198 protein-coding genes, 2 tRNA genes, 1 pseudogene and 1 riboswitch (2 of these 202 only partly in view) are annotated in these 230,686 nt (G+C 35.0%); of the genes and pseudogenes, 107 read left to right on the top strand and 94 right to left on the bottom strand.

Annotated elements, in window-relative coordinates; genetic code table 11:
- From CHSO_RS24965 to dnaE, 3 genes are all read right to left on the bottom strand, one after another.
- Positions 1 to 712, bottom strand: partial view of a T9SS type A sorting domain-containing protein gene (locus tag CHSO_RS24965; protein WP_171817623.1) — the 5' portion only. Its footprint begins 1,253 nt before the window's first position; the window shows 712 of its 1,965 coding nt (coding positions 1-712); it begins with the start codon at positions 710 to 712; the stop codon falls past the left edge of the window.
- A gap of 124 nt (positions 713 to 836) precedes the next feature.
- The gene (locus CHSO_RS08300; RefSeq protein WP_084220950.1) at positions 837 to 4,019 is read right to left on the bottom strand and encodes a fibronectin type III domain-containing protein; all 3,183 of its coding nucleotides are present in this window, start codon (positions 4,017 to 4,019) and stop codon (positions 837 to 839) included.
- A 346-nt stretch (positions 4,020 to 4,365) separates the two neighbouring features.
- Positions 4,366 to 9,033 (bottom strand): DNA polymerase III subunit alpha, encoded by a 4,668-nt coding sequence (dnaE, locus tag CHSO_RS08295; protein WP_045494808.1) that lies wholly within the window; start codon positions 9,031 to 9,033, stop codon positions 4,366 to 4,368.
- A 272-nt stretch (positions 9,034 to 9,305) separates the two neighbouring features.
- Between dnaE and CHSO_RS08290 the strand changes: the two genes are divergently transcribed.
- The 4 genes from CHSO_RS08290 to CHSO_RS08275 all read left to right on the top strand — a co-directional run bounded on the left by CHSO_RS08290 (position 9,306) and on the right by CHSO_RS08275 (position 17,297).
- Positions 9,306 to 11,459 (top strand): S8 family peptidase, encoded by a 2,154-nt coding sequence (locus CHSO_RS08290; RefSeq protein ID WP_045494806.1) that lies wholly within the window; start codon positions 9,306 to 9,308, stop codon positions 11,457 to 11,459.
- A 310-nt stretch (positions 11,460 to 11,769) separates the two neighbouring features.
- The gene (locus tag CHSO_RS08285; protein ID WP_045494804.1) at positions 11,770 to 13,911 is read left to right on the top strand and encodes a S8 family peptidase; all 2,142 of its coding nucleotides are present in this window, start codon (positions 11,770 to 11,772) and stop codon (positions 13,909 to 13,911) included.
- A 76-nt stretch (positions 13,912 to 13,987) separates the two neighbouring features.
- Complete coding sequence (locus CHSO_RS08280; RefSeq protein WP_045494801.1) at positions 13,988 to 16,060, top strand: thiamine pyrophosphate-dependent enzyme; 2,073 nt, start codon at positions 13,988 to 13,990, stop codon at positions 16,058 to 16,060.
- Between the two features lie 205 nt (positions 16,061 to 16,265).
- A complete protein-coding gene (locus tag CHSO_RS08275) occupies positions 16,266 to 17,297 on the top strand; it encodes a bestrophin family protein (protein WP_045494798.1) in 1,032 nt (343 codons plus the stop codon).
- A gap of 45 nt (positions 17,298 to 17,342) precedes the next feature.
- Here CHSO_RS08275 and CHSO_RS08270 read toward each other — a convergent pair whose 3' ends face one another.
- Positions 17,343 to 17,801 (bottom strand): Lrp/AsnC family transcriptional regulator, encoded by a 459-nt coding sequence (locus CHSO_RS08270; protein WP_045494795.1) that lies wholly within the window; start codon positions 17,799 to 17,801, stop codon positions 17,343 to 17,345.
- Between the two features lie 157 nt (positions 17,802 to 17,958).
- Between CHSO_RS08270 and CHSO_RS08265 the strand changes: the two genes are divergently transcribed.
- Positions 17,959 to 19,185 carry an aminotransferase class I/II-fold pyridoxal phosphate-dependent enzyme gene (locus CHSO_RS08265; protein ID WP_045502159.1) on the top strand — a complete coding sequence of 409 codons (1,227 nt, stop codon included), beginning with the start codon at positions 17,959 to 17,961 and terminating at the stop codon, positions 19,183 to 19,185.
- Between the two features lie 263 nt (positions 19,186 to 19,448).
- Here the strand turns inward: CHSO_RS08265 and CHSO_RS08260 are convergent, their stop codons facing one another.
- Entirely contained in the window at positions 19,449 to 20,453 is a 1,005-nt protein-coding gene (locus CHSO_RS08260; RefSeq protein WP_045494792.1) for a glycosyltransferase, read from the bottom strand.
- 209 nt (positions 20,454 to 20,662) lie between these two features.
- Between CHSO_RS08260 and CHSO_RS08255 the strand changes: the two genes are divergently transcribed.
- Both CHSO_RS08255 and CHSO_RS08250 read left to right on the top strand, forming a co-directional pair.
- Positions 20,663 to 21,676 carry an SDR family NAD(P)-dependent oxidoreductase gene (locus tag CHSO_RS08255; protein ID WP_045494789.1) on the top strand — a complete coding sequence of 338 codons (1,014 nt, stop codon included), beginning with the start codon at positions 20,663 to 20,665 and terminating at the stop codon, positions 21,674 to 21,676.
- 39 nt (positions 21,677 to 21,715) lie between these two features.
- A complete protein-coding gene (locus CHSO_RS08250) occupies positions 21,716 to 22,522 on the top strand; it encodes a helix-turn-helix domain-containing protein (RefSeq protein WP_045494786.1) in 807 nt (268 codons plus the stop codon).
- A gap of 246 nt (positions 22,523 to 22,768) precedes the next feature.
- Here CHSO_RS08250 and CHSO_RS08245 read toward each other — a convergent pair whose 3' ends face one another.
- Positions 22,769 to 23,932, bottom strand: coding sequence for a class I SAM-dependent RNA methyltransferase (locus CHSO_RS08245; protein ID WP_045494782.1), 1,164 nt, complete (start codon positions 23,930 to 23,932; stop codon positions 22,769 to 22,771).
- 137 nt (positions 23,933 to 24,069) lie between these two features.
- On the opposite strand from CHSO_RS08245, the gene CHSO_RS08240 reads away from it, so the two are divergent.
- Together CHSO_RS08240 and CHSO_RS08235 are read left to right on the top strand one after the other, a co-directional pair.
- Entirely contained in the window at positions 24,070 to 24,795 is a 726-nt protein-coding gene (locus CHSO_RS08240) for a class I SAM-dependent DNA methyltransferase (RefSeq protein WP_045494779.1), read from the top strand.
- Between the two features lie 2 nt (positions 24,796 to 24,797).
- Positions 24,798 to 25,505 (top strand): ZIP family metal transporter, encoded by a 708-nt coding sequence (locus tag CHSO_RS08235; RefSeq protein WP_045502156.1) that lies wholly within the window; start codon positions 24,798 to 24,800, stop codon positions 25,503 to 25,505.
- Positions 25,506 to 25,583: 78 nt separating this feature from the next.
- Here the strand turns inward: CHSO_RS08235 and CHSO_RS08230 are convergent, their stop codons facing one another.
- Together CHSO_RS08230 and CHSO_RS26500 are read right to left on the bottom strand one after the other, a co-directional pair.
- Entirely contained in the window at positions 25,584 to 27,017 is a 1,434-nt protein-coding gene (locus tag CHSO_RS08230; RefSeq protein ID WP_045494776.1) for an OmpP1/FadL family transporter, read from the bottom strand.
- Between the two features lie 33 nt (positions 27,018 to 27,050).
- Positions 27,051 to 28,142, bottom strand: a complete 1,092-nt coding sequence (locus tag CHSO_RS26500; protein WP_045494772.1) for a hypothetical protein — start codon at positions 28,140 to 28,142, stop codon at positions 27,051 to 27,053.
- Between the two features lie 142 nt (positions 28,143 to 28,284).
- On the opposite strand from CHSO_RS26500, the gene proS reads away from it, so the two are divergent.
- From proS to dnaJ, 5 genes are all read left to right on the top strand, one after another.
- Positions 28,285 to 29,760 (top strand): proline--tRNA ligase, encoded by a 1,476-nt coding sequence (gene proS / locus CHSO_RS08220; protein WP_045494769.1) that lies wholly within the window; start codon positions 28,285 to 28,287, stop codon positions 29,758 to 29,760.
- 116 nt (positions 29,761 to 29,876) lie between these two features.
- Positions 29,877 to 31,205, top strand: coding sequence for an OmpA family protein (locus CHSO_RS08215; protein ID WP_045494766.1), 1,329 nt, complete (start codon positions 29,877 to 29,879; stop codon positions 31,203 to 31,205).
- A gap of 114 nt (positions 31,206 to 31,319) precedes the next feature.
- Positions 31,320 to 32,657 (top strand): Nramp family divalent metal transporter, encoded by a 1,338-nt coding sequence (locus CHSO_RS08210; protein ID WP_045494763.1) that lies wholly within the window; start codon positions 31,320 to 31,322, stop codon positions 32,655 to 32,657.
- Between the two features lie 244 nt (positions 32,658 to 32,901).
- Entirely contained in the window at positions 32,902 to 33,438 is a 537-nt protein-coding gene (locus tag CHSO_RS08205; protein ID WP_045494760.1) for a nucleotide exchange factor GrpE, read from the top strand.
- A 101-nt stretch (positions 33,439 to 33,539) separates the two neighbouring features.
- Positions 33,540 to 34,658 (top strand): molecular chaperone DnaJ, encoded by a 1,119-nt coding sequence (dnaJ, locus tag CHSO_RS08200; protein ID WP_045494757.1) that lies wholly within the window; start codon positions 33,540 to 33,542, stop codon positions 34,656 to 34,658.
- Between the two features lie 140 nt (positions 34,659 to 34,798).
- On the opposite strand, the gene CHSO_RS08195 is transcribed toward dnaJ, so the two are convergent.
- Positions 34,799 to 36,136, bottom strand: a complete 1,338-nt coding sequence (locus CHSO_RS08195) for an IS1182 family transposase (protein WP_045494754.1) — start codon at positions 36,134 to 36,136, stop codon at positions 34,799 to 34,801.
- Positions 36,137 to 36,301: 165 nt separating this feature from the next.
- Between CHSO_RS08195 and CHSO_RS08190 the strand changes: the two genes are divergently transcribed.
- A complete protein-coding gene (locus tag CHSO_RS08190) occupies positions 36,302 to 36,982 on the top strand; it encodes a DUF4304 domain-containing protein (protein ID WP_144428878.1) in 681 nt (226 codons plus the stop codon).
- Positions 36,983 to 37,221: 239 nt separating this feature from the next.
- On the opposite strand, the gene CHSO_RS08185 is transcribed toward CHSO_RS08190, so the two are convergent.
- Positions 37,222 to 38,106: a DUF808 family protein gene (locus CHSO_RS08185; RefSeq protein WP_045494748.1), complete on the bottom strand. Its 885-nt coding sequence runs from the start codon at positions 38,104 to 38,106 to the stop codon at positions 37,222 to 37,224.
- Between the two features lie 166 nt (positions 38,107 to 38,272).
- On the opposite strand from CHSO_RS08185, the gene CHSO_RS08180 reads away from it, so the two are divergent.
- Genes CHSO_RS08180 through CHSO_RS08165 form a run of 4 tightly spaced genes read left to right on the top strand, consistent with a single transcriptional unit; the run spans position 38,273 to position 40,723 of the window.
- A complete protein-coding gene (locus tag CHSO_RS08180) occupies positions 38,273 to 38,704 on the top strand; it encodes a tetratricopeptide repeat protein (protein ID WP_045494746.1) in 432 nt (143 codons plus the stop codon).
- A gap of 11 nt (positions 38,705 to 38,715) precedes the next feature.
- Positions 38,716 to 39,309, top strand: a complete 594-nt coding sequence (locus CHSO_RS08175; protein ID WP_084220949.1) for a Crp/Fnr family transcriptional regulator — start codon at positions 38,716 to 38,718, stop codon at positions 39,307 to 39,309.
- Between the two features lie 60 nt (positions 39,310 to 39,369).
- Positions 39,370 to 39,798, top strand: a complete 429-nt coding sequence (locus CHSO_RS08170) for an SRPBCC domain-containing protein (RefSeq protein WP_045494743.1) — start codon at positions 39,370 to 39,372, stop codon at positions 39,796 to 39,798.
- A 55-nt stretch (positions 39,799 to 39,853) separates the two neighbouring features.
- A complete protein-coding gene (locus CHSO_RS08165; protein ID WP_045494740.1) occupies positions 39,854 to 40,723 on the top strand; it encodes an alpha/beta hydrolase in 870 nt (289 codons plus the stop codon).
- 141 nt (positions 40,724 to 40,864) lie between these two features.
- Here the strand turns inward: CHSO_RS08165 and CHSO_RS08160 are convergent, their stop codons facing one another.
- From CHSO_RS08160 to CHSO_RS08140, 5 genes are all read right to left on the bottom strand, one after another.
- Complete coding sequence (locus CHSO_RS08160) at positions 40,865 to 41,560, bottom strand: DedA family protein (protein WP_045494736.1); 696 nt, start codon at positions 41,558 to 41,560, stop codon at positions 40,865 to 40,867.
- An 85-nt stretch (positions 41,561 to 41,645) separates the two neighbouring features.
- The gene (gene prfB / locus CHSO_RS08155; RefSeq protein WP_045494733.1) at positions 41,646 to 42,758 is read right to left on the bottom strand and encodes a peptide chain release factor 2; all 1,113 of its coding nucleotides are present in this window, start codon (positions 42,756 to 42,758) and stop codon (positions 41,646 to 41,648) included.
- Positions 42,759 to 42,984: 226 nt separating this feature from the next.
- Positions 42,985 to 43,476: a hypothetical protein gene (locus CHSO_RS08150; RefSeq protein ID WP_045494730.1), complete on the bottom strand. Its 492-nt coding sequence runs from the start codon at positions 43,474 to 43,476 to the stop codon at positions 42,985 to 42,987.
- Positions 43,477 to 43,481: 5 nt separating this feature from the next.
- Positions 43,482 to 44,588: an NAD(P)/FAD-dependent oxidoreductase gene (locus CHSO_RS08145; protein WP_045494718.1), complete on the bottom strand. Its 1,107-nt coding sequence runs from the start codon at positions 44,586 to 44,588 to the stop codon at positions 43,482 to 43,484.
- 175 nt (positions 44,589 to 44,763) lie between these two features.
- The gene (locus CHSO_RS08140) at positions 44,764 to 46,113 is read right to left on the bottom strand and encodes an AAA family ATPase (protein ID WP_045494715.1); all 1,350 of its coding nucleotides are present in this window, start codon (positions 46,111 to 46,113) and stop codon (positions 44,764 to 44,766) included.
- 116 nt (positions 46,114 to 46,229) lie between these two features.
- Here CHSO_RS08140 and CHSO_RS08135 point away from each other — a divergent pair, with 116 nt between their 5' ends.
- The 3 genes from CHSO_RS08135 to CHSO_RS08125 all read left to right on the top strand — a co-directional run bounded on the left by CHSO_RS08135 (position 46,230) and on the right by CHSO_RS08125 (position 48,755).
- A complete protein-coding gene (locus CHSO_RS08135) occupies positions 46,230 to 47,132 on the top strand; it encodes an ABC transporter ATP-binding protein (protein WP_045494712.1) in 903 nt (300 codons plus the stop codon).
- 2 nt (positions 47,133 to 47,134) lie between these two features.
- Positions 47,135 to 47,980: an ABC transporter permease gene (locus CHSO_RS08130; RefSeq protein WP_045494709.1), complete on the top strand. Its 846-nt coding sequence runs from the start codon at positions 47,135 to 47,137 to the stop codon at positions 47,978 to 47,980.
- Positions 47,981 to 48,104: 124 nt separating this feature from the next.
- Positions 48,105 to 48,755, top strand: a complete 651-nt coding sequence (locus CHSO_RS08125) for a hypothetical protein (RefSeq protein ID WP_045494706.1) — start codon at positions 48,105 to 48,107, stop codon at positions 48,753 to 48,755.
- Between the two features lie 52 nt (positions 48,756 to 48,807).
- Here CHSO_RS08125 and msrB read toward each other — a convergent pair whose 3' ends face one another.
- The 4 genes and pseudogenes from msrB to CHSO_RS08105 form a co-directional block, all read right to left on the bottom strand.
- Positions 48,808 to 49,908 carry a peptide-methionine (R)-S-oxide reductase MsrB gene (msrB, locus tag CHSO_RS08120; RefSeq protein WP_045502147.1) on the bottom strand — a complete coding sequence of 367 codons (1,101 nt, stop codon included), beginning with the start codon at positions 49,906 to 49,908 and terminating at the stop codon, positions 48,808 to 48,810.
- 17 nt (positions 49,909 to 49,925) lie between these two features.
- Positions 49,926 to 50,375 (bottom strand): annotated as a pseudogene (locus CHSO_RS08115) (DUF417 family protein).
- An 81-nt stretch (positions 50,376 to 50,456) separates the two neighbouring features.
- On the bottom strand, positions 50,457 to 50,726 hold the full coding sequence (locus CHSO_RS08110; RefSeq protein WP_045494703.1) for a hypothetical protein: 270 nt from the start codon (positions 50,724 to 50,726) through the stop codon (positions 50,457 to 50,459).
- A 3-nt stretch (positions 50,727 to 50,729) separates the two neighbouring features.
- Entirely contained in the window at positions 50,730 to 51,281 is a 552-nt protein-coding gene (locus CHSO_RS08105) for a sigma-70 family RNA polymerase sigma factor (protein WP_045494700.1), read from the bottom strand.
- A gap of 478 nt (positions 51,282 to 51,759) precedes the next feature.
- On the opposite strand from CHSO_RS08105, the gene alaS reads away from it, so the two are divergent.
- From alaS to CHSO_RS08075, 6 genes are all read left to right on the top strand, one after another.
- Positions 51,760 to 54,363 (top strand): alanine--tRNA ligase, encoded by a 2,604-nt coding sequence (gene alaS, locus CHSO_RS08100; protein ID WP_045494697.1) that lies wholly within the window; start codon positions 51,760 to 51,762, stop codon positions 54,361 to 54,363.
- Between the two features lie 188 nt (positions 54,364 to 54,551).
- Complete coding sequence (locus tag CHSO_RS08095; RefSeq protein ID WP_045494694.1) at positions 54,552 to 56,030, top strand: alkaline phosphatase PhoX; 1,479 nt, start codon at positions 54,552 to 54,554, stop codon at positions 56,028 to 56,030.
- Positions 56,031 to 56,093: 63 nt separating this feature from the next.
- Positions 56,094 to 57,908 (top strand): cytochrome-c peroxidase, encoded by a 1,815-nt coding sequence (locus CHSO_RS08090; protein WP_045494691.1) that lies wholly within the window; start codon positions 56,094 to 56,096, stop codon positions 57,906 to 57,908.
- A 224-nt stretch (positions 57,909 to 58,132) separates the two neighbouring features.
- Positions 58,133 to 60,529, top strand: a complete 2,397-nt coding sequence (locus tag CHSO_RS08085) for a hypothetical protein (RefSeq protein ID WP_045494688.1) — start codon at positions 58,133 to 58,135, stop codon at positions 60,527 to 60,529.
- Positions 60,530 to 60,571: 42 nt separating this feature from the next.
- Entirely contained in the window at positions 60,572 to 60,808 is a 237-nt protein-coding gene (locus CHSO_RS08080) for a hypothetical protein (RefSeq protein ID WP_045494685.1), read from the top strand.
- A 6-nt stretch (positions 60,809 to 60,814) separates the two neighbouring features.
- The gene (locus CHSO_RS08075; RefSeq protein ID WP_045494682.1) at positions 60,815 to 62,284 is read left to right on the top strand and encodes a M20/M25/M40 family metallo-hydrolase; all 1,470 of its coding nucleotides are present in this window, start codon (positions 60,815 to 60,817) and stop codon (positions 62,282 to 62,284) included.
- Positions 62,285 to 62,646: 362 nt separating this feature from the next.
- On the opposite strand, the gene ilvA is transcribed toward CHSO_RS08075, so the two are convergent.
- From ilvA to folP, 7 genes are all read right to left on the bottom strand, one after another.
- Positions 62,647 to 63,909, bottom strand: a complete 1,263-nt coding sequence (gene ilvA, locus CHSO_RS08070; protein ID WP_045494679.1) for a threonine ammonia-lyase IlvA — start codon at positions 63,907 to 63,909, stop codon at positions 62,647 to 62,649.
- A 12-nt stretch (positions 63,910 to 63,921) separates the two neighbouring features.
- Complete coding sequence (ilvC, locus tag CHSO_RS08065) at positions 63,922 to 64,968, bottom strand: ketol-acid reductoisomerase (RefSeq protein WP_045494676.1); 1,047 nt, start codon at positions 64,966 to 64,968, stop codon at positions 63,922 to 63,924.
- Positions 64,969 to 65,223: 255 nt separating this feature from the next.
- The gene (locus tag CHSO_RS08060) at positions 65,224 to 65,505 is read right to left on the bottom strand and encodes an ACT domain-containing protein (RefSeq protein WP_052480532.1); all 282 of its coding nucleotides are present in this window, start codon (positions 65,503 to 65,505) and stop codon (positions 65,224 to 65,226) included.
- Positions 65,506 to 65,517: 12 nt separating this feature from the next.
- Positions 65,518 to 67,242, bottom strand: a complete 1,725-nt coding sequence (gene ilvB / locus CHSO_RS08055) for a biosynthetic-type acetolactate synthase large subunit (protein WP_045494654.1) — start codon at positions 67,240 to 67,242, stop codon at positions 65,518 to 65,520.
- 11 nt (positions 67,243 to 67,253) lie between these two features.
- A complete protein-coding gene (ilvD, locus tag CHSO_RS08050; protein ID WP_171817622.1) occupies positions 67,254 to 68,930 on the bottom strand; it encodes a dihydroxy-acid dehydratase in 1,677 nt (558 codons plus the stop codon).
- A gap of 178 nt (positions 68,931 to 69,108) precedes the next feature.
- Positions 69,109 to 69,981: a branched-chain-amino-acid transaminase gene (ilvE, locus tag CHSO_RS08045; RefSeq protein ID WP_045494648.1), complete on the bottom strand. Its 873-nt coding sequence runs from the start codon at positions 69,979 to 69,981 to the stop codon at positions 69,109 to 69,111.
- 364 nt (positions 69,982 to 70,345) lie between these two features.
- Complete coding sequence (gene folP / locus CHSO_RS08040; protein ID WP_045494645.1) at positions 70,346 to 71,188, bottom strand: dihydropteroate synthase; 843 nt, start codon at positions 71,186 to 71,188, stop codon at positions 70,346 to 70,348.
- A gap of 276 nt (positions 71,189 to 71,464) precedes the next feature.
- Here folP and CHSO_RS08035 point away from each other — a divergent pair, with 276 nt between their 5' ends.
- The 5 genes from CHSO_RS08035 (at position 71,465) to tpiA (ending at position 75,013) form a co-directional block, all read left to right on the top strand.
- Positions 71,465 to 72,031, top strand: coding sequence for a DUF1599 domain-containing protein (locus CHSO_RS08035; protein ID WP_045494642.1), 567 nt, complete (start codon positions 71,465 to 71,467; stop codon positions 72,029 to 72,031).
- Between the two features lies 1 nt (position 72,032).
- Positions 72,033 to 73,142, top strand: a complete 1,110-nt coding sequence (locus tag CHSO_RS08030; RefSeq protein WP_045494639.1) for a BT_3928 family protein — start codon at positions 72,033 to 72,035, stop codon at positions 73,140 to 73,142.
- A gap of 5 nt (positions 73,143 to 73,147) precedes the next feature.
- Positions 73,148 to 73,828 carry a DUF6058 family natural product biosynthesis protein gene (locus tag CHSO_RS08025; protein ID WP_045494636.1) on the top strand — a complete coding sequence of 227 codons (681 nt, stop codon included), beginning with the start codon at positions 73,148 to 73,150 and terminating at the stop codon, positions 73,826 to 73,828.
- Positions 73,829 to 73,830: 2 nt separating this feature from the next.
- The gene (locus CHSO_RS08020; RefSeq protein ID WP_045494633.1) at positions 73,831 to 74,178 is read left to right on the top strand and encodes a TerB family tellurite resistance protein; all 348 of its coding nucleotides are present in this window, start codon (positions 73,831 to 73,833) and stop codon (positions 74,176 to 74,178) included.
- Positions 74,179 to 74,254: 76 nt separating this feature from the next.
- A complete protein-coding gene (gene tpiA, locus CHSO_RS08015) occupies positions 74,255 to 75,013 on the top strand; it encodes a triose-phosphate isomerase (RefSeq protein ID WP_045494630.1) in 759 nt (252 codons plus the stop codon).
- A gap of 197 nt (positions 75,014 to 75,210) precedes the next feature.
- Here tpiA and CHSO_RS08010 read toward each other — a convergent pair whose 3' ends face one another.
- Positions 75,211 to 76,479: an esterase-like activity of phytase family protein gene (locus tag CHSO_RS08010; RefSeq protein ID WP_045494627.1), complete on the bottom strand. Its 1,269-nt coding sequence runs from the start codon at positions 76,477 to 76,479 to the stop codon at positions 75,211 to 75,213.
- Positions 76,480 to 76,715: 236 nt separating this feature from the next.
- A riboswitch (cobalamin riboswitch) is annotated at positions 76,716 to 76,910 on the top strand.
- 65 nt (positions 76,911 to 76,975) lie between these two features.
- Between CHSO_RS08010 and CHSO_RS08005 the strand changes: the two genes are divergently transcribed.
- Complete coding sequence (locus CHSO_RS08005) at positions 76,976 to 78,091, top strand: T9SS type A sorting domain-containing protein (protein WP_045494624.1); 1,116 nt, start codon at positions 76,976 to 76,978, stop codon at positions 78,089 to 78,091.
- 195 nt (positions 78,092 to 78,286) lie between these two features.
- Here CHSO_RS08005 and clpP read toward each other — a convergent pair whose 3' ends face one another.
- A complete protein-coding gene (clpP, locus tag CHSO_RS08000; RefSeq protein WP_045494620.1) occupies positions 78,287 to 78,970 on the bottom strand; it encodes an ATP-dependent Clp endopeptidase proteolytic subunit ClpP in 684 nt (227 codons plus the stop codon).
- Between the two features lie 111 nt (positions 78,971 to 79,081).
- Positions 79,082 to 81,070: a DNA primase gene (gene dnaG, locus CHSO_RS07995; protein ID WP_045494618.1), complete on the bottom strand. Its 1,989-nt coding sequence runs from the start codon at positions 81,068 to 81,070 to the stop codon at positions 79,082 to 79,084.
- A gap of 112 nt (positions 81,071 to 81,182) precedes the next feature.
- On the opposite strand from dnaG, the gene CHSO_RS07990 reads away from it, so the two are divergent.
- From CHSO_RS07990 to CHSO_RS07950, 9 genes are all read left to right on the top strand, one after another.
- A complete protein-coding gene (locus CHSO_RS07990; RefSeq protein ID WP_045494616.1) occupies positions 81,183 to 81,752 on the top strand; it encodes a hypothetical protein in 570 nt (189 codons plus the stop codon).
- Between the two features lies 1 nt (position 81,753).
- Positions 81,754 to 82,161: a tRNA (adenosine(37)-N6)-threonylcarbamoyltransferase complex ATPase subunit type 1 TsaE gene (gene tsaE / locus CHSO_RS07985; RefSeq protein ID WP_045494611.1), complete on the top strand. Its 408-nt coding sequence runs from the start codon at positions 81,754 to 81,756 to the stop codon at positions 82,159 to 82,161.
- A 68-nt stretch (positions 82,162 to 82,229) separates the two neighbouring features.
- On the top strand, positions 82,230 to 83,420 hold the full coding sequence (locus CHSO_RS07980) for an alanine dehydrogenase (protein WP_045494607.1): 1,191 nt from the start codon (positions 82,230 to 82,232) through the stop codon (positions 83,418 to 83,420).
- Positions 83,421 to 83,792 carry a DUF4258 domain-containing protein gene (locus CHSO_RS07975; protein ID WP_045494604.1) on the top strand — a complete coding sequence of 124 codons (372 nt, stop codon included), beginning with the start codon at positions 83,421 to 83,423 and terminating at the stop codon, positions 83,790 to 83,792.
- 17 nt (positions 83,793 to 83,809) lie between these two features.
- The gene (locus CHSO_RS07970) at positions 83,810 to 84,583 is read left to right on the top strand and encodes a histidine kinase (RefSeq protein ID WP_084220948.1); all 774 of its coding nucleotides are present in this window, start codon (positions 83,810 to 83,812) and stop codon (positions 84,581 to 84,583) included.
- Positions 84,558 to 85,268: a LytR/AlgR family response regulator transcription factor gene (locus CHSO_RS07965; RefSeq protein ID WP_045494601.1), complete on the top strand. Its 711-nt coding sequence runs from the start codon at positions 84,558 to 84,560 to the stop codon at positions 85,266 to 85,268. Before CHSO_RS07970 ends, CHSO_RS07965 begins: the two co-directional genes overlap by 26 nt.
- A 432-nt stretch (positions 85,269 to 85,700) precedes the next feature.
- The gene (locus tag CHSO_RS07960) at positions 85,701 to 87,983 is read left to right on the top strand and encodes a cation:proton antiporter (protein ID WP_045494590.1); all 2,283 of its coding nucleotides are present in this window, start codon (positions 85,701 to 85,703) and stop codon (positions 87,981 to 87,983) included.
- A 93-nt stretch (positions 87,984 to 88,076) separates the two neighbouring features.
- Positions 88,077 to 88,547 (top strand): hypothetical protein, encoded by a 471-nt coding sequence (locus CHSO_RS07955; protein WP_052480531.1) that lies wholly within the window; start codon positions 88,077 to 88,079, stop codon positions 88,545 to 88,547.
- A gap of 35 nt (positions 88,548 to 88,582) precedes the next feature.
- Positions 88,583 to 89,119: a hypothetical protein gene (locus CHSO_RS07950; RefSeq protein ID WP_045494583.1), complete on the top strand. Its 537-nt coding sequence runs from the start codon at positions 88,583 to 88,585 to the stop codon at positions 89,117 to 89,119.
- Between the two features lie 146 nt (positions 89,120 to 89,265).
- Here CHSO_RS07950 and CHSO_RS07945 read toward each other — a convergent pair whose 3' ends face one another.
- Complete coding sequence (locus CHSO_RS07945; RefSeq protein WP_045502138.1) at positions 89,266 to 89,916, bottom strand: hypothetical protein; 651 nt, start codon at positions 89,914 to 89,916, stop codon at positions 89,266 to 89,268.
- A 199-nt stretch (positions 89,917 to 90,115) separates the two neighbouring features.
- Between CHSO_RS07945 and CHSO_RS07940 the strand changes: the two genes are divergently transcribed.
- The 14 genes from CHSO_RS07940 (at position 90,116) to CHSO_RS07875 (ending at position 103,371) form a co-directional block, all read left to right on the top strand.
- Positions 90,116 to 91,141: a LysM peptidoglycan-binding domain-containing protein gene (locus CHSO_RS07940; protein ID WP_045494581.1), complete on the top strand. Its 1,026-nt coding sequence runs from the start codon at positions 90,116 to 90,118 to the stop codon at positions 91,139 to 91,141.
- Position 91,142: 1 nt separating this feature from the next.
- Positions 91,143 to 91,979, top strand: coding sequence for a PAAR-like protein (locus tag CHSO_RS25330; protein WP_084220947.1), 837 nt, complete (start codon positions 91,143 to 91,145; stop codon positions 91,977 to 91,979).
- A gap of 18 nt (positions 91,980 to 91,997) precedes the next feature.
- A complete protein-coding gene (locus CHSO_RS07930) occupies positions 91,998 to 95,042 on the top strand; it encodes a hypothetical protein (RefSeq protein WP_045494578.1) in 3,045 nt (1,014 codons plus the stop codon).
- 2 nt (positions 95,043 to 95,044) lie between these two features.
- Positions 95,045 to 96,004: a tetratricopeptide repeat protein gene (locus CHSO_RS24960; protein WP_052480530.1), complete on the top strand. Its 960-nt coding sequence runs from the start codon at positions 95,045 to 95,047 to the stop codon at positions 96,002 to 96,004.
- 23 nt (positions 96,005 to 96,027) lie between these two features.
- Positions 96,028 to 96,633: a hypothetical protein gene (locus CHSO_RS07920; protein ID WP_144428877.1), complete on the top strand. Its 606-nt coding sequence runs from the start codon at positions 96,028 to 96,030 to the stop codon at positions 96,631 to 96,633.
- Positions 96,634 to 96,673: 40 nt separating this feature from the next.
- A complete protein-coding gene (locus CHSO_RS07915; protein ID WP_045494572.1) occupies positions 96,674 to 97,417 on the top strand; it encodes an SH3 domain-containing protein in 744 nt (247 codons plus the stop codon).
- Between the two features lie 43 nt (positions 97,418 to 97,460).
- Positions 97,461 to 98,108, top strand: a complete 648-nt coding sequence (locus CHSO_RS07910; RefSeq protein ID WP_045494569.1) for a hypothetical protein — start codon at positions 97,461 to 97,463, stop codon at positions 98,106 to 98,108.
- A gap of 48 nt (positions 98,109 to 98,156) precedes the next feature.
- Positions 98,157 to 98,675: a hypothetical protein gene (locus CHSO_RS07905; protein WP_045494566.1), complete on the top strand. Its 519-nt coding sequence runs from the start codon at positions 98,157 to 98,159 to the stop codon at positions 98,673 to 98,675.
- A 34-nt stretch (positions 98,676 to 98,709) separates the two neighbouring features.
- Positions 98,710 to 99,189 carry a hypothetical protein gene (locus CHSO_RS24955; RefSeq protein WP_052480529.1) on the top strand — a complete coding sequence of 160 codons (480 nt, stop codon included), beginning with the start codon at positions 98,710 to 98,712 and terminating at the stop codon, positions 99,187 to 99,189.
- A 15-nt stretch (positions 99,190 to 99,204) separates the two neighbouring features.
- The gene (locus CHSO_RS07895) at positions 99,205 to 99,651 is read left to right on the top strand and encodes a DUF5991 domain-containing protein (RefSeq protein WP_045494562.1); all 447 of its coding nucleotides are present in this window, start codon (positions 99,205 to 99,207) and stop codon (positions 99,649 to 99,651) included.
- Positions 99,652 to 99,818: 167 nt separating this feature from the next.
- Positions 99,819 to 100,661 (top strand): prephenate dehydrogenase, encoded by an 843-nt coding sequence (locus CHSO_RS07890; protein ID WP_045494559.1) that lies wholly within the window; start codon positions 99,819 to 99,821, stop codon positions 100,659 to 100,661.
- A gap of 165 nt (positions 100,662 to 100,826) precedes the next feature.
- Entirely contained in the window at positions 100,827 to 101,099 is a 273-nt protein-coding gene (locus CHSO_RS07885) for a DUF2089 family protein (RefSeq protein ID WP_045494557.1), read from the top strand.
- A gap of 31 nt (positions 101,100 to 101,130) precedes the next feature.
- Positions 101,131 to 101,712: a YIP1 family protein gene (locus tag CHSO_RS07880; RefSeq protein WP_045494554.1), complete on the top strand. Its 582-nt coding sequence runs from the start codon at positions 101,131 to 101,133 to the stop codon at positions 101,710 to 101,712.
- Between the two features lie 6 nt (positions 101,713 to 101,718).
- Positions 101,719 to 103,371, top strand: coding sequence for a serine hydrolase domain-containing protein (locus CHSO_RS07875; RefSeq protein ID WP_052480528.1), 1,653 nt, complete (start codon positions 101,719 to 101,721; stop codon positions 103,369 to 103,371).
- A 158-nt stretch (positions 103,372 to 103,529) separates the two neighbouring features.
- On the opposite strand, the gene CHSO_RS07870 is transcribed toward CHSO_RS07875, so the two are convergent.
- On the bottom strand, positions 103,530 to 104,948 hold the full coding sequence (locus CHSO_RS07870; RefSeq protein WP_045494552.1) for an L-serine ammonia-lyase: 1,419 nt from the start codon (positions 104,946 to 104,948) through the stop codon (positions 103,530 to 103,532).
- Positions 104,949 to 105,133: 185 nt separating this feature from the next.
- Between CHSO_RS07870 and CHSO_RS07865 the strand changes: the two genes are divergently transcribed.
- Both CHSO_RS07865 and CHSO_RS07860 read left to right on the top strand, forming a co-directional pair.
- Positions 105,134 to 105,712: a Crp/Fnr family transcriptional regulator gene (locus CHSO_RS07865; RefSeq protein WP_045494550.1), complete on the top strand. Its 579-nt coding sequence runs from the start codon at positions 105,134 to 105,136 to the stop codon at positions 105,710 to 105,712.
- Positions 105,713 to 105,772: 60 nt separating this feature from the next.
- Positions 105,773 to 106,396, top strand: coding sequence for an FMN-dependent NADH-azoreductase (locus tag CHSO_RS07860; RefSeq protein ID WP_045494537.1), 624 nt, complete (start codon positions 105,773 to 105,775; stop codon positions 106,394 to 106,396).
- Between the two features lie 51 nt (positions 106,397 to 106,447).
- Here CHSO_RS07860 and CHSO_RS07855 read toward each other — a convergent pair whose 3' ends face one another.
- From CHSO_RS07855 to CHSO_RS07830, 6 genes are all read right to left on the bottom strand, one after another.
- The gene (locus tag CHSO_RS07855; RefSeq protein ID WP_045502124.1) at positions 106,448 to 107,791 is read right to left on the bottom strand and encodes an ammonium transporter; all 1,344 of its coding nucleotides are present in this window, start codon (positions 107,789 to 107,791) and stop codon (positions 106,448 to 106,450) included.
- 81 nt (positions 107,792 to 107,872) lie between these two features.
- Positions 107,873 to 108,541, bottom strand: coding sequence for an alpha/beta hydrolase (locus CHSO_RS07850; protein ID WP_045494534.1), 669 nt, complete (start codon positions 108,539 to 108,541; stop codon positions 107,873 to 107,875).
- Between the two features lie 641 nt (positions 108,542 to 109,182).
- Complete coding sequence (locus CHSO_RS07845) at positions 109,183 to 109,809, bottom strand: YceI family protein (RefSeq protein WP_045494531.1); 627 nt, start codon at positions 109,807 to 109,809, stop codon at positions 109,183 to 109,185.
- 78 nt (positions 109,810 to 109,887) lie between these two features.
- Positions 109,888 to 110,454 carry a YceI family protein gene (locus CHSO_RS07840; protein WP_045494528.1) on the bottom strand — a complete coding sequence of 189 codons (567 nt, stop codon included), beginning with the start codon at positions 110,452 to 110,454 and terminating at the stop codon, positions 109,888 to 109,890.
- Between the two features lie 144 nt (positions 110,455 to 110,598).
- The gene (locus CHSO_RS07835) at positions 110,599 to 111,648 is read right to left on the bottom strand and encodes a glucokinase (protein ID WP_045502121.1); all 1,050 of its coding nucleotides are present in this window, start codon (positions 111,646 to 111,648) and stop codon (positions 110,599 to 110,601) included.
- A 116-nt stretch (positions 111,649 to 111,764) separates the two neighbouring features.
- Positions 111,765 to 112,328: a membrane protein gene (locus CHSO_RS07830; RefSeq protein WP_045494525.1), complete on the bottom strand. Its 564-nt coding sequence runs from the start codon at positions 112,326 to 112,328 to the stop codon at positions 111,765 to 111,767.
- A gap of 669 nt (positions 112,329 to 112,997) precedes the next feature.
- Here CHSO_RS07830 and CHSO_RS07825 point away from each other — a divergent pair.
- Together CHSO_RS07825 and CHSO_RS07820 are read left to right on the top strand one after the other, a co-directional pair.
- Positions 112,998 to 114,377, top strand: coding sequence for a DUF1800 family protein (locus tag CHSO_RS07825; protein WP_045494522.1), 1,380 nt, complete (start codon positions 112,998 to 113,000; stop codon positions 114,375 to 114,377).
- Between the two features lie 39 nt (positions 114,378 to 114,416).
- Positions 114,417 to 115,601 (top strand): DUF1501 domain-containing protein, encoded by a 1,185-nt coding sequence (locus tag CHSO_RS07820; protein ID WP_045494519.1) that lies wholly within the window; start codon positions 114,417 to 114,419, stop codon positions 115,599 to 115,601.
- Between the two features lie 339 nt (positions 115,602 to 115,940).
- Here the strand turns inward: CHSO_RS07820 and CHSO_RS25915 are convergent, their stop codons facing one another.
- The 3 genes from CHSO_RS25915 to CHSO_RS07810 form a co-directional block, all read right to left on the bottom strand.
- Complete coding sequence (locus CHSO_RS25915) at positions 115,941 to 116,078, bottom strand: hypothetical protein (protein WP_171817621.1); 138 nt, start codon at positions 116,076 to 116,078, stop codon at positions 115,941 to 115,943.
- Positions 116,079 to 116,206: 128 nt separating this feature from the next.
- The gene (locus tag CHSO_RS07815) at positions 116,207 to 117,226 is read right to left on the bottom strand and encodes a helix-turn-helix transcriptional regulator (RefSeq protein WP_045494516.1); all 1,020 of its coding nucleotides are present in this window, start codon (positions 117,224 to 117,226) and stop codon (positions 116,207 to 116,209) included.
- Between the two features lie 23 nt (positions 117,227 to 117,249).
- Positions 117,250 to 117,582: a HopJ type III effector protein gene (locus CHSO_RS07810; protein WP_045494513.1), complete on the bottom strand. Its 333-nt coding sequence runs from the start codon at positions 117,580 to 117,582 to the stop codon at positions 117,250 to 117,252.
- A gap of 749 nt (positions 117,583 to 118,331) precedes the next feature.
- Here CHSO_RS07810 and CHSO_RS26595 point away from each other — a divergent pair.
- The 3 genes from CHSO_RS26595 to CHSO_RS07800 all read left to right on the top strand — a co-directional run bounded on the left by CHSO_RS26595 (position 118,332) and on the right by CHSO_RS07800 (position 121,315).
- Positions 118,332 to 119,132, top strand: coding sequence for an RtcB family protein (locus tag CHSO_RS26595; protein ID WP_410493405.1), 801 nt, complete (start codon positions 118,332 to 118,334; stop codon positions 119,130 to 119,132).
- A 118-nt stretch (positions 119,133 to 119,250) separates the two neighbouring features.
- Positions 119,251 to 119,363, top strand: a tRNA-OTHER gene (locus CHSO_RS25765).
- 197 nt (positions 119,364 to 119,560) lie between these two features.
- Positions 119,561 to 121,315, top strand: a complete 1,755-nt coding sequence (locus CHSO_RS07800; RefSeq protein WP_045494507.1) for a hypothetical protein — start codon at positions 119,561 to 119,563, stop codon at positions 121,313 to 121,315.
- Positions 121,316 to 122,272: 957 nt separating this feature from the next.
- Here CHSO_RS07800 and cobC read toward each other — a convergent pair.
- The 3 genes from cobC to cobT are packed head-to-tail and all read right to left on the bottom strand — an operon-like array spanning position 122,273 to position 124,773.
- Entirely contained in the window at positions 122,273 to 122,827 is a 555-nt protein-coding gene (gene cobC, locus CHSO_RS07795) for an alpha-ribazole phosphatase family protein (protein WP_045494498.1), read from the bottom strand.
- Positions 122,812 to 123,594, bottom strand: a complete 783-nt coding sequence (locus CHSO_RS07790) for an adenosylcobinamide-GDP ribazoletransferase (RefSeq protein WP_045494495.1) — start codon at positions 123,592 to 123,594, stop codon at positions 122,812 to 122,814. Before CHSO_RS07790 ends, cobC begins: the two co-directional genes overlap by 16 nt.
- The gene (gene cobT / locus CHSO_RS07785) at positions 123,595 to 124,773 is read right to left on the bottom strand and encodes a nicotinate-nucleotide--dimethylbenzimidazole phosphoribosyltransferase (protein ID WP_084221071.1); all 1,179 of its coding nucleotides are present in this window, start codon (positions 124,771 to 124,773) and stop codon (positions 123,595 to 123,597) included.
- Positions 124,774 to 124,895: 122 nt separating this feature from the next.
- On the opposite strand from cobT, the gene CHSO_RS07780 reads away from it, so the two are divergent.
- From CHSO_RS07780 to CHSO_RS07765, 4 genes are read left to right on the top strand one after another with little or no spacing between them, the layout of a single operon-like run.
- The gene (locus CHSO_RS07780; protein ID WP_045494490.1) at positions 124,896 to 125,645 is read left to right on the top strand and encodes a DNA polymerase beta superfamily protein; all 750 of its coding nucleotides are present in this window, start codon (positions 124,896 to 124,898) and stop codon (positions 125,643 to 125,645) included.
- A gap of 11 nt (positions 125,646 to 125,656) precedes the next feature.
- A complete protein-coding gene (locus CHSO_RS07775; protein ID WP_045494488.1) occupies positions 125,657 to 126,889 on the top strand; it encodes a hypothetical protein in 1,233 nt (410 codons plus the stop codon).
- Positions 126,890 to 126,910: 21 nt separating this feature from the next.
- Entirely contained in the window at positions 126,911 to 127,438 is a 528-nt protein-coding gene (locus CHSO_RS07770) for a hypothetical protein (RefSeq protein ID WP_045494486.1), read from the top strand.
- 5 nt (positions 127,439 to 127,443) lie between these two features.
- Entirely contained in the window at positions 127,444 to 128,508 is a 1,065-nt protein-coding gene (locus tag CHSO_RS07765; RefSeq protein WP_045494484.1) for a DNA polymerase beta superfamily protein, read from the top strand.
- 123 nt (positions 128,509 to 128,631) lie between these two features.
- Here CHSO_RS07765 and CHSO_RS07760 read toward each other — a convergent pair whose 3' ends face one another.
- Entirely contained in the window at positions 128,632 to 128,976 is a 345-nt protein-coding gene (locus CHSO_RS07760; protein ID WP_045494481.1) for a TfoX/Sxy family protein, read from the bottom strand.
- Positions 128,977 to 129,120: 144 nt separating this feature from the next.
- Here CHSO_RS07760 and CHSO_RS07755 point away from each other — a divergent pair, with 144 nt between their 5' ends.
- The 4 genes from CHSO_RS07755 (at position 129,121) to CHSO_RS07735 (ending at position 134,094) form a co-directional block, all read left to right on the top strand.
- Positions 129,121 to 129,636, top strand: a complete 516-nt coding sequence (locus tag CHSO_RS07755) for a DUF2975 domain-containing protein (RefSeq protein ID WP_045494478.1) — start codon at positions 129,121 to 129,123, stop codon at positions 129,634 to 129,636.
- A 1-nt stretch (position 129,637) separates the two neighbouring features.
- Entirely contained in the window at positions 129,638 to 129,841 is a 204-nt protein-coding gene (locus CHSO_RS07750) for a helix-turn-helix domain-containing protein (protein WP_045494476.1), read from the top strand.
- Positions 129,842 to 130,048: 207 nt separating this feature from the next.
- Complete coding sequence (locus CHSO_RS07740; RefSeq protein WP_045494470.1) at positions 130,049 to 130,921, top strand: ABC transporter ATP-binding protein; 873 nt, start codon at positions 130,049 to 130,051, stop codon at positions 130,919 to 130,921.
- Between the two features lie 2 nt (positions 130,922 to 130,923).
- Positions 130,924 to 134,094 carry an ABC transporter permease/M1 family aminopeptidase gene (locus tag CHSO_RS07735; RefSeq protein WP_045494467.1) on the top strand — a complete coding sequence of 1,057 codons (3,171 nt, stop codon included), beginning with the start codon at positions 130,924 to 130,926 and terminating at the stop codon, positions 134,092 to 134,094.
- Between the two features lie 96 nt (positions 134,095 to 134,190).
- Here CHSO_RS07735 and CHSO_RS07730 read toward each other — a convergent pair whose 3' ends face one another.
- From CHSO_RS07730 to CHSO_RS07715, 4 genes are read right to left on the bottom strand one after another with little or no spacing between them, the layout of a single operon-like run.
- Positions 134,191 to 135,153 carry a hypothetical protein gene (locus CHSO_RS07730; RefSeq protein ID WP_045494464.1) on the bottom strand — a complete coding sequence of 321 codons (963 nt, stop codon included), beginning with the start codon at positions 135,151 to 135,153 and terminating at the stop codon, positions 134,191 to 134,193.
- On the bottom strand, positions 135,150 to 137,657 hold the full coding sequence (locus CHSO_RS26495) for a M23 family metallopeptidase (protein ID WP_052480527.1): 2,508 nt from the start codon (positions 137,655 to 137,657) through the stop codon (positions 135,150 to 135,152). The genes CHSO_RS07730 and CHSO_RS26495 overlap by 4 nt, the downstream gene beginning before the upstream one ends.
- A gap of 16 nt (positions 137,658 to 137,673) precedes the next feature.
- A complete protein-coding gene (locus tag CHSO_RS07720) occupies positions 137,674 to 138,177 on the bottom strand; it encodes a DUF4280 domain-containing protein (protein WP_052480526.1) in 504 nt (167 codons plus the stop codon).
- Positions 138,178 to 138,200: 23 nt separating this feature from the next.
- Positions 138,201 to 139,283 carry a hypothetical protein gene (locus tag CHSO_RS07715; protein WP_144428876.1) on the bottom strand — a complete coding sequence of 361 codons (1,083 nt, stop codon included), beginning with the start codon at positions 139,281 to 139,283 and terminating at the stop codon, positions 138,201 to 138,203.
- A 302-nt stretch (positions 139,284 to 139,585) separates the two neighbouring features.
- Here CHSO_RS07715 and CHSO_RS07710 point away from each other — a divergent pair, with 302 nt between their 5' ends.
- Entirely contained in the window at positions 139,586 to 140,026 is a 441-nt protein-coding gene (locus tag CHSO_RS07710) for a MarR family winged helix-turn-helix transcriptional regulator (RefSeq protein WP_045494458.1), read from the top strand.
- A gap of 6 nt (positions 140,027 to 140,032) precedes the next feature.
- Positions 140,033 to 142,447 carry a TonB-dependent receptor gene (locus tag CHSO_RS07705; RefSeq protein ID WP_052480525.1) on the top strand — a complete coding sequence of 805 codons (2,415 nt, stop codon included), beginning with the start codon at positions 140,033 to 140,035 and terminating at the stop codon, positions 142,445 to 142,447.
- A gap of 109 nt (positions 142,448 to 142,556) precedes the next feature.
- On the opposite strand, the gene CHSO_RS07700 is transcribed toward CHSO_RS07705, so the two are convergent.
- Complete coding sequence (locus tag CHSO_RS07700; RefSeq protein WP_045494455.1) at positions 142,557 to 144,833, bottom strand: polyribonucleotide nucleotidyltransferase; 2,277 nt, start codon at positions 144,831 to 144,833, stop codon at positions 142,557 to 142,559.
- Between the two features lie 423 nt (positions 144,834 to 145,256).
- Here CHSO_RS07700 and CHSO_RS07695 point away from each other — a divergent pair, with 423 nt between their 5' ends.
- Both CHSO_RS07695 and CHSO_RS07690 read left to right on the top strand, forming a co-directional pair.
- Positions 145,257 to 146,669 carry a sugar MFS transporter gene (locus CHSO_RS07695; protein WP_232509165.1) on the top strand — a complete coding sequence of 471 codons (1,413 nt, stop codon included), beginning with the start codon at positions 145,257 to 145,259 and terminating at the stop codon, positions 146,667 to 146,669.
- Between the two features lie 337 nt (positions 146,670 to 147,006).
- The gene (locus CHSO_RS07690; RefSeq protein ID WP_045494449.1) at positions 147,007 to 147,366 is read left to right on the top strand and encodes a DUF4260 domain-containing protein; all 360 of its coding nucleotides are present in this window, start codon (positions 147,007 to 147,009) and stop codon (positions 147,364 to 147,366) included.
- Positions 147,367 to 147,690: 324 nt separating this feature from the next.
- Here CHSO_RS07690 and rpsO read toward each other — a convergent pair whose 3' ends face one another.
- A complete protein-coding gene (rpsO, locus tag CHSO_RS07685; RefSeq protein WP_045494446.1) occupies positions 147,691 to 147,960 on the bottom strand; it encodes a 30S ribosomal protein S15 in 270 nt (89 codons plus the stop codon).
- Between the two features lie 173 nt (positions 147,961 to 148,133).
- Between rpsO and CHSO_RS07680 the strand changes: the two genes are divergently transcribed.
- From CHSO_RS07680 to mgtE, 4 genes are all read left to right on the top strand, one after another.
- On the top strand, positions 148,134 to 148,682 hold the full coding sequence (locus CHSO_RS07680; RefSeq protein WP_045494443.1) for a hypothetical protein: 549 nt from the start codon (positions 148,134 to 148,136) through the stop codon (positions 148,680 to 148,682).
- A gap of 525 nt (positions 148,683 to 149,207) precedes the next feature.
- Complete coding sequence (locus CHSO_RS26590; protein ID WP_410493398.1) at positions 149,208 to 149,354, top strand: bacteriocin-like protein; 147 nt, start codon at positions 149,208 to 149,210, stop codon at positions 149,352 to 149,354.
- Positions 149,355 to 149,510: 156 nt separating this feature from the next.
- A complete protein-coding gene (locus CHSO_RS25905) occupies positions 149,511 to 149,654 on the top strand; it encodes a bacteriocin-like protein (RefSeq protein WP_165601924.1) in 144 nt (47 codons plus the stop codon).
- 349 nt (positions 149,655 to 150,003) lie between these two features.
- A complete protein-coding gene (gene mgtE / locus CHSO_RS07675; protein ID WP_045494440.1) occupies positions 150,004 to 151,326 on the top strand; it encodes a magnesium transporter in 1,323 nt (440 codons plus the stop codon).
- Between the two features lie 72 nt (positions 151,327 to 151,398).
- Here mgtE and CHSO_RS25900 read toward each other — a convergent pair whose 3' ends face one another.
- Positions 151,399 to 151,551 (bottom strand): hypothetical protein, encoded by a 153-nt coding sequence (locus CHSO_RS25900; RefSeq protein ID WP_171817620.1) that lies wholly within the window; start codon positions 151,549 to 151,551, stop codon positions 151,399 to 151,401.
- Between the two features lie 196 nt (positions 151,552 to 151,747).
- Here CHSO_RS25900 and CHSO_RS07670 point away from each other — a divergent pair, with 196 nt between their 5' ends.
- Together CHSO_RS07670 and CHSO_RS07665 are read left to right on the top strand one after the other, a co-directional pair.
- A complete protein-coding gene (locus CHSO_RS07670) occupies positions 151,748 to 152,485 on the top strand; it encodes an ABC transporter substrate-binding protein (RefSeq protein WP_045494437.1) in 738 nt (245 codons plus the stop codon).
- Between the two features lie 88 nt (positions 152,486 to 152,573).
- On the top strand, positions 152,574 to 153,041 hold the full coding sequence (locus CHSO_RS07665; RefSeq protein WP_045494434.1) for a cupin domain-containing protein: 468 nt from the start codon (positions 152,574 to 152,576) through the stop codon (positions 153,039 to 153,041).
- Positions 153,042 to 153,098: 57 nt separating this feature from the next.
- Here the strand turns inward: CHSO_RS07665 and CHSO_RS07660 are convergent, their stop codons facing one another.
- Both CHSO_RS07660 and CHSO_RS07655 read right to left on the bottom strand, forming a co-directional pair.
- Positions 153,099 to 153,548, bottom strand: coding sequence for a GAF domain-containing protein (locus CHSO_RS07660; protein WP_045494431.1), 450 nt, complete (start codon positions 153,546 to 153,548; stop codon positions 153,099 to 153,101).
- A gap of 11 nt (positions 153,549 to 153,559) precedes the next feature.
- Positions 153,560 to 154,987 (bottom strand): nicotinate-nucleotide adenylyltransferase, encoded by a 1,428-nt coding sequence (locus CHSO_RS07655; RefSeq protein ID WP_045494428.1) that lies wholly within the window; start codon positions 154,985 to 154,987, stop codon positions 153,560 to 153,562.
- Positions 154,988 to 155,041: 54 nt separating this feature from the next.
- Here CHSO_RS07655 and CHSO_RS07650 point away from each other — a divergent pair, with 54 nt between their 5' ends.
- The 6 genes from CHSO_RS07650 to CHSO_RS07625 all read left to right on the top strand — a co-directional run bounded on the left by CHSO_RS07650 (position 155,042) and on the right by CHSO_RS07625 (position 161,520).
- On the top strand, positions 155,042 to 155,809 hold the full coding sequence (locus CHSO_RS07650; RefSeq protein WP_045494425.1) for an MBL fold metallo-hydrolase: 768 nt from the start codon (positions 155,042 to 155,044) through the stop codon (positions 155,807 to 155,809).
- 93 nt (positions 155,810 to 155,902) lie between these two features.
- A tRNA-Leu gene (locus tag CHSO_RS07645) sits at positions 155,903 to 155,982 on the top strand.
- Between the two features lie 113 nt (positions 155,983 to 156,095).
- Complete coding sequence (locus tag CHSO_RS07640; protein WP_045494422.1) at positions 156,096 to 157,175, top strand: hypothetical protein; 1,080 nt, start codon at positions 156,096 to 156,098, stop codon at positions 157,173 to 157,175.
- Positions 157,165 to 158,691, top strand: a complete 1,527-nt coding sequence (locus CHSO_RS07635; RefSeq protein WP_045494419.1) for a hypothetical protein — start codon at positions 157,165 to 157,167, stop codon at positions 158,689 to 158,691. The genes CHSO_RS07640 and CHSO_RS07635 overlap by 11 nt, the downstream gene beginning before the upstream one ends.
- A 1-nt stretch (position 158,692) precedes the next feature.
- Positions 158,693 to 160,471 (top strand): hypothetical protein, encoded by a 1,779-nt coding sequence (locus tag CHSO_RS07630; protein WP_144428875.1) that lies wholly within the window; start codon positions 158,693 to 158,695, stop codon positions 160,469 to 160,471.
- A complete protein-coding gene (locus tag CHSO_RS07625) occupies positions 160,459 to 161,520 on the top strand; it encodes a DNA adenine methylase (protein ID WP_045494414.1) in 1,062 nt (353 codons plus the stop codon). Before CHSO_RS07630 ends, CHSO_RS07625 begins: the two co-directional genes overlap by 13 nt.
- A 26-nt stretch (positions 161,521 to 161,546) precedes the next feature.
- Here the strand turns inward: CHSO_RS07625 and CHSO_RS24945 are convergent, their stop codons facing one another.
- The 5 genes from CHSO_RS24945 to CHSO_RS07605 form a co-directional block, all read right to left on the bottom strand.
- Complete coding sequence (locus CHSO_RS24945; RefSeq protein ID WP_052480524.1) at positions 161,547 to 162,581, bottom strand: hypothetical protein; 1,035 nt, start codon at positions 162,579 to 162,581, stop codon at positions 161,547 to 161,549.
- Positions 162,574 to 165,063 carry an AAA family ATPase gene (locus CHSO_RS24940; RefSeq protein WP_052480523.1) on the bottom strand — a complete coding sequence of 830 codons (2,490 nt, stop codon included), beginning with the start codon at positions 165,061 to 165,063 and terminating at the stop codon, positions 162,574 to 162,576. Before CHSO_RS24940 ends, CHSO_RS24945 begins: the two co-directional genes overlap by 8 nt.
- A gap of 393 nt (positions 165,064 to 165,456) precedes the next feature.
- Positions 165,457 to 165,609, bottom strand: a complete 153-nt coding sequence (locus tag CHSO_RS26585) for a T9SS type A sorting domain-containing protein (RefSeq protein ID WP_084220946.1) — start codon at positions 165,607 to 165,609, stop codon at positions 165,457 to 165,459.
- A 37-nt stretch (positions 165,610 to 165,646) separates the two neighbouring features.
- The gene (locus tag CHSO_RS07610) at positions 165,647 to 166,732 is read right to left on the bottom strand and encodes an IS481 family transposase (protein WP_045492331.1); all 1,086 of its coding nucleotides are present in this window, start codon (positions 166,730 to 166,732) and stop codon (positions 165,647 to 165,649) included.
- 48 nt (positions 166,733 to 166,780) lie between these two features.
- Positions 166,781 to 166,969, bottom strand: coding sequence for a hypothetical protein (locus tag CHSO_RS07605; RefSeq protein ID WP_045494411.1), 189 nt, complete (start codon positions 166,967 to 166,969; stop codon positions 166,781 to 166,783).
- A gap of 929 nt (positions 166,970 to 167,898) precedes the next feature.
- On the opposite strand from CHSO_RS07605, the gene CHSO_RS07600 reads away from it, so the two are divergent.
- From CHSO_RS07600 to CHSO_RS25320, 3 genes are all read left to right on the top strand, one after another.
- On the top strand, positions 167,899 to 168,351 hold the full coding sequence (locus tag CHSO_RS07600) for a hypothetical protein (protein ID WP_045494408.1): 453 nt from the start codon (positions 167,899 to 167,901) through the stop codon (positions 168,349 to 168,351).
- Positions 168,352 to 168,645: 294 nt separating this feature from the next.
- The gene (locus CHSO_RS25580; RefSeq protein WP_144428873.1) at positions 168,646 to 168,858 is read left to right on the top strand and encodes a hypothetical protein; all 213 of its coding nucleotides are present in this window, start codon (positions 168,646 to 168,648) and stop codon (positions 168,856 to 168,858) included.
- A 156-nt stretch (positions 168,859 to 169,014) separates the two neighbouring features.
- Positions 169,015 to 169,110 carry a JAB domain-containing protein gene (locus CHSO_RS25320; protein WP_084220945.1) on the top strand — a complete coding sequence of 32 codons (96 nt, stop codon included), beginning with the start codon at positions 169,015 to 169,017 and terminating at the stop codon, positions 169,108 to 169,110.
- Positions 169,111 to 169,369: 259 nt separating this feature from the next.
- Here CHSO_RS25320 and CHSO_RS07590 read toward each other — a convergent pair whose 3' ends face one another.
- Entirely contained in the window at positions 169,370 to 170,347 is a 978-nt protein-coding gene (locus CHSO_RS07590; RefSeq protein ID WP_045494402.1) for a glycosyltransferase family 2 protein, read from the bottom strand.
- Between the two features lie 186 nt (positions 170,348 to 170,533).
- Complete coding sequence (locus tag CHSO_RS26090; protein ID WP_185114276.1) at positions 170,534 to 171,421, bottom strand: hypothetical protein; 888 nt, start codon at positions 171,419 to 171,421, stop codon at positions 170,534 to 170,536.
- Between the two features lie 669 nt (positions 171,422 to 172,090).
- On the opposite strand from CHSO_RS26090, the gene CHSO_RS25895 reads away from it, so the two are divergent.
- The gene (locus tag CHSO_RS25895; protein ID WP_171817619.1) at positions 172,091 to 172,228 is read left to right on the top strand and encodes a hypothetical protein; all 138 of its coding nucleotides are present in this window, start codon (positions 172,091 to 172,093) and stop codon (positions 172,226 to 172,228) included.
- A gap of 502 nt (positions 172,229 to 172,730) precedes the next feature.
- On the opposite strand, the gene CHSO_RS07580 is transcribed toward CHSO_RS25895, so the two are convergent.
- The gene (locus CHSO_RS07580; protein WP_052480522.1) at positions 172,731 to 173,414 is read right to left on the bottom strand and encodes a LysE family translocator; all 684 of its coding nucleotides are present in this window, start codon (positions 173,412 to 173,414) and stop codon (positions 172,731 to 172,733) included.
- Positions 173,415 to 174,020: 606 nt separating this feature from the next.
- Here CHSO_RS07580 and CHSO_RS07575 point away from each other — a divergent pair.
- The 9 genes from CHSO_RS07575 to CHSO_RS07535 all read left to right on the top strand — a co-directional run bounded on the left by CHSO_RS07575 (position 174,021) and on the right by CHSO_RS07535 (position 183,454).
- On the top strand, positions 174,021 to 174,455 hold the full coding sequence (locus CHSO_RS07575) for a transposase (protein ID WP_045494395.1): 435 nt from the start codon (positions 174,021 to 174,023) through the stop codon (positions 174,453 to 174,455).
- Between the two features lie 312 nt (positions 174,456 to 174,767).
- Positions 174,768 to 175,340 (top strand): hypothetical protein, encoded by a 573-nt coding sequence (locus CHSO_RS07570; protein WP_045494392.1) that lies wholly within the window; start codon positions 174,768 to 174,770, stop codon positions 175,338 to 175,340.
- A 220-nt stretch (positions 175,341 to 175,560) separates the two neighbouring features.
- The gene (locus CHSO_RS07565) at positions 175,561 to 176,943 is read left to right on the top strand and encodes a tetratricopeptide repeat protein (protein ID WP_144428872.1); all 1,383 of its coding nucleotides are present in this window, start codon (positions 175,561 to 175,563) and stop codon (positions 176,941 to 176,943) included.
- A gap of 20 nt (positions 176,944 to 176,963) precedes the next feature.
- Positions 176,964 to 178,442, top strand: a complete 1,479-nt coding sequence (locus CHSO_RS07560) for a hypothetical protein (RefSeq protein WP_144428871.1) — start codon at positions 176,964 to 176,966, stop codon at positions 178,440 to 178,442.
- A 618-nt stretch (positions 178,443 to 179,060) separates the two neighbouring features.
- The gene (locus CHSO_RS07555) at positions 179,061 to 180,146 is read left to right on the top strand and encodes an IS481 family transposase (protein WP_045492331.1); all 1,086 of its coding nucleotides are present in this window, start codon (positions 179,061 to 179,063) and stop codon (positions 180,144 to 180,146) included.
- Positions 180,147 to 180,633: 487 nt separating this feature from the next.
- The gene (locus CHSO_RS07550) at positions 180,634 to 181,458 is read left to right on the top strand and encodes a hypothetical protein (RefSeq protein WP_045494383.1); all 825 of its coding nucleotides are present in this window, start codon (positions 180,634 to 180,636) and stop codon (positions 181,456 to 181,458) included.
- A gap of 17 nt (positions 181,459 to 181,475) precedes the next feature.
- Complete coding sequence (locus CHSO_RS07545) at positions 181,476 to 182,300, top strand: hypothetical protein (protein WP_045494372.1); 825 nt, start codon at positions 181,476 to 181,478, stop codon at positions 182,298 to 182,300.
- A gap of 19 nt (positions 182,301 to 182,319) precedes the next feature.
- Positions 182,320 to 183,102: a hypothetical protein gene (locus tag CHSO_RS07540; RefSeq protein WP_144428870.1), complete on the top strand. Its 783-nt coding sequence runs from the start codon at positions 182,320 to 182,322 to the stop codon at positions 183,100 to 183,102.
- Between the two features lie 16 nt (positions 183,103 to 183,118).
- The gene (locus CHSO_RS07535; RefSeq protein WP_045494366.1) at positions 183,119 to 183,454 is read left to right on the top strand and encodes a hypothetical protein; all 336 of its coding nucleotides are present in this window, start codon (positions 183,119 to 183,121) and stop codon (positions 183,452 to 183,454) included.
- A 655-nt stretch (positions 183,455 to 184,109) separates the two neighbouring features.
- Here CHSO_RS07535 and CHSO_RS07530 read toward each other — a convergent pair.
- Positions 184,110 to 184,832 carry a hypothetical protein gene (locus tag CHSO_RS07530; RefSeq protein WP_045494363.1) on the bottom strand — a complete coding sequence of 241 codons (723 nt, stop codon included), beginning with the start codon at positions 184,830 to 184,832 and terminating at the stop codon, positions 184,110 to 184,112.
- Positions 184,833 to 185,183: 351 nt separating this feature from the next.
- Here CHSO_RS07530 and CHSO_RS07525 point away from each other — a divergent pair, with 351 nt between their 5' ends.
- Entirely contained in the window at positions 185,184 to 185,465 is a 282-nt protein-coding gene (locus CHSO_RS07525; RefSeq protein ID WP_144428869.1) for a hypothetical protein, read from the top strand.
- Between the two features lie 359 nt (positions 185,466 to 185,824).
- Here the strand turns inward: CHSO_RS07525 and CHSO_RS24935 are convergent, their stop codons facing one another.
- From CHSO_RS24935 to CHSO_RS07445, 13 genes are all read right to left on the bottom strand, one after another.
- On the bottom strand, positions 185,825 to 189,721 hold the full coding sequence (locus CHSO_RS24935) for a fibronectin type III domain-containing protein (RefSeq protein WP_052480521.1): 3,897 nt from the start codon (positions 189,719 to 189,721) through the stop codon (positions 185,825 to 185,827).
- Positions 189,722 to 190,507: 786 nt separating this feature from the next.
- Positions 190,508 to 191,266, bottom strand: a complete 759-nt coding sequence (locus CHSO_RS07500; protein ID WP_045494348.1) for a LytR/AlgR family response regulator transcription factor — start codon at positions 191,264 to 191,266, stop codon at positions 190,508 to 190,510.
- A 6-nt stretch (positions 191,267 to 191,272) separates the two neighbouring features.
- On the bottom strand, positions 191,273 to 193,075 hold the full coding sequence (locus CHSO_RS07495) for a tetratricopeptide repeat protein (protein ID WP_171817618.1): 1,803 nt from the start codon (positions 193,073 to 193,075) through the stop codon (positions 191,273 to 191,275).
- 505 nt (positions 193,076 to 193,580) lie between these two features.
- A complete protein-coding gene (locus CHSO_RS07490) occupies positions 193,581 to 194,045 on the bottom strand; it encodes a hypothetical protein (protein WP_045494342.1) in 465 nt (154 codons plus the stop codon).
- Positions 194,042 to 194,332 (bottom strand): hypothetical protein, encoded by a 291-nt coding sequence (locus CHSO_RS07485; protein WP_045494339.1) that lies wholly within the window; start codon positions 194,330 to 194,332, stop codon positions 194,042 to 194,044. The genes CHSO_RS07490 and CHSO_RS07485 overlap by 4 nt, the downstream gene beginning before the upstream one ends.
- 100 nt (positions 194,333 to 194,432) lie before the next feature.
- Positions 194,433 to 195,290, bottom strand: a complete 858-nt coding sequence (locus CHSO_RS24930) for a tetratricopeptide repeat protein (protein ID WP_171817617.1) — start codon at positions 195,288 to 195,290, stop codon at positions 194,433 to 194,435.
- Positions 195,271 to 196,686: a PAAR-like protein gene (locus CHSO_RS07475; RefSeq protein ID WP_045494336.1), complete on the bottom strand. Its 1,416-nt coding sequence runs from the start codon at positions 196,684 to 196,686 to the stop codon at positions 195,271 to 195,273. Before CHSO_RS07475 ends, CHSO_RS24930 begins: the two co-directional genes overlap by 20 nt.
- Entirely contained in the window at positions 196,674 to 197,375 is a 702-nt protein-coding gene (locus tag CHSO_RS07470) for a hypothetical protein (RefSeq protein WP_045494333.1), read from the bottom strand. The genes CHSO_RS07475 and CHSO_RS07470 overlap by 13 nt, the downstream gene beginning before the upstream one ends.
- A 2-nt stretch (positions 197,376 to 197,377) precedes the next feature.
- On the bottom strand, positions 197,378 to 199,189 hold the full coding sequence (locus tag CHSO_RS07465) for a phospholipase effector Tle1 domain-containing protein (protein WP_045494330.1): 1,812 nt from the start codon (positions 199,187 to 199,189) through the stop codon (positions 197,378 to 197,380).
- Between the two features lie 11 nt (positions 199,190 to 199,200).
- Complete coding sequence (locus CHSO_RS07460; RefSeq protein WP_232509164.1) at positions 199,201 to 200,193, bottom strand: DUF2931 family protein; 993 nt, start codon at positions 200,191 to 200,193, stop codon at positions 199,201 to 199,203.
- A 145-nt stretch (positions 200,194 to 200,338) separates the two neighbouring features.
- On the bottom strand, positions 200,339 to 202,198 hold the full coding sequence (locus tag CHSO_RS07455) for a type VI secretion system Vgr family protein (RefSeq protein ID WP_144428868.1): 1,860 nt from the start codon (positions 202,196 to 202,198) through the stop codon (positions 200,339 to 200,341).
- Between the two features lie 246 nt (positions 202,199 to 202,444).
- Positions 202,445 to 202,852: a type VI secretion system tube protein TssD gene (gene tssD, locus CHSO_RS07450; protein ID WP_045494324.1), complete on the bottom strand. Its 408-nt coding sequence runs from the start codon at positions 202,850 to 202,852 to the stop codon at positions 202,445 to 202,447.
- Positions 202,853 to 203,062: 210 nt separating this feature from the next.
- Entirely contained in the window at positions 203,063 to 203,758 is a 696-nt protein-coding gene (locus CHSO_RS07445; RefSeq protein WP_045494321.1) for a VIT family protein, read from the bottom strand.
- A gap of 315 nt (positions 203,759 to 204,073) precedes the next feature.
- Between CHSO_RS07445 and lgt the strand changes: the two genes are divergently transcribed.
- Complete coding sequence (gene lgt, locus CHSO_RS07440; RefSeq protein ID WP_045494318.1) at positions 204,074 to 204,910, top strand: prolipoprotein diacylglyceryl transferase; 837 nt, start codon at positions 204,074 to 204,076, stop codon at positions 204,908 to 204,910.
- A 78-nt stretch (positions 204,911 to 204,988) separates the two neighbouring features.
- Here the strand turns inward: lgt and CHSO_RS07435 are convergent, their stop codons facing one another.
- A complete protein-coding gene (locus tag CHSO_RS07435; protein WP_045494315.1) occupies positions 204,989 to 205,744 on the bottom strand; it encodes an SDR family oxidoreductase in 756 nt (251 codons plus the stop codon).
- A gap of 703 nt (positions 205,745 to 206,447) precedes the next feature.
- Here CHSO_RS07435 and CHSO_RS07430 point away from each other — a divergent pair.
- On the top strand, positions 206,448 to 206,870 hold the full coding sequence (locus CHSO_RS07430; RefSeq protein ID WP_045494312.1) for a cold shock domain-containing protein: 423 nt from the start codon (positions 206,448 to 206,450) through the stop codon (positions 206,868 to 206,870).
- A 443-nt stretch (positions 206,871 to 207,313) separates the two neighbouring features.
- On the opposite strand, the gene CHSO_RS07425 is transcribed toward CHSO_RS07430, so the two are convergent.
- The 7 genes from CHSO_RS07425 to queG form a co-directional block, all read right to left on the bottom strand.
- Positions 207,314 to 208,756: a TolC family protein gene (locus CHSO_RS07425; protein WP_045494309.1), complete on the bottom strand. Its 1,443-nt coding sequence runs from the start codon at positions 208,754 to 208,756 to the stop codon at positions 207,314 to 207,316.
- Complete coding sequence (locus tag CHSO_RS07420; protein ID WP_045494306.1) at positions 208,737 to 211,859, bottom strand: efflux RND transporter permease subunit; 3,123 nt, start codon at positions 211,857 to 211,859, stop codon at positions 208,737 to 208,739. Before CHSO_RS07420 ends, CHSO_RS07425 begins: the two co-directional genes overlap by 20 nt.
- Before the next feature lie 28 nt (positions 211,860 to 211,887).
- Positions 211,888 to 212,976 (bottom strand): efflux RND transporter periplasmic adaptor subunit, encoded by a 1,089-nt coding sequence (locus tag CHSO_RS07415; RefSeq protein ID WP_045494303.1) that lies wholly within the window; start codon positions 212,974 to 212,976, stop codon positions 211,888 to 211,890.
- Positions 212,977 to 213,035: 59 nt separating this feature from the next.
- Complete coding sequence (locus CHSO_RS07410; RefSeq protein ID WP_045494300.1) at positions 213,036 to 213,368, bottom strand: hypothetical protein; 333 nt, start codon at positions 213,366 to 213,368, stop codon at positions 213,036 to 213,038.
- Between the two features lie 537 nt (positions 213,369 to 213,905).
- A complete protein-coding gene (locus CHSO_RS07405; RefSeq protein WP_316932464.1) occupies positions 213,906 to 214,253 on the bottom strand; it encodes an SRPBCC family protein in 348 nt (115 codons plus the stop codon).
- 103 nt (positions 214,254 to 214,356) lie between these two features.
- The gene (locus tag CHSO_RS07400) at positions 214,357 to 215,040 is read right to left on the bottom strand and encodes a TIGR02117 family protein (RefSeq protein ID WP_045494297.1); all 684 of its coding nucleotides are present in this window, start codon (positions 215,038 to 215,040) and stop codon (positions 214,357 to 214,359) included.
- A gap of 360 nt (positions 215,041 to 215,400) precedes the next feature.
- Positions 215,401 to 216,339 carry a tRNA epoxyqueuosine(34) reductase QueG gene (gene queG, locus CHSO_RS07395; RefSeq protein ID WP_045494294.1) on the bottom strand — a complete coding sequence of 313 codons (939 nt, stop codon included), beginning with the start codon at positions 216,337 to 216,339 and terminating at the stop codon, positions 215,401 to 215,403.
- Positions 216,340 to 216,510: 171 nt separating this feature from the next.
- Here queG and CHSO_RS07390 point away from each other — a divergent pair, with 171 nt between their 5' ends.
- Entirely contained in the window at positions 216,511 to 216,810 is a 300-nt protein-coding gene (locus tag CHSO_RS07390; RefSeq protein ID WP_045494291.1) for a rhodanese-like domain-containing protein, read from the top strand.
- A 26-nt stretch (positions 216,811 to 216,836) separates the two neighbouring features.
- Positions 216,837 to 217,454 (top strand): hypothetical protein, encoded by a 618-nt coding sequence (locus CHSO_RS07385; protein WP_045494288.1) that lies wholly within the window; start codon positions 216,837 to 216,839, stop codon positions 217,452 to 217,454.
- Positions 217,455 to 218,176: 722 nt separating this feature from the next.
- Here CHSO_RS07385 and CHSO_RS07380 read toward each other — a convergent pair.
- The 10 genes from CHSO_RS07380 to CHSO_RS07335 form a co-directional block, all read right to left on the bottom strand.
- Positions 218,177 to 218,947, bottom strand: coding sequence for an alpha/beta fold hydrolase (locus CHSO_RS07380; protein ID WP_045494285.1), 771 nt, complete (start codon positions 218,945 to 218,947; stop codon positions 218,177 to 218,179).
- 35 nt (positions 218,948 to 218,982) lie between these two features.
- A complete protein-coding gene (locus tag CHSO_RS07375) occupies positions 218,983 to 219,972 on the bottom strand; it encodes an NAD(P)H-dependent flavin oxidoreductase (protein ID WP_232509163.1) in 990 nt (329 codons plus the stop codon).
- Between the two features lie 61 nt (positions 219,973 to 220,033).
- Complete coding sequence (locus tag CHSO_RS07370) at positions 220,034 to 220,534, bottom strand: hypothetical protein (RefSeq protein WP_045494282.1); 501 nt, start codon at positions 220,532 to 220,534, stop codon at positions 220,034 to 220,036.
- A 111-nt stretch (positions 220,535 to 220,645) separates the two neighbouring features.
- Positions 220,646 to 222,013, bottom strand: coding sequence for a peptidylprolyl isomerase (locus CHSO_RS07365; RefSeq protein WP_045494279.1), 1,368 nt, complete (start codon positions 222,011 to 222,013; stop codon positions 220,646 to 220,648).
- 86 nt (positions 222,014 to 222,099) lie between these two features.
- Complete coding sequence (locus tag CHSO_RS07360; RefSeq protein ID WP_045494275.1) at positions 222,100 to 223,023, bottom strand: PfkB family carbohydrate kinase; 924 nt, start codon at positions 223,021 to 223,023, stop codon at positions 222,100 to 222,102.
- Positions 223,024 to 223,050: 27 nt separating this feature from the next.
- Positions 223,051 to 223,608, bottom strand: a complete 558-nt coding sequence (gldD, locus tag CHSO_RS07355) for a gliding motility lipoprotein GldD (protein ID WP_045494272.1) — start codon at positions 223,606 to 223,608, stop codon at positions 223,051 to 223,053.
- A gap of 44 nt (positions 223,609 to 223,652) precedes the next feature.
- Positions 223,653 to 224,687 (bottom strand): A/G-specific adenine glycosylase, encoded by a 1,035-nt coding sequence (mutY, locus tag CHSO_RS07350; RefSeq protein ID WP_045494269.1) that lies wholly within the window; start codon positions 224,685 to 224,687, stop codon positions 223,653 to 223,655.
- 81 nt (positions 224,688 to 224,768) lie between these two features.
- The gene (locus tag CHSO_RS07345) at positions 224,769 to 225,224 is read right to left on the bottom strand and encodes a hypothetical protein (protein ID WP_144428867.1); all 456 of its coding nucleotides are present in this window, start codon (positions 225,222 to 225,224) and stop codon (positions 224,769 to 224,771) included.
- 78 nt (positions 225,225 to 225,302) lie between these two features.
- The gene (locus CHSO_RS07340) at positions 225,303 to 226,667 is read right to left on the bottom strand and encodes a DUF5458 family protein (RefSeq protein ID WP_045494263.1); all 1,365 of its coding nucleotides are present in this window, start codon (positions 226,665 to 226,667) and stop codon (positions 225,303 to 225,305) included.
- 20 nt (positions 226,668 to 226,687) lie between these two features.
- Positions 226,688 to 227,134 (bottom strand): type VI secretion system contractile sheath small subunit, encoded by a 447-nt coding sequence (locus CHSO_RS07335; RefSeq protein WP_045494260.1) that lies wholly within the window; start codon positions 227,132 to 227,134, stop codon positions 226,688 to 226,690.
- Positions 227,135 to 227,487: 353 nt separating this feature from the next.
- Here CHSO_RS07335 and CHSO_RS07330 point away from each other — a divergent pair, with 353 nt between their 5' ends.
- The gene (locus tag CHSO_RS07330; protein ID WP_045494257.1) at positions 227,488 to 228,534 is read left to right on the top strand and encodes a hypothetical protein; all 1,047 of its coding nucleotides are present in this window, start codon (positions 227,488 to 227,490) and stop codon (positions 228,532 to 228,534) included.
- 60 nt (positions 228,535 to 228,594) lie between these two features.
- Here CHSO_RS07330 and CHSO_RS07325 read toward each other — a convergent pair whose 3' ends face one another.
- A protein-coding gene (locus tag CHSO_RS07325; RefSeq protein WP_045494254.1) for a M13 family metallopeptidase crosses the window boundary here: on the bottom strand, positions 228,595 to 230,686 show its 3' portion. Its footprint extends 5 nt past the window's final position; 2,092 of the gene's 2,097 nt are visible here — the last part of the coding sequence; its start codon lies beyond the right edge, outside the window; its stop codon occupies positions 228,595 to 228,597.

Below are 230,686 nucleotides of genomic sequence, written 5' to 3'. Positions count from 1 at the left end.
CTATAGATATTTTATAACTTGTAGCACCAGGTGACGGATACCAGCTAATAGCAGAAGATATTGGTACCATAACAGCGTTATTTGCTGGTGAAATCAAAGAAGTACAGGCAGGTATTGCACCAGGTGTTAACCCCATAAAAGTAACAACAGATCTATAGTCAAATAAACTACCATACCCAGGATCTGAAGGATCTATATCTGAAAAGCTACTTATATTCCCAATAGATCTGCTAGATGTATTATTAAGGTGATGTACATAAAACACTCGGTCATCATCATATGCAGGATTATTTTCATCAACAGCAATTACTAGATTCTGAGTATTATTATAAGAAAAAGGAGTAGCAAAAGTAAGTTCCACCATTCCGTTCACATTACTTACTGTACCATTATATACCTCTGTAAGATCCGAAGCTGGAACCCAATCAGCATCAGAATCAAATTCAGTTTTAGAGGTATGTCCTAAATAAACAACCCAATCTGATGAGTTCGTTATATCCCCAGCAGGATCCAGATAGAATTTGAGACCCGTAATATTTCCTGCGGCATTCGCATTGATTTCTTGCTTTGTAAATATTTGTTGGGAATAGGAGTATTCCCAATAGTTGTCAACCGGAACCTTTCCGATAGTAGTGCTTCCTTCTCCTAAGGTAATCTGAGCATTTAAAAACATACTTACCATCAGTAAGCACAAAAGTAAGATTTTCTTCATATACATTTTTTTAAGGCGTTAATATATTACCAAATTAATAATAATTTTAATACAACATTAAAAAAATATTAAAAAAAAGCAGTAACCGTTAAGTTACTGCCTTAAATTATTATATTAATCGGGTTTATCTCTTAATTGATTTAACCACTTGTTTTGATCCGTCTTTCATCTGTAATACGATTAAATACATCCCTTGTTTCAGGTCTGCCAAATGAAGTTCAGAAGAAGGATTATCAATAGTTTTCACCAATCTTCCGGCAGCATCAACAATAGATACTGATTTTACTTTAGAAGCGTCGGAAATATTCAACACATCTGTAAATGGATTCGGATAAGCTTTGATTTCATTTTTAGCTAGTGTAGTCTCTGAAGTAGAAAGGCTGCCAAGCTGGTACACAAAATCATCAATCAATAGACTATATGCTTCTGAGCCGGTATGTTTAAACACAAGTTTAGTAACTCCTGCAGGAACCCCGGTGATATCTAATGAGTAATTATTTAACACTGAAGTACTTGTTGCCGTATATGTACCCAATACAACAAAGCTGGAAGTATTCGCAGGGTCTGCTAAGTAACCAATCTGAACAGTTCCATTAACATAAGAATTAGCTCTTCCTTTGAAACTAATCATTGCATTGTTACTATCTAGACCTATTAAATCCGGAGTAGATACCATCCCTATACTTGCCCCAGATGTATAAATATATAAGGCATTAGGAGCACTTGCCACCGTTCCGGTATAGCCGATTACTTTTGCATAGCCAAGATTAGAACCGATGCTTGTCCAGCATGGAGGAAGGCCATCAACAGGTGTACTATCAAAATTTTGCGAATATGTCTGTACTGGAACACAGTTCGTAACAAATACTGTCACTGGCGTCCATACACTCTTATCAATAGTTCCACATGCAGATCTAACCCATAGATAATAAGTAGTACCCGGCAATAGATTAGATAAAGACGCTGAAGTACTGGTACTGGTTCCTGAAACAGCGGTAGCAGCAATAGGAGCAATACTACTTGTAGAATAATAATATTCATATCCGCTGCCAGGCACAAGTGAAGGTGCAGTCCATGAAACATTAGCTCCGTTAGCAGTAATAGCAGAAACCGTAACCCCCGAAGGTTCAAAACAAGTAGGCGTAATGTCTATATTAATATCATCAATATAGATTTGATTCATATCCGCCGCAGAATAAGCCTGGAATCCGAAATAATAAATTCCTGATGCAGCTGGTGTAAAGTCTGTAAATGTACCTGTAGGAACTCCTAATGTAGTAATATTTGAATGATCCGCTATTGTATTCGTCATCCCCGCAGCTGTTGCTGAAGATCCATATGCAACTTTAACTTTTTCTGCATACACAACCCCTGATGAATTGGCATATTTATATTTAATTCTGTAGCTAACTCCTGCTGTAAGATTGAGTCCCTGTGTAAAAAACCATGTATTTGCTGCAGAAGTAGAACTATATGAATAATTAAGAACTTTACCTGTAAACCCTCCCGATGCAGAAGCTGTTTTCCATGTATTTCCAGAACCACTATTGATTGCCGATGTACAAATTGGCAAAGCCGGAGTTGTAACGTTATCAAAATCTAGGGTATATGGTAAATTGGTAGAAGTACATACAGTCTGGAATGTTCTCACTGTACATGCTGTAGCCGGCCCGGCAGTCGCTGCAGTATATCCTGTTACAGAATAATAATAAGTAGAACTATTACTTAAAGAAGTTGCTAATGTGTAAGAATTATTAGCTCCTCCTGTAATATCAGTATCAAGAACATCATTACCTCCTGAAGCGGTTCCTATTTTTAATTTGTAACCAGTAGCACCGTTAATTACATTCCATGTTATTGTAGGAGTCGTGCTTACACCACTTGCGTTTGATGCAGGTGCTGTAACTGTAGGGCAAAGTCCCAATGTTGTAAAGTTTGCAGAGCTGGACCAGGCTCCTTTATCCGTTCCATTACAGTTTGATCTTACCCAATAATAATACTGAGTTGCAGGAGTTAACCCTGATATATTTGCCGTAGTCACGCCTGCCCCCACAGAACCTGAAGGTGAAGCAGTGATGGCCGGAGCAGTTGATGAGGTGGAATAATAATATTCATAACCACTACCCGGAGGCGCAGCAGGAGCTGTCCAGCTAATTGTTGAAGTATCAGGAGTTATTGCTGAAGAAGTAAGGCCTGTAATAGTACTTGAACACATAAGGGCTGTTGTAAAAGACCCAGTTGTTGTATATCCATTCCCAGTCCCTGCCAAATTTGGAATATGAGAATACATTGCTTGTGCGGCACCATTTAATGCCTGTACCTGAACCTGATAGGATGTATTTGCTGCCAATCCTGTAAGTGTAGCAGTACCAGCAGAAACCGGGTTTCCACTATAATTAGTCCAATCACAGCTTCCCGGAATTCTATACTGAACATTGTAAGATGTTGCGCCAGCTGGAGCTGTCCAGCTTAAAGTAGCTCCGTTATTAGTTACTGCAGTGGTAGCGGCAAAAGTTCTTACCGGAAGTAGCGTTCCAGGGGTCCATGAATATTGCAGCCCTGCAGGAATTTTAATACTTGCATTCGTTCCACTGGAAAAAGTCATCGTGCTGTTATTAGCATTAGCTGTAACCGCTTTAGACCAGTCACAAGTGCTTCCAGTTGGCACATTTCCAATCGTCAATGCACTTACATTAGTTGCAAAAGCATTACTATTTCCTCTAATCCCTACCTGTGGACTATTTGACGAACTCGTTCCCGGATCAGTACAGTCACCATATACTATTTTTATTTCACCAGTTGCATATACTAACCGGATCTGAAAATTCAATCTTTCAGTAGCTCTGTTACTGTAATTGGCATGATCCTGCCACTGTACTACAAATTCAGTCCCCAGATCTTCATATCTGACTTCGTGATTTCCTGGCGGTAAAGGTTCTGATGCTGAAAAACCACCATCTTGTCCAAAAGCAGCAATTGCTCCTGTAGTTGTTCCAACAGTTGATAACGGTGTATAGTTTGATCCTGAAGGTGCAGCACCAAAGGTTATGTATCCGTTTGCACTCACATAGCATGTCGTCATGGCAACACCACCAAAATTAAAGGGTGACGACAGAGGTATTGCTGCAGAAACCTCATTATCATAAGTAGAAGTAGTGCTGGTTGCTGTAGGAAATAATTTAGTACCTCCCGTAATTGGTACATAAGCCACCCCTGTGCTTTTCGAAAAAGCATAGCTGGCAACGTTTGTTTGTGCGTAGGCCCCCATACTCAGAAAGGCCAAACACGACAGTAAAATTCTCTTCATAAAATAGTAATAATAATAGTTTGGGCGGTAAAAGTATAAAATATTTAAATAAATATCATAAAATATTAAAAAATATTAATCATTAAACCTAAAATATCCTTTATTTTTAAATAAAATTAAACAATTATTTAATTTTAACACTTATTATTTAAATTAATTAAAATATTTTAAATGATTAATTATCAGATACTTATAATAAACAAAATAAAAACATCTTCTATATAAAAATCCTCTATTTAACATAAAATATTATTTTTTAATGAAGTCAAATAATATCAATTATTTAGTTTGTCTAAACAAAAAAAGTGACCAAAGGCCACTTTTCAAATTCATCTATTTTATCTTTTTAGTTCAAATAGAACTCATATTTATTCAGCAATTGTATTTCCTTAATAAGATCACCATTTAGATCCACAGAGTGTTTCATAGACTGAACTTCAATATGAGAATCATCATCAATATTTTTGATAAAGAATTTAAGCTTCTGATTTCCCTTATTCCTATCCAATACAGTTCTGAAGAAATCCAGATCCTCAGGCCTTACATCCATTACATCCATCACTAAGGAAATACTCTTGGCAAATCTTTCAAATGCTTCCTGAAGTTCAATTACATCATTTACATTCACAAAGACCCTTCCGTCTTTTACCTGAGCAAATTTTATTTTAAAGATAACAAACCTCTGTACTTCAAGTTTCTCCTTCAATCTCATATAATCCCTATCCCCTAATCTAAAAGAATAAGAACCTGAATAGTCTTCCAAAGTCACAAAAGCAACTTTTTCTCCGCTTCTGAAGCCATCCTGAACCCTGTATTCTGTGATAAGACCTGCAACGGTATATTCTTTTCCGCCACCTCCATTTTCTCTTTCTTTCTGAAGGGTTTTCCAGTCTTTCTTTTTTTCTTCAAACAACTCATCCTGCTTATTGGCAAAAGCCTGTTCTTTGTAAGCATCTACCTCATCAAGATTTAGGAATAAGAAATTTCCTTTTGGCTCTGCCTTTTTGGTTGTTTCTTCTAATATTTCCTCCTCTCCTACAGACAATTCATCAGAGACAATTTCAGTAAGATCTGTAGTCTCGTCCTGAGAATCCTGTTCCAAAACAGGAACTTCATCAGTAGTAGTCTTTTCTTCCTCTTCTTTTTCCAGAACTGACTTTTTGGAAAGTCTTCCCTGCATAAACTGGAACTGATATTTAAACTCATCTAAAGGATGGGCAGAAAGGTAGAACCCAATGGTTTCCTTTTCCTTATTCAGCTTATGCATATTTGGCCACTCTGGGCAAGGAGGGAGTTTTGGCTGTTCAATCTGAACCTCATCAGCAAAGTCAGCAAACAAGGAATGCTCCATTTCGTTTTTACTCTCCTGAAAACTTTGTCCGTATCTGATTAATCTTTCCAGATTGGTTTTTCCGGCCATATCAATATCAAAATACTGACCTCTGTGGAATGCATCCAGTTCATCAAAAGCACCGGCAACCACTAAACTTTCCGCTACTCTTTTATTCATTTGGGAAGGCAATATCCTTTCAAAAAAATCATAGATATTTTTAAACCTTCCATTTTCTCTTTCTCTTGTAATCGCTTCGCTTGGACCTTCTCCGATTCCCTTGATTGCTCCCAAACCAAAACGAATCTGGCCTTTTTCGTTTACAGAGAATTTATACTGAGATTCATTCACATCAGGTCCTAAAACATCAACTCCCATACTTTTACAATCCTCCATAAACATGGTAATCGAATCCGTATTGTTAATATTATTACTCATTACACTCGCCATATATTCTGCCGGATAATTGGCTTTCAAATAAGCAGTCTGATAAGCAATGAAAGCATAACAGGTTGAGTGGGATTTGTTGAAGGCATATTCTGCAAACGCTTTCCAGTCATTCCAAATTTTCTCCAGTCTTTCTTCATTAAGGTTATTTTTTCTACCTCCTTCAATGAACTTGGGATACATTTTGTTAAGAACATCAATCTGTTTCTTACCCATCGCCTTTCTCAGGGTATCAGCCTCACCTTTTGTAAAGTTGGCCAGTTTCTGGGAAAGAAGCATTACCTGCTCCTGGTAAACGGTAATTCCGTAAGTTTCCTTTAAATATTCTTCTGTTTCCGGTAAGTCATAAACAATCTCTTCAATACCGTGCTTTCTGTTAATAAAGTTCGGGATATATTTAATTGGCCCCGGACGGTACAGTGCGTTCATGGCAATAAGATCGGCAAAAACCGTAGGTTTAAGCTCCCTCATGTACTTCTGCATCCCGGGACTTTCATATTGGAAAATTCCGACCGTTCTTCCTTCTTTAAATAACTGATATGTCTTCGTATCATCCAGTGGAATAAGATCCGGATCAATATCTAATCCATATCTTGCTTTCACCAATTTTAAGGCATCTTTAATAATGGTAAGGGTTCTAAGACCCAAGAAGTCCATTTTCAAAAGACCTGCACTTTCCGCCACCGAGTTATCAAACTGAGAGACAAGAATGTCAGCATCTTTAGCGGCAATAGTTACCGGAACCAGGTTACTCACATCCTCCGGAGTAATGATTACACCACAGGCATGAATCCCCGTATTCCTGATGCACCCTTCCATCTTTTTAGCACTTGCGAGTACTCCATGACGGGAATCATCTGGACTTTCCAGAACATATCTCATTTCATCAACAAGCATCTGTTCTTCCGGTTTCAGTTTATCATATTTTGCTAATGCTTTCGCGATGTTCATCCCTGGTGTAGAAGGGATCAGTTTAGCAATATTATTCGTATCAGGAATTGGAACATCCAGCACTCTTCCGGCATCTTTAATCGCAGATTTCCCCCCCAATACGGAGTAGGTAATAATCTGGGCTACCTGGCTTTGTCCATATTTTTCAATTACCCATTTAATAACCCTATCTCTACCTTCATCATCAAAGTCAATATCAATATCGGGCATTGAAACCCTTTCCGGATTCAGAAATCTCTCAAAAAGGAGGTCATATTTAATGGGGTCAACGTTGGTAATTCCGATACAGTAAGCAACTGCCGATCCAGCTGCCGATCCTCTTCCGGGCCCTACCCACACTCCCATATTACGGGCCTCATTACAAAAATCCTGAACAATAAGAAAATATCCCGGATATCCGGTATTAGCAATTACTTCCAATTCGAAATCCAGACGTTCTTTAATCTCATCTGTGATCCCAGTTTCAATATATCTTCTTCTCGCTCCTTCATAAGTAAGGTGGGTAAGATAAGCCATCTCTCCTCTTTTTCCTCCATCTACCTCATCTTCTGCATGGATAAATTCTTCTGGGATATCAAACTTTGGAAGAAGAACATCTCTTTTTAAGGTATAGGGTTTAAATTTTGCAAAAAACTCTTCATATGCTTCAAAGGCATCGGGATAAGCAAGGAAAGCTTCTTTTACCTCATGAGAGTTTTTAATATAATACTCTTTAGTAGCAAGCCCTCTTCTTTTCCCAAATCCTTTTCCGACAGGTGTTGTAAGCTTTTCCCCGTCTTTGATACAGCTTACAATATCCTGAATGTTAGCATCATCTTTATTGGTATAAAAGGTTTCGTTCTGAGCCAGGATTTTAACGTTATATTTATCTGCCAGATATAACAGCACCTCATTTAAGTGTTCTTCTTCAGGTAGATTATGATTTTGAAGCTGAACATAAAAGTCCTCTCCAAAAGTTTCACTCCACCATTTAAAGCGCTCTTCTCCTTTTTGTTCCCCAGTATTCAGGATAGCATCCGGAATATCTCCTAAAATCCCGGAAGTTAAAGCGATAATTCCTTCTTTGTATTCAGCAATCAGTTCACGGCTAATCCTTGGAACTCCGAAATAGAATCCTTTTAAGAACCCGATACTTGAAAGCTTTGCTAAGTTTTTATATCCATTAAAATCCTTTGCCAAAAGCACTACCTGAGTTCTCCTATCCGGATCATCTTTGGTAAACTGCTTTTGCTCATAACGGTCAGAAATATAAAATTCACAGCCAACAACTGGAATCAACGGTGCAGAAACAGGTTCTGCTTCATTAAATTCAGTCCCATTTTCTTCTGCCTCCTGTTTTTTTGCTAAATATTCTTTATGCTTTTTAGCTCTATCTCCGTTAGCTCCTTCAACTGCAGAAACGAATTTAAAAGCTCCCATCATATTTCCAAGATCCACCATTCCGACCGCCGGAAAGTTTTCATCAGAAGCTTTTTTAATCAGATCATTAATACTTGTAGTAGCAGTAAGCGTTGAGAAAACACTGTGGTTGTCAAAATTGAAATATTTTCCTAAATCAATTTCATCAATACTTCCGAAATCCTGTTGTTTCTTCTTATTATGGAAATCAGCAACCTGCCTTCTGATAACAATGTTGAAAGGCTTTATCGGATCCGGATAAAGACTCTTAAAATAAGCTAGCTGGTCTTCTGAAATCTTTAATGTTTCAGCAGGAACAACTCCTATTCTCACCATTTCAAAGAACGCTCTGGCGGTAGCATTTACATCGGCAGCAGCATTATGGGCTTCATCAAATTTATTCCCATACAGTTTTTCATAAAGCTCTTCAAGCTTAGGAGATTTATATCTCCCTCCACGACCTCCTCCTAACTGGCAGAAATCCGTTCCCAGAATCATCGTGTCAGCTTTAGGTTTTTCCTGAAGATTATCTTTTATATTTTTTCTATAGAATTCTGCTCCTACAATATTGTAATCAAATTCAACATTGTGTCCGGAAACTACTCTTATCTTTTCAAGGACCTTTGAGAATTCTTCCAAAACCTCTTGTAAATCACGTCCTTCTTCATTAGCAATTTTAGTTGTAATTCCGTGAATTCGGGCAGCATTAAAGGGAATATCATAGCCCTCAGGTTTTATTATATAATCCTGATTTTCAATTAAATTACCATCATCATCATGTACCTGCCACGCAATCTGAACCATTCTTGGCCAGTTTTCTGAATCCGAAAGCGGAGCATTGAAATTTTTTGGTAAACCTGTTGTTTCTGTGTCAAAAATTAAATACATATAATTTTCTAACTTTTTTATAAAAAAGAGAATGTAAAGTTACTTCATTTTTTCCAATTTATTATCTAGAAAGCCCCAAGACTCATATCATCAATATTTAAAAATTCAACAACTAAATACAATTAACAAATAAAACACAATTAGATAAAAAAACAAACAAATCACTAAACAAAGCGTTATAAAAATTAATTTTTATTTATTCAAAATAACATTTTATAAATATTTTGACTTATATTTGAACCGTTACAATTTTTAATATTTTACTAATCATTATGAAGAAACATCTACTTTTGGCCGGTACTTTAGCCATTTCAATGCTAAGTGCGCAAAACAATGAAGGATTAAAAAGAGAGTTTGAAAGACAAAACAAAGAGAACAACGTTAAGTTTGACTCTTATGTTGCAAAAAAGTATGGAAGCACTGCAAAGTCAGCTGACATTCAGAAAAAAATTGAAGAAGAAAAAGCTAATCTAGCAGGTTTTTTCCTTAACAAGCCTTATTTCTACCAAGCTGATGATCAAAATCAAATTTTGAACACTAATGCAGATGCATTAACTACAGCAGGTAGTGTTGCCGGATTGGCAGGATCTTTCAAAGGAGAAGGAATACTTTATACCATATTTGACGGAGGAAGAATTTATGCCGCACACCCTGCATTTGACAATACAGCTGGCAGAATTACTAACAAAGAAGCTGCTACAAATGCATACAGCGCACATTCTACCGGTGTTGCCAGTATTGTGGGGGCAAAATCATCTCCTCTAACTGCAACAGCAACTGATGGGACAGTACAAACTGGAAATGCAATGGGAATAGCATTAAATTCAACAATGAATTCTTATAGATTTGCTACAACAACCCTACCTGGTAATACAGCTACTAGTACTGTATTTGAAAAAATCCTCATAGCTCAGCCAAAAATTTCTAACCACTCTTATGGAAATAATTCAGGATGGACTATTGCAACTGTTTCCGGTGCAACTGCTCTGGTTTGGAATGGAGATTACTATCCTGCTACCGCTACTGAGCCTTATGCTACTTTTGATCTACAAGGTACCTATTTTACTAATGATCAAAACTATGATAACATTGTATACACTAACCCTACAAATGTTATTGTAAAATCTGCAGGTAATTATTTTGGTATGGGACCAGCCTTACCGGGTGGATCAACAGCTCCTAAGTATTACAAAGACGATAATAATAATCCTGTTTTGTTTACAGCAACAGATACCCTTCCAGCAACAAACTGTGGTAATGGTGGAGACTGTATAGGACCTGGTTCTCTAGCTAAAAACATTATTGTCGTAGCTGCTACAGAAATTATCACGACTAATGACCATAGATATACCACTTCAACAGATGTTGTAAAAGCTGATTATAGTAGTGCCGGACCAAGAGATGACGGAGGTATTAAACCAGATATTGCAGCTCCGGGATCAGATATATGGATGGCATCAACTGCGGAAAACACTGTTGGAAGCGTTGCTTGGCAAATCAACAGTGGAACTTCAATGGCTGCACCACAGGTAACAGGGATTATCGGACTTTGGATGCAAATATATAAATCAATGTTTAACAATGCAGATATGAGCGCTGCCACAGCTAAAACATTGATGGTACATTCAGCATCTGAAGCAGGAACTGTAGGCCCTGATGCGTGGTACGGTTGGGGATACATCAACGCAAAAAAAGGAGCTGAACTTTTAGTTGGAAAATCTAATAATACTATAATATTCAATGAGGAAACCCTAAACAACGGAAGTACAAACACCCAAATAGTAAATGCTTCAGGAAGCGAACCTCTTAAAGTAACTATTTCCTGGATTGACCCAGAATTTAAGCTTCCTGGAAATATCAGTTGGGAAGCTGCGTACAATAACCGAAACTCTAGACTTATAAATGATTTAGATTTAAGAATTACTGACACCACTAATAATACAGTATATATGCCATGGAAGCTTAATGCTGTTAATCCAACAACTCCTGCAACTAAGGGTGATAATACTGTAGATAATGTAGAGCAAGTAGTTATTGAATCTCCTGTAGCAGGAAGAAGTTACAAGATTGAAGTCCTTCACAAAGGAACACTGGTGAACAACGCTACACCAGGTGTTACAGCTCCTCAAAAATATTCAATTATTGTTACAGGACATACCGCAGGATCTTTAGGAACCAAAGAAGGTGCTAAAGCTTTAAGCGGACTTACTGTAGCTCCTTCTATTACCAAAGATGTAACTAATATCTTAAACGCTCCTAAGAAATCAACATTCACTATCTATGATATGTCTGGTAAGAAATTACAAAGCGGAAATATCAACAGTGATAAAGAAGCTATTAATTTATCTGCTCATCCAAAAGGAATTTACATTGTTGAAGTAAAAACTGAAAAAGATGTAGTGACCAAAAAAGTGATTAAAGAGTAATATCTTACACAATATAAATTTATAGAGGATACTGACAGATGTCGGTATCCTTTTTTATTTTTTACTAGACCTCATATTCTTTTTCATTAGAATTCATATTCAATTAGTTACCTTACACCTATACCCTGTCTCAACCTGAACGAAAATAAAACTAGAAAAATTAAAAATAATTTAAATTTTTAAATCAAAAACAAAATAAAATCTAATAAACAATGTAAAAAATAAAATTACAAACACTAAAAAAGGAAATAAAATACAACATTCATATATTTGAAAAAGCACAACAACCTTTAAACATTTATCAAATATTATGAAGAAAATCTTTATTTCGATCAGCACTTTGATTATTTCGTTAACAAATGCACAAAAAAATAATGAAATACTGGAAAGAAAATTTGAAAACCAGAGAATTGAAAACAGTAAAAAGTTTGATGCTTACATAACCAAGCGCTATGGACAAGACAGAAATCCGGAAGATTTAAAAGAAATTGAAAAGCAAAGAATTAGTTTAGCCGGATTTATTGAAAACAAACCTTATTTCTATAAGGCCTATGATCAGGACCAGATTATGAATTCTAATTCCGACTATTTACAAGGAGGTACGATTAGCGGCTTAACAGGTTCATTTAATGGTGAAGGTATTAAGTTTACTATTTTTGACGGAAGCTCTATTTCTGGTACTCCAGGAAGAGTATTTGATGGTCACGTATTTTTCAACAATGCTACAGGCAGAATAAGTAATAAAGAAGCTACCACTCTTATATATGGAGATCACGCAACATCTGTTGCCGGCTTTATTGGAGCCAGAAATTACCCTTATACTGTCACCCTTAATAATGGTACCACCAGAGCTGTAAATTTCAAAGGCATTGCTCCTAATTCAACTATAGACGCTTATGCTTTCTTACAAACAACATTACCTGGTGAGACAAGCCCAAGCACTGTTTTTCAAAAAATAATTAAAGCACAGCCTAATATTTCCAATCATTCGTATGGAGCTAATTACGGTTGGAGTGAAGGAGCAGTCAATGGAGCAGCTGCTTGGATATGGAATAGCGCTTTTACCAGCCCAAATACTTCTTATGATGCACAAGGTACTTATCATAATAATGACAGGGATTATGATCAAATTGTTTACAATAATCCCTCATATATCATCGTAAAATCTTCAGGAAACTCTTACGGAGATGGCCCAAGCACAGCTACCAGTACTTATAAAAAATATTATGAAGATGATAATGGAAATCTGGTAGAATTTGCATCAACAGATACATTACCTCCCAACAACTGCTCCCAAGGATATGACTGTATTGGTATTGGCTCTTTGGCAAAAAACATTATTGTAGTAGGAGCCACTAACAGAATTACAACTAATGAAGGAAGATATACATCCTCAACAGACGTTATTCATTCTTCTTATAGTAGTGCCGGACCAAGAGATGATGGTGGTATAAAACCTGATATTAGTGCTGTAGGAACATCTGTAGCAAGTGCCAGTTCAGAGAATAACACAACGGGAAGCCAGAGCCTTACGGTAGGTAATGGCACTTCTTATTCAGCACCTGTTGTTACAGGGATTATTGGATTATGGACACAGATTAACAAACAATTATTTTCTGGAAATCTTTTAAATGCAGCTTCTGCAAAAACACTCATGATCCATTCTGCTTTAGAAGCAGGAAACCCAGGCCCTGATCCACATTTTGGGTGGGGATTTATTAATGCTAAAAAAGGTGCAGAATTGCTTGTAGGAAAATCTAACAATACTGTTATTTTCAACGATGAAACATTAAACAACGAAATCCCTAATACTAAGACAGTTAAAGCATCCGGGAGTGAACCATTAAAAGTAACTATTTCATGGACAGACCCTGAATTCACAAACTTTACAAGCCAGTGGGTGAATGTTCACAACAATAGAACATCTAAGTTAGTTAATGATTTGGATTTAAGAATTGTTGACACCACAGACAACACCACCTATCTTCCATGGAGACTTGATTACAACAATCCTATGACTGCGTTAAAAGGAGATAATACAGTGGACAATGTTGAACAGGTAATTGTAGACGCTCCGGTAGCCGGAAGAAATTATAAGATCGTCATTAATAATAAAGGAACCCTGAAAAACAATACAGGTGCTAATGCTCCTCAAAATTATTCTATCATTGTAACAGGGCATAGTGAAGTACTAGGAACCAAAGAGTCTAAAGCGGGAGTTTTAAGCAATCTAGCTGTTGCTCCTTCCGTTACAAAAGATGTAATAAACATCCTGAAAGCACCTAAAAAATCTACCTTCACAATTTATGATTTGTCCGGTAAAAAATTACAAAACGGCACCATCAACAGTGACAAGGAAGTAGTTGATTTATCGGCTCATACAAAAGGAATTTACATCATTGAAGTAAAAACCGACAATGATGTTATTTCTAAAAAAATCATTAAGGAATAATCAACAAATTCATATTTTTTTTGCAAAATACTAACAACTGTTAGTATTTTGTTTTTTTTATATATATTTGCTTCCTATGGAAAATACACTTCACGAAAAAGTTTCTCAGGATATTTTACTTAAAGCGTACAATCATATGATGCTTGCTAAGGCAATGGCCGACATTTATGAGGAAAACAGAAACATCTGTAAATACGTTCATAGTACTTCAAGAGGCCACGAAGCCATCCAATTAGCAACCGCCTATCAATTAAAAAAAGAAGACTGGGTTTCTCCTTATTACAGAGATGAAAGCATTCTTCTGGGTATTGGTTTTGAACCTTATCAATTGATGCTTCAATTACTGGCTAAAGCTGATGATCCTTTTTCAGGAGGTAGATCCTATTACTCCCACCCCTCAAGCAGAGATGAAGACAAACCTAAGATTATTCACCAAAGTTCTGCAACAGGAATGCAGACTATTCCTACAACCGGTGTTGCCCAAGGAATAAAATATATCCAGGATTTTGATCTTCAACAGTTTGAAAACAATCCTGTAGTGGTATGTAGTCTTGGTGACAATTCTGTAACAGAAGGTGAGGTAAGTGAAGCATTGCAATTTGCAGCATTGCATCAACTTCCAATCATTTTTCTTGTTCAGGATAATGAATGGGGAATCTCAGTAACGAAAGAAGAAGCCAGAACATGTGATGCTTACGATTTTGTAGCTGGATTTACTGGATTAAGCAGAATGAGAGTTGACGGAACTGATTTCGTGGAAAGTTTCGAAGCCATGAAAAAGGCTGTTGACTTTGTACGAACTGAAAGAAAACCTTTGGTTGTGTGCGCAAAAACAGTACTGATCGGACACCATACTTCAGGAGTAAGAAGAGAATTCTATAGAGATGAAGAAGATTTAACAAAACATAGAGCTAAAGATCCGGGAGAAATCCTTAGAAAACAATTACTGGAAACAGGCGCAGACGAGGATCTTTTAAAACAAATTACAAAAAAGACGCGCCTTGAAGCTGAAGAAGCTTTTGAAAAAGCTAAAAATGCAGAAGACCCAAAACCTGAAACCGTAATGCAGCACGTATTTGCTCCTACTCCAATTACTGAGGAGATTGGAACCCGTGAACCTGCTAACGGAGAAAAGATTGTGATGGTAGATGCTGCCATTCATGCGATACAGGAATTGATGTGGAAACATCCTGAAGCTCTTCTTTATGGACAGGATGTGGGTGAAAGAATTGGCGGAGTTTTCCGTGAAACAGTAACTCTTGGAAAAAAGTTTGGAAGCAAGAGGGTTTTCAACACAGCCATTCAGGAAGCCTATATTATTGGTTCTACAGCCGGAATGAGTGCTGTAGGCCTGAAACCGATCGTTGAAGTTCAGTTTGCGGATTATATTTATCCTGGAATCAACCAATTAATTACAGAAATTTCAAAATCAAACTATTTAAGCGGTGGAAAATTCCCTGTAAGCAACATCATCCGTGTTCCTATCGGAGCTTATGGTGGCGGTGGACCTTACCATAGTGGAAGTGTTGAAAGTATTCTGGCTAATATTAAAGGTATCAAAATAGCATACCCAAGTAATGCTGCAGACTTTAAAGGTCTTTTAAAAGCTGCTTACTATGATCCAAACCCAGTGGTTATGCTTGAACATAAAGGATTATACTGGAGCAAAGTTCCGGGAACTGAAGATGCGAAGACCATTGAACCTGCTGAAGATTATATTTTGCCATTCGGAAAGGGAAAAATCATCATAGAAGCTAATAAAGATGAAACAGAAAAAGGAAGAACCTTATTAGTTGTAACTTATGGAATGGGGGTTTACTGGGCAAAAGAAGCGGCTAAGAGCTTTAACGGAAAAGTTGAAGTGATAGACTTAAGAACCATCATACCTTTGGATGAAGAATTGGTGTTTGAAAGAGTCAAAGTTCATGGAAAATGTATTGTTTTGACAGAAGAGCAACTTAACAACTCCTTTGCAGAAGCATTCGCACACAGAATTTCTAAGAATTGCTTTAAATATCTGGATGCTCCGGTAGAAACCATGGGAGCCTTGGATGTTCCGGCAGTTCCTATCAATCTGATACTGGAAAAAGAGATGCTTCCAAATGCGGAAAAGCTTTCCAAGAAGATCAAAGAAATATTACAATATTAAATCAATATAAAATGAGACCTCTACAATTATTTAGAGGTTTTTTTATGCTTTTTTTTCATTACTTTTATTTAATATTATCAAACTCAATTTTAGAACATTATCCCTTAAATAAAACCAAAACATGAATTTATAACAGACATTATCTGATAACCCATCCTAAAGTTTGGTATTTATTTTGCCTGCACACAAAAACACAATTTTCTTTATGATCACTACAAAATACGTCAATTATAAACAGGTTCTCAATCTATCCGGTATACATCTTATCTTAATCTCTATCTGGTGCACTCTGATTGCTGTCTTTTTCTATTTCTTTAACTGGCACTGGATGACCATCCCATGGGTTCCCGTAGCATTGATTGGTACTGCAGAAGCCTTCTTAGTAGGTTTTAAAAATAACCAAGCTTATGACCGGCTTTGGGAAGCCAGGAAAATATGGGGCGGAATTGTAAACTCTAGCCGTTCATTTGCTTCCATGGTACAGGCTTTTGATACTAAAAATGAAGAAATAGGTATTTTTGATCTTGAAGATCGTAAGAAAAAGATCATTAACCGTCATATTGCATGGCTCTATACATTTCGTGAACAACTTTTGGTACCAGCAGAATGGGAGCATATCAGTAGTGAAAATAATAAATTCGGGAATATCAATCTCAGAAGAAACAGATTGATTAAAGCAGGTTTTCCAGATTACGGAAGAGCTCCTATTTTCTTACATAAATATCTTTCAGAAGAAGAATATGAGTTGAAAAGTGAATATAAAAATTTTGCGACCTACCTGATCTCACAACAGGCTAAAGATATTAATGAGTTAAAAAACATGAATGCCATCACAGATTTCAATCAGACCCAGCTACAAAACAGTCTGAATGAGTTTTATGGTTTTCAGGGACAGGCAGAAAGAATTAAAAAATTTCCTTCGCCAAGACAGTTTGCCAGTACAGCATTTGTCTTTAATATCCTTTTCATTACCCTCCTTCCCTTAGGACTTGTGAATGAGTTTGCTAAGCTCGGAGATTGGGGAATCTGGACCTCTATTCCTTTCTGTATTATTATCGGATGGATCTATATTATTATGGAATTAGTAGGAGACTATTCAGAAAATCCTTTTGCAGGACTAATGTTTGACGTTCCCATGCTTTCCATCTGCCGAACTATTGAAATTGATCTTCTTCAAATGATGGGAGAAAGAGATCTTCCTGATCCAATTGCATCTAAAAACGGAGTCCTTGTCTAATGATGAGTAATGAATAATAACAGAAAGCTTAAGGAATAAAATCTCTTACAAAACAATTGCTGTTGTATTTTTTACTTCAGAAATCATAAATGAGCTGTGCGTGCTTGCGATGTGTTGAAGTGTCGTAAGCTTCGTCAGCATAAAATTCCGATAGTCTCCCATATCTCTTACTCCTATTTTAAGAATATAATCGTAGTCTCCACTTACATGGAAGCATTCGGTTACTTCCTGAAGATTCATCACTTCTTTTTCAAACTGCAGAACAAATTCTTTCTTATGTTGTGTTAATTTCACATGGCATAAAACGATAAACTCTCGTTTCACCTTTTTTCTGTCCAACAAAGCAACATATTTAGAAATCACACCTGCATTTTCCAACTTTTTTACCCGCTCATAAACAGCAGTAACTGATAATCCAAGCTTGCCGGAGAGCTCTTTGGTGGTTTGCTTACAATCTTCCTGCAAAAACAGTAGCAGTTTTTTATCAATATCGTCAAGTTCCATAGATAAATTTTTGGTGGAAATTTAATATTTCCGAAGATAGCAATTATATTTTCTAAATAAACAATATTTCACAGTTTTATATTCTATAAATTCAATTTTATGTTGTAATAATTAGGAAAATAGCGCAAATTAGGCTGGTAAAATAAAAACAATGCTTATGGAAAACTTTAACGCAGCCAATGAGATCCAGGATCTTCAGTATTTTGGCGAATTCGGGGGTGTAAACCCTTCTATTTCTGATAGTTCCACCTATACTTTCCTTTCTGCAAAGACTATGTTTGATACCTTTGAAGGAAATGCGGAAGGATGCTACCTATATTCCAGACATTCATCACCCATGAATCTTTATCTGGCTCAGGCTTTGGCAAAAATGGAAAATACAGAATCAGCCAACGTTACGGCATCCGGAATGGGAGCTATTACTTCCGTTTTGATGCAGATATGCAAAAGTGGAGACCATATCATTTCCAGCAGAACCATTTATGGGGGAACCTATGCCTTCCTTAAAAACTTTTTACCCCAGTTCAATGTAGCAACAACTTTCGTGGACATCAATAATTTTGAGTCTATCGAAAACGCAATCACTCCTGATACAAAAGTAATCTACTGTGAGAGCGTAAGCAATCCTTTACTTGAAGTGGCAGATCTTAGAAAACTTTCTGAAATCTGTAAAAAACATAATTTAAAACTGATTGTAGATAATACATTTTCACCGCTTTCTATCTCTCCTCAGTTATACGGAGCAGATGTTGTAATCCACAGCTTAACGAAATTCATCAACGGAAGCAGCGACACTGTTGGTGGTGTATATTGCAGCACTCAGCCATTTATTGATGATACTAAAAATGTAAACTCCGGGGCATGTATGCTGCTGGGACCTACTATGGACAGCTTAAGAGCCTCAAGCATTCTGAAAAACCTGAGAACCCTTCATATCAGAATAAAACAACACAGCCACAATGCCCTGTATCTTGCTGAAAGATTTGAGCAGGATGGTTTAAAAGTGTCCTATCCGGGATTGCCTTCTCATAAGAATCATGAACTCATGAAAAGTATGATTGATGAAGAGTACGGATTCGGAGGGCTATTAACACTGGATGCCGGAACTACAGAAAAAGCCAATGAACTAATGGAAATGATGCAGACAGAAAACCTTGGTTATCTGGCCGTGAGTTTAGGGTTCTACAAAACTCTGTTCTCCTGCTCAGGAAAATCAACTTCATCCGAAATTCCGGAAGAAGAGCGTGCTTCAATTGGTATTTCTGATGGATTGATCAGATTCTCTATCGGTTTGGACCACGACATTAAAAGAACTTATCATAAAATGAAAGAATGCATGCTGAAAGTAGAAGTTCTTAACCATGAAAACATCTCTATATCCTAAATTTTATTGTACAAAAGCAGGCTGTTTCACTTGAAACAGCCTGCTTTATTTTTTATTAGGTTTTGGTTAAAGCCAATATTTATTTTTACTGTAAACGGGCTAAAGCCAGTTTCTATTGAATATATTTTGGTATATTTCGTTTAAAACAAGAAAATAAAACATATAGAGGCCATTCCAATAGCCGGAAAAAGCATCTGCAAAATTTGCGCAATCTGGGTAAAAAAAAAAGCATTAAACCCTATAGATTATAACAAAAATTAGCATTACTTCTTATGATAGTGATTTGGAAATGCATCCTCAGGCTTCATTCTCAAAACATTCAGCAAAATCCAGGATTTCAGGAATCCATATCCGTAAGAAAACATCTGAATATAAGTAGAAATCACCGCCATTCCGGCAATACTGATATTTTTAGTCAGTAACAATGCATGAAAGAACACCAGAAAAGTATATAATCCGTAGAAAGAAAGAATAAATCCTTTTCCCATGATAAAATATTCAATAAATCCCATGATGTAACCTAACATAAATAAGGTAGGAAACGCAAAGGATATTTTCACATAATTAGGATGCCTCTGATTAAGAATGGGTCTCGCACAGCCAAACTGATACACCTGTTTCGAAAATTTTCCAAAGTCTACCCTACGTTTATGATATACTGCAATATCATCAAAAAATGCAGTTGTAAATCCGTTTTCCCAAAGGGTCATCGATAGATCCGGATCCTCTCCTATTCTCATTTCGGAAAAGCCACCTACTTTTTCAAAAACAGCCTTTTTCACACCCATATTAAAACTTCTGGGCTGAAACTTTGAAACCGCTTTCTTACTTCCCCTGATTCCTCCAGTGGTAAAAACAGAAGTCATGGAATATGAAATCGCTTTCTGCATCAGGTTGAAACCTTTGTGGGCTTTATCTGCTCCGCCAAATGCATCACAAGGAATCGTCAGGAGATCTTTTTTAATATGTTCGATATAATCTTTTTCAACAATCACATCACTGTCAACAAATACCAGCCATTCGTTGGCTGCTCTTTTTGCGCCATAGTTTCTCGTAAGCCCCGGGCCAGAATTATCTTTTCTAAAATATTTGATATCTAAAATCTCTTCAAAATTCTTAATTGTAGGTTTCAGATCGATGATTGATCCATCATCAACGATAATGATCTCAAACTCTTTATCTGTCTGCTGGGTAAGGGAGGTCAGCAGCTCAAAAAGTTCATCTTTTCGGTTGTAAATGGCAACGACAATGGAAATAGTAGGTTTCAAATTGAAAATTTTTCAAAATTACTTATTCACAGAACAACCTACAAACAGTTTAACAGCTTATTCAGAGAAATTAATGGTATATAATTCTATTTTCTTTAATACATGGAGATTACAAATGAAATTCTAAGCCAAGTTATTTGACATTTTAAACAAAATAAACATGAGGAATCCCTCCTAATTTTGCTATAGAAATTTAAAACAACAAAAAAATGGAACCAACTATCAGCTCATTGCAGCAACCTATTCAATCTGGCTTTAATGCATTTTCAACAGCTCAGGAAGTTATTCAAGGAATTGATCTTACCGGAAAAAATATTATCATTACCGGCGGTTATGCAGGCATTGGTCTTGAAACCACAAAAGCCCTTACTTCAGCCGGAGCGCATGTTATTATTCCCGCCAGAGATATTGAAAAAGCAGAGAAAAACCTTACGGGAGTTGAAAATTTTGAACTTGAGAAAATGGACCTGATGGATCCGGCATCCGTAGATTCTTTTGCAGAAAGATTTGTCGCCTCGGGCAGAAGCCTGGATCTCCTCATTAATAATGCAGGAATTATGTGGGTTCCTCTCCGCAGAGACGCCAGAGGTTTTGAATCTCAACTGGCAACAAACTATCTCGGACAGTTTCATCTTACCGCAAAACTATGGCCGGCTCTGAAAAAAGCAAATGGCGCAAGAGTTATAAGTGTTTCGTCTTATGGACATCAGATGTCTTCTTTTAATTTCGAAGACCCCAATTTTGAGAAAAGAGATTATGACACACTTTCCGGATATGGGCAATCCAAAACAGCCTGTAATTTATTTGTGGTAGAACTTGACGAGAGGGGAAAAAAATTCAATATCAGAGCTTATTCTCTTCACCCGGGTTCTGTATACGGAACTGATCTGGGTAGAGAAGAACCTCTTGAACTTTTTAAACAGCTTGGAACACATGATGAGAACGGAAATATCAAACCGGAAGTTGAAGCACGATTGAAAACCTTAGCACAAGGAGCAGCAACAACAGTCTGGTGCTCTGTAAGTCCCCAGCTCAACGAAATTGGTGGAGTGTATTGTGAAAATTGTGATATTGCAGAGATCGACAGAGGACAGATTGAGCACAGGTTTGATGAACCGGCTACCATCCGCGGAGTACAGCCTTATTCTATTGACAAAAAGAATGCAGAAGAGTTATGGAAACTGAGTGAAGAGATGTTGGGATTCCGCTTTGATGCCAAATAATTGTTTTTTAAATACATTTGTAATGAAAAACTTTTGACAATGGATTTCCAGATACAATACCTCACACCGGATATCAAGCTTTCCAGTTATGATGATAAGCTATTCAAAACGGAAACGGTTTTTGAATATCATATGCTGGTCTGGTTTATATCAGGAGAAACGAAAATTATTCAGGCCGATAAAACTTATTTGTTCAAAGCTGGAGATATTTTTCTGATCCCGAGAAATCATCTTGCCACGATTATCAACTATCCAAAAGACGGGCTTCCTCATAAAGCGGTGGTTATGCATCTTACAACAGAACGCCTGAAAGCGTTTTACAGCTCTGTTGATAATCAAAAGAAAACAGGATATCGGGAATCCAGTATTTATAGCTTTAGCAGTCATCCGCTTCTGAACAGCTGCCTGGCCTCTCTCATTCCTTATTTTGAAATACAAGGTTCATTTCCTGAAAATATAGCTCATTTAAAGATCACTGAAGCCATTAGTATTTTAAGGGAAATTGATCCTGATATAGATTCTGTACTTGCAGATTTTGACGAGCCGGGAAAAGTGGATATGATTAGTTTTATGGAAAAAAACTATATGTTCAACATGCCTTTGGAACGATTTGGATATCTGACGGGGAGAAGTTTATCAACATTTAACCGTGATTTCAGAAAGATTTTTCAAACCACTCCACAGCGATGGCTTACTCAAAAGCGTCTTGAACTGGCCTATTATCATTTATCCGAAAGAAATAAAAAGCCTTCAGATGTTTTCCTGGAAGTAGGCTTTGAAGACCTGTCCCATTTTTCACATGCTTTTAAAAAACAGTATGGCTTTGCTCCGTCACTGGCACGATAAACAAAATAGGTTGTACAAATGTATACAACCTATTTTGTTTATTTCGATTAAACTAATAATCTGTTACACTTATTTTTTCTGTGAAACATCTGAATCTTTTGTTTCTTTCTTTTGAGATATTACATTATGATTTAGAGCCTTTCTTTTAGGTTTTGAATCTGATGATTTTGATCCGGAACTAAACAGGCCGAATGCATCCAAAACTATATCAAATATATCAAGAAAATTCCAGGACATCTCTGATCGTTATTTATCTTCCAATTTATGTATTTTCTTCGTTCCTTCATACATTTCGTACTGTAAAAATCTTGTTTCCAGTTTTCCGTTGAAAAGCTTGATTTTTCTTGAAGGACGTAACCCAATCTTTTTCACCGCTTCCAGATCAGATGAAATTAACCATGCAAGGGTGTTGGGATAATTCGTTTTAAATGTGTCTCCTATTTTTTTATAGAAATCATCATCATTAATGGAAATTCTCTCATCATATGGAGGATTGAATACCATTAATAACGGGAACAATTCTTTTTTGGAATCAAAGAAGTTCTGTTTTTTAATTTCGATAACATCTTCCATTTCTGCTGCTTCTACGTTCATTCTTGCAGCATTCAGCATTCTTGCATCAATATCATAGCCAACAATTTTTCCGTCAAACTGTCTGACTCTGTTAATTCTGAATTCCTTAATTTTCGAAAACAATTCTGCATCATAATTATTCCAGTTCTGGAATCCGAATCTCTTTCTGAAAATCTGAGCCGGAAGATCCATAGCAATCATCGCCGCTTCAATCAGTAATGTTCCTGAACCACACATTGGATCAAGGAAATTTCCTTTTCCGTCCCAACCTGCCAGCTGAAGCATTCCGCTAGCCAGAACCTCATTGATAGGTGCTTCTCCCTGTTCTCTTCTGTATCCTCTTTTAAACAAAGGATCTCCTGAAGAATCCATTGAAATCATCACCAATTCTCTGTCAATATGAAGATGGAATTTGATATCCGGATTTCTCGTTTCTACATTCGGACGTCTTTTGAATTTTTCCTGGAAATAATCCACGATGGCATCCTTCATTTTTAAAGTCACAAACTGAGAATGTTTGAACGTTTCGGAGTTTACCGTCGCATCAATAGAGAAAGACTGATCAACATCCATGAAGTTTTCCCATTCAAATTTGAATAGTCTGTCATAAAACTGATGCTGGTTAAAAGCCTTAAACTCATGAATTGGCACTAAAATTTTCAATGCTGTTCTCGCAGAGTAATTGATTTTGTAAAGAAAACCAAGATCTCCTTCACAATTTACTGCTCTGTTTTTAATTTCGACATTTCTTCCGCCCAGTTTTTTGACTTCTTCTGCCAGAATTTGCTCCAATCCGAAGAATGTCTTTATCTGTATTTTAATATTTTCTGTATCCATAAGTATGAATTAAAAGATTTAAAGTTTTAAAAATTAAAAGATTAGCTATCCAACTTCTTGTCCAATTGAATTTTTCAATCTCTTAATGTTGTAAAATACTTTGCTTTTAAGACCACAAATTTAGTTATTTTTGCATTATGGAATGGTTTGAATCTTGGTTTGATACCCCTTATTATCATTTGCTTTATAGCAACAGAGACTATACTGAAGCAGAAAACTTCATTACAAAGCTCACTGCGGACCTTCAGTTGCCGCCTCAGTCGAAAATCATAGATCTTGCCTGTGGAAAGGGAAGACATTCTGTTTTCCTCAACAAATTAGGATATGATGTTTTGGGACTGGATCTTTCAAGACAAAGTATTGAATCTGATAAACAGTATGAAAATCAAACCTTGATTTTTGAAGTTCATGATATGAGAAATCCAATTGATGCAGACCCAATGGATGCTGTTTTCAATTTATTTACAAGTTTTGGGTATTTCGATAATGAAAATGATGACAAAAAGGTATTTCAATCTGTATATAATGCGTTGAAGCCCGGAGGATACTTCGTTCTGGATTATCTCAATGAGGAATATGTAAGAAATACAATGGTTCCTGAAACGGTGATTACCCGTGGTGATATTGATTTTAAAATTCTGAAAAAGATAGAGGGAAGGCATATCATCAAAGATATCCGTTTTGAAACAGAAGGTCAATCTTTTCATTTCTTTGAAAAAGTAAAACTTCACACTTTGGATGCTATTCATACCTATGCTTCAGAATGTGGTTTTGAAAGAGTAAAAATCTGGGGAGATTACCAGCTGAATCAATTCAATAAAGAAAATTCCCCACGTTGCATCAATTTATTTAAGAAAAAATAATGATAACAGTACTTTTACTGATCTTAAGTGTAATAGCCGGAGTTTTTCTGGGAAAACACTTTGGTAAAAAGGAAAAGCTGGCTAAAAATCTATTGGTATTAAGTGCAGGTTTCCTGATCACGATCTGCTTGAACGAAGTTTTTCCGGAGGTTTATACATCTTCAGTAGGCAGCAATCTGGGAATATTCGTTATTGCGGGAGTTCTTCTGCAAATGATTCTGGAAGCGCTTACCAAAGGCTTTGAGCACGGACATTTCCATCATCATGGCGAGCACAATATTCTCCCAATGGCTTTAATGGTCGGACTTTTTATTCATGCATTTATTGAAGGAATTCCATTGGCTAATGAAAAACATGAACTGTCTCCTTATCTTTTAGGAATTGTATTTCATAATCTTCCTATTTCATTTATTTTGGGAGCGTTTTTATTCAACAGAAAAAGGGAATCAAAAGGTTCATCGTCCTACCCTTCTCTATTAATCGTAGCTCTTTTTGCACTGGCTTCCCCTATGGGAATGTTATTGGGAAATTATTTCAATCCAAACCTTCAGCCTTATTTTCTGGCTATTGTAGGTGGAATTTTCCTTCACATTTCATCAGTGATTATTTTCGAAAGCAATAAGAACCACAATATTGACTGGGTTAAAATAGGACTCGTAGTATTAGGCGTTTCCCTTGCTCTGATTATGCATCTCTTCCATCATCATTAAAACTTATTTTTAAACATAAAAAAGCTCTGAATTTTAAAATTCAGAGCTTTTATTTTATGGCCATTTATTACAGAATGTTTAGAATTTCCAACCTACTGTAACAAAGAAATTATTTCTAATGTTTTTAACTTCTGAAACTACTGAAGCAGAAGATGCAACATCGAAGTCTCCGGAATAATATCCTGTTCCTGCACCAGCATCACCATATAAAAACGGATTCTTATAGTTAGAGGTAATATTTTGATATGCAGCATCTACATAAAACTGCCCGAAATCATACCCAATACCTGCTCCTATTGTATTTCTTGAACCTAAGATCATATCACTATAGTTGGTATTTCCAATAGTTCCAGCATTGTTGTATGCATTAATTGAAAAGGCATCGAAAGGACTTGAAGCATAAGAATAACCTCCTCTTAGTCTGAAGTTTTGAATTCTATATTCTGCACCTACTTTTACTTCCGATACATTTTTGTAAAGGTCATTGAAAAATGAGTTCAAATCTGTTTCTGCTCCACCCTTTACTGTATATTTGGGTTTAGTAAGTCCTAAAGTATAGTCTACATTCAATGCAAAGTTTTTATTAGGAACAAAAGCAGCACTCACCGTAGCTTTCATAGGAGATCTAAATGATCTGTCTTCACCATAGTTTTGATAATAAATGTTATTATTATCATCTTTATTCGCATAATATTCAGTAAAGGCTCTGTCAATATTCCACCAAGTCGGAGTTTCTAAAGACACCCCTAATCTCACTTGATTGCTAACCTTCCCAATGACCCCAACACTTGCAGAGAAACCGTTTGAACGTTCAGAATAAGGAGTAAACTGCTTTTTATAACTGTCTACAGAATTATCTAAATCCAAACCAAATGCAGCATGCTCACTTTGATCAATACTGGCATAGTGGAAATTTAATCCTGCACCTATATAAAAACGATTTTCATAGTTGGCTCCAACACCAATATTCATTTTAGACTGATCACCCAATCTATCATAATTATGACCTAAATAAGACATTTTCCCAATAACATTATTTCCATTGGAATCTACAAGATTTTTAGGAATTATTACATTAGGGTTTCCCGGAGATTCCACATAATTTTCAATAGATTGATTGGAATAATTCACCCCAATATTGATGAATTTCCAACCAGTCTTCGACATCAATGGAATAGCAATTACTCCTCCTGCATTTCCTATATCGGTTTTATTAACTGTATACTTTACTGAAGAGCCTGCTAATGAACTTGTATTTTTGTTACTGTTAATAGACAACGTCCCTGAAGCATCTCCTGAAATAGCAACCCCTAAACCTGCAGGGTTTGTTAATAATGAACTTGCATCCCCACCTAATGCTCCATTTGCTCCTGCCATTGCATTAAACTTGGAAGAACCAACATTAGGGGAGTTTGAGTAAATCTCAGCAGAGTTTTTAATCACTGATATATCCTGAGCCTGCGCAAAAAAAGCAGCAGAGATGCTCATTAATACTAAAGATTTTTTTAACATTATTTTTTTAATAGTTTTATATGAAGTTGAATATTATCTGAAGCCACCGGACCTAAATCCACCGCCACCACCGGATGAACCGCCTCTAAAGCCGCCACCGCCTGATGAACCACCAGATCTGAAACCACCACCGGAATTATTATTAAATCCGCCACTGTTTCTAAAACCTCCGGAATCACCGGATCTAAAACCGCCATTGTTGTATCTTGGCTGTTGTGGAGGAGTAGAATTACGGAATCCACCTGAACTTTCATTTCTGAAACCACCATTTGAATTTCCGTTTCTAAATCCGCCGGAGTTTCCATTTCTGAAGCCACCAGAGTTATCATTTCTAAATCCACCGGAATTTCCATTTCTAAACCCACCAGAGTTGTCAGTTCTAAATCCTCCACCAGAACTATTTCTAAATCCGTTATTGGTTCTGGCTGTATTGGTTCTATATACGGCATTATTTATACCTGAATTACGGAATCCATTATCTGTACCGCTTCTTCTGTAAGGTCTGTTATAACCACCCCAGTAGCCACCTCCGTAGCCCCAGTATGGATTACCATAATACCCGCCCCAGAACGGATCATAATATCCGCCCCAATAAGGAGAATATCCCCATGGGCTTCCCCAGCCGATAGAGCCACCCCAGCCCCAACCGAAGGATCCGCCCCAACCCCATGAAAGACCTGCACCCCAGCCCCAGCCACGGTTCCAGCCCCAATATGGATTATATCCTCCATACCAACCCCAAGGAGATCCCCAGGAATTGTCATAGTAATTGGTTTGAGAACCTGCATACATTCCCCAATCAGAGTTTGTAGCATTTCCCCAATTGGCATTTACATCACTCCAATCGTTATATTTATTTTGTTGTTCTCTGGAATTCGTCTGTGCATTTTGAATCACATTAGAATCCTGATAGTAGTCGTAGTAGTCTCCTACTCTGTTTCCGCCACCATTAATGATTACTCCTTCCGGCAGCGTATCCTTATTAGGGTCATAATATACCCCATCCGTCTCGCTATACCCTCCCATCTGAGCACCACAAGACATAAGCAACAATCCACCTGATATTGCTAATATCCCTTTGGATTTTAGCAAACCAAGCAAATTTTTATGTATATTTCTTTTCATGATAACGTAAAAATTTTTAATTTAAATTATATTTGCAATCTGTACCAAAAATGTACCAATACTGATTAAAAAATCTATCAAAAATAGATTTTTATTTTTAGATAACAATAATGTGCAAAAGTTAAAAAAATTTTAAAAGATAATGGCAAAATTAACCTCAAGAAGCGAAGATTACAGCAAATGGTATAACGAGCTGGTTGTAAAAGCTGATTTAGCTGAAAACTCAGGAGTACGTGGATGTATGGTAATCAAACCGTATGGCTATGCAATCTGGGAAAAAATGCGTGATGAAATGGATAAGAAGTTCAAAGAAACAGGTCACGTTAACGCATACTTCCCGCTTTTTGTGCCCAAGAGCTTATTTGAGGCTGAAGAAAAAAATGCAGAAGGTTTTGCAAAAGAATGTGCAGTAGTTACCCACTACAGATTAAAAACCGATCCTGACAATCCTTCAAAACTAATTGTAGACCCGGATGCCAAATTGGAAGAAGAACTAATCGTTCGTCCTACCTCTGAAGCAATTATCTGGAATACATATAAAAACTGGATCCAATCTTATAGAGACCTTCCTATCCTTATCAACCAATGGGCAAACGTTGTACGTTGGGAAATGAGAACCCGTCTTTTCCTTAGAACGGCAGAATTCTTATGGCAGGAAGGGCATACAGCTCACGCTACCAAAGATGAAGCAGTAGAAGAGGCAGAAAAAATGAATAAAGTATATGCAGATTTTGCAGAAAACTTTATGGCAATGCCTGTAATTCAGGGATTGAAAACACCTTCTGAAAGATTTGCAGGAGCAGATGAAACCTATTGTATTGAAGCATTAATGCAGGATGGTAAAGCGCTTCAGGCAGGAACGTCTCACTTCTTAGGACAAAATTTTGCAAAAGCATTTGATGTAAAATTCACTAACAAAGAAGGAAAAATAGAACATGCATGGGCTACATCCTGGGGAACATCTACCCGTTTGATGGGAGCTTTAATTATGACTCACTCTGATGATTTCGGATTGGTATTGCCTCCAACACTGGCTCCTATTCAGGTAGTGATTGTTCCAATCTTTAAAGGAGAAGAACAATTGGCACAAATCAGTGAAGTGGCTTTAGATATTCAGGCTAAATTAAAAGCTAAAGGGATTTCTGTGAAGTTTGATAACGATACTCAGAACAAACCAGGATGGAAATTTGCGGAATATGAATTGAAAGGAGTTCCGGTAAGAATTGCAATGGGACCAAGAGATCTTGAAAACAAATCGGTGGAAATTGCAAGGAGAGACAACCTTACTAAAGAAGTTCGTTCTATTGAAGGTTTAGATACTTATATTGAAGAGTTATTGAAAACCATTCAACAGGATATTTATAACAAAGCATTTGAATTCAGAGAAAATAACATCACCAAAGTAGATACTTACGAAGAATTCAAGAAAGTTCTTGAAGAAAAAGGAGGATTTATCTATGCACACTGGGATGGTACTGCTGAAGAAGAAGAGCAAATTAAGGACGAAACTAAGGCTACTATCAGATGTATTCCTTTAGATGATGATATCCAAGAAGGTATTTCATTGATTTCCGGAAAACCATCTAAGAGACGTGTACTATTCGCAAAAGCGTATTAATAATTTTAACGATTTTAGAAAATTTCGTTAATTTTTCAACAATTATTGAAAAAAAAATGACATTTAGACGGATTTTTGTTTAAATTTATCTCAACATTAATCTAAAAAAATTTATTATGTCTTTAAATGTCATTGATTTAATTAAAGGACAATTAGGTCCCGCTTTGGTTTCGCAGGCTGCTTCGCAGTTTGGAGAAAGTGAATCAGGAATTTCTAAAGCAATTGGTGGCTTGTTACCTGCTGTAGTAGGTGGATTAGCCAATAACGCAGACAACCCTGGCGTTGTGGATGCTATTACGAAAGCCTCTTCAAGCGGAATTTTAGGAAATTTATTAGGTGGATCATCTAATAATCCTATTATTACCACTTTATTATCTTCTCTTTTTGGAGATAAAGTAGGCGGATTAGTGAATTCCATTGCCAGTTTCTCGGGAATCAGCAACAATTCTGCAGGTTCTTTGTTAAACCTGGTTACCGGGGCTACAGTAGGCACAGTAGGAAAATATGCAGCAGACAATAATTTGGGTGCTTCAGGTATTTCCGGTTTACTGAATGATCAGAAAGGCATTATTTCTTCTTTACTGCCGGCAGGTCTTTCTTTGGCTTCTTTTGGATTAGGAGCTGAAAATTGGTTCGGTCAAGCTAAAGAAACAGTTTCTTCAGTAACTTCTACTGCTAAAGATAACATCGCTGAAGGTGTTGCTACAGCCAGAGAAAATGTGAGTGAAGGAGCAAGAGAAATAAGAGAACAGTTTGAAAATAACAATAATAATCAAGGCGGAGGCTCAATCTGGAAATGGTTGCTTCCGCTTTTATTATTAATCGCAGCTGGATATTTCCTTTGGAAACAGTGTGAGAAGAAGCAGACAACTACTACAATGACTTCTACCTCAGACTCAACAGGAACACATACAGATACTGCTTCTGCAACGACATCCACTCCAGCCTCTACAGCTACTCCTGCAGCTAAAACCGATGAAAACATCGACCTTAACGGAGTAATGCTGAAAGGATACAAAGGAGGTATGGAAGATCAGATGATTTCATTCCTGAAATCCGGAGGGTACAAAAATGCAGCAGATGATGCTGTATTGAAAGACAAATGGTACGATTTCGACCATGTTAACTTTAAAATGGGTAGCTCTACTGAATTAGAAACTGGATCACAAGGACAGTTGGAAAACTTAGTAGCTATTCTTAAAGCTTTCCCTGATTCAAAAATCAAAATCGGTGGATACACTGATAAAACAGGAAATGAAGCTTCTAACGTAAAACTATCTCAGGCAAGAGCTGATTTCATCAAGGCTGCTTTAGCAAAAGCAGGAGTTGGTGCTCAGGTACTTGGAGCTGAAGGTTACGGAAGTAAATTTGCTAAAGTAGACGCAAAAGCTTCTGATGCAGAAAGAGCTGCTGACAGAAAAATGTCTGTAAGATTTGCTAAATAATCTTTAGAATCAATAAAAATTGAATCCCGGAAAATGATTTCCGGGATTTTTTATGCTCTGTTTTTTTTGTGTTTACATTTATTTAATTAAATTTGTTAGTCATTTCTAACATTCATGAATTTCAATTTAAAAAGCGCCTGGCGAAAAGATAAAACATCACACTCTTTATCAGAAGTTTATTCTTCTATTAAAGTACCAAAAAATGCCAGTTTTTGGAGAAAATATCTAGCCTTTGCAGGACCCGGGCTAATGATTGCTGTAGGCTATATGGATCCTGGAAACTGGGCTACTGATATTGCCGGAGGGGCTCAATTTGGGTATACCCTCCTTTCCGTAATCCTTATTTCCAATATTTTTGCGGTAGTTTTACAGCATTTATCTGTTAAGTTGGGAGTCGTAGCTGAAAGAGACTTGGCACAAGCCTGTAGAGACCACTTCAGCCCTACCACTAATTTCATTCTCTGGGTATTCTGCGAAATAGCCATTGCCGCCTGTGATCTTGCCGAAGTCATCGGTTCCGCAATTGCTTTAAACCTGTTGTTTCATATTCCTCTCACTTGGGGTATTGTGATTACGACCGTAGATGTATTGGTGATTCTTCTCCTTCAGGCAAAGGGATTCCGATGGATTGAAAGTATTGTAGGTGGACTTATTTTTATAATTCTTGCCTGCTTTGCGTATGAAATTGTTATTTCCAAACCTGCTTTTAATGAAATTCTTGGTGGGTTGGTTCCACAAAAAGAAATTATTCAGAATCCGGCCATGCTTTATATCGCCATTGGTATTTTGGGGGCTACCGTGATGCCACACAATTTGTATCTTCACAGCAGTATTGTACAGACAAGAGATTATACCCGTGATACAGAAGGTAAGAAAGAGGCCATCAAATTTGCAACTTTAGATAGTACAGTATCTTTGATGCTGGCATTTTTTATCAATGCGGCTATTTTAATTCTGGCTGCGGCTACCTTTCATACTACAGGAAATCAGCATGTAGCTGACATTCACGATGCTTATCAGATGCTAACTCCTATTTTAGGAGCATCAATGGCAAGTGTTGCATTTGCGATCGCATTATTGGCTTCCGGACAAAACTCAACCCTTACAGGAACTTTAGCAGGTCAAATCGTGATGGAAGGGTTTTTAAATATTAAATTAAAACCGTGGCTACGAAGACTTATCACGAGGCTTATTGCCGTTATTCCTGCGTTAATTGTTGCGATCCTTTACGGAGAACAGGGAACCACAGAATTATTGGTTTTAAGTCAGGTTATTTTATCTATGCAGCTAAGTTTTGCTGTAGTTCCGCTCGTAATGTTTACCAATGATAAGGCTAAAATGGGTGAATTTGTAAACAAGCCCTTCTTAAAGATTTGTGTATGGATTATTTCCATTATTATCATTGTTTTAAATGTATATCTGTTGTATCAGACGTTTATGGGAGAGCAGTAATTGAGTGCGGGATACGAGATTCCAGCTCAGGGATGTGAGAGTTCAAAGGAGGTAGAGTTTAATGAGCTATAGGCATGTTTTGAGTATTCTCCGGAATACTCATCATGAATAATAAATAATGATGTTATTACGTCTGTAGTTTTGTATCCGTTCAATATAATCACTATCATTTTTCTGCCTTAATGTCCTGTTTTTTCCTTTGGCAGAGTCTTTGTCAAACAATTGAGTAAATAAATATTGAATTATGGAAAATCAGGATATTAACGAAGAAAGCATCAATAATCAGGAAGATAACACGATTCAGAATGAGGCTGCGTCTCAGGACAATGTGACAACTACCCCTTCTGCTGAGGAACTTTTGGCAGAAGAGAAAGACCGTTACATCAGATTATATGCTGAATTCGAAAACTATAAAAAAAGAACTTCTAAGGAGAAAATGGAATTCTTCCAATATGCCAATCAGGATATGATGGTTTCTATGTTGGGCGTTTTAGATGATTTTGAAAGAGCGTTAAAAGAAATCGCTAAAAACGGAAATACATCTGATCTTCAAGGGGTTGAGCTTATCTATCAGAAATTCAAAAATAAACTTACTGAAAAAGGATTAAAAGCGATGGAAGTGAATGCTGGTGACAGCTTCAATGTAGATTTCCATGAGGCTATTACCCAAATTCCTGCTCCATCTGAGGACCTGAAGGGGAAAATCGTAGATGTTATTGAAACAGGATATACTTTGAGTGACAAGGTAATCCGTTTTGCAAAAGTAGTAACAGGAAACTAAAATTCATAAATGATAAATGATGAGTGATAATTGATGAATGTTTCACTTATTAGCTTTACAATATCTTTTATCATTTATCAACAATCAATTATTAAATTGTCATGTCAAAAAGAGATTATTACGAGGTTCTTGAGATCAGCAAATCTGCATCTGCCGACGAAATAAAGAAAGCATACCGTAAAATGGCCATTAAATTCCACCCGGATAAAAATCCAGGAGATAAGGAGGCTGAAGATAAATTTAAAGAAGCTGCTGAGGCTTACGAAGTTCTAAGCGACGATCAGAAACGTGCCAGATATGACCAATTCGGTCACGCCGGAATGGGCGGAAATGGAGGTTTCGGTGGTGGAGGCTTCGGAGGCGGAATGAACATGGAAGATATTTTCAGCCAGTTTGGAGATATTTTCGGTGGTGGTTTCGGAGGATTTGGCGGTGGCGGCGGTGGTCGTCAGCAGGTGAAAGGTTCTAATTTAAGAATCAGAATCAAGCTGAACCTTGAGGAAATGGTAAACGGAACTCACAAAACCATTAAAGTAAAAAAAATGAAGATGGCAGAAGGTGCCACTTCAAAAACCTGTCCTACCTGTAACGGTTCCGGTGTTCAGCTTAAAGTGATGAACACAATGTTTGGTCAAATGCAGACTCAGACTACCTGTAGCACTTGTCAAGGAATCGGAAAAGTTGCTGATAAAATTCCTGCCGGAGCTAATGCCCAGGGTCTTGTAAAAGATGAAGAGGAAATCACGATTAATATTCCTGCAGGAGCAAGAGACGGAATTCAGCTTAATGTAAGAGGAAAAGGAAATGATGCTCCATTTGGTGGAACTCCGGGTGATTTATTAGTAATTATCGAAGAGGAAGTAGATCAAACGATTAAAAGAGAAGGTGACAACCTTCATCAGGAATTGTATGTTTCATTTGCTGAAGCTGCTTTAGGAACGAAAAAAGAAATTCCTACTGTAGGTGGAAAAGTGAAAATCACTGTTGATCCTGGAACTCAATCCGGGAAAATCTTAAGATTAGCAGGAAAAGGTCTTCCAAGCATCGACACTTATGGTAAAGGAGATATGTTTATTCATATCAATGTTTGGACACCACAAAAGCTTACTAAGGAGCAAAAAGACTTCTTTGAAAAGCAGATGTCCAGCGGAGAAATGGTTGCAGAACCATCCGGAAAGGAAAAAACTTTTTTTGATAAAGTAAAAGATTTATTCAATTAATATAAAAAAAGAGGCTGTCTCAAAAGACAGTCTCTTTTTTATTGCAATTTTTTGTGAGGGACTTAGTTTTGTATTTTAATTATTTAGGATTTAGTTTTTTGATGAGTTGTGGATGTATTTTTTTTAAAAAAGAGCAGATTTTACCCTGCAAGCGCTAATTTTCTTAGATTGTGAGCAATAGCAACCAGGCCGATTTCTATTTCGACTTTATTTTGTCCTCTAAGCATAAATCTTTTAAATCCTTTGTTATGTTTGATCTGAGCAAAAACAGGTTCTACATCGTGGCATCTTTGTTTTCTAAGCTTTACTCCACGTTTGGTATTAAGAAGCTTATGAGCCTTATGCCGGAGCTTTGAAAGTTTTGGATTAGAAGGTGAAGAAGTTATGGTTTTAGTTTTCTGGTCTTTATCAAAGTAATTATACTTGATATAGGCTTTGACTTTTCTCTTTTGAAGAAAAATATAATTCTCTTCTGATCCATATCCTGCATCAGTCACTATCTCCTTGGGAGTTTTACGATAAAGATGTTCAAAATTATCAATATGAGGGAGCAGTGTTTTAGTGTCCCCAGGATTAGGATGCAGCGTATAGTTAAGGATAAACTGATTCTCGGTACTGAGCTGAAGATTGTAAGCGGCTTTAAGCTGTCCGTTACCCATATGATCCTCTTTCATACGCATGAAAGAAGCATCAGAATCTGTTTTTGAATAGCTGTTCCTGCCCCGGAGAATTTCCTGCTGTTTCTCATATTTTTCAAGGTTATCCGGCCAGTTTTTTTTTGCATAATTAATCTTCTGACGGACTTTAGGACAGATTTTCTTCTTTCTCAAAGTAGAGTCTATCGTTTCTATAGCAGATTTTATTTTTTCTTTATCCATAGACTTAAAGGTTACCTCAGAAGTATCTTTCATTTCTTCCCCAGCTATTTCCTGAGTGTAATTCCACAAATCTTCAAGCTGGGACTCTATACGTTCTTTATTCTTTTTGATCGCCTTTCCCCATACAAATGTATAACGATTGGCATTGGCTTCTATTTTGGTACCATCGGTAAAAATAGTCTGAAGGCTTACCAGCCCTTCTTTCTCTAAATACACTACAATTTGTGCGAAGATCTCTTTGAGTTCTCCTTTTAATCTTTCACTTCTAAAACGGTTCAAAGTATTATGATCAGGACGATTCATGGCACTGAGCCACATAAAATGAACATTTTCTTTGAGAGCCTGTTCCAGCTTTCTGCTAGAATAAATATTACACAAATAGCCATACACCAATACTTTCAAAAGCATTTTCGGGTGATACACCGATGTGCCCCCTGGTTTATAATTACGGATTAAATTACTGATATCCAGACCGTCTATAACTTCTGAAACAATTCGTACAGGATGATTAGCTTCTATTAACTCCGATAAATTCGGAGGAAATAGAAAATTTTGCTTGGGATTGTAATCTTTAAAGACTACCTTTGAATTACTTAACACACAGCAAATTAATCAATTTGCAAATATTAGGAAAGCAAAAGCTTTCCTTTTTTTATCCACACAAAAAAGACTGCCTCACTTTTGAGACAGCCTCTTCTTTTTTGCTCTTTTATTTTTTTATTTTTGATCCTCAATTGGATTTATTCAAAATACTATCAGAAACAAATGGATACAAGAACAATATTCTTAAATGCCTGCAATGAAATTGCCACTCAACTCAATGGTTTCAAAACACTTGAAAAAGGGCAAAGGCTTAAAAAAGTTTCCCTTGATAAAGACATCTATTTTGAGATTTATTTTCAGTCCAGTTTTAGGAATGATTCTTCATCCGTTCAGTTCCTTCCACATATTGCTATCTATTCTAAAATTTTAAAGAAATGGCAGACAGAACAAACTAAAAATGAATATTCTCAGGGATTAATTTTTGGAAATCAGATGGGTTATTTAACTCCGTATAATAATTGGAAACAATGGAATTTAGCAGGGTTATCTTATGAAAAATCAATTATTGAAATCACAGAAAATATAGAAAAATACATCCTCCCAATTTTCAAAATTTTTAATTCTAAGGAAATTGCTGTCGAATTTCTAAAAAACAATGGAACAAAGTTTAATCAATGGTCAGAGAATTCTATTTCTCCTTTAGACTTCCTTTTATGTTTTTCTGAAAAAGATACTGCTGAAGTTTTTCTAAATAATTTTGTAAACAATTGCCCTTATAAAGGGAATATTCTTAAACTTTACGAGAAACTAAAAACAGAAAATGAAATTGATCTCAATTCTTCTGAATTTCACGGAGCTAATACAATTAAATTAGCCTTTGTAAATGGGTTGAAAATAAAATAAGCTTACAATAAATTAACCCAAGTCAATAAAAATATTCTTATCAACTATTTTTCAATCATCTGTATGATAAAAAATAATATTTTGAAAATGATAAGAAAAACAGCAACTCCTATTCTGAAAAACATGTTCACCAATACATAACTTAATAAAGAATAAGAATCTCCTGCAGTACACATTACAAAAAATCCTGTACTCTCACGAATACAGGATTTTTTTGGTTATTTAATTATAATTCTGTTTTATTTTTTTGTCGCTAAAGAATAGATTCCTTTTCCTAAAGTAAATACGGCAACCGCTATCAATCCACCAACAACACCAAGCGTAAGCTCTTTCAAAACATCTGGCCAAGTTGGAAATATCCCATGGAAAAATTCAACCCTATGCAGAAAAATTCCACCAGCAACCATTATCAAAGCAATTGTTCCTACAACTCCTAATATTTTAATAACAATAGGTAAAGCCTTCACTAATAGATGTCCAAGCCTCCCGAAAACCCCTTTATCGTTACTTTTCTTTATTAATTTAAACCCTGCATCATCCATTCTTACGATCAAAGCTACAATTCCATAAACTCCAACAGTAGCGATAAATGCAACCAAGCTCGTTACTAAAATCTGAGTAATGAAAGGATGGCTTTCTTCCAATACGGTTCCTAAAGCAATAATAACGATCTCGATTGATAAAATAAAATCAGTTGTAATTGCCGATTTCACTTTCTCTTTTTCAATTTCTTCAGAACTTTTTTCGTCTTCTTCAATTTCCTCTATAACTTCATGGCCCTTTTTGTCACGGTGAAAAAGAAATTCTATTATTTTTTCAACGCCTTCAAAGGCCAGATAGAATCCTCCAAGGATCAATACATAATTAATAGCCGGAGCATATAACCAATTAAGTAAAAAAACGATAGGAAGAATAATCAGTTTATTGATAAATGATCCTTTGGTAATGGCCCACAGAACCGGAATTTCCCTTGAAGAAAGAAAGCCAGTGGCTTTTTCTGCATTTACAGCAAGGTCATCTCCTAAAATCCCTGCTGTCTTTTGGGTAGCAATCTTACTGGTAACTGCTACATCATCCATCAATGCTGCAATATCATCCAAAATTGCAAAAAAGCCTGATGCCATATTTTAATAATTTTTTAATCTTTGTTAAGTTCAGCAAAAATAAATATTTAATTCCGTTTTTAGATTCATAATCTAACAATAATTTTGAAAATTATAAGAATGATTAGGCAATGCTCAGCTTTCAATATTTTATATCTTTGCTTAAAACCTATAGAATGGATGAAAACTGGGAACAATAAGCAATGAAGAGTTTATTCACCAAATTAGAAATCATGTAGAATTACTAACGAATTCCCAAGCTATTGCTGATTTTGAAAAAGCCTGTGCTTTTGATTCAACGGGACATGAAAAGGAAGCGGAACCTTTGTACAGATCTGCATTAGATCAGGGACTAACCGGTTTAAGAAGGAGAAGAGCAAGAATTCAGCTGGCAAGTACCTTAAGAAATAATGGAAAGATAGAAGAAAGTATTTATATTTTAAGGGAAGAAAAAGCTAATTATTCCGATGAACTGAATGATGCGGTAGACTCTTTTTTAGCACTGTCCCTGTCTTCAGCAGGAGAATACAGAGAAGCTCTATCATTAGCCTTAAAAGCTATCTCCAAACATTTACCCAGATACAATAATTCTCTGAATCGATATGCTGAAAACCTATAACCTCTTAAAGCATGATCAAAATAAATACTGATTTTGAGCAAAGTCTCACTTCTCATTTTACAAATATCGATCCGGATGATCTAAAAATAATCGCCTCTTTTTTTAAACCGGAAATTATTAAAAAGAATGATTTTTTCCTGAAATCAGGAAAGAAAAGTACAAAACTAAGTTTTATCAAATCAGGGCTTTTAAGGATCTTTTGTGAAACTGAAAAGAAAGAAATTACACAATGGGTTTCAACCCAGGGGTATTTTATAACAGATCTCTCTAGTTTTATGTCTGATATTCCTGCCAGATGGGATATCCAAGCTCTTACAGACACCGAACTATATACCATCCATAGGGATGATTATGAAAAACTACAAAACAGGATTCCCCGATGGTATGTCTTAGAAAAAGCATTTATTATTCATTGTTTCGCTACAATGGAAACGAGGATTCATAATCATTTATCAATGACGGCCGAAGAAAGATACATATACTTTTTTAAAGAAAACCCTCAATTATTCAACCAGATTCCTTTGCAGTATATTGCATCCATGCTTGGCATGACTTCTGAGACTTTCAGTAGAATTAGAAATAAAATAGCCACAGGAAATTCTTGATTTTTGTCAAGTGGATTTCTATTCTTCTCCCTGAACTTTGCTCATATAAAATCATTTATCATGTCAAAGAAAATCGAAACAGAAATAGCCATTCATGCCACCCCTGAAAAAATATGGAAAATATTATCAAACTTTCAAAATTATCCAACCTGGAATCCTTTTATTACTGAGATTCGGGGATCGGTAGAAGAAGGCAGCCAAATACAGGTTACGATCAAACCAAAAGAAGGAAAAGGCATGGTCTTCAAGCCTGTAGTCTTATCGAAAAAAGAGAATAAAGAACTGAAATGGTTAGGAAAATTATTATTTAAAGGGATATTTGATGGTGAACATCACTTTGAATTGATTGACAATAAAAATGGGACAACTCAATTTATCCAATCAGAACAATTTTCTGGTCTCCTTGTTCCGTTTTTTAATTTTGACAATACAACAATCGGCTTCAATCTCATGAATCAGAAATTAAAAGAATTAGCTGAAAAAAGCTGAACGGAAAACGTTTGCAACTGTATATAAATCACTATCTTTTTCTTACATTTGATACATGAAAAAGCTCATTCTCAGGTATCATTTTTTCGTTATGGGAGGTATCAGTTTCCTTTTGCAGTCCTGTAATACGAAATTCAGAGTTTGGGTAGGTCCTGATGGTCAGCAGAAAATCTATAACTTAAAATACGGGGATCATAAAAGACAAAAAATGGATGTTTTCCTGCCCAAAGATTACGCCGAAAACTCACCTGTGGTTCTTATTGTGCATGGTGGGGCCTGGACACTGGGGAAAAAGGAACACATGATTCAGATCCAGAAAATGCTTTTTCAAAATAAGATCCCAAGCATCAACATGAATTACCGATTGGTTTCTCAAAAGAAAAAAATCACGTATAAACAACAGCTTGAGGATATAGGTGCTGTGCTTGAAAAGTTTAATTCTTTATCAGAAAAAGCAGAACTTCAGCCCAACAATTATGTTATTCTTGGAGAAAGTGCCGGCGGACATCTGGCTTTACTATATGGCTACCAGCATCCGGAGCAGATTAAAAAGATCATTTCTTTAAGTGGTCCTACCGATTTTTACAGCCCCGAGTATCTGAATTCTTTTTATTCTAAATATACCTCTCCTACTATTCAAAAGGTTGTAGGAACTAAATTTGACCGCAAAAATCTTTCAGAAGCCTTTAAGGAAGCCAGCCCAATTGCCAATATTACCCATGTGCCTACTCTATTATTTCAGGGAAATCATGATTTTCTGGTCAACCAGCATCAAGGGATAGCCATGGATTCAGCGCTTACCCTTATGAATATTCCCCACAAATTTGTCTTTATGGAGAAAACAGGTCATGCACCAAGATTCTTCAGCAAAAGAAAAAGAGACAGTATTATCTATCCGAATATTCTGGATTGGATTAGCAAATAATCTATTTATTCCTATAAAACTAAATTTATATAAAAGTTTCTAGCCGCGAATACACCAATAAAAAGATTCGTGTATTCATGGCTAATAAAAAAGGCTATCTCAAGAGGAGACAGCCTTTATATATTTTAGCGGATTTGAATTCTATTCAAAATCTTTGTTTTCGTATTTAGAAAAGTCTTCTTTTTTTCCGAACATAAACTTAATAATCACTGGCAGTGTTGTTACCAATACAATGACAATGATAATGTATTCTAACTTTTCTTTCAGATTAATATTAAACTGCTCCATGAAAAGTTTATCAAGGTAATGTCCCGCAAAGATCAAAATAAATGACCATAGAACTGCTCCAATAACGTTATCTCTTAGGAATTCTTTTTTATCCATCTTCACAATCCCTGCAACAATTGGAGTAAAGGTTCTCACAACAGGTAAGAATCTTGCCATAATGATTGCCAGCGCACCGTGTTTTTCAAAGAAATCATGTGCCTGATAAAGATATTTCTTCTTGAAAAGCATTGAATCCGGTCTTTTGTACAAAGCAGGACCTGTTTTTCTTCCAAAATAATATCCTACTTCATTTCCTATAATGGCAGCCAGTGCTACTCCGGAGGCAAGGATCGTTGTATCTAAGAAATCACTTCCTGTGGATCCAAACGTCTCTTTGATGATTTCAACGGCATAAATTCCCGAAACGAATAATAGTGAATCTCCGGGTAGGAAAAACCCTACAAAAAGACCTGTTTCAGCAAACACAATAAATAAAATAAGCCAAAACCCTCCCATTTTAATATAAAACTCCGGGTTTAATAAATCCTTCCAGCTATTGAAATCTTCCATATATATCGATGAACAACAAAAGTAAGTCTAAAATGTCTGAAACAAAAATTAATTATAAGATTTTAACTAAAATTTCAAATAATATTTATAGGTCGAGATCATCATCGGAAACTGCGGTACCATCGGCCATCAGGAATGCTTTAAGGAAAGGAGTCAGATTTCCGTTCATTACAGCATCCACATCCGAGGTCTCATGGCCTGAGCGTACATCTTTTACCAATTTGTAAGGGTGCATCACGTAGTTTCTGATCTGGCTTCCCCACTCGATTTTCATTTTGTTGGCTTCAATCTCATTTCTGGCCTTCATACGTTCTTCCAATTCCATTTCATATAATCTGGAACGTAAGAGCTGCATTGCTTTTTCTTTGTTCTGAAGCTGAGAACGGGATTCTGAATTTTCTATGATAATTCCGGTAGGTGCGTGACGAAGACGTACTGCTGTTTCTACCTTGTTTACATTCTGCCCTCCGGCTCCGGAAGACCTCATCGTTTCAAAGGATATATCAGCAGGGTTAATATTAATTTCGATCGTATCATCTACTAAAGGATAAACATACACGGAAACAAAGCTGGTATGACGTTTTGCATTCGAATCAAAAGGTGAAATTCTTACCAATCTGTGAACTCCGTTTTCACCTCTTAAATATCCAAAGGCAAATTCACCTTCTATCTCAAGGGTAACAGTTTTAACGCCGGCTACATCTCCTTCCTGAAAGTTCAGTTCACGAATCTTATAGCCCTGTTTTTCTGCCCACATGGTGTACATTCTCATCAACATGGATGCCCAGTCACAACTTTCTGTTCCTCCGGCTCCGGCAGTGATCTGAAGAACTGCAGACAACTCATCCCCTTCATTGGAAAGCATATTCTTGAATTCAAGGTCTTCTATTTTTTCTACCAGCTGCGGGAATGTTTCATCCAGTTCTTTTTCGGAATCGGGATCTTCTTTAGCAAAGTCAACCAATACCTGCAGGTCTTCAAATTGGGTGTGAATTTCATCATAGCTTTCCACCCATTTTTTCTTGGAACGAAGCTGTTTCAGGAAAGCTTCTGCAGTCTTAGGGTTATCCCAAAACTCAGGAGCCGCTGTCTTTTCATCATCATTGGCAATTTCGATCTTCTTTTTTTCAATCTGTAAATATCTGTGTAAGTCTTCAATTCTGGATTGAGCTTCTTTTATCTGGTCGTTGTTTATCACGATTTTTTCTTTTTGCAAAAATAAGGGATTTCTTTTAGAGTGGAAAGCTCTTTTTCTAGGATAGAAATGGGATACAAGGTTTCAGGATGCAAGGTTTCGGTATACGAAATACGGCTTAGCAGGATTGAAATTATAGATACAAGTACAAAATTTGAATTAGGAGATATTAATTGTTAACTTATTTTTCTATCCTCTCCTCATCTATTATCTCTTTGTTTCTTCTATTTTATTCTTTAGTTATTTCTGCTTCAAAAATTTTTTTCAGATATTCTTTTGATTTTTTGCTTTCTATTTTGAAGCATATCATAGTTAGCCCATACACAAATAACAGCATTATTAGGGGAATAAAAAATTCAACGGTTATTTCTTTGTCTCTTATTCCTTTCATCAATACAATAACAAATGAAAAGGTCGCCATTAAACACCATGCTATTGTAAAGAGAAATACAAATCCATTCAAGCTCATAGTCACCTGAATTTCTGTTCCATAATTATTGTTTTGAATGGTTCCGTATATCTGAGGCAAAAATGAATTTCTGTAATTGATGACTCTGCTGATATCAAAACCGTCAGTATCCACAGAACCTTCATAATCTTTGATAGGGTTTCTTCCAAAGCTGAATTTTTTCGGTTCAACAACATCTGAAAGACTTTTTATTATTTCCTGTTGGGATAAATCTGTCCTGTAAGTAATACGTTCAAAAGGTAAATATTTCATTGTATTTAAATCATAATGGTAATCATCTCACCAACTTTAGGGGCCAATGCCACTCCCATTCCGGAAAGTCGTACAGCACAAAGCTGTCTTTCTGAAAGTCTTTTTACAATTGGTGTTTTTTCATTTCCCATCGCCATAATTCCCGACCAGCGTAGCGCAATCTTAAATTCCTGATTGGGCAGAATAACTTCCTGTAGGAAATTTTCTAAGTGATGTTGCAGAAACTCTGTGGTTTCAAAAGCTGTAGTTTCTTCAGTTTTAAAATCCTGATTTCTTCCACCGCCTAGCAATACACGGTTTCCTAGGTTTCTAAAATAATAAAAACCCTCATCATAATGGAAAGTTCCTTTCAATTTTAAATTTTCTATAGGTTCCGTAAGGAGAATCTGACCTCTGGCAGGAATTATATTTTCATTCTCCATGAATTTTGAACTGAATGCATTGGTGCAATAGATTAACTGATCGGTTTTTACAGAAGTTCCCTCTGAAAAGTAGATATTCACCTTATCAGAGGTTTCTTCTATATTTTTCACTTCAGTTCCCAACAAAAACTCAACCTTCAACTCGTAGCATTTCTCCATAAGCTTTTGCAACAGTTTTCCGGAATGCAGGCTTCCTTCACATGGATTCTCAATTAGAAACTGAGATTTACCCAGCCCAAATTCTTTTATTTTATTCTGTTGCAGAGAATAGGTTTCTTCAAGTCCGGTAATGGATTTCAGCTTTTCATTCACTTCCTTTATGTGCAGCAAGGGTTCATTATTATTCAGAATTTCGTAACCGCCGATGAGTTCAAAATCTATTTCATCGTTTTTAAAATACTGTTTGATCTTTTGAAGCCCTTCGAATCTCATTTTAACAAGATCCAATGTTTTTTCCCAACCCATTTTCCGGGAATCAGCAATGACCTCTGTAAGGCTTCCAAAGCAGGCAAAGCCGGCATTTCGGGTGGAAGCCCCTAATGGAACAGCATTTCTTTCAATAATCAATACGGATTTCTCAGGAAACTTCTCCTTAATGGAAATAGCCGTCCAAAGCCCGGAGAATCCGGCTCCAATGATGATGATATCTCTTTTACGGTAAAAGGTTTCCTGTTCCCAGACGCTGACCATGAGTAATGAGTAATTAATGATGAATAATTATGATAATGGAAGACATAAAACGAAAAGCTAATAGACAGATAGATGATAGACAAAGGGGTTGAAAAAGGAAATTATTGGATGATTACAGTTTTAACTCCTGATATTCCAACATTTCATAACTCGTACCCCGAATCTCATATCCCGCCTATTCTTCCTTCTCTCCATTGTGGTGAAACCCGATTGCACGTCTGGGTTCTTCCACTACTTTATAGGTTTCAAGTTCATTTTTTAAGGCCTGAATTCTGAAACGGAATTCGTCAAAATTATTAATGATGACATCTGCCAAAAATTGGGCTACCTGATCAAGGTATTCTTCAGTGAGCTTTGCAGCAGCATCTCTTAACGCCCCATTGATAAGTTTCTGATCGATTTTAAGCTTTTCGTTTCTGGTTCTCTGATAAAGGTCTTTAATTCGTTTCTTTAAACTTTGAGTAAAATCAATCAGCATGGTATTGCTAAAGGCTTTCATTCTTGAAGCAGCATCATGCCAGAAAGGAACTTTATCTGCTTTATTATTTTTAAGGATCCTATATAACAAGGAATCTTCTTCAAGCCCTCTCGTCATAGCGTATAAAATAATCTCTGAACGCTCTGACGCATTAGGCGGAAATATGGGAATCATCACATCAAACCTTCCGGGAGCCAAAATTTCTTCATTAATTTCTGCTACAGAGTTCGCAGAACCAACCATCAGCACTCCTTCTTTTTCAAATTTCCCGATATAGTGGAGAATAAGTTCCTGAGCTTCCAGATTACAGGATGCAATATCATTATCAGCTTTCCTTTGCATCATAATTTCATCAAAATCATCAAGGAAAAGCAGCATTTTATTTTCTTTCATCATGGTTAAAAGAAAATCACTGAAATTGATCTGATTTCCGTCAATCAATGATGTTCCCAGATAATGTTTTTTCACTTCTTTGAACTGATAGCCTATGATTTCAGCAATTTTATTGGCCCAGAAAATCTTACCGCTTCCCGGAGGTCCATATAAAATAATTCCGGCTGGTTTATTGATTCCCCAGTCTTTAATCTGTTGAGGATTTAAAAATGGTTCAAGAACCGCTGATGTATAAAAAAACAGATCTCTGTAGCCTATAAAATCTCTTTGCTGGAGGCTGGTTTTGTGCCCGAAATAGTCGTATACAAATTGATAATTCCCCCCCAGCTTGTTATCGATTCCATAACTGGAAATGGAAGATTTGAAAAAACCATTATCAAAAATATTAAGATTATTGTCTTTGATTGCTTTTTCTACTTTATCCTTTGGCTGGTTGATGACTTCAGCAATCTGTTCCAATGTTTTATTCTTGTCCAGATCTTTTTCATACAGCCTTAAGAAATCTATATTTTCGCGGGCAAATTTTTCAAAATCATCTTTTACTTCAAAGTTGGTACTGATGCAGTCTACCAATTCCAGATCAAAATCCTGTATAAACTGTTTTATCGCTTCTGCAGAAACGTTCAGTTTTTCTGCAAGTTCAATTAGCTTCATAAGTGTTGATTAATTCTATCAAATTTAATGTATTTACCAATAAATTGATATTGATTTATGATAATTCTGTAACATCATCTAATTTATATAGACTACTACTATGTAAAACAAATTACATGGAAAAGATTTTATCAGTAAAAAATTTGACGAAAAAATTCAAAAGAGTTGTGGTCAACAATATTTCTTTTGATGTCGAAAGAGGAAATGTTTATGGGCTATTGGGACCCAATGGAAGCGGAAAATCTACAACGTTTGGGATGCTGCTTTCAACAATCAACCCTACCAGCGGAGATTGGTTTTGGTTTGGTAAAAAAGGAACTGATCCGGAAACTTTGAAAAAGATTGGAGCGATTATTGAGCAGCCCAACTTTTATCCTTATTTAAGTGCGGAAACCAACCTTAAGATTGTAGCCGAAATTAAAAGAGCCCCTTATTCCAGAATTGACGAAGTTCTGAAAACCGTTAATCTGTATGAAAGGAGAAAAGATACTTTCAATACCTTTTCTCTGGGAATGAAACAGCGTCTAGCCATTGCTTCAGCGATGTTGAATAATCCTGAAGTCATGATATTAGATGAACCGACCAACGGATTGGATCCTGAAGGAATTATTCAGATCAGAGAAATCATTAGCGATATTGCCAAACAGGGAATCACAATTATCATTGCAAGCCATCTTCTCGATGAAATTGAAAAAATATGCAGCCATGTTATTGTGTTGAAAGAAGGAAATTCTATTTATTGCGGACGAGTGGATGAAATGACTTCCAACAACAGATACTTTGAACTGAAAGCCGACGATAACACATTACTTTTGAATGCGTTGAATGAGCTTCAATGGTTCTCCTCCATCAATCAGGAAGGAGACCTTATCAAGGCTCAGATCCGTGATGATGCTTCAATTTCAGCTTCGGCAATGAATCAGAAACTGGCTGAGAAAGGGATTTACCTTTCCCATTTGACCAAGAAAAAACTGTCTCTTGAATCTCAATTCCTTGAACTTGTAAAAAACACCAATTAGTCATGATAAAATTATTAAAACTGGAATACTACAAAAACCTGAACTACAAACCGTTTAAGGTTTTCACAATACTTTATTTTGCCATTCTTATTGCTTTGCTTTTCATAGGATTGGTTGATTTTGATGTTTTTGGAGGAACCGTCAACTTAAAGGAACAGGGGATTTATAATTTCCCTGAAATCTGGAATTTTACCACATGGATTGTTGCTTTATTGAAAATTTTCCTGGGACTGATTATTGTTTTCTCCATTTCGCAGGAATTCAGCAACCGAATGTTCAAACAGAATACGATTGATGGATTGAGCAGAAAAGAATTTATTACTTCAAAACTATTGACGATAAGTATTTTCACCATTGTTTCTACCATACTTGTATTTGGTCTTACTTTATTTCTGGGCTATAAATTCTCAAATACAACAGAATCTACAAAGGTTTTTGCAGAGATTTTTTTCATTGGAAATTATCTGGTAAAATTATTTACATTCTTCTGTTTCTTAATGTTCCTTTCTATTTTATTGAGAAAATCAGTATTTGTATTTCTTGCCCTTTTTGTTTTCTGGATTGGCGAGGGAATTTTAACAACTATTGAAGTTTTCTCAAGAGTTAAAGGAATGCAGGGCCCACAAAGAAATGAAGTTCTTCAGAATGACTTCTTCATCACCCATCTTTTACCGCTGGAAAGTATGTCCAGTCTTATTCCTAATCCGATGATGAGATTGAATATGGCTAAAATGATAGGAGTAAAATATGAATTCCACTATCCTACGGAAAGCCTTATCGCCTGTTTGGTATGGTGTTCTATTTTTATATTCGGATCATACTGGATTTTGAGAAAAAGAGATTGGTAGATATCAATGTTCGGAATTTAAAGATTGACAATTAAAATATTTAAAGATTTTTTTTAAAGTGGTTCGTTTTCGGATCACTTTTTTTGGCTTAATATTTTCATTCTGCTTTGTCAAAAAACTAAGCATGAAAAAAATATACTACGTTCCCGGATTGATTAGTGCTGTGCTGATTCCTATTTTATTCTGGTATTATGGAAATCAAAAGTTTGAAGAAATCAATATCTCGGTGATGGACATTGGACTTCCTGCGAAAGAAAGAGAAGGAATTAACAATAATTTTGCTAGTTTTGAACCTGCAAGAAACTGGAATTACAGGAAAATAAAAGTTGTTCCTGGAGAAGCTCAGCAAAATTCAAAATTATATGTTTCTGAACTGAAAAATCTTCAGAAAAGAAATGAAAAAGAGTCTGGTGTTGAATTTATTTTAGATCAAAATAATAACTATGGTGATTTTGTCTCTGTTTTGAATGATTTGGCAATAGCTAAACAAGAACAATATGCAGTTGATCTTGAGAAAACAGGGCATATTTTTGCTGTTTACAGCTATATTGATCCTAAGATGCAATATCCTGAATATGAATGTTTGCTTTGTAACGATATTATAGGTTGGGATTCAGCAGAAACTGTGAATACTTTTGAATCTACTCAATATGGGAAAATCTTTAATCTGTTTAGAACCGCATCTAAAGAAACCTCCTACATTATTTTTGGATTTCTCATATTTCTGAATATCTCTATGCTCAGCATCAAAGAACGATTTCAATTACACCATTAATTCCAAATAAAAAAGACTGCCTCACTTTTGAGACAGCCTCCTCCTTTTCAATTTACTTTTTATCTAACAACGGAAGATATTTTCCGTATCCTTTTGTTTCCATTTCTGCTTTTGGAATAAACTTCAGAGAAGCACTGTTGATGCAGTAACGAAGTCCGCCTTTATCTTCTGGACCATCCGTAAAAACGTGACCCAAGTGAGCATCCCCGATTTTACTTCTTACCTCTACCCTTGTCATTCCGTGGGTACGGTCGAGCTTTTCATCAATCAAACTTTTTGTAATTGGTTTTGAAAAACTTGGCCATCCACAGCCTGATTCAAATTTATCTGTTGAAATAAATAAGGGTTCTCCTGTGGTGATGTCTACATAAATTCCTTCACGGGTTTCATTCCAGTATTCATTTTGAAAAGCTCTTTCTGTACCATTTTCCTGCGTTACATTATATTGTTCTGCAGTTAGTTTTTGCTTTAAAACTTTTTTATCCTGCTTTTGATAGGTAGTTGCTTTAGGAAGTGGGTTGGCTTTTTTCGCCATTTCAAAAAGACCCGGTTCAATGTGGCAATATCCGCCCGGATTTTTATCTAAATAATCCTGATGATAATCTTCTGCCTTGTAGAAATTTTTCAAAGGAATTGTTTCTACCACAACCGGTTTGCTATATCCTTTAGCAAGCTTCTGAACTTCACTTTTTATAAGAGCTTCATCGGCTTTATCCGTATAATAAATTCCTGTTCTGTATTGGTCACCTCTGTCATTTCCCTGTTGATTAAGGCTTGTAGGATCAATGGTTTTAAAATACAGATCAATCAATAACTTCAAATCCACTTGTTCAGGATCATATTTTACTTTCACTGTTTCTGCAAAACCTGTTGTATGGCTTACTACTTCTTCATAGGTTGGATTCTGCGTTTTCCCGTTAGCATAGCCTACTTCCGTTCCTACCACTCCACGAATCTGTTGAAAAAAATGCTCTGTTCCCCAAAAACATCCGCCTGCAAAATAAATTTCCCTTACGTTTTTATTATCCATAATTTCCTGTTTTTCTTTTTTCACGTCTGTCTCAACGGGCTTATTCTTTTTAAAAAGCCCGCTCTCTGCAGCAAAAACTGCGATACCCAGAATAATGCCGAGTACAATTAATATATTTTTCATATTTAGCTTTTTATTCATTATTGTTTATTTTGTAAAATCATAAATCCAAATCCTAAAAGCATCAGATCTTTTAAAATAAAAAAGTCAGTTACAGGAACACCATCCACTACTTTTCACATTCCGGGAGTCGTAAACAGATAACTTAATGTTACCAGAAAAGTGACAATCATTCCTATTCCTGCATATCTTTTTAATACAGCAAATTTCGCACTAAATATCAGTAGTAAAGCAATGATAATTTCTATCGTTCCGATCAGATTTGACACTGTTTGGACACTCATTACTTTATATACGAAAAAAGTTAAGAAATGGTTTTCCACTAAAGGTTTTATTGCTGAGGCTTCCGTTGGAGTAAATTTGAAAATCCCAATCCAAAGTAAGATGAGTGCTGCTCCGAAAAGAGAGATATAATACCCTAGAGTATACGTTGATTGACTTTTGCCTGATGTTTGTTCTGTTCCTATCATTTTTTAAGATTTTGAATGAATACTTTTATTTGTTTTCAAAAGTATAGTCGGAACGGGTTCAAAATCCTGACAAAATTTTTCTTAGAAATTTAGTTTATCTATCATTTTATTCTTAAAATCCTGAATTTCAGATTCATTAATTTCACTGGTCTTTTCTGTAATGGTCTTTTTAAAAATATTATCCAGCAGCTTTAGTTTTTCATTGTAAACCTTACACCATTTGCAAACAAATATGTGGATGCTCAACCTTCTATTTTCTCCAGCAGAAATTGTTTGAGCATTTCGCTTTTCCATCAGCAAAGTGGCTTCACTGCATGGTAAAAATAATATATGTAGAATTTTTCTTATCATTTTTTATAATCTTGAAAACCAGTTAAACTCCAGACATTCTCTAAGCTGCATCCGGCTTCTTTGAAGAATCTTCCAAAGGTTAGTCGTAGAAACATTTAATTCCTGACTCACATCAGATGCTTTTTTTTCTTCGATGTAGTACATTTTAAGTAAAATTTTCCATCTGGCGGGTAATTCTTCAATACATTCTTCGAGGGTTTTATTAAAATCAGGATTATCCAGAAGTTCAGATTCCGTTGAAACATTCCAATCATTTAATACATCATTATTTTTCCATGATCCAGTCTCATCGAAAAAATGATCCAGTTTTACTCTGGGTTCCGATTTATATTTTTTCCGGTAAAAATCTGCAATTTTTCTATTCAGAATAGCCATCAGCCAAGTCAGCGGCTGGCTTTTCCCTTCAAAGGAGTCATAACTGGAAAAGGCTGCTATAAAAACATCCTGAACAACATCCTGAGCATCTTCTTTATTGGAAAGCAGATATAAAGCCTTCTTCAGAAGTGGTCCGGAATACTGTTCTATCCAGCTTTTCAGGATCTCGTTTTTCATCATTGTATGTATGTTTTTTATCTTATTCAGATCTTAGCGAAGGTAATAAGTTAAATGGAGATGAACAAAAAAACATTTTGGAAGCGAATAGTTTCTTGTTGGAAACACAAAGGCGCAAAAGATTTTAGATAATGAGGATATTTTTAAGGCGCAAGGATTTCGCTGATAAAATTGTACACTGTTTTGTTGGCCAGGAATGCACAAATAATAAAAGAATTCGTGCATTCCTAGCAAAAAAATAACAAGTGGTTAATCTTTGGCTTCCTTGCGCCTTAAAATAAGCAGGAAGAAATTCAAAAAACTTGGCGTCTAAGCATTTTCTAAAAAATATAGTCAGGATATTCATTACTATGAGAAACTATTATATCAGGCATTTGACAAATCACTCCTGAAAATATCAAATATTAGATATTAAATCACCTAAAAATCTTAAATTTGCATCTTATCAAAATTTGATACTAAAAAAAGCAAAAGCAATACTATGACATCACAAGAGATACGTCAAAAATTTTTAGACTATTTTAAAAGTAAGGAGCACCTTATCGTTCCTTCAGCTCCTATTGTGCTGAAAGACGACCCTACTCTTATGTTTTCCAACTCAGGAATGACGCAGTTCAAGGATTTTTTTCTTGGCTACAAAACACCTACGGCCCCAAGAATTGCCGATACACAAAAGTGTTTAAGAGTTTCAGGAAAACACAATGATTTGGATGATGTAGGTAGAGATACTTACCACCACACTATGTTTGAAATGTTGGGAAACTGGTCTTTCGGGGATTACTTCAAAAAGGAGGCTATTGCTTTTGCCTGGGAATTATTAACTGAAGTATACGGAATTCCAAAAGAGAATTTATATGTAACAATTTTCGAGGGAGATGCATCTGAAAACCTTGACAGAGATCAGGATGCTTATGATTTCTGGAAATCTCATATTGCAGAAGACAGAATCATCAACGGAAATAAGAAGGATAACTTCTGGGAAATGGGTGAAAGTGGACCTTGCGGACCTTGCTCAGAAATTCATGTTGACTTGAGAACTCCGGAAGAAAAAGCCAAAGTTTCAGGGCTTGAATTAGTGAATAATGACCACCCTCAGGTTGTAGAAGTATGGAACCTGGTTTTCATGGAATTCAACAGAAAGGCTGACAAGTCTTTGGAGAAACTTCCTGCTCAGCACGTTGATACGGGAATGGGCTTTGAACGTCTTTGTATGGCACTTCAGGGAAAATCTTCCAACTATGATACAGATGTTTTCACTCCGCTTATTTCTAAAGTTGAGGAACTTTCAGGAAAGAAATACACAGGAATTTTAGAAGACGAAAAAGATATTGCCATCCGTGTGGTAGTAGACCACATCAGAGCGGTTTCTTTTGCCATTGCAGACGGGCAGCTTCCTTCTAACGGAGGTGCAGGATATGTGATCAGAAGAATTTTAAGAAGAGGAATTTCTTATTCTTACAGATTCTTAGGAATGAAAGAACCTTTCCTTTATCAATTGGTTGCTGTATTGCAATCACAAATGGGCCCTTTCTTCCCTGAACTTGAAAAGCAAGGAAAATTGGTTACTGAAGTTATTAAAAGTGAAGAAGATTCATTCTTAAAAACCATTGAAAACGGTCTGATCAGAGTTGATAAATTAGTTCAACAGACGATTGCTGATAATCTGAAAGTATTACCAAGCGAAGAGGTTTTTGTATTGTATGATACGTATGGTTTCCCTGATGACTTAACAAGAATTATTGCGGAGGAAAAAGGGTTAACCATTGATGAAAAAGGATTCGAGGCTGAAATGGAAAAGCAAAAGCTTCGTTCCAAAGCGGATTCTGCTCAGAAAGTATATGACTGGGTGACTTTAGACGAAAGAGATGAAAATTTTGTTGGATACGACCAGATTGAATCTGAAACCTATATTACAAGATACAGAAAAGTAGAAAACAAAGATGGAGAATTCTATCAGGTGGTATTAAGCAGCTCTCCATTCTACCCTGAAGGTGGTGGACAGGTTGGAGATAAAGGTGTTCTTGAAAATGCCACTGAAAGCTTCGAAGTGTTGGAAACTAAAAAAGAAAATGGTCTTATCATTTCTTTAATTAACGGTCTTCCAAAAGATGCTGGAGCTGTTTTCTATGCTAAAGTAAATGCAACTGACAGAAAGAACTCTCAGGCTAACCACTCTGTAACTCACCTTTTACATGAAGCGTTAAGAGATGTTCTGGGAACTCACGTAGAACAAAAAGGATCTTACGTAGGGCCTGATTATCTGCGTTTCGACTTCTCTCACTTTAATAAAATGACTGAAGAAGAAATTGCTTTAATTGAAGAAAAAGTGAATCACAAAATCAAAGAAAGCATTACATTACAGGAATTCAGAAATATTCCGATTAAGGAAGCTTTGGAGAAAGGAGCAATGGCTTTATTTGGAGAAAAATATGGTGACAATGTGAGAATGATTCAGTTCGGAAGTTCTAAGGAACTTTGTGGAGGGACTCACGTAAAAAACACCAGCGAGATCGGTCTTTTCAAGATCACTTCTGAAGGGTCTGCCGCTGCAGGGATCAGAAGAATTGAAGCGATTTCAGGAGACAAATCTGAAGAATATTTCAAGAATCTTGAACAACAGATCATTGAACTTTCTCAATTGCTGAAGTCTAAAGATGTGGTAAGATCTATCGAGAAATTAATCGAGGAAAATGCATCATTAAAAGCTGAAGTAGACGCTTTTAAAAAGGAAAAAGCAAAAGGAGAAATCGGTGACTGGAAGAATGCTTACGAGCAGAAAGGCAACAAGCAGTTGTTAGTGAAAAAGACTTCTCTGGATGCTGGTTCTGTTAAAGATATTGTATTCCAATTGAAGAGAGAGATCCCAACTTCGGTAACGATCATTCTTTCTGATGCGGATGGTAAACCAATGATTACTGTAGGAGTTTCTGATGATCTGGCAGCAGAATATCAGGCAGGAGCGATTGTAAAAGATCTTGCTAAAGAAATTCAAGGTGGTGGTGGTGGAAATCCTGGTTTTGCTACTGCTGGTGGTAAAAACCTTGACGGATTGGAAAATGCTTATCAAAAAGCGCTGAATATTTAAAAAATATTGAAACATATTGAAAACTCCTGAATTGTTCAATTCAGGAGTTTTTTATTTATATTCGTTCTAATTATTGACTATTCCTTAACAAATCCTTACCTAATCTTAAACTATTTGTTTTCTCCCCGTAAAGTCTAATTAACACTAAGCCTTTAGTTTTGTCATAATCGAAATTAAAAAAATTAATTATGAAAATTAACAAAACTATTGGAGCTCTACTCCTTACTTCCCTTGTCTTTCAAGGCTGTAAAGATGACAATAACGGAGGTGAAAATTCTCCTATCAACGACAAAGTCAAGATTGAAAATTTCTCTAAAGAGTCCGCTTTTGTGTATGGGATGACTGGTTTTGAAAACTTAAATATTACCACCCTTATTTCCAGTTCTGATGTTCTTCCAGGCTCTCCTGATTTTGTTTTCGGAGGACAGCCGGACGGAATGGGAATCATGAAAGATCCTAAATCTGACGGTTATCTGATGATTACCAACCATGAAATCAAACAATCTGTATCAAGAGTATATCTGGATAAAACTTTCAGACCCATAAAAGGAGAATATATTTTAAATGGAACCGGAGGAATGACAAGGTTATGTTCTGCTACCTTGGCAACTCCTGAAGTTCATGGTTTCAGTGCATTCCTTACTGCTGGTGAATCTGGTGAAGAAAGCATGGTTCACGCTTTAGACCCATTGGCACCTGCATCTCAGGCATCAGACAAAACCAGAGTAAAACCAGCTTTAGGAAAAGCGTCTATGGAAAATGCAGTTCCCCTTCCTAAGGATGTTTCCAATGGAAAGTCTTATATCCTGATCGGTGAAGACCAGTCTTATTCTTCATCTCATCAGTCTGCAGGACAGCTGATCATGTATGTAGCAGACGCCCAGGGAGACCTGAACAACGGTAAATTATATGCTCTTAAAAGAACAAATAATAACTACACTGAAACAGATATGACGAAAGGAAGCACCTACGATGTGGAGTTTGTGGAGATTCCTAACGCCAAAAATCTTACCGGAGCTCAGATCAACCAGAAAAACATTGATAATAATGCGATCCGTTTTTCAAGGGTAGAAGATGTAGATTACAGAAAAGGGGCAGGAAAAGGGAGAGAGATCTACTTTACGGCTACCGGAGAATCTTCTGATGGGGTAAATCCAAAACCGGGATTAACAATGTGGGGAAGAGTGTACAAACTTGTTCTTAACTCCAGCAATATGCTGACAGGAAAATTAGAAGTAGTTGCGGAAGGAGATTCTAATCCAGGCAATAACCTGATTAATCCTGATAATTTATGTGTAACTGAAAATTATGTTTACATCCAGGAAGATGGAGACTCATATTACAAAGCAGCCAACCATGATTCTCATATCTGGCAATTGAATATTGCTACAAAGCAATATAAGCCATGGCTGAATATGAAACATAACAGAGGTAATTCTGCATGGAATACAGCATACAACCAATCCGGAGACCTTCAGAAATTCGGTTCATGGGAATATGGAGCAATGGTTGACATTTCTGATATCATCGGGGTTCCTAATACATTTGCCGTTAATATCCACTCTCACACATGGCAGTTGGATAAATTTAAAAACCCGGACGGTTCCGGAGTCAACACCAACAAAGAAGGCGGACAAATTGTAATTATCCGCAACGTAGAAAAATAGTTTTAATACTCCACACTAATCAAAGTATCAACAGTAAATCTCTGTTGATACTTTTTCTTACTTATGAAGAAACTTTCAAAATATCCGATACTTCTCCTTTTATACTCCGCAACAGCACTTCTTGTCCTTTCATATTGTAAAGGAGAAAAGCAGCAACCAGTTTATGAAGATCTGGGTTCTGTAAAAAGCAGAATCATCACCATTAACACCGATTTTGAAAAGCAGATCAATGAACTGAAAACCCTTGTTTCTAAGGACTCTGATGAAAAGCTTCTTCGGGAGAAGTTTGAAAATATCAGAAAGACCTACAAAAAAATGGAATGGGCTATAGAATACTTCCTTCCCCACTCTGCCCGATTCATTAACGGACCGGCAATTCCTGAAATAGAAATGGATGAACATACAGAAATAGAACCTGAAGGATTACAGGTTTTAGAAGAAATATTGTACCCCTATCACCAGGAAAACAAAGATGAGGTGATCAGAATGCTTAACAAGCTTATCAATAAGAGCAATACCATAAAAACCAATTTTCAGGTCATTACCATCAGCAAAGATCAGGTTTTTGATGCTTTGAGGCAGGAAGCTTTCAGAATTTCCAGTTTAGGTATTTCAGGTTTTGACACCCCTATTTCCGGAGTCTTTTTAAAGGAAATTCCTTTTTCCTTTGAAGGTATTAAGGAAACATTGGAGCAAATATCAACCGTCAGATCAAAAGATAAAGCTCTAAAAAGTATTATAATGGAGATCAATGCTGCCACAGAAGTCCTGAAAAAAAATACGGATAAGAATACATTTGATTATATAAGCTTTATACCGGATCATCTCAATAAGATCACTGCTCTGATGCTTGATTTTAAAAATCAGGAAAAAATCCCTGATGTAGAGGTAACGACTGCCTTAAACAAAAACGCTGATACATTTTTTTCTAAAAATGCCTTCAATCCAAATGCTTTCACACCAGGAAAAGAATATGCTTTTTCAGAACAAAAGGCAGCTCTTGGGCAACAGCTTTTTAATGATAATATGTTATCAAATAATAACAACCGAAGCTGTGCAACGTGCCACATTCCTGAAAAAGCTTTTACTGATGGACTTGCGAGATCTATGTCGCTTGAAAATTCAAAACTTGCAAGAAATGCTCCTTCCCTCAACTATGCTGGATTTCAGCATGGTCAGTTTTGGGATATGAGGAAGGATGATCTGGAAGGGCAAAGCTCAGATGTTATCTCTAATAAAGAAGAAATGCATGGTGATTTAAATGTCATTCTTGACAAAATTAACCAAGATAAAAACTATCAGGCTGCATTTAAAAGGATTTATCATTCACAAAAAACAGAAGTATGGCAGCTTCAGAATGTATTAGCCAGCTACATCCGTTCCTTGGCAAAGTTCAATTCCAATTTTGATGAATATATGCAGGGAAATAAATCGGCAATGACCGAAAACCAAAAACGAGGGTTTAACCTCTTTGTTGGAAAAGCCCAATGTGCAATATGCCATTTTATTCCTTTGTTCAATGGTACTGTTCCCCCTACTTTCAAAAAAACAGAACAGGAAGTATTAGGGATAGCAACGAATGAAGACAATAAAACATTTGACAATGACCTGGGAAGAGGAAAGTTTCATGAAACAGTAGCTGCATTACAGCATTCCTTCAAAACTCCCACTCTCAGAAACATTCATAAAACAGCACCTTATATGCACAACGGAGGTTATAAGACATTGAAAGATGTCATGAATTTTTATAATAAAGGAGGTGGAAAAGGTTTCGGATTCAAAGTAGAAAACCAAACACTTTCTGATACTCCTTTGCAGCTAACTGAACCTGAAATAGATCATATTATTGAATTTATGAAGTCTTTAGATGATCAATAAATAATCCTGAATTTAAGCAACGGTAAAAAAACTTCCGAACTCTATCTGTTCGGGAGTTTTTTATTGGAAATTCTCATAAACTTCAGAAAGACAATCTTCGTTCTAATTATAAAGCTGAGCTTTTAGGGAAATTCCATACCTATCTTAGATTAAATCAATGTTATACTGTGTTAAAAACTTTTCTACCACAATAAATATTATTAATTTTGACATAGTTTTTTTACATGAAAAGGGGTTTACAGTTATTATTTTTTCTGATTTGCTTTTGGGGGCATTCACAACTTAGAATTAAAGTTGTTGATGACTCCAATCAAAAGCCTATCTCTAATGCCAAGGTTTTCTGTGGCAATACTATTCTTGGCTATACCAATACTCAGGGAGTTCTGGAGTTTAAAACAGCATGCAAAAACATTGAGGTAGAAGCCGAGTTGTATCAAAATGGGACAACACCTATAGAAAGCAGTATGGAGGTTTCGCTAAGTAAAAAATCTTCAAAAACAACCAATATTGAAACGGTAGTGATTGAAGACAAAAGTGATCCAAGAGCTTTGGAAATCCTGAAAAAAGTAAACAAACTGTTCCATGAAAACTCTCCTAAAAGTTTAAGTTCTTACGCTTATAAATCTTACGAAAAAATCTCTTTGGATATTGATGAGGATAGCCTAACTCAATTCAATCAGTATTTTAACGATTTAAATTTCTTCAAGAAAAAGAGAGAAAAAGACTCGCTGAATAACATCAGTGCAAGAAAAATATTCGCAAAAAGCAAACTCTTCCTTTGGGAAAGAGCACAAGAGTTTTTGTACTCCAAAAAATATGGTGAAAAGATCAACATACTTGACAACAGAATTTCAGGCCTAAAACAGCCGGTCTACGAAATGATTGCTCTTCAGCAAAGTAACAGAGATATTGTTCCGGAACAGGTAAAACCTGAAAACAGGGGCCTTTACCGATATTACCTTTCCGATACCATAGAACTTGACGGGAGAAAAAACTTTGTCATCCGCTTCCGTGAAGTCAATTATAAAAATCTTGATAAAAAAAGAAAATACACAGGAGCTATCTATGTGGATACTGAGACTTACGGAATTAAAAAAATTGAGAACTTCAGTAAAAGTAAGAATGACGGGATCATTACCAGTACCTGGATTTTCTACAACAACAAGTGGTTCCTTTCCCATGAAACCACCAAGCTTAAAATGGGTAAAATGGCTATGGATGATAAGGAACATACCGACAAAAAGGATAAAAGAAGCTTTGGAACTTACGCCTTCCTTACCTCGAAATATTTTGACTTCGCCTCTCCTATTGAAGAAAAGCCTAAAGATTTCAAAGGTTATACCTTCTCTGTGAAAAGTATTGACGGACATTCTCTGGATCAATACAGAACAGAACAGCTTACTGAAAGGGAGCACAATACATACAAGATTATTGACAGCCTTGGTAAAAAATATAAAATTGACAACAAAGCACAGATTATTTCGGGGCTACTTAACGGACAGATCAGAGTGGGTGTTCTAGATTTTGCTGTAGATGAAATTGCCAACTATAACTCCTACGAAGGATTCAGACTTGGATTAAAGGCTAAAATCAATGAGAATTTCAATCCTTATTTCTCTCCGGATTACTATTTTGCTTATGGAGTAAAAGACAGAAGATGGAAATACGGAATGGGAATAGATATCAAAACATCTTTGGAAAAAAACTCATTCTTCAGGTTTGATTTTTATGACGATGTAACGGCTTCAGGAGAGTTCTACAGAAGGCTTTGGAACTTCAAAATGAGAATGATGAACTTTGGAAATAACCTGAACAATGATAAATATTTCCACTTCAAAGGGGCTTCATTATCATACCTTAATGATGTAACCAACGGGCTTACTCTTGCCCTTGCCGTAAGAAGAAATATAGAGGAAGCTCAGTTTGATTATCAGTTTAGAGATGGTGGTTCTTCCTTCAAGAATTTTAATACCTTATTTACGTTAAAATACTCGCCAAACTCTACCAATATTATGACTCCACAGGGAAAATCTCTGATCGATCAAAAATATCCGGAACTGTACTTCAACTATGAACAGAGTTACAAAATGGCAGGTGGAAGTTTCAATTATTCCCGCTTTGATGCTCTTTTTGTTCATAATTTTAAGACACCTATCGGAACAACAGGTTTTAGATTGTATGGTGGGGTTGTTTTAGGAGAAGCTCCGATATGGAAGAATTTCACCATGAACGGACTTGCCTCTCCAGGTAAAGATTTCAATTTTAACCTTACGTCATTCCTTGGTTTTGCTACTCTGGAAGGTGGAAAATATTACAACGATAAATTTGTGGCTTACTATTTCACCCATAAATTGCCGTTATACTTTAAAAGTTTCGGACACAATGTTTCCAGCTTTGATTTTGTACTTCGCGGAACGATTGGAGATATGAAACATCCGGAATACCATCAGTTCAAGTTTAAAAAACTGGATCATCTGTACCAGGAAGTAGGATTGGAATGGAATAACTTCCTTTCCAGCTATTTCAACCTTGGATTATTCTACAGAGTGGGCTATTATGCTACTCCACATTTCAAGGAAAATTTCGCCATCCAATTTAAGCTAAAATTCCTGGAGTTTTAATAGCTTACCAATACTCAAAACGTACATTATACCTATAAGAATATGCAAAGAATAGAAATAAAAGCGGAAGGCTTTTTTGAATTATTGAAATTAAAAGATACTTCCATGTGGACTATTTTCTCACAAATGATTGACGGGAATGAAAAAGAAATCATATTTTTAGATAACGAAGATAAAATCCTTTTCAACTATATTTTGCCATCTAATACAGAGAAACTGGAAGAAGACAGAAAAGAGTTCTCCAAGCAGTTTGCTGATAAGCTCGGCAGTTTAAATTAAAAGCCAATGAATAAGAATTATATTTTTTCTTTACTGGGTCTTCTGTTATTCAGTATCGGAAATGCTCAAACCTATAAAAAGCCTTTGGTATCAGCCATTAAAGAAACTGATCTCAGAAAAGACATGTATGAATTGGCAGCAGATCAGTTCTGGGGACGTGAAGCAGGAACTTTAGATGAGTTAAAAGTATCTATGTGGCTGGCAGATAAAGCCAAAGAAGCAGGAATGAAACCTGCAGGCGATAATGGTACTTTTTTCCAGTTTTTTGATATGTACAGACATCAGACTACTCCACAAAGCAGCCTGAAAGTTGGAGATACCCAATTGAAATTATGGAAAGATTTTCTTGTTGCTGAGCCCGTAAATGCTTCTATTGATACAGATATTGTATACGCAGGAAATACAGAGCCTGAGGATCTTGCCAAACTTAATCTTAAAGGAAAAGTGCTGGCAGTAAATGCTTCTGACAAGAACATTGATAAAGAAATGACTCTCTTTGTAAGGAGATATCCTGGTTTTGTAAGAACAAAATATTACAACAAAACTACTGAACTGGGAGCAAAAGCCATTATTTTCATCACTGATGATATTTCAGACAAAAGCTGGGTGGAAGTACTTCCCCAAATGACCAGAGGAACTTATGGTGTGGAAGGATTAAGAGAAAAAATCACCAATAATATTCCTGTTCTCTGGATCAAAAGAGAGAATGCCAATTGGGTAAAAAACAATCCTAAAATTTCTCTTAACCTGTTGACAGAAACCTACAAATATCCTTCCGTAAACATCATCGGAAAAATTGAAGGAACAGATCCTGTTCTTAAAAAAGAATACGTTTTACTAAGCGGACACCAGGATCACGACGGCATCAGACATCCTGTAAAGAATGACACTATCTATAACGGTGCTGATGACAATGCCAGTACCTGTGTTGCTATGCTGGCCATGGCAAGAGCTTACAAAAAACAGCCGGGAAAAAGAAGCATCTTGTTTGTGTTTCACGGTGCTGAAGAAAGAGGATTACTTGGTTCAAGATGGCATGCTGCCCACCCTGTAGTTCCGAAAGAGAATATTGTAGCGGTACTGAATGGCGACATGATCGGAAGAAACGATAATAATGAAGCCGCTTTATTAGGAGGAAACGCTCCGCACAAAAATTCTGAAGAGCTTGTAAAAATGGCTGAAGAGGCCAATAACGAGAGTACAAAATTCAAATATTTAAAAGATTGGGATTCTCCAAATCATGCTGAGTATTTTTATTTCAGAAGCGACCATCTTCCCTATGCTAAAGTGGGTATTCCGGCAGTGTTTTTTACCAGCGTACTGCATGACCAGTACCACACTCCGCAAGATGAATCTGAAAACATCAACTATAAGAAGCTGTATAAAATGACAGAATGGATGTACAGAACATCATGGAAAGTAGCTAATGAAGCTGAACGTCCGAAAGTGATTTCGAATTTCACGCTTGAAAGATAAATGACCAACTCCGGCTCACGAATGTGAGCCGGAGTTTTTTGTGACAATGCCATGAATGCACCGTTGATTTTTAGTTGAATAGGATCATTTTCTTCTTATATAAACATCAACATATAGTTTGTCATTCCGACGAAGGAAGAATCTCAACTCCGCTTTCAGAAAACCATAGTATAGATTCCTCCGAAATAACAAACAGCAAGTTAAAAAGCTAATAATTCCCAGCAAACAAAATAGTTTTAAGATACTTTAGCTACAAAATTCTATGTATTTATATGGTTATTTTTTAAAATACATAAATTCATTATAACCATTATTTTATTCGTGCATTAGTGGCTAATAAAATGTGGATGTATTTTCACAAACTAAATCAGCAGATTCATCAAAGACGGATCATTGTTAAGATAGTTGACAAAAAAATCCTGCTTTTTCATGTTGTCCATCAAAGGGGTAAAATCTTCTTTTTGTTTCAGGGCAATTCCCACTACGGCTATCCCTTTTTCCTTTGAATTTTTCTGAGTGTATTCAAAAAAAGTAATATCGTCATTAGGTCCAAGCACATCCATTACAAAAGTTTTCAATGCTCCCGGCCTTTGTGGAAACCTTACCAAGAAATAGTGTTTTAAGTTTGCATAGAGTAAAGCTTTTTCTTTGATCTCTTCCATTCTGGTGATATCATTATTGCTTCCACTGATGATACACACCACATTCTTTCCTTCGATCTGATCTTTATACTTTTCTAAAGCCGCCACGGAAAGAGCGCCAGCCGGTTCCACCACAATAGCATCTTTATTGTATAAGGAAAGAATAGTTTCACACACAAGTCCCTCCTCTAAGGTAACCACATCATACAATATATTCTTACATAATTCAAACGTGAGATTTCCTACCTGCTGTACGGCAGCACCATCTATAAAACGACTGATCTTTTCAAGATGTACAGGTTTCCCATTTTCCAGCGCTTTTTTCATGCTTGCAGCTGCTGAAGGTTCTACCCCTATGATTTTTGTTTGCGGAGATAATTCTTTAAAGACAGAACAAATACCAGCAGCCAATCCTCCGCCACCTATCGGTACAAAAAGATAATCAATGGGGTCATCTGACTGTTCTAAAATTTCCAATGCCGTTGTTGCCTGCCCCTCAACGATTGCAAGATCATCAAAAGGGTGAATGAATGTTCCGTTATTTTCATTACAAAACTTCATCGCAGCATCTTTTGCTTCATCAAAAGTATCTCCATATAAAACAATATCAACATAGTTTCCACCGAACATCCTAACCTGCTCCAGCTTTTGCCCCGGAGTGGGTAAAGGCATAAAAATAGTTCCTTTTACTTCCATGGTATTGCATGCAAAAGCAACTCCTTGAGCGTGATTACCGGCACTGGCACAAACAATTCCTCTGGAAAGTTCGTTCTCTGGCATGGTTGACATTTTGTTATAAGCCCCACGAATTTTATAGGATCTTACTCTTTGAAGGTCTTCTCTTTTAAAATGTACTTGAGCATTATAAATTCCTGACAAATTATTGTTAACAGCCAATGGCGTTCTGACGCACACATTTTTAAGTCTTTCTGCTGCTTTGTACACATTATCCAACATGGATAAATAGGTTTCTCCCGTCCTCATTCTTCTTTTTTATTAATGATTCTCCGGTCTCAGGCTGCGTACGGTTTTTCCGGCCTTCCACATTTCACTTTCTCTTAATTCGGTTAATTCAACTTCCAGCTTTTCTCTGTAATCAGGTTTACTGTTACTGTCGATTGATCTTTGAGCTTCATTTCCTTTAGCAACATTGTCATACAATTCTTCAAATAAAGGAGATGTTGCATCTCTGAAACGTTTCCACCAGTCTAAAGCTCCTCTTTGTGCTGTTGTACTACAGTTGGCATACATCCAGTCCATCCCGTTTTCTGCTACCAATGGCATTAATGATTGGGTAAGTTCTTCTACGGTTTCGTTAAAAGCTTCCGAAGGGCTATGACCATTCTTTCTTAATACATCATATTGTGCAGCGAATATTCCCTGTACAGCCCCCATCAATGTTCCTCGTTCTCCGGCAAGATCGCTGTACACCTCTTTTTTAAAGTCTGTTTCAAATAAATATCCGCTTCCTATGGCAATTCCCAGAGCAGTTACTCTTTCTCTTGCTTTTCCTGTGGCATCCTGATAAACAGCAAAGCTGCTGTTTAATCCCCTGTCCTGAAGGAACATTCTTCTTAATGAAGTTCCTGAACCTTTTGGAGCAACAAGAAATACATCTACATCTGCAGGAGGAACAATTCCGGTACGTTCGCTGAAAGTAATTCCAAAACCATGAGAGAAATACAACGCTTTCCCGGGAGTAAGGTACTGCTTTACTTTTGGCCAATATTCGATCTGTGCAGCATCACTCAGTAAATAACAGACGATGGTTCCTTTTTCCAAAGCTTCTTCTATTTCGAATAAAGTTTCTCCCGGCACAAATCCGTCTGCTACTGCTTTATCCCATGATTTAGAATTTTTTCTCTGGCCTACAATCACATTGATTCCGTTATCTTTCTGATTTAATGCCTGCCCCGGCCCCTGTACTCCATAACCGATTACTGCTACTACTTCATCTTTTAATACTTCCTGAGCTTTTTTTAATGGAAATTCTTCTCTTGTTACTACGTTTTCTTCTACCCCTCCGAAATTTAATTTTGCCATTTTCTATAATTTTATTTTGTTGTTTTATACTATTGATTGATACCCCTTACCTTTCTAAGAAATAGTAAGTGAAAAAAGATTTTATTCTAACACTTAAGTTCACTTTAGTAAGTTTAAATAATGCTGATTAAGAAGTTCACATAAGATGAAAATCAGAGATTTTCAAAAAAACTTAAGTGTACTTGATATGCATAAAGCTTGTTGACTTAAAAATATCTTAAGTGTTATTTTAGCTGCTCATAGCTAGTTTTATATTTAGCTAGCGTATTCTATTGCTGTGAGATATGGATTTTTATGATAATGAACCTCCAACACATCTACCTGTTTTTCCATTTGTCTGGTGATCTTCTGAACCGATTCCTCTGTTTCTCTGATGGTAATGACAAACTTTTTTATATTCTCTGTTTCAGACGGCCCCATATTGAAATGGGTTATGGAAATCCTCCGTCTTGAAAAAATAGCATTGATTCTGCTCATCAATCCCAAACAATCCTCTGTATAGGCTGTTATAGTATATTCTTTATTTTCTGTTCTCATTTTTTGTTGATTTTATGATTTATGATTCAATACAATTTCTGAAACACTTTTTCCCTGAGGAATCATAGGAAATACATTATGTTTCTTTCCTGTCATCACCTCCAGTAGAAAAGCCCCTTGATGAGTGAGCATTTCCTCAAGTGCTTCTTTCAAATATTCTCTCTGACTCACCTTTCTTCCGGGAATATGGTATCCGCTCGCCACCTGTACAAACTCCGGACTCTGGATGTCCACAGAAGAATATCTCTCTTCATGAAAAAGCTCCTGCCATTGTCTTACCATTCCCAGATAGCTGTTGTTCAGTATTAAAATTTTAACTTCCGGATGATATTGCATCACTGTTCCCAGCTCCTGGATATTCATCTGGGCACCTCCGTCTCCCATTACTGCAATAACCGGAAGATTACGTTCTCCATAAGCTGCGCCTATTGCTGCGGGAAGGCAGAACCCCATTGTTCCCAATCCTCCACTTGTAACATTAGTTCTTGTATGCTGAAAGTTGGAATATCTGCAGGTTACCATCTGATGTTGCCCTACATCCGTTACAATCACAGCATCTCCCCTCGTCATTTCATTAAGGCATCTTATAACTTCGCCCATAGTAATCTCTTCTTCATTAGGATATAATTCCTCATTAATGAGATTGATGCTTTCCACTTCCAGGCAATCTTTAAACCTTTGATGCCATTCCGGATGCTCTCCTTTCTTAATTAATGCGGTAAGAATCGGTAAAGTTTCTTTGCAGTTTCCAAGAACGGGAACATCTGCTTTTACATTTTTATTGATTTCTGATGAATCAATATCAAAATGAATAACCTTTGCCTGCTTCGCATACTGGTCTAGTCTTCCTGTCACACGATCATCGAAACGCATTCCTACAGCAATCAGAACATCACATTGATTGGTAAGAATATTGGGTCCGTAATTTCCATGCATTCCTACCATTCCTACTGCCTGTGAATGATCTGTAGGAATAGCACCCATTCCCAAAACCGTCCATGCTACCGGAATTCCAGATTTTTCGGCAAACTCCAGGAATTCTTTTTCTGCTTTTCCCAGCATAATTCCCTGCCCCGCAATAATGAACGGACGCTCTGCCTGGTTAATGAGTTCTGCTGCCTGCTCAATATTTCTCAACGATGGAGCAGGATCCGGTTTATAGCTTCTTAAGGAATTACATGGAGAATATCCTTTGTATGAAACTTTCTGCAACTGGGCATTTTTAGTTACATCAATAAGTACCGGCCCCGGACGTCCCGATTTTGCGATATAAAATGCTTTAGCTAACACTTCAGGAAGTTCATTGGCATCGGTTACCTGATAATTCCATTTGGTAACGGGGCTGGTGATATTCATAACATCAATTTCCTGAAAAGCATCCGTTCCTAAAAGATGATCAAACACCTGTCCTGTAATGCATACCAATGGTGTATTATCCAATAAAGCATCTGCTAATCCTGTCACCAGGTTGGTAGCTCCAGGACCACTTGTAGCCATAACTACTCCTACTTTTCCGGAAACTCTAGCCAATCCTTGTGCGGCATGTACGGCTGCCTGCTCATGGCGGACAAGAATATGCTCCAACTGATCTTTGTAATCATAAAGCGCATCATAAATGGGAATGATGGCTCCACCGGGATAACCGAAAACGGTTTTTACACCCTCATGAAGAAATGCTTCAAGGATAATCCGGCTTCCGCTCAGTTCTATAGCAGTTGATTGATTTAAATTCTTCATACTATCTGATTTTAAATTTCATCCGTTACACAGCCTTCAGCGGCGGATGATACGGTTAATGCATATTTATAGAGCAATCCTTTCTTCACTTTTAGAGCAGGTTTTTGCCAGCCTTGCTTTCTTTTTTCAATCTCTTCTTCTGAAACTTTTAGCTGTATGGTATTGTTTACAGCATCTATTTCTATAAGGTCATCATCTTCCACAAAAGCAATTAATCCGCCTTCATGAGCTTCAGGAGTGATATGTCCTACAACAAATCCATGAGTTCCACCACTAAATCGGCCATCCGTAATCAAAGCAACACTACTTCCCAGTCCTGCACCAATCAAAGCACTTGTAGGTTTCAGCATTTCCGGCATTCCTGGAGCTCCTTTTGGCCCTTCATTGCGGATCACAATCACATCACCTTGTTGAACGGTCCCATCTTCAATTCCTTTGATGAGGTTCTTCTCACCATCAAATACACGGGCTTTTCCAACAAATCGTTCTCCTTCTTTTCCTGTGATCTTGGCAACACTTCCTTTTTCTGCAAGGTTTCCATATAGAATTCTCAAATGGCCGGTAGGTTTTACCGGATTTGATAATGGTTTTATAATCTTTTGAGTACTAAAGTTCAGTGACGGAACATCTTCTAAATTTTCGGCTAATGTTTTTCCGGTAACGGTTAAGCAATCCCCGTGTAACAACCCTTCCTCCAATAGATATTTCATGACTGCCGGTATTCCGCCATGTTCATGTAAATCCTGCATCAGGTACTTTCCACTTGGCTTAAGGTCGGCCAACACAGGAGTACAATCGCTCATTGTTTGAAAATCATCCTGAGTAACAGATACTCCGACACTTTTAGCCATTGCTATAAAATGAAGAACGGCATTGGTACTGCCTCCTAAAACTACAATCAGGCGAAGTGCATTTTCAAAAGCTTTACGGGTCATGATATCTGAAGGTTTGATATCTTTTTCCAGGAGAATCTTCAGGTATTTCCCTGCTTCCAGACATTCATCCTGTTTTTCTTTACTTAATGCCGGATTGGAAGAAGAATAGGGAAGACTCATTCCTAATGCTTCTATTGCAGAAGCCATCGTATTGGCTGTATACATTCCGCCACAAGCGCCTGCTCCGGGACAGGAATTTTTAACCACTCCATCAAAATCTTCCTCTGAAATTTCTCCTGCAATTTTTTTTCCTAAAGCTTCAAAAGCAGAAACGATATTCAATGTTTCACCTTTGTAGCACCCCGGGGCAATAGTTCCACCATATACCATCAGTGAAGGTCTGTTCAGTCTACCCATCGCAATGATTGTTCCCGGCATATTTTTGTCACATCCTGGTAAAGCAATAAGTCCGTCATAATACTGAGCACCACAAATAGCTTCAATACTGTCTGCAATCACATCCCGGCTTACCAGTGAATAGCGCATCCCATCAGTTCCGTTGCTCATTCCGTCACTTACCCCAATGGTATTAAAGATCAACCCTGCCAATCCGTGATTCCATGTTCCTTTTTTCACCACTCTGGCCAGATCGTTGAGGTGCATGTTGCAGGTATTTCCATCGTACCCCATGCTTGCAATCCCGATCTGCGCTTTTTGCATATCTTCTTCTGTAAAACCAATCCCGTATAACATTGCTTTTGCGGCTGGCTGTTCACTGTTTTGTGTGAATGTTTTTGAATATTTATTTAACATATTTTCCTGCATTTGCTGTTCATCCAGTCTCTTTAAATGATTCTTTTGTATTTAATTTCGGGTCAAAACTACAGCTTGTAATATTTTTTTAATTCTCAGTTTTTCTGAAACTACAATATCCAATCATTTAAAAATCAATCACAACTAATTAATAATCAATAATTTAAATTTTAAAAATTTACAATGACAGAACTCTCACTAATTTTAAATAAGCCTGTTGTACCTTTTCACTTGCTGTATCTTCCCATTGTTTGGTGAAAGGAACATCATCCAAGGAATCCAACGCAACAATTTCGGCTGCTGTTCCGCAGAAAAATGCGGCATCCGCACCTCTCATTTCTTCCGGTTTAAAGAAGGTTTCTTTTACGGGAATATTCAGTTCATCACATATTTCAAAAACTGTCTGTCTTGTGATACCAGGAAGAATGCTTCCTTTTGCGGGAGTAAATAATGTTCCGTCTTTTTCATAAAAAACATTGGCTCCTGAGCTTTCTGCGACATATCCGTTTTCATCCAGCACCAAAGCTTCGTCATATCCTTTATCTTTTGCATCCTGACAAGCCAGAATAGAGTTCACATAATGGCCACCTACTTTGGCTTCCACTTTGAAGGCTTTCGGATTAGGACGCTGAAAACCAGAGGTCATAATCTTCATTTTATCTGCGAGATAACCGTTGCTCCATTCCCAAGCCAAAAGGGATAAGTAAGATTCTTTGCCTTTTGAAAGGGACATATTGGGAGAACAGGTTACCAGAGGACGGATATAAGCATCTGTAAAGCCGTTCAGTTCCAACAGTTCATAAGTAAGTTCTGTAAGCTGATCTACTGAATAATTGAAGGGAATGTGCATTAGTTCTGCAGATCTTTTCAGCCTTTCATAGTGTTCTTTTGCTTTAAAAATCCTTGTTCCATGGGCTGTGCTGTAAGATTTAATTCCTTCAAAAACTGAATATCCATAGTGAAGAGATTGCCCATAAAGATTGGTTCCTGCGTCTTTGGCTTTCATGAAATTTCCATCAAAATAGATGACCGTGTCGTCGTTGTAATACATGTTATAGTGGGTTAAAATTTAAGAAATGGGAATAAAAAAAGCCCTCTCACGCTGTGAGAGGGCTCAATATATGTACAGTCATACATCTTCCGTCTCACAAGCGTAAGGGAATAATAATGACGATAATAATTACTGCGAATAACTGATACATAGTTGTACTCTAAAAAATTAAAATAAAAAAAGCCGCTTCAAAATGAAACGGCTATATATAATTTAAATAAAAATCTATTTTAAAATGCCGTTTCCTGACTGTTGTAAATGACAACAGCTGCAATAGAAATGACAATAATATTTTTTTGATTCGTAAAATTCATATTGCAAATGTATAAACTTTTTAAAAACCCACAAGTTTTTTTAAAACTTTTTATTTTTTCCGTAAAAAATGATTAACGGTTTCTTTGGCTTCAGCCACATCGTGAACTCTTAAAATTTTCGCTCCCTGCTCCAGCACTTTCATGTGCAATTTCTGTGTTTCCTCATTGATATCAAGCGGAGATTTTCCAAGGGGTTTGTAGATAAATGATTTTCTTGAAATACCGATCAGTAAAGGAAATTTCCCAAATTCAAGATATCCAACCTCATTAATCATTTTCATCTGATCTTCTATTGTTTTTCCAAAGCCAAAACCGGGGTCTAAAATGATATCTTTTACTCCTTTTTGTAACAGTTCATTGGTCTTTTCAGAAAAATATCGGTTTACTTCCAGTGTTATATCTTCAAACTTAATTTTATCATGCATGGTTTCATAAGACGGATTAACATGCATTAAAATGTAAGGAAGCTTAGTTTCTGCTGCTGTATCAAACATTTTTTCAGCATATTGTCCTCCGGAAATATCATTAATCATATCTATCCCTTCATTGAATCCGAATTTTACGGTTTCTGCATAAAATGTATCCAAAGAAATCAATGCTTCCGGAAATTCTTTTTTGATCTTAGAAATCACATTTCCAATTCTTTTGACCTCCTCTTCACTGGTCAAAAATTCTGCATTGGGGCGCGTAGATTGCGGGCCAATATCAATAATTTCAGCTCCTTCTTTCAGGAGTTTTTCGGCATGTTCCACTGCCAGTTTTCCATCGTTAAATTTCCCACCATCTGAAAAAGAATCCGGGGTAAGATTAAGGATTCCCATGATCTTTGGAGTATCCAGTTCTACCAGTCTGCCATTGCAGTTGATGGAGTACGTTTGAGAGTTTGAGAGCATAAGATTTATAAATGATGAATGATGAATGATAAGTGATGAATGATTTTATATACTGCAAAATTAGCAATTTGTGCAGGGAATAAAAGTAAGAAAACAAGAAAAATAACAGATGGTTTCTACAATGTATTATATTCTCAAGTACATTCGAATTCTAATACTCTAAAACTCTCTAACCCTAATACGCTCCCACTCTACAATAACATACCAACATGATTCAAATCAAACTCATTTCATAAACAAAACCGAATTCGTATATTTGGAAGATTAAGAAATTATATGTCAAAAACATCAGTACAGTTCGAGAAAATTATCAGTCAGTGTCGTGATCTTTTCAGTAAAAAATTACAGGATTACGGACCGGCGTGGAGGGTTTTAAGACCAAGTTCCATTACGGATCAGATTTATATTAAAGTTAATAGAATCCGTACGCTGCAAATGACTGATGTAAAAATGGTGGATGAAAGTGAAGAGGATGAGTTTATCGCAATTGTCAACTACTCTATCATTGGGCTTATTCAGCTTGAAAAAGGGCTTTCCAATGACTTTAATGAAAATAAGGAAGAAATTTTAAGTCTGTATGACAAATATTCCCACGAAGCTCAGGCTTTAATGGAAAGAAAAAACCATGATTATGGGGAAGCATGGAGAGATATGAGAATTTCTTCGATTACAGATTTAATTTATCAGAAAGTATTAAGAACCAAGCAGATTGAAGACAACCAAGGAAAAACCATCGTCTCTGAAGGCCTTGACGCCAATTATTTCGATATGCTGAATTATGCTGTTTTCTGCCTGATTAAATTCTCAGAACAAAAAAACCAATTCGAACCCAAAACTATTTAACATGATCAAAGGTTTATTACGCTTTATTATTGCTGTCATTTTTATCCTTTCAGGCTTTGTAAAAGCTGTGGATTTAGTAGGATTCTCCTTTAAAATGGAGGAATATTTTTCACCTGCCGTCTTCAATATGCCGTTTTTTGAAAAATTTGCCCTGCTGTTTTCAATTATCGTTGTTGTACTGGAGCTTTTCCTTGGATTTATGCTGCTGTTGAAAATGAAGCTTAAATTTACCTTATCAGCTTTAATTGCACTCTGTGTGTTCTTTGGCTTCCTAACATTCTATTCTGCCTATTTCAATGTGGTAACAGATTGTGGATGTTTCGGTGATGCTATTAAATTTACGCCTTGGCAGAGTTTCTTTAAAGATGTGGCTCTTCTTGTAGGACTTATCATTCTGTTTGTACTGTACAAAAAAGACTTCCGTAAAACGGATGAATATGGCAGCAGCAAAAAAGAATCTACGGGTAAGTTCAAATATGCTCTTTTTGCTGTATTTTCTTTGGGAATGATCTACATTATGGCTCAGGGAATTATGCATGAACCGATCATCGATTTCCGTGATTACAAAGTAGGGACAGATATTAAAGGAGAGAAAGAAAAAATCAATAAAAACCCATCAGAATACAAGACTTTTTATTCCCTTAAAAATCAAAAAACAGGTGAAGTTTTAAAGGTGAATCAGGATGATTACATCAAGGAAACAAAATACTGGGCAGAAGGTTCTCCATGGAAAATTGAAGAAGGGAAAAATGAATCTGTACTGGTTAAAGAAGGGTATAAATCTGAAATTGTAAAATTCAAGATTGAAGATCCTACAGGAATGGAACTGACAGATGAAATCATCAAAGCTCCAAAAGCAATTCTTGTGTTTTCTTACCATCCAAAAGAAGTTTCTGCTGATCTTATTCAAAAGGTGGAAGCTAAAGTAAATGCTCAGAAAGGAGCGCTTATCTATGGGGTTTCAACGGATCAGAATACTTTTAAAACCATTAAAAATACAATGATGGACGGTACTGCCATTAAAACCATTGCAAGAAGTAATCCTTTTGTACTGATCCTTCAAAACGGGAAAATAGTTGACAAACAGCCTGCAAAAGACTATATTAAATAAAAAGTATGGAAGATAATTTCAATTACATTAATGAAAATTATATTACAGAAGATCATTTATGTAATATAGCAGGGATCACTAAAGATGAACTGGTTGTACTTATCCAGAATCATTTAGTTCCGGAAGCTTCTTATATTATTTCACGAAATATAAAAATTACATCACCCCTTAACGATGAGTTTCAAAGTGAAATCACTGAAAAATATTTCAGCAAAAGCTGTATTTCACTGATTCAAAAAAATAAGAATCTGAATGATCCACAAAAGTATAAAGCCGAATTTAAAGAAAAATTTATTCAAAACTTAATGGCTCATTCTGATAAACGTTTTGCTTATAATGATATTTTCAAAGATGACTTTTCTAATCAGGAAAAGCTTAATGAAATCTTTGAAAGTGAATGGACTGCTTATTGTAACGGAATTTATGGAATCTGTACACTCCATTCTACTGAAGAAGACATTGTAAAAAAAGAAATTGCAGTAAAAAAATTAATCCAATTCAATGAAATATTTTCTCAAAAAACCCTTGCAGCAAGTGAAATAAAAGAGCTTATGAAATTGAATGAAGAATTCAATGAAGTGGCAGAGAGATTTGCTCCCTATCAAAGAAAAACAAGCAGCAGAGGGAAATACCTCGACAGCATTTTAGAAAAAAACAATTTAGAACATTTAGTAAAGAAATATTGAATATGCAAAAATCAAATAAATCTATCGCCGGCTACCACTTATTAATGATCCTTTCTTCTGTGGACGGAGAATTTGCTCCTGAAGAGGGAATGCTGGTACAACAATATCTGGCAGATGAGTTTCCATTCAGAATGAACCTTGATAATGAACTTGAAACATTGGCTCTTTTACAGCCTGAGGAATGGAAAGATCACTTTGAATTCCATGCAAGATGCTTTCATGAGGATTCTACAGCAGATGAGCGTGTAAAGTTTGCTCAGTTTGCCAAGTCTCTGATTAAAGCAGACAACAAGGTAACTGAAGAAGAGCACACATTCTATGTTCTGTTGAAAAACTTATGGGGATTATAATCCTCTTCAAATCAAAGATCTCACAGATTCAAAAAGTGAGTTTAATTAAAAAGTAAAATAAATCAATATAAATCTTATGAGAAGAAAAATAGTTGCAGGCAACTGGAAAATGAACAAAAATGTAATTGATGCACAACAATTGATGATTCAGTTACTAAGCTATAAAAACAATAATGCAACCAACTGTGAAGTTTGGATCGCTCCACCATCTTTATATTTAATGATGGCTAAAGACATCTTTGAAAAGGATGAAATCGGAGTATTCTCTCAGGATATGAGCGAACACGAAAGCGGTGCATACACAGGAGAAATCTCCGCTGATATGTTAGAATCCATCGATGCAACAGGTTCATTAATCGGGCACTCTGAAAGAAGACAATACCATGGTGAAACAGATTCTCACTGTAACAGAAAAATCAAATTGGCTCTTGAAAAAGGTCTTATTCCTGTCTATTGCAACGGAGAAACTCTTGAGCAGAGAAAAGCAGGACAGCACTTTGAAGTGGTTAAAAATCAAACTGAAGTAGCTCTTTTCACACTTTCTGCTGAAGAGATTAAAAAAGTAGTAATTGCTTACGAACCGGTTTGGGCTATTGGAACGGGAGAAACAGCAACCCCTGAGCAGGCTCAGGAAATTCATGCACACATCAGAAGCATCATTGCTGCTAAGTACGGTCAGGAAGTAGCTGATGAGGTTTCTATCCTTTACGGAGGTTCTGTGAAGCCGGATAATGCGAAAGAAATTTTCTCTCAGCCGGATATTGACGGTGGTCTGATTGGAGGTGCCGCTTTGAAATTAGAGGATTTCTCTAAGATTATTGAGGGTTTCAATTAATTGATAAGAACAATATATAGAAAATAGAGCCCTTGGAGTAATCTTCAAGGGCTTTTATTATACGTTTTGGCTAAAGCCAATGGAAATTTATTTTTATCTTTTAAACGGGCTGAAGCCCGTTTCTATTGAATTATTCAATCTAGATACAATAAAAAACGGCGGAATAAATCCCGCCGTTTTCCGTTAAAAAAATCTAATTATTGAATATCGACTATATACATAGTTCCTTTGTCAACCTTCCCTGTTTTAGGAAGGATTTTAGCTTTAGCATTTCCGGCTCCGTCATCTACCACTCCAAAATCATCATCATTAAAAACAGCCAGTTTATTATTTCCTAAATAAACAATTCCCTCAAACTTATCATGTTCATAGCCCAGCTTTGCAACCAGATCTACGGCTAATTTTTTAGAAACAGGTTTAATTCCTGCTGTGGTAAGCTCGTCCCAGGTACACTGTTCCAGAGCTTTGCCGTTTATTTTCATTCCATCTACGGCTGCAAGGTCGGTTCCATTTACGTCTGTTGCTTCGCTTAGGTTGATTCTGTATACTTTTTTAATTCCACCCTGCGTTCCGAAATTACCGTCTCTTTCAATCACAAGGAATTCATTACTCCCTAATGCTGTAATGTCACAAACTGAATCAGAAGCGCCACCATCTTGTTTATACAGATATTGTTTCGTTTGTCCGGTATTAATATCAAAAGTTACAATTCTCGTTAAAGTTGCATTGGTTGCCAAAGCTTTTGATGGAACAAACATCATTGACTGCATTGTTCCTACCAATGTTTTTCCATCTGGAGTCATACAAAGTCCTTCCATTCCTCTGTTGGCTCTTCTTTTCGCTAAAACAGCTGGTAATTTTCTTGTTCCTGTGTTCACACCCATTGGGCTTATTCTTTCCATCTCTACTCCATCGGCATTGTAGTGAACGATGTGTGGACCATATTCATCAGAAACCCAGAATGTACCATCTGGTGCTGCTACAATACTTTCACTGTCTAACCCATATTTATCCGTACCCAGCTCATTTCCTGCTGCATCATAGGCTATTTCGCCTGTACTTCCCATTCCTGCTGGGTTTGGAAGCCCTGTAATAGGCTGTCCGGATGGATTTTTAAGCTTAATATATTTAATAACTTCCACTTTTCCTTCAGCATTAATTTTAAAATGCATAATGGTTGGAGTAAAATTAGGTGTTAAAAATTTCTTTCCGCTTTTAAAATCAGTATTTGGGCCACGGTCTGTAATAACATAAAATTCTCCTTTTCTTGTAGGATGAGCTGCCGCTCCGGAGCCGAATCCACCATTAATTACATCTACTCCGTTCACTGTTGCCAGTGTTGTAAAAGGAAACTCCTGAGGAAGTTTAGAGTAATTAATATCCTGATTATTTATATTGTTGTCATCGTCTTTGCTGCATGACCATAGTGTAGACATCACCAAAGCAGATAATAATAACTTTTTCATATTAACTTTTATGGCGCGAAAGTATAAATTGATTGTAAACTGATCTTGAATGCAATAATAATTCTATTTTAACAATAGAACCTTGAGATGAATTCAATATAAACAACAAAACACCTTAATTACCCGGAAAAATCAAAAACAAAACACCAATTCATTATCAATCAATAAAATCCATCATTAAAAACACTGGAAACAGATCTATAATTCACAAAACAGATATCAAAATTTATATGATATATTTGCACCGTTTTTAAGGTTGAACACTGTTCACAATAGGGAATCAAGTGAGAATATCATTCAAATCTTGAGCTGTACCCGCAACTGTAAGCTGTTTTTACCTATAGCTATTAAAATGTACCACTGGATCAACATCCGGGAAGGTTGGCTATAGGATGCGAGCCAGGAGACCTGCCTTGAACACAATTTAGATTTCAGAATTAAAGATAATTCTGTTAATACATAAGTTTCGGGAATAAAACTTTAATTTAATTATATCATGAGAAAAATCTATTTTTTTTTCTTACTGCTTTGTACGCAGTTTTTCTTTGCCCAATTCACAGAAAACGACATCAAGTTTTGGGTAGGAACCGGTTCTAAAAAGGCTTATTTCATTGCCGATTTCAATGACAACAATACGCCTACATCTTATGTTTGGGGCTATCGTTTTGATGGTGATAATTTAATGGCCGAAGACATGATTAACGCTATTGCGGCTGCAGAACCTAAAATAGAGGCTGACATTCCTTCAGGATTTCTGTACAGTTTCAAGTACAATCACCATACTCCAAGTACAGATGATTACTGGATTACCTGGACCGGGTCAAATTCCGGAAATATGTCCAATCAAAATAATGGTGTAGGATATACGGCTTTAACAGACGGGCTATGGTTTGGTATTACTTATGGTCTTGACTTCATTGATATTCCACCATCAACTCCAGTGCCAGCCTACAGCTCTCAATGGTATACCTCATCTCAAATTACCCATTGGATTGGAACAGGAACCAATAAAAGTCTTGTTGTTCTTGATTTTGGAACCCATAATTCTAATGGCAATGCCAACTCTTTTGTTTTTGGAATTCAGTACAATGGTACTCTGACAGCAGTGCAGGCCCTAGAGCTTATCCAAGCTCAGGCTCCTTATTTCAATTTTATTTCCAGCAATAATCAGATTTCCAATTTGTCATTAAATACCTTTACTGGAAACAACTCCGGAACAGAAAGCTGGAAATTATACACCGGAAAAGATCTTTCCAGCTGGCAGAACAAGGCTGATCTGAGCCAAGTCCAATTGAGTAACAATACATGGTTTGGATTAAGCTTTGGAGACAGAAGACCTTTCACACCTACTGAAGCAAGTAATGCTACATTGTCTGTTGCCTCAATAAATAAGAAAGCATCATTCAATATTTATCCTAATCCAACGAGTGATTTTATTCAGGTTAAAACATCTGAAAATATCAAAGAAATTAATATTTACTCATCTTTAGGACAAAAAGTACTGACTTCCCAGACAGCTAAGATTAATGTTAAACCTTTAAATACTGGGGTGTATTGGGTAGAGATTAAGACGAAGAATGGGGCTACTGTTCATAAGGTTGTGAAGAAGTAGAAATAACCACCCAGTCAAAAAATTCTTTGAATTTTTGACACTCGTCCAGAGGAGGGGAATATCGCGTCTTCAATTGTGATATTCTTCATTATATTTATTTCGGCATGAATCTTCTAAATAAAATTCGGCATTCGTGGCTAAAACAAAAAACGCATCCCAATTGGATGCGTTTCTCAGTATGATTATACAAATCAATTATTTTTTCTCTGCTCTCTGAAGAACCTCATCTACCATTCCGAAGCTTTTAGCTTCTTCAGAAGTCATCCAGTAATCTCTGTCGGAAGATTTCTCTACCCACTCGTAAGTCTGTCCTGAATGGTGAGCGATAATGTCATAAAGTTCCTGCTTCAATTTCAACATCTCTCTTAAGTTGATCTCCATATCAGAAGCTACTCCCTGAGCACCTCCAGAAGGCTGGTGAATCATTACTCTTGAATGTTTAAGCGCAGAACGCTTTCCTTTTTCTCCTGCAACTAATAATACAGCTCCCATTGAAGCAGCCATACCAGTACAGATTGTAGCTACATCCGGTTTAATGATCTGCATGGTGTCATAAATACCTAATCCTGCGTATACACTTCCACCAGGAGAGTTGATATAGATTTGAATATCTTTAGACGGATCTGCACTTTCTAAGAATAAAAGCTGAGCTGTAACGATGTTTGCTACCTGATCATCGATTCCTGTTCCCAAAAAGATAATTCTGTCCATCATTAAACGGGAGAAAACGTCCATCTGAGCAACGTTTAATCTTCTTTCTTCCATGATGTACGGAGTTAAGTTCGTTGGGCCATACATTCCCATATACTGATCGGTAACCAAACCGTTGTTTCCTAAATGTTTTACAGAGAAATCTCTGAATTCTTTTTTAATGTCCATATTTATATTATGTATTATTTTAAAATATTTTCAACGTTTAAATTACAATATTTATTCCTAAAATTTTATAGGACTTTTTGTCACAGAATCCGAAATCCTTTTGTCTTTAAACTATCTTTTCCTATCTATATAAATTCCCTTGATCGGAGAATACTCAATGATATTACTTAATCTGATAGAAGCCTGTTTCAATAAGGTGATTTTTTTAATCAGCTCATAATATTTTACTTCATCAGTACTGCTGTATTGATCCAACTCTCTAGCTGTTTCTGTGATCAGATAATCAATATACCTATATTTATGCAACAAAACATCACCTTGAATCTGATCTGCAACCTTATCACCGTAATTAGGCGGATAAATATTTCTGGAAGCCCAGTTTTCAAGATCATCCAAAGGAATCAGTGCGTCAACAACCTTTGTGGTAATTTCTTCGTCCATAAAAGATACAAAAAAGTTTCCACTTCTCAATTCATCTTTCTGAATTCCCTCTTTCACTTGATTGATAATGATCTCATTTCCTTTGACTAAAAATGCATACTGCTCTTCTTCAAAATGATGCAGAATTTCCTCAATGACTGTGATCTGATATTCTTCATTATTTTCATTTCTCCTTTTCAGGACAATATCTCCAAACGCCAACATATGTTCAATAAGCTTGTTCTCCATAAACAATACTTCAAACAGGAAAGGGTCTTCTTTTTCTTTATCCGGAGGAACAATCTCTAATTTTGGAGCTGCTGCCTTTTCTTTCTGTTGCTGCTGAACATGATGCGTCTGATTCTGCGTAATTTGTTTCTGAACATCCAGCTCATTGAAAAGACTCTGCTCAGAAAGTCCGAATTTATTGGAAACCTCTTTCAGATAGACCTCTCTTTTCAGCGCATTCTGTACAAAGGAAACCGATTTTACAATATCACGGATGGCCTCCGCTTTTTTAATAGGATCATTTCCTACATCTCTCAACAGAATTTCCGCTTTAAAGTCAATGAAATCCATTGCTTCATTTTCGATGTATTTTTCTACATATTCCTGCGGATGTTTTCTGGCAAAAGAATCCGGGTCATCACCATCGGGGAACAGCAGGACACGAATGTTCATTCCTTCTGTCAGCAGCATATCAATACTTCGGAAACTGGCTTTAATACCGGCATTATCACCATCGAAAAGAATCGTTACATTTTCCGTAAGTCTCTTAATCAGCTTGATTTGCTCTGTAGTCAAAGACGTTCCGGAACTCGCTACAACGTTTTCAATTCCGGACATGTGAAGGGAAATCACATCCATATATCCTTCCACCAAAAGGCAGCCGTTCTTTCTTGAAATAGCCTGTTTACTTTGGTTTAATCCATAAAGGACATTAGATTTATGATAGATTTCTGTTTCCGGCGAGTTGAGATATTTTGCCGTTTTGACATTATTCTTAAGAATCCTTGCTCCAAAACCTAAAACTCTTCCGGAAAAGCTATGGATCGGGAAAATTACCCTTTCACGGAATCTGTCAACTCCCGCCGGCGTATTTTCAGGGAAAATAGAAAGTCCGGATTTTTCAAGAATTTCTTTAGTGTATCCTTTTTCTAAAGCATATGCTGTAAATGCATTCTTTTGTTCAGGAGAATATCCAAGCTGGAACTTATTAATAATATCATCTTTAAGCTCTCTTTCTTTAAAGTAAGATAATCCTATACTTCTTCCCTCTTTGTTATCCCAAAGGATTTCCTGGAAATAAGTATTGGCAACTTCATGAATTTTATACAACAGATCTTTTTCTGTTTGGGCATGTTTGGCTTCCTCAGAAATTTCACGCAGATCTTCTTCAATTTCAATTCCGTACTTCTTGGCTGCATGGCGAAGAGCCTCGGGATAAGTAAAGTTTTCAATTTCCATCAGGAAAGAGATCGCCGTTCCTCCTTTTCCGGTAGAGAAATCTTTCCAGATCTGCTTACTTGGTGAAACAACAAAACTTGGAGACTTTTCTTCATGAAAAGGACTGAGTCCTTTAAAGTTAGACCCTGCCCTTTTCAACTGCACATATTCACCCACAATCTCTTCAACGCGGATAGTGGAGAATATTTTATCAATGGTCTGTTTGGAAATCATGGTGTAAAATTAAGAAATTAGTTTTTCAATGTTAAACTTAAATTTTCAAAATGAACATAGTTTTCTGTCAAAACCTTATTTTTGAAGTTTATATTTTAATTTTATAATTTCAATGGCTAACGATCATAAAATATTCAACATTTATAATCCTTCTACAAATTTTGTTTGGACAAGATCAAGGATTATTTGGGTATTAATGATCTTTTCTTTGGTTTCCATTTTTTTTGTATTGTACGTTTTAAAAATTCCTGAAAAACAGATTCCGCAATGGCTAGGATGGAGTATCTTTACTCCAATGATACTTGGCTTTCTAGTATATATGATTAATATTTGGTTTCCGGAAGAGCTAAAAGGTAAAATTGAAGGTAAACTTATTTTTGAAATAGATAAAATTACCATAAACAATGAAATTTTATCTACAGAGGATATTAAAAGAATTCAAATTTCAATATGTGATTATAAGAAAAAATTGATTAGATACAATCAGTTTGATGGTGCTTTTTCACAAGGATGTAGAAATGAATTAATTATTACTCTTTTAAATAACCAAAAAAAATCTTGTTTCTTCCAAATACAACAGCCTAAGGAAATGCTACAAATAATTAATCAAATAGAGCATTATACAAAAAGGGGCTTATTGACAAAGGAAGAAGAAAATAACATATTAAATTATAATTGGTAAAATGCAATTTAAAATAAAACAAATCGAAGACTGGCAGGAAGTTGTAGACAGCATTCTTCCTGAATTAAAACATAATATCCTTTTACTGAAGGGAAATCTGGGTGCAGGAAAGACTACTTTCTCTCAGTTTTTGCTTAAAAATCTGGGAAGTAATGATGAAGTAAGTTCTCCTACCTATTCTATTGTTAATGAATATACGACTTCAAAAGGAAAAGTATTCCATTTTGATCTTTACCGCTTAAAAAACATTGAAGAAGTATATGATATTGGAATCGAAGAATACCTCGACAACTCTTTTTTATGCATCATTGAGTGGCCGGAAGTATATGAAGAAGAGCTCTACGGGCTCAACTATCACACAATGAGTATTGTGAATACCGGTGAAAACAGAGAAGTTTCATTCGAGTAAATATTATGTATCTTTGCTTATTAATTGAGTGTAAAATAACAATCTGTAAGACATAATTTAATTTAAGGATGAGTACAAATATTTTTACTCCTTTCACAGAAGAAGAATTGATGCCGAAAGAGGAAAAATTGGAGGTTATAAAGAAGGGAAAACAGTTCAGTATTGGAATTCCTAAGGAAACCTGTCTTAACGAAAGGAGAACCTGCATTACTCCGGATGCTGTACAGGTATTGGTAGAGCACGGCCATGAAATTATCATAGAATCAGGGGCCGGACAAGGTTCATTTTTTACAGATTTGCAATATTCTGAATCTGGGGCAAAAATTACCACTGATCCAAATGAAGCCTTCGGGCAGGATCTGATTCTGAAAATCAACCCTCCTACCCTGGATGAAATCGATTATATGAAGCCTAATACTTATATGGTTTCAGCACTTCAGATCAACCTTAGAGACAAGGAGTATTTCCTTAAACTTGCAGAGAAAAAAATAAATGCCATTGCCTTTGAATTTATCGTAGATGAATACAAGCAGCTTGCACTGGTAAGACTAATCGGTGAAATTGCAGGAACCGTTTCTATTTTATATGCTTCGGAATTATTGGCACTTTCCAATGGTTTAATGCTTGGAGGAATTACAGGGGTAAGACCTGCCGAGGTAGTTATTCTGGGAGCCGGAATTGTAGGTGAATTTGCTACAAAGGCAGCTATTGGTTTAGGTGCGAGTGTAAAGGTTTTCGACAACTCATTATCTAAATTAAGAAGACTTCACACGATGGTAGACAGCCGTGTACCGACTTCCATCATCGATCCTAAAGAACTCAGCAAAAGTTTAAGACGTGCTGATGTAGTAATTGGAGCACTTCCAAGATTAAATATGACGCCTATTGTGACTGAAGATATGGTCATGAACATGAAAAAAGGCAGTGTTATTATCGATATTACGATAGACAATGGTAAGGTGATTGAAACGTCTGAGCTGACTACCATGGAAGACCCCTACATCATCAAACACGGTGTTATCCACTGCGGACTTCCTAATCTTACTTCAAGAATGCCGAGAACCACTACAAAGGCTATCTCTAATTTCTTCCTTTCCTATATCTTAAATTATGACGAAGAGGGCGGCTTTGAAAACATGCTGATCCGAAAAAATGAAATGAAGCAGAGCTTATATATGTACAAGGGAAGACATACCAAAAAGATCATCTGTGACCGTTTCGGACTTACGTACCACGATATCAATCTTTTAATTTTCTAAATGAAAAAGCTTAAATTTTATGCAATAGGCTTCGTTCCGGGGCTAATTCTCGTATTTTTTATATTAAACAAAAAAGGTGCAAGCTGCAGCGGTTATTTACCTAACAGCCGAGTGATCGCCGAATCTCTTTCTAAAGAATTCAAATATTCTGAAGAGGCTAAAACGGCAATGAGCACTTACAAGATTGATGAAAAGTTTGTAAAAGACAGCATCATTACCAATGGAAAAGTGGATTTTGACAAAAGCCATGCTCAAAAGAAACCATGTCCGGAGTATCTTATCACCTATCCTGAAAAAAATCCGTCTTACGAAATCACTTTCGAAAAGTGTGAAGAAACATTGACTGTAAACAGTCTTAAGAAGCTTAAATAGTTTCAATAATTTACTTTATGGAAGGCAATTACTACATGATTCATGATTATCTGATATTCATCGGAGTTTTTGCCATTTTCCTTTTTCTGGCCGCAACAATCTATCTCTTCAGTAAAAATCAAAAGCTGACTCAGAGAAATACAAAGCTGTCAGAATCTAATAAAATTATTGAGCAAAGGCTGAATGAAGTTCGTTTGGAACATATCGGAACCAAGCTGAATCCGCATCTGTTTAAAAACATCCTTAATTCTGTTCAGTCTCATGCTTACCAGACCTATATGTCTCTGGATAAACTGGCAAATGTTCTGGATTATATTTTATACGAAAGCAACAATAAATATGTAAGCCCAAAAGAGGAATTAAACTTCGCTTTAAGCCTTATTGAAATCAATAAAATTAAAGTGAATCCTCTCTTCGATTTCAGAATTAAATTTAAGATCAATAAAACGGATTCTATATATGAAGAAAAGGTTTTTGCTCCTCTTATTTCCGTTGATCTTATTGAAAATGCTTTCAAACACACCGATTTTTTAGCTCAGGATTCCTTTATCTCCATTTTTATGGAATTGGAAAACAGAGTATTCACCATGAAAGTAAGCAATAAAGCTTCCTTAAAGAATAGTCTGGAAAAGGAAAAAAGTGGTTTTGGAAGCCAGTCTTTAGATCAAAGATTAAAAATGATTTACAATACCCATTATCATCTGGAAAAAAGTTCAAAAAACGGCATCTTCACGGCAGAATTAAAAATCAATTTAGGAGAGTTTTATGATAAAATGCGTTATTCTGGATGATGAATTATTAGCCATCAGCTATTTGAAACTTCTATGCGAACAGATTGAGGACGTAGAAGTAATAAAAGCATTTAATGATCCTAAAATCTTCCTGAACGAAATTGATTCCCTAGACTGTAACCTATGTATTTTAGATATTGAAATGCCGGGTATGACAGGGCTTCAGGTTGCCGAAATCATTTCAGGTTCCAAAAAAATCATTTTCACCACCGCTTACAAAGAATATGCAGCAGAGGCATTCGACCTGAACGTGGTTGATTATGTAAGAAAACCCATTAAAAAAGAACGTCTGATACAAGCTTTTGAAAAGGCTAAAGAACAAATCAATACGATTCAGAAGAAGACCTTTATCGAATGGAACAGCAACATTGGTAAAACCGTTATTTTAACGGAACAAATTGCTTACATCAAAACATCAGAAATCGATAGCCGCGATAAGGATATTATTCTGAATGACGGAACCACCATCGTCTTAAAAAACCTTAACTTTAAAAACCTCCTGGAAATGCTTCCTGCTAAGGATTTCGCACAGGTTAATAAAAAAGAGATCATTGCGTTATCTTCCATCAAAGTATTGGGCGCCAACGAAATTATCACTACTATTTCTTCAGAAGATGATCACTTTCTTAAGCTTCAGATTGGTGATGCTTACAAGAATTCATTAATGGAGTTGTTTACAAAATAGCATAGACAAATCTGCAAAATCGGTGTGATCCGCGAGAATTATTTCTCTATTGAAATTCTTCATTGTGTGATGCTTCATTCAGAATGACCCAGGCGATGTATACTACTATGTTATAACTTATATATGTCCTTTTGTCCTGAAACAAATTCAAGACTTGAAACCCTCGCTAAAAATGAAATCTGTTCTCTAAAAACTCTAAACCCATACGATCAACATTTGCCCCGCACTCAGACAATAGAGTTTTCTTAACGTTCACAGACTTCATTTTTTTAACGCTCCAGTTTCCTATCTCGGCTTAGGACAACAATTTTCAGGTTACATTTCAACACTAAGATTTTTATTACATTTTTTACCGTATTCATTACATTTAAAAAACAAACTATTTTAATCTACATTTATTCTCACCAACTTTGCATCAAAATATTAGGAATCATGAATTGGGGGAAATACAGAAATTTAATTTTCTACATCACTACCATAGCAATCTTTTCCTGTCTGATGTACTTCTTCATTATTGAAGGACAAACGCTGGAGATTAAGGAGAATATTGTCACTAAAACAAGCACCGGATCTACCTGGGATAACTTTCAGGAATCATTTAAAACAAATCTTCATCATCCATTAGCGCTATTATTAGCACAGATTGTTACCATTATCCTTACGGCAAGGCTTTTCGGATGGGTCTGTATGAAGATCAAACAACCTTCTGTAATCGGAGAAATGATTGCAGGAATTGTTTTGGGACCATCGCTTTTGGGAATGTATTTTCCTGAATTTTCAGCATTCCTTTTTCCAAAAGAATCATTAGGTAACTTACAGTTTTTGAGTCAGATAGGATTAATTCTATTCATGTATATTGTGGGAATGGAACTGGACCTTAGTGTTTTAAGAAAAAAAGCCCATGATGCAGTAGTCATCAGCCATGCCAGTATCATTATCCCTTTTGCACTAGGAATTGGTTTATCTTATTTTATCTATCAGGAATTTGCACCTGGGGGCATACAGTTTACCTCTTTTGCTTTATTTATTGCCATTTCCATGAGTATTACGGCCTTCCCGGTATTGGCAAGGATTGTTCAGGAAAGAAACTTACAAAAAACCAAGCTTGGAACTATTGTTATTACCTGCGCCGCAGCAGATGATATTACAGCATGGTGTATTCTTGCGGCTGTGATTGCCATTGTAAAGGCGGGTTCTTTTACAAGCTCCATTTATGTTATTATCATGGCTATTGCCTATGTTCTTCTGATGATTAAAATCGTAAGACCGTTCCTCAAAAGAATTGGAGATCTTCAGGCTGGTAAAAATACCATCAGTAAGCCGATGGTAGCTATTTTCTTCCTGACTTTGATCTTATCATCCTATGTGACTGAAGTTATTGGAATTCACGCTTTATTCGGAGCATTTATGGCAGGAGCGATTATGCCGGAAAACACCAAGTTCCGTACGTTATTTATTGATAAAGTAGAGGATGTGGCATTGGTGCTTCTTCTTCCATTGTTCTTTGTTTTCACAGGACTTCGTACGCAAATCGGGTTACTGAATGACAGTCATCTTTGGATGACCGCCGGATTTATTATTTTAACGGCTGTTATTGGAAAATTTGCAGGAAGTGCCCTCACCGCTAAATTTGTCGGAATAAACTGGAAAGAAAGCTTAACCATAGGTGCTCTGATGAATACCAGAGGTTTAATGGAGCTTATTGTTCTGAACATTGGATATGATCTCGGTGTATTAGGCCCTGAAATCTTTGCAATGCTTGTTATTATGGCCCTATTTACCACTTTTATGACAGGTCCGGCTCTAGACTTCATTAATTTTATTTTTAAATCAAAAAAAGATGAAAATGAGTCTATGGACGCTGCCAACGATTCAAAGTACAGAGTCCTGCTATCCTTTGACAAACCTGAATCCGGAAGTACCTTATTAAAACTGGCTCATGATTTCACCCATAAAATGAATGGCAATAAAAGCATTACGGCTATGAATATTGCTCCTGTTAACGAACTGCACGCTTATGATATGGATGAATATGAAGAGTCTCAGTTTCAGAATGTCATTGAAAAATCACATGAGCTGAATCTGGAAGTCACTACCCTTTTTAAGGCCTCTACCGATATAGAAAATGACCTGACCAGCATTACCAATAAAGGCCATTATGACCTTCTGCTTATTATGCTTGGAAAGTCTATGTATGAGGGAAGTTTACTAGGAAGGCTACTAGGTTTTACCACTAAGATTATTAACCCTGAAAAGCTTTTGAATACAGTAAAAGGCAAGGGTAATATCTTCAATAACTCTCCTTTTGACGACTTTACACTACAGATTCTGGATAAAGCCAACATTCCTGTAGGTGTATTGGTGGAGAAAGACTTCACTGCTGCAGATAAGGTATTTGTTCCGATCTTCAATCTGAGTGACTTTTACCTTCTTGAGTATGCCAAAAGACTGATTAACAATAACAATTCTCAGATCATCATTCTTGATGCTGCAGGACAAATCCGTAACAATATCGAAGTGAAAGAACTGATCCGAAGCATTGAACAGGTGGCTCCTAATCATATCACTTTGTATAATGAGAAAAAAATTGAAAAAGAATTCCTGAATTCTCAGGATCTGATGCTCATCAGCAGCAAAAGCTGGAAAAACCTGATCGATACGAAGAGTCTTTGGCTCTCTGATATTCCTTCAACATTAATTATATCAAATCCGTAACACCGATATTTTCTATTTCTACTGGAAGCTGTAAATATTATTCGTTGTCTGTAAAGAAAAAACGGGTATATTTATAGCTTCATTTTTTTGAATATGCTGGTTAACAATGAAAACGGAGGCTTGAAACTGGAAGATTTCAGCACTCAATTGTACAAGGGAATGCCATTAGATCAGCTGAAACAGACTGATTTTTATACAGAAAAGTATCACAATATGTGGGATGTGAAAACCGGATATTTTTGGTATTATTTCAAAGCTATAGAAATTGAAGGCCGTCAAATATCTTTGAGTCTCTGTTTTTTAGGAAATCAGCTCCACAGCATTCACATGAATACATGGGAAAGCACTGATGCCAAAGACTGGAATGAATGGACGGAAGAAAAGGAAATGCAGGTATTCCATCGGAATAATGAATTTTTGACCTTAATTTTGGGAAAGTCCCCAACCCGGAAAAAGAAAACGCCTTATCCAAGCTGTACTTTCATTTTTCACTGGGGAAGTGTCTGGTCGGTTTATGATCCGCGAAGTGCCAGCAGTTTTATGGGAATCAGCTATGAAGCGTAAAAATAATTAATAACTATAAAAACAAAAATTGTCCTATGTGTCGATATGCCATGATGGTTTATAAATGTCACTATGCTTGTTTCAACTGTCAGAAAACGTTCAAACGTCGTGTTTTAAAAGATGTAGACAGAGATGCACAGGTCTCTGTAGAAGCCAAATGCCCAGAATGTGGGAACCTTATGGCCAATATGGGACTTGACTTTGAATCACCAGCAAAGAATGATCATAAACAATGGGCACATATCAGGGATCTATATACTGTAGGAATTACTTTTCATTCCTGTGGATGTTCCGGACCGGGATATATTCCGCAAGACCGGAAGGCTATTATCGCTTACCTTGAAAAAATCCGCGCAGAATATATGCATTCGCTGGTGTTTTGGAGATACCGCATAGAACCGGAAACGAAAAGAGAACGTGAAATTGAATATCAACAAAATGGCTCTAAGCTATGGACAGTAAACCGGGATGCTTTTAAGAAAACAGTGACCAATCAGGAGGGTATTAATTACTGGATCAGTAGGATCAAAGAGGTTGAGGAACGCCTTACCCTTATTAAAGAGATGAAATAAACTTCATTTTTACCCCCCAAAAAAAGTTGCAAAAGGTTTTAAACACTTAAAGTTTTTAAGTTTAAGAATTCATGCTTAAGAAGAGCATCTAAGATTTTAAAGATAAAAAATGAACCATTGGCACTTATATAACAAAATGAAAACTTTTATTTTACCTTCTCCAGTTTTACAAGTCTTGCAAAGGCATCCTCTATACTTTTCTCTTCTTCAGCCATATAACTTCCACTGAATGGCGCTCCACAATCCTGACTATTTACAATATGGATCAGGGTTCCTTTTTCAAAATAATTCCTGGTTTCTGTAATCTCCGATTTTCCAAAATCAAAAACTTCCGTATCATTATTTTCTTTCATTACTTTTGCATCATAAAATAGTGGACGATTGTACTCATAGTCTTTTACAAAAACAAAAGATACCTTTCCGTTGAGCAGATAATATTCAATAAGAACTTGTCCCATCTCTCCATAATGTCTGGCCATAATCTTTTCCAGGCGCTTGTTTTTATAGTAATAGGTTGCTTCTCCGCCTTCCGCAGACTCGCCTTCAATATTTTTCTTTTTGATGGTGGTCCATTGTGTGATAGAGTTGATTCTCTTAAAATTAGCCTGAATAGGTTTCAAACGGTCTTTAAGATACTCATTGGCTTCAATATCTTCTTCATTAAGGCTTTCCTTAATTCTTATCGTATCCTCTTTTTTTAAAGAAGAATCTCCCAAATGATGAAGAAAACTTCCTGCGTATCCAAACTGGAATGTTATCAACAGGATGAAAAAGCTCTGTAAATATTTATTTTTCATATCATTATGTTTAGCGTTCATGGTTTCTATCTCTCATCATCCCATCTCTTTCTCACAAAATTATTAAATATTTTCATGGATGGGGATCAAAATTCCAGATAATCCTTTGTCGTAGTTTTACTACAATTTTTAAAATTTAACCTTAAAAATTCATTTCAAATTTAGTTTTTTAATAGTTTTATACTATAATTCACGTTCAATGGATATTGATTTTTTAGAATATAAGGTTCGTAACGGAGATACCCTTAATTCCATAGCTTCCCGGTTGGGCATAACCGGCGAGGAACTGAAGCTATTTCATAATTCCCATTGTCAAAGAATGAACAGGATTTGGTTTGATAACCTTAATGAGGTTAAAAGTGTTTTCGTTCCTATCTATGTTAAAACCGAAAAACAAAAGGATCAGGAAAGAAAAAACGCACTTCCTTCTTCACCATTATCAGATTCTTTTTTTGCAAAAACATATAAAGTCACTGAAGCTTTTAAAAGCCCATTTGAACCCTCTCTAACCGTAGATTATAGTGTACATCTTAATGTTCGTAAAGACAAAAATAGAAATCATTATCTATTATCTTACAGCCAGGATCATTTTATATCAAACGGAAACCCGCCGGATGCTAAAATGAGCAGTTTGTCAATTACCTGTATGGAAAGCATCATGCCTATTGATTTTATTATTAATGAACAGGGTAAAATTATTGGGCTTGCAGACCATAAAAAAGTCACTCAAACCTTTGCTGAAAAACGCAAGGATCTTCAGGACTTCTTTATTGGAGAAATCGCTGAAAAATATATGGATACTTTTGAAAAGAATATTGCAGATGAAGAGTTTTTCCTGCAGCAATTTCAAAGTACACTAGTCTTTCAGGTTTTACTTCCTAAGATGGATTGGTTCCACAAGAAAACAGATTGGACCGAAAACCTGTACTTTTTACAAAATTCATTTTCAATACCTTGTAATATGAATATTGTACAAGAAGACGAGAACAAAGATCATATTAAAACCAGTCTGAGAGGAAGCAATACAGAATTTTACAGTTTGCAGGAAATAAAATCAGGACATAAATTCAATCAAGAAGCAGAAGATCCTGTTTCAGGAGAATTTATCATTGAATACACCACCCACAAGAAAAATAAAAACCTTCTTCAGGCTTCAGGAAATGTGCACCTCTGGCGTGAAGCAGAATCAGTTCAACAACACACCATCACGATAACACAAGGATAATATGAAAAGTTATGTCATACAGCAAGGTGATACCTTCAGTTCGCTGGCCCAGCAATTTAAGCTGAAAAACGAAAGTGTTTTAAAAACCTATCACAACCTCCACTGTTCAGAGGAAGATGTTATGCAGGAACCAATCCCTGGAAAGAAAATAATGATTCCGGAAGATCCTCAGCTTATGGCTGAAGAGAAAGCTCTACAAAGCTCACCTGCTGCAGAGTCTCAGGAAGCTGCAGAAGATAAAGGAACTAGCGAAGAACCTTCTTCAGAAGCATCATCATCCGACAGTCCATCAGCTGAAAAAGCAGAGCAAAAAGAAGAAAAGAAAGATAAAGACGGCGAAAGTAGTTCAAGCCCTCATGATGGAAAGTTCTTTATCATACAGAAAGGAACCGTACAATGTAACCAGGGCTTCAAGTTTCCTAAATTTAAGGTAACCAGCCAGCAAAAGCATTATTGGAATAATAAGGAAGGAGAAGCAGACTATCTTGCTGTTACAGAAGACGATGTACAGCTTGATCCGCCTGCCCAACCCTTTGGGCAATGTAAACTTAAACCCACTGCCGGAGGTTATCTTCCCTGCGCTTATGCTCCTGCAGGAAAATGGCAAAAACCTTACGAAAAAGTAAAGATTATGGGAAAAAGTTGTCTGACAGAAATCTCCGAACTGATGTGTAGTACAGGCGGAAAAATTACCATCTTAAAACATGGCCAACAAAACGAAACGGGCAAAAGCCAGGTTAACAACGCTGACAGCCAAGAGCAACAGGTGTATAACCCCGTTGTAAATTTTGACAAATTCAAGGCAGAAACTGATGAACAAGAGGCATACGCCTGGTAATCCTAAAAACTAAAGATCATGGCAAAAAAAGGCGTTTTAAGAATCTCTGGTAATACTTCCCCAAAAACAGGAGTAAAGACACTCTATAAAGTAACAGAATGGTATCCTGACACCCCACCTAATGAACGAAATGAATCCCTTATTACCTGGGAGTTGTTCAGGAAAAGACCGGATGGCCAATTTACCACAACGAACATTAAGAAAAAGGTTGGTGAATTTACTTTTGGTAAAGATTCCTGGCAGGAAACATTCCGGGTTGAAGGATATCTTAATAGTCCGGAAGGGAAAGAACCTATGTCTATTATTGTACAGCCTCAAAAGAATGAACAGCAACCCACTACAGCAAAAGATATTCTTAGCGTAAAACTTACTTATCAGGATGGTACGGCTGTTAACAAAAAATTAAGCTATAAGGATCGCCTCACAGCAACGGCTAAATGTCAGGGACTTTCAGGAGAACATATTATTTTCACACTTTGGGAAGATGATGAAAATGGTGATGGACACAATAACAAAAATCAATCTATTGCAAAATCTCCGCCTATTTTGGTAGACAGCCAAGGAAATGCCCGTTGGAATTTCACACTCCTTAATACCTATATCGCTCTTGCCAATCAAAGAGAAGATGATAAAAAGCAACATGAATATTATGTTACGGCTGAGTATAATGGAAAACTAAAAGCCTCAGATAATGCTACTGCTGATAATCCGGAGTATAAGGCACCTAATACTCCGCCAAAAGGCAATCCACAACCCCAACCGGGTTCTCCAAGAGGATCAACAAGACCTACTTCACCTAATAATCAACCAGATAAAAAAGGAGTCATTACTAAGATAAAACTAACTGATAAAAACGGTAAAGAGTTTAGTAAAAACCCTAAATATGGAGAAACTATAATTGTTCATATAGAATCTAAAAACCTTGTAGGGAAAAAATATATCCTTAAAATATGGGAACATGACCTCGTAGGAGATAATGATCTGTTGTATAGCCATGAACACACTTTTCTGGCTGATAAAATAAACCTTTCAATGCCGCTTACTCCTGCGATGCAGAAAACCGGAGATGTAGGAAATAATCCGAGAAATCCTGATAGTGGTGAATATTGGAAAGGGGGACAACAGGAAATCTTCGCAGAAGTTATTTTCCTGAATCTTTCGTCTAAATCTCAGACGATTGATGTAGATATCCTTGCAGCTCCGAAACCACAAAACAATGGAACTACTCCAAGTGGAGTACAGAATCAGCCCAAAGCCGATCCTAAGAATTGCGGCGGAAAATTCTGTATTGACAAAAACGCTCCACCTAGTGAACTGATAAGAGAAATCAATATTCGTTTATCTGGATTTGGAGGAAATGTACCCACAGATAAATTTACAGACAGAACAGAAAAAATGGTTAAGCAGTTTCAGAAAGACTATATGAAAGTTCCTGAAACGGGTAAAGTATGTGGAAATGTGTTAAGGGCAATTGATGAGTTTTCTAAAAACTTTGATATTAGCCCAGCTCATTGGGGACAATTAATGTGTAGCTGTTCTACAAAAGGGAAAAAAGCAACCAGCGTTTTAAGAGGTATTCAGGAAACAAATAGTTGTAATGGATTTGGAGATGGAACAGGAAAAAATACATATAAAGGAACTGTTAAAACTGAAGCATTCAATAAGTATGAATATCCCGGGATTCATAGATCACTTTTATTCGGATTCAAAGCATTACAATTTTATTTTAGCAAGCAAACTACTTACAAAATAGATTCCTTTTCTTCAGGGTATAGATGTAGATTTAAAAATTATACTACAACCAACCATCAGGGAAAAGCAATTGATATGCAGTTCAACAAAGGGACCTGGGAAATAAGAGGACCCCAAAAGAAAAATCTCGTAGAATTAAGAAATATGAGAGATACAATCTTTGTTAAATATCTTGGTGCTCAAAAAGAATGGCCTAATACAAATGTATTTTCAATAGAACCCATTGATCTTTTATACGATAGTAAGGGTAAATTAAGATATGACCATACTTTCAGTTGGATTCACATGGATGTAAGACAATTTGATGCTCAATATCTGGAAGATAAATTTTTCTGTAAAAGCTTAACAGCTTTAAATGGAAAAAGTATTGTTCAATTAGCTATTGAAGCAGGCTATGCCAATACCTGCAGCTGTTATTCAAGCTATCAAAGTCAGGCAGCAGCTCCACAAACTGCTGGGAATTGCGCATGTAATAAGGATTTAACCAAAGAGCAATTAAAAGGTATTGCCATCTCTGCAACCCAAGCCAATATTGATAAGTATTTTGATGGGTTTAATCAAACATTTAAGAAATTTAATATTAAATCCTGCTTACAAAAAATACATTTCCTGGCTCAGGTGAACAAAGAATCCGAAGGTTTCAAGTATAATGTTGAGTTGGGAGATGCTGCTTATCTTGCCCCATACAAAGGCTGGCATGGAAGAGGCTTAATCCAGTTAACAGGTAAAGAAAACTATGAAGCCTTCCAAGCAGCCATCGGAGAAGATGTTACATCAAGTGCAGAAGCTAGAGATAAAGTTGCTAAACCTCCTTATGCCACCTATTCAGCAGGTTGGTTCTGGGACAAACGGGCCGCTCTCAACAGCCATGCCGACAATAATGATTTTATTTACATTTGCTATCGTGTAAATGGAGGGTTCAACCATATTGACGACAGACTTGCTAGTGTAAAAAAAGGATTTGAATCATTATATTCTAAATGTACCACAAGTAAAGGGAAAAATACAGATTATAAATTTAAAGACAGTAAAGCTTACGATGATAAAAAAGCAGCTTTTGCCTGGGGACTATGGCATGATCCTATATTTACGAAAAAAGGCTGTACAAAAGACAAACAACTGGCCATTGAGGGTTACCAAAGAGTTGTTGATTTAACCACCGATGCTGAAACCACAACAAACTATTATGCAATTCAAAAATTAAGTTACTTTTCAGATTTAGTGTTCACAAAAGTCATAAAAGACAAGACATACAAATATGTAAACATAAGAAAAGCAGCTTTAAAAAGATTAAACGATTTAAAAAAATAAAAATGATTAAACCTATTTTATTTTTAACAGTAATGACTCAGTTTGTTTTCTGTAAACAGGCAGACAACAATCATATAAAAAATGATAATTTATCTAATAAAGAGGTTGAAAATCATCAACCTCTAAAAGATACTGTGAGAGGAGATTTTAATAAGGATCATAAAATTGATTATCTTCAAATCTTGGATAAATCACCTGAAGAAAAACAAATTATAATTTTCTTACAAGGTGAAAATAATAAGTTTTCAGAATCAAAATCCTTTATTATCAGTAATGATGACTTCACTGAGGTAGAAGATCCTGTTAATCATTTATTTATTTCAAGCGGAAAACCTGGTGAAATAATAGTTATGGCTTCTTGTTGCGGAAATTTTAAAACAACAGAAACATACTATTATAAATTCATCAAAGATAACTGGTATCTTTCTAAAACTTCAATTTCAACGGTTGATGATGATTTTATTCCTAAAATTAAGGTAGATATGAATAATTTATCCAGCAGCATTGATAATAAAACGGTTGATAATAAAGATATTTACCAAAAAGAAATCAAAGAGTTAAAAGAAAGCTCATTATCCAATTTCAGCAAATCTTTGGCATTATTGAAATCAGCAAGTAAAACCAATACCTTAAGTAAGCAAAATACTGTTGGGTTGGAAACCGTTGCTGAGTGGCTTTATTTCAATCCAATTAATGAAAATAATATAAACGATTATAATGATATTGCCTATTATGATTCTTACACAAAAGATGGAAATACCACCGCTCTCTTTTTGTTAAAAGAAATCATTGAAAAGTATCCGAACAGAGTTGTAGCCTGGTTAAATATAGGAGATTCATATTGGACCGCTGATAATAAAGAAAAAGCAAAAGAAGCTTATCTTAAATATATTGAGTTGATGAAAAGTCAGAAAAAAGATATTTCAAAAATTCCTCAAAGAGTTTACGACCGAACTAAATAAATTATGAAATAATATACTGTTGTATGAATAAATTAGTATTGCCATTTATATTTTTTGCATTGATATCATGTAAGAATGCCCCTGAAATTAATAATACAAACCATGATTCTTTAAAAACTCAAGATACCTTAGTCCCTCAGAAACCTGATAGTAAAACTGTTGAACCAACAAGTAGCAGTTCAGCCAACAGTCAATATGTTTCTCTTCCTTTTGATTACGAAAAATATAAGAAAACCTGTATTCAGGAAGGCTCGCCGGACTGTTCAAAAATGTATCCGGTGCTGGGGCAATCAGAATCTGATAGTATAATTAAGATTGTAGGTATTACAGAAGGCAATCCGGAATCTATTTTTCAAATACAGCCTGCTTCCGGAAGTACCATCAATATATTTGTTTTGAACTTTGAAGGAGATTCTAATTCGCAAGAACTTGTTACAATAGGTAATAATAAGGTGATCAGCCGCCAGTCCATTGGTTATGCTATGCCTGAAGAAGAAACCTACGAAACATTTATCATGAATCCTGATATGACTGTTGATATCTACGAAATCAGTTTTACAGACAATACAAAAAAGAAAAAAAAGGAGAAATATAAGATATCAGCGAATGGTACTATTTCAAAAATCTAGTATAGTACTAGATGTAGAAGCAAAAAGTGTTTGAAATTAAATGAAAAATATATTACTATTCATTTTTTTACTAATCACGCTCACCTGCCATTCTCAGGATAGAAAATATGCTGAGAATGGTCTTATAAAACTCAAAAAGTCTTTTTCAAATAAAAAAGAAAAAGATTTTCTGGAGAATTTCCCAAAGGACTTTCAAACCTTTAAAAATACATTTGGCTGGGATGATGAAAAAGACTCAGCTGAGCCGCTTTACGATAATTCCGGTGCTTATATTGACTATTGGTTTTCTTTATTACAAAAACCACAGTACAGGCATCATGAAACCTCTATTACAACGATTTCAAAAAATGGGAAATGGGAAGCTGATGCAGTCAATTATTTTAAGATAAAAAGTATAGAATACATTGAAGTGAATAAGAAATACAACCTGATTAATTCCTTATCAAAAGAAGATGCTAAATCGGTAATTTCATTTTTATTGGATTCTCCTCATCCTAAGTTTGATAGTGTATTCATTTCCAGTCTTACCCTAGAAAAACAGAAAATCGCAAAAGAATTTTTATCCAAAAATGCTTCAGATATGAACTATTACATTCAGGATACTGACGGCTATGCTAATCTAAGAAAGGATAAAAATTCTTCTTCCAAAATTCTACAAAAGATAAACACGGGTGAAAAAGTGAAGGTTTTAAACCAAAGTGGAGATTGGTGGCTGGTTATTTCCCAAGAAGGCAAAAAGGGATATGTTCACAAAAGCAGAATAAAAAGCAAAAAATCCCCGTAAACAGTGAATAAACCTAACCTTAAAAAGCGGTATATTCAACCCCATGAAAAAGATTATTCCCCTTTATCTTTTATTATTGTTGGCAGGATGTAAAAAAGTGACTGAAACCAACACTAAAGGAGCGGCTTCACCTTCTCCAATCCTCAAAGCTTCTGAGAAAAAAGAAGAACATGATATTGTAAGTCCTGATCCAACAATTGTAAAAACTCAACAGGAAAATATAGATTTCATCAACTACCCTATTGATGATCTGGAAGGCATTACCGGTACCGGCACAGAAGGAGTTTACCGTAATTTTGATTTCAGTTATCAAGATGGAGAAACCATGTTCATTCTTGTTCCTAAAATTGGAGCCGGGAAATGGTACAGCCAACAGATTAATCAATATAAAGATCAGGATGCAGATGCGATGATTGATAAAAAACTTAGTCAGCAGTCATTCAAAAAACTTAGTAAAGAATTTAATATCTTCATCTTTCATACTCCAAAAAAATATTTAAAACATACTCCTAATCTGGATGCGCCGTACACACCACAGACTCCGAGAACTATATTTCTATACGAGTATAATAACACTGATAATAGCTGGAAAACTATAGATCATTTTACCCTAAAAAGTGAAGATGATGAAGGAAAAGCTAATGAATGGAGAGAAAATGCCACTTCTAAGCTAAGTTCCTTTGAAAAATAATGTAGTATAACTCAAAAAATGCATTATTAAACAAATATCTGGTACCATATGAACATAAAGAAAGCTCTACTTTTATTGCCCATTTTAGGAATGCTTTCCTGTAACAAAACTGTAGATAATAAAGTCATAACGCTAGAAGATACAATTAGTATACGTGATAGTTCAGCGGTTCAGAGTTACTTAGATCAGTCTTATAACCGTCGTATTAAAGACACCATTAAAGGAAATTGGGAATCTTTTAGTTCCGAAATACAAATATTTACTATAAAATTGGAAAGCACAAAAGATAATGACACTATAAAAGGAACTTACCATGTTTCTGCCCAAGGAAAATCAGAAGAAGGTATCATTACTGGAGTCATCTCTGACGGAATAGCCATGCTGGAATTTTATAGTCCCTCAGATCCCGATACTAATAAAAGAAAAGCAGAACTTTCAGATTGGAATGAGAAATTTAATTCAATGGATTGGAAACTCATAAAAGCACCTTTACAATCCCTTATTCCTGAAAAATGCACATTCCATAGACCTGTCCCTTATAAAATAGGACCTCAGATTACCAGATAAAAAATTATATAAAAATAAATACAACCCATTATTAATGAGAAACATAAGCTTTATCGCTATTACACTGTTACTGATAACAGGCTGTAAAAACGATTCAAAACCGACAGCAAATGAAACAGAAACCATGAAAAAAGACAGCCCTGTTGTAAAAGCTTTCGCAAAAGAAAAGGCAGTAGAGGAAAGCAAGGAAATTCCTACACTGAAAGAATGTACAGAAAAAACTGTTGACTACGAAACTGAACTGGAATGCATTTTCCCTAAAAGTACAATGGAAAATGTTTATCAGAAGACCATCAAGGAAAAAGAATTGGAAAAAGCAGAGCTTCTTCTTACAGAATTACCTAAACAAAGCAGTGAAAAGGAAATTCATCAGGATGGTTTGGAAACCATCAGCTATAAAGTTTCGCCCAACAAAGTTGAAATTGAATTCTTATTTGCAGGGGGTGTAACTACCCTTGAATTGGAACAAAAAGGCGATGATGTAAAAAGAACCATTATCCACAGTGCCGATTAAGACCCATTCAACATCATGAAAAAAATATTTTTTACCCTTACTGCTCTGAGCATTATTTCCTGTAAAAGTCTTCCGGAAGAATCTTCAAAAGATACCTCCGGATCTACCCTTCATACTCAATGGAAGGGAGAATATTCCATCTCTCATGATTTTGGAAAACTGGATGAAAACGCTGAAATGACATTGGATTATGATTTAACCATCACCAAAGACAGCTGTACTTTTGGAGGGCTTGGCTATAAAACCTTTTTTACAGACGTTTGCAGCATCACCGGAAATGAAAAACAGATCATTGTAAAATACATCAGACAGATTGAAGGTGATCCTATGAGTAACCACGCTCCTACCGATACATTGGCAGTAGTATCCAGGAAAGACGGAAAATATTTTCTTCAAAGCGAAGTGGTTCCCAGTAAGGATTGGCAGTACAATACTCCGATTCTTCTCAAAAAGAAATCATAAAAATCTCGCAACTTTAAAAAATATTTTATAATTTCGCATTGTGAATTTTAACAACGAAACATATTATTATAGAATTTTTACCTCAGATCTGGGATAGGGATTCTTATGAACATAACTTAAAACCTCGTCCTAGGACGAGGTTTTTTTATTTAAAAAAATTTAGAAAGATGAAAATAAGTATTATTGGAGTAGGATTAATAGGAGGTTCAATGGCCTTGAAATTAAAAGAAAAAAACATCGCCAGCTTCATCTACGGAATTGATAACAGCCAACAACATATCAACGAAGCATTGGATTTAAAAATCATTGATGCCGAGGCAGATCTGGAACAGGGAGTAAAAGGTTCAGACCTTGTTATTCTTGCCATTCCGGTAGATGCTGCAAGAAAACTGTTACCTAGTGTTCTGGATCTTGTCTCAGATCATCAGACCGTCATGGATGCAGGTTCTACCAAGGCAGGAATCGTAGGTGCTGTGAAAGACCATCCGAAACGTTCAAGGTTTGTAGCCTTTCACCCGATGTGGGGTACTGAAAACAACGGACCTAAATCTGCCATTGCAGAGAGTTTCGCAGGAAAGGCAGGAGTAATCTGCAACAAAGAAGAATCAGCTGAAGATGCATTGAACATAGTTGAAAACATTGTGAACGCCCTTGAAATGCATACCATCTACATGAATGCAGAAGATCACGATATTCACACCGCTTACATTTCCCATATTTCCCATATTACATCGTATGCTCTTGCCAACACGGTTTTGGAAAAGGAACGTGAAGAAGAAACCATCTTCCAGCTTGCCAGCTCCGGGTTCTCCAGTACCGTACGTCTTGCCAAATCACATCCTGAAATGTGGGTTCCTATCTTTAAACAGAACAAAGAAAATGTGCTGGATGTTTTGAATGAACATATCACTCAGCTCAGAAAATTCAAGTCTGCTTTAGAAAAAGAAAACTATGAATACCTGGAAGAATTGATTACCAACGCCAACAGAATCAGAGGAATACTAAGATAACACACTGATAATCAATAACACTATCATTTAAACGATATATCTATTAACCACAGAATAATTTTTTGTGGTTATTTTTTTGCTCAATTTTAAAATAAAATTTTAATAAAATTAAAAAATATTTTAACTTTATTAAAAAATATATTACTTTCGTAAAAAATAAATTCAATGAAGTTACCGATCATCTGCCCAAGCTGTGACCATACTCTTAACGTGAGCCAAATGAAATGCCCAAGCTGTAAAACTGAGGTAAGCGGAGACTATGAACTTCCGGTTCTTCTAAAGCTGAATCGTGATGAACAGGATTTTATCCTTAATTTTTTCCTGTCCAGCGGAAGCATTAAAGAAATGGCTAAACAGGCAGGTCTATCCTACCCAACCATGAGAAATAAAATGGATGACCTGATTACAAAGGTAGAACAATTAAAAAACAATCTATAAAACCATTAATAATCTGTAAACTCAATCTATTATGAACTGGAAAACCGTTTTTAATCCGTTTGAAAGGTTTGATGAAAAACTCCTTCTCCTTATCGGCATTATTGCCATGGTATTTTCTATTGCTATAGGATATTGGACTCATACTGCCTTTACGAGTATATACAAGATAAGTGCTATTGAAAATACTTCATTAAAAACGGTAGTCATTTCTACCCTACTCAGCTTTCTGATTGCTATTGTCATTCTTTTTATTTTAGGCAAAATTCTAAACGGAAAGACCAGAATCATTGATATCATTAACACCGTTTTAATATCTCAGCTTTTCCTGCTTCCTATACAATGTTTTGGAAACGCATCATCCATTAGACTGGCCGGAAAAAGCATTATCAAGTACGAGTCTAACCCCACAGAAACATTTCCTTTTCTGGATTTTCTGACCATGATTTCCATAACTATCATTTCTATTACTGTACTCATTTATAGTTTTACCCTTTTCTATAATGGTTTCAAAACCGCTACCAATATCAAAAAGTGGCAGCATATTGTACTCTTCTGTATTGTTTCATTGGTGAGCACGCTAGCATGCCAAATTGTAATTAATAAAATTATTTAAAATATCATGAAAATCAAATTATTATTGGTGCTGGCGTGTCTGGCACAGATTTGTCACGCCCAAATTGAAGGAACCTGGAATGGTGAATTGGATACCGAAAGCATTAAACTCCCCGTTATTTTTAAAATATCAAAAAAATCAAAGGCATACACTTCCATCCTTATCAGTCCTAAACAAAGTTTAAGAGAAATTCCTGTAGAGAAAACAGATTTCAATAACAATGAGCTTAGTTTTAAAATAGGAAGTATCAATGCAGGTTACAAAGGAATCTATAAAACAGATCATTTTGAAGGAAACCTGATTCAGAATGGCAGAACAATAGCATTGAACCTTTACAGGGATAACAAACCGAAGAGTTCTGATATCCCTTACCTCAACGGAAAAGCAATCAACACTCAAAAAATTGATGACTTCTTAAACTATATGGTTCAGAATAATCAGGAAATCGGAAGTATGGCTATTTTCAGAAACGGAACACCAATTTATAAGAGAGACTTTGGCCAAAACCTGCTGCCAGGCAATACAACCTATGACCAAAATACCGGATACCAGATAGGTTCCATCAGTAAACTTATGACTGCAGTGATACTTTTTCAGCTCATAGAGCAGGGAAAGTTAAGTCTTACCGAGCCTCTTTCAACATTCTATCCTGAAATTCCCAATGCTAAAAAGATCACGATCCAAACCATGCTAAATCATACCAGCGGATTGGGAGATTATGTGGGAAAAGCAGATAAAAAAAATTGGCTCTTTGAAGGTCCTGTAGGAGATAAAGCTATTATTGACGTGATTAAAAAAAATGATATTCAATCTCAACCAGGAGAAAAGCTAAAGTATTCCAACTCTGCCTATTTCCTGTTGAGCAGAATATTGGAAAAGATCCATAATAAGCCTTATAACGATATTTTAAAAGAAAATATTCTGAATAAAGCTCCAATGCCTCATACATTTTCTGTACTTGATAATCCGAAGAATATTTTTAAATCCTATGAATTTATAAAAAACAGCTGGACAGAAGTTAAAGATTTTGATTTTCACAACTGCATTGGACTGGGAGATATCACCTCTACACCGGAAGACCTGAATATCTTTATTAATGCATTATTCAATGGTAAATTCATCAAAAAAGAAACTCTTGATCTGATGATTTCCAACAAAAACGAAAAAGTATTTGGGTCCGGAATCATGAAGGTTCCGTTCTACAATATTATTTCCTATGGACATGCTGGAGATACCGCTGGAAGTCACTCTATACTCGCTTTCGAACCAACAGATCAACTCTCTTATGCTGTTACTATTAACGGTCAAAATTTTCCTCACAACAGCTTCTATATTGCTTTAATGAATTTGATATATGACAGAGATTATCAGTATCCCATATTTAATAGTGCTAAAATTCCCGTTGCTGATCTGGAAAAATATGTGGGTGATTACACTTCAAAGGATATTGATTTAAGCTTAAAAATATTCGTCAAAGAAGAAGGATTATATGCTCAGGCTACCCATCAGGCAGAGTTTCCATTGACTGCCACAGAAAGAGACCAGTTCACGTTTGAAAAAGCGGGTATAAAACTCACTTTCAATCCTGAGAACCAACAACTCAAAATGATACAATGCGGAAAAACATATGTATTCAATAAAAAACACTCCAACAAGTAGCTTTTCACAAATACTCCAGTTGAAAACATAAATTTCCCACCTCCAGAGGGGGTGGCGAGAATTCAAAGAATTTTTGACGGAGTGGTTATTCCCGTAAACAAATCAAAAAAAATCCTTAGACAACTAAGGATTTTTATATTGTAAATAAATATTCTCAATTAGCACTCCGGAACGTTCACAGCAATCGCCAATCCACCTTCAGAAGTTTCTTTAAAACGGTCACTCATCGAAAGAGCAGTTTCCCACATCGTCTGAATTACCTCATCCAAAGTTACTTTTGCTTTAGCAGGATCACTTTCTAATGCAATATTAGCTGCTGTAATGGCCTTCATGGCACCCATTGTATTTCTTTCAATACATGGGATCTGTACAAGGCCTCTGATAGGGTCACAGGTTAATCCAAGGTGATGCTCCATTGCAATTTCAGCAGCCATCAATACCTGTCCTACACTTCCACCTAATATTTCTGTAAGCCCCGCTGCAGCCATCGCAGATGACACTCCGATTTCTGCCTGGCAACCTCCCATTGCTGCAGAGATCGTCGCATTTTTCTTGAATAATGTCCCAATTTCTCCTGCTACCAATAAGAAACGAATAATATCATCCTCACTGATAGAATCTGTAAACGCCTGAGAATACATCAGAACTGCCGGAATTACACCACTTGCTCCATTGGTAGGGGCCGTGATAATTCTTCCAAAACTGGCATTCTCTTCATTCACTGCCAGTGCGAAACAGGCAATCCATTTATTGATATTGGTAAAGTTTTCTTCGGCATCAACCACCTGCTGAAACCATTCGTCTTTATTCTTATATATTTTATCTCCTAGCAATTTTCTATTGATTCCGGCAGCTCTTCTGGAAACATTTAATCCTCCCGGAAGAATGCCTTCTTTATTAACTCCTTTGTAAATACACTCTTTAATTTGCTGCCAGATATACAACGCTTCTGCTTTCGTCTCTTCCTGAGTTCTCCAGCTTTCTTCGTTGATAAAAATTAAATCTGATATTTTACTAAGTCCCAGTTTTTCACAGTATTTTGCAATATCCGAAGCCTTATGACAAGGATACAATGTACGTACACATTGTTTTTGAATTGAGTTTTTCTCCTGGCTGGCAATAAAACCACCCCCTACAGAATAGAAGTCCTGAATAAGCTCGGTTCCATCCTCAAAAACAGCTCTGAAAATCATTCCATTCGGGTGAAAATCAAGAGATTTCTTCATATTCAGAATTAAATGATGACCATAAATAAACGGAATCACCTTCTCGCCACCAAGATTGATGGTTTGAGTACTCTTGATATAATCTACTTTCTCATCTATTTTGGTAGTATTAATCGTCTTATAGTCTTCACCATTTAAACCAAGCATTCCGGCAATATCCGTTCCGTGTCCGATTCCCGTTTTTGCGAGTGAACCAAAGAACTCAAGAAAGACCTCTTTCACTTCTTCTATTGATCTTTCTCTTTTTATAATCCTGATAAATGCGGATGCTGCATTCCATGGCCCCATCGTATGCGAACTGGACGGGCCTATCCCAACTTTAATAATCTCAAAAACCGATATTGATTCCATAAATGATTCTTCATTTTCCTCAAAAGCAAAGATACATGATAAATCTTATAATAAGCATAGTAAAATCTCACAATTAACAGCCCTACATCATGAATATAATAAATGGTTAACGCCTATTTTTGTAAATTAGCCAATATCTTTTACCTGTTTCAGATCTATTACCAGTTCTCTTTAAATTATTTTGAATGGAAACATTAATTAAGAGCATTACACAGCATGTTACGCTTAGCCCGGAAGAGATTTCCCTTTGTAAAAGTTTCTGGACAGAGAGAACGTTGGAAAAAGGGGATTTACTGTTAAGAAACGGAGAAGTCTGCCGACATGACAGCTATATTGTCTCAGGGGTTTTAAAGGCTTTCTGCATCAATGCTGACAATGGAAATGAAGAGATTCTTTTTTTAGCTATTGACCATTGGTGGGCTACCGATATCTCCAGTTTCTCCAAACAAAAAGCATCCATTTACAATATACAGGCTGTTGAAAAGACAACTCTTCTGCAGATCAGTCAACCCTCTTTTCAAAAAATGCTGGAAAAAATTCCCTCTTTGGAAAAATACTTCAGAATTATTTTAGAAGGTTATCTGGGAACTCTTGAGAAAAGAGTTGTTTTTAACCACATGCTTAAGGCGGAACAAAGATATTATGATTTTCTGGAAACCTATCCGGATATAGCCTCCAGAGTTCCACAATATTTAATAGCTTCCTATTTAGGCGTATCTGCAGAATTTATAAGCAGGATCAGGAAAAAAAATAAATCCTCTTGAACTAGATCAATTTTTCCCTAATGAATAATCAGGAATTTTGCTGTTATAAAATCATAACAAATGAAAATACTGATTATCAATGCCAGTGTAAGAAGTAAAAGATCTTACAGCAGAAAACTAACCCAGCTTTTTGTAGAAAACTGGAAAACCAAATATCCTTCCGATCTATTCACTTACAGGGAAACCGGAATTGACAACATTACTAATATTGATGAAGGATGGATTGCCGGTGCCTTTAAAAAATCATCAGACAGAACAGAAGAAAACATAAAAGCCTTACAATTAAGTGATGAACTGATAAAAGAACTCAAAGAACATGATATGTATGTTATTGGTACTCCCATGTACAATTGGTCTATCCCGGCAGGATTAAAAGCCTATATAGATCAGATAATGAGAATTAATGAAACCTGGAAATTCAGATCCGGCATTCCGGATGGTGATTATGTAGGACTGCTTGAAAACAAAAAAGCATTTATACTATCAACCCGCGGTGATACCGGATATGGCGAAAATGAAAAAAACGGACATGTCAATTTTCAGACAACCTATCTGAAACATATTTTAGGGATTATGGGAATTACAGATATTACCACCTTTTCATTGGATAACGAAGAATTTGGTGGTGACATCTTTGAAAACTCAAAAAATAAAATCTTCAATGCCATTCAATCCATTACATAATGATCATTTTTTCAATTAGAGTCTTCTGAAAAGGCTCTATTTTCTTATTCATCAATTAAACCGCTCCTGATGTTGGGAAAGATCAAGTCCTATATTTTCAGATTCCTCCGAAACTCTTAATGTAATGATCGCATTGGTAACTTTATACAACAACAAAGATCCAAGAAAAGTAAATGCAGACACCAGAAATAATGCAGCCAGATGGTGAAGGAATACTTCAACTCCACCATGCAGAAGGCTTGCTTTTTCACCATGAGCAAAAATAGCCGTTAGAATCATTCCCATAATACCTCCTACTCCATGGCAGGCAAAAACGTCCAAGGTGTCATCTATCTTATTTAAAGCTTTCCAATTAACCAGCAGATTAGAAACAATGGCAGAAATAAACCCTATGAAAAGGCTCTCCTGAATACTAACAAATCCACATCCGGGTGTAATAGCAACAAGACCTACCACCGCACCAATACATGCTCCCAAGGCAGATATGCTCCTCCCGTTGATTCTGTCAAAAAATATCCAGGTCATCATGGCAGAAGCTGAGGCAATGGTAGTAGTTCCGAAGGCAGTTGCTGCAGAAGCAGAAGCACTTAAAGCAGATCCTGCATTAAATCCAAACCATCCAAACCACAGCATTCCTGTACCCAGAAGTACATAGGGAATATTAGAAGGTTCATGATGTGGGTTTTTCCGTTTTCCCAATACCAAAGCTCCTGCCAGTGCGGCAAAACCTGCACTCATATGCACAACTGTTCCACCGGCAAAATCTTTCACACCAAAATATTTGTTTAAAAGACCATCAGGATGCCATACCATGTGACAAAGTGGAGTGTAAATACAAATACTGAACAAAACAATGAATAAAAGATAAGAAATGAAACGAACACGCTCTGCAAAAGATCCGGTAATAATCGCAGGAGTAATAACAGCAAATTTCATCTGGAATAAGGCAAACAGAATAAAAGGAATAGTGGGAGCCATCATCCTATGCGGCAGATTCCCTACTCCATTAAAAAAAGGATAGCTTAACGGATTTCCAATAATCCCGTAATGTTCCCCGGCAATGGTGATCCCCAGAGATTCACCGAAGGATAATGAAAAACCAACCACCACCCAAACCATAGAAATAACGCCTAACGCAATAAAACTCTGCAGCATGGTAGAAATTACATTCTTTCTGCCTACCATTCCTCCATAAAAAAAGGATAATCCCGGTGTCATCAGCAATACAAGTCCGGCTGCTGCTAAAATCCAGGCTACATCCGCTCCTACAATTTTATCTTCATTTAAAAACGCCCCTTTATCAGAAATATCTGTAACCGGATTCCAGAACAAACCTCCAATAGCAACCAAAGCAATAAGAGAGAATGAAACGATCCATTTTAAACCTATTTTCATAAAATTTATATTTAACCCCATCAAAATTACATATAAATATCATAAAAAAGTCATTTATTTAACAATCACCCCTGTTAAAAATTATTCATCCAATAACATTATTGCTTTTTCACTAAATATTTCATTCAAGATTTTAGAAACCTCTTTGGCTTTAGTGGCCGGAAACAGATGGGTTCCTCCTTTAATGATATAATCAGGTTTTGAATTTCTGATTGGAAAAACAATATCCTTATCTCCCAATATCTGGATGACCTTTGGATTCTCATCAAATTTCCATTCAGCAACCTTTTCTACAGACCATTTCAGATAATAAGGATCTCTTACTCTGAAATATTGAAGAATTCTCGGATTCTTTGGATCGAACAACTTTCTGAGAACACCATATACATTGGCTGCTCTCGCATTAAACAGTCCTACGGGTAATATTCTAGGGATTTTTGTTACTTCCCCAGTCTTTATGAATTTGGATTTTTCCTTATCAGATTTGATGCTTCCCAGAATGACTACTTTTTCGGCTGGTTTCAAACGATTGATCTCCTGAACCATAATTCCACCAAAAGAATATCCAACCAGGCAGAATGGCTCTGAAGGATCTATTTTCTCTGCCATTCTTTCTACATAAGCATGAAAAGGCTCATTTTTCTCCGGGATGAGCCAGTCTATAAAAACAAGTTCACAATGCTTGGGAAACTGTAATCTTTCAAGTACCTTGAAGTCTGCTCCAAGACCGCTTACAACATAAATTTTCATCCTACTAATTTATAAAAAATGCAGAAAAGCTACTATGGAGATTAAAAGAATTTAACTTATAAATGTTTAATTATTGAAAAATCTACACTGCCTTCTAATCTATATTGAGACTCTTTCAGAAGATCAAAAAGAAAAACAGTAAATGATCTACACACGTTGTCATTCTGCAAGAATATAAAGTATCTTAAATAACCCGAGTTCGGGATCATAAAATTAACGATAGTAGGCTGGAAGCTGGAAGAGAGAGGCTGGAAGTTACTCTCGGAACTACCATTTCTGATGTTGCCGTAAAATTGGATGAAGCTGTCTTTAAAGGAATAATACATTACAGGGTTGTAAGTGCTTTTTTAACCTCAACTCACTTCCCTCTCTCAGTTCCAGGCTTCCTTATTTACTAAAAACAGAAATGTTTTATCCCAAAAACAGGTTAAATAACACACAAAAATTACCCCTCTAACGAATATCACAATCGAAAATATAATCATTCTCCTCCCTCCGGAGTGGTGGCGAAAATTCAAAGAATTTTTGACGGGACGGCCAATAAAAACACCATATCTTGCTCCTATCGTTCTTCATCACATTATCCCACAAAAAAAAAACAGCTCCTAAGAACTGCTTTTTTATCAACATTACATTTAATTTTATTTCTTCTTTGCAGGAACTCTGTTTTCATTATCCAGCTTTTCAGTAGACACTTTAAACTGAATATCCATTTCGTCCTTGATGAAGTAATCTTTTAATGAAGACTGATAGAATACTTTAAAGTCTCTTCTGTTGAGAGAGAACTTCGCAGATTCAATCGCTGTAGTAAACTGAGTTACGTATACATTCGCCGGGAAAGTAATGGTTTTTCTCACACCTTTAAGGGTAAGGTCTCCGTATACTGTAGAGTTATACTCACTGTTTGCTAATGGAATAATTTTAGTCAAATGAAATTTGGCAACCGGGAATTTCTTCACTTCAAAAAAGTTCGTACTTTTCAGGTCATTGGTAAGTTTGATCTGATCTTCATCAGAAACATCACCCGCCATCATACTTCTCATATCTATTATAAATTCACCATCTACCAGTACAGTATGATCGAAGTTGAATTTTCCACTTTTTAATTTTATCGTTCCTGAATGGGAGGAAGCCTCAGTTTTTACAACCTTATATCCCCACCATCTGATCTCCGATGAAGTCACTTTTGAAACTTTATCAAATTTCCTTTGAGCAGAAACAAATGATATGCTTGCGCACACCATAGCAAACAATAGTAATCTTTTCATTCTTTTTTATTTACAATTCAACAAAAATAAAAAAAAGTGTAGAACTTCTACACTTTTAACAATCTTTTTTTGATTAATTTATTGAGCAGTTACTTTTACGACCATATCAATATCATCTTTCACAAAAACATCCTGCATCGTAGACTTGTAAGCAACATCAAATTTCTGTCTGTCGAAAGAGAATTTGTTAGATACTAAACTTACCACTCCTTTGCTGTAAGAAATTTTAGCAGGGAAAGTAACTGGGTTTGTTTTTCCTTTCAAAGTAAGGTTTCCTGTTACTAAAGAGTTGTAGATTTTATCATTGTTTTTCTTTACACCTGTAATTTTGAAACTAGCAGTTGGGAATTTTTCAACTTCAAAGAAGTCACCATTTTTAAGGTGCCCATTCAATTTTTGCTGATATTCTCCTGTAAGATCGGTAGCGTTAATAGAAGTCATATCCAACACGAAGTTTCCTCCTACAAGTTGATTTCCTTTCATTACCACATCACCTGATTTTACTTTCACCGTTCCATCGTGAGAACTTGCCTCAGATTTTGCTACTTTATATCCCCACCAGTGAACATCAGATGCAACTACTTTTTTAGACTGTCCGAAAGCTAAACCACCAGCTAATACTGCTAATAAAAATATTTTTTTCATTGTTTAGAATTATTTTAATTAAGTTTAGGACAAAGGTAGCCAACTTATTTGATAGATTTCATTGATGTATATCAAGAATTTTAATTATTTTCATGAATAATATCATCCCATAAAAAAACTCCGAATTTCTTCGGAGTTTTCTTTTTATGCCTGATAGTAGGCCGTGTACAGTGCCATACCATTTAATGCTGTATGATTTTGCTTGACCAGATAGATCGGGATGTTTCTAAGCATTCCCTCCATTTTATCGCTGATCTTGAATTTTTCGTAAAACTTAGATTTATCAATATATTCTCTTACCATCTGAGGAATGTCTCCTGCAATCAGAAGACCTCCGGTAGCTTTTAACTTTAACGTTAAGTTATTGGCTTCTCTTGCCAAAAACTCAAGGAAAGTATCTAAAGCAATTCTGCAGATCAGTACATTATCCTCTACTGCTGCCTTGTAAAGCTCTTCAACGAAATTACCATTAGCAAGACGTTCTCCTAACCATTCAGGCTCGGGATGTCTTTTTACATCTCTAAGAAAACGATAGATATTGAATAATCCTGATTTAGATAATACATTTTCCCAACTCACAATACCATAGATATTATTTAGGAACTGGTAAAACTCAACCTCCACATTCGTTCTTGGTGAAAATTCAGAATGTCCTCCTTCTGTCGCGAAAGGTCTTAAGTTCTTTCCGTCAAAGAAATATCCTGCTTCTCCCAATCCATTTCCAGGAGCAAGGATTGCTACATTTCCTTTTTCAAGATGACCGCTGGTATAAATCGCTTCAAGGTCATCATCTTCAAGAAGAGCCATTCCGTAAGCAGAAGCTTCAAGATCATTCAGCATTTCTACTTTTTCAAAACCGAATTCTCTTTTATATTCTTCAACATCTAAGTTCCAGCCCAGTCTGGCAGGATTACTTTTTCCATCAATTACAGGGCCTGGCACAGCCATTCCCAGACGTTTTACATTTTCCAACTGATTATCCTGAATAAACTTCTTTAAGATGTCATTAAAAGAAGCATACTCTTTAGTAGAATATGTATTTTGTAGTGTAATCTCAAGACCTCCGTTACCGGAAACAAAATAGCCTAAGATTGTTATATCTTCACGAAGACTTGCTCCAATGATAGAAACATTATCATTATTACTGTTCTCTACTCCTGGTAAATAAAGTGGAAATTTTGGATTCAGAATCATAACCTCAAATTTTACCAAATATAATAATTGTTTTCGTAAATCCTGCACAGAACAAAAAAACCTTTTCACTTTCGTGAAAAGGTTTTGGTTAATAATTGTTTATATATTAAATCTAACTACTTTCCTAATGGAATATTATAACCGAATCCTACTCCGATATTCCCCACATTATAGTCCTGACCAGCTAAATCTCCTTTCGTTCCTACAAAAACCTTCTGGTATTGTACGAAGAAGTTCCAGTCTCTGTTGTGGTATCCGATCTCCGGTTTGATATAGAAGCCTCCGCTTGCTCTTTCAACATTCGTGTTAGAGGCAACAGTTTTATCTCCTACCAAGAATCCGTACCCTAAGTCAGTTCCGAAGTAGAAACCTGTTTGTTTAGGATAAATTCTTACTAAAGCAGCTACAGGAACTACCCCTACATCATTATTTTTATAACCGTTGTTTTCTTTTCCAAAATAGTGAGTATATCCAGATGCGATACCTAATCCAAATCCAGGTGTAATCAGGTTCTGGTAAGCTACATCCACTCCTACTGCTGCAGAAAGATTATCTGCAGGAACTGCTAAACCAACATTTGCGCCCACTTTGATCATATTATTCATTTGTGAACTTTGTGCGCTTGCTATACCTGCTGTTAAAACCCCAGCCAGCAATATTGCTTGTTTAAACATTTTCATAACTCTAATTTTTAAATTTTACTAAACAAAAGGATGTAAAAATCGTGCCAAGGGAGGCTTTTTCATCTCTTTTAACACTTAAAAAAAACACAACAAAATGATTATCAGATATTTATTTTACACTAATTTTTAAATGATTGTTTAACAATTTTTATAAAAAATAGAGCCTAAAATGTGAAATAAGTATAAAAAGTTAAAAATCTGAAGAATCAAAAATGCAACTTACTGATATCAAACAAATTCCATATTTGGAAAACGCAAAGGCTTATTTTTTTTTTTAATGTGATACTGTTTTTAAGGCACGAGAGAATCAAAGATTCTAAGCAAGGATACTGCTTTATTTTTTGCCACGACTACCCGAATAAAAAAATTAATAATTCATGGATTCGCGACGGTTAAATAAAATACACATTTTTTGTAATAGTCATCTGCAGCACCTCCAAATCAGCGTGAGATCAACAGGGGTTCAATTTTATTACAGATAAAATCCTTGCGCCTTAAAACATAATAATATTCTAAAAGTCTTAGCTACTTTGCGTTTCCCAACCTATCTACCATTCACACCCATTACTCATTACTTCATTACTCATTATAATATTAACAAACCTTAACCCGTTATCATTTTAACCTTCTTTCTTCAGAAACATCAAAAAAATAAATGCTTTCACCATGGCTGATTCATTATTAAAAAACAAACATCTTCTCTGGCGCGCAGGCTTCGGTGTTGGAATTAATCAAATTGATGATTTGAAAAACAAAAACTCTAAAACGCTGATTCATGAACTATTTAAAGAAGATAGTTTTACGGAAATCACGTATGATACACCGGATATAGATCCCACTGCAGATATGATGAACACTACCGCTCCTGCTGAAAAGAAGAAGGAAATGCAGAAGATCTATAGAGCGCAAAATGAAGAATTGAATCTCAATTTTCTGGATAAAATGGTCAACAGCAAGGAACAGATGAGAGAAAAGATGGCTTTTTTCTGGCATGGACATTTTGCGTCGAGGGTTCTTAATCCAAAATTCAACCGACAGCTGCTAAACACCATTCGGAAAAATGCATTGGGCAACTTCAAAGATCTGCTTTTTGAGGTAAGCCAGTCTCCGGCCATGCTTAATTTTCTGAATAACCAGCAAAACAAAAAGGATCATCCGAATGAGAATTTCGCCCGTGAAGTTATGGAACTTTTTACTATGGGAAGAGGAAATTACACGGAAAAGGATGTTAGAGAAGGAGCCAGAGCATTTACAGGATGGAGCTATGATAAAGAAGGCAACTTTCAGGAAAGAAAGAACCAGCATGATGAAGGAACCAAGACTTTTCTGGGAAAAACAGGTAATTTTACCGGATCTGATGCGTTAAATACTATTCTGGAACAAAAGGCAACTGCTAAGTTTATCACGGCCAAAATCTATCAATTTTTTGTCAACGAAAATGTAGATCAGAATATTGTGAATGCCCTAAGCACAAGCTTTTACAACTCCGGTTATGATATTAAAAAACTGATGACTGATATCTTTTCAAGCTCATGGTTTTACGATCAGAAAAATATCGGAAACAGAATAAAATCCCCAATAGAACTGATGGCCGGGATGATGCGGATACTTCCGATGCAGATTCAGAATCCTGAAAACCTTATCGTCTATCAAAAGCTTTTAGGACAGATGCTGCTTTATCCGCCCAATGTGGCAGGATGGCCGAATGGAAGAGCTTGGATTGACAGCTCTACTCTGATGCTAAGGCTTCAGGTACCGCAGATCTGGTCAGGCCTTCGTCCATTGGAATACAGCCCACGACAGGATGATGATATTGATATGGGAATGAAATCTAAAGAGACTGCTTTGAATAAAAGCTTTAAAAACCCTAATATCACCATTGACTGGAATCGGGTAGATCAGATTTTTGCTCGTAAAAACTGTGAAGATTATCTGATTCAAAATCCAAGGAGTCTGGACATGAATACAGTGAATAATTTCTCTGATAAAAGCACGAAAATGACCATTATTAACCTGATGTCAACCCCCGAATATCAATTAATGTAAACCATTCGTTATCTGCAAACTACACTTAAATCCAACACTATGTTAATCAAAAGAAGAGAATTTCTCAAAATAAGCTCACTGGCCACCGCTTCCTTCCTAATGCCTAACTTTTTAAAGGCTATGACATTGGATGAGGCACTGAATCCCAATCAAAATATTCTGGTGGTCCTCCAATTTACAGGGGGTAATGATGGATTGAACACGATTATACCTACAAAAAACGATATCTATTTCAGGGAAAGAAAAACGCTTGCAGTTCAGGATTCTTTATCACTGACTGATGAAGCAGGAATTAATCCTTCCCTCTCCTATTTTAAAGAACTTTTTGACAACGGAGAGCTTTCCGTTATGAACAATGTAGGTTATCCAAATCCGGATAAGTCTCATTTTCGAAGCATGGATATCTGGCAATCGGCAAGCAGAAGTGATGAGTTTCTGGATACAGGATGGCTGGGCCGCTTTCTGGATGAAGAATGCTATCGATGTGAGCATCCTACTCAAGCCTTGGAAGTAGATGATATGTTAAGTCTTGCCCTGAAGGGAGAAAATAACAAAGCTTTTGCCTTTAAAGATCCTAAAAGATTATATCAGACCAGCCAGGAGAAATATTTCAAATCTCTTTATGACCACCATCATGACGATGAAACGGTTTCCTATCTTTATCAGACCTTAGGTTCCACTATTAATAATGCAGGGTATATCTTTGATAAAAGTAAAGCGAAAAAAACAGAGCAGACTTACCCAAATTCTCAGTTGGGAAAGGATTTTAAAACAGTGGCTTCTTTAATTAAATCTGATATTAATACTCAAGTCTATTATCTTTCAATCGGTAGTTTTGATACTCATGTGAACCAGAATGACCGTCAGAAAAAGTTATTCAGTGATATAAATGAAGCAGTAAAGTCTTTTGTTGCGGATATGAAAAATAATGGTTTATTCAATAATATTCTTTTGATGACCTTTTCTGAATTTGGGCGTCGTGTAGCTCAGAATGCCAGCAACGGAACGGATCACGGAACCGCCAACCAAATGTTTTTCATTAGTGGAAACCTTAAAAAGAAAGGTTTACTGAACAGTCTTCCCGATTTACAGAATTTAAATGAAGGTGATCTGATCTATACTGAAGATTTCAGAAAAGTTTACGCTACCATTTTGAAAAATTGGCTGAAAGCCGATTCGTCCAAAGTTTTGGGATGGAAGAATGGAGTTTATGACTTTATATAAATCAACCTGAGGTTTATTTTAACCACAAATCGAAGATTATCTCCTGTTGGTCTGTGAATGTTATTTCGACGAAGTCAAAAAGTGCAAAAGGTTTAACACTCAATTTATTTTTAAGTTACAACTAAATTTTTAAGAAGTTCATTTAAGTCTTTGAAAATCCCAATAAATATTTCAGTTGAAAGCTGCCCATTCCCCTCCTCCGGAGTAGCAAAAATTCAAAGAATTTTTGACGGGCTGGTTATGCCTATAACATCTCATCCATCTCATCATTCCATAAAAAAGAGACCATCTAATATGACAGTCTCTTTTTCAAATTTTAAATTTTAACTACTTTTGCGTTTAAGCAGTAATCTGCTTAGGTTCATTCTCTTTCTGATTTACTTTTTTATCAAGTTTTTCAGATATTTTTTTAACGATATACTCAATCGCTATAGGTGCTATAATGGCAATAAGTGCTTTAAATATTCTTGATTTCATAGTGTTATTTTGTACCTAGTGACTGCAATTACCAAGCCAATATAAAAATAATAGATCCATTTTCTATTAATAATTTACATACAAACAGTAGATTAAATCCATAAGTAGTCTATGAATTTCATTGAAAACTAGTTTTTTTCAGGAATTATCAACTCCTGATAATTTTTACTTCCCGCTTTGAATTTTTCTTCCATCCGCAATCTTAATTTCTGAGGTTTATGTACCACCAGAGAATCCCCAAAACCCAGCAATAGTCTTTCTAATTCAAAATTGATCTGTACACAGATTTTAAAGAGTGTTCCTTCTTTTGTTTCACTTACAATTTCCTGGCTTTTATGCAATGGTTTTGTTTTCACATAAGGAGCATTGGCAGCATCTACAAAGAAAACTACATTCTTAGGAACTATAGATTCTGCAACGGTAACTCCTACAATATCTTTAAAATATTCATCTCCATCCAGATTCTTATCAATATAGGAAGTTTTTTCATCCACTTCAATATCTTCCATCCTGTCCAATGCCAGATTATACATTTTCTGCTTGTAAAGACAAACCAGAAACCAACGGTTGTTGTATTCTTTCAACAACTGTGGATGAACTGTATATACATTGGACTCTCTTGCGGTGAAACTTTTGTATAAAATCTTCAATACTTTTTTATTAAGTACACTTTCATACAGGATATCAATATGCTCCAACCCTTTCAACTGTTCATTTTTATCCAAATGAATAATGGATTTCTGGCTGGTAGAATGGATAGAATCCTCCAGTTTTTGGATCACACCATTCATTTCCTTGAACATTGAAAAGTCTTTAAACTGTTTCAGGATCTGCACAGCATTATTCATCGCCTTCAGATCGCTTTCATTCACGGAAATATTATGAATGCTGTATTCCGGATCGCTGTACCGATAATATTTTCTTTCATACACTTCAATTGGAGCTTCATACCCGAACTTTTCACTTCGCATATTCTGAAGATCCAGCTGAATGGTTCTTTTGCTTACATAAGACTCTTTGCCCTCAAATTCAAACAAAGCTTCGGAACACTCATCAATGAGGTCTTCCAGTGTATACTTTCTGTATTTATTTTTGAGGCACTTGTCTAATGTTTTATAGCGGATCAGAGCGTTTTTATTAGATGACATGGTTGTTCTTTTTGTCTAAAAACCTATTTCTCTCTTAACGGATTTCCCTCAAAGATCAATCCGTCCCATCCAAACTCCATGAAGTTTCTGATATTCTGATGATCTGTACCATTAGGTTTTTTAAGGACATCTTCTCTGTAAAAATCTCCGAAAAGCGGAAGTGTTTCTTCTTTGGTCAGGCCGTGGTAAGAGGCAAAACCGAATATTTTACATGAACCGTTATTCTGCCCTTCTTCATTTCTTATATTTCCGTTTTTGAATGCTGTAGGGGTAAATTCGTAGTTTGCATCTATATAAGCAATCACATCATTGAATTGAACGGTTTCAGGAAAATGCTTTAATTGTTCTAATAACATCATAGTTGTAAGTTTTAATTTTCTTTACATAAGGCCAAAATTCTAATTTTCAAATCAGTGAATTTGCCTTTTTTTATATTTTTTGTAAAAATAATCAAAAATTTTATATCTACGCAAAACTATTGCGCAATAAGGTTATTACTTTGCATCATCAAAATGACATAACAATGGAATTTAACGGAAATCACTTAATCGAATTGGGATATAGACCAGCTAAATGGTTTAAAGATGCCATTACTCATATCAATGAAAATCATCTGGATGAAATTCAGATTAAAGAATATCTGGAGCAGTTCAAGCAACCTGAACTTATTCCGCTTCATGAAACCGCTCCTGAGTTTATCATTAACATCAGGGCTGAGCATGAAAATGAAACGGATAATGTAGAAAAAGTAATCAGAACCATGAAGAAACTGATGAAAACCCCTACCCTAACTGCAGGAGCGTTAATGCCTGATGCCTGTCCAACAGGTCCTGAAGGTCAGATTCCTGTGGGAGGTGTAGTGGTCGCAAAAAATGCGATTCACCCGGGATTTCATAGTGCAGATATCTGTTGTTCTGTCATGCTGACTGATTTTGGAAAGGTTAATCCTAAAGATATTCTGGATGCCGCTCATTCTGTGACGCATTTCGGATACGGAGGAAGACCAAGAGGAGAACAGATGCCTATGTCTCAGGAATTGATGGATGCCTTCAGAGAAAATGAATTCTTAAATGATGAAAAACTGATTAGTATTGCCCGTTCTCATATGGGAACGCAGGGAGACGGAAATCATTTCCTTTTCGTTGGAATTTCCAAAAATACAGGAAATACAATGTTAGTTACCCATCATGGATCAAGAGCTCCGGGTGCTGCATTATATGATAAAGGGATGAAAGTAGCCAATCGTTTCAGACAGGATATTTCTCCTGAAACGTTAAGAGAAAATGCATGGATTCCTTATGATACGGAAGAAGGAAAAGCCTATTGGGAAGCCCTTCAGCTTATCAGAACATGGACAAAAGAAAACCATATTTCTATTCATGACGCCGTTTTAAATAAACTGGGAATGGAAAAAGAAAACAGATATTGGAATGAGCATAATTTTGTTTTCAAAGATGGTGATCTGTTTTATCATGCTAAAGGAGCCACTCCGCTGGATGATAAGTTTATGCCTGATATCACCGGACCAAGATTGATTCCGTTGAATATGGCAGAACCTGTACTGATCGTTCAGGGAAAAACGAATGAGAGAAACCTTGGTTTTGCTCCACACGGAGCGGGAAGAAATTTCAGCAGAAGTCAGCATAAAAGATCTTTAGCGCATAAAACCACTGAAGAGATCTTCAATGATGAAACTGCAGGATTGGATATCCGATTCTACTCTAATGAAATTGATATTTCTGAACTGCCTAGTGCTTATAAAAGTGCTGCTAATGTAAGAGCACAGATTGAGGAATACGGACTTTGTGAAGTATTGGATGAAGTGATGCCTTACGGATGTATTATGGCGGGTGATGTTCAGAAAAATGCACCATGGAAGAATAAGAAGAAATATAGAAAGGCATAATTTAAATAGTAAACCCTATAGGTTTTAGAAGCCTATAAGGTTGTCAAAAAAAACTAATAACCTAACCTTGCAGGCTTTTACACCTGCAAGGTCAATGAAAACTTTTTTCATAACGGCAGGGGCAGTAGCTCAGATGGTTAGAGCAACAAAGACTACTTTTCGCCTCAGGCAAATAAAGTTCCTATGAATCACCAGGTTTGTGGGTCACAGGTTCGAGTCCTGTCTGCTCCTCAATATAATTTAAGGCAAAGAAAGTTCCTATATGATAGAAATACTTTCCGCCTTTTTACAAATCATAAGGCAAAGGGAGTTCCTATATTTTTTGGATAAAATACTCCCCGCTTTATAAAACTATAGGTAAAAGGAGTTCCTATAACACTTCACTTTTAATGAACCTACTCCTCACTTATTTTTTTAAAATTAAAACAATGAAAACATTACAATTATTCAATGCTGTATTGGCCAAAGAATCAAATGCAGAGCCATTTATTTCTAATGATGGTTTTATTATTGAACCTCATGCAATTTGGGCCAAAAAAGAGATCATCTCCTATTATTCAAAAGAAAAGCTGAATGGAAATGATTTGAATAAAACGTTCCATAAATCTTGGGAGAAAATAAAGAATACTTCCAGAATTGATTTGTTTTTCGAACAGATTCAACATTATATTTCAACCTATGGAAGTAATTTTCAAAGTGAAATTTACATTCCTGAAGAAATATTGAATGTTCCTGACACGAAGTTGATTTTTAAAGTAATAAAAGCTTATACCGTAGAAGAAATGCAGGAAAAATGTCTTTCTCTATTGAAATCCGGAATTGCTTTGAAAGAAGAAACGATTGATGATTTGCTGTATATTCTGCATACAGAACTGGAATATGATTTTACAGGAAAGGAAAATATCAGAAATAAAGAAGCCATTATAAAAATAGCTGACCGATACGACATTTATCCTGAAAATCCTGTTGAGTTTTTTCGTTATGTGATTTATAAGACAACCCAGACAACACTTTTAATCAAAAATGATGAATTGATTGGCTTAATCAAGCAAAGTAAATTCAACCCAACTTATCTGTTCGAAAGCTTTGGGATGGAAAAACTGGCAGAAATTTTCAACAGATTTAAGCCGTTATTCCTTGCTTATAAAAACAGAGCTCCAAAAGCAATTAATAAAATTTCGAAGCTGTCTAAAATCAATCATAAGCCATTCATTTCGAACCCACTGAACGATGCGACCAATACGTTGCTGGAAAACAGCGATTGGCATTGGCTGGAAAATGCGACACCGTTTGCATTGTTTAAAGCATTATCAGCATGTTACTCAAGAATGTATGGTCAGGATACTTTTGTCTACAGAATCAGAAATGGAAAATCATGGGTTAAAAAAGGGAAGGAAACTTATGTGAATCAATTCAACTATGAATTTATTTTAGATTTTCTGAAACTGAAGTATGAAAATATTTCCGGAAAGAAATTCTATTTCCCTGAAAATATAGAATTTGCACTCCCAACTTCTGAAAAAATGTTTGTTGGAAATATTCCTACCGGAACCCGTTTTTATGGAGATAGACTAGCCGTTGGTGTTTATTGGGAAGACCAATGGGGTGCTCATGACCTTGACCTTTCCGGATTGAATATAGCTGGAAAAATAGGTTGGAATGCAGCTTATCATTATGGTGAGGGACAATTGATGTATTCCGGAGATATGACTTCTGCTCCTAACGGTGCTGTTGAATATCTTTACGCCAATAAGGGCCTGAGTACTCCAACGCTTGTCATGAACAACGTTTTCAGCGGAGATGCCAACTGTGGATATAAAATTGTTATCGGAAAAGGAGACAACATTTCCTATGATTATATGATGAATCCCAACCATCTCTTTGCAGAAGTCAGATGTAATTCTGTTCAAAAGCAAATGATTCTGGGAATGCTGCTGCCAAAAAACGAAAAACAATGTTTCGTACTATTGAATTTCGGAGCGGGTCATTCTCATGTTTCAGGAAATACGGAAGTATCTGCGATGGCAACCAGTGCATTGTATCAGCAATGGTATGAAGCAATGTCTTTCAATGAGCTTATCAAAGAGCTGGGAGCAGAGATTACGACAGAAAGAGCGAAAGCTGATTTCGACTTCTCTTTAGAGAGTCTGGAAAAAGATAGCTTTATCAGAGTTTTTAAATAAAAATGCGCTGTTCAAAAATTTTGAATGGCGCTTTTATTTTAGCTGCTTACAGGTTCAGCAGATTTTTAGGCATAAACATCTGTGCAATTTGTGCGATCTGTGGGAACATCTTATTCCCACGAATTTCGAAAATTTCACAGACTTTTACTCTCGCAGATTTTTAAGCATAAGCATCTGTGCGATTTGTGAGATCTGTGGAAACATTTTATTCCCACGAATTTCGAAAATTTCACGGATTTTTACTCTCGTAGATTTTTAAGCATTAGCATCTGTGCAATTTGTGGGATCTGTGGGAACATCTTATTCCCATGAATTTCGAAAATTTCATGGATTTTTACTCTCGCAGATTTTTTTAAGCATAAACATCTGTGCGATTTGTGAGATCTGTGGGAACATTTTATTCCCACGAATTTCGAAAATTTTACAGACTTTTACTCTCGCAGATTTTTAAGCATAAGCATCTGTGCGATTTGTGAGATCTGTGGAAACATTTTATTCCCACGAATTTCGAAAATTTCACGGATTTTTACTCTCGCAGATTTTTTTAAGCATAAGCATCTGTGCAATTTGTGCGATCTGTGGGAACATTTTATTCCCGCGAATTTCGCAGATTTCACAGACTTTTACTCTCGCAGATTTTTTTAAGCATAAGCATCTGTGCAATTCGTGGGATCTGTGGGAACATTTTATTCCCACGAATTTCGCAGATTTCACGGATTTTTATTCTCGCAGATTTTTAAGCATAAGCATCTGTGCAATTTGTGACATCTGTGGGAACATTTTATTCCCACGAATTTCGCTGATTTCACAGACTTTTACTCTCGCAGATTTTTTTAAGCATAAGCATCTGTGCAATTTGTGACATCTGTGGGAACATTTTATTCCCACGAATTTCGAAAATTTCACGGATTTTTATTCTCGCAGATAACGCGGATTTATTTTAAAATCAAATCTTTGTTATACATTCATTTTTTTAATGGAAAAATAGCCCTCTTTAACCTCAACAATGACTTTCTTACCGTAATCAATCTGAATGTTGAACATATTTTCTAGCGGAAACTGCAGTATTGATTGTAGAATCAGACGAATTACACCAGCATGGGCAATAATCAGAACTTTTTCTCCATCTTTTTTAGTAATCAATTCATTCCAGAAGCTGAGGACGCGGGTTTGCATTTCAAGGAGGTTCTCTCCTCCAGAAGCTTTAACATTGATAAAGTCTTTATACCATGGATTAATTTCTTCTTCCGGAATTTCCGTCCATTTCTTCAGCTCCCAGTTTCCGAAATTCATCTCCCGAAGTCTTTCATCTGTTGCATAATTCAACTTAAAATGTTCTGCCAAAAGACAGCAGCGTTGTGCCGGACTTGAAATCACTAAGTCAAAATCGTCATCCAGATTCAAACTTTTAAAATCTTCCGGATATTCCTTTCGTAAGGGCATTTCGGCAAATCCATAGCACAGATTTTCCGGATTATCTACAGCGGTATGACGGATCAGATGAATTTCCATACGATCATTGTTCCTAAGTAAAACAACACTTCAGTGACCTGCTGTACAGCTCCCAGACAGTCTCCGGTATAGCCGCCGATATGTTTTTTAAAATACCAGCCCATGCAGATCTTTCCTAAATAAGCCAATGCAAAAGCCAGCAGCAATCTCCAATCAAGAATTAAGGAAAAGGAAAGTAAAACACTGATAAATCCGACCAGTAAAGCCATTCCATCCAAAGGTTTATTCGCCAAAGGTTTCGATTTGCTGACGTCAATATCCGTCACATACTGATGCGTGTAGATCATCGTTCCGGAAATAAAACGGCTTGAAGTGTGTGCCAGAATAATAATTCCCAGAGTCTTTATCAGATCAACTGTTCCCAAAGCCTGAATACTGAAAAACTTTAAGGCAAACAGTAAAATGATTCCTATGGTTCCATACGCTCCTACCCTGCTGTCCTTCATGATGGTAAGAATCTTATCTTTTCCGTATCCACCTCCGAAACTGTCGCACATATCTGTAAAACCATCTTCATGGAAGGCTCCGGTCAGGAGAACACTGCTTATCATCATCAGAACAATTCCTATTTCCAGATTAAAAAGCTGAGCAGAAAGGTATAAAATCCCTGCATTCATCAATCCTACCAAAAGACCAACCCATGCAAAGTATTTCTGAGATTTATTCATGATCTCCCCGGAATACGGAATAGTGAACGGAACTGGAATTCTGGTGAAGAACATCAGGGCCGTTGCAAAATAGATCAGTTCATTCTTTAGGGTCTTCATTTATTCTTTATTTGAAACATGGGCATCTTCAAAACTGGACATTTCATTCAGGAAATTTACGGCACTTTGAATAAGCGGATAAGCCAATGCACAGCCTGTTCCTTCTCCCAATCTTAAATTAAGGTTCAGTAAAGCTTTCTGTCCCAATAAGTCAATAAGCTGAAGATGGGCGTTCTCGTCACTTACATGACAGAATATACAGTTTTTTAGAATATCAGGATTCTTTTTCCATGCAGTGGCTATGGCAACAGTAGCAATAAATCCATCTATCATAATCAGCATATTCTGACGGAAGGCTTCTTCCATTGCACCGATCATCTGCGCAATTTCCAGTCCGCCAAAAGTTTGAGCAATTTCGTCCGGAGTTTTAACAGCCGGATATTTTTCTATTGCTGCTGATAAAATATTGATCTTATTTTGCAGCTGGTCATCATTCAAACCTGTTCCACGTCCGATACAACTTACAACAGGAAGATCGAATAACTTACTCATCATTAAAGAAGAAGCGGAAGTATTTCCAATTCCCATTTCACCAAATCCAATGATATTACAGCCTGTTTCAGTAATCTCTGCCACTCCCGAACTTCCATTTTGTAAAGCCTGTTGATATTCTTCAGAGGTCATCGCCGGTTCCTCCAGAATATTACGGCTGGATTTTCTGACTTTATGATTGATTAAATCCAATCCCTCCGGAAAATCAAAATTGACTCCTGCATCTACAATTTTAATATTAATTCCCTGCTGCCTGCAGAATACATTGATGGCTGCTCCACCGCCTAAGAAATTCATCACCATCTGATAAGTAACCTCCTGTGGATAAGCACTTACTCCTGCTGTTGCAATCCCGTGATCGGCAGCAAAAACCACCATATGAGGATTTGAAAGCTTTGGAGAAGTGGTATTTTGAACCATTCCTATTTTGTGGGCAAGATGTTCCAGATGTCCTAATGCGCCTAAAGGTTTTGTTTTGAAATCAATTGTATGTTGTAAGTCAGTTGTCAACATGGTTGTAAAAGTAATTATGTTAAATAGAGAAAGTGCAATATTAGTGAAATAGGGATTTTTGGACAAAAGATTCGTGGGAAATGTGGAATTAAAAAGACAGATAAATAATAGATGGATAGATAATAGACGAAGAGATGAGAAACAAGATAGTTTGAAAAGTGCACAGCCTCTCATCCCGAAGCTCGCCATCCCGTACCCGAAACTCACCACCTCGTATCTCGAATCACGAATCCCGCAAATCTACGTAATAACATTGCGCACTACTCTCCTTACTTTGCATTATAAAATTGAAAACAATGACACCAAAAATACTAGAAAAAATAAAAGAAGTAGAAGCTACACGAGGCGTAGAAGTACTTCTTGCCGTTGAGTCCGGAAGCAGAGCCTGGGGTTTTGCCTCTCCAGACAGTGATTATGACATACGTTTTATATACCGTTATGAAAAAGACTGGTATCTTTCACCATGGGATAAGGATGAAACCATAGAATTCATGACCGAAGATGATCTTGATGGTTCCGGATGGGACCTCCGAAAGACTTTTCATCTTTTACTGAAATCGAATGCCGCTTTATTGAGCTGGTTCTACTCTCCTATCGTTTATAAGGAAAATACAAATTTTGTAGACCTGTTCAAACCATTAGCTGATGACTGCTTTTCTCCGATAGCAGTTTCCTATCACTATTTAAGCATGAGCAAAAAATATCTGGAAGCCTGCAGGACTGATGAAGTAAAATTAAAAAGCTATTTTTATTGTTTAAGAACTGCTTTAACCGGGAAATGGATCGTAGAAAAAGGAACTGTTCCTCCGGTATTATTTAATGAGCTGCTTGCTTTAGTAGACCATGAAACCAGAATAAAAATAGAAGATCTTATCGCCTTAAAAGCTACCAAAGGAGAAGCTTATTATCACCCAAATGATTGGGAATTGTTTGAGTTTTTGGAGAAAACCATAGCTTATAATGAGGAAAAATCGAAGGGTTTGAGAGGTGGAAATGCAGATAAAAAAGAAATGGAGAGGGTTTTTAGGGAAATATTAAAACTGTAAAGAAAGAGGAAATGAAAATATGTAATTTTTTCAAAAAGAAGGATGTTCAGGATCCTCCAGAAGAAACTGAAAAAGGAATATCTAAAAATGATATAAAAACGCATGAATTCATTGAAAAATGTGAATATCTTAAGGATGAATATGGCCTGATAATCCCCAATATTTATAAAGATTTTTTCACCAAAAATCAAATTGATAAGCATCATATTTATTACAGGATATTTTGGGAACCATGGGATTACAATGATCTTCAGTTTGTTTTTTATACCGAAAACTTTGTAAGATATATTATCAAAAGATTTGATGAAACATTCGGAAGTAATGCAGACTGGAAAGTTCTTCAGGATATATTGGAAGAAGGAGAATGTGAATATAAGTCAAAAGAAAATAAGTTTGAAGCCAAGCATATTGATTTGTCATTTCTTGATCAGTGTTATGAAGAACGGGGAAGAAACCATGAAGACCTGATGATTGCCCTGAGCATATATACAGATTGCGGTGGAGGTGAATATCTTATTCTGAGCAGTGAGAAAAAAGGGTATTCCGGGGGATGTTATCATGGTATGACAGCAGATATTCAACACAATAATATCATTATAAAATATCGCGTTTTGGAACATTACAAGCTTGTCAGTGACAGTATATTAGAAATGAAATCCACGAATACAACGAAGAAAACAGAGCATATTCCACATGAGTTTGAAGAAAGATGTCAGTTCTTAAAAGAAGAAATGGGGCTTGAAGTCCCTCTATCTGTGATTGAATGTTTCAAAAGATATGATCTGCCTAAAAACAATTATTTCTACAGTATTTTCTGGCATGTGGATAATGATAGTTTTATCATTTTCTATACGGAAGCCTTTATTGAGTTAGTAGTTACCCGATACAAAGAAATTCATGGGGAGAATAGTGATTTGGCTGAATTATCGGAGCAGCTTGATGATGCTGTATATGAATATCGTATCAAAGAAAATTGTTTTGACAAAACGAATCCTGATTTTGAGTTCATCAACACATGTTATGAGGAGTTCAGAAAGTCCGGAGAAGAACTGATCATCACCATGGATCTAGGGGACCATGATAATCTTGTGCTCAACAAAGAAGAAAAAGGGAACGTAGGTCATAATTTATCATCGTTAAATTCAACTTATAAAATAACTGCAGGAATAGAATACAAATTTCTTACACAATTTAGGCCTCTGCCGGAACTTATCAGAGAATCCATACAAAGACAACAGCAATAGTTGTATTAAAAATAAGAACTCATGAACCAAGAAAATACATTCATCAGACATTGTAACCTCATAGAATTACAGTATGGTATTGTAATTCCTCAAACCATCCAAAGCTATTTTGCCAAATTTTCTGATGAGTCAACAAATATTTACTATCAGGCACTTAAAAATGCTAATGATTTTAAAATATTCTACACAAAAGAATTCGTGGAATTTACTATCGTCCAATATACTGCTATCCATAATGATTTTGAAATTCTTCAAAGTATCCTGAATGAAGGAAATTATGAATACTCTTTGCTTGAAAAGCAATTTATTTCAGACAGTATTGATATTTCCTTTTTGAATCAGTGTTGTAATAAATTTGAAACCATTCCTTTTTATATTGGAATTTATACTTTTGAAAGCTGCGGTGGTGAAGAATTTTTAATAATTAATGGTGATAAAAAAGGATATATTGTTGCCCGTTCTCATGATGACACTGAAAAAATTAAAGTTGGTAATACCCTCATTAAATACCAAAAAATAGATTTTATCAAAAAACTATTGCTTGAATAATTAAAATGACCATCCAAGACCTCAAAAATAAAAACCTCCTCCTCTTCGAAGCTATCTCCGGAAGCCGCGCTTTCGGGCTGGCCACTGAAACTTCGGATACGGATATCCGTGGAGTATATTATTTACCAAAGAAAGATTTCTTTGGGCTGAACTACATTCCACAGATTTCCAATGAGACGAATGATATTACTTATTATGAAATCGGGAGGTTTGTGGAACTGTTGCAAAAGAATAATCCTAATATTCTGGAGGTTTTGGCAAGTCCTGAGGATTGTATTCTGTACACACATCCGTTGATGGATCTGCTGAAATCAGAAGATTTTCTCTCCAAACTATGCAAAGATACCTTTGCCGGATATGCTGTTTCCCAGATTAAAAAGGCTAAAGGTCTTCATAAAAAGATCTTAAATCCTATCGATAAAGAGAGAAAATCTATTCTTGACTTCTGCTTCATCCTGGACGGTCAAGGTTCTGTTTCTCTGAAAAAATGGCTTTCGGAGCATGGGAAAGTTCAGGAAAAATGCGGATTGACGGCTATTGATCATACCAAAGGAATGTTTGCATTATTCTATGATGATTCGCAGACACTAGGTTATAAGGGAATTATCCAACATGAAGAAGCCAACCAGGTTTCTGTATCTTCTGTTCCAAAAGATAAAAGACCGGAAGCTTATCTGTTCTCTAATCTGGATGCCTACTCCACCTACTGCAAAGATTACAGGGAATATTGGAAATGGGTAGAAGAACGCAATGAAGACCGATACAACGTCAACCAAACGCATGGACAAAACTATGACAGCAAAAATATGATGCATACCATCCGTTTGCTGCAGTCATGCGAACAGATTTTTAGGAATCATTCGCTCCAAATCCGTGTAAACAACAGAGATGAATTACTGGATATTAAAGCCGGAAACTGGTCTTATGAGGCTATCGTAGAAAAAGCAGAAAACCTTATTGAATCTATTGAGCATCATCATTCCCTTTCCCTTCTTCCTGAATCACCTGATCTGGAAAAAACAACCAAGATCCTGGTTCAGATAAGAGAACAATTATATGGGAAATCATAAGCAATGAGCAATAAATAATGAGTAATGAATAGTGGGAAGCTACAACAGCGGTCGCCCACTCTCATACTCTCATACTCTCATACTCTCATACTCTCATACTCTCCCACACTCAGACCCTCAAACTTACTTCTTCTTCGAAGCCTTTGCTATTTTGTTATAATCTAGACAGATCTGCATCCAATATTCAAAATCTTCAGGTTTCTGAAAGCCGATGGGTTCAACATAACAGTATTCTTTTAGCTGTTTTCCTCTCATAATCATAGGAAGAAAGCCTGTTTTCTCCGCAACTTCGTCTTCCCTTTCGGGATTGTAGCGGCACATCAGATTGTCGTGACTGATGTTGATACACATTTTATCATTCACCAGAAATGCCAGCCCACCGAACATTTTCTTTTCCTCAATCTTACTATCGTTTACATTGGCCAACCATTCGCGAACCCTGTCTGCCAGTTCAATATTATAAGCCATGATGATTCTATTTTATAGTAAAGATAAGGATTACTACCATTCCTTTGACGGGCTCATTACAGTTAAAAATAAAATTTTATTTAAATTAATTATTGTTTTACGATAATTAATTATACATTTGCAATACTAATTAATGATCGTGATATGAATCAGACCAAAATTATTTCCAGAATTTTATTTTATATCTGCTCCATTTTGTCTGCGGGATATTTAATAACAGCATTGTATGCTCTGCTATGTCTTACCACAGGGTTCTCGGTAACGCCTTATGGTAATGGTCAATATTTACATATTCATTATCCGTTTACCCAACAACCCTTTCTGAATATAGAAGATAATTATCCTTATATCATTTTTTCGTTTATGTTGGTCCTAATTCCTTATGGGATCTTTTTCTGGCTATCAGCAAAGGTTTTCAAGGTATTTTTCCAGCCTAAACTTTTTACAAAAGAACATATAAAACAACTTAAGAGATTTTACCTTTTTAATATTTTCATCCCGCTTCCTCTGGTTATCGTCGCGAGTTTCTTTGTGGAAGTAGAAAGTATCATCTGGGGACTGGTGTTTATTCACTTTATGCTTGGAATTTTCTGTCTGTTTCTTGCGAATATCTTTAAGCAAGGGCTACATTTGCAAAACGAACAAGACCTAATTATATAACATGCCAATTATAGTCAACTTAGATGTGATGCTAGCCAAACGAAAAATGCAGAGTAAAGAATTGGCAGAAAAACTGGGAATTACTCCTGTTAACCTCTCTATCCTCAAAACCGGAAAAGCTAAGGGCGTACGTTTCGATACTCTGGAAGCCATCTGCAAAATCCTGGAATGCCAGCCCGGAGATATTCTGGAGTATAAAGAATAAGAATTCAAGGTTCAAGGTTTAAAGTTCATCGTTTAAGGTTATCATCCTTTCAATCGTTTGGTGTTTGAAAGCTGAAAGTCTTTCCCATTGTTCTTTATTTTGGAACCTCTAAGTCTCTTATCTCTTCGTCTATTATCCATCCATCTCATTAAACAGCAGTAGTCCTCAACCGGATTACCTACTCTCCTATTCCCCCAACTCAATATTATGAATACCTTATCCATTAACAACCTTACTCTTACGTATAAAAATAGTTTTCAAGCCATTGACAACATTTCTCTGGAAATCAACAACGGAATGTTTGGACTTTTAGGTCCGAATGGAGCCGGCAAATCATCCCTGATGAAAACCATTGTAGGATTGCAGAAACCCAGCTCAGGAAACATTTTTTTTAATGACGTTGATATCGTTAAAAATCCTGAATTCATCAAACAAAACTTAGGATTTCTCCCTCAGGATTTTGGAGTTTATCCCAAAATTTCTGCGTATGATCTTTTAGAACATATTGCTGTGCTGAAAGGAATTACAGACAGTAAACATCGTAAAAAACAGATTCTCGATCTGCTTGAAAAAGTGAATCTTTTAGATGTTCAAAAGAAGGAAGTTCATACTTTCTCCGGTGGAATGAAGCAACGTTTTGGTGTAGCTCAGGCATTATTAGGAAATCCAAAGATTATTATTGTAGATGAACCTACAGCGGGCTTAGATCCTGAAGAGCGAAACCGTTTCAATATTCTCCTGAATGATATTAGCCAGGATATCATTGTTATTCTTTCCACTCATTTGGTGGAAGATGTAAGGAATTTATGCTCAGAAATTGCGGTGATGAATCATGGGAAAATCCTTAGAAAAGGTGACCCCAAGCTATTAATGGCAGAATTGGAACACAAAATATGGTCCCGTTCTATTGATAACAATGATCTGGAAAACTATTACTCCCATTACGAAGTCATCAGCAGACAATTGATAGAGAGAAATCATCATATCACCATATTTTCCGAAGAAACTCCTGAAGATTTCAATGCAGTAAATCCTTTACTGGAGCACTTTTACTTTTATACTTTAACGCAAAAACCTTAGCCATGAATGCCATCTTTTCTTTTGAAGTCAGACGCAATACCAAGCACTGGCTAACTTATCTTATTATCCTAATTCTTGTATTCCTCGGTATTTTCTGTGGGAATCAGTTCAACCTTTCTGTGGGAGAAGGAATCTATTTAAACGCTCCTTACACTATTGGATTTATGACCGGAATGCTGAGTCTTTCCGCCATTTTTTTTGCCACAATTTATGCTTTACAGCTTTTATTTAAAGAGCAGGATTCCCGGTTTGATGTAGTTCTGTTTTCATTTCCACTTTCAAAACAAACTTACCTGAATGGAAAATTATCGGCCTACTTTCTGCAGACATTTTTAAGCTTTTCAATTCTGATGCTTGGTTTTATCATTGGCCAAAGCTCACGTACCGGAAGTGAAATGCAGGAAGGATTTAATCTATTTCACTACCTCTACCCTTTGTTGATATTCGGATTGGTGAATACACTTTTGGTGTGCAGTTTTCTTTTTTTAATAGCTTTTATATTCAGGAAAAAACTATTGGTCGTCATTGGCGGGCTGTTATTATATGTTTTTTACATGGTTATTTTATTATTTTCCAATTCACCATTCATGGCAGGAGCTATGCCACAATCATTGGAAGCCCAGCAAATTTCAGCCCTACTTGATCCTTTTGGATTATCTTCTTATTTTCTGGATGCAAAATTACTTACTGCTGAACAAAAAAACATACAGATTGTACCCATCACAGGCTATTTACTCTTCAACAGGATTTTCTGTCTTTTGATATCTATAAGCTTACTATGGTTGAGTTTAAAACAATTTTCATTCTCTAATATTTCAAAACAAAAAGTAAAAAAAACAGCCTTAAAAACAGATTCTCCGCCAAAGATCTTCAAATCCGAATATACTTCAGTACAGACCGGATATGGAAGAATTCCTTCTATACACTCCCTATTATCCTTTGCAAAAATAGATCTGATCTATCTCTTCAAAAGCGTAACTGTTCCTGCAATTTCAATTCTCTTAGTATTTGCTGTGGGTATGGAAATGTATGCTGAAATTGAAAAAGGAATCCGCCTGCCACAGAAATATGCCAGCTCAGGACTTATGGCAACTACCATCTCTGAAAACTTTCATTTACTCGGGTTACTGATCGCTGCCTATTTTCTTAATGATCTGTATTGGAGATCGAAATCATCCGGATTTTTACTCATTGAAAACAGTACTTTTCTCTCAAAGAATAAACTGGCTGGGCATTTTATTTCCATCAGTATTTTGCTGTTCTTCTTTACAGCAATTTTAATTGGGGAAGGAATTATTTTTCAGATTGCTTATCAGTACTTTCATATCGATTGGAGTGCCTATCTCGCTGTTTTTCTTTTCAATACTTTTCCAGTGATCTTATTTTCAGGATTTGCTTTGTTAATCAACAGCAGCATTCCGAACAAATTTATTGCGCTGGGAATTACCATTCTTGCTGTTTTCCTACTTGCAGGCCCTGTTTCCGATAAGCTTCTTTCCTATCCTGTTTTAAGAATATTTTCAGACTTTAAAGGGAGTTACAGTGATTTCAACGGCTATGGAATTTATGAAAAAGCATTTGGACAAAGACTTTTATTTGGAGCTGGAATAATAGCTTTATTATGGCTGATTAATGGCTATATTAAGTTTAAAAAAGTTTCTGTTCTTCAATCTGTATTCACTGTTATCCTACTTATTTCAGGTGTTTTAGCTGGAAGCTATTTCATGAAAGGGCATATTCCTAAAGATGCTGAAAAAGAGATGTTCAATTCTGTTCAATATGAAAAGGATTTTCGTAAGTATGAAAACCTTCCACAGCCTGATATAACAGATATTAAAACTGAAATTAAGCTGTATCCTTCACAAAACGCCTATGAAATCACCGGTCATTATACCCTCAAAAACCAAACAAGTCAGCCCATTGATAAAGTTCTTGTCAATTTTAATGCTGATCTGAAGCTGGAAAAAGCGATTTTAAAGTCTACTTCTGAAACAATTACTATCACTGGAAATACATCCGAAATTTCATTAAAAAAAGCTTTAAAACCTAATGACACAGCTATTCTTGACTTCAAAATATCCTATCAATGGTTTGCCGTAAACGGACATCAGTCTTTTAATGCCATTATTGAGAACGGTTCTTTTATGAGAATCAGCAGATATTATCCAATTATTGGCTACCAGAAAGATTATGAAATTCAGGATCAGGATGTACGCAATCAATATCAATTGGGTAAATTAAGAACAATGAAGAAACCGGAAGCTCCGGAAGTACTCAAAAAAGATTTTATCAATCTTGATATGACCGTTTCCACCGAAGAACATCAAACCGCTGTAGGAACCGGTGATCTGATAAAGAAATGGACACAATCAGACCGGAATTATTTTCAGTATCAAGCCAAAAATATTCCTTTCCGTTTTGCTGTTTCTTCTGCGGAATATGAGCTAAAAAGCCTCAATTATAAAGGCATTGCTATCCATATTTTTTATCATAAAAATCATTTTGAAAATGTAGATCATCTTTTGAAAAACGTTCAGCTTACTTTGGATTATTGTCAGCAGAATTTTGGGAAATATCCATTCAAAACCATCAATTTTGCAGAAATATCGTCTTTTACCAGAGGTTTTGCAGCAACGGCCTATCCTTCTGCTATTTTTATGCCTGAAGACATGGTTTTTCACGCCAATATTCATGCGGATCAGAAGCAGGATGTAATTAATGAACTGGCAGGGCATGAACTCTCCCATCTTTGGTGGGGAAACAGTCAGATTAACCCCGATGACCGGGAAGGTTCCGTAATGCTCACAGAAACCCTTGCCATGTACACCGAAATGATGCTCTATAAAAAAATGCACGGAAAAGCAAAAATGATGGAAAGACTAAAGGTTCACCAACAAATCTACGATAACGAAAAAGGCTTATCCGAAGACCTTCCTATTTACAGGGCAACCGGAGATGTTTCTCATATCTCCTATTCCAAAGGAGCTGTTGCTATGGTGAAATTGAGTGAATTAGTTGGCGAAAACAAAGTAAATGCTGCCCTGAAGAGTTTCTTAGACAATAACCCATATCCTAAGAAACCAAGTTCTATAGATCTGCTTCAGGAATTCTATAAAGTATCTCCCAATGATGCTGTCCGAAAACAGATTGACGGATTATTTAAAAATCCTTGATTGTTTATCATTGAGTGTAAAATACTTCTTCAACTAAAAAGATGATTTTATTTGTTTGCATTTTTTGAATTTATTAAAGTTTTTTAATAAACTTTATCACTTATATGCCTCCTTTTTCAAAATATGTGTTTTCTTTTTTCCTTCTGTAAAACGTTTATCAATGTATGGACATTTCCAAAAATATTTACTACCATCAAAAGTAATTATTCCAAAATCTTTGGTTTCTTCCAAAAATACTTGATTTTCAGTATTATCAAGTGCTATCGAAAAATTCAAATGTATAGCTGCTTCTTTCTTTTCCTTTATTTCTAATTTATAAAATTCATATAGTTGGAATCCTGTCGCCTTATAGGTAACAGAATCTTTTGAGATTTCTAATGTAATTTCATGAATATCTCTCCAGTCTTCACTATCTTCATTTAGGCTTAATGAATATTTACCATACCAATTTTTAGAAATGGAATTAACTTGTAAATTCAAATTATCCTCTTTTGAAGTTTTGTTATATACCATAGAGTTTAACTCATCAATACTTATCACAATTTCTTCTCCTTCTTTGATTTTTTTTTCTCCTATATATTCCCATCTTTTTTTAACATCATCAAATAGATAATATTTTTTGATAAATGGAAAAATGTAATCATTTTTTTTTATGTATTGGGGAGCAGTATATTCGGCTAGCTTGTAATAATCATTAATATGAGGTTCCAATTTCTTTTTTATCAACAAATTTATTTGTCGCAATTGTTCATTTGTAGCCCCTTCCTCAATCATAATATTATTTTTACTATCATAATTTTTCCATTCTTCCTGAAGTTCTTTATTCTTTGCAAGAAAAATAACAGAAAATTCTCCCATTTTGGAGTTTCTATAAAAATATGTTGGATAAGTATTATTAGGATCTAATTCGTAAGAACTAAAAAAATTTTTATCCAAAAAATTTGGAAGTCCATCATTAATACCTAAAGGCTTTGATTGTTCATCATTTTTATTTTGCCCATTACATGCTGCTAAGCAAAAAGTGATTAAAATTGATAGTATGATTTTAATATTTTTCATAAAGTGTTTCCTTTGTTATCAAATTTAGATTTCATATAATTCTCAGGGTTTATTCTATTTTTAAGCTTACATTTATTCCCTCCGCTATAAATTTCATAATCAGTTCCAGCCTCTACATGGACGTGTCTATGTTGTACTTCTATGTGCATAGCATTACCTGTACTTCCTGACAGACCAATAATTTCATTATGCTTTACCTTTTGACCAACTTTAACATTTATCTTTGATAAATGGGCGTAAAAAGCATATACTGTTTTACCATCTTTATCTTTTGATTTAATTGTAACAGTGTTACCATAGCTAGTAGAAGATTCATAACCTTTTACTCTATCATTTTGTGGCAATTCTGAGCGGGTGTGAATTACCTCTCCACACATCATAGAATGAACTTCTGTTCCAACAATCGCAAGAATGTCTGTTCCTGTATGAAAATATTTTGAACCATCTGAACGTGTTCTTTGTGCTTTATGATAACGGTTATGATTTTTATTACCACTTTGATCATTAACTTTAGGATTAATAACTACGTCTGCATATTCAAAACATTGTGAACAATCTTTTGCACATTTCCCATTAAAGGATCTTTCTTCTTTATTTACACCACAACTGAATTGATTTTCTTTTACACCTAATCCTCTATTATAAACCTCTTGAGCTGCTGCTGCAACTTCCCAAACATAGGTATTTCCATCTGGATCTGTCGCTTTTTTATATTTTATTTGTTTTCCCTTTTTGTTTGTTTTATATGCCCATTCCCATTCACCTTTTTCTTTAAAGAATAATGGATTATTTCTATATGCTGCTCCATGCAAAACTACATAATCTTTTTCGGAACCATGTCCACACGCACTTGGATATAAAACAGCCAAATATAGGTCTGTTAGTGTTTTGTACTTCGCTTTATTAGATACTAAATGTTTCTGTACATAGTCCATTTGCTCTATAAAAGACATTTTGATCAATTGATCTTGTGTAGTTTTTATCGTTTTAGCAGCTTCTTTTCCAAATTGAATTAATCCAACATATCCAACACCATTATCAATAGAGGGCCTAAAAGTTTCAATTGTTTCCAATGCCATTACTGTCATTAACCAATTAGGATCGACATTCAGATTTTTGGCAACCTCAATAACCTTTTTTCTTTCATTACAATCAATTTTTTTACCCCAGACTAGATCATATTGCTGACAAACACAACTAGTAGCAACTTTCCCTTGCTTCGGTTCTTTCACCATCGTTGCACTATCCCCACTCTCCACCTTTGTAGGCTCAGCATCTGCACTCACAGATATAACGACAGAGTTTACGGAAGTATCATTATGGATCACTTCTATAAAATAATCCTGTTTTGCGCTATCACTACCGCCATCATTGCCTTCGATAAACATTTTTTTTGTTAAAACAATCCAGATGAAATTTTTGTCGTAAAGCAATTCATAATCTTTCTCAAAAATCGGATCATTAGTCCATTTGATATTGTCTTCCTCCCATATTTTCACCTTCACTTTTTTATTCTTCATATCCTTTGCGGTAATCTTCATGAATACGGTTGTCCCTACTTTCGAGGAATGAAGTCTATTTCCAGCTTTATCCACAAATTCAGCACTCAAGATCTTTCCTTGGGGGTCATCAGCCTTTTTTCCGCCTGTGGTTACGGGGAATTTTGGAGAATCTGACTTGGGTCTGTGTTTCTCCGGAGCCGGCGTCGTTTTAGACTTTGCTGGTGAAGAGGTATGCCCTTTAGGAACCTCTCTTTTTCTTGGAGGTTCTGTATTATGAGTAGGGTTAACGACATTAATATTAGGACTTGCTTTTTGTATATGTTTGCTAACTACATCAGCCGTTACATAATATTCATGGGTTGCTCCCTCGCTTTTATCGCCTGATGCAGTGCGTGCATTGGCTATCATTACTGCCATTGTGTAAAAAGGCAGTCTGAAAACAGCTTCTGCCATTCCTTTCTCATTTACTCTGCTAAGAACAGGTACAGGGTTTATTTTATTCAAAGCATTTACTGTAGGATTGTGTCCTTCTCCCTGAGCATCATCTTCCCAAAGGGTAAATGCAATATTCATCTCGAACATTTCTACACAATATGCCCTTGCAATAATGGTGTCTTTATAGCTTAACTTTTTACCTTTTGGAATAGGTTTATAATTGGCATCCAAAAGTTCTACTCTGGTTATTTTGGGTTCTTTAGCCCGCTGCGGATGGATAATAAGTTCTCCTTCATCATCTCCCTGATGTACCGTAATTTTTATCCCTTTATGGAGTAAGCTTTTCTGCCCGAAAATATAAGGAACCATTTGACCTTCTTTATCGCTTCCTCCTTTTCTCCAGCCTGTTTTAGTTTGCACCATAACTTCCCAATGCGTTTTGGAGACCTGCAAAGGATTTTTAATAAGCTTTAAGGGATTTAGCCAGTCATTGACCGAGGAAACAGAATACATTTCCTGTTTTCCTATCACAGGCTTGTCGTTTCCGATGATTGTTAATTTTCCCATATTTGTGTTTGTGTATTTATTCGCAGATATTTAAATCTTCTTCCTGTTCATCCTGAAATTCCTTGTAGTAAAGCAGTGGATTGATATTCTGTTGTTCTTTGGGATCTGCATTCCTGATATTCTGCCGGGTCATCTCCGCAGTTTGCCCATGATCTTTAATCGTAATTTTCCCACCTGTTGCACACATAAGCTCAGATAGCTCTGTGATACAACTTTTGTTCATAACCTTTACTTTCTCATAAGGCTTCCGCCATTTTCCTGCAGGAGCAAAAGCACAAGGTAAATAACCACCGGAACTTGGTTTCAGCTTGCACTGCCCAAAGCTGGGACCAGATGGGGTAAACTGTAAATCATCTTCTGTAACAGCTAAATAATCAGCTTGTCCTTCTTTGTTATTCCAATAATGCTTTTGGTGTGAGGTGACTTTGAACTGAGGAAACTGATTCCCTTGATTACACTGGGCTTTTCCTTTTTGGATCACGAAATATTTACCATCGTGAGGGGAAGTATTTTCTGACATCTTATTGTGATTTTGGTGTTTTTTTAAATGTAATAATGATCCGTAATTCTTTCTAATAAAAAATCCTCTCTTCCCATTCCTTCATTTCCGAAACATTGAAATTTTGCTTCAATTTTATTCAATGACCAATTTTCCCTGTTAAAAATATATTCAGCAAAATGTTCACAGTCTATAGCCTTCTCAGTTATTTCAGCTTGGTCATTAAATCCTGTATCTGCCATGTATAAATCTTCTTGGCTTCGATGGTCAGAAGAAATCCCATTTTGCTGGATTTTCACGCTTTCATCATCTACACTATCTTTAGGCAATAGTGTATTTTGAAATTTAAACCTTATCGGCAGAGCATCAAAAATCCAAGGATAGAAATCATAATAAACGTCTGAACTCGTCCAGCTTCCTAATTGGGTTCTATAAAAGATCCCAAACATAAAAGAGCTCAACAATGAGTTTTTAAACTTTTGAAAAATGAGTTCAGGATTACCTGCGATATCTTTCATTTTTTCAATATAATCAGAAGAATATGGATCCGGGATAAAATTCTTGATGGAATCTAATTCAGAAAGAAGGTCTTCTGTTTTCTTTGTCAGTACTATATCAACAATTTTTCCGTCAACATCTATAATATATTGGATTGGATAGAAGACTTCTATACTCATTTTAGCAAGAATACCAGCTTTGGAATCCGGAACATCCTCATTTTTTCTGAAATCAAATACTGAAAAGAGAAAATGATAATGGCTATTTTTAATTCCTTCAAAATCTAATCTTACTTTGTTTTCATATTTTGCAATAATTATATCATCGGAATAGGCAGTCTGGGTAATTTGATAAGTCCCCTCCAAAAGTTTAAAATCAAAGGGAAATCTTCCTCTAGCAGGAAAATCATAAAGACTTTTGTTCTCTTCTCTTATTTTCTTATTGATCTCTCGGGTTTCCTTTGATGATGGAATATACAATTTCATTCCGGGAACAATTTCATCCTCGAAACGTTCGGACAAAGAGCAATTTTGATGATGGTAATCCCTTAAATACTCAGGGTTTTCAACCTGTACCTCATGACAAAGGTCAACAAGGGATTGTCCTTCTTTTACATAATAAATTATCATTTGGATCTGTGTTTTTATCATACAATAATAAGTAAAATCAGTCAAAAAAATATAGGTATTTTCCCCATACTTTGAATTATTATTTCTTTGTTAGACTGAAATTGACTTTGATATATGAATAGTATTTTTCAAACTGAACCTCTTCATTAAAAAACATCTATCCATCAACAAAAGAATATAGATCTTTCAATAATTTTTAATTCTTTAATAAAAATATTTTCACAGCGTTGTAACAAAATAAAAATTACTTCAACAAATTAATTGATATATCAATAATTGATAAATCATTTTAATCTGAAAGTATGGAAAAATTAAATTCAATTATATTCTACAACATAGATAAAGCCATCAGAGCCTATAGAAACTATGCACAACGCCAACTGAAAGCCCGTGGTTTTACCATCACTATCGATCAGTGGTTGATCATCAAAGCAATTCTGGAAAACCCGGGAATTACCCAAAATGAAATTGGTGACCTTGTTTTTAAGGACAATGCTTCTGTGACGAGAATTATTGATTTAATGGTAAAATCCGAATATATCAAAAGGCAAATTCATCCTGATGACCGTAGAAAAACAGATCTGGAAGTAACAGATTCCGGAAAAAAGGTCATCAAAGAGGTTCAAAATATTGTTGAGAACAACCGTGAGGTTGCTTTGAAAGGAGTCTCCAAGGATGAGCTTGAAATGATGTATTCTGCTTTACTCAAAATTTCAGAAAACTGTCTCACCCCTAAAAAATAAAACACTATGACCAGAATATTTTCACTCTTATTTCTTTGGTTGCTGCTGCTGTTCACCAGCGTACTATCAGCCCAGACAACGCAGAATTTTTCCCTGTCAGGAAGTATCAAGTCTGACAAAGCAGAACAAATGGAAATTAACCTTTTGGGTACTGATAATACATTGATTAAAACAGAAATTGCAGACGCTAATGGAAAATTCGGATTCAATGATCTTAAAGGTGGAACCTATCACCTAAAAATCAACAAAAACGGATCTGAGGTTTACCATTCAGACAATATTTCATTAACAGATAACACTACTCTTCCTTCTATTGATCTTGCTGTAAAATCTATTGAAGGAGTAACGATCACCAAAGCCAAACCTATGATTGAAAGACAGGATGGTAAAATGATTATGAATGTAGAAAACAGTATTGCCAGCACCGGAAATTCTGCCTTTGAAGTCTTGGAAAAAGCTCCTGGAATCAGTATTGACAACAATGACAACATCAGTCTCCGGGGAAAAGGAAATCTCCTGATCCAGATTGACGGCAAAAACACCCCGATGACCGGAAGTGATCTTGCCAATTATCTTAAAGGGATCCCGTCCTCCACCATTGATAAAATAGAATTCATCACCAATCCTTCATCAAAATATGATGCAGCCGGATCTTCGATCATTAATATCAAGCTTAAAAAAGAGCAGAGAAAAGGCACAAACGGCAGTATTTCAACCTCTTTGGGTACGGGAAAATATATAAAAAACAACAACAGCTTCAGCATCAACCACCGAAATAAAAAAATCAATATTTTCGGGAATTACAGCTTTGCATACAGAGAAGCTTACAACGGACTGGTTCTGGACAGAAATTTTTATGAAAACAATAATTTCAAGAAAGCCTACATACAGGATAATTATCTGAAATTCAGATTCAACAGTCATATAGCCAAAGCAGGAATGGATTATGATCTGAATGATAAAAATGTACTGGGATTTTCCGTAGGTTTGGTTTCTAACAAGTTCAATGTCAATGGAGATAATTCCAACGTGACATTGGGTAGTAATCGCCTTCCGGAAAGCACATTCACAACGGCAAACGTTTCCAATGACCGCTGGACCAACTTTTCATTCAACCTTAACCATAAATATACGATCGATTCTTTAGGTTCTGAAATCTCTACTGATTTTGACTACATTAACTACGCCAATTCTTCTTTGCAAAGTTTTGATACCAAAACGCATGAAATAGATAGTGGAGAGGATAATCTGGATATCATTAAAGGGGATATGAATGGAAAACTTAATATCTACTCCTTAAAATCTGATCTAAACAAGAATTTTAAAGATGAATGGAAACTGGAAACAGGAATTAAAACCAGCTTTGTAAAAACAGATAATGATCTGAAATTCTTCAATGCCAGCTCCGGCTCTCTTATCCCTGATCTTTCTAAAACCAACCATTTTATTTATGAAGAAAATATTAATGCTGTGTATGGGAATGTTTCTAAAAAATGGGAAAAATTTAAAGCTACAGCAGGTTTAAGAATGGAAAATACCAATGTAAAAGGAACTCAGCTTACCACCAATCAGGTGAACAAAAGAAATTATACGCAATTATTTCCAAGTGCTGTTTTTTCTTATGATCTGACGGATAAAAGCAACCTTGAAGTCAATTTCAGCAGAAGAATCACAAGACCAAGCTACAACCAGCTGAATCCTTTTAAGTTTTATCTTGATCCAACCACGCTGAAAGCAGGAAACCCTGACCTGAACGCACAAACCACTATGAATTATGAGCTGACATATAGCCTGAGCAATAAATATTTTGCGACTTTAAGCTACAGCAAAACCTCAAACAATATCACGGATATTCTTAAACCTGTGGCAGAAAATGGGCAGATAGTTACCGTACAAACTATTGAAAACCTCAATTCTGTATCTTATTTCGGGTTATATCTCATTGCTCCTGTGAAAGTAACCCAATGGTGGGATATGAACAACAGCGCTAATTTCTACTATGGTTCCTACACCGGAAATATTTCAGGAACACAGATTAATAATAAAGGGAATTTCACCTTCAATATCAACAGTATCAATTCATTCAAACTTGGAAATGGTTTCACTGCTGAACTGACTGGAAATTATAAGGCAAGAGAAATATATGCTTATCTGGATGTGAGCCCGAACTGGTATCTGAATATCGGTGCCCAGAAGAAATTTAAAAATAATAGTACTCTGAAATTTTCTTTCACAGATATGTTCTTTACAAGCAACATAAAAGGACAAACCGTTTATAATGATTATCTCGAAAACTTTGCCGTAAAAAGAGATACGCGCGTGGTGACGCTTTCTTATACTTACAATTTTGGTTCTTCTAAAAACGGACAGCCGAGAAAAACCGGAGGCGCTGAAGATCTAAAACAGAGAATAGGAAGCTAGATTCTGAAGAGTTGTTGTATTATTTGTTGAAAAACAAGTATAACAATACCTGTATAAAACAAAAATCCCTCAAAAAATTGAGGGATTTCTTTATATCTAAGAATTATTCTTAAGCTTCAGTAGAAGGGGTTTGATCTTCAGCCGGTTTTTCAGCTTGTGGTTTTTGTCCTTCCGGTCTTCTCTGTCCATCAGGTCTTCTTTGTCCGTCTGGTCTTCTTTGTCCATCTGGTCTACCTTGCCCCTCTGGTCTTTCAGATCTTTCAGGTCTTTCAGGTCTTGGTAAAAGAACTTTACGAGAAAGCTTCATTTTCTTACGATCATCGTACCCCATAAATTTAACTTCTACTTCATCACCTTCAGCATAAGGAACTTTGTCTAAACGAGCCCATTCAATTTCAGAAATGTGAAGAAGACCTTCTGTTCCTTTAGCAATCGCAACGAAAGCTCCGAAATCCATTACTTTCACTACTTTACCTTTGTAAACTTCACCTACAACCGGTACGAAAGTAATTTCATTGATCTTAGCAATAGCAGCATTGATCTTTTCTCTGTCTGTTCCTGCAATCTCAATACGTCCGATCTCACCAATTTCTTCAATAGCAATAACGGTATCTGTATCTTTCTGCATCTGTTGAATAATTTTTCCACCAGGCCCGATTACAGCACCAATGAAGTCTTTCGCGATCTCCATTACAACCATCTTCGGAGCATGAGGCTTCACATCTGCTCTTGGTTCAGAAATAGTTTCAGTAATTTTATTTAAAATGTGTAATCTTCCGTCTCTTGCCTGCATCAAAGCTTTTTCCATGATATCCATAGAAAGTCCCTGAATTTTGATATCCATCTGACAAGCAGTGATACCGTCTGCAGTACCTGTTACTTTGAAGTCCATATCTCCAAGGTGATCTTCATCTCCTAAGATATCAGAAAGTACAGTGAATTTACCTGATTTTGCATCTGTGATCAATCCCATTGCAATACCGGAAACAGGTTTTGTAATCTGTACCCCAGCATCCATTAACGCTAATGTTCCTGCACAAACTGTTGCCATTGAAGATGAACCGTTAGACTCAAGGATATCAGAAACAATTCTGATTGTATATGGATTTTCTACAGGAATAACTGCCTGTAATGCTCTTTGAGCAAGGTTACCATGTCCTACTTCTCTTCTTGAAGTTCCTCTTAAAGGTCTAGCTTCACCCGTTGAGAATGGAGGGAAGTTATAATGTAGGAAGAATTTTTCGTCGTGTTGCGTAATTACGCTGTCTACCATGTTAGCATCTTTTACAGAACCTAAAGTTACGGCTGTTAAAGACTGAGTTTCACCTCTTGTAAACACTGCAGAACCGTGAGCTCCCGGAAGGTAGTCAATTTCTGACCAGATCGGACGGATGGTCTGAGGATCACGACCGTCAAGACGGATATTGTCTTCAAGGATCATCTGACGCATAGCTTCTTTCTCTACATCATGATAATATACTTTTACGAAAGGTGTTACTCTTTCCAACTCTTCTTCATTATCAGCATATTGAGCTAAGAATTCTTCACGAACTGCTTTGAATTTCTCTCCTCTCTCCTCTTTTCCAGATGGAGTTCTTGCTACTTCATATACTTTATCGTAAGTCTCTTTCCATACTTTTTCACGAATTTCTTCGTCGTGATTTTCGTGAGAGTACTCTCTTTTAGGAAAAGCTTTACCTACTTTTTCTGCTAATCTCTCCTGAGCTTCGATTTGCTTTTTAATTTCAGCGTGACCAAAATTAATAGCTTCTAACATTTCCTGCTCAGAAATTTCTTTCATTTCTCCTTCTACCATTACGATGGAGTCTTTAGTAGCTCCAACCATAATATCTAATTCAGAATTTTTCAATTCTTCATAACTTGGATTGATAGAAAGTTGTCCGTCAAATCTTACAACTCTTACTTCAGACATAGGTCCGTTGAAAGGGATATCGGTAATTGCAATGGCTGCAGAAGCTGCTAAACCAGCTAAATCATCAGGAATTGTTTTTCCATCATAAGAAATTAAAGAAATCATTACCTGAACTTCAGCATGGAAATCTTCAGGGAAAAGTGGACGCAATACTCGGTCTACCAATCTCATTGTTAAAATTTCCTGATCAGAAGGTCTTGCTTCTCTACGGAAGAAGTTTCCAGGAATTCTTCCACCTGCATAGAATTTTTCTCTATAATCTACTGTTAAAGGTAAAAAATCTACACCAGGATTTGCTTCTTTATTGGCCACAACAGTTGCTAAAAGCATTGTTCCACCCATTTTTACTACCACAGATCCGTCAGCCTGCTTTGCTAATTTCCCTGTTTCAATAGTGATTTCTCTGCCATCAGCAAGAGTAATCATTTCTGTAAACGCTTGAGGTATACTCATAAATTTGTCTTCTTAATACTCCGTATTGAGTATGAATTAATATTTAAACTCTTTAAATTTCGTGTGCAAAGGTACTATATAATAATGATATATTAAATTTTTCAATTGCATAAATAGGCTGTCAAAATACAAAAATTTGGCTATCAGTTTTATGAAAGTCTCAAAAATTAACATCAGCAGTTCAAACATCCTCATCATTTCTGAAAATAAAACACAATTTTTTATGATATTGTATTGAAAAACTCTGGTGTTTTTGTATTATTGTCTCAAAAAATGGAAATAATATTTTAATCCCATAAAAAGTATAAATTCCATTGTAAAAACCCTTATAATAATTGCAGAACCATGGGCTGATCCCTATATTTGCCCTGCTTCAACAAATATATGCTGTAGGCAGAAAAGCTAAGGAATAAATAAATGTTTATGAATAAAGAAGTACAAACTCAGAGCAGGAATTACACGGTTCCATTAATTACCATCACCCTGCTGTTTTTTATGTGGGGATTCATCACCTGCATGAATGATATTTTGATCCCCTATCTGAAACAACTCTTCAAACTCACCTTTTTCGAATCCATGCTGGTACAGTTCTGTTTCTTCGGAGCTTACTTTATCGGATCTCTGATTTATTTTCTGATTTCGATTTCTAAAGGTGACCCCATCAACAAAGTGGGATATAAGAAAGGAATTTTGTTCGGAATCGGCCTGGCAGCATTAGGCTGTATCCTGTTTTACCCGGCAGCAACGTTCTCTTATTATCCATTATTTCTGGGAGCTCTATTCATTCTGGGATTAGGATTTACGGTTTTACAAATCACGGCCAATGCTTACGTTTCATTACTTGGTTCAGAAGAATCAGCATCCAGCCGATTGAATATGACCCAAGCTTTCAATGCTTTCGGAACAACGATTGCTCCGGTATTGGGTGGACATTTAATTTTTGAATTATTTTCTGAGCCGGACGGAACTTTCAGTGCAGTAGCCACCAGAATTCCTTATTTGATCTTCGCAGCAATTCTTCTATTAGTAGGATTATTAATTTCAAGGGTAAAGCTTCCATCATTTCAAACAGAGACTGAAGAAACCGTACTGGGTTGGGGTGCTTTGAAATTCAACCACTTAAAATTCGGAGTTTTTGCTATGTTTTGCTATGTTGGCGGTGAAGTCGCTGTAGGAAGTTTCATCATCAGTTTTCTTGAAGAAACCATGAAATTTAACGAAGCAATCAGTAAAAATTATCTTTCCTTATATTGGGGAGGAGCCATGATCGGGCGTTTCTTAGGAGCTATTTCACTAAATCAGTCTATTAGCCAGGCTAAAAAAGCAATATTGATGTTAGGTACCGCAACATTAGTTTTCCTGGTAATTTTCAGTATTGTAAACCTTAGTTTTGAACAAATTAGCTTCTTCTTAGTATTTATATTACTAAATTTCGCAGCTTTCTTTGTAGGCAAAGCGGCTCCGGCAAGGACCCTTTCTATTTTTGCAGCCATCAATGTTATTCTATTGATTTCAACTATGGTTAACCATGGAGAAATGGCAATGTACAGTGTATTAGGAATCGGAATTTTCAACTCCATCATGTTCTCTAATATCTATACTTTAGCCATTTCAGGATTAGGAAAATATACAAGTCAGGGTTCATCCTTAGTAGTAATGGCAATTTTGGGAGGCGCTATTGTTCCCATTTTCCAGGGTTATCTTGCTGATCAGTTTGGAGTACAGCATTCATTTATTATTCCTGTATTCTGCTACTTGGTGATTTTAATTTTCGGAGCTTACTGTACCAAATATCTTGGTCATGTAGAAACTACTGAGGCTAAATCAGGACATTAAATAATACATCTATAAATAAAATAACAGGCTGTTTCATCTTTGAGACAGCCTGTTATTTTTCACTACATAGTCTAGGTTCTTATTTAAACTACCTAGAGACATAGATGGTTTGTCAAATATTATCTCATTGGTGTATTTATGGCGTTATAAAGCAGTGTGCTATTTTATCGGAGATAAAATCTTTGTGCCTTAAAAACAGATTGATCTTCTAAAAACTTTAGCGTTTTCCACCATTTTTTTAGCTACAAATGCAAAAATTTCTTTATTGATCTTACTATGTAACTTTACTCATGAAATTCCGACCTATTTTGTATAAATCAAGTAAATCTTTTTCCTGATGAAAATCCAATTAAAACTTGAATACGCAGCTTTTTTAGCCTTAGGAGTTCTAGCTTTTTCACAAACAGGATATTCTTGGTGGTGGTTTGCGGGGTTATTTCTTGCTCCTGATATTTCCATGCTGGGATATACAGTTAATAATAAGGCAGGAGCATTTTGTTACAATCTTTTCCATCATTTTGGCGTAGCAATTCTTGTTTATCTTGCCGGAACCGCATTATCCCTACCCTATTTACAAATGATTGGAGCCATTTTATTTTCACACTCTGCATTTGATAGGATCTTAGGCTATGGATTGAAATATCCGGATAGTTTCCAGAATACGCATTTAGGAAAGATTGGGAAGAAAATGGAATAATTGATTAACCTCCTCATTAAAAATTCCTTGAATTTTTGCCACCCTTTTGGAGAAAGGGAATTTTTACAACTTTAACTATACATTTGTTACAGTTATTCTTTTCAATTCTTTACGAATAATGAAGGTTGAATTCCTACGGAATGCAAGTTACATCAATAAGCCAACAATCCAATTATGTCATTCTGTAAGAATCTAAACATAGTCTTAACGGAAATGATCTGATACCTTCTGGCATTGGAATTTTATGACATCCGATTTCAAAATAATATACAACAAAAAAAGCAACCTCTTTCGAAGTTGCTTTATTTTGAAAATCTTTATAGATTATTTTCTTAGTCCTAATGCAGCAATAATTGCTCTATATCTTGCGATATCTTTTTTCTTAAGGTAATCTAGTAAACTTTTTCTCTTACCTACCAATTTCACTAGAGATCTCTCTGTGTTGAAATCATGACGGTTAGCCTTTAAGTGCTGAGATAAGTGATTAATTCTGAAAGTGAAAAGAGCGATTTGTCCTTCTGCGCTTCCTGTGTCCTGTGCAGATTTTCCGTGTTGTGCGAAAATTTCCTGCTTTTTGTCTGTTGTTAAGTACATTCCAATATTGTTTAATGATTATTATGTAACGGGTGCAAAATTACGACTATTTTTTGATTCTGCAAACATTATTGATTTCATATATCAAATTTGATAGAAAAAAATGTTAAAAATTTCTTAATAAATTTTACACAATTCAACGAAAAGGCAGTAATTTTGCATTCGAATTACAAATGAGAAAATTTATATTCTTTACAGCAGTTACTACTTTTTTATTCATTGGCTTTACTTCAGTACAAGCACAAAGAAATGCTGATGATAAAATAAAAAAAGTTCTATACTTCAATCCCGAGGTAGAGCCTGATATTGATGAAATTAAGGAGCCTACCAACAATGCATTCTTTGATGCCGTTTCTGATAATTTCAGTGGAAGAAGAAATAAAATGCTCCGAGCAGAAGTACAGGTTCCTTTCGACAGCATAGACAAGCAGACCATCATGGATTATTGTTCTAATAACGATGCAGATTTTGCGATTGTTTCCAAAGTACGTTACTTCAAAGTAGGCTTCGGGAAATACGTTTTCTCCAATCAGGTGGTAGTAAGCATGAAGCTTTTTGGAGCTGATGGAAATCTGGTTACAGAAACAGATCATGATACTTATCGTAAAAATATGCGTCTTCTGGGTTCTACGGTAAATTCTGTAAAAATAGGTACGGAAGGAGCCATCAAGGGAATCATTAAAAAGTTGAGAAAACTGAAACCTACGGAATCGGAATTGTAAAGTTCAAAGTTTTAGGTTTAAAGCTCAGTCAGAAATATTACTATTGGTGGAATTATCGATAGTCAATTTTGTTTCGCAAGTGAATCATCAATCATTCAACAAAGTTCTATTTTCTCTTTTACTTTTATTTTCAAACCTCAATAAGAGCCATCATAAAATAAAAAACATCTGTTATTGATAGCTCTTTTCCTGTAGTATATATTTATCATTCTATATCACTGTTCTTCTTTTCATTACTTTAGTTTTCCATTAAATCCGAATCATTAGAAATTAAACAGAATCAGTGAAAAGAGATTCTGGGCAGAGGCAGAAATGTGTCCTGCAGAAATGCTTGTATCTATGCTCCTTGTCAAGAATTATAATCCTTTTAACCTCCAATGCATAATAACTGTTTATCATAAACAGGCTTTTCCTTTTTTCAAAAACATAGCAACAAATAACTGATATTTAATTAATTATTTTCACCAAACAATGAATAATTGAAAAAAAATTATTATTTTAGACCAACATTAAAACCAAAAATCTATGAAAAATTTAAAAAAACTCAACAGAGAAGCAGCAAAGCAAATCAATGGAGGAGCTATTGCGAGATGTAGCAATACAAGACCATGTACAATAGGATGGTGTTGTGATGGTGTTTGCAGTCCCTACATGTGTCCTATAATAGATTAGAAAATAAAAATACTTTTAGCATCTGTTTTTGCAGATGCTTTTTTATAACAGACACAAAATACACATAACAATCTGATTATAAGCTAAATATTTTCACCAAACAATGATTAATTTAAAAATTATCACTATTTTAGTCTAACATTAAAACTAAATTATATGAAAAATCTAAAGAAAATCAGCAGAGAAACTGCAAAGCAAATTAAGGGAGCAGGTCTTACAAGATGTACAGAACACTCACAATGTATTTTCGGAATGTGCTGCAAAGGAGTATGTATGGAATATATCTGTTTTGAAGAATAATTCCGAACTTTGAATGTAAATCAAATTCAAATCTTAAAAGATTAAACCGAAAGGAGCAGATAGAAATAAAAGGAAGCCTGCAAATGAAAAAATGCAGAAGTACTTATCCTAAATGTGATCCCGGTGAATGTTGTTCTGGAGGATTCTGTCTACTCTCTCCTATTATAGAATGCGAACCTATTCTTGATTAAAAGGATATTTTTTAAATTTAATTTTTAACATCCGCTTCGGTGGGTGTTTTTTAATGCCGCTTTTCAAGTCTTAGACTTTAATAAATCCTTAAATTTCCCAGTTTATTACTCAGTCTTAAAAATTTGAATTATTTTTGCATATCCTAAAAATTCACGTTTTGAACTCTAGAGACGAACTTATCTTCAATCCCGCCGACATTGCCGAAACTCTCAGCGAACTTCCAGCTGACGAGCGACTGCTTGCGTTTCTGAAGGTACCAAAAGAGTACAAAGCAGAAGTATTCTCTCATCTTGATCCTGATTTCCAAGAAGATACAATCAGAAGTATCGGAAGTGACGAGGTTTCCGAAATTTTGAATGCCATGACTCCTGATGACAGGACGGCCCTTTTTGAGGACTTTCCTGATGAACTGATTAAATATTCCATTAATCATCTTAATCCACAGGAAAGAAGGATTGCCTTGAAGCTATTGGGCTATAATTCTGATTCCATTGCCCGTCTGATGACGCCTTATTACATCCAGATCCGTAAGGAATGGACCGTAAAAAGATGTCTTCAACAGATAAAAAAGGTAGGAAGAAAGGTGGAAACCATGAACTACCTGTATGTAGTGGATGAAAGAAACCGCCTGATTGATGACCTTGCCATCGGAACTTTATTATTAGAAGAGGAAGATACTTTGGTTTCTGATATGACAGACAATCATTTTGTAGCCATCACTACAACAACTTCTAAAGAGGATGCAGTAACCTATTTCGAAAAATATGACCGTGGAGCGCTTCCAATTATTACAGAAGCCGGTGTTTTGGTAGGTATTGTGACAATTGATGACATTCTTGACCAGATTGAACAACAGAATACCGAAGATATTCAGAAGTTCGGGGGATTGGAAGCATTAGACCTTCCTTATATCCAGACATCATGGACGGAAATGATTAAAAAAAGAGCAACATGGCTGATTATTTTATTCGTTTCTGAAATGCTGACTGCTTCAGCAATGGGTTATTTTGATAAAGAAATTGAAAAAGCGGTTGTTCTGGCCTTATTTGTTCCATTGATTATTTCCAGTGGTGGTAACTCAGGATCTCAGGCTGCAACATTGATTATCCGTGCAATGGCCCTTCAGGAGATCAGTCTGAAAGACTGGTGGTACGTAATGAAAAAGGAAATCATCTCCGGTTTGTGCCTGGGTGCTATTCTAGGGGTGATTGGGTTTATCAGAATTATGCTTTGGCAAAAAATAGGCCTTTTCGATTATGGTCAATATTGGGTATATGTAGGATTGAGTGTGTCTGTTTCCCTGATTGCTATTGTGCTATGGGGAACTTTATCAGGTTCAATGATTCCATTTGTTTTAAAGAAGCTAAATCTTGACCCTGCCACATCTTCTGCTCCATTTGTAGCGACATTGGTGGATGTTACAGGATTAATCATCTATTTTACGGTAGCCGGTTTATTCCTAACAGGAAAACTGCTCTAGAATTTTAACTGATACATATTGAATAAACTCTCCATAACCCCTTAAGGATTATGAAGAGGTAATAATTATTGTCTAAGGTTGAGGACAGAATATACTCATAAACCTACATGGTACATTAGTTCCTGTAATTTCACAAAACATTGTACATTCCCCTTTTGGTGGAATTATTTCTCCACCCTTAATTTTTTTTAATTCTTTTCTTTCAATACTTTTTAAGTTTTTCATGTTTAAAATTGCTTTTGGTTATCCCTTACTCTATAAGCTTTTCAGGTACCGCTATTTTCATTGATCCAAAATAACAAATTAATTAATATAAATAACGAATCAGTGAAAATTTATTAATACACCAATTAAAAATAGTAATATTACAGATTAACCACAATTATCATCTCAAAATTATATATTTTCTTATCTTTAAGAGATGAAAGTGATCTCTCTAGTACCATCCATCACAGAGGCATTATTTGATTTAGGCCTTACGGAAAATGAAGTTATCGGGCGAACAAAATTCTGTATCCATCCCGAAGAAAAGATAAAAAATGTTCCTATCATTGGGGGAACAAAGAATATCAATATTGAAAAAATTAAAGCGCTCCAGCCTGATTTAATCCTTGCAAATAAAGAGGAAAATATCAAAGAACAGGTTGAGGCGTTAATGGATGACTTCAAGGTTATGGTAACCAATGTAGAAACTATTGAAGATAATTATTATCTGCTTAAAAATCTGGGAAAGTTGCTGGGAAAGGAAGAAAAAGCCCAACTTTTCAATCTTAAAATCTACGAAATACTTAATCAGGCTAAGCTTGATACTCCTGTAAAAGCAGCTTATCTCATTTGGAAAAACCCTTATATGACCATTGGTTCAGATACGTTTATTCATAGGATACTAACGGAAATAGGCTTTGAAAATATTTTTAAAGACAAAACCCGATATCCTGAAATTACTCCTGAAGATCTGGAGAAAGCTGATGTTATTATGCTGTCTTCTGAGCCATTCCCTTTCAAAGAGAAACATATTGAAGAACTGCAGGCTTTTTATCCCGAGAAAAAGATTATGATTGTGGATGGAGAGGTGTTTTCCTGGTATGGAACACATATTGCGAAATGTGAGAACTATTTTAAAGAATTGCTGGCGGAAATACATGCTATGCAAATATAATTTTTAATAGAAAAAGTCTCTCATCAAAATTACTCCTTGTTTGATCCTATAAATTTTGGTACATTGATCTGAATTAATACAAAAACATATGTCCGGTACTGTTATATTATCTGAAGGAGCAGAATTTGAACACGTTATACGAGAGGTTTCGAAATACATCCACCTTTACATAATGCCATTTGGAAAGGATGAACGTGCCTTCACGCGCATTGATAAACGTGAACATATGTATGGTGGAAACGGAACTGTGCATATGATACAAATGTTTGATCAGAAAGAACTGGCCAATAATCGTCTGGCAGCTTATATGGTTCTACTGAACAAAGGTGATGAATCTGGCTTTCATACTCATAATGAAAGAAACGAAGAAGAATTGTATGTGGTTGTACATGGAGCCGGAGAATATCGTGAAAGAACCGGAACCGACGGACCAATTCGGACAAAAACACTTCAGAAAGGAGATATTACGGCCATCAGTTCTATAGGCTATCATTCTATTGAAAATACAGGTGATGGGCCTTTAATTATGTTTGTCATCACAACTAACAATCCATAAAAATTAAAAACTCCAGCTCTTATGACCGGAGTTTTTTTATATTCTTATTGAAATTGATTACAAAATCTTGGAAACTTCATTACAAAGCCATTCCAGTAATTCTCTGTCTTCAGCCGTAAAAGGATTAATTGTATGAGAATCAATATCAATTTGGCCGATGTTTTTCCCGTCTTTAAAGATTGGAACTACAATTTCAGCCTTGGTATCAATTGAACAGCTTAAATAATTACTTTCTTCATGCACATCAGGCACTACAAATGTTTCATTGGAAACAGCTACCTGACCGCAGATTCCTTTTCCGTAAGGGATAATTGTATGATCTGTTGGAGCTCCCACATAAGGGCCTAAGATCAATTCATCTTTATCTCCATTTTTAAAATAGAAACCTGTCCAGTTAAAATAAGAGATTTCCTGATCTAGCAGGTGACAAACTTTTTCAAGCTTCTCTTCTGTATTATGTTTTGGACTTTCAAGAATAGAGGAAAGTCTTTTCTTTAATTCTGACATTATATTAATTTTTAAGAGAATTGTTTTAAAGGAAGTTCTTCTTTATAGCCAAACATTCCACGCTCTTTAATCATTTCTGCTACACCTTCCGGAACCTGAGTTTCCCAGCCTTTAATGCAACATGCTATTTTTCTTAAAATCTCTCTTGAGTAGATTTCCAAAAACTCAGGATTGTAATTCGTAATATCTACAATACGATTGTTTCGCATGAAATATTTATACAATTCTTTAAGATTTTCTTCTACTTTAAGATTGGTAGAATTCAATAGCTGATGAGTTTCAGGATCTTTGTAAGGATACAGATACACTCTCATTCCGTTTCGGAAAAACTTACCGAATGCTTCAAGAATTCCTCCAGAAAGATTTTGATAATATTTCTCATCAAATACCATCAATAGGTTGTTAACTCCCATTGCAACTCCGATATTTCCACTTGTGTAAGACGCAAAATAATCAATCAGTCTATAGTATTCCGAGAAGTTTGAAATAATAACGGTATATCCTAATTTGCCCAGAATATCTACTCTATCCAGAAAGTCTCTTTCATCAATATCTCCGTCTGCTCTCAGATTGGAAATGGTAATTTCAATAAGAACTTCTGTTTCTTCATGGGTACAGATGGCATCTTTCAGGAACATATCCATTCCGTTCTGAAGCATATCAATATTAACCTTCGTTACAGGTCTGAAACTTCCTCTTACCGCAAAGATATTTTTTTTGTATAAAACATCTGCCGGAAGCATATTATTACCTTGAGAGTTGAAGATCACAGCATCAGTCATACCATTTTTCACTAACTGAAGAGACATCAGTCTGTTGTCTACATATTCAAAAGCAGGACCACTGAAATCGATCATATCAATTTCAAGGTTGTCCTTTGCCACATCATCGTATAAAGATTCTACTAAAGTTCTTGGATTATCAAAGTAATTAAAAGCTCCGAAAATAAGGTTTACTCCAAGATTCCCCAGTGTTTCCTGTTGCAAAGTAGCATCATTCTCATTGAATTTCACATGGATAACGATCTCATTATAATCTTCATTTTCTTTAGTCTGAAAACGGATTCCGACCCAGCCGTGGCCTTTTACTGTTTTGTCGAAGTTGATGGTAGTTACTGTATTGGCATAGGAAAAGAATTTTCTGTCCGGATTGTTATCCCTTGAAATTCTCTCTTCGATTAATGCTACTTCATAGCGGAGCATTTTACGAAGTCTGTTTTGGGTAACATACCTGTTTTTTACTTCTTTCCCGTAGATGGCATCACTAAAATCTTTGTCGTAAGCAGACATCGCCTTAGCAATCGTACCGGAAGCTCCCCCTGCTCTAAAAAAGTGACGAACAGTCTCCTGCCCTGCTCCAATTTCTGCGAAAGTACCATAAATAGTAGGATCTAGATTAATTGTTAATGCTTTTTGTTTAGGAGTTAGTTTCTGATACATTAGGACATTAAATTTTTTGTAAATTTACCAAAATTAAACCAACCTCAAAACAAAATGAAGTTGAAATTTTTAGGAACCGGCACTTCCCAGGGTGTGCCTGTTATTGGCTGCACCTGCGAGGTGTGTATTTCCGAAAATCCAAAAGACAAACGTCTTCGCTCTTCTGTGATGGTAACTACGGATGAAAATAAAAAAATACTCATAGATTGCGGTCCGGATTTCCGGCAACAAATGCTTACCAACCACGAACATACTGTAGATCTCGCACTGATTACTCATGAACACAATGATCATGTGATTGGACTTGATGATATGCGTCCGCTTATTTTTAAAAGCGGAAAAGATGTTCCACTTTATTGTTATTCAAGAGTTGCCCATGAGATTAAAAACCGTTTTCCTTACGCTTTTGCAGATGTAAGGTATCCCGGTGCTCCGGCTTTCGAGCTTCATGAAATTGAAAATAAACCTTTTCAGGTATTGGATACAGAGATCACTCCAATTGAAGTGATTCACTTTAAAATAAGTGTTTTTGGATATAAATTTAAAAATCTGGCTTATATTACAGATGCAGGCTTTATTTCTGATACGGAAAAGGAAAAATTAAAGAATCTGGATGTATTGATTTTAAATTGCATCAGAAAATTTGATCCGCATCCGGCTCATTTTATCCTTCCCGATGTTATCAAACTGTTTGAAGAGCTAAAACCTAAAAAATTATTTTTAACTCACATTAGCCATCATTTAGGCCTGCATGATATTGAAGATAAACTACTTCCAACCGGAATGCACCTTGCCTACGATGGTTTGGAGATAAATTTTTAAAACTTTTTTTCCAAAAAGCTTTTGAACATTGAAAAAAGTTCCTATATTTGCACACCAATTTGAAACGAACATCACGTTTGAAGTAAACATCAAGCCCAGGTGGCGGAATTGGTAGACGCGCTGGTCTCAAACACCAGTTCTTAGGAGTACCGGTTCGATCCCGGTCCTGGGTACAAAAATCCCCTGAAATCATTTGATTTTCAGGGGATTTTGATTTTTAGGGTGGTCAAAAAGGTGGCTATTGTTTTATTAATCTTTTTTTGACATCTTTGTTATTTAGTAACTAATGATTAATATACGATACATCCAAAGTCTCCACAGACCATTTAATCAGAACTTAAATACGATTAAATGGGTTTGCTCTTTTGTTAAAGAAAATGAGAATATTAGCAAATCTGATTTTTATGTACAATTTTATATATACTTAATCAAAAAGCTACATAAACAATATTCAAAAAAAGCACCAAAAGAAACGACTGGTTTGCCAAGTTTATCATCAATAAAAGATGTTTATAATTTTCTTAAACAATATAAGGGTGATGATCTTGTAAATATAATTAATGCAAAAGTAAAAAAAAGAGTATCTTCATTAGATAAATCTATATACAGCACTTACAAAGCAGCCTCCTATTACATAAATCTTGCTAAAGATAAATTTGAATTTATTGATAAAAATTATACACTCTCTACAAAAGGAAAAGAGTTACTTGATAAAAAAAGTAGAGATTTTCAGTTAACCATGAGTGACAAAGAAATATTCTTTAAAGCAATTTTAGATAAAGATTTTCATTTCTTTATTTCTAATTGTTATTTTGAGGTAGTTGGAAGAAAGTATAAAATTAATGATCTTTCATCTGATAAGTTCAATTTCCTTGATAAATACTATAATATAAGGCATTTTAACTATACCACATCAAGTCTAACCAATTATAATGCTGTGAGAAACTTTTGGATAAGAGAATTAGATGTTATTGGGAAAAATAATAAGATTAGATTATTCTATTTAAAAATACTACATGATAATTATTATGATTTAAAGAAAGATATTGATAATAAATTCAATGAATATTTAAATTCAACATTATTAGAAAAAAGGAAGTATATAAATAATAAAAATAAATTTATTCTGGCTTTTAAAAAAAGTACGAAAAATGAATTAGGATTTGCAAATCTTTATGATGTGAAAAAATTCTTAAGAATGGGGGGAGAAAATTATCAACTATTTTTATCAGATTTTTATGAGAATGAAAGGAAGAATTATAACATTTTTTTTAATAATATAGTAACATCTATTGATAAACGCAAAAGATTTTATATAAGAAATAAGCCTGTCTTAAGCATTAAAATAAAAGAACATGGAAATTAATAACATTTGGAGTAAGCTAACTATCCCTGTAAGAGAAAGCTTTAAAAGAGACATCCAAGAAGGTAAAGTTCCTGAATTACCATATTATATTGTAAATCAAGACAATTTAAAAAAAGGAATCAAAGACAAAATATTACAAATTGATGGTGATCGAATGACCACTTCCTACATAACGGCTGCTTATGGAAATGGAAAAACTAATGTTTTACGATATCTTGAATTATTTTTTAATAAAACCTACCCAGAATATAATATAGATATAATATATTCTAGAGCTGATCCAGATCGTATTGATTTGGTAGTATTTCTCTTAAAAAAGATAGAAGATACTTATTTGGATATAATTATAGAAGCTATAATTAAATCTAAAAAAAACAATTACAATTATCCAGTTTTTGCTTACGACTTCCAAGAGTCTTTTGCAGAGATAAAGGAATATACTGAAAAATTATTTTCTACGGAAAATACAGATGAATTAAAAGAACTTCTATACCTAGGAACAGGGAGATTAGCCAATAAAAGATATTTTGATAGATTTAATTTAAGCCATTTAAAGGATTATAATCGTAGAGAAATCTTAGTACTACTATTAAATTTAATTTCTTATTATGGAAAATATTTAGTATTTGGTATTGATGAAGTTGAAAAAATATCCGAACGGTCAAAAATTAGGTTTAATCATTTCCTTACTTCTTATAGAGAGTTAATAGATCTATTTGGTAAAATAAATGGACATTATTTAATTATTGCAATAACTGAAGGTGAAAAAGTACAAAGATTAGAAGAAACTAATTATGCAGTTTATACAAGAGTAAGAGAAGATATAATAAGTATCCAACCAATCTCAAAAATAAAAGATAAAAAAGAGTTAATCGAATATTTAAATGAAATATTCAAGACTGAAAATGATATTGAAGAAGTTCTGAAACGTGTTGACAAATTGGATAGTCTAAAAATCTCAGAAAATAGATTATTAATACAAGAAATTTCTAAAATATTATTGAGTGAATCGTCTGAAGAATTTCAATCTTTACAAAAACTATTATCAGATAATAGTTTATATGAAGAATATGAATATACATATGACAACTTAATTAAAGACGATGCATTTAAAAATATTCATAGGAAATTTTTTGATCCACTCGAGTATTATTTAGATTCCCATAATAGAGCTGAGTTCTTAAAAAAACAAGAAAGATACTTTTTAGACTCGATCTCTAATGAAATTCAATATTTCATTTTCAATGAAGATAAAGATAATATTGAAAATGAGTTTATTAACATTAATGAACTACTAAACAAGGAAAAGAATGAAGATATTAAAAAAATTATCATTTATTCTCCTAGTAACCTAGAACTAAATTATAGTGGTTTTTCAGAAATTGAAAAACAACTATTAATAATAGATTATGAGCCAAAAGAGCTTTTTACTCTATTAGAATTATATCGTCAAAATATAGATCTTCAAGAAAGTCTTGATAATGTCATTTCTTCTTACACAAAGAACCAATTGTAACATGTTTGATAATCATACTGGAATATTTTGTTTTAAATATAAAGTTAAGCTAGATAATATAATTAATACGGTATTAAATATAGCTTTCGATATCTTATTACAATTAGAAAATAAAACAACATCTAACAAAGATATTGAATTAGCTGTTGAATTATTTGATGACAATTTATATAAGGATTTAGGAATAATCAAAGAAGATCTTCTTTTAAAGGAAAAAGAGAATGAAAATGAGGATGGAGATAAGAATGAAGGTGAAGATGAGATAATATATGTATATTCAAAAAATGATCTTTTTGGGCAAATAAGTACATACTATAATGATCAGCTATTTAATGACGTTGACATTTTAAATTTCTTAGAAGGATCTGATATTGCGTTCTTACAAAAAGAAGAAAAAATACTTTATAGTTTTGATAAAACAGGTTCCGAAGTCATAAAAAGAGTAAAAAATGCTATTAATAATAAAAATATAATTAATGCTCTTATAGGATATCTAAAAGATTTAAGAATTAAATCGGCACTAAATAATATTCATAAACTGAACAGTCCTTTCTTATATGGGGATGTCCTTGAATTAGACAAACAATCTGGCGTAATAAACCATAAATATTTATCCTTTGATTTTTTAGACACTTCTAAATTTGAATTAGATAAGGTAGACACAGACGATATTTGGTTAAATAGAAAAACATATAAACAAAAATTTAAAATAGTTCTTCCAAACTTAAATGATGAACAGGACTATTTTGTTCTTAAAGATAAAGACCATGAAATAGGAATAAAAATAAATGATATTGTATTACCATTTATTAACGCAAACATTATAAAATATGTAAAAGAGGACAAAAGAAATTTTTATTATTGGTCATTAATTAAAGATAGCTTTACTACTTCAGAAAATAGAAAAACAAACTCTAGCACTTTAATCAATGATTTCATTTCTGATTCAAGGAAAAGTGATTTCGCACAGTTATTATCTAATCTTAAAAAAAATCTCTACATCCCCGCAGATATAGAAATATTTGATTCTTACAAAAAATATTTCAGAAATTATACATATACTGAAAAACTAAAATTTTTAGAAGAATATGAACTATATTTTCCAGAGCATATAGATGAGACTGGATTATGTGTATATACAAATCAAAAAAAGGAAGACGAATATAATTTATTACACTGGATTGAGCCTAAAAATCCAAAACAATTCTCACATTATAGAAAGTCAATTCCTGAAAAAATTAAGAGAAATTTAGTTTCAATACTAAAACCTGAGATTGCTTTTTACGTATTAGAAAAATATTTTGAAGATACAGTAGAAAATATTTTAAAAGAACATGATTCAAGCTATATTCCAAATGCTGTATTTACTATTAATAATGAAAAAAAATGGGAAGTAGATTTTATTATTTATTCTCATACAAAAAACAAAATATATTTTATAGAAGCCAAGACCAAACTTAACAAAGAATACATTTACTCATATATACGAAAATCTTCAGAACTGGAGGCTTCCTTAAAAAACGAGTTAGGTATACTGGATACAGAAATATTGAATGTAGAGTATGTAATTCTTGCCGGATTCAGTGATGAAAATGTTGATGCTTATCAACATTTTATTGAAAGTAAAGAAGACTATAACAATAAAAGAGATGGCTTTTTTACTCTACCTTACCACTTTTCAATTCCTATATCTACAATTAAGGATAAAAATTTAACTTGTATTGCTGAACCCGAATACGATAAACTAAAAAAAATAATTACAGAAACATGTCCAAAATAAGACTTCCGGTCACTAGATATTACGGTTCAAAAAGAAAACTGGTTGAAAGAATTTGGAATGAAATAGAAAGAAAAGAACTAATATTTGATTCCGTTTTAGACATCTTTGGAGGAACAGGTTTATTTTCCTATTACGCTAAATGTAAAAGTAAACAGGTAATTTATAATGATATTTTTAGATTTAACTCAATAATTGGTAAAAAGCTTATACAGCAAAGCTCTAATGAGCTTACATTAGAAAGAGCTAGAAATATGCTACTTCCAATTGAAGGAGTTATTTACCGAAATGTAATAACAGAAAATTTCACAGGAATATATTTTACCGATGAAGAAAATCATCAAATAGATATTTTTATTCAAAATATTAATTTTTTAGAAAACGAAAATTTACAGGCTAGTGCTTATTATATACTTTTCCAATCATGTATTATAAAAAGACCATATAATTTGTTTCATAGAAATAATTTGAATATGAGATTAAATTATAAGAAAGGAAATTTTGGTAATAAAAAGACTTGGGAAAGATCATTTTCAGAGCTATTTGAAAGATTCATAAATGAGTTAGATGAATTTTGTTTTGACAATGGAGAAGAAAATATTTCCCTAAATTCAAGTGCCCTTCAATGTAACGCTCAGGCAAATTTGTTATATATTGATCCCCCTTACTTCACATCTGGTTCAAATACTACTTATCATAGTAAGTATCATTTTTTAGAAGGTTTGGCGCACTATGATGAAATACAAAAAAATATTGATCATAATAAGAAAAATAAAGAAATTACTATTAATAAATCTTTAGAATTTGAAAGCAAAACTACTTTTCTAAATGACCTGCAACAACTTCTTTTAAATCATACTGATTCTCATATAGTTATTTCGTACAGAAACAATGGTGTTCCTAGTATTGAAGACATGGCTGAGTTACTTAGAAGCATTAATAATAATTTCGAAGTTTCAGTTATTGATTTAGGTAACTATGGATATGCTTTAAATAGGAATAATATTAATAATAACGAGGTATTAATAATCGCTAAGAATATATTACTATAAGAAAAAGGGCTTTTTGAGAGCCCTTTTTACTTTATTATATCAAATTGTTTAAGAATATCTGTCGTCAGCTTTGACATTGGTCGTTTGCTATTATCTTGTAAATAAGCGTTCCAAATAATTAAGTCTATTTGTTCAGGAGATTTACCTAATCCGGGAAAATCATTACATAATGCAGTGTAATAATCATTATTATATCCATAAATTTTGCCAACTATTTCATCAACATAATCAATATGTTCTTCGAAGACTTTATTAATACCTAACCTTTTCATAAAATTTGTTTTCTCATCCTTATCTGTAATAGTTTTACCATCGAATGAATGCTCAAAATCTATTTTTAATTTTGAAGTTTCTGTTATCCATTTTGAAATATCCGTATTCTTATCAATCTTCTTACCATCGTTAGAACTAATATGAAATGTTACCGCTTCAAAGCAATCGTCTCTATAAGGGTGAAATGATATCTCATGTTCTCCTTTAATATTATTACAAACAGCACATGCAGGTATTAAATTGTATAATGATAACGCAAATAGAGGGTATTTTTTTTTGGGATAAAAATGATCAAACTGTGGTCTGGAATAGACCTTTTGATCATTATTGTTTATGGTAAAAATGTAATTATGATTACAATAAGGACAAACTTTAACGTTTAGCATTTTAGTTAACCAACGTCCGTAACTGATTTCTTCGCCCTTAAAATCAAATCTAACTTGGAAAAATGTATTATAATAATATTCCATTTGATTTTTAAATCTATCAAATTGAGCTTTATGTACAATATCACTTTCACGAAAATTTAAAAAAGTTAAGAATTCGTTATTTAAGTTCATCATATCTTTGGGCTCCGCAAGAATTATCCTTTCCAGATTAGTATGAAAAAAACGTAACATTTTAAATTCTAATTTTTTTTTACTTTTAAATTTTCTGACTAACTTATCTTTTTCAATCCTACGTTTATTTTTATCTAAAGAATATTCCTTATACTTAAAGTATTTCTTGATTAGATTGAAAAATACTACTCTCTGAGCATCTACAAATAATTTGTTAATTCTAATCATTTAGCTTTTCTTTTAGTGTATTTATTTCGTCTCTAAGATCTTTTACAATTTTTTCAAGTTCTAAGTTTTTAGATTTTGAACTTAGATCATTATATAATTTAAGTAATTGTCCCTTGATAAAAGGTTCACTTACAATAAGAATCTCTTCATAAATATCATTCCCGTTATGATCCGCAATGTTACCCTCATGTAGAACCTTAAATAAATAATTAATTTTGTTTTTTGCAAATTCACCAATGGGAACTGAATTTAGAAAAAAACCATGTTGCAATAATGTATGAATATTTGATGCAAATGTATTTTCTGTCATCGGAAATACAGGATTACCCTTTTCTAAAAAAAGAACATTATTTTTAGGAATATCAGAAAGAATAAATGGAGAATGAGTAACAAATAAGAAGTTTATAGATTTAATTCGCTTAAATTTAGTATTCTTTAAATTAGTTATTAATTGCCTAATAAATTGTCTTTGAAATTCAGGATGAAAATACAATTCGATCTCATCAAGAATTACATTAATATTTTCAAAATTATATATGGCTGGTTTATCCAATTCTAAATCTTTATCAATTGGAATTACAGAGTCAAGGTTTTTTAAATGGTAAATAATCGAACTTATTATACAAATTTTTTGATACTCACCAGAGCTCAGCTTTCTTATAGAAATATCTTTTTGTTTTTCATCATTTGTTTTTAAGAAAATTTCTACATCAAAAATTCTAGGTGGTAATAGTAATAATTTGTCAACTCTTATATGCTGTGAAGTTTGATTAATCAATTTACTTAAAATTTCCAATTCAAAACTTCCAATATTAGAGCTCAAATATCTCTCATAAAATGATAATAACTCATTAGGTTTTCCTTCGTTATCAAAATACATTTTAAGTAATCTAATAGATTGACGAAGCTTTAATGTAATGTGAGAATCATCAGCCTCTAATTCTACCAAAAATTTAATATGTTTATTAATAGTTGTTTCTTTTAAAGCAAATTTCTCCATAAAATTATCGATTGAATCAGATAAAGGTTGTTTATATTTAGGATAATTTAATGTCTTAAAACTTTTTATTAAGCAGTAATTAAATAAACGTTCTTTTAAAATATCACTATTTGATATTTTTTCTAAAGGTTCAAAAGAGAAATATCTTTTCCAAAAATTATAGTAAATACAAAGCGTTTGAAATAAGTTATAAGTTTGAAAATTAAACCCTCTTGTTTCTGATAATATATATTCAATTTTGTCTATAATTAAAACATCATCTGGGAACCAATTGATATGTTCTAAAAAACTTTTAACGTTTAATTCAATTTCTTCGAAACTTACATCGTTTTCAAGGTCTACTTTAATATTCAATACCTTAGCAATAAGAGTTAAATTTATTTTATTGAGGTCTGTTAATGTATTTACTCTATTATTCTTAATAGTTTTTTGAAATATTAAAAGTAAATTTCTATTATCACTCAAAAAATCAGCATATTGATGGATTAACAAACTCAAAGAAGAATTATCATTCATTTTTTGTAAATGATATAATGAATATTCACCATACCCTTCTAATTCATCAATCTGTCCATATCTAAAATAAAAATCACGAACATAATTTTCTAATGAATCTGGCTTTAATAAAAGAGATAATTTGTCAACTATTAAATCTTCAGTAATTTTATCATATATATTTTCGTTTTCTAGAAGTAAAGATAAATATCTTTGATCCATCAAATATTTTTCATTTCTTACATCTATTTGTCCTCTATCTCTAAATGGATGTAAGACAAGAGGAGTTTGATAACCGTCATTTTTATGAAAAATTTGACTCAACCAAGATTCATTTTGTGGAGTAAAGAAATCGTTTTTATCTAAAAACTCAGCATTAATTAAACTCTCTTTAATATAGTCAATTTCATCTAATCCATAAATTGAATAGTTTATATACATCGTAAAAAATAAGTTCTGAAGAACAATCATATTATCTTCAATAATGTTTTTAGATGTTTTTTCTGAGTTATATATCAATTTTGTATCCTGATAAAATCTCACAACAATATTAAAATCTCCAGAAGAAGAGTTTTCATTTATAGAATTTATATAAATTCTATAAATAGAATCATCTTTTAAGTAATATAAATCAGCATGCAAATTTTTTATAAAAACTAGCTTTTCTGTCACTTCACCAATTCCATAAGTTTTGAAAAAATTATTTAAAATTCTTATCAAAAGCTCTATCAGACTACTTTTCCCTTCACCATTTTTACCTACTAAACCTTGGATATTCACATATTTTAATGTTGAATCAACAGACGGTTCTAAATCATAAAAAAAATTTTGTGGCAAAGAATTACCGTTTCTTTTTCTTATAAAATCACCATTTAAATCTATGCTGTAATTATTATCAAAAAAGTAAAATTGATTTGTAGTTAAATTTTTTAAAATATTGGGGTCACACCCTTCTAAAGGACGAACTGCTATAATTTTGAAACTCATGAATAATAGTTTTTTATAAGTATAGTAAATTATTAAGATTTTTCAAAATATAGAAAATTTATTTATTTCAATTACGGTTTTCCATTTTGTTTTATTAAAAATTTTGAAAAAAAAACAACGCATGACAAGCGTTTTGAAAAAACGAGCAGTCTGAGGAAGTGATGACTGAAAAATTTATTAACAAATACTTAGCAACCGTTAAAAATTTGTTTTTAAAAAAAATATGCTTACTTTTAACATCGAAAAAACAGGATAAATAAAATCTGAACAGCTTACGAGCAGGATTTTGAAAATCTGAACAGTTTTTTCATTTTGAGTTACAGTTAACTCTTCAAAAAAAAATCCATCTCATAAAATAGTTATGAGATGGATTCTTTGTTTTACAATAAAAGATTATTTAACTATAAATTTATTTATACAATCCTCTATCTTAATAAAATATATTCCCTCTGGAAGATTATCAATTAATACTGAATTCCCCTTAACATTGGACTTTTTAATCATTTTGCCATCACTATTATAAATAATAATCTGTAATAGCCACAACTTGATCTGACAGTTAGGGTTTAAAAATAATTGTCAGTTATCCAATATTATCCTTACTTCCAAAAGTAAGGATTTTTTGTTCCTCTGCAAGAGTTTCCAATAATTTCTCTTTTGCAATAGGTTTACTATCCAAAAACGTCTGCATCGGTGTTTTACCGTAACAATGTTTTCCTGTATGCGTTCTTTCATTATTGTAATACGACAGCCAGCTGTTTAAGTCTAATTGCAGCTCTTCAATACTTCTGTAAATTTTCTTTCTGAAAGCTATGGCATAAAACTCTTCCTGTATTGTCCTGTGAAAACGTTCACAAATGCCGTTGGTCTGAGGGCTTTTAGCCTTGGTCTTCGTGTGATCAATATCTTCAATGGCTAAATAAAGCTGGTATTCATGCTGTTCTCTTATTCCACAGTATTCCGTTCCTCTGTCTGTTAAAATTCTGAGTAAACGAAGTTCCTGTTGCTCAAAGAACGGAACTACCTGATCATTAAGCATGTCAGCAGCAATAAGAGCATTTTTACGGTCATATAGCTTTGCAAATACTACTTTAGAATACGTGTCAATAAAAGTTTGCTGATAAATATGTCCAACTCCTTTGATATTGCCTACATAATAAGTGTCTTGAGCTCCTAAATATCCAGGATGATGAGTTTCAATTTCTCCATGAGCTTTTTTCTCCTCCTTGGCTCTTTCTAGTGCTGAAAGTTGAGATTCAGTAAGGACTATACCATCTTGAGCGGATTTGGCTTCCAAGGCTTTTAATCTTAGTTTAAACGTATGTAGATCGTGTCTTAACCAAATACCTCTGACCCCGCCTGGGGATACGATCAACCCTTTCTTTTTAAGTTCATTACTCACTCTAAGCTGCCCCAAAGCAGGGTTTTCAATGGCTATATCAACAACAGCCTTTTCAATAACTTCATCTACACGATTCTTTAATACTGGCTTTCTTCTGGAGATTTCCTGTAATGCTAATTCACCTCCTTGCTCATACAGTTCTTTGAATCGATAAAAACTGTCTCGGGAATAGCCCATTACTTTACAAGCTTTGGATACATTTCCTAAATGTTGTGCTAATTCAAGTACACCTAACTTGTTTTTGATGATTTTTTGTTGTGTTGTCATAATACTTAATCTGTTTTAAAGTTATTTAATTTGATTATAACTGTCAGATTAAGTCTTGACTAATTCATATAAGTAAATAAAATCTGAAGTTTTATCTTCTAAAAATATTTGTGATTCTTTTGTGTTCCATTTAATTGTGAATGCAGAAACATCATAATCCATATATTTCCAATATTCACTTACGTTATTTGTTTCATTTCCACTCATTTTTATTAATTTTAGAATTTCCTTGTCCATTTTTAACTATTGATTTTAAGGATTTACAATCAATATCTTTTCCATCAATTATATATTTTAATTTTCCAAATATATTTGTCAAAAGAATTATTACTGTCTACTTCTAGTTTTAGATTTTTGAACTTTTTTCATTCTAATTTATTTTTACAATATTTTAGTTTGTAAGGCTCAATACTAATTATAATCATATTAAATAAAAAATCATTTTGATTAGGCTAAAGCAGTTTCTTATAAAAATTATAAATTCATTTAGGCAATGTAGTAAGTGTATTAATGAGATTTTCTATTATTTAAATCAAACTTTAATTCTACTCACAACCACACGATTGCATCGTGTGGCTTTTACTTTCATTTATATGAATATTTTTAAAGCATTTTTAATCATATTTATGTTTTTAAAATATTTGATTTATAATATTAAGCCATTCGAAAAGGAATTGTTACATCTGATAGTTTTATAACTGAGCTCAAACTAAATTATCTCAAATAATACCTGGTCTCTCAAAAGATCAAGCAATATCTATCTTAAAACATGCATTTTCTAGAAAATCATCTGTTCTATTTGGTGTAATAAAATAGGAGGCAATTATATTCCAACAAGTGATTTAGATGTTGGATTTGGCCAATTAACAAGTTCTCAGGCAGGAAAAATAATAAAATCAAATAATGCTATTTTTGATGCCGGAAAAACTGAAGGATGATTAAAAATGGAAACGACTAAAATAATTCCAGGTAATGAAACAAAAGTATTGAAAGAATTACAACTCCTGAAGATTTTTTCAGAGATCTGGTATCAGATCAGCAGATGAGGCAAAAGCAGGTGAGGCATATGGTCCATCAGGATCTATTACAGTTGAACCAGACGGAAATATTTTTAAAAAGCATATAAATAAACCAAATAAATATTAAATAAATTAAAGACAAATAACATGCAAGTATACATTAATAACCAAAAAACTAATTCTCAACATTTATTCTATGATGAACATTACTATGAGAAATATATTGAAGGCAAAGAAATATATCAATTTGATATAAATATTGAGCTAGATACTTTCAATAAAATAATACAACCCAAGTACGAAGAATTGTTGAATGAATTAATAGAAGATGATAAACAAACCGGTGAAAACTATGCCTTAGAATTATTTGAAAACCTTACCGAATATCCTTCTTATGAAGATATTCTGAATGACACAAAAATTGGAATGAAAGAAAAAATGAGCTATCTTAATGCTTTTTTTATATCACAAATTTTGAATATCTATTTTAATCAGAAAAGTAACTTTGATAATAAACGTTGGGTAATAAGGGAAGTTTTGTATCTAAATCAAAAAGAAAATAATGTTATAATTAAAGGTAATGCCCAAAAAATAGATTAATTATAGTACAAACAAGTTATTCTATTCTTAATATTATCAATAAATTGTATCGAGGTTAGCTCATTTTTGAGCTAACCTTATTTTTCATATAAACAAAATCAAATATGACTAAAAATTAAAATAAATGCAGAAATAGAAAAGGATGGAGAATCATTCTTGTTCTATGTAAATATATTTAATATATCCGAAGAGACATTAAAGCTAAATCTGTCTAATAATACGGGTGGGCTTGTAAGAGAAATAGGTCATTTATATGATAAAAACAAGGATCGATTACATAAAGGTGTAAGCTATATGATTCCTATAGATGATGTTAACAATCTAATTTCAATTGAAACAGGAGAATCCGCTCAGTTTATATTAAAATCGAAACTTGAAGAAATAGAGAATGGCCAGTTTCTCGATTTTAAAGGAGCCAATTTTAATGTCAAACAAGATGAAACCTATTATTTTCAAATAGAATATCTTGGTGCAAAATCAGATATGGTGCCTTTCAATATTGATTAAAACACTCAATTTTGAAGAATCATTAAACAAAGATGATTATACAACGATAAAGTAATTCATCATGATCAAAAAAAACGAAATAACCAGACAAAAATTTGTTGATGGCGATGAACAAGAATGCCTGAAAGAAATTTTTGAAATTGAAAATCAGATTAATTGATTTTTACAACAGTCCACAACCATCCTTCCGGAAACCTGACACCTTCACGTGAGGACATCAATATTACACAGAAAATATTGTCCACTCATTAAAAGAAACTACTGAAATTGATCCAATCATTACAGATATCCCTAAATAAGAATTCAATTATGAAATGTTTAGTTTTTATTTAATAATGTTGATGTACTTCCTAAAGAACCCTTTTAAAATAAGGGTTCTTTTTAATATGAGAAAAATTTGAAACTTTACGTTTTAAGAATACACTTAATAGAAAATCAGATAAACGGAAAAGATACTATAACCAATATGCCTTAACAGAAAATGTGATTATGTAACCACTCTAAATATGCTTTACTCTTTCCTATTTTTTAAAGCAGCTCGAAATTTTGGTAGTGGAAAAAGATAATGTCTGAAATTGATATTATAAAGACCAGATCGTATACTTTTATAATCCGTAAAAAAATATTTAATTATCATCCCCCATTTTTTTAAAACCGGAGCCTTTGCAATTTCATAACTACGAAACATTCTTTTAACGTGAATTTTTATATCTTCAGAAACATTATCTTCATTTTGCAGCCAAGAATCTACTTCCTTCCATAATAATGATCTTGAAAACGCCGGATTAACCTCATGATTGTCAACCCTCGTTATTCTGTTATGCTCATGCACTCCTCTCATGGCAACAGCTTCATCAATAATTCCTGGATAAAGATCCAAATAATATGATAAACGAAAAAAAAACTCTGTATCTTCATGCAATAACAAAGTCTTAAATAAAGTCTCCATTTTCAACAATGATTCTTTCCGGATTGTAAGAGTATCAATAGTAAAAAGTCCAAAAGTTCCAAGCATATTAAGTTGTCCCCGAAAAACATCTTTTGGTTTATGTTTTCTATAAACTGTAGTTAAGCGGTCTCCGAATAGCTGATAATACTGTTTTTTCGCTTTTTCAGAATAATAATGTACTCCAAGTGCACCATATACCCCATCAATATTAGGGTTTTTAAAAAGTTCTTTTTCAGCACTAAATCTATTAGAAAGAAAATAATCATCTGCATCTAGAAATGCTATAAAATCACCTGTCGATTTTTGAATTCCCAAATTTCTACTTTGTCCCGCCCCATGATTTTTTTCATCTGGATGTTGATAAAGCTTCACTTTTTCATATTTTGCTGCTATTTCCTTACAAACTTTTAAAGCATTATCAGGTGAATTATCTTCAATAAGTATAATCTCATAAACTTCTTCAAGCTGTAAAACAGAATTTACTGCAATTGTAATATACTTTTCTGCATTGTAAACTGGAATAATAACGGAAATTTTCATTTTATTCAATTCGTTTTTTCGTAGCGACGCATTTTGAATCGGTAGCTAGTTACATGTCCTTTAGCCAGCACAAGTATTAACCCGATAAAAAGAGAAACCAAAGCATTGCCTTTGTTCCACTCTTCCGATCATTTTAATGTCATTCATTTTAGCTATTCCTACCGCAAGTTTAGTAAATTGCAATCTTTAATATTTCCTAGCTAACAATAAATTCAATAAAAAAGTACCCGTCCAGTTACTAGTATTACTAAGGCCAGTGTTTCCAACAAAGTCAAGACGGGCAACAGAAACAGTAAGCCTGGTTCTTCCACCAGTTCCATTATTGACAAGACTTACAAATGATCCTGCAAATACATCAGGAAAACTCGAGTTATTTCCTGATGTTAAAATAGGATACATATTGGTAACATTAAAAGGTGTTCCCTGATATTCATATACAATGGTCATTCTACTTGTTTTGAAATAGCTGACTGTAAATTCATAAGCTACTGATTTCTTGCTAATAACCCACCAATTATCAGTTCCTGAACCTGTATCAAAACTTGTATTCGTATGGTTATCCCAGTCAGGAGTTACCCCACCAATGCCATGAGGTGGAATTAAAAGTTGCGCTCCATAAATCTCTACATTACTAGGCTTTGGGAGAACGGTAAAAGACAAATCCCATGTCCCTCCTGTTGTATTACTGTTGTTTACTACTTCAACGTAAGCACCTACAGGAATTACCAAAGAAGTTACTGGTGTATTATCAATTCGCAACGTATTACTGTTTGAAGCTTGAAGTGTAATAGTAGAAGAAGAGATATTCTTAATTTTATAAATTCTTCCTGTATAACTTTGAGCTCCCATTCCAACAACCGGAAGCGTAAATACTGTATTTGAAGCTCCATTATACGTTATATAGTGATCAGTTGCCAAAATATTATAGGCAGCCGTTATTATTTCCTTATAATCAGCTTCTAAAGATCCATTGATTGATAAAGTACTGTTTGGAGTGATGGTATTAATACCTACTTGCCCGGAATAATATGCTCCAAAAACACATAAGGTCATTTGTAAAATTCTTTTATTCATTGTCTGTAATTTATTTTCATCAAAAGTATTTATAAACCATCCAATTGAAGTGATTTTCAAGCTGTCAAAACCTATCGAAAAGCTCTCATATTCAATCAAAATTTACTATAAGTCTCTTTTAAAGTCTTTTTTAAAAAAAAGGACCAAAATTCAACGTTCCAGCCCAAAAATATTGACGTAACAACAACTGACAACCTTTGTTATCTATAGAAAACAAAACAGAAACCCTGCAGAGTGTATTAATGGGCAGATTTTTTATGCTTCTTGTTTTGATCATTTCCCACATATTACAAAAGCTTTCAACGGTCTTTATTTATAGTCTCATACAGATTTTGAATTTACATTTGTATCAAAAAACACTTATGAAAATTATTGTAGTAGTATTTGGTAGCTTCGGTGCATATTAACAAACAGGAAGCGAAGGGATTAATTCTATAACTCCAAACTCATCAACAATTTTAGACCTCAACATATCTAATAAGAATTATCGGTTCAAAGAATTTCCTTACAGAATGACCAGATATAACAACCGTTGAATCACCCGCTAAAGGGCTCGCCATCTATAACACAATACTAGCTTAGTAAATGGCGAAGCTTCTATACCATAGAGCTCCCACAGTGGACGGACTGCTTTTGTACCCCTTAATAAAAGCAATTATCAATTAGATTGTGTATTCTATAATAGCACCAACAGCTGTTAATAAATCTTTTTCAGGATTTACCTCTACTACTTTTATTAACAGTATTAATCTTGGATTAGGAGTAACTGCTATTATTCCTGCCCAAACGACTGCGTTATCATTGTAAAATATTCAACACCCATAGCTGCATGGATTTTGAGTGGATATATAGGAATGTGTTTCTTAAAGATGGAGCAGAGACTCCCAGTGGATCAAGAAAATAGACAATTTATCAAATTGTTGGAAATGGTTACTATACTACGCTGAGTGTGGTACAACCTATACTGAACCTATTACAAATAATACAACATCACCATAACAGATAATATACAGCCTTAATGGCTACATTGATAAAATTGCAGGAACACAACCTACTACTTTTATTTTTAATATGTTCTGATACAGGAGCCAACTTCAATTGGGAGAAAGGAGCAATATCAGCACAAGTCCTTAAAAATCCCTATAAATATTATTATGGTGATGATATACTTAAGTGTACCAAAGCTAATGCACATCAAAAATGTATTCAATAAATCTTTCACCTAATCAATCTTTAAAATTTGCGTTATATTAAAAAGTATATTTTAGTACACTAAAGTATACTTTTTGCTTTTAAATACTTCAAAGATCTATTTTCTTGAAAAAAGTAAAACCATACCTAATGCGGAAAGAATAACTCCCTTACTCCATTTCGTAATATTCCAGAACTTAGGATTTTTAACATATTTCGTTAATCTACCTGATAATATAGAGATTATATAAAAAACAAAAAAAACTTGCAGCGCAAAAATGATACCTAAAATGAACATTTGTACAGTAATATTAAATCCTGTTTTAGTTATAAACTGAGGTAAGAATGCAATAAAAAATAACGCAACTTTAGGATTTAAAGCATTCATTAAAAAGCCTTTTTTTATAAGATAAGAAACATCTTCATTATCATTCTCTTTTTTCATGAAATTTAATTCACTTTTTTTTTCTTTAAAAGAAAGAAAAGCCAAATAAAACAGATAAGCAGCCCCTATAAATTTAATAACTGTAAAAGCCATCGCAGATTTTTGAATTATTATAGACAAACCGGTAGCTGCCGCCGTAGTGTGAACCAAGACCCCCAAAGACATCCCCAATGAGATGGCTATACCATTATTTTTACCTTTTGTAATACTTTCGGTTAAGACGAATATGTTATCAGGTCCTGGCATTAGAGATAACAATACTGATGCACATAGAAAAGAAACTAACAATTGTATTTCCATTTTATTATTATTTATTAAATTTTTATCCAAAGTCCCAAATTGGATCAAATTCGGCATTTCAATTTTCGTAAAATGATCATCATCATTTCATTTACACACCTAGGGTTACAAAAATATTAATTACAACAGACAAAACAGAGAGTCAAATACTAGCGATAGCTATCATCTTCAAGAAGAAATTTCATCGTTAATCATCATGGAACACCAAAAAAAATTAAGCTAGAAAGAGCCCAAAATGATAGTTTTAAATAAGTATTGACAGTTAATATTTCATCCATTTTAAAGACAGCTGTTATACATTTGTAAAAATTAAAAATAAAAAGGTATGAAGAAATGTACTCTTAATCTTGAATGTATTTTGTACTTATTATTTACATGCACAAAATGGTAATGTAGGGATTAATACTACTAACATATACGATGGTTCGTGTTGGTTGTACCTATATTGAAATGGCTACTAACAATACTTCATCCCCCATAACAATAACTTACAATCTTAATGGTTACATAGAAAAAACTTTTGGTACCAGAGCTTCCACACCTGTTTTATTTAAAATGTTGAAACGAGTACCCGATCCTATAATTTTAATTGAAGAAAAGGAAAAACATCGACACAGGTTTCAGAAAAGCACTCTAATACTCATCACAATTACTTAAATAATAATGACCCTCGATTTAAAAAACATTCACATTGGAATTCTCATCAAGCAAAGGATTGAAGAGGTGAAGATGAATATTGATCGTATTTGCAAATACATGAATTATACGGAACAAGAACTAACAATAGCTCTTGATGAAAAAAATTTGACCAGCGACATTATTTTAAAATTCAGTATTTTACTTGAGTATGATTTTTTCAGAATTTATTCTCATTATTTAATACTGTACTCTCCCCCTGCCAAAAACAATAAAGAAGTCACCGCAAAATCTTCATTGCCACAATTTAGAAAAAACCTTTATACACAAGAAATTATATATTTTATTCTTGATCTCATAAATTCAGGAAAAAAAAGTAAACAGCAAGTAATTGATGAATATAGAATTCCAAAAACGACACTGTATAAATGGATTAGTAAGTATAATAACAAAGTCAGTTAGAATATTATTTAGATTGCATTCTATCTAAAGGGGTGGTGTCCAAAAAATATTACTGGATTTACTAAACAGATTAGATAAAGATGAGTTTGAAATTGCTATCTTATTAAATATACATCAAGGAGGCCTGAAAAATGATATACAATCCCATGTAAAATTATTTTAAAAAAACAGAAGAAAAAGAAGAATTTTCTTCAAATAAAGTAATTCTTTTACTACAATTATATTTAGACGTGTGAAACTCAAAAAATATGAATTTTCCCTTTTTTATTAAAAAGAAAGTTAAGTTTTATTCCTGATACAGAAATTGCTTTTATGCATTCAAGCCTACAAGATCTGGTTAAAAGTCCTTTTAAACATTCTAAAAAAATAAATTGGTTTTATTCAGATATTCGCTTTTTTAAATCAAAAAAACTGGTCAATAAAACCCATAATCAAAGAAAGGCATATGACATTACTATTTTTGTTTCTAAAACAACTATACAAATTACAGAAATTTATTCAAAAATGATTATCGATAATGCAATATGCATTTGTAATATGTTTGATTATCCATCGATTGGATTAAAGGCACATGAGCCTATTTTTAATGTTGATTCATTACAATGCAAAAAAAACATATTTGTATCCGCTGGAAGATTGTTTTTTAGTACAGATGTAGGAGGAATAAGAGAAATGTTAATTCACAATGAAACAGGTTTAATTGTAAGCTGTTCCAAAAAAGGCTTAAAAGAGGCAATGAAAAAATTTATTTTAAGTGAAGGATTAACAAATTATATAAAGCATAATCAAAGAGAAATTGATTTCGATCTTCATAATAAAAATATCATTCAAAAAATACAATACAGAATATCCTATCGTAGGCAGCCATTACTAATGGATATATAATTATTGTTTCATACTTTATCAATATGTATAAAAAATAATTAACTTTATCATAAAATAATATCTGTATTAGAAAGTACTGTATTCCAGATTTATTATAGTCAGCATCCCATTTTATTTTTAATAATCCGTGAAAACTAATTTTTTTTTCATCGTACTTGTATTCTGTAGTGTTACATTTTATTCTCAGGAAAGCACTCCGCAACAGAAAGATATTGATATTATGATAAATATCGTAAAAGATAAAAATATATATGTTGATAAAGGAAGCAAAGAGGTCTTACGAATTTGTACGGAAATTTATTATCGGTCTAAAGAGATTGATTACCTTAAGGGAATGATTGAAGCCAATTTAAAAATGGCAGAAGTATATCTTAATGAACAGGACTATAAAAGTGCATTAGAAAAAATTATAGCTGGTAAAAATTTAGCTCAACAAGAGAATGACTTTTATTCATTATCTTTATTCTTCATACAGGAAGGAACTGTATATTCTGAATCCGGTTATCCAAAAAAGTCCAAGGAAGCTATTGAAAGCTCTTTAAATCTTCTAAAGGAGATACCTGACAATAGGGCTCACCTGATAAAATCCCTTGCTTATAGAATTCAAGCTACAAACAGCAAAATTAATCAAACAGATTCCGTATTGACATATTTATATAAGGGTTATTCTGAAATAAAAAAATTAAATAATGATAATCCCTATAAAAATCAGTTCTTAGGATTTTTTGCAAAGGAAATAGGACAAGAATATTATGCAAAACATGATTATTCAAAATCAGAGGCTTATTTGAATGATTTTAAAAAGGCAATGGATCATGAAAAAGATCAATCAGATTTCATATACTATTATACAATTAAGGGAAATATAGAAAATAAAAAAGGAAACTATTTAAAAGCTCTCGAGTATTTTGATAAATCAATAACACTTATTCGCGAGTATAAGATTTATAATCTCATGCTCAAAGAAATATATTCTGGAAAAGCAGAATCTTATTCTGGGCTTCATAATTATAAAAACCAAACTCTATATGCTATAAAAGCTCAAAAAATAACAGATAGTATTAATAAAATTGACAAAAAAATACTGGATAATACAACTGATATAAAAGACAAAATTGATATGACTACAGTAGATAATCATAAGAAAAACAAATATCTTGTTGGAGCATTAATCCTCATCACAGGGACAGTATTTTATATATTCTATACACTCCGTAAAAAAAATATAAAAAAAGAGCTTCAGAATATTGAAGAACCTGAGCATTCCGATACGATCTTCAGTAAGAATAAAAAGCCTGAAACAGAAGTTGAGAATCTAAAGGAACTTATAAAATTAGCAAAAAGCAATGATGAATCTTTTTTTACCAGATTCTCGGAAGTATTCCCTGATTTCAATCAACAATTACTACAAATAAATCCTCAATTGATCCGATCTGATCTGGAATATTGTGCACTTATCAAATTGAAATTTGATACAAAGGAAATAGCACGATATAAAAAAGTATCCATCAATTCTGTAGTGAGCAAAAAATACAGAATAAGGAAAAAATTGAATATCTCTACTGATGAAAACATCTACACATGGATGTTGAATATTGTATAACTCTTTTTAATTTCCAGAAAATGAAAATTATTTTTTTCTTAATAATATTATTCTTGGGAAATAATACTCTTTACTCCCAAGATAAAATTAAGCTGCAGAAAAGTATTGATAGTCTTGTAATAGTTCTCCATAATAAGGATTTCATTACCAAGTATGGATATAATGGAGTTCTTAAGATATGTACTGAAATTTATAACCAATCAAAAAGTATTGGTTATGATAAAGGAACAGTGAATGGAATTCTTGGAATGGTTGGGGTTTATATTGAACAACAAAATTTTGAGAAGGCTTTAAAAATCCTTCCGGAAGGATTAGCCATATCTGAAAAAGCAGAAGATTATAGCATGTGGTCCAATTTACTTTTAATGGAAGGAACTACCTTCGCAGGACTAGGATATGATAAAAAATCAAGAAAATCTCTAAATAAAGCTTTATATATAATAGATCATTTTCATGTAGAAAAAGATAAATATTTCATTAAATCCAGTGTATATAATATTATAGCATTAAACATGCGTGAGAACTCCAGATCTTCTGCAGATTCCATTCGTTTTTACCTCCAAAAAGCATACAATGAATCTAAAAAAATTGAGAAAAAGAAACCTGATGATATTCTTAGGATAGCAGCGTTCACATTGAATCTTGCGTTAGCGTGCATTGATCAAAATAAACTTACTGAAGCTGAAAAATACCTGCATGAGTTTGAAGGATGGATGAAATATGAAAACAACAAATCATATTTTATTTTTTTTTACGAATATAAAGGGAAAATAGAAAACAAAAAACGAAATTACGAAAAAGCATTAAGATATTTTAACAAGTCTATACAATTCATTCATGAATATGACGTTTTTTCACAAGAATTGAAAGAGATATATAATGGAGTTTCAGAATCATATCTGGGGCTAAAAGATTATAAAAACCAAGCTTTATATCTTTCAAAAGTACAGAAAATTACTGACAGTATTTCTGCTGTTGAAAAGAAAACTCTGGATAATACAATTTCAAAACAAGGTAAAACAGAAAATAATACCAATGATAAAACCAATTACATCATATCTACAGTTTTATTTTTTATGTCTATATGCACAACGATTTTTTTTGTCTTTAATAAAAAATACAGGGATCGTACTAACCAAAAAAATAGAATCCTTACTGTAAAAGAAATAAACTTGCCAGAACAGAAAAAACAAGATATAGACATTAAAAATCTAAAAGAACTTATTGAACTGGCTAAGAGTAATGATAAGTCTTTTCATTTAAAGTTTTCTGAAGCATTTTCTACATTCAATCAACGTCTCCTTGAAATCAACCCTCAACTAACTTATTCAGACCTAGAATATTGCGCCCTTATCAAATTGAAATTTGATACAAAGGAAATAGCAACCTTTAAAAATATTTCTATAAGTTCCGTAGTAAGTAAAAAATACAGAATAAGAAAGAAACTGAATATATCTACGGATGAAAATATGTATATCTGGATGTTAAATATCGATTGAAAAATACTAAAACTATCACTTAGAATATTATAAAATAGTTCTACAATTATTTATATCAATTATAAAAATATAATTATTTTTTAACATTGTTGAAATTGTTCTTCCGAAGAGACAACATCCTAGTCAATTCTTGTACAATCTTTCTTCCAAGAGGTCTTTAGATAATGGACATAGAAAAGCATTTATAAACTATTAAAAGATAAATAATAATATTTTTGATAACCATAACAGCTATGAAGGTAATTTCACAGCTGTTTTTTTATTTTCTCATATTCATGAATGATCCACTGTGTTTAAAAGTTTTTTTTTCAAAGACTACCACAAAAAGATTCTGTGTTATAATACTAATTAATCTAAACTAATTAATCTAAGTTGGGTTAAATAATACTAATTCTAGAGATAAAAAGTCACACATCTAACTTTTTGACTCTAACAATAAATACTATGCTAATAAAATTAAAAGTTTCATCCAAGAGAATAGTTGTACACTGTTATTACAGTTTATGTCTTCAGTAAAAGATACAACAAAAAAACAAGTATATCCCGATATTTGAATTAGTCAAGACTTAATCTGACAGTTATAATCAAATTAAATAACTTTAAAACAGATTAAGTATTATGACAACACAACAAAAAATCATCAAAAACAAGTTAGGTGTACTTGAATTAGCACAACATTTAGGAAATGTATCCAAAGCTTGTAAAGTAATGGGCTATTCCCGAGACAGTTTTTATCGATTCAAAGAACTGTATGAGCAAGGAGGTGAATTAGCATTACAGGAAATCTCCAGAAGAAAGCCAGTATTAAAGAATCGTGTAGATGAAGTTATTGAAAAGGCTGTTGTTGATATAGCCATTGAAAACCCTGCTTTGGGGCAGCTTAGAGTGAGTAATGAACTTAAAAAGAAAGGGTTGATCGTATCCCCAGGCGGGGTCAGAGGTATTTGGTTAAGACACGATCTACATACGTTTAAACTAAGATTAAAAGCCTTGGAAGCCAAATCCGCTCAAGATGGTATAGTCCTTACTGAATCTCAACTTTCAGCACTAGAAAGAGCCAAGGAGGAGAAAAAAGCTCATGGAGAAATTGAAACTCATCATCCTGGATATTTAGGAGCTCAAGACACTTATTATGTAGGCAATATCAAAGGAGTTGGACATATTTATCAGCAAACTTTTATTGACACGTATTCTAAAGTAGTATTTGCAAAGCTATATGACCGTAAAAATGCTCTTATTGCTGCTGACATGCTTAATGATCAGGTAGTTCCGTTCTTTGAGCAACAGGAACTTCGTTTACTCAGAATTTTAACAGACAGAGGAACGGAATACTGTGGAATAAGAGAACAGCATGAATACCAGCTTTATTTAGCCATTGAAGATATTGATCACACGAAGACCAAGGCTAAAAGCCCTCAGACCAACGGCATTTGTGAACGTTTTCACAGGACAATACAGGAAGAGTTTTATGCCATAGCTTTCAGAAAGAAAATTTACAGAAGTATTGAAGAGCTGCAATTAGACTTAAACAGCTGGCTGTCGTATTACAATAATGAAAGAACGCATACAGGAAAACATTGTTACGGTAAAACACCGATGCAGACGTTTTTGGATAGTAAACCTATTGCAAAAGAGAAATTATTGGAAACTCTTGCAGAGGAACAAAAAATCCTTACTTTTGGAAGTAAGGATAATATTGGATAACTGACAATTATTTTTAAACCCTAACTGTCAGATCAAGTTGTGGCTATTACACGATATTACATGTGGAGTAACTTTCAATATTTCCCACTTTATAGCTGTCTGCTATCAAGATGACAGGTTTTGCTAGTTTTCGATATGCCTTTATATTATTAAAGGCGAAACTAAGAAATAACTTTGTACCGGAATCAAATCATCAATTGAAATAATTGCTGGAATTCACTCTATTATCATTTATAATTTAAACACTATAGTGGTAAATATAAACTATTATTAATAGATGTTTCGATTCTATTAACTCAAATGTTATCATTTTTTGACGTGACAGGAAGGGTATTCCCTCATATCCTTCCTATTTCAAATCAAAATTACAAGAAAAAGTTTGATATAATGTGCCTACATTCCAATGACAAATTATATGCAAATAATAGTTATTGCTTTATGATAAACAAATGATTAGTTAACTATATAATAACAATATAAAAATTATATGATGAAAAAAAAACATTATCTTTTATTTTGTCTTCTGGCGATAAAAGGGTATACCCAAGTGGCTATCTCCACAAACCCCAGCGATCATGATCCACATCCAAATGCAATCCTGGATGTAAAATCGACAACTCCAGCCAAGGCCGTTCTACTGCCTTCAGTATCTCAAATAAGCAATGCTGTTAATCCCGTTGGAGATAATACCTTTAATGGAGCATTGGTATATAGCAAAAACAACGCATCCATATATGAACATGATGGTACACGGTGGCGCAGTACATATGATTATGTGGTAGAAACCAAACCGCAGTATTTGGCTCATTTTTCTGCACCAAATACAATGCCTGCCATATCTTGTACTGCTTACATTCCTCTTTCTTGTAATACAGAAGTCGTTTTGCCTCTAGTCAATACAAACTCTGCAGATTTCACAGGTAATCTTATCAATTTATCTTTATCTAATAATACAATTACAATAAATGAAACAGGATTATATAGGGTTACTTACAGGGCTAATGCTATTTTTGATGGGGTTAATCCATCAAATACCAACCCTCTAGTTTCTGATCTGCAGATGAGATTGCAAAAAGCTAACGCAGCAACTCCCACAGCGTTTAGTGTAATTGATTACCAATCCTCTCCCAATGATACTGCATATAATCCAGTATTCAATGGTTCAATTGTTTTAAAAATGAATGTTGGAGATAAAATTCGTTTGACTGGGTACATTCAGTCTAACACCAATGGAATTCAAGTTTTTGGTATGAATGTTTCGGCACATATTCAAAATAATGCTGAAGTCGTTTTTGAAAAAATAGTGCTCTAATAATAAAAACATATAAAATGAAAACAAAAATATACAGCATTCTCCTTATTTTACAGCTGGGAACTGCAGCTTCTGCGCAGATTCTTTTATCAAAAACCGGAGGAAGCCCTCACCCTAATGCTTTATTGGATATAAAAGATTCCTCAAAAGGTGTTATTTTTTCCAAAGCAGCTGACATCATTAATTTTCCTTTATATAATTCAAGTACTGAAGACCATTTCGACGACTTACCAGCTCTGGAAGGTTCTATTTTATATAATCAAACAGATAAGCAATATTACAAGTATGACGGAACAACCTGGGTTCCCGCTATTCAGCTTGGGGGATTTTTTAATCCTTATGAAACACGAAGACAAGCAGGCGGATCAATAAGTTGGACATGCAGTTCATTAACTGGATGTGAGCCCAAAAAAACGATTCCTTTATCAGGAACAGATAACAGATCCCAGCTCCTGGTTAATAATCTTAATCTTACAACGGGAGCAGACTATGTAACCATACCCGTCGCAGGATTGTATTATATTTCAGCAACTATAGGATTTGTTGGCAACAGCGTATTAGGTAGCGGATCTGTAACCTACAATGTAAACATGGATGTGAGCTATGATAATGGAGCAAGCTGGGTAACATTAGCCTTCAAGAGCACCAATCAAAACGCAGGTCTTTTTATTGATGTCGGACAGAATGGTAATAAAAGTGCCACTGTATCTACTACAGCTACTTTACCAGCAAATGCAAGGATCAGGTTGGCAGGAACTATGCTAACAATTGCAGCTGTTAGTGGCTATAGTAATTCCGCTAATCATGCAGATACTTTCATAAATATACAGAGATTAAAATAATTCTAACAAACACTCTACGATGAAAACATATATATTACTAACAATAAGCTTACTTGGATGCAATCTCCTAAAAGCACAGGTTATTATGGGCGGAGGAAGCTTAAAAACCTCTTACACCCAATTAGAGCTGCAGAATACCACCGGTCAGAAGGTATTGATCCAGCCTGCAGCAAATAATAATACTACATTGCCTAAATACAATGCATCGCAGGCAGATAACTATGATGATGATCCAAGCATGCAGGGTATGTTGATGTACGATAAAAATGCAGCAGTATCAAAAGTTTATGATGGCTCGACATGGAAACAGGCATTCATTGCTCAGGTCAAAGCTACTACATGGACACGTGCAAAAATTGACGCAGGCACCGCCGGTTGTATATCGCTCTTCTGTAATTCTGGAAATCTGTCTTTATCCATTCCAACTAATTCACCTACTATAGAATTTGCAGATTATTTATCAACCCTTCCATCACCATCAACTACATTCTTTAAAATAAGACAGAAAGGATTGTATAGAGTCAATTTTAATTTGCAGTATACGGCCGCTAATCTCGGTTTTTCTGGAGTTAAAATCAATGTTGTAATTATGGTAAATAATGTAGAGAAATCTTACATGTCAGCCAATACTGGGTTTATAAGCGGTGGAACTTATTTAGCTGCTGCAGATACGGTGCTGTTTCTGGATGTCAATGATACCGTGAATTTCAGAGTTTCATTTAATCCCGGTGGGTTATCTATTGCGAGTTTTACTTTCGGGGGTACTCCAGAAAGTAATGTAAGCTTAGAAAGAATATTATAAATATCAGGCATTCCCAATGAATAACCCCGACTACAAGAAGATATTTCAGGATATCATTCAATATCAATACCCCGAGAAAGCAAAGATTTGTGAAAACATTTTGAGTAAGGAAAGTTTAACTGGAATGGATGTTATTACCCTTAACAATATCATTTTCGGTGAACCAACAAGTTTGGAATTTAAAAAATTAAACCAAAGACATCGTTCTTATGATAAACAATCAATACAACAAATATTAAATTATCAAAATAGACACCATCTTAACAATACTCAAATTGCACTAAAATATAATCTTAGCAGAAATACTGTTGCAAAATGGAAAAAGCTTAACTTAACTATAGAACTCAAATAATTTTTTTCATCACGCATCATCCATGCGTAAAATGTATTTTTTATAGCCTTTCAAATAGTGGAAGGCTATTTTTAATTGGATTATCTTTTAGATTATGATGATTAGCTCTTTCGGGAAACAATTTAAAACAACAAAACCTCTGTAAAGATATTCTATAGCAGTTTTATTTTAAGCTTCTAACCTTGTGGAAAGTAAGGAATTTGTTAATGTTAAATTGAACTTTGTATCCTTTCCTACATGAAATTCAATAAAAATGGAATTATTTAACATTGTCACCATTATTTTAACAATCTTTCTGCCATGCCAAAAAGGAAAAGCAATTCATTTTAATAACGGAATGATCCAAAATTATTTGCTGTACATATTTAAATGATAAATTTCAATAAAATTTACGATTTCAAAAACTAAAAGAAATTACTTGATTAACACAGGATTTGCAATTCTTCTTTAATCTGGCTCAAGCGAATCAAATCATCGACAAAAGTGTTTGAAGATACGCTCGTCTTGGTCACATGACAGGATTATTTAATTCTATAATTCTTTCCAAATCTTCTACTAAATGTTTCGATATTTCTTCGGTTATGGGTACAAAAAACCTCTGAAATCATTTGATTTTCAGAGGTTTTTGATTTTTAGGGAATCAAAAGGGAGACTATTATTTTCTATTATTTAATTTATATAGTATAATAGCACTTTTAAGATGAGTATAATCCTTTTGCTCATTGTAAGAAAAAAGAATTTCTTGTTTTGACAATTTAGCTACAATATTATTAAAAAAACTTGGAGAATAGTCTTGATAATATTTTACAAACTTCTCAATAGCCTCAAAAGATTGAAAATAATATTCTTTTGAATTCATATAAATTTTCCAAGAACTAAACCGATAGTATCTACCATGCCCACCTTCTTTTATTATTGGCATTAAATTCTCTTCAATAAGGAAGTTAAATATATCAAACATCTTTACATCAAAAATATATTCAATTAAATCTGCTTTTATATATGTTAAATTACTGAATTTTGCTTGACAAGTTCTATGATTACCTCCACCAGTAAAATAAAGATCTCCATATCTTATATAGTAAATCCCACTTCTAGTAAAATTTTCTGTTTCAGTAAAACTTAAAAAATTATTTACATTATAATAATCACTAAAACGTTTCATGTTGTATAGTAGATCTATCCATCTTCTTCCTATATAACTCACATGAGTTGTCCCAACTATTTTTTCAATTGGAACTAAATAATCTTTAATTTCTCTTTCTGAATTGTAAAATTTATAATTTTCAATATCTTCTACACTTCTAAGCCTCTCATAACACCAATCTTTTATTTCAAAATTTGGATTAAACTTTTTAACATTCTCTAGGCATTCCATATAAATATTTATTTAAAATTATGACCAGATCCTTTATCAAGATAATTTATACTGATAAATTTAAAATCCAGATTTCAAAAAAACGGCATGAATCCTTTTTCCCCGTCTTGAATACTATTAACATATTGCTCGTTTTATATAATTAATTGTATAAACCTGTATTTTTATAGGTTTGAAGATTAATTTATATTAATTCTTCATGTTGGTTTCCAAAGATCCATAGGTAAACTTCCCTGTTTTTCAGGCCAACTAAAATTATTAAATTTCGTTTGTTAAACCTTATGAAAAAGAGTAATTTTTCATAAGTTCAGATTATCAAGATTATCTGAAAAAAATTAAGGGAAACAGTGAATGAGATTTGTCTTGAACATGGCATCAGCCAGCAGGCATTTTAAAAATAGAAGAGTATATACAGCGGTTTGGATGTTCAGAAGTTCTCAACATGAAAGAACGGGAAAAGAAGCTCTCTATCAGTACAAAAAAATTATAGCAGAGCTTACGCTGGAAGATACAGTGATGAAAAATGTAATCACAAAAGGATGGTTAATGAGGATGATAAAATTCGTGAGAATTTGGTTTTGCTTGCAGATCAGCATCAGACCTGGGGGTTTTAGACAATACATCACCGATTGATAAATCTGGGTTCGGTTGAAATCATATGCGGTTTACAGGATCTACAGGTCCAGGGTAAAGAGACCTTTGCTTCGGCTTTTTTATTCGATAATGTTTTTTACTTTTATTTCTTTACAATTTACATAATAACTGTTGTTTATCTGATCGTTTTTCTCATTCTCACCCATTTATTTTTTTTCATCAACACAACTGATACAGTTGACAGATTCTTACACATTTTAGGCGATTTTGATTTAGCAAAAATAGAAAAACAACCTTCGGGTTGTTTTTCTGTTTTCCATTTTCTATTGTAGAGAGTTGAAAATCAATTATTATAGTTTAAAAAATATGAAATCAGCATATCTGATACTTTATTTTACTTATCTTTTAATTACTTTCACTGTTTTTACATTTCTATTATCTAAATTTATTTTTACCATATAAACTCCTGATATCAATCCTGAAACATCAACTGTTGCTATTTTATTGTTGATCACTTTGGTCAGGATCAATTGTCCTGCAGTATTCAAAATTGTTACTGAGATAATTTTTTGATCAGAAGATACATTTAAAATATCATTTACAGGACTTGGGAAAACTTTTAAATTATTTGCTGAAGATATAACTTCTTCAACTGCCAGATTACTTACAGGACATGTAAGAGATACAAACGAAGAACTATTTGCTGTAGAACCATTACCTAATTGCCCTGTTCCATTTAAACCACAGCTAGAAATAGAGCTATCATAATTTAATAAGAAAGTATGATCAAATCCTGTTATAGCCTTTTGATGATTGTTTGAATTGGTCACTGTAATCGTGTTTTTACTAGTGGTTGTTCCATCACCTAATTGACCAAAGGTATTGATACCGCAGAACCACATATTCCCATAAGAAGTAGTTCCTACAGTATGATTAGAACCGGCACTAATGCTTTGAACACCGTCATACACAGGAGTAGGTACTGACTTAGAGGTATTGGTACCATTACCAAGTTGTCCATAAAGATTTTTACCCCAAGTATAAAGTACCCCATTTGTTTTTAATCCTACGGAATGAAAACCTCCAGCAGCAACCTCCTGCCAATCAGTTTCGGTTCCTATTTGCAAGGCAGTAAATCTAGTAGCTGTAGTGCCGTCTCCTACCTGACCGTCTGAACTGGTTCCCCATGCCCAAAGTGTTCCATCAGTTTTAGTAGCCAGCGTATGTACCGATCCTAGATCAACACTACGCCAGTTAGTAGCTGTTCCTACCTGATAAGGAGTCGAGCGGTTGTTAGTTGTTCCATCTCCAAACTGAGCATTCCCATTATAGCCCCAAGCCCATAGCGTTCCATTGGTTTTAATGGCTAGTGTATTTACATCCCCGGCACAAACGCTCTGCCAGTTAGTGTCTGAAGTTATCTGGCCAGGGAAAATTCGACCGTTGGTTGTTCCGTCACCTAATCGGCTATTTCCATTAATTCCCCATCCCCAAAGCGTTCCATTGTTTTTAATAGCCATACTATGAAATGTGCCCGCGCTCACACTTTGCCAGTCATTTGCCGTTCCAATTTGTACCGGAGTTGTTTTTGCCGTGCTTGTTCCATCGCCCAATTGACCAAAATCATTGGCACCCCAAGCCCAAAGTGTTCCGTCTGATTTTATTCCAAGAGAATGACTCATACCTGTACTTACCATTTTCCAACAACCTGTAGGAAGTGTTGTAAAATTTCCTCCCGAAACCCAGTTGCTTTTTGTTCCGTTACAACTAGAACGAACCCAATAAAAATAAGTAGTTGAAGGTGATAATGAATTTGATAAAGCAATTGCAGGACCAGTTGTTGAGTGAGTTGCAGCTGTTCCACTTACAGGTGCTGTATTTACTGCAGATAAATATACTTCATAATTAGTAGGAGCAGCTGCTGGCGGATACCAATTAAGGCTGCAAGAATTTGAAGTTATATTAGATACTGATAAATTACTAGGAACTCCACAAGTAACTAGCCCCATACATTGAATATATCTTATTCTATTTGTATTTTGTGTGCCACAAGAGGCATTGGTATTTATATGATATCTAACAACTCCTGAATAAGTACCCGAAACCCAGTTTAGAGGTGTGGTACCTGATGCTAGAACCATATTTCCTAAAGCATTGGTTACTGTAATATAATCCGAGGAATTCGAACTAAAAAAAGTATATTGTGTATTAGAAACTACATTTACGTTTGAATATTCACCAGCATAAGCATCGGCAACAATTTGCTGCGGGCTACCAGTACAGGTTGGGGTAAAAGTAGCATTTGGATATAAACCATGCGTTGCCCCATTACAAGTTAAAGCAGCAAGTGTAGTAAAACTCCCACCATAAACCCAAGCACTTTTTGTTCCATTACAATTAGATCTTATCCAATAATAATAAGTTGTCGCTGCCGAAATTCCATTCAATACTCCCGCACCTGCCGATGTGGTTGTTGCAGAAGGTGTTGTAGTGCTTGTTGGGGCAGTATTGGATGTAATAATATAAATATCATAATTTGTTGGCGCTGTTGCTGGTGCTGTCCAGCTCAATCTGCAAGAATTCGATGTAATATTAGAAACCGATAATTGTGAAGGTACACCACAATTTACAGTTGTTGCGCATTGAATATATTTAGTTCTGTTTGTGTTTTGTGATCCACAGTTAGAATTACTATGTAAATAATAGCGTATCCCACCTGTATTTGTACCTGAAGACCAGCTTAATGGTGTTGGGCCACTTGCTAAAACTGAAGTTCCTGCACTATTGGTAATTGTTATAAAATCGGTTCCCACAGAAGAAGAGAACACATATTGTTGGTTGGCAGTAATATTTACATTAGAATATTGTCCTGCAAAAGCACTAGAAGTAATAGTCTCCGCACTACCAGTGCATGAAGGCGTAAAAGCAGCATCTGGATACAAACCATAAATAGCTCCATTACAACTTAATGATTGGTTTGCTGTGAAAGAGCCACCTGAAGCCCAGCTGCTTTTTTCTGTACCACAATTAGATCGAATCCAATAATAATAGGTAACACCCGCTGTTAAACCATTAATGTCTTTCGTTGTAGTAGTATTGGTATGTGTAGCTGTGCTATTGACTGTTGGAGCCGTATTTGTAGTGACCATATAAATTTCATAACCACTACTTGGTACATTCGTTGGAGCAGCCCAAGACATTCTTATAGAATTGGAAGTAATGTTGGCTACTGCCAAATTAGATGGAGGTATACAAGTAACAGATGTTGTAATACAATTTACATATTTATTACGCGGATTTGTTGTAGTCATACCGTAACCACATTGGGCATTGTCATGAGAATAAAAACGAACAACTCCAGAAGTAGAGCCCGAATTCCAATTTACAGGATTTGTACCACTTGCCAAAACAACCGTTCCTAAAGCGTTAGTAATGGTAATAAAATCGGTACCATAATTGGTTTTAAATTGATACTGAGTGTTTGGAACAACAGCTATATTGGAAAAACTACCACTTTTTACATTCGTGGCAAAAAAATCATCACTCCCTGTACAGTTTGGTGTAATGGTAGCTGAAGGATAAATGCCATTATAGGCACTATTACATAACAGTGAAGAAATTGTTGTAAAAGTCCCACCATATATCCAAGCACTTTTTTGATAATCACAATCAGAACGCAACCAGTAATGATAGGTAGTATCTGGGTTTAAATCATTAACAAAAAGCGAATTTGTTGTAGAAGTAAATACGGGTACTGTTGCACCTGGCGTGGCAGATGAAGTACTCACATAAGCTTGATAGCCAAAAGCAGGTGCTGTGGCAGGCGTAGTATAATTGATTGTGCATGATACTGGTGAAATATTCGAAACACCTGTTGGTGTCACATCTAAACACGCCTGAGCCGTAACCCAAGTTACTTTTCTTGTTCGTACAAACTGATTGGTGGTTTGGCATTGTGCATTTTGATGAATGTAATACCGAACCGCCTGATTATAAGCTGAAACAAAACTTACAGGGGTAACCCCAGAGGCAATTACTTGCGTACCGGTGTCATTGGTAATTGTTATATAATCAGTAGATACCGATGTGGAAAAAGTATAATACTTTGATGGTTCAATATGTACATTGGTATATTGGCCGGTTCTTGCATCGGAGTTGATCGTGTTCGAGCCAGCTGCACCAGTCGCTTGATGAATCCCAGCAGGATATTGAATCCCTGTTGTGCACTGAGCTGAAATTTTTGATGCTATGAGAAAAAGCATCAAAAGTAAGGATAGGGTAATTTTCTTCCTCATCTTAATAAAAGTTTATAATGGTTATTTAGTTCTATATTTTTTATAGTGGCCAAATATAGAGTATATTTTGGGGAATTTTTGAAATTTGAGATTTGAGATTTGCTTTCATTGCAAATAGTATCAGACATTTTGAAAATTACATTATTATCTGATCTATCTTCACCTCTTGGAAATAAAATTTTCGATATACCATTTCTTATACATTCAGGAAAACATTTCATATATACAATCGTGTTGATAGCAAGTCTGAACATTTTAGACAGCGTAATAGATTGTATATCCTGTTGTTTTTTAAGGTATAATTTGCGGCTCATAAAAGCACAAACTGAAGAAATGACTATCCCAACAAATGTGATTAGAGATAAAGTCTTAGGCAGAATCATGAAAATTAAAGTTATCATTCTCATAAATTTGTTGGTTAATTTTACATATGGTTAATAGTTATATAATGCTTTGTCAAAAAAGCGTTTTCAAAAATAGAATAAAAGTTCTCATTGATTTTAGTAAATGAATATTCGTAAGGATCTGGAGGAAATTCGTACGCTTTCTGAGTTTTTATATAAAAGAAAAATCCCAAACTACCTAAAATCAGGGCCTGGGATAAGGTTATTAGTTTTTTGTTTTTTCTCAGGAACTTAGCCGTTAAAAATCTATTACTTCTAAGCTTGCTATGTTTCCACATTCACAATGCAATAATAAAACAAAACATCATAACAATTCCGGCCAATGAACATTTGCCGGAATTAAGAATAAATTCGTTAGCTTTTTAAATAAATCTGTTTAAAATCATTGAACCTGAAGATTCTGTAACAAAAGAAGAAAGTCCTCTTTCTTTCGTACCGAAAGCGGAATTGCCACCTTATTCTTCATCACTATGGTATTCCCGCCGTCTGTTTTGATATAGTGATCAAAATAGGCCATATTGATTAAATGGGACTGATGTGTTCTAAAGAAATTAAATGGGGATAATAGGTTTTCATATTCTTTTAAATTGGTAGAAACCACCAGTTTAGGCGCATTAATAAAATAAAAAGTAGTATAGTTTTTATCTGACTCACAGTTTACAATATCCTGGATATTAACAGAATATATCCTATCAGCAGTTTTGAGAATTAAATTTTGAAGATTCTTCGGGCGTTCAAGATTGGCAAATAAATTATTGAGTTTTATATCAAAAAGGTCTTTGCTCAATAGTTCTTCAGCTTTTTCTACTGCTTCCACCAATTCATTGGCATTTAATGGTTTTAATAAATAGTCGATAGCTGAAAAACGGAAAGCTTTTATGGCAAAATCTTCGTATCCTGTAATGAAAATAATTTTAAAGGTAATGGGGCTTAGCTTTTGTAGCAGTTCGAAGCCTGTACCGTCAGGCATTTCAATATCAAGAAAAACAATATCGGGAGATAACTGCCTGATAATTTCAACTCCTGATTCTACAGAATCAGCCTGTCCGATTATTGTAATATTAGGACAGTTGGCTTTAATTAAAGTACAGTTTTTCTTTCTGATTTCCTGATTATCATCAATTACAATAGCTCTTAACATGGTATATTAATTTTCGTGAATGTAGGGTATTTCAAATATAATTTTGGCACCTTGTATATTGCCTTCTGTGTCCGTTTTATTTTCTGATTGTACTTCAAAGTCTTTATTTTGGGTATAATTCAGTAATCTTTCTTTGGTTATTTTCATCGCCATTGATTTATGACCCGTTTGTTTCTTCTCATCATTGAACCCTAAACCATTATCTATTATTTCAAAGAATAATTTCTCTTGACTGAAAGAAAAAGCAATTTCGATCATTCCCTTTTCATCCTTATTTCTAATCCCGTGTTTAATGGCGTTTTCTATAAATGGCTGTGTTAACATTGGGGGTATAAAATAAGACTCTGTATCAGATACATTTACAATATTGATACTATAATTAAACCTGTCATTATAAAGAAGCTGCTGTATGGATAAGTAATTTTCAACCATATCGATTTCCTCTTGCAGCGAGATATAATTCTCATTGGAATTTTCCAGAATTTGCCTTGTTAATTTAGAAAAACTATTCAAATAGGATATGGCAACGTTTTCTTTCCCGTTGATAATAAGACTCTGAATATTATCTATAGAGTTGAAAATAAAATGTGGATTCATTTGAGAAAGCAAAAGTTTCTGTTTTATTCTGTCTTTTTCAAGAATCGTAATTTTTTGCTTCTGCTTGTTATTCCGGTAATAAAAATATCCGCCCAATACTACTGATAACAATACTCCGGAAAGCGCAATCAGCCAGTTGTTTTTAGCTGCTGTTTTCTTTTCTGCATTTAGTTCCAGGTTTAATTGCTTTTTTTGAAAATCATATTTAATCTGCTGCTGTGCCAATGCATTTTTAGAAGCTTCAACATTGCTGGAATCCTGTAGCTTATTTTGAAATTCATATACTTCCAGTGCTTTTTTAAAGTTATTATTTTCTTTATAAACTTTAAATAGCAAGTTTGAGGATTTCTCCTGCAGTTGCAGATTGTTAATTTTTTTACTTATTGAAAACCCTTCTTCCAAAAAGGATTCGGACTTCATAAATTCTTTTTTCCGGTAATATAAATCCCCTAAATTGATATAAGTATTGGCCTTAGATAATTCTCCATCATCCGTTTCCAGAGCTTTTCTTAAAAGTGAATCCGATTCCTCAAATTCTTTTTCCTCCATCTTTACCTGTGCTAATTTATTCAGAATAACACTGGTAGTAGCATAATCTCCAAGTTCTTTGCAAAGGGCAAGAGCTTTGTTGAAATAAGATACTGCTTCAGGATATTTTTTTAATAATAAATAGGAAGATCCACAATTGGAATACACCATACTTAGAGTATATTTATCATTACCCGTCAGGTTTTTCTTTTTTTCAAAGTAATTAATTGTTTTTTTTAAGAATTCAATGGCTTTCAGATATTCTCCCTGATCAATATAAACCGAGCCTATCACTGAATTCACGTAAGAAATTCCTTCCTGATTTTCCTTTTTGTTTTTCTCAAAATATTTCAGTGCAGTAAATAAACATGATATTGCTTTTTCATATTCATTGATGTGAGAATAGAATATACCTTTATTTACAAGGTTATAATTCATTTCATAGTAATCTCCGGTTGATTTGAAAAGAGCTATACTTTTATCAGCATACTCTAATGTTTTCACAACATCTCTTTTGGCTTCATACATTGAAGATAAGTTGCCGTAATAAATTGCTAAGTACTGGGTGTATTTTATTTGTAAATCCTTACTGTTGGCCTTCTTTAAATTTTTGGAAGCAATTTCCCCCATCATTCCTGTCAATACATCAGATGCAGGACTATTTGAAGGTATCTGATCAATCAAATTGGCTATTTTCGATAGCTTGAGGGTGTCATGTATTTTGGGATTTAATATTTCTTTTTTCAAGGAATCAATAGTTCTATCCTGAGCATAAATATTTGAAAAAATAAAAAGCAGAAATGTGGTTACGGTTAGTAGTTTAGTTTTATACATAAATAATAAAAGAAGGAATTGAATTTGGAAAATAAAATTAGCACTTAGAGAATTATTTCTCCTTTAACTTCTTTTTTCTTTAAATTTTCATTAAATATTTTCCCTATTAAATAAAATCGAAGCGCAATATATAAATTAAAATTAAGCTTAGAAATAAACTTTAAATTAAATATTATAAGTTTATCATTATCCAGAAATATTTGTATTTAAACACCACGTCTTGATTAAAATTTTAACATCAATTTTCTACTCTTCCTAAAAGTGGATGCTCTAACCTGAATTTAAAGTGTTGATAAGGATTCATTATTTTCCTGAATTTTATATATAAATACTAAGACAGATTTACACCTTCTCCTTATGGAAATATTACTTTGCCACTGCTAATCCATTGGTTATTATTATTCCATTCTCCACTACAATCACTTTGCATATTCATAATCACTTCCTTCTTATAAACATCTACAATAACACAGAGGTAGTTTTCATATAATTGTTTATTTACTCCATCCTCTACATATCCTTTTGAAATATGGTCCAGTACAATATATCTGCTATTGGGAGAGATCCCTAATATTCCACCATCAGAGTAATTCATACCATATCCTTTTATTTTATATGTTTTATTGCCATTCAAAATAAAAGGGTTCTGATACATTTCAAATTCTTTATTATAAGTTTTGAAGCCCAGCTTGTAGGATTTAGATATAGGAATAAGCGGAGTTTTCCTTCCTGATTGAGAGAAAACAAAAGAAAAGAGCTGTAGTAGAGATAATAGTAGTATTTTTTTCAAAACTTCATCCTTATTTCTGTATCTTCTCATTGCACTACTTTTTTTTCAAATTCTTTAAGAACATTAAAATAATAATTGTCTTTATTCTGCTTGAAATAAAGCCTGTCACCGACAATATTATTTCCAAGGAAGGTCCGTTTAATGATCAGGATATTTTCTCTGCAACAATCTGCTGTAACTTCTATAAGAGCATTACTCCAATAATTGAATGTTTTTAAACTTACATTTTTGCCCAACCACTTATTTTTATTCCTGTCTAATGATAAAAAGATACTGTCATCTGTCACCTTCTGATGAATAATAAGATGGGTCTTCAATGCTTTGTTCCAAATTTTCAGCTCCTGAGCATTAATACAATTAAAACCTGAGCAATTATTACTTTAAAAATTCATTAGAAAATCATATTAAATCCTTTTATTATTTTGTTCTAGTATAAACATATACAGGAACTTTCCTAAGATCTTTTTTCTGAGATTTCATCAAAGAAATATATTTATTGTAATGTTGCTTCGCTTTATCTTTTTCTCCTATATTCCAGTAACTGTCCGCCAAATTAAGATATGTAACAGTTCTGTTGGGAAATTTACTGATTATCTGTGTTAAAAGTTCAATAGCCACTTTCTGATTACCATTATTTAACAGAGCAAATGCTATATTATTATAATCATCAACATTTTTTTGAGATAGAGGATATTTCTTCTTAAAATCCGGCAATACTGTTTCGTTAAAATAGTCTGCCAACAAAGGATAAGCAGATAAATCAGTATAAAGTTTTTTAAGATTTCCATAAGACTGTATTATTCCTTCATGATCAAAAAAATTCAAGGATTTAAACCCTTTAGAATCTATTTCAAAGGTTGCATAATTTATATTTTTAACAGGAAGATTAATATTTTTGGTAAGAATTTTAATGTTTTGGTCTTCACATTCCTGACAAGGATTATAGAAATTAACATTTTTTACATACCAGCTTTTTTTATATAAAAAATTTACTGCACCGTATAATACTCTGTCACCACTATAATGTATCATAATTTCATATGGATTTGAATATTGGATACGGGCATTACTAAGTGCTGTAATCTCAGGCAATTCAATGCTGTCTGTTTTTTTATTTCCAAAATGAATGGTTACAAGATTACTTTCCAACGTAACCTCATCTTGAAGATTATCATGATCCAGGTCATAATAATTGACTTGTGCAGATAAAAACCCAGCAAAAGACAGACAGATAGCTGATACTGTTTTGAAAACCTTATTTTTTAATTTTATCACGGTTGATGCATTTTGTGTTAAATTTAAATACATTTGTTTTTAGTTCATTATAATAAACATTCCTTTCTGCCATTCCGTTTCCTCCTCCATTTACAAATTTTGAGATGATAGAAAGGTATTTATCTCCATAATCGGAAACTTCATTCAAATTCTTATGCAATATCTCTTTATATTTTTCCTTATTAGCTTTGGTTCCATATTCTATTGTTTTGTAAATATCCCAAAACCAGCCAGCAGAATCAATAGCAAAATATAAGCTATTAGCAATCAATCCAGCTCCATCTACATCCACTAAATCAACAACTTTCTCTTTTACTTTTTTCTTCTTTTTATTCAGAACAGGATTTCCTTTATCATCAAGTTTGTCTCTGGTATAGATATATTTTTCCTGATATTGTTTTTTCCTGTCAAAGAGATCCTCTATCTTTTTACCTTGCACCAGCTGAGGTTTCTTTGAAATCACATAGGTAAGATACTCTTTTTGCTGGTCCCTCCATGTCAACTGCATTCCACCTCTTCCTTTATATCTGGGGCCATCACCCGCTACCGTATGCCCATGCTGCTTGGACTCAGGATGATTACCAGGATCATATCCTACTCCACTTGCATATTCCAAAGTTGTTCCCAATCTGGCCGTTTCATGATAGCATTGGGCAAAAAAGTGTATTTTTCTTATACATGTATTGATATGATAAGTTTTAAACATAGTGTTTAGCTCTTCCAATAACCTTTCATAGGTAGTATCTGCAGCGGGTAAAGGGCAGTTTTCATCTGAAAATATGGCTGTAGATTTTTTCTTTTCGGATGCTCTGAGCTGTTTTACAACAAGCTTTAATTCATCCAATGTCATTTCTCTGTCACAAAAGCATTTTCCCTCATCCTTCGGATTCGGAACAGGTGCTCCTTTTGCTTCAATACTATCTGGCTGATGAATTTGTCCGCTATCTGTAATTTTAATATCAATCTGTCCGTAGTTACAAGGAATTGTGCTTTGCTGCAATAACACGAGCTGCTCTTGGGACAGATAAGTGCCTACTTTTTTCCATTCTCCCACTTTCATTACAGAAGCACAAGGCAGCGCAGCATTAGGACTTTTAAGACAGTTTCCTGTAAACACAAGACTTTTAGGGCCTTTTTCCTTTACTGTAGCTGTTTTCTTCTCCTGAATGGTTGGTGTATTGTAATTAACAACCATTATTCCTTTAGGATTGGTACATAGTGTACATTCCAAAGCGGCTGTATCGATGACAACTTTCAGGCTGGCTTCTGCTTTTTCTTTTTCAGCATCCTCCGCTCGTTTATCCTCCATCTTCCTTCTGTTATCCGCCCTCTGTTGCTCATTGTCCGGTACCGTTTCCGGAGTGGTATGATCTCCGTCGTTATTTACCCTACCCATAATAATGAATGTTTTAAATGGAAATTGTTTTTTCTGACTTCTATAAATCCTTCTTCAAGCTGGTCTTCCCCGCTTACAAACAGTCCCCTGAAGTCATCGGTATCTGTTTGTTCAAGATTTTCAGCAGAGATCTTTAACATCATTTTATTACCTTCTCTCACAGGTGTCATAATTTCTGTAAATCCGTCTGGGGATTCTCTTTTCTTTTTGGCATCAAATGCCTGTAGCAAACCGTTGAACAGTAATCCAAACATCTGATAGCTTCCCAGAAAGTCAATCAGTTTTTTTTCATCTTCCAGCAAATTACTAATCTGGCTGAAATAGTGATCTACGGCCTCTCCTTTATGTGTTTCAGACAAATCTGCCTGAATTTTATTCCATCTTAATCGTAAGAAAAGTAAATTATCTACCGTCGTAATATTTCCTTCGTCATCTACCCTGCATTCTATTTCATCAAATAAGTAACTGATCTTTTTTAAAAATTTATCCATGGTTCCTTCTTCTTCGGAAAAATCAAATCGGGTAACCAGGATCTGAAAATCATGCTCTTCTTTTACTTTTCCATAGTAATACACCTCAACTTCTCTTGCGTATTTTTTCTGAGTAGAATACACCGGATTTTTCTGTTCCGTAACAATGGTCTCCAACCGATATATTTTCTGGTGAAGATTCTGTAATATTCCTGACATTGTTAATACACTCTTCTTTGATAATCACTATTAGGGTCCATTCCCATCCAGTCTCTGTTAGCCGACCAATGGAGATATTTATTTCTTATGGTTCTTAATAAGGTCTGTGATTGGTTCACATGAAGACGTACTTCAGGAATATTCATAACGGGATGTTCATTTTCAATAGTTACTGTAGGACTTTCAACAGGATCATTAGCAGCAAGTCTTTCATTTTCCTTTTTAAGGTCAGCATCACTGATAAATGACCATGGCTCTCCATTCCCAAACACATATTTATTGAGAATCTTCTCCGCCTCAACTAAGTTCTTATCGTGGGCTATAGGATAATCATTTACTGTTTTTGTCATTAATTGATGGTCATAAATCCCTTCTCCAAGCTTTTCCATAAACTGAAGCGGGATATAGCTGTATTCTTTTCGGAGGAACCGAACTCCTCTTATTTTACGGTATGCGCTTCCAAATGACAGAATATTAAGAGCTGTATTATGGATGGTAATCTGAGAAGGAGTGAACCAATGTTCATCAATCAATTGTTGCCTCCGTTCCTGTAATGCTCCGAATGATTTGTGGTTGGAGGTCTCAATTTCATCCACCTCTTCTGTTCCGTTTTCGTAAGCTCCTCCGATATCACAGTGAACTCCTGGGAATTCTTTTTCAATAATATGTTGATTATCTTTAGGTTCTTTTACTCCTTTTGAGGTAAATGTGGTTAATGAAAAGTTCTCGCGATGCTCATTTTCTGCCGTGAAATGAACTGCTTTACGGAATGGTCCCGGATTTCTAAGCTGTAATTGCTCCACATCATCAGCAAAGTTACGGGCTGATCCTAATGAAGCGTGCAATATTCCTCTATATCCTACTCTTTCCATGGTTCCCATATCTCCAAACTCTTCATAAGAGGAAACGGTCTCGTAAACTCCTATGAAACGGACTTCCAGCTCCAGATCTTCCAGTTGCTGAACAGATAATATTTTTTTACTTAAAAGATAATATCCCAGAAAGCCAAATTTTGGGAGTTTTCCGTCAACAAGATATTTCGGATCTACTTCTGTTTTATCTTTATCTAACCAGATATCTTCATATTCTGCTACCAATGTTTCATTTCCGTAAGATCCACTTTCTTTATATCCGACTACTTTTCTTGATTTTTTGACCTCAACATCCTGTGTTCTTTTATTACCATTGATCTCATACGCAAAGTTTCTTGCAGCAGCTGCACCGCGGCTGAAACCGAATGTATCTATGGTAATCCTAACCATTTTTTTCTTCGAACTCCCACCCGGAAGAAGACTATTAATTCTGGCGGCAACCATTTCACAACCTCTTCTTACTTTTCCTCTTACTCCTGTTTTTCCGGAACCATACTGAAACCCATCATCCACATCCCTATCGTTATCCACAGTACCTATTCCTTCTACATATACACCATATTTATATTGTTCACAGCTTTTATACATTCTGGCAACATTAGTACTATCGTTACTATAGCTGTTATCTACTCCTTGACTGTCCAGCCATCCTCTATGGCTGCCTCTGAGATACTGAGCATATTCGGAATTGTCATCGTCTTTTAAATTTTCAAACTCTTCTTCCTGTTTTTTCCTTGTTTCCTTTATAGCCTCTTCCTTTTCCAGCATTTTATCTTCGGAATCCATGCGCAGAATTTTATTTTTACCATCTCTGTATTTCTCCCGTAGTTCCGTATTCTTCAGGCTATTTAAAGTACCATCGAAAAAGACTCCTATTTCAAGATGAATTTCATCAATAGGAGGTTTTGCATTCCCTGTGTTGTATACAAAAGTCTTTCCCATAATTTTTGTGTTTAAAAAACTTCTATGCTATCAGCCTTTATGAAAGCTTCTTTACCATTTTCACCTTTCAGTTTTATGGTTAAATAACTATTGGCTTCGTTTACTTTTACAATAATATCTGCCTTGGTTGAATTCGGATTATCGCCAAATACAGTTTTAAATGCTTCAAAGCCTGATTTTTCATTTAAAGTACATTCACCACCATATTCTTTTCCATCCGCTCCCACGAAATCAAATACAATTCTTGTGGGTATTGCTCTCATTTCGTTTTTAGATAATGGGGGTTTAGTAGTTTCAAGCTGTTCCCTTTCTCCATTAATAGTCGTGAGTTTTACATTCGCCAAGGGATATAATTTTGCTTTTTCCGGAAGTTCAAAAACCAGTTTCCAGCTGTATCGTATTCTATAGGTATCCCAAAGTCCGAACGGAATGGGTTTTCCTTTGTTTTCCTCTCTTACTTTTGCAGGAATAATCTGCTCCCGGCTATGAACCATATCCAGATAATCCTTTCTCCAGAAGCGATTCTCATGACTGTCTAACTTTGCAATTTCAGATTCAGGGATCTTTACTTTCTCGGCCTGGTATCTTCCTATTTCTTTTTGATGGCCTATTCCTTCTACCCAAACTACGACAACCCCTCCAGGAGCTAGCCCAATGCCAAATGTATCGTATGTCATATGTTCAATATCACCACTTCCGTTGGTTACCTTAACATCAAATCCTTTTTTAAAATATTCCCTGATCTTATCAGTATCAACAGCTGTATCAATAAGATAAAACTGATTCTCCATATAAGACATCCAGATAAAATCCAAACGGGTAGGAAGACCTTTAAAATTACTTGACATTCCATTACTAACTGTACCCCAGGAATTGGTACCTGGAGTCATTCCATTATCCAGACTTACCCATCCGCCTCCTTCATAGTCAATACCTCCTTTATAGACTTCCATCGGATACCCCAAGGCTGCCGAAGTCCCTTCACTCCATTCGTATTTTGTCATTGGTGTAGTTATTTTATGATCTTTTTTTTCCTGACACGAGATCTGGGTAAAGAACAAAAAGCTTAGCAAATACTTTATTATTTTATTCATAGTAAATATGGTGGTCATCAGTAAATAAACGATATACCATCAATTGTATGTATTATTATCCTTTGTTTACCTTAGCATCTATTTTTCCCAGCATTTTGGCAACTCCTGAACTTTGAAGCAGAATATCTCCATTTTTTGCTTTATGAGTTGTTGTAGATGTAGTTTCTTTGAGGTCTCCTGTTATATTAACTGTTTTATTCTCATTAACCGTCTGCTTATAATTTTTGGACATAAACTTATGATTATTGGTAATGTTCACTGCATTATCATTTCCAACACTTGTTCTCATATTATTTCCTACGTTGATATCAAGATTTTCACCTACATTGAAGGTCATATTTTTAGGAGATGTTACGGTAATATTTCCTTTTCCATCCATGAAATAGTTATTTCCACTGGGATCGATGATGGTAACGCTTCCTTCGGCATCATTCATTAAAACCCTAATCCCGCTTCTGGTTTGAATTGATTTTAAGTGATTGTCTATACCACCGCCAAGAGCCGTTCCGCCATGGAACATTCCGCCCATTACGAACGGGCGGTCCGGATGATTATGAACGAAACCTACCATTACCTGATCTCCTACCTCAGGAATGGCTACATATCCTCTATTCTGAGTAATTTGATCGGTACCTCCGGCATCAGGAGCCATCATTCGGATGAAATTGGTGGTATCATGCAGCTGCCAGTCGAATCTTACAGTAACTCTTCCCTGTCCCAGCGGATCTGTATTCGAGATGACAGTAGCTATCTGAGGTTCTGCAATAGGCACGGTAAAATCAGGAGTTGGAATATATCCTGTATCTGAGGCTATAGCTTCAAATCTTCCTTCATAGCGTCCCAGAGTATCTATTTCATGTGTAACTTCCGTGATCATCAATTTGGTGAAATAAGAAGTCTGATTACTGTCGGTCTTCCGCATATTGATATCAGCAACACATCCCGGATATAAAAAAGGAATGGTGGTTCCTCCTGAAACGGTAAAAACATCTACCGCTCTGCTGCCGGCTGTACTGGTTTGGGAAATGACCACATCCATATCCGTAGCCGCCTTTATTGGGGCAATTTGTAATGATGGAGTTTTAAAGATTTTATCATTATTCTGATAGGCTGTTTTTGCCAGATTTCCTACATGTTTAATAGGGGTTTCTCCGGAAGTGAGCTTAGCATTGGAACTGCTGTTATATCCATAAAAGCGAGGTTTGATATGAACAGCTTTCATTTCCACGTTAATATCTGAAACATTGCTTCCATAGATCAGTTCCAGCGCTTTATTTTGAGGTGGCATATTTCCGAAATGAAGTATTTCTCCGTCATAATAGAATTGCTCACCATAGGCTTCTGCCATTCTGCAAAGATAATTGTAGTGCGTTTCGTTGTATTGGGAGCTGTACAAAATCTGAGCAGATGCCTTTGCATTCACCTTTACATCAAATTTACTGTTTTCGATACCCTGTTTTATCACATCTGTAGCAATAATTCCCATATTAACAGGTTGCTCTCCACCAAAACTTTGGGTATGAGGAGCTGCATCCAGAAGAATGGTAGGGCTGTATCCTTTCAGTACGATATTTCCAAGACTGTGATTTTCCTGACTGAATCCTACTTTTGTAATCACCCCTACGAAGGTTCTTTCAGGGCTTCCTTCTACATCTTTATATTTAAAAACTACGGTTAAGCGTTTTCCCAAAAACTGCTGAGCTTCTTCCAGATCATGGTTTTGTACCCCATCCAAGGTATCATGTGCCAATGTTAGTTCAAAATTATGATGTTTTTTTACACTCTGCTGTAAGCGAAAGTGTTTGAAATGTTTAATCATTTTGCCTTCAATTACGATATCCAGCTTTACTATACGGTTGATTCCAGGAATATGATTCTCCGAAATCTTTTCGGAATTCGAGATATTTTTAGTCATATTAATGTAAGGTGTTTGGTAGGTTTTATTTTTTGAAAAAAATTCTAAAAACAATACCTTTTATATAAAATTATAAATTTTTCACAATATGAAATCTATTTTTACTTGATTTATTTTAACAATCACAGGAAATTAGTAAGAATATTTGCTCAGATTCTGACGTATTTATCAGAGCCAAAAAAACAGAACAGTATCTAATGTACCATTCTGTTTTATATGTACTTGATTTTTTAAAAAACTAGGTTCTTAGGCTGTAGGCCAAGCTCCATGGTAAGCAGAGTTTCCTAAATCAATTTGTTCTGCACTTACAACAAAAGTGATATACATACTGTTTTCATCCACTGCATCGAAATCTACTTCGTGCTGGATTACATAACCGTTTTGCCACTTTAAAGTTGTTAATGTTCCTTCCTCGTGAGATTTGTTGAAAGTAATTTCTCCCACTGTAGGTTTGTACTTTCCGTTTAGTAAGCTTTCCAGAATGTCTGATTTTTCTGTAGCTTCTACTGTAATTTTGATAAGAGCATTAGAAGGATCTGAAGCTACACGTCCTGATACATCTGTAGATCTTGATACGCTGTAGTTAAGCTTTAATAACTTTTGTCCTTCTCCGTTGTTGAATTTTAAAATTCCTCTTGAATTTCTTTCTGCCATGATCGTAAATTTTAATCGTTAATATTGTGTGATTTGATGTTTTATATCACCAAATATAGATCTATTTACAATACAGCCCTACAAATTAAATGGAAATTTCAAAAAGTGTAGTACTTCTACGACTAACAATCGTTAGGCAAAATATAATCTGAAAATCATATACTTATCCTTAAAAAAACTTTAAATAGGGTATTAGAAGCTTAATCTACCTCATGCTACATTCACCCCGAAAAGATGTCCTACCAATGCTGTAATCCCCATGGCCACTGTTCCCCAGAAACAAATTCTCAAGACTGCAATTTTAATACTGGATCCACCAGCTCTGGCTGAAATTGCTCCTAAAAGCATCAAAAATATAATAGAAAAACCATATTGAAAGTAAACCATTTGCTTGATAGGCGCTACAATAGAAACAGTAAATGGCAACAGCGCACCTACAGCAAATGATCCGAATGATGCTATTGCTGCCAGCAAAGGTTTTGCCTGTGTGATTTCATTAATTCCCAATTCATCTCGAGCATGGGCTTCCAATGCATTATGTTTGGTAAGCTCAATAGCAACCTGCATGGCTGTTTCCTTCGTGCAGCCTCTTTTTTCATACACTTTAGCCAGTTCCTGGAGTTCTACTTCCGGCATTTCTTCAAGCTCCCGTTGTTCCCGGATCAGATCTGCCTTTTCCGTATCTTCCTGTGAGCTTACTGAGACATATTCTCCGGCAGCCATAGACATTGCACCGGCAATCATTCCCGCCAAAGCAGCAAGAATAATGATATTCCGCTCCGGCTCTGCTGCTGCTACACCAATAACAATACTTGTAGTGGACAGCAATCCGTCATTAGCCCCCAAAACAGCTGCCCTAAGCCAGCCTATCCTGTTTACATAATGCTTTTCCAGTTGATGATGCATAATTAATTTCTGTATGGTGTTATTTAGATTATAAATAGGGAAATGAAAAGTATAAAATTATTTCAGAGCCACCTCAATAAAACTTTTTAAACTCAGCTTAAAGTTATAAAATGTTTCTTCAAGAATGATTTTAAATTACCCTCAGTTTTTATGAAAAAAAAGCAAGTATTTTATCGTACAAAGTTTGTTCATACCATCAATAAAATAGGATTTAAAACATTAATAGTCAAAACATAAGACTCAAAAAAACCAGCATTATTACGTCAAAATCCTATTTTCTTATCTTTGCATCCGTAAAATCCGATAACAATATCAATGAGTTTATTATATATCAACTGGGATGTTAATCCTGAAATCGTTAATATTTTAGGTGTTTCCATTAAATATTACGGCCTGTTATTTCTTTCAGGACTTGTTTTATGCTTCAATATTTTAAAAAGCATTTATAAAAAAGAAAACTTAAGTATCCAGGCCCATGAGGCCATATTTTCATATGCGCTTATCGGGATTTTAGCCGGTGCCCGATTAGGGCATTGTATTTTCTATGATTTCGATTATTATTCCCAGCATCCTCTAGAAATCTTTTTACCCATTCAAAGAGGTCCAGATGGCGATTACCATTTTACCGGTTTCGCAGGACTTGCAAGCCACGGTGGTGGAATTGGATTAATGATTATGCTGCTCATCTATTCCAGAAAGTTTAAAATACCTTTAATGACTGTTTTGGATGCCATCGCTATTGTACTTCCTTTGGCCGGAGTTTTTATCAGACTGGCCAATCTTATGAATTCTGAAATCATTGGAACTCCTACCAATGTTCCATGGGCATTTATATTCCATCAGGTAGATAATCTTCCGAGGCATCCGACCCAACTTTATGAGGCGATCTCTTATTTTGTTATTTTCCTTCTTGTTTATCTTATTTACAAGAAAGACATTTTCAAAATCGGAAAAGGATTCTATTTCGGGATCAGTATTCTTTTAATCTTTATCATGAGAATTCTGATTGAGTTTATCAAGGTAGATCAAGTAGAATTCGAGCATGGGATGAGCTTAAATATGGGACAGCTTTTAAGTATTCCTTTTGTTCTCCTGGGACTTTTCTTCATTATTAAAAGTGTATGGGAAAAAGGAAAGATGAGAACGTTATAGTTCTCCGTTTCCTTGAATTAAATAAAAAAACTCACTGAAAGTTATTTTCAGTGAGTTTTTTATGTAATGGATTTCCGGTTATCTTGTTGTGTAACCACCGTTGGCAAAGATTGTCTGCCCTGTGATCCACCAACCATCAGTTACCAAAAACTCTACCAATGGAGCAATGTCTTTAATATCGGTAAGTCCACCCAATGCAGATGCTGATTTGTGATAAGCTACCGCATCATCTGTTTCCTGACCATAGAAGAACGGAGTATCCATAGGACCTGGCGCTACAGCTGTTACAGAAATTCCTCTGGCTCCAAATTCCTTAGATGCTGCTCTCGTAAAATGCTCTACCGGTGCTTTTGCTCCTGCATATGTGGAATAAAGCCCTGTATATGCAGCCAGTAATGAAGTTACAATCGTACAAATCTTACCGTGGCCATTTATTTTTTTACCAGCTTCCTGTAAAAAGAAATACGCTGCTTTTGAATTAACATTGAACATGGTATCATACTCTGCTTCCGTAGTTTCTGAGAATGGCTTTTTCAGTACCATTCCTACTGTGTTGATGGCAATATCCACACCGCCAAAACGGGAGATAGTTTCATCAAAAAATTTAGCAATATTATCTACTTTGGTAAGGTCTCCCTGAAAAAGAAATGCTTCAGCACCCAGTGCCTGAACTTCTGCCAGTGTTTTTTCACTTTCAGCTCTGGAGCTTTCACTATTATAGTGTATAGCCAGTTTCGCTCCTTTTGCTGCAAAGCCTTTACTCAATAATCCACCAAGGTTTTTACCTCCCCCGGCTATTAAAACAACTTTTCCTTTTACATCTTGTGTTGACATTTTTTTAATTTTTAATTTGTTGATGAAGCAAAGATGAACAATAAAAGCTATCTCAACATGGTGAATTTTTCGGGAATTTCAAACAGATTCCATTTTAAGCTTAGAAACTCTTGTAAAATATTAAAAATTTATACAAACATATTCCTTTCAATATCCTATTATCTACCAGACAGATAGAGTTTGATTTAGGGTTTTAATATTAAACAGATGCTTAACTTTTCCAGCTTAAGTGAATTTTAGGCACAGCATTTGATGCTCTCCCACCCGTATTAACACACACCATTTCATTCTTAATATATTTTTTTTAATCCTCAGCTTACTGAGGATTTTTGGTAAAAAACATCCATTGCTGCATTATTCATCTGTAAATAAGAACATCCGGTTAATTTTTCATAAAAACCATTTCTGATAATCAATCATTTAAAAACAGTTTTATTCATTTTATTATTGTATATTTGCATATTATTAACCAAAGTCTCTACTTTGTTTTCTGTAACGACTTAGAATATACGTATTCTGTCTTTGCTTTTTGAGCAGCCATATTTTAAACTTTTATTTTTCTACCCAGAACAATACTTGTCGGAATTTTAAAGCTCTGTATGATTAGGAAACCCCACAACAGGAAACATCGACGGACTTTAAGGTCTAAGGCAGACCAGAGTGAACAATACAATTTATAGAAACTAAATACTAAAAATAATTTATGGCAGATTCTTTTTCTAAAAAGGAAAATTTCAAGAAAAAAATTCAAAAGCAAAAAGAAAAAGCGCTAAGACGCGAAGAACGTAAAACGAACAACAACAAAGGAGCGGAGGATGTCTTCATGTATGTAGATGAATTCGGAAGGTTAACTTCTACTCCACCTGAACAAAGACAGGAAGTAAATCTTGATGATATTCAATTGGGAGCTGCTCCTATTATTGAAGAAGATCCAAGAAAAACAGGAATTGTTACTTTCCTTAGTGAAAAAGGATATGGTTTCATTACTGAAGATAACTCCAAAGAAAATATCTTCTTCCACAATAATAACTGTATAGAACCGGTAAAAAAAGGAAACAAGGTTTCTTTTGAAAAGGAAAAATCTCCAAAAGGATTTTCTGCAGTTGAAATCCAGATTGTTAAATAAGATAAACACATTCTGTAATATATTGCAGATATGTTTTTAAACGATACAAAAGAGACCGTCTTAATGACAGTCTCTTTTTTATTAAAACATTGTCTGAAAGCGGAGACCTTTTTACGAAAATCAGATTCTAATGCAATCACATGGGCAACCATCTGTTAACTCAGGATCTCAGTGCTCTATACTGTACTATTTTAATTGTGTTTTAGGTCCGAATTTCGGATAATTCGTAATTCTACACCTTGTATAGTAACTTCCAGCCTCTCGCTTCCAGCTTCCAGACTACTATCCTTAATTTTATGATCCCAAACTCGGGTTATTTAACAAAAAAATTATAATCTCTTTAAAAATCAAAAGAAGCTGCCTCCTACTGAGACAGCCTCTTTCTTCATCGTAAAAAAATAAAAATGGTCGGTTTACAAAACCGAAAAAGTAATTGATTATTTTTAATTCAATTTTCCCCCTAAAGCTTTAAACAACAGAACATTATTTCTCGTATTCTGATGCTGAAACTGTAACAGATCAAGCTCTGCCGTCAGTTTACTTTTTTGTGAGTTAATCAGTTCGAAATAATTCGCGTATCCTGTAAGGTACAGATCATTGGAAACCTCAACTCCACGGTCCAGAAAACCTACTTCTTCTGATTTTAATTTTAAAACTCTTTCATAAATTCTGGTCTGTTTCAAAATAGACTGAAGCTCATTGAATGCCGTGGTGATACTCTTCTGATAATTTAAAAAAGCAATCTCCTGTTCTTTACTGGCTACTTTAAACTCATATTTCAGCTGACCTTTATTAAAAACAGGAACCATTAACCCACCCAACAGCTGCCCTGCTAATGAGCTGGGTTTGAAAAATGTTTCTACAGAGAAAGAATTCATCCCAATTCCCACTCCAAGATCGATTTTTGGGTAAAAAGCTGCTCTTGCGGCCTTGGCATCTGCCTGAGAAGCCTCCAACACATAATAATGGGCTGCCACATCCGGTCTTGAGTGTATAACAGCTTCTACATTAATGGTTTTATTTAAAACATCCATATTGGTAGGCATCAGGATTTTACCACGATTCACCTCACCGCCATAACTTCCTGTTAAAGTTGTAATGGCCTGTTCCACGGTTACAATCTCTACTTTGATATGTTCTATTTCCGCCAGCCAGTTGTTATTCTGTGCTTTGAATTGTTGTACGGCAAGTTCTGTAGCTTTTCCTACTTCACGCTGTGCCAGAACAATTTCAAAAGCTCTCTGTTGAAGATTGTAGTTTTTCTGATAAATCGCCAAACGGTTATCCAAAGCTACCAACTGATAATACAGGTTAGCAATATCGGTGAAAAGCTCCACCTGAAGCAATCGCAATCCTTCTGTAGAAGCCAGATACTTCTTTTGGGCGGCAAGTTTCTTATTTTTCAACTTACCCCATGCATCAATTTCCCAGCTGCTTCTTGCTCCAAGCCAATAATTGGGCGTGAAATCACGGTTGATTTTCTGCTTTTCCGTGATATTGGGGGAAAGGTTGGTATCATAATTTCCCACTCCCTCCATCGTATATTTTCCATAGTGGTTTCCACTAACTTCTGCTCCTACTTCAAGAGAAGGTAAAAGATCCATCTTCGATCTTTGCAGGAAACTATTAGCTATTTCCACTCTTTGCTGCGCAATCTGAAAATCCGGGTTGGCCTGGACTACTTTATTAAAAAGCTCCAGTAAATGAGCATCAGTAAAATAAGCTTTCAGATCAAGTTGCTGAAATTCTTCTGAACTTACTGTTTTAGCAGGTATTTCCGGAAGTGTCTGCGCTTTTTTGATATCCGCAACCTGCGGAACAGCACATGAAACTAAGCTTAAGGCAGCTATACTGTACAATATATTTCTATGATTTAATCTTTTCATCTTTCTTCTTATTTTCAAGTTTCGCAAAGAATATATACAACCCTGGAATGACTACCAATCCGAAGATGGTTCCTATCAGCATTCCTCCTGCTGCTGCCGTACCAATAGAACGGTTACCAATTGCTCCGGCTCCTGATGCAATACACAACGGGATAAGTCCGGCCACAAAGGCAAAAGAAGTCATCAGAATAGGTCTCAGACGTTGTCTTGCTCCTTCAATGGCCGCAGGAATAATATCATACCCCTGTTTATTTCTGGCTACTGCAAATTCTACAATCAGGATGGCATTTTTCGCTAAAAGCCCGATCAGCATGACCAAAGCAACCTGTGCGTAAATATTATTATCCAATCCTGCCAATACCAATGCGATATAAGAACCAAAGATTCCGGTTGGAAGGCTTAATAATACAGGCATCGGAAGAAGGAAACTTTCATATTGGGCAGCCAGTAAAAGGTATACAAACAACAGACAGATCAGGAAAATATATACGGTTTGATTTCCTGATAAGATTTCTTCTCTTGTCATCCCTGACCATTCAATATCGAAACCTCTTGGAAGCGTTTCTTTAGCAACTCGCTCTACCGCCGCAATAGCATCACCTGAACTATAACCATCTGCAGGCTCTCCATTAATCATAGCTGACATATACATGTTATACCTCGTCAGTACTTCCGGTCCATATACTTTTTCAATGGTGATAAATGTTGAAAAAGGAATCATTTCCCCTTTATCATTTTTCAGGTATAAATTCAGAATACTTTCAGGCGTGTCTCTGTGTTCCGGACTTGCCTGAACCATTACTTTATACATCTGACTAAAACGGATAAAGTTGGTGGCATAATAAGATCCCAGCATGGTCTGCAATGTGGACATCGCATTATCTACGGATATTCCTTTCTTCGCAGCCATATCATAATCTACATTAATCATGTATTGCGGGAAAGTCGCATCAAAGCTTGTAAAGCTGTTCTGCAACTCTGGAGCTTCATTCAATTTTTTGACAAAATCTTTGGTGATCTTATCTGTATTTTCAATAGTCCCTCCTGTTCTATCCAACAAACGCAATTCAAAGCCACTTGTATTTCCAAATCCAGGAACCGTTGGCGGAGCAAAGATTTCGATCTGTGCATCAGCAATCCCTTTTGTTTTCTCTGAAAGCTCGGTAATCAATTCATTAACTGAAATAGATCTTTCTTTCCAGTCTTTTAGGTTAATCATCGCCATTCCGTAGGATGAACCTGCAATTTCCGTTACGATACTGTATCCTGCCAGTGTTGTTACGTTTTCAACTCCTTTTATCTTCTTGGCAATCACTGTTACTTCATCCAAAACCTTTTCTGTTCTTTCTACGGTCGCCCCTTGTGGAGTGGTTACACTTACATACACCATTCCCTGGTCTTCCATTGGAATAAATCCGGTTGGAAGGAACTTACTGGTTACAAACGTTAACCCAATGAACAGGAACAATAACCCAAAAGTAACTGTAGTTCTTGTGGCAAATTTTGATAGAATTCCAACATAGCCATTGGTAAGTCTTTCAAAACCAGTATTGAAACTTTGGAAAGCTCTGTCAATAATCGTTTTCTTTTTATTATGATTGTGTGGTTTTAAAATAATGGCACACAATGCCGGAGTAAGCGTCAATGCATTCACCCCTGAAATAACAATACTGATGGCCAGTGTCAATGAAAACTGACGGTAAAACACTCCTACCGGACCATCCAAAAATGCCACCGGAATGAATACAGCAGACATTACAATGGTAATCGCTACTACTGCTCCTGCAATTTCCTTTGTAGCACTGATGGTAGCATCCATCGCATTCATACCTTCTTCCATTTTTACATGAACGGCCTCAACGACGACAATGGCGTTATCTACCACAATTCCGATAGCCAATACCAAAGCAAATAATGTCAATAGGTTTACGGAGAAATCCAGCATATTCATAAAGGCAAAGGTGCCTATCAATGCCACCGGAACAGCTAATACAGGTATCAATGTAGAACGCCAATCCTGAAGGAAGATAAACACTACAATTCCTACCAGAATAAAGGCTTCAATAAGGGTTGTTAATACTGCACTGATGGAAGCATCAAGGAATCTGGAAACATCGTAGGCCATATTATATTCCATTCCGGGTGGAAATGAAGTCCCTTTTAATTCTTCCATTTTAGCTTTTACGCTTTCAATTACTTCAGAGGCATTGGAACCGGGACGCTGCTTCATCATAATGGATGCAGAAGGCCTTCCGTCTGTTTTGGAAACCATTCCGTAGTTCATCGCCCCAAACTCTACTTTAGCTATATCTTTAAGCTTCAGGATGGTTCCGTCTACATCGGATCGGATCGGAACTTCTTCATATTGCTTAGGTTCAAAGAATTTCCCTTTATATTTAATTACATATTGAAGCTGGCTGGAAGTTTTCCCGGACGTTTCTCCCACTTTTCCGGGTGCTGCCGAAATATTTTGTTTTTGCAACGAAGTAATGACTTCATCTGCAGAAATATTATAGGCTGCCATCTTCTGTGGATCAAGCCATATCCTCATAGAGTATTCTTTCTGCCCCATGATTTCAGCACGACCAACTCCATCAATACGTTTCAGTTCCTGAAGAACGTTAATATCTGTAAAATTATAAATGAACTGCTCATCCTGACTTGGATCTGTACTCGTAATGTTGAGGTACATCAGCATACTGTTCACCTCCTTTTCAGTAGTTACTCCGGCACGAATTACTTCTTCAGGAAGTTCATCAAGAATAGTTGTTACCCTATTCTGAACGTTCACCGCCGCTACATCCGGATCTGTTCCCACCTCAAAGAAAACCTGAATCAGGGTAAGCCCGTCATTGGAAGTTACCGTTGACATATACGTCATTCCCGGAACTCCATTAATGGCTCGCTCCAGTGGAAGGGCAACCGCATTGGCGGATACTTCAGCATTGGCACCAGTATATTTTGCTGTTACTGTTACTGAAGGCGGTACAATATCTGGAAACTGGGTAATCGGCATCTTTAATAATGCCATAATTCCCAGCAATACAAATAATATGGAAATAACCAACGAAAGAACCTTTCGTCTTATAAACATCTCTACCATAATAAATTGATTTAAAAATTATGAAAGGTTAATACTTCTTTTTGATTTTAATAATATCACCATCCTTTAAGGACTGAGTACCTTCATAAATGATTAAATCTCCTTTTTTAAGACCGCTTTCCAACATATAGGAATCCCTCAGCGTACTTCCGATCTTAATGCTTGTCATTTTCACCTTATTCTGTTTATCTACTACAAAAACATAGGTTTTATCCTGAATAGAGAATGTAGATTTTTGGGGAATAAGAATAGCATTATCCTGATTTTCGGAAATGATAAGTTTTCCTGAAGTACCATGTTTAATCAGACGGTCAGGATTCGGGAAAAGAACTTTATACCGGATAGATCCCGTTGTTCTGTCGATTTCTCCTTCAGCGGTTTTTAAAGCTCCGTTAAACTGATAATTCACACCGTTTGGCAGCGTTAATTCAATCTTTTGGTGACTTCCTATCTTATCATTGGCTAAAAGCTCAAAATACAGGTTTTCCGGAATTGAAAAGTAGGCGTAAACCTCGTTAAGCTGTGATAAGGTTGTTAATAAGGTTCCATTTTCCACCAAACTTCCGTCTTTATGAGGAATTACGTCTATTACCCCATCAAAAGGCGCTGTAATCTTTGTGAAACTGATTTTCTGAAGTACCGCTCTTCTTTCAGCATCTGCAAAAGCATGCTTAGCCTGAGCGGATGAAAGTTTAGCTTTTACAAGTTCCAGCTCATTATTGGCCACAAATTTTTTAGCATGAAGACTCTGGATCTGCTTCAGTTCTACTTCAGCGATACGGACATCAGCCTGAGTTTGTTTCAAAGCAGCATTGGCTTTTAAAAGTTCCATCTGTAATTCAGCATCATTGATTTTGAATAAGGGCTGTCCCTGATGAACAAACTGCCCTTCATTAACATAAATATGCTGAATAATTCCACCGATTCTGGAACGCATCTCCACATTCTTCTTAGCCTGAATATCGGTCACAAACTGATTGCTTACCAAGGTATCTTTCTCCTTGATTTCCAGTACAGGAACTTCTTTCTCTTTTTGACCGTTTTGTTTCTTGTCTTTATTGCATGACACTGCGAATAATATTGCAAGACTGCAAATTATTACATTTTTAAAATACATTTTTGAATGTTTAAGTTATAAAATTTTCGTTAAGATTATCTGAATTTCAACAACTTAAACTAGTACAACTGGAGGAGATGGAGAAAGGACTTCACTCCACAAATAATGGAAATAGCAATATCAGGAAGTATGATTTTCGGAGCAATTTTTAAAACTGCGGAAAAATCACCTACTGCCGGTTCATCCTTACGTACCGAATGTTTTATAATCTTAGAAGCTGCAGGCAACGCATGCGTATTCATATCCGCTTCTTCGTAAACATCCAGCAAATGGATATTGCTTGCATGAGGAATGTGAGGAATATTCTGCAATGATGTTTCGGCCCAATTCGAATTGAAAAGGGTAAAAACCAATATGATATAAAAATAGAAAAGTGACCTCAGACCTGCCATGTCAATCAGAATACTTAGTTTTTTAATAAAAACAATAGTGCTGCAAAAATAAGAAATTTTGATGGAGTTATTGCCCCTTAACTGTTAAAAAAACTTAAACAATACTGATAAAATCACGTTTTTTTTTAATGAGTAGGGTCTGCAAAACAAAAATATGGAGATTCCCGCAGTATGACGAAGAGTGAATATTTGTTGTCATCCTGAATACAGACTGAACAGAAACGAAATGAAGAATCTGTGAAAATAATCAACAAGATTCTTCCTTCGTCAGAAATTGAAGATTCAAGGTAGTCAATGACAAGGGCTTTGTTTATTTTATAATCTAGCAGATCTGCCAAATAATAAATCTATAAAATCTGCATGATCTGTCTGATCTGCGAGAAATCCTATTAGGGTTATTTCTTCGTTAGAAGGATAAACAAAGTTTTGCATTAAAACAACCTGCTCAGCACTCTGAAACGATAATCAAAGATGTATTCCAGTTTGTTTTTCACGAATAAAGAATGGGCAATTTCGCCTAAGAATCCCATGGGAAGTTCATAATGTATGGTATCTCTCATTAAAAACACCTTCATCATTTGGGATAAATTCATGATGGTGATTCCATAATTTGTAAGGACCTTTCCTTTGAAAATCGATGAAGCTTTTCTGAAAATCTACATGGGTAATTTCGGTCTGCCATTTCATTTTGATTCCAAATAATGGAGAAACATAATAATCAATGAGCATTCCTTCATATATTTCATCATCTTCCATTTCTGTCAATACCGTAAATCCCATATCTTTTGGTGTAATTTCCGAAAGATTATTGGCTGAGGAAAAAAATTTCCAGGCGGTTTCTACATCACAGTTTAATTGTTGCTCACGGAAAAGCTTATGTTTCATCTTACTTCTTTTTAATTATACATCCACACTAAAACAGGCTTTGCTGAATTTTCGTTCTATTGATGATAAAGCAATAATACAAATAGGTAAAACAGATTTATATTTATTTATAATGCTGGAAAATTCCAAAATCTGAGGGAGTCCAAAGAGCTGCTTTCTGTCCTGCAGCCTTTAAAGCATTATTAGACCACGTATTACAGGTATAAAGGAAGCTGTAGGTTCCTTTGGCGTCATAAAATGCATCGGTATCGCCATATACTGCATCGGTAGGAATCAGCATGAATTTTCCGTTCTGATCTCTATCAAATTTATCTTCTACAAATTTAATTAAGTTTTGATACTGGCTTCTGCTGATCATAATCATTTTACAGTCTTCTCCTTCTTTCATGGCATAGTAATAAGTACAGTGCATGGCGGAATCGCTCAACCAAAAAGCTGCTTTTACAGCTGTTGATAGCTTCAGGTCTGCCCAGGTTGGCGTATCCAGATAAAAGCCTTTATCTCCCCATCCTATTCCGATATATTTATAATCTGTTTTCTTAGATTTTGTATCTGCAAAAGGAATCATAAGACTCCAATCCTTCATATCATTCTTTACAGGCATTACAATGTCGGTATGAACACCATTGGTATAAATATAAATAGCAATATCTTTCTGCTCCCCATCATCTTTGGCAGAAACCGGAATGAAAGGGATCAGTAATCCCAGAAGAACATAAACAATTACAATTCCCAGAATGACTCCCAGAATTTTCAATGTGTAAATTAAAATGGTTTTCACAGTCATGTTTTTGAATAAAATTTAATATATAATTTTCCGTAAAAGTATTTTTTTTAATCGAAAAAATAGCTATATTTAATTACGAAATATTCACAAATATGCGTAAAAATACCAAGTCACAGAAAAGATTTAAAGTAAGAGTAAAAACTGCTCCAAAAAGAATACAAAAAAAACGTTGATTTTCGGTGAGATTCTGATCTCCTGAAAATCAATTTTTCTTTTTAGGAAAGGATTTTTAGACAACTTATTCAGTTAAATCAAAACCTCCTTAGTATTAAAAATATAAGGGATGGTCAATTATCAGCTTTTGTTTGGAATTTGAAAAATTTCCAAGGTAAGAATCGTCACCAAATGTTTAGGCAAAAATCAGTCTGAAGACCGCTCTAAAAATTCAATATTTCTCTTCAACCCGGCAAATTTGGTTCTCTTCACAGGCGATTTTTTGAAGATATCAGAAAAAATTTCCTGAGTAAGTTCTTTCCATTCTCCTTTTTTGAAGTTCTTCAGGGCTTCATTGGGTTTGAATCGGCTCTGTTTATTAGGAGCTGAAAATCGGTTCCAGGGGCATACATCCTGGCAGATATCACAGCCAAACATCCAGTCTTCCATTTTATTTTTGAAATGATCCGGAATTTCATTTTTCAGTTCTATGGTAGCATAAGAAATACATTTGCTTCCATCAATAATTTTTTCAGAAACAATAGCATCTGTGGGACAGGCATCAATACATTTTCTACAGGTTCCGCAATGATCGGTTGTTTCATGATCGGCGATAAGCTCAAGATCGCAGATAATTTCAGCCAGGAAATAAAAAGATCCGTTTTGCTTGGTAATCAGATTTGCGTTTTTTCCTACCCATCCAATTCCTGATTTTCTGGCCCAGCTTCTCTCCATCACTGGTGCCGAATCTACAAAAACCCTGAATCCGAACTCTCCTATTTCTTCTTGTAATTCAGCAACCATTTCACGAAGAATTTCCTTGATGACTTCATGGTAGTCTTCAGCGTAGGCATATTTTGAGATTTTAAAGTTCTCCAGAACAGAGATCTTTTCTTCAGGAAAATAGTTGTAAGAAAGTGAAATTACAGATTTAGAACCTTCTACCAGCAATCTTGGATCAAGTCTTTTATCGAAATGATTTTCCATATATTTCATTTCCCCATTAAAATTGTTTTTCAACCATTTTTCAAGGTGTGCAGCGTCTTCTTCCAAAAAATCTGCTTCAGATATACCACAACTCTGGAAGCCAAAGCTTTTAGCCTTGGATTTTATCAGTTCAGAATATTTTTCAGCACCAGCGTTCATTAATTTCACACTGCAAAATTAAGATTATTTTACCAATCTTTAGTTTTTCTCATCCCTTTCCTCTTTCATTTGGATACAGCATTCTTTCTAAAATTTATGTTTTAATTAAGAATTTTTTCAAAAAAAAATTACGTAATTTCGTCTATAATTTAATGTTTAAAATAAACAACTATGTCTTTAATAGAAGTAATACAATCTGGAAACTATGAATTGATTGACGTTCGTGAGCCAATGGAGCTTGAAATGGACGGAAATATAGATGGTGCCAAAAATATTCCACTGGGTGAAGTAGAAGACAGACAGGATGAGATCCTATCTATTGAAAAGCCGGTAATTTTATTCTGCAGAAGTGGAAACAGAAGCGGAAAAGCATTGGAATATCTAAACACTCAAGGATTAAAGGATGGTCACAACGGCGGAGGCTGGGCAGAACTGAAGGCTGTTCTTGAAGCAAACAGAGGAACTTTTTAAAGTTCCTTTTTTTATACCTTTTCATCATGAATCTAAAGGACCAATTTGAACAGCTTTGTTTACCTTTCACCAAAGATCTAAGTTTAATCGATAGCCTATGGAAAGAGATTGATACAAAATATGCTGAAAAAGGCAGACATTATCACAATCTTCTTCATCTTAAAAACATGTTCACGGAGTTGGAAAATGTAAAAAGTAGTCTTTCTGATTTTACCACAGTTTCTTTTTCTGTCTTCTATCATGATATTATTTATAATGCAACTTCTAAGTCTAATGAGGAAAACAGTGCTTTGAAAGCGGCTGAAAGACTTACTGAACTTGGTTTACATCAAAGTGATATAACCATTATTTCTGACCAGATTCTGGCTACCAAACTGCATCAGGAATCAGAAAATCAAGATACCAATTATCTTTTGGATGCTGATCTTTCTATTCTTGGAAAAGATCTTGAAACTTATCTGGCATATACCCGAATGATTAGAAAAGAATATTCTATTTATCCTGATCTTCTTTATAAGCCTGGCAGAAAAAAGGTACTTAAACATTTTCTGGAACTTGAGAGCATCTTTAAGACTGATTATTTTAAAAAGAAATATGAGACACAGGCAAGATCAAATATTGCGGCTGAAATTCAGTTATTGTAAGCTTAAAAAGCAAAGAGATGCAAAATTGCATCTCTTCACACATTCATCTCAAACAAACATTTAATGATTTGCATCATTAATTTTCGTACCTACTAAAAACCTTATTTTCAAAAATATAAAATATTATATCTCAGAATAGAGATATTTGTTGTGTATTTATTGTAATTTTAAGCTAAGATAATTACTGTGACTACATATTAATGCCATTCATTTTTTTCATAAAACCACATATACTCTATTTTACTCAATTTTATATATTAAGAAAATAATTGAGCTCCTGTCTTCTTCATCTTAAAATATTTTAAATCATTCTGATTCTTGTTTAAATACATATTGTACAAATTCACAGTATATGATGAGGATGTATAAGCATAACAACAAACAAGAGAGCGTGAAAAAGCACACAGAATACATTATGAACCTGAGTCCGGGATAAGAAATTAAGGATAATAGGCTGGAAGTTACTATCGGAGCTACCATTTCTGAAGTTGCCGTAAAATTTGATGAAGCTGCCTTTAAAGGAATAATACATTACAGGGTTGCAAGTGCTTTTTTAACCTCAACTACTTCCCTCTCCCAGCTCCAGCTTCCTTACTTTCTAAAAACAGAAATGTCTTATCCTGAACTCAGGTATTATTAAGCTTTGTTATGCATTTATACCTTAAAAAGCTACCTCAAAGTGAGATAGCTTCATATTTTTCATTTCGTTAAGTTATTCCGGCTTAAGAATTATTACGAATAAATGCCACAGTTTTTTCCAAAACCAAGTCCGGAATTTCTTTGTGTGGCGTATGCCCGACTTTCGGAATAATATATCTTTCTGCAATTCCACTTACCTGAGAAACTGTTTTCTCCAGCTGATCCAGGGTACCATATTCATCGGCTTCTCCCTGAATGAACAGAAGCGGACAGGTAATATCCTTTAAAAGATATTCTATATTCCAGGTTCTGTAATCATCACGGGTCCAGGTTTCTGTCCAGGCTCTGAATAATGTCTCGACTTTATCACCATGATATTTATGCAGACGTTCCGGCAGATTGGTGGTTTTATAAGCTTCCCAGGCATCATAAACCCCCTTTAAAGTCACTTCTTCCACGAAAATGTGCCCAGCTTCACAAATGACAGCTTCTACCCTTTCCTGATATTTTGCTGCAGTGATTAAAGCAATGGTTCCCCCGTCACTGTGCCCAAATAAAATAGCATTATCAATATTAAGATCAGTCAACAGTTCATTCAACAGATCTGCTTCCAGTTCCATGTAATTTACTGGTCTTACGTGAGTAGGCATCGGATGAGATTTTCCATATCCTAAACGATCATAGACAAGGACATTGCATTGGGTGGCTTGTGATAATTTAGCAGGAAAGTCTCTCCAAAGCTGTACAGATCCTAGCGAATCGTGCAAAAAAACAATAGTTGGATTACCTTCAAATGAATTATAATATTCTGTGTATAGTTTTTTACCCTTTACATCAATGATTCTTTCCTTCATCAATTCAAATTATAATAGTATCTCTCTCGCAATTTTTAAAAAGAAGGCATTTTTGTTTCCTCAAATTCCTTCAGTAAATGATTAAAGACAGTTTCTACCGGAAGGATGTCATCAATTAAGGCTGAAACCTGCCCTATTTCAAGTTCACCATCTTCCATATCTCCTTCAAACATTCCTCGTTTTGCTCTGGCTCTTCCTAATGATGCAATAAGGGCATCTTTGTTTCTCCCAGCCTGATAGATATCTTCCAGTTCGCTGAAGAATTTATTTTTAACCATTCTTACAGGAGCTAATTCTTTTAACGTAAGATGAGTGTCACCTTCCTGAAGTTCTGTGATTTTCTTTTTCCAGTTTTCATGAGCACTTGCTTCTGTCGTAGCAGCAAAACGGGACCCTATTTGTACCCCGTCTGCTCCAAGAATCATGGCTGCTTTTATCTGAGAACCTAAAGCAATTCCTCCAGCTGCAATTAATGGCTTGGAAATATGTTTCTTTACATTTGGAATAAGGCAGAAGGTTGTAGTTTCATCTCTTCCGTTATGACCTCCAGCTTCAAATCCTTCGGCAACCACCGCATCTACTCCTGCTTCTTCACACTTTACAGCAAATTTGGTAGAGGAAACTACGTGAGCTACTTTTAAACCTTCTTTTTGTAAGGTTTCTGTATATGTTTTCGGATTTCCGGCTGAAGTAAATACAATTTTCACTCCTTCTTCCAGAATAATCTGAATAATCTCCTCAATATTGGGATACAGCATAGGAACATTCACCCCAAAAGGTTTATCAGTAGCCTGTTTACACTTCTGAATGTTCTCTCTAAGGACATCAGGATACATACTTCCTGCTCCTATTAATCCTAATCCCCCACAGTTGGAAACGGCTGATGCCAGTTTCCATCCGGAATGCCAGATCATACCTGCCTGGATAATCGGATATTTGATATTAAAAAGTTCTGAAATTCTATTTTGACTGGCCTGCATATCATGTAATTTTTTTGCTGCGTTGAAATCTATAAAATTGCTCATGCGTAAAAATACTAAAAACAAACATTATCAGCCGCTTCTATAAAACAAAAAATAAATAGAATTACGGCTTCTCAAACTTTTCCAAAACCTTATCTATGATGGAACTAATCTTCATAAATTTCTGAGCCAATAGATATACATCTTTCCGGATGGTATCATTTTTCATCTCTATCCATCCCTGCATTAAAGTAAGCGGTCCAAAGTTGACATTTACATTAGGCCAGTCTTTCTGATGTTTTGAAAATTCATACCTAAAATTCTGTGCAAAATCTTTACTGGCTATATTATAGTTTTTCAACTCCCGAAGTTTTAAGGCATGAATGTTATAATATATCCTTCCCTCTTCTATGGTCTTTTCATTTATCCAGACTGAAAAGAAAATCCTTCCTGAGGGTTCTTCTGATAGTTTTGAATCCCCATACCAATGTGATTTATAAATTTTGAGAGCTGCAGATTCAAGAACAATATCGATGGATATTTTTAAATGATCCTCATCAAGTTTTTCCTGGGAAATTTCTGCTGTGGCCAAACGAAATTCATTAAGATAAAAAGCAAAATCCACTTTATTAGTTTTTGTAAAGGTATAAAATAGTCTATATGGAAATATCTAAACTTTCATCTTCATCATTGAAAGCACAAAAAAACCTTCAGAAATTCTGAAGGTCTTATTATTTTATTTTTTGATTGATTCTTTCTTCCAATTGGACTTGAAGTTACAGTTATCGTAACGTCCGTCGATGGAGATGAAAGTGGTTGGCAACTTAGAGTTGACAAATTTTTCAACCATTTCGTTTTTCTTTTTATTGAGAGCCATCTGCTTGATTCGGCTGAAGTCGGTCTCCAGAGTGATCTGGTGTGCAGGAATCACCTCTTCCAATTTAATGATTTTCACAGCTTTTCTTCTGTTGTCTTCATCTTCAAAAGCAGTGGTAACATCTCCTTTATTCAAACCTGCCAATTCGTAGCTGATCGTTCCAGGGATACTCTCTCTTTCTATTTTATCTGAACCGTCTCCACCAGGAATTACACCGGCATTGAACTTGGTTTTTTTATCATCTGAAAACTTGAACGCTGCATCTTTAAATGTCATCTTTCCGTCTATAATTAAACCTCTGATGCTGTCTAGTTTTGCTTTTGCTTTTTTCATTTCTTCATCAGTAGGAGTAGCTTTCAAAAGAATATGTCTTGCATCATATACTTTTCCTGATCTTTTTATTAATTGAATGATATGGTATCCGAATTCAGATTCAATAGGATCTGAAATTTCGTTTTCCTGAAGGTTTAATGCTGCAGCTTCAAACGGCTTCACCATCTGTCCTTTATTGATGTTTTTATATAATCCCCCATTGGAAGCGGAACCTTCATCTTCAGAGTAAATTCTTGCCTGGCTTTCAAAAGTTTCCCCACCAAGAATATCCTTCTTAATTTTTTTCAGTCTGTTAATAAGATCCTGTTTATGAGCCTCCGTTAAGGTAGGATACATCATAATCTGAGCTAAAGTAACTTCATCTTTTACCTGTGGCAACTGCATTTTATACATATTATAAAAGTCAGTAACCTCATTAGGCGTAACGTCTGCTTTATCGGTAACTCTCTGGTATTTCGCCTGTCCGTAATATTGATCCGTATCGATTTTCTCGATAGCGTTTTTCATTTCGTAAGAATTTCTGAACTTATAGGCAGCTAATAATGTTTTTTCATCCGGAAATTGAGAAAGCAACTGACGGTATTTTTGATTAGCCTGCTCTTTGATTGCAGCAGAACGGTTTTCAATTAGCGTATCCTTTTTTGCTTCGTATACAAGAAGTTTGTTGTTGATAAGGCTTTCAAGGAACTCACATTTATCAGTGTTATTAGCTCCCTGCTGTTTCCCATAATTCATCTGCTCCGTAACATCTGATTCCAAAACAATTTCATTTCCGATCACAGCAGCAATACCATCCACTAAATCTCCCGGTTTTAGCTGGGCATTCATCATATTGGATGAAAATATCATGATGAAAATCCCAAGAAGATAAGTGATTTTTAGTTTATTTGTCATTTTACTATTTTAACAAGTTGCAAATTTAGAATTCTTAACGAATTTCACTCAATTTTTTATTATAAATATTTCTTAAAAAGACTTATTTACTGCAGTTCAACATCAAATGTCGTCAATTCTTTAAATTGTCTCAATCTGTTGAACATATCTGACTCATTTACTTCCTGAATTCTTTCTGTTCCGAATTTTTCTACAGTGAATGATGCCATAGCAGATCCTACGATTAATGCAGATTTCATAGTTTCGAAATCAATTTTTCCTTTTTTAGCAAGGTAGGCTGCAAAACCTCCAGCAAAAGTATCTCCGGCTCCTGTTGGATCGAAAACATCTTCTAATGGAAGTGCAGGGATTGCAAATACCTTATTGTCATGGAAAAGTAAAGCTCCGTGCTCTCCTTTCTTGATGATAACATATTCCGGCCCCATTGTGTGGATCTTTTTAGCAGCTTTTACTAAAGAATATTCTCCTGAAAGTTGTCTTGCTTCTTCGTCATTGATGGTAATTACATCTGTTTTAGCAATCATATCCATCAGAATATCCAACGCACAATCCATCCAAAAGTTCATGGTATCAAGGATCACAAGTTTAGGACGATTGTTCATTTTTTCCAATACGGATAACTGAACTCCAGGGTGTAGGTTTCCAAGTAATAAAATTTCAGCATCCTGCATTGAATCAGGGATTTTAGGATCGAAATTCTCTAATACGTTTACTTCTGTAGCCAAAGTATCTCTGGTATTCAAATCATTATGATATTTTCCTGACCAGAAGAATGTTTTTCCTTCTTTTACAATTTCAATTCCTTCGATATTTATTTCTCTGTTTGTAAACATATCAAGGTGTTCCTGTGGAAAGTCTCCTCCTACTACAGAAACAATACCGGATTTAACGCCTAAAATAGATGAAGTGATCCCAATATAAGTAGCAGCTCCGCCTAAAATTTTGTCCGTTTTACCAAATGGTGTTTCAATTGCATCAAATGCAACACTTCCTACAACTAAAAGTTTCATATATTTTTCAATGTATATTAAAAGTAATTATTTTTTCCATTCAAAAGAATCCAGCATGTGTTTCATATCGTTTTTGATATAGTTTACTGCGGGAGCCAGAGAGTCCGGTTTCGGTCTCGTATTAAAGTATAAGTAAGCAGTCACGAAGTGCTTCGTGCTGTCTGTAACGTAAAATTGAAGATTGGAAGCACTCTGTCCTTTCAGTTCATAAAAATTCCCGTATACCTTTTTTTCAGGGTATTCAAAGGATTTAGTGTCTATAGAACTGGCTTTGATGGTATGTTCGTATACCATTTTTTCTGCTTCTTTGATGTGTTGAGCAAAGTCATTCTGTATCGGATAATAGGTTACGAAAACCTTAGCCTTCATCTTCGGATAGTTCAGATAATACCAGCAAGGTTTTTTCGCCGCTGTAATATTGGCAAAATCCGAATACTCAAAAGTATAGGCACAGTTGTTTTCAAACTTCTGGTATTTCGGTGTCGGATATTCCAGACGCAGTTCTCCGTACGGTTTCGGAACCGGATCTTTTCCACAGGAAATTAAAAGCAGTGATACAAAAATAAAAATGACTTTTTTAATCATTTTGCAAAAGTACAAATTAGATTTCAGATTTCGGAAGACAAATTTCAGTCTTTCAATGAGTTTTGAATGTAATTTTCCAGAGGCTTCGGAAAGGATTTTTCGTGAGACTCCTCAACATCCGTAATCTGGTATTGATTTTCAGCAATAAAACGATTCCAGATCTCTTCTGAAGATACCTCAACCTTAAATATTTCAATGCTTAAATTCTTGTGTGTCAGTTTATGGTTAACTGTTTTCGAGCCTATAATAAAAGTTTCCATTTCAGAAGAAACAGAAATTGGGAACTCGAATAATTTTTTCCAGATAAAGTCATCTTTTCGCTGACGGATTAGAAATTTTCCATTTCTGTGAACAAAATAATAGGTTAAAGAAAGATCTTCAGCCTTTACTTTTTTTGTTTTAACAGGATAATCTGCTATTTTTTGAAGAGAAAAAGCAAGGCAGTCTTCATTAATCGGACATTCTCCACACAATGGATTTTTGGGTTTACAGATCTCTGAACCGATATCCATCATCGCCTGATTGAAATCTCCAACGTTATCCGGCATTACAAGAGTTGCCAGTTCTGAAAAGTAGGTGAATGCCCTTGAGTTTGAAATATCAAAATCATCTGCAAACAAACGGCTGAGAACCCTGTAAAAATTTCCGTCTACCGCCGGGAGCTTGCCGCCAAAACAGATGCTTGAAATGGCTGCAGCTGTATACTTTCCAATTCCTTTCAGTTTTAAAATTTCATCATACTGGCTCGGAAATATCCCATGATAATCATTCATAATTTGCTGGGCAGCTTTATGAATATTGATCGCTCTGGAATAATAACCTAAGCCTTTCCAATAGAGCAAAACTTCATTTTCCTCAGCTTCGGCCAAGGTTTTTACCTCCGGAAATCTTTTAATGAAATTATTGTAGTGATTAAGCCCCTGACTGATTCTTGTCTGCTGAAATACAATTTCACAGATCCAGATTTTATAAGGATCTTTTGTCTGTCTGAAAGGCAGATCTCTTGCATTATTTCTATACCATTCCAAAAGCCTGTTTCCTATATGAAGAAGATCTGAGGCTGTATTATTCTTTTCCAAAAACCAAACTGTTTAAATCTTTGAAGAGACTTTTAACTCTTCATTCTGCACATTATTTACGGCTGCAAAGATAGGTTTATTTTATTTTTTCTTCACTGAATATACCGAGGCTCCCCTTAACCACTGATATTTCAGATTTCTTTCTTTAGCTATAAAACGATATCCATCCAATTTTTTAAGGTATAAGTACATGGAATCTTCTTTCAGCTTTAACTTGTGAGGAGATAAAAACATCATCGGCAAATCCAAAGCGGAATCTCTTACCGTTTTCAACACTTTTCCGGATCTTACTTTATAAAGAAAAAATGTTTTTCCACGGCCTTTCGAACTGTCTGCAAGCTTTACTTCTGAGCTTGCCAGAACCAATTCACTGCCATCGAAACATTCTTCTTCGTCCATGATATAAGCCTTCCCTTCCTGACGTTCATCTGCAAAAAGGTCTTCTTCATACTGGCCCGGGCTTTGGTATTTTTTTTCACAGCTTGCCAATAAACCTATTAACAATACAGGCAAACCAATGGCAAGTTTAATATTCATTTTAATATTCATAGATATTGGTAGAAAAAAACCGATGTAAAAAATGCATCGGTCTTTATTATTAAAAATAAGGTGTTATTATTCCTGAGCGTATTCTGCATCCCATTCGTTACCATCATCTCCTTTGTGTCCGTCAAGTTTAATAACGAAACTTTTTGTAGGGAAATAAGGGGTCATACGGATGTCTAGCCATACTCTGTCTTTGTTTACTCTATCCTGTTCGAAACGAACGATCTTGAACTTTTCAATCAATTTGTCCGGTCCTTTGATATTATCAAGGAACGTCACAATTTGTCTTCTCAAATCGTCTTCGTTTTTAGCATTCCAGTTTTCAAAGGCTCTTCTGTTTAGGAAGTCTAGTAATACTTTAGTTACATAGTCGAATACACGTACTACTGAATAGGTCTGAAGACCGATGTTATCTCCTGTAAATAATGTCTTCGCAGAGAAAGCCATAATTTTACCGTATTCGTTAACCATTGGTACAAGACCCATTTTTTCTAACTGAGAAATTTCACTTTTCTTCAATTCGAATTTTACAGCGTCTACTTCGTTGATATTACCATGTTTTTTACCTGCTGCTACCTGAGACATCAGTGTTTTATGGATTTTTCCTGCTAATGAAGTGGAAGGTGGAAGTTCTACGTTTTCTTCTTCTCCTACTTCTTCAGCTTTTCCACGGCCTACTAACCAGTTACAAGTCATGATCACGTTACTTCTGTGAAGTTCACCCCCTGTAAGATTGGCAGAATGGAATAAGTCTACTACGTCATCCGGCTTATCAAGGTTCGCAAAATCTGTAACCATCATAACTTTGTTTTCGTTACAGATTTTAGCCCACTTTTCAATAACTTTATTGGATCCTAAATATCCAGGGATGGCAAGGATTGAATAATTATCTCTAAGGTCTAAACGGTCGTAGTAATTTTTGAATTCTTCAGAAATAGCATCAATGAATAAAGGATTGTCAAGGTCTGAAACCTGATCCAGGCTTGCATTAACAATACTTACGTTATCCACTTTATCCAATTCTGTATTTTTGTAGAATTGAGCTACAGTTCTGTAGTTGGTTTCCAACAGACGAACTGCATCCAGTGTATTTTTTAGGTTTTTCTTTAAGTTCTGATCAGCTTGTTGTGCTTTGGTTTTGCAAGTATCGGCCATTTTATCTGCAGATTCGCTACCTTCTAAAAGGCTTACCCAAAGATTGATCTTCTGAAGAAGTTCTTTTCTTTCGTCTGATTTATTATTATCGTTAAGGAAAATTTCTTTCCTTGCTTTTCTAGTAGGGTTCATATTGGCGATACCGTCTACAACGGATTCAACAAAGCCAAAACCTCCCATTTTATTGAGCTCAGCAAGCGGGTTGCCCTTCGGCTGCCCTGAGTGTTGCTGCTGCTGTCCCTGCTGCTGGCTTTCTTGCGCCTGTAATTTGCTATCCATGATTTAATGTAAGTCTTTAATTATTTTTCAAGTTCTTGTGCTACTTCTTTCAATACTTCAATGAACGCCGTTCTTGTTTGGTCGTTCTCCAGCATATTACGAAGAATTTTATTAGTTTTCAACTGACGTACAATTTTGTTGTACTGCTCCTGTTCCATGCTCAGCTGCTGAAGATAGTCTGATTTCTGAGTAAGGCTTTTAGGAGTAAAGTCTCCAAGATTTTGAAAACGGAATTCTTCATCAACCACTCCTCCATCTTCTGTTTCGTGCTGTACGGATACAGAAGGCTGAAAATGTTTGAACACATCTTCCACTGTTTTTAATCCTGTTACAATTTCAGGGGTATAAGATTCGTCTGTTGTAAGCTGGCTTACTATCAGTGATTTATTTTCCTGTATTTCCTGAATAGCTTCATTAGCGTCTACTTTTACCTCGTTTCCGCCAACACCATAATTAAACATTGCCATATTATTATTATTTTGAGATTTACTATTTTGGTTTGGATCTGTCTTTTAGTAATTTACATATGAATCAAATAAATTACAAATCCAACGTTTAAATTTAAAAAAAAACTGTAACATACAAAATTTTGTCAAGATTTTTCTTAAATTATTTAAATTTATCTATATTTATTTAGCATAAAATCACCATTTTACGATGTCACTAAGCTATGAAAAAATAAATAAAATAAACCATAGAGAAATAAAATAAAATCCGGGTAGATTTTGCATTTATAAAAATGCAACAAATATGTATGAAATAGGAATTTCTCTGACGTGAGGAAAAATATTCTTTATATTTAGATAAAGTAAACAGAGCGATGAAAGATGTAAAGATAGCATTCAGAAAACCAATATATCCTGTTTCGGAAGCATTACAGCAGTATTTGGAAAAACACAACAGAACTACCAAAATCCGGTTTCTGTATGAAGACCTGTTAAGATTCAGTGACAGTGTACGTATTCTGGATAAAGAAGGTAAAGATACTTTATGGCTGGGTGTACTGTATCCTGAATTTGAGTTTAAAGAAATAGAGGCTAATCTAAATAAGATTTACACCCTCCTTCATTCTGACGGAGATGAAGCTACTTTACCCTACCTGACAGTGGATACCATTGACTTCTGTACCTTCGGAAATTCTAAACCTTTTAGAATTCGGGTAAGAAATATCCTGAATGACAATTATACTAATTTCTATATTAAACAAGCTGATGCTTCCCGTATATATGGACTGGAATTGGAAGACCTGCTTTCTCCCAACCGGATTAACTTTCTGATTTACAAAAATACTTTAATAGAAGAACATATCTTAGGAATTCCCGGAGATGTATTTATTCAGAAACATATGTCCAATTGTACAGAACAGGAAAAGGCACAGATTTCCAAGGAATTTGTGAAGTTCAATGAACGCTGTCTCATTGGGCTGCTTGGTGACATGCGCTCTTATAATTATGTTGTTATTCCTATACACGATTTTGACCAGGTTATTTACAGAATTCGCCCTATCGATTTTGATCAGCAAAGCTACGAGGGGAATCTGAAAGTTTATCTCCCTCAGTATTTCAAAGAAAACAACCCGATGGTTACTATGGTACTGGAAAAACTAAAACCGAATTCTGTAGAACAATATCGTAAGGAAGTACGCTCACAAATTGTAAAAAGAGTAACCAGTAGCCAAAATAGATTTGATGAACTCATTTCTATTATGAAAAAAGACAATATTGCACCGGAAGCCAATGTTACTGAGTTAAAAACAGCATTGCAGAAACTTACCTACGATGTCAATTTCAAGTATTGCAAAACGATGGGCGATATTATAGAAACCGGAATAAAGTTTGTTATACGGAATTATAAGAAAGCCTATTAAAAAAGCATCCATCTCGTATTGAGATGGATGCTTTCTTGTCTAACAATATTTTTGGTACTCTTACCAAATTTTTATTCTTTCCTCAGGAGCTTTGTACATTTTATCTCCCGATTTAATATCAAATGCTTTGATGAATGAATCCTGATTCACCAATGGACCGAAAGCCCTGTACATTCCCGGAGAATGCGGATCTGTTTTCACCTGGTTAATCATATATTCATTGGTTGCTTTTGTTCTCCAAACGGTAGCCCAGCTCATGAAGAATCTCTGATCCTGAGTGAATCCACTGATCTTTCCTGGGTTTCCTTTATCTTTAAGGTACATCTGAAGGGCATCGTAAGCTACTGCTACCCCTCCTAAGTCACCAATATTTTCTCCACTTGTAAATTTACCGTTCACAAAACTTCCTTTTACTGGTTCGTAAGCACTGTACTGAGCGGCTAACTGAGCCACTTTTGCATCAAAGTTCTTACGATCAGCATCCGTCCACCAATTGTTAAGGTTTCCATCACCATCAAAACGGGAACCACTGTCATCAAAACCGTGAGAGATCTCGTGACCGATTACAGCTCCAATCCCACCGAAGTTTACGGCTGCATCTGCCTTAGGGTTGTAGAAAGGAGGCTGAAGGATTGCGGCAGGGAATACGATTTCGTTGTTTGATCCGCTATAATAAGCATTTACTGTTTGTGGAGACATTCCCCATTCCGTTTTATCAACCGGTTTTCCTACTTTATCCAGATTTCTCTGATATTGCCAAGCTGATACATTCTGCAGGTTTGCATATAATGATCCGCCTTGTTTTGGAGATTCTACTTTTAACTGACTATAGTCTTTCCATTTATCCGGATATGCAATTTTCACTGTGAATTTGGATAGTTTTTCCTGAGCTTTTACTTTTGTTTCAGGAGACATCCAATCGATATTCGTGATATGGGTTTTAAATGATTTTAAAAGGTAATCAATATAGGTTTCCATTTGCTGTTTGGCTTCCGGAGTAAAGTATTTTTCTACATATAATTTCCCGAAAGCTTCACCAAGAACACCGTTTACAAGAGTTAAACCTCTCTTGTTCATAGGACGTTGTTCTTTTTGACCCTGTAAATCTTTTGCATAGAAATCAAATCTGATCTGCTCAAGGTTTTCATCAAGGTTACTGGCATTACCGTTAATCAGGTGATATTTCAGATAGTCTTTTAATAAAGGTAAGTTTTTCTGGGTAACGAACTGATCCATGTTCTGGTAATATTTCAGTTCTCCAATGATTACTCTGTCTGTATTTACTCCTGCTTCTTTAAGATATTTTGCTAGGTCTACGTTTTTCACCACACCTGATAATTCCGAAACGTTTTTAGGGTTATATCTCAAATTGGCATCTCTGTTTTGCTCCAATGTCAATAAGTAGTTCGCCAGTTGCTTTTCAAAATCTACTACATTTTGTGCAGCCTGATCAGAATTTTTATATCCTAAAACTCCGAATAATTTTCCTACATAAGCCTGATATTGCCCTAATGTTTTAGTATTGGCTTCGTTTACTTTCTGATAATAGTCTCTTCCCAACCCCAGATCCGGACCTCCAAGATATACAGCGTTCATCTTAGAGTTTTTCATATCTGCTCCTGTTCTCCATCCGTAGAAAGAGTTATCTCCTAGTTTTGTAGCTTCTAAAAGGTATTTTTGAAGATCATTGAGACTTTTAATAGCATCAATTTTTGCAAGATCAGCTTTGATAGGGCTTAATCCATCTGTATTTCTTTTGGCTGTATCCATAAAAGATGCATAAAGACTCTGAATCTTCTGACCTTCGGAACCTGCAGGATATGTTTCACTAAGGATTTTGTTCAAAATATCCAATGAAGCATCATCTACATTTTCTCTCAAAGCATTGAAAGATCCCCAATTGGCTTTATCTGAAGGAATCTGTGTAGTTTTCACCCAATTTCCGTTCACATAGCTAAAAAAGTCATCCTGTGGGCGGACACCTGTATCCATATAAGATAGATTAATCCCCTCCTCCTTTATTTCTTCTTTTGCCGGCGTTGCAACTTTTGCTGTAGCCTCTGTTTTTGTCTCTGTCCCTGCAGTCTTTGCTGCACCACACGAATTTAGCAATACTATACCCGAAAAGGCAAGTATACCAATATTTAGCTTT

This window comes from Chryseobacterium sp. StRB126 (assembly GCF_000829375.1).
Taxonomy (GTDB): Bacteria; Bacteroidota; Bacteroidia; order Flavobacteriales; family Weeksellaceae; genus Chryseobacterium.
The sequence above is the reverse complement of the archived record's forward strand: the minus strand, read 5'-3'. Positions and strand labels throughout refer to the sequence as shown.

What these genes read in the sequence shown, in the direction of transcription:
- dnaE (WP_045494808.1), bottom strand. Translation starts at nt 9,033, where the DNA reads ATGTATTTAATTTTTGACACAGAAACAACAGGTTTACCAAAAAATTTC.
- gldD (WP_045494272.1), bottom strand. Translation starts at nt 223,608, where the DNA reads ATGATTAAAAAAGTCATTTTTATTTTTGTATCACTGCTTTTAATTTCC.
- CHSO_RS07705 (WP_052480525.1), top strand. Translation starts at nt 140,033, where the DNA reads ATGACCAGAATATTTTCACTCTTATTTCTTTGGTTGCTGCTGCTGTTC.
- CHSO_RS07990 (WP_045494616.1), top strand. Translation starts at nt 81,183, where the DNA reads ATGGCTAACGATCATAAAATATTCAACATTTATAATCCTTCTACAAAT.
- CHSO_RS07525 (WP_144428869.1), top strand. Translation starts at nt 185,184, where the DNA reads ATGAGATTTGTCTTGAACATGGCATCAGCCAGCAGGCATTTTAAAAAT.
- CHSO_RS07345 (WP_144428867.1), bottom strand. Translation starts at nt 225,224, where the DNA reads ATGAATATTAAACTTGCCATTGGTTTGCCTGTATTGTTAATAGGTTTA.
- CHSO_RS07545 (WP_045494372.1), top strand. Translation starts at nt 181,476, where the DNA reads ATGAAAACAAAAATATACAGCATTCTCCTTATTTTACAGCTGGGAACT.
- CHSO_RS07630 (WP_144428875.1), top strand. Translation starts at nt 158,693, where the DNA reads ATGTTTGATAATCATACTGGAATATTTTGTTTTAAATATAAAGTTAAG.
- CHSO_RS07820 (WP_045494519.1), top strand. Translation starts at nt 114,417, where the DNA reads ATGTTAATCAAAAGAAGAGAATTTCTCAAAATAAGCTCACTGGCCACC.
- CHSO_RS26090 (WP_185114276.1), bottom strand. Translation starts at nt 171,421, where the DNA reads ATGAATAAAAGAATTTTACAAATGACCTTATGTGTTTTTGGAGCATAT.
- CHSO_RS07640 (WP_045494422.1), top strand. Translation starts at nt 156,096, where the DNA reads ATGATTAATATACGATACATCCAAAGTCTCCACAGACCATTTAATCAG.
- CHSO_RS07475 (WP_045494336.1), bottom strand. Translation starts at nt 196,686, where the DNA reads ATGGGTAGGGTAAATAACGACGGAGATCATACCACTCCGGAAACGGTA.
- CHSO_RS07945 (WP_045502138.1), bottom strand. Translation starts at nt 89,916, where the DNA reads ATGAAAAATAAATATTTACAGAGCTTTTTCATCCTGTTGATAACATTC.
- CHSO_RS07460 (WP_232509164.1), bottom strand. Translation starts at nt 200,193, where the DNA reads ATGACAAAATACGAATGGAGTGAAGGGACTTCGGCAGCCTTGGGGTAT.
- CHSO_RS24940 (WP_052480523.1), bottom strand. Translation starts at nt 165,063, where the DNA reads ATGAGTTTCAAAATTATAGCAGTTCGTCCTTTAGAAGGGTGTGACCCC.
- CHSO_RS07905 (WP_045494566.1), top strand. Translation starts at nt 98,157, where the DNA reads ATGAACATAAAGAAAGCTCTACTTTTATTGCCCATTTTAGGAATGCTT.
- CHSO_RS08210 (WP_045494763.1), top strand. Translation starts at nt 31,320, where the DNA reads ATGAATTTCAATTTAAAAAGCGCCTGGCGAAAAGATAAAACATCACAC.
- CHSO_RS08255 (WP_045494789.1), top strand. Translation starts at nt 20,663, where the DNA reads ATGGAACCAACTATCAGCTCATTGCAGCAACCTATTCAATCTGGCTTT.
- CHSO_RS07380 (WP_045494285.1), bottom strand. Translation starts at nt 218,947, where the DNA reads ATGAAGGAAAGAATCATTGATGTAAAGGGTAAAAAACTATACACAGAA.
- CHSO_RS08130 (WP_045494709.1), top strand. Translation starts at nt 47,135, where the DNA reads ATGATAAAATTATTAAAACTGGAATACTACAAAAACCTGAACTACAAA.
- CHSO_RS07470 (WP_045494333.1), bottom strand. Translation starts at nt 197,375, where the DNA reads ATGTCAGGAATATTACAGAATCTTCACCAGAAAATATATCGGTTGGAG.
- CHSO_RS07695 (WP_232509165.1), top strand. Translation starts at nt 145,257, where the DNA reads ATGAATAAAGAAGTACAAACTCAGAGCAGGAATTACACGGTTCCATTA.
- CHSO_RS07580 (WP_052480522.1), bottom strand. Translation starts at nt 173,414, where the DNA reads ATGCCGAATTTGATCCAATTTGGGACTTTGGATAAAAATTTAATAAAT.
- CHSO_RS07430 (WP_045494312.1), top strand. Translation starts at nt 206,448, where the DNA reads ATGGCAGATTCTTTTTCTAAAAAGGAAAATTTCAAGAAAAAAATTCAA.
- CHSO_RS26595 (WP_410493405.1), top strand. Translation starts at nt 118,332, where the DNA reads ATGGGAACGCAGGGAGACGGAAATCATTTCCTTTTCGTTGGAATTTCC.
- CHSO_RS07980 (WP_045494607.1), top strand. Translation starts at nt 82,230, where the DNA reads ATGAGTACAAATATTTTTACTCCTTTCACAGAAGAAGAATTGATGCCG.
- CHSO_RS26500 (WP_045494772.1), bottom strand. Translation starts at nt 28,142, where the DNA reads ATGAAAAGAAATATACATAAAAATTTGCTTGGTTTGCTAAAATCCAAA.
- CHSO_RS08095 (WP_045494694.1), top strand. Translation starts at nt 54,552, where the DNA reads ATGAAAATTAACAAAACTATTGGAGCTCTACTCCTTACTTCCCTTGTC.
- CHSO_RS07635 (WP_045494419.1), top strand. Translation starts at nt 157,165, where the DNA reads ATGGAAATTAATAACATTTGGAGTAAGCTAACTATCCCTGTAAGAGAA.
- CHSO_RS08205 (WP_045494760.1), top strand. Translation starts at nt 32,902, where the DNA reads ATGGAAAATCAGGATATTAACGAAGAAAGCATCAATAATCAGGAAGAT.
- cobC (WP_045494498.1), bottom strand. Translation starts at nt 122,827, where the DNA reads ATGGAAATTCATCTGATCCGTCATACCGCTGTAGATAATCCGGAAAAT.
- CHSO_RS08030 (WP_045494639.1), top strand. Translation starts at nt 72,033, where the DNA reads ATGATCAAAGGTTTATTACGCTTTATTATTGCTGTCATTTTTATCCTT.
- CHSO_RS08110 (WP_045494703.1), bottom strand. Translation starts at nt 50,726, where the DNA reads ATGATAAGAAAAATTCTACATATATTATTTTTACCATGCAGTGAAGCC.
- CHSO_RS07590 (WP_045494402.1), bottom strand. Translation starts at nt 170,347, where the DNA reads ATGAAAATTTCCGTTATTATTCCAGTTTACAATGCAGAAAAGTATATT.
- CHSO_RS08090 (WP_045494691.1), top strand. Translation starts at nt 56,094, where the DNA reads ATGAAGAAACTTTCAAAATATCCGATACTTCTCCTTTTATACTCCGCA.
- CHSO_RS07405 (WP_316932464.1), bottom strand. Translation starts at nt 214,253, where the DNA reads ATGAAACATAAGCTTTTCCGTGAGCAACAATTAAACTGTGATGTAGAA.
- CHSO_RS07375 (WP_232509163.1), bottom strand. Translation starts at nt 219,972, where the DNA reads ATGAGCAATTTTATAGATTTCAACGCAGCAAAAAAATTACATGATATG.
- CHSO_RS08215 (WP_045494766.1), top strand. Translation starts at nt 29,877, where the DNA reads ATGTCTTTAAATGTCATTGATTTAATTAAAGGACAATTAGGTCCCGCT.
- proS (WP_045494769.1), top strand. Translation starts at nt 28,285, where the DNA reads ATGGCAAAATTAACCTCAAGAAGCGAAGATTACAGCAAATGGTATAAC.
- CHSO_RS07910 (WP_045494569.1), top strand. Translation starts at nt 97,461, where the DNA reads ATGAAAAAGATTATTCCCCTTTATCTTTTATTATTGTTGGCAGGATGT.
- CHSO_RS07830 (WP_045494525.1), bottom strand. Translation starts at nt 112,328, where the DNA reads ATGAAAATGTTTAAACAAGCAATATTGCTGGCTGGGGTTTTAACAGCA.
- CHSO_RS07740 (WP_045494470.1), top strand. Translation starts at nt 130,049, where the DNA reads ATGAATACCTTATCCATTAACAACCTTACTCTTACGTATAAAAATAGT.
- CHSO_RS08185 (WP_045494748.1), bottom strand. Translation starts at nt 38,106, where the DNA reads ATGGCATCAGGCTTTTTTGCAATTTTGGATGATATTGCAGCATTGATG.
- CHSO_RS07875 (WP_052480528.1), top strand. Translation starts at nt 101,719, where the DNA reads ATGAAAATCAAATTATTATTGGTGCTGGCGTGTCTGGCACAGATTTGT.
- ilvA (WP_045494679.1), bottom strand. Translation starts at nt 63,909, where the DNA reads ATGAGGACGGGAGAAACCTATTTATCCATGTTGGATAATGTGTACAAA.
- CHSO_RS25905 (WP_165601924.1), top strand. Translation starts at nt 149,511, where the DNA reads ATGAAAAATCTAAAGAAAATCAGCAGAGAAACTGCAAAGCAAATTAAG.
- CHSO_RS08250 (WP_045494786.1), top strand. Translation starts at nt 21,716, where the DNA reads ATGGATTTCCAGATACAATACCTCACACCGGATATCAAGCTTTCCAGT.
- CHSO_RS08240 (WP_045494779.1), top strand. Translation starts at nt 24,070, where the DNA reads ATGGAATGGTTTGAATCTTGGTTTGATACCCCTTATTATCATTTGCTT.
- CHSO_RS08140 (WP_045494715.1), bottom strand. Translation starts at nt 46,113, where the DNA reads ATGAAGCTAATTGAACTTGCAGAAAAACTGAACGTTTCTGCAGAAGCG.
- CHSO_RS07850 (WP_045494534.1), bottom strand. Translation starts at nt 108,541, where the DNA reads ATGAAAATTTATGTTGTAAGCGGTCTTGGAGCAGACTTCAAGGTACTT.
- CHSO_RS07755 (WP_045494478.1), top strand. Translation starts at nt 129,121, where the DNA reads ATGAATCAGACCAAAATTATTTCCAGAATTTTATTTTATATCTGCTCC.
- lgt (WP_045494318.1), top strand. Translation starts at nt 204,074, where the DNA reads ATGAGTTTATTATATATCAACTGGGATGTTAATCCTGAAATCGTTAAT.
- CHSO_RS24945 (WP_052480524.1), bottom strand. Translation starts at nt 162,581, where the DNA reads ATGATTAGAATTAACAAATTATTTGTAGATGCTCAGAGAGTAGTATTT.
- CHSO_RS08060 (WP_052480532.1), bottom strand. Translation starts at nt 65,505, where the DNA reads ATGAGAACAGAAAATAAAGAATATACTATAACAGCCTATACAGAGGAT.
- CHSO_RS07365 (WP_045494279.1), bottom strand. Translation starts at nt 222,013, where the DNA reads ATGACAAATAAACTAAAAATCACTTATCTTCTTGGGATTTTCATCATG.
- CHSO_RS08275 (WP_045494798.1), top strand. Translation starts at nt 16,266, where the DNA reads ATGATCACTACAAAATACGTCAATTATAAACAGGTTCTCAATCTATCC.
- CHSO_RS07605 (WP_045494411.1), bottom strand. Translation starts at nt 166,969, where the DNA reads ATGGACAAGGAAATTCTAAAATTAATAAAAATGAGTGGAAATGAAACA.
- CHSO_RS07810 (WP_045494513.1), bottom strand. Translation starts at nt 117,582, where the DNA reads ATGTTATTAGAACAATTAAAGCATTTTCCTGAAACCGTTCAATTCAAT.
- dnaG (WP_045494618.1), bottom strand. Translation starts at nt 81,070, where the DNA reads ATGATTTCCAAACAGACCATTGATAAAATATTCTCCACTATCCGCGTT.
- CHSO_RS25900 (WP_171817620.1), bottom strand. Translation starts at nt 151,551, where the DNA reads ATGAAAAACTTAAAAAGTATTGAAAGAAAAGAATTAAAAAAAATTAAG.
- tsaE (WP_045494611.1), top strand. Translation starts at nt 81,754, where the DNA reads ATGCAATTTAAAATAAAACAAATCGAAGACTGGCAGGAAGTTGTAGAC.
- CHSO_RS07915 (WP_045494572.1), top strand. Translation starts at nt 96,674, where the DNA reads ATGAAAAATATATTACTATTCATTTTTTTACTAATCACGCTCACCTGC.
- CHSO_RS08265 (WP_045502159.1), top strand. Translation starts at nt 17,959, where the DNA reads ATGGAAAACTTTAACGCAGCCAATGAGATCCAGGATCTTCAGTATTTT.
- CHSO_RS07735 (WP_045494467.1), top strand. Translation starts at nt 130,924, where the DNA reads ATGAATGCCATCTTTTCTTTTGAAGTCAGACGCAATACCAAGCACTGG.
- CHSO_RS08160 (WP_045494736.1), bottom strand. Translation starts at nt 41,560, where the DNA reads ATGGAAGATTTCAATAGCTGGAAGGATTTATTAAACCCGGAGTTTTAT.
- CHSO_RS07750 (WP_045494476.1), top strand. Translation starts at nt 129,638, where the DNA reads ATGCCAATTATAGTCAACTTAGATGTGATGCTAGCCAAACGAAAAATG.
- ilvE (WP_045494648.1), bottom strand. Translation starts at nt 69,981, where the DNA reads ATGTATTACAACGACGACACGGTCATCTATTTTGATGGAAATTTCATG.
- CHSO_RS07920 (WP_144428877.1), top strand. Translation starts at nt 96,028, where the DNA reads ATGAATAAATTAGTATTGCCATTTATATTTTTTGCATTGATATCATGT.
- CHSO_RS07435 (WP_045494315.1), bottom strand. Translation starts at nt 205,744, where the DNA reads ATGTCAACACAAGATGTAAAAGGAAAAGTTGTTTTAATAGCCGGGGGA.
- CHSO_RS07400 (WP_045494297.1), bottom strand. Translation starts at nt 215,040, where the DNA reads ATGACTGTGAAAACCATTTTAATTTACACATTGAAAATTCTGGGAGTC.
- CHSO_RS07710 (WP_045494458.1), top strand. Translation starts at nt 139,586, where the DNA reads ATGGAAAAATTAAATTCAATTATATTCTACAACATAGATAAAGCCATC.
- CHSO_RS08135 (WP_045494712.1), top strand. Translation starts at nt 46,230, where the DNA reads ATGGAAAAGATTTTATCAGTAAAAAATTTGACGAAAAAATTCAAAAGA.
- CHSO_RS07570 (WP_045494392.1), top strand. Translation starts at nt 174,768, where the DNA reads ATGCATTCAAGCCTACAAGATCTGGTTAAAAGTCCTTTTAAACATTCT.
- CHSO_RS07500 (WP_045494348.1), bottom strand. Translation starts at nt 191,266, where the DNA reads ATGTTAAGAGCTATTGTAATTGATGATAATCAGGAAATCAGAAAGAAA.
- CHSO_RS07650 (WP_045494425.1), top strand. Translation starts at nt 155,042, where the DNA reads ATGAAGTTGAAATTTTTAGGAACCGGCACTTCCCAGGGTGTGCCTGTT.
- CHSO_RS07835 (WP_045502121.1), bottom strand. Translation starts at nt 111,648, where the DNA reads ATGATTCTGAATCCAAAATTTCCACTTTATTTACCAGGAGTAGAGAAC.
- rpsO (WP_045494446.1), bottom strand. Translation starts at nt 147,960, where the DNA reads ATGTACTTAACAACAGACAAAAAGCAGGAAATTTTCGCACAACACGGA.
- folP (WP_045494645.1), bottom strand. Translation starts at nt 71,188, where the DNA reads ATGCTCTCAAACTCTCAAACGTACTCCATCAACTGCAATGGCAGACTG.
- CHSO_RS07950 (WP_045494583.1), top strand. Translation starts at nt 88,583, where the DNA reads ATGTGTCGATATGCCATGATGGTTTATAAATGTCACTATGCTTGTTTC.
- CHSO_RS07975 (WP_045494604.1), top strand. Translation starts at nt 83,421, where the DNA reads ATGAAAAAGCTTAAATTTTATGCAATAGGCTTCGTTCCGGGGCTAATT.
- CHSO_RS25915 (WP_171817621.1), bottom strand. Translation starts at nt 116,078, where the DNA reads ATGAAATCAAGAATATTTAAAGCACTTATTGCCATTATAGCACCTATA.
- CHSO_RS08125 (WP_045494706.1), top strand. Translation starts at nt 48,105, where the DNA reads ATGAAAAAAATATACTACGTTCCCGGATTGATTAGTGCTGTGCTGATT.
- CHSO_RS08190 (WP_144428878.1), top strand. Translation starts at nt 36,302, where the DNA reads ATGGATACAAGAACAATATTCTTAAATGCCTGCAATGAAATTGCCACT.
- clpP (WP_045494620.1), bottom strand. Translation starts at nt 78,970, where the DNA reads ATGGACATTAAAAAAGAATTCAGAGATTTCTCTGTAAAACATTTAGGA.
- CHSO_RS25330 (WP_084220947.1), top strand. Translation starts at nt 91,143, where the DNA reads ATGAAAAGTTATGTCATACAGCAAGGTGATACCTTCAGTTCGCTGGCC.
- CHSO_RS07720 (WP_052480526.1), bottom strand. Translation starts at nt 138,177, where the DNA reads ATGTCAGAAAATACTTCCCCTCACGATGGTAAATATTTCGTGATCCAA.
- CHSO_RS07550 (WP_045494383.1), top strand. Translation starts at nt 180,634, where the DNA reads ATGATGAAAAAAAAACATTATCTTTTATTTTGTCTTCTGGCGATAAAA.
- CHSO_RS08085 (WP_045494688.1), top strand. Translation starts at nt 58,133, where the DNA reads ATGAAAAGGGGTTTACAGTTATTATTTTTTCTGATTTGCTTTTGGGGG.
- CHSO_RS08020 (WP_045494633.1), top strand. Translation starts at nt 73,831, where the DNA reads ATGCAAAAATCAAATAAATCTATCGCCGGCTACCACTTATTAATGATC.
- CHSO_RS08165 (WP_045494740.1), top strand. Translation starts at nt 39,854, where the DNA reads ATGAAAAAGCTCATTCTCAGGTATCATTTTTTCGTTATGGGAGGTATC.
- CHSO_RS07940 (WP_045494581.1), top strand. Translation starts at nt 90,116, where the DNA reads ATGGATATTGATTTTTTAGAATATAAGGTTCGTAACGGAGATACCCTT.
- CHSO_RS07815 (WP_045494516.1), bottom strand. Translation starts at nt 117,226, where the DNA reads ATGTCATCTAATAAAAACGCTCTGATCCGCTATAAAACATTAGACAAG.
- dnaJ (WP_045494757.1), top strand. Translation starts at nt 33,540, where the DNA reads ATGTCAAAAAGAGATTATTACGAGGTTCTTGAGATCAGCAAATCTGCA.
- CHSO_RS07855 (WP_045502124.1), bottom strand. Translation starts at nt 107,791, where the DNA reads ATGAAAATAGGTTTAAAATGGATCGTTTCATTCTCTCTTATTGCTTTG.
- tpiA (WP_045494630.1), top strand. Translation starts at nt 74,255, where the DNA reads ATGAGAAGAAAAATAGTTGCAGGCAACTGGAAAATGAACAAAAATGTA.
- CHSO_RS07770 (WP_045494486.1), top strand. Translation starts at nt 126,911, where the DNA reads ATGAACCAAGAAAATACATTCATCAGACATTGTAACCTCATAGAATTA.
- CHSO_RS26495 (WP_052480527.1), bottom strand. Translation starts at nt 137,657, where the DNA reads ATGGGAAAATTAACAATCATCGGAAACGACAAGCCTGTGATAGGAAAA.
- alaS (WP_045494697.1), top strand. Translation starts at nt 51,760, where the DNA reads ATGACATCACAAGAGATACGTCAAAAATTTTTAGACTATTTTAAAAGT.
- CHSO_RS07575 (WP_045494395.1), top strand. Translation starts at nt 174,021, where the DNA reads ATGACCCTCGATTTAAAAAACATTCACATTGGAATTCTCATCAAGCAA.
- ilvC (WP_045494676.1), bottom strand. Translation starts at nt 64,968, where the DNA reads ATGGCAAAATTAAATTTCGGAGGGGTAGAAGAAAACGTAGTAACAAGA.
- CHSO_RS07655 (WP_045494428.1), bottom strand. Translation starts at nt 154,987, where the DNA reads ATGTATCAGAAACTAACTCCTAAACAAAAAGCATTAACAATTAATCTA.
- CHSO_RS07825 (WP_045494522.1), top strand. Translation starts at nt 112,998, where the DNA reads ATGGCTGATTCATTATTAAAAAACAAACATCTTCTCTGGCGCGCAGGC.
- CHSO_RS08245 (WP_045494782.1), bottom strand. Translation starts at nt 23,932, where the DNA reads ATGGATACAGAAAATATTAAAATACAGATAAAGACATTCTTCGGATTG.
- CHSO_RS07955 (WP_052480531.1), top strand. Translation starts at nt 88,077, where the DNA reads ATGCTGGTTAACAATGAAAACGGAGGCTTGAAACTGGAAGATTTCAGC.
- CHSO_RS07560 (WP_144428871.1), top strand. Translation starts at nt 176,964, where the DNA reads ATGAAAATTATTTTTTTCTTAATAATATTATTCTTGGGAAATAATACT.
- CHSO_RS07865 (WP_045494550.1), top strand. Translation starts at nt 105,134, where the DNA reads ATGGAAACATTAATTAAGAGCATTACACAGCATGTTACGCTTAGCCCG.
- CHSO_RS08010 (WP_045494627.1), bottom strand. Translation starts at nt 76,479, where the DNA reads ATGAAAAAGTTATTATTATCTGCTTTGGTGATGTCTACACTATGGTCA.
- CHSO_RS07610 (WP_045492331.1), bottom strand. Translation starts at nt 166,732, where the DNA reads ATGACAACACAACAAAAAATCATCAAAAACAAGTTAGGTGTACTTGAA.
- CHSO_RS24955 (WP_052480529.1), top strand. Translation starts at nt 98,710, where the DNA reads ATGAGAAACATAAGCTTTATCGCTATTACACTGTTACTGATAACAGGC.
- CHSO_RS08175 (WP_084220949.1), top strand. Translation starts at nt 38,716, where the DNA reads ATGATCAAAATAAATACTGATTTTGAGCAAAGTCTCACTTCTCATTTT.
- CHSO_RS08005 (WP_045494624.1), top strand. Translation starts at nt 76,976, where the DNA reads ATGAGAAAAATCTATTTTTTTTTCTTACTGCTTTGTACGCAGTTTTTC.
- CHSO_RS07895 (WP_045494562.1), top strand. Translation starts at nt 99,205, where the DNA reads ATGAAAAAAATATTTTTTACCCTTACTGCTCTGAGCATTATTTCCTGT.
- CHSO_RS25580 (WP_144428873.1), top strand. Translation starts at nt 168,646, where the DNA reads ATGATTCCTATAGATGATGTTAACAATCTAATTTCAATTGAAACAGGA.
- CHSO_RS08080 (WP_045494685.1), top strand. Translation starts at nt 60,572, where the DNA reads ATGCAAAGAATAGAAATAAAAGCGGAAGGCTTTTTTGAATTATTGAAA.
- CHSO_RS07555 (WP_045492331.1), top strand. Translation starts at nt 179,061, where the DNA reads ATGACAACACAACAAAAAATCATCAAAAACAAGTTAGGTGTACTTGAA.
- CHSO_RS08300 (WP_084220950.1), bottom strand. Translation starts at nt 4,019, where the DNA reads ATGAAGAGAATTTTACTGTCGTGTTTGGCCTTTCTGAGTATGGGGGCC.
- CHSO_RS07680 (WP_045494443.1), top strand. Translation starts at nt 148,134, where the DNA reads ATGAGAAAATTTATATTCTTTACAGCAGTTACTACTTTTTTATTCATT.
- msrB (WP_045502147.1), bottom strand. Translation starts at nt 49,908, where the DNA reads ATGAAAAATATATTAATTGTACTCGGCATTATTCTGGGTATCGCAGTT.
- CHSO_RS07665 (WP_045494434.1), top strand. Translation starts at nt 152,574, where the DNA reads ATGTCCGGTACTGTTATATTATCTGAAGGAGCAGAATTTGAACACGTT.
- CHSO_RS08025 (WP_045494636.1), top strand. Translation starts at nt 73,148, where the DNA reads ATGGAAGATAATTTCAATTACATTAATGAAAATTATATTACAGAAGAT.
- CHSO_RS07960 (WP_045494590.1), top strand. Translation starts at nt 85,701, where the DNA reads ATGAATTGGGGGAAATACAGAAATTTAATTTTCTACATCACTACCATA.
- CHSO_RS07415 (WP_045494303.1), bottom strand. Translation starts at nt 212,976, where the DNA reads ATGTATTTTAAAAATGTAATAATTTGCAGTCTTGCAATATTATTCGCA.
- CHSO_RS07715 (WP_144428876.1), bottom strand. Translation starts at nt 139,283, where the DNA reads ATGATAATTTATTATGTAAAAGAAGGACAATCCCTTGTTGACCTTTGT.
- tssD (WP_045494324.1), bottom strand. Translation starts at nt 202,852, where the DNA reads ATGGCAGAAAGAAATTCAAGAGGAATTTTAAAATTCAACAACGGAGAA.
- ilvB (WP_045494654.1), bottom strand. Translation starts at nt 67,242, where the DNA reads ATGAAGAATTTAAATCAATCAACTGCTATAGAACTGAGCGGAAGCCGG.
- CHSO_RS07390 (WP_045494291.1), top strand. Translation starts at nt 216,511, where the DNA reads ATGTCTTTAATAGAAGTAATACAATCTGGAAACTATGAATTGATTGAC.
- CHSO_RS24935 (WP_052480521.1), bottom strand. Translation starts at nt 189,721, where the DNA reads ATGAGGAAGAAAATTACCCTATCCTTACTTTTGATGCTTTTTCTCATA.
- CHSO_RS07880 (WP_045494554.1), top strand. Translation starts at nt 101,131, where the DNA reads ATGAACTGGAAAACCGTTTTTAATCCGTTTGAAAGGTTTGATGAAAAA.
- CHSO_RS07335 (WP_045494260.1), bottom strand. Translation starts at nt 227,134, where the DNA reads ATGGCAATGTTTAATTATGGTGTTGGCGGAAACGAGGTAAAAGTAGAC.
- CHSO_RS07530 (WP_045494363.1), bottom strand. Translation starts at nt 184,832, where the DNA reads ATGGAATGCCTAGAGAATGTTAAAAAGTTTAATCCAAATTTTGAAATA.
- CHSO_RS08285 (WP_045494804.1), top strand. Translation starts at nt 11,770, where the DNA reads ATGAAGAAAATCTTTATTTCGATCAGCACTTTGATTATTTCGTTAACA.
- CHSO_RS07385 (WP_045494288.1), top strand. Translation starts at nt 216,837, where the DNA reads ATGAATCTAAAGGACCAATTTGAACAGCTTTGTTTACCTTTCACCAAA.
- CHSO_RS07565 (WP_144428872.1), top strand. Translation starts at nt 175,561, where the DNA reads ATGATAAATATCGTAAAAGATAAAAATATATATGTTGATAAAGGAAGC.
- CHSO_RS07690 (WP_045494449.1), top strand. Translation starts at nt 147,007, where the DNA reads ATGAAAATCCAATTAAAACTTGAATACGCAGCTTTTTTAGCCTTAGGA.
- CHSO_RS08150 (WP_045494730.1), bottom strand. Translation starts at nt 43,476, where the DNA reads ATGAAATATTTACCTTTTGAACGTATTACTTACAGGACAGATTTATCC.
- CHSO_RS08035 (WP_045494642.1), top strand. Translation starts at nt 71,465, where the DNA reads ATGTCAAAAACATCAGTACAGTTCGAGAAAATTATCAGTCAGTGTCGT.
- CHSO_RS07890 (WP_045494559.1), top strand. Translation starts at nt 99,819, where the DNA reads ATGAAAATAAGTATTATTGGAGTAGGATTAATAGGAGGTTCAATGGCC.
- CHSO_RS07780 (WP_045494490.1), top strand. Translation starts at nt 124,896, where the DNA reads ATGACACCAAAAATACTAGAAAAAATAAAAGAAGTAGAAGCTACACGA.
- CHSO_RS07445 (WP_045494321.1), bottom strand. Translation starts at nt 203,758, where the DNA reads ATGCATCATCAACTGGAAAAGCATTATGTAAACAGGATAGGCTGGCTT.
- CHSO_RS07800 (WP_045494507.1), top strand. Translation starts at nt 119,561, where the DNA reads ATGAAAACATTACAATTATTCAATGCTGTATTGGCCAAAGAATCAAAT.
- CHSO_RS08105 (WP_045494700.1), bottom strand. Translation starts at nt 51,281, where the DNA reads ATGATGAAAAACGAGATCCTGAAAAGCTGGATAGAACAGTATTCCGGA.
- CHSO_RS08230 (WP_045494776.1), bottom strand. Translation starts at nt 27,017, where the DNA reads ATGTTAAAAAAATCTTTAGTATTAATGAGCATCTCTGCTGCTTTTTTT.
- CHSO_RS07420 (WP_045494306.1), bottom strand. Translation starts at nt 211,859, where the DNA reads ATGGTAGAGATGTTTATAAGACGAAAGGTTCTTTCGTTGGTTATTTCC.
- CHSO_RS08075 (WP_045494682.1), top strand. Translation starts at nt 60,815, where the DNA reads ATGAATAAGAATTATATTTTTTCTTTACTGGGTCTTCTGTTATTCAGT.
- CHSO_RS07465 (WP_045494330.1), bottom strand. Translation starts at nt 199,189, where the DNA reads ATGGGAAAGACTTTTGTATACAACACAGGGAATGCAAAACCTCCTATT.
- ilvD (WP_171817622.1), bottom strand. Translation starts at nt 68,930, where the DNA reads ATGTTAAATAAATATTCAAAAACATTCACACAAAACAGTGAACAGCCA.
- CHSO_RS08280 (WP_045494801.1), top strand. Translation starts at nt 13,988, where the DNA reads ATGGAAAATACACTTCACGAAAAAGTTTCTCAGGATATTTTACTTAAA.
- CHSO_RS08170 (WP_045494743.1), top strand. Translation starts at nt 39,370, where the DNA reads ATGTCAAAGAAAATCGAAACAGAAATAGCCATTCATGCCACCCCTGAA.
- CHSO_RS07700 (WP_045494455.1), bottom strand. Translation starts at nt 144,833, where the DNA reads ATGAGTATACCTCAAGCGTTTACAGAAATGATTACTCTTGCTGATGGC.
- CHSO_RS07775 (WP_045494488.1), top strand. Translation starts at nt 125,657, where the DNA reads ATGAAAATATGTAATTTTTTCAAAAAGAAGGATGTTCAGGATCCTCCA.
- CHSO_RS07930 (WP_045494578.1), top strand. Translation starts at nt 91,998, where the DNA reads ATGGCAAAAAAAGGCGTTTTAAGAATCTCTGGTAATACTTCCCCAAAA.
- CHSO_RS07860 (WP_045494537.1), top strand. Translation starts at nt 105,773, where the DNA reads ATGAAAATACTGATTATCAATGCCAGTGTAAGAAGTAAAAGATCTTAC.
- CHSO_RS07845 (WP_045494531.1), bottom strand. Translation starts at nt 109,809, where the DNA reads ATGAAAAGATTACTATTGTTTGCTATGGTGTGCGCAAGCATATCATTT.
- CHSO_RS07490 (WP_045494342.1), bottom strand. Translation starts at nt 194,045, where the DNA reads ATGAGAAGATACAGAAATAAGGATGAAGTTTTGAAAAAAATACTACTA.
- cobT (WP_084221071.1), bottom strand. Translation starts at nt 124,773, where the DNA reads ATGAGAGGCTGTGCACTTTTCAAACTATCTTGTTTCTCATCTCTTCGT.
- queG (WP_045494294.1), bottom strand. Translation starts at nt 216,339, where the DNA reads ATGAACGCTGGTGCTGAAAAATATTCTGAACTGATAAAATCCAAGGCT.
- CHSO_RS07840 (WP_045494528.1), bottom strand. Translation starts at nt 110,454, where the DNA reads ATGAAAAAAATATTTTTATTAGCAGTATTAGCTGGTGGTTTAGCTTTC.
- CHSO_RS07765 (WP_045494484.1), top strand. Translation starts at nt 127,444, where the DNA reads ATGACCATCCAAGACCTCAAAAATAAAAACCTCCTCCTCTTCGAAGCT.
- CHSO_RS07885 (WP_045494557.1), top strand. Translation starts at nt 100,827, where the DNA reads ATGAAGTTACCGATCATCTGCCCAAGCTGTGACCATACTCTTAACGTG.
- CHSO_RS07600 (WP_045494408.1), top strand. Translation starts at nt 167,899, where the DNA reads ATGCAAGTATACATTAATAACCAAAAAACTAATTCTCAACATTTATTC.
- CHSO_RS08145 (WP_045494718.1), bottom strand. Translation starts at nt 44,588, where the DNA reads ATGGTCAGCGTCTGGGAACAGGAAACCTTTTACCGTAAAAGAGATATC.
- CHSO_RS08290 (WP_045494806.1), top strand. Translation starts at nt 9,306, where the DNA reads ATGAAGAAACATCTACTTTTGGCCGGTACTTTAGCCATTTCAATGCTA.
- CHSO_RS07360 (WP_045494275.1), bottom strand. Translation starts at nt 223,023, where the DNA reads ATGAAACTTTTAGTTGTAGGAAGTGTTGCATTTGATGCAATTGAAACA.
- CHSO_RS26590 (WP_410493398.1), top strand. Translation starts at nt 149,208, where the DNA reads ATGAAAAATTTAAAAAAACTCAACAGAGAAGCAGCAAAGCAAATCAAT.
- CHSO_RS07455 (WP_144428868.1), bottom strand. Translation starts at nt 202,198, where the DNA reads ATGACTAAAAATATCTCGAATTCCGAAAAGATTTCGGAGAATCATATT.
- CHSO_RS07970 (WP_084220948.1), top strand. Translation starts at nt 83,810, where the DNA reads ATGGAAGGCAATTACTACATGATTCATGATTATCTGATATTCATCGGA.
- CHSO_RS07410 (WP_045494300.1), bottom strand. Translation starts at nt 213,368, where the DNA reads ATGGCAGGTCTGAGGTCACTTTTCTATTTTTATATCATATTGGTTTTT.
- CHSO_RS07670 (WP_045494437.1), top strand. Translation starts at nt 151,748, where the DNA reads ATGAAAGTGATCTCTCTAGTACCATCCATCACAGAGGCATTATTTGAT.
- CHSO_RS07540 (WP_144428870.1), top strand. Translation starts at nt 182,320, where the DNA reads ATGAAAACATATATATTACTAACAATAAGCTTACTTGGATGCAATCTC.
- CHSO_RS24960 (WP_052480530.1), top strand. Translation starts at nt 95,045, where the DNA reads ATGATTAAACCTATTTTATTTTTAACAGTAATGACTCAGTTTGTTTTC.
- CHSO_RS07330 (WP_045494257.1), top strand. Translation starts at nt 227,488, where the DNA reads ATGAAAGATGTAAAGATAGCATTCAGAAAACCAATATATCCTGTTTCG.
- CHSO_RS07340 (WP_045494263.1), bottom strand. Translation starts at nt 226,667, where the DNA reads ATGGATAGCAAATTACAGGCGCAAGAAAGCCAGCAGCAGGGACAGCAG.
- CHSO_RS08270 (WP_045494795.1), bottom strand. Translation starts at nt 17,801, where the DNA reads ATGGAACTTGACGATATTGATAAAAAACTGCTACTGTTTTTGCAGGAA.
- CHSO_RS07965 (WP_045494601.1), top strand. Translation starts at nt 84,558, where the DNA reads ATGATAAAATGCGTTATTCTGGATGATGAATTATTAGCCATCAGCTAT.
- CHSO_RS07730 (WP_045494464.1), bottom strand. Translation starts at nt 135,153, where the DNA reads ATGAAAAATATTAAAATCATACTATCAATTTTAATCACTTTTTGCTTA.
- CHSO_RS07870 (WP_045494552.1), bottom strand. Translation starts at nt 104,948, where the DNA reads ATGGAATCAATATCGGTTTTTGAGATTATTAAAGTTGGGATAGGCCCG.
- CHSO_RS07535 (WP_045494366.1), top strand. Translation starts at nt 183,119, where the DNA reads ATGAATAACCCCGACTACAAGAAGATATTTCAGGATATCATTCAATAT.
- CHSO_RS07790 (WP_045494495.1), bottom strand. Translation starts at nt 123,594, where the DNA reads ATGAAGACCCTAAAGAATGAACTGATCTATTTTGCAACGGCCCTGATG.
- CHSO_RS07760 (WP_045494481.1), bottom strand. Translation starts at nt 128,976, where the DNA reads ATGGCTTATAATATTGAACTGGCAGACAGGGTTCGCGAATGGTTGGCC.
- CHSO_RS07625 (WP_045494414.1), top strand. Translation starts at nt 160,459, where the DNA reads ATGTCCAAAATAAGACTTCCGGTCACTAGATATTACGGTTCAAAAAGA.
- CHSO_RS07425 (WP_045494309.1), bottom strand. Translation starts at nt 208,756, where the DNA reads ATGAAAAGATTAAATCATAGAAATATATTGTACAGTATAGCTGCCTTA.
- CHSO_RS07660 (WP_045494431.1), bottom strand. Translation starts at nt 153,548, where the DNA reads ATGTCAGAATTAAAGAAAAGACTTTCCTCTATTCTTGAAAGTCCAAAA.